The sequence below is a fragment of the Kribbella kalugense genome, assembly GCF_004365875.1.
In the GTDB taxonomy this organism is placed as follows: Bacteria; Actinomycetota; Actinomycetes; order Propionibacteriales; family Kribbellaceae; genus Kribbella; species Kribbella kalugense.
In genome coordinates, this window is sequence record NZ_SODF01000002.1 from 2,477,316 (window position 1) to 2,701,332 (window position 224,017).

The 224,017-nt window shown below is 67.6% G+C and carries 217 protein-coding genes and 1 tRNA gene (1 of these 218 running past the window's edge); 112 read left to right on the forward strand and 106 right to left on the reverse strand.

Annotation, left to right across the window (positions count from 1 at the left end; all coding sequences use genetic code 11):
* Positions 1–1,081, reverse strand: the 5' portion of a protein-coding gene (locus EV650_RS29760; RefSeq protein WP_134122275.1) for an IucA/IucC family protein. It extends 626 nt beyond the left edge of the window; 1,081 of the gene's 1,707 nt are visible here — the first part of the coding sequence; the start codon lies at positions 1,079–1,081; the stop codon falls past the left edge of the window.
* A complete protein-coding gene (locus EV650_RS29765; protein ID WP_134122276.1) occupies positions 1,081–1,659 on the reverse strand; it encodes a GNAT family N-acetyltransferase in 579 nt (192 codons plus the stop codon). The genes EV650_RS29760 and EV650_RS29765 overlap by 1 nt, the downstream gene beginning before the upstream one ends.
* A 125-nt stretch (positions 1,660–1,784) precedes the next feature.
* Between EV650_RS29765 and EV650_RS29770 the strand changes: the two genes are divergently transcribed.
* Both EV650_RS29770 and EV650_RS29775 read left to right on the forward strand, forming a co-directional pair.
* Positions 1,785–2,708, forward strand: coding sequence for a sigma-70 family RNA polymerase sigma factor (locus EV650_RS29770; RefSeq protein ID WP_166678311.1), 924 nt, complete (start codon positions 1,785–1,787; stop codon positions 2,706–2,708).
* A 67-nt stretch (positions 2,709–2,775) separates the two neighbouring features.
* Positions 2,776–3,459 (forward strand): GOLPH3/VPS74 family protein, encoded by a 684-nt coding sequence (locus tag EV650_RS29775; RefSeq protein ID WP_134122278.1) that lies wholly within the window; start codon positions 2,776–2,778, stop codon positions 3,457–3,459.
* Here the strand turns inward: EV650_RS29775 and EV650_RS29780 are convergent.
* The 3 genes from EV650_RS29780 to EV650_RS29790 form a co-directional block, all read right to left on the reverse strand.
* The gene (locus tag EV650_RS29780; RefSeq protein WP_134122279.1) at positions 3,456–5,051 is read right to left on the reverse strand and encodes an acyl-CoA synthetase; all 1,596 of its coding nucleotides are present in this window, start codon (positions 5,049–5,051) and stop codon (positions 3,456–3,458) included. The genes EV650_RS29775 and EV650_RS29780 overlap by 4 nt on opposite strands.
* Positions 5,052–5,061: 10 nt before the next feature.
* On the reverse strand, positions 5,062–6,186 hold the full coding sequence (locus EV650_RS29785) for a DUF5938 domain-containing protein (protein WP_134122280.1): 1,125 nt from the start codon (positions 6,184–6,186) through the stop codon (positions 5,062–5,064).
* A gap of 119 nt (positions 6,187–6,305) precedes the next feature.
* Positions 6,306–7,112, reverse strand: coding sequence for an SDR family NAD(P)-dependent oxidoreductase (locus tag EV650_RS29790; RefSeq protein WP_134122281.1), 807 nt, complete (start codon positions 7,110–7,112; stop codon positions 6,306–6,308).
* Positions 7,113–7,285: 173 nt separating this feature from the next.
* Between EV650_RS29790 and EV650_RS29795 the strand changes: the two genes are divergently transcribed.
* Positions 7,286–7,912 (forward strand): TetR/AcrR family transcriptional regulator, encoded by a 627-nt coding sequence (locus EV650_RS29795; protein ID WP_134122282.1) that lies wholly within the window; start codon positions 7,286–7,288, stop codon positions 7,910–7,912.
* Here EV650_RS29795 and EV650_RS29800 read toward each other — a convergent pair whose 3' ends face one another.
* Both EV650_RS29800 and deoD read right to left on the reverse strand, forming a co-directional pair.
* On the reverse strand, positions 7,913–8,464 hold the full coding sequence (locus EV650_RS29800; RefSeq protein ID WP_238174523.1) for a hypothetical protein: 552 nt from the start codon (positions 8,462–8,464) through the stop codon (positions 7,913–7,915).
* Between the two features lie 20 nt (positions 8,465–8,484).
* On the reverse strand, positions 8,485–9,198 hold the full coding sequence (gene deoD / locus EV650_RS29805; RefSeq protein ID WP_134122283.1) for a purine-nucleoside phosphorylase: 714 nt from the start codon (positions 9,196–9,198) through the stop codon (positions 8,485–8,487).
* 39 nt (positions 9,199–9,237) lie between these two features.
* Between deoD and nudC the strand changes: the two genes are divergently transcribed.
* Entirely contained in the window at positions 9,238–10,161 is a 924-nt protein-coding gene (gene nudC / locus EV650_RS29810) for an NAD(+) diphosphatase (protein WP_238174524.1), read from the forward strand.
* Positions 10,162–10,168: 7 nt separating this feature from the next.
* On the opposite strand, the gene EV650_RS29815 is transcribed toward nudC, so the two are convergent.
* Together EV650_RS29815 and EV650_RS29820 are read right to left on the reverse strand one after the other, a co-directional pair.
* Entirely contained in the window at positions 10,169–12,508 is a 2,340-nt protein-coding gene (locus EV650_RS29815; protein WP_238174525.1) for an NHL repeat-containing protein, read from the reverse strand.
* A gap of 117 nt (positions 12,509–12,625) precedes the next feature.
* On the reverse strand, positions 12,626–12,865 hold the full coding sequence (locus EV650_RS29820) for a mycoredoxin (RefSeq protein ID WP_134122285.1): 240 nt from the start codon (positions 12,863–12,865) through the stop codon (positions 12,626–12,628).
* 101 nt (positions 12,866–12,966) lie between these two features.
* Between EV650_RS29820 and EV650_RS29825 the strand changes: the two genes are divergently transcribed.
* From EV650_RS29825 to EV650_RS29840, 4 genes are all read left to right on the forward strand, one after another.
* Positions 12,967–15,084: an ATP-dependent DNA helicase UvrD2 gene (locus tag EV650_RS29825; protein ID WP_134122286.1), complete on the forward strand. Its 2,118-nt coding sequence runs from the start codon at positions 12,967–12,969 to the stop codon at positions 15,082–15,084.
* 382 nt (positions 15,085–15,466) lie between these two features.
* Complete coding sequence (locus EV650_RS29830) at positions 15,467–15,667, forward strand: hypothetical protein (protein WP_134122287.1); 201 nt, start codon at positions 15,467–15,469, stop codon at positions 15,665–15,667.
* Between the two features lie 152 nt (positions 15,668–15,819).
* Positions 15,820–16,107 carry a WhiB family transcriptional regulator gene (locus EV650_RS29835; RefSeq protein WP_130383944.1) on the forward strand — a complete coding sequence of 96 codons (288 nt, stop codon included), beginning with the start codon at positions 15,820–15,822 and terminating at the stop codon, positions 16,105–16,107.
* A 32-nt stretch (positions 16,108–16,139) separates the two neighbouring features.
* Positions 16,140–16,358 carry a putative WhiB-interacting protein gene (locus tag EV650_RS29840; protein ID WP_238174526.1) on the forward strand — a complete coding sequence of 73 codons (219 nt, stop codon included), beginning with the start codon at positions 16,140–16,142 and terminating at the stop codon, positions 16,356–16,358.
* A 68-nt stretch (positions 16,359–16,426) separates the two neighbouring features.
* Here EV650_RS29840 and EV650_RS29845 read toward each other — a convergent pair whose 3' ends face one another.
* Complete coding sequence (locus tag EV650_RS29845; protein ID WP_134122288.1) at positions 16,427–16,951, reverse strand: NUDIX hydrolase; 525 nt, start codon at positions 16,949–16,951, stop codon at positions 16,427–16,429.
* Positions 16,952–16,969: 18 nt separating this feature from the next.
* On the opposite strand from EV650_RS29845, the gene EV650_RS40490 reads away from it, so the two are divergent.
* Positions 16,970–17,137 carry a hypothetical protein gene (locus tag EV650_RS40490; protein ID WP_202874974.1) on the forward strand — a complete coding sequence of 56 codons (168 nt, stop codon included), beginning with the start codon at positions 16,970–16,972 and terminating at the stop codon, positions 17,135–17,137.
* A gap of 1 nt (position 17,138) precedes the next feature.
* Here EV650_RS40490 and EV650_RS29850 read toward each other — a convergent pair whose 3' ends face one another.
* Complete coding sequence (locus EV650_RS29850) at positions 17,139–17,924, reverse strand: DUF899 domain-containing protein (protein WP_134122289.1); 786 nt, start codon at positions 17,922–17,924, stop codon at positions 17,139–17,141.
* Positions 17,925–18,008: 84 nt separating this feature from the next.
* Here EV650_RS29850 and EV650_RS29855 point away from each other — a divergent pair, with 84 nt between their 5' ends.
* Entirely contained in the window at positions 18,009–19,475 is a 1,467-nt protein-coding gene (locus EV650_RS29855) for an MFS transporter (protein ID WP_134122290.1), read from the forward strand.
* On the opposite strand, the gene EV650_RS29860 is transcribed toward EV650_RS29855, so the two are convergent.
* Complete coding sequence (locus tag EV650_RS29860; protein ID WP_134122291.1) at positions 19,462–20,775, reverse strand: ABC1 kinase family protein; 1,314 nt, start codon at positions 20,773–20,775, stop codon at positions 19,462–19,464. The two genes, EV650_RS29855 and EV650_RS29860, sit on opposite strands and share 14 nt — an antisense overlap.
* A 96-nt stretch (positions 20,776–20,871) precedes the next feature.
* Positions 20,872–21,030 carry a DUF5679 domain-containing protein gene (locus tag EV650_RS40495; RefSeq protein ID WP_012922897.1) on the reverse strand — a complete coding sequence of 53 codons (159 nt, stop codon included), beginning with the start codon at positions 21,028–21,030 and terminating at the stop codon, positions 20,872–20,874.
* Between the two features lie 523 nt (positions 21,031–21,553).
* Between EV650_RS40495 and EV650_RS29865 the strand changes: the two genes are divergently transcribed.
* The 3 genes from EV650_RS29865 (at position 21,554) to EV650_RS29875 (ending at position 25,343) form a co-directional block, all read left to right on the forward strand.
* The gene (locus EV650_RS29865; protein ID WP_134122292.1) at positions 21,554–22,090 is read left to right on the forward strand and encodes a M48 family metallopeptidase; all 537 of its coding nucleotides are present in this window, start codon (positions 21,554–21,556) and stop codon (positions 22,088–22,090) included.
* A 196-nt stretch (positions 22,091–22,286) separates the two neighbouring features.
* A complete protein-coding gene (locus EV650_RS29870; protein WP_134122293.1) occupies positions 22,287–24,470 on the forward strand; it encodes an MMPL family transporter in 2,184 nt (727 codons plus the stop codon).
* A gap of 183 nt (positions 24,471–24,653) precedes the next feature.
* Positions 24,654–25,343: a nucleoside/nucleotide kinase family protein gene (locus EV650_RS29875; RefSeq protein WP_134122294.1), complete on the forward strand. Its 690-nt coding sequence runs from the start codon at positions 24,654–24,656 to the stop codon at positions 25,341–25,343.
* 74 nt (positions 25,344–25,417) lie between these two features.
* Here the strand turns inward: EV650_RS29875 and EV650_RS29880 are convergent, their stop codons facing one another.
* Entirely contained in the window at positions 25,418–26,011 is a 594-nt protein-coding gene (locus tag EV650_RS29880) for a CGNR zinc finger domain-containing protein (RefSeq protein ID WP_134122295.1), read from the reverse strand.
* A 66-nt stretch (positions 26,012–26,077) separates the two neighbouring features.
* On the opposite strand from EV650_RS29880, the gene EV650_RS29885 reads away from it, so the two are divergent.
* Positions 26,078–27,247 (forward strand): MFS transporter, encoded by a 1,170-nt coding sequence (locus EV650_RS29885; protein WP_134122296.1) that lies wholly within the window; start codon positions 26,078–26,080, stop codon positions 27,245–27,247.
* On the opposite strand, the gene EV650_RS29890 is transcribed toward EV650_RS29885, so the two are convergent.
* A complete protein-coding gene (locus EV650_RS29890) occupies positions 27,228–29,483 on the reverse strand; it encodes an FdhF/YdeP family oxidoreductase (RefSeq protein ID WP_134122297.1) in 2,256 nt (751 codons plus the stop codon). The genes EV650_RS29885 and EV650_RS29890 overlap by 20 nt on opposite strands.
* Before the next feature lie 63 nt (positions 29,484–29,546).
* On the opposite strand from EV650_RS29890, the gene EV650_RS29895 reads away from it, so the two are divergent.
* The gene (locus tag EV650_RS29895; protein WP_134122298.1) at positions 29,547–30,275 is read left to right on the forward strand and encodes a 3-hydroxybutyrate dehydrogenase; all 729 of its coding nucleotides are present in this window, start codon (positions 29,547–29,549) and stop codon (positions 30,273–30,275) included.
* Here EV650_RS29895 and EV650_RS29900 read toward each other — a convergent pair whose 3' ends face one another.
* Positions 30,276–31,211 carry an NADP-dependent oxidoreductase gene (locus EV650_RS29900; protein WP_134122299.1) on the reverse strand — a complete coding sequence of 312 codons (936 nt, stop codon included), beginning with the start codon at positions 31,209–31,211 and terminating at the stop codon, positions 30,276–30,278.
* 107 nt (positions 31,212–31,318) lie between these two features.
* Between EV650_RS29900 and EV650_RS29905 the strand changes: the two genes are divergently transcribed.
* Together EV650_RS29905 and EV650_RS29910 are read left to right on the forward strand one after the other, a co-directional pair.
* A complete protein-coding gene (locus tag EV650_RS29905; protein WP_134122300.1) occupies positions 31,319–31,726 on the forward strand; it encodes a winged helix-turn-helix transcriptional regulator in 408 nt (135 codons plus the stop codon).
* On the forward strand, positions 31,723–32,334 hold the full coding sequence (locus EV650_RS29910) for a DUF2064 domain-containing protein (RefSeq protein WP_134122301.1): 612 nt from the start codon (positions 31,723–31,725) through the stop codon (positions 32,332–32,334). Before EV650_RS29905 ends, EV650_RS29910 begins: the two co-directional genes overlap by 4 nt.
* Before the next feature lie 324 nt (positions 32,335–32,658).
* Here the strand turns inward: EV650_RS29910 and EV650_RS29915 are convergent, their stop codons facing one another.
* The 3 genes from EV650_RS29915 to EV650_RS29925 are packed head-to-tail and all read right to left on the reverse strand — an operon-like array spanning position 32,659 to position 35,404.
* Entirely contained in the window at positions 32,659–33,450 is a 792-nt protein-coding gene (locus EV650_RS29915; RefSeq protein WP_134122302.1) for a ferritin family protein, read from the reverse strand.
* 36 nt (positions 33,451–33,486) lie between these two features.
* The gene (locus tag EV650_RS29920) at positions 33,487–34,023 is read right to left on the reverse strand and encodes an NUDIX hydrolase (RefSeq protein WP_134122303.1); all 537 of its coding nucleotides are present in this window, start codon (positions 34,021–34,023) and stop codon (positions 33,487–33,489) included.
* 52 nt (positions 34,024–34,075) lie between these two features.
* On the reverse strand, positions 34,076–35,404 hold the full coding sequence (locus EV650_RS29925; protein WP_238174527.1) for a zinc-dependent metalloprotease: 1,329 nt from the start codon (positions 35,402–35,404) through the stop codon (positions 34,076–34,078).
* A gap of 309 nt (positions 35,405–35,713) precedes the next feature.
* Here EV650_RS29925 and EV650_RS29930 point away from each other — a divergent pair, with 309 nt between their 5' ends.
* The 5 genes from EV650_RS29930 to EV650_RS29950 are packed head-to-tail and all read left to right on the forward strand — an operon-like array spanning position 35,714 to position 41,097.
* The gene (locus EV650_RS29930) at positions 35,714–36,139 is read left to right on the forward strand and encodes a molybdenum cofactor biosynthesis protein MoaE (protein WP_134122304.1); all 426 of its coding nucleotides are present in this window, start codon (positions 35,714–35,716) and stop codon (positions 36,137–36,139) included.
* Between the two features lie 30 nt (positions 36,140–36,169).
* Positions 36,170–36,421, forward strand: coding sequence for a hypothetical protein (locus EV650_RS29935; protein ID WP_134122305.1), 252 nt, complete (start codon positions 36,170–36,172; stop codon positions 36,419–36,421).
* Positions 36,418–37,452, forward strand: a complete 1,035-nt coding sequence (locus tag EV650_RS29940; protein ID WP_134122306.1) for a YlbL family protein — start codon at positions 36,418–36,420, stop codon at positions 37,450–37,452. Before EV650_RS29935 ends, EV650_RS29940 begins: the two co-directional genes overlap by 4 nt.
* A 46-nt stretch (positions 37,453–37,498) precedes the next feature.
* Entirely contained in the window at positions 37,499–38,113 is a 615-nt protein-coding gene (locus EV650_RS29945; protein WP_202874977.1) for a PPA1309 family protein, read from the forward strand.
* Positions 38,110–41,097, forward strand: coding sequence for a UPF0182 family membrane protein (locus EV650_RS29950; protein WP_134122307.1), 2,988 nt, complete (start codon positions 38,110–38,112; stop codon positions 41,095–41,097). The genes EV650_RS29945 and EV650_RS29950 overlap by 4 nt, the downstream gene beginning before the upstream one ends.
* 75 nt (positions 41,098–41,172) lie before the next feature.
* On the opposite strand, the gene EV650_RS29955 is transcribed toward EV650_RS29950, so the two are convergent.
* The gene (locus EV650_RS29955; protein ID WP_134122308.1) at positions 41,173–41,742 is read right to left on the reverse strand and encodes a hypothetical protein; all 570 of its coding nucleotides are present in this window, start codon (positions 41,740–41,742) and stop codon (positions 41,173–41,175) included.
* A gap of 117 nt (positions 41,743–41,859) precedes the next feature.
* Positions 41,860–42,825 (reverse strand): GNAT family N-acetyltransferase, encoded by a 966-nt coding sequence (locus tag EV650_RS29960; RefSeq protein ID WP_134122309.1) that lies wholly within the window; start codon positions 42,823–42,825, stop codon positions 41,860–41,862.
* A gap of 105 nt (positions 42,826–42,930) precedes the next feature.
* Between EV650_RS29960 and EV650_RS29965 the strand changes: the two genes are divergently transcribed.
* Positions 42,931–43,004 (forward strand) — tRNA-Met (locus EV650_RS29965).
* Positions 43,005–43,100: 96 nt separating this feature from the next.
* On the opposite strand, the gene EV650_RS29970 is transcribed toward EV650_RS29965, so the two are convergent.
* The gene (locus tag EV650_RS29970) at positions 43,101–43,658 is read right to left on the reverse strand and encodes a tyrosine-type recombinase/integrase (protein ID WP_134122310.1); all 558 of its coding nucleotides are present in this window, start codon (positions 43,656–43,658) and stop codon (positions 43,101–43,103) included.
* Positions 43,659–43,664: 6 nt separating this feature from the next.
* Here EV650_RS29970 and EV650_RS29975 point away from each other — a divergent pair, with 6 nt between their 5' ends.
* A complete protein-coding gene (locus EV650_RS29975; RefSeq protein WP_134122311.1) occupies positions 43,665–44,588 on the forward strand; it encodes a hypothetical protein in 924 nt (307 codons plus the stop codon).
* 311 nt (positions 44,589–44,899) lie between these two features.
* On the opposite strand, the gene EV650_RS29980 is transcribed toward EV650_RS29975, so the two are convergent.
* Both EV650_RS29980 and EV650_RS29985 read right to left on the reverse strand, forming a co-directional pair.
* On the reverse strand, positions 44,900–45,370 hold the full coding sequence (locus EV650_RS29980) for a helix-turn-helix domain-containing protein (protein ID WP_134122312.1): 471 nt from the start codon (positions 45,368–45,370) through the stop codon (positions 44,900–44,902).
* Between the two features lie 8 nt (positions 45,371–45,378).
* Positions 45,379–46,284, reverse strand: coding sequence for an ImmA/IrrE family metallo-endopeptidase (locus tag EV650_RS29985; RefSeq protein ID WP_134122313.1), 906 nt, complete (start codon positions 46,282–46,284; stop codon positions 45,379–45,381).
* A gap of 133 nt (positions 46,285–46,417) precedes the next feature.
* Between EV650_RS29985 and EV650_RS29990 the strand changes: the two genes are divergently transcribed.
* Positions 46,418–46,894, forward strand: a complete 477-nt coding sequence (locus tag EV650_RS29990; protein WP_134122314.1) for a hypothetical protein — start codon at positions 46,418–46,420, stop codon at positions 46,892–46,894.
* A gap of 5 nt (positions 46,895–46,899) precedes the next feature.
* Positions 46,900–47,385 (forward strand): DUF7665 family protein, encoded by a 486-nt coding sequence (locus EV650_RS29995; protein ID WP_134122315.1) that lies wholly within the window; start codon positions 46,900–46,902, stop codon positions 47,383–47,385.
* Here EV650_RS29995 and EV650_RS30000 read toward each other — a convergent pair.
* Positions 47,337–47,864, reverse strand: coding sequence for a hypothetical protein (locus EV650_RS30000; protein ID WP_134122316.1), 528 nt, complete (start codon positions 47,862–47,864; stop codon positions 47,337–47,339). The two genes, EV650_RS29995 and EV650_RS30000, sit on opposite strands and share 49 nt — an antisense overlap.
* 68 nt (positions 47,865–47,932) lie before the next feature.
* Between EV650_RS30000 and EV650_RS30005 the strand changes: the two genes are divergently transcribed.
* Positions 47,933–49,303, forward strand: coding sequence for a BilD N-terminal domain-containing protein (locus EV650_RS30005; protein ID WP_134122317.1), 1,371 nt, complete (start codon positions 47,933–47,935; stop codon positions 49,301–49,303).
* Positions 49,304–49,345: 42 nt separating this feature from the next.
* On the opposite strand, the gene EV650_RS41520 is transcribed toward EV650_RS30005, so the two are convergent.
* Entirely contained in the window at positions 49,346–49,726 is a 381-nt protein-coding gene (locus EV650_RS41520) for a GNAT family N-acetyltransferase (protein WP_369409968.1), read from the reverse strand.
* Positions 49,727–50,298: 572 nt separating this feature from the next.
* Positions 50,299–51,351 (reverse strand): zinc-dependent alcohol dehydrogenase family protein, encoded by a 1,053-nt coding sequence (locus EV650_RS30010; protein ID WP_134122318.1) that lies wholly within the window; start codon positions 51,349–51,351, stop codon positions 50,299–50,301.
* Between the two features lie 211 nt (positions 51,352–51,562).
* Here EV650_RS30010 and EV650_RS30015 point away from each other — a divergent pair, with 211 nt between their 5' ends.
* On the forward strand, positions 51,563–52,210 hold the full coding sequence (locus EV650_RS30015; RefSeq protein ID WP_134122319.1) for a GPR1/FUN34/YaaH family transporter: 648 nt from the start codon (positions 51,563–51,565) through the stop codon (positions 52,208–52,210).
* A 2-nt stretch (positions 52,211–52,212) separates the two neighbouring features.
* On the opposite strand, the gene EV650_RS30020 is transcribed toward EV650_RS30015, so the two are convergent.
* The 5 genes from EV650_RS30020 to EV650_RS30040 form a co-directional block, all read right to left on the reverse strand.
* Positions 52,213–53,457, reverse strand: coding sequence for a S53 family peptidase (locus tag EV650_RS30020; protein ID WP_202874979.1), 1,245 nt, complete (start codon positions 53,455–53,457; stop codon positions 52,213–52,215).
* A gap of 353 nt (positions 53,458–53,810) precedes the next feature.
* Positions 53,811–54,134: a putative quinol monooxygenase gene (locus EV650_RS30025; protein WP_134122321.1), complete on the reverse strand. Its 324-nt coding sequence runs from the start codon at positions 54,132–54,134 to the stop codon at positions 53,811–53,813.
* Positions 54,135–54,291: 157 nt separating this feature from the next.
* Complete coding sequence (locus tag EV650_RS30030; protein ID WP_134122322.1) at positions 54,292–54,489, reverse strand: hypothetical protein; 198 nt, start codon at positions 54,487–54,489, stop codon at positions 54,292–54,294.
* A gap of 243 nt (positions 54,490–54,732) precedes the next feature.
* Positions 54,733–55,506 (reverse strand): ABC transporter permease, encoded by a 774-nt coding sequence (locus EV650_RS30035; protein ID WP_134122323.1) that lies wholly within the window; start codon positions 55,504–55,506, stop codon positions 54,733–54,735.
* An 11-nt stretch (positions 55,507–55,517) separates the two neighbouring features.
* A complete protein-coding gene (locus tag EV650_RS30040) occupies positions 55,518–56,417 on the reverse strand; it encodes an ATP-binding cassette domain-containing protein (RefSeq protein WP_134122324.1) in 900 nt (299 codons plus the stop codon).
* Between the two features lie 82 nt (positions 56,418–56,499).
* On the opposite strand from EV650_RS30040, the gene EV650_RS30045 reads away from it, so the two are divergent.
* On the forward strand, positions 56,500–57,249 hold the full coding sequence (locus tag EV650_RS30045; protein WP_238174528.1) for a TetR/AcrR family transcriptional regulator: 750 nt from the start codon (positions 56,500–56,502) through the stop codon (positions 57,247–57,249).
* Here EV650_RS30045 and EV650_RS30050 read toward each other — a convergent pair.
* On the reverse strand, positions 57,218–57,865 hold the full coding sequence (locus tag EV650_RS30050; protein ID WP_238174529.1) for a nucleoside/nucleotide kinase family protein: 648 nt from the start codon (positions 57,863–57,865) through the stop codon (positions 57,218–57,220). The genes EV650_RS30045 and EV650_RS30050 overlap by 32 nt on opposite strands.
* 58 nt (positions 57,866–57,923) lie before the next feature.
* On the opposite strand from EV650_RS30050, the gene EV650_RS30055 reads away from it, so the two are divergent.
* Entirely contained in the window at positions 57,924–58,544 is a 621-nt protein-coding gene (locus EV650_RS30055) for a hypothetical protein (RefSeq protein WP_134122326.1), read from the forward strand.
* On the opposite strand, the gene EV650_RS30060 is transcribed toward EV650_RS30055, so the two are convergent.
* Positions 58,545–59,891 carry an FAD-dependent monooxygenase gene (locus EV650_RS30060; protein WP_134122327.1) on the reverse strand — a complete coding sequence of 449 codons (1,347 nt, stop codon included), beginning with the start codon at positions 59,889–59,891 and terminating at the stop codon, positions 58,545–58,547.
* Between the two features lie 83 nt (positions 59,892–59,974).
* Here EV650_RS30060 and EV650_RS30065 point away from each other — a divergent pair, with 83 nt between their 5' ends.
* Positions 59,975–60,577: a TetR/AcrR family transcriptional regulator gene (locus tag EV650_RS30065; RefSeq protein ID WP_238174530.1), complete on the forward strand. Its 603-nt coding sequence runs from the start codon at positions 59,975–59,977 to the stop codon at positions 60,575–60,577.
* On the opposite strand, the gene ligD is transcribed toward EV650_RS30065, so the two are convergent.
* The 3 genes from ligD to EV650_RS30080 are packed head-to-tail and all read right to left on the reverse strand — an operon-like array spanning position 60,574 to position 63,930.
* Positions 60,574–61,545: a non-homologous end-joining DNA ligase gene (gene ligD / locus EV650_RS30070; protein ID WP_134122328.1), complete on the reverse strand. Its 972-nt coding sequence runs from the start codon at positions 61,543–61,545 to the stop codon at positions 60,574–60,576. The genes EV650_RS30065 and ligD overlap by 4 nt on opposite strands.
* A gap of 35 nt (positions 61,546–61,580) precedes the next feature.
* Positions 61,581–62,726, reverse strand: coding sequence for a branched-chain amino acid aminotransferase (locus EV650_RS30075; RefSeq protein WP_134122329.1), 1,146 nt, complete (start codon positions 62,724–62,726; stop codon positions 61,581–61,583).
* A 1-nt stretch (position 62,727) separates the two neighbouring features.
* Positions 62,728–63,930, reverse strand: coding sequence for a helix-turn-helix domain-containing protein (locus tag EV650_RS30080; protein WP_166678314.1), 1,203 nt, complete (start codon positions 63,928–63,930; stop codon positions 62,728–62,730).
* 183 nt (positions 63,931–64,113) lie between these two features.
* Between EV650_RS30080 and EV650_RS30085 the strand changes: the two genes are divergently transcribed.
* Positions 64,114–64,467: a hypothetical protein gene (locus EV650_RS30085; RefSeq protein ID WP_134122331.1), complete on the forward strand. Its 354-nt coding sequence runs from the start codon at positions 64,114–64,116 to the stop codon at positions 64,465–64,467.
* An 8-nt stretch (positions 64,468–64,475) separates the two neighbouring features.
* Here EV650_RS30085 and EV650_RS30090 read toward each other — a convergent pair whose 3' ends face one another.
* Positions 64,476–65,255 carry a class I SAM-dependent methyltransferase gene (locus tag EV650_RS30090; protein ID WP_134122332.1) on the reverse strand — a complete coding sequence of 260 codons (780 nt, stop codon included), beginning with the start codon at positions 65,253–65,255 and terminating at the stop codon, positions 64,476–64,478.
* Positions 65,256–65,347: 92 nt separating this feature from the next.
* On the opposite strand from EV650_RS30090, the gene EV650_RS30095 reads away from it, so the two are divergent.
* The 3 genes from EV650_RS30095 (at position 65,348) to EV650_RS30105 (ending at position 69,676) form a co-directional block, all read left to right on the forward strand.
* Entirely contained in the window at positions 65,348–66,445 is a 1,098-nt protein-coding gene (locus EV650_RS30095; protein ID WP_134122333.1) for a chitinase, read from the forward strand.
* A 103-nt stretch (positions 66,446–66,548) separates the two neighbouring features.
* Positions 66,549–68,210 (forward strand): FAD-dependent oxidoreductase, encoded by a 1,662-nt coding sequence (locus EV650_RS30100; RefSeq protein ID WP_134122334.1) that lies wholly within the window; start codon positions 66,549–66,551, stop codon positions 68,208–68,210.
* Positions 68,210–69,676 carry an ATP-binding protein gene (locus tag EV650_RS30105; protein ID WP_134122335.1) on the forward strand — a complete coding sequence of 489 codons (1,467 nt, stop codon included), beginning with the start codon at positions 68,210–68,212 and terminating at the stop codon, positions 69,674–69,676. Before EV650_RS30100 ends, EV650_RS30105 begins: the two co-directional genes overlap by 1 nt.
* Here EV650_RS30105 and EV650_RS30110 read toward each other — a convergent pair.
* Positions 69,673–70,578, reverse strand: coding sequence for an alpha/beta hydrolase family protein (locus EV650_RS30110; RefSeq protein WP_202874981.1), 906 nt, complete (start codon positions 70,576–70,578; stop codon positions 69,673–69,675). The two genes, EV650_RS30105 and EV650_RS30110, sit on opposite strands and share 4 nt — an antisense overlap.
* A 55-nt stretch (positions 70,579–70,633) precedes the next feature.
* Here EV650_RS30110 and EV650_RS30115 point away from each other — a divergent pair, with 55 nt between their 5' ends.
* The gene (locus EV650_RS30115; RefSeq protein ID WP_134122337.1) at positions 70,634–71,167 is read left to right on the forward strand and encodes a helix-turn-helix domain-containing protein; all 534 of its coding nucleotides are present in this window, start codon (positions 70,634–70,636) and stop codon (positions 71,165–71,167) included.
* Positions 71,168–71,177: 10 nt separating this feature from the next.
* Here EV650_RS30115 and EV650_RS30120 read toward each other — a convergent pair whose 3' ends face one another.
* Positions 71,178–72,107: a sugar kinase gene (locus EV650_RS30120; protein WP_134122338.1), complete on the reverse strand. Its 930-nt coding sequence runs from the start codon at positions 72,105–72,107 to the stop codon at positions 71,178–71,180.
* 220 nt (positions 72,108–72,327) lie between these two features.
* Positions 72,328–72,948 (reverse strand): bifunctional 4-hydroxy-2-oxoglutarate aldolase/2-dehydro-3-deoxy-phosphogluconate aldolase, encoded by a 621-nt coding sequence (locus EV650_RS30125; RefSeq protein ID WP_134122339.1) that lies wholly within the window; start codon positions 72,946–72,948, stop codon positions 72,328–72,330.
* 127 nt (positions 72,949–73,075) lie between these two features.
* On the opposite strand from EV650_RS30125, the gene EV650_RS30130 reads away from it, so the two are divergent.
* Positions 73,076–74,872, forward strand: coding sequence for a sialidase family protein (locus tag EV650_RS30130; protein WP_134122340.1), 1,797 nt, complete (start codon positions 73,076–73,078; stop codon positions 74,870–74,872).
* Positions 74,873–74,874: 2 nt separating this feature from the next.
* On the opposite strand, the gene EV650_RS30135 is transcribed toward EV650_RS30130, so the two are convergent.
* The 4 genes from EV650_RS30135 to EV650_RS30150 are packed head-to-tail and all read right to left on the reverse strand — an operon-like array spanning position 74,875 to position 78,314.
* Entirely contained in the window at positions 74,875–75,681 is an 807-nt protein-coding gene (locus tag EV650_RS30135; RefSeq protein WP_134122341.1) for a hypothetical protein, read from the reverse strand.
* A gap of 32 nt (positions 75,682–75,713) precedes the next feature.
* The gene (dgoD, locus tag EV650_RS30140; protein ID WP_134122342.1) at positions 75,714–76,859 is read right to left on the reverse strand and encodes a galactonate dehydratase; all 1,146 of its coding nucleotides are present in this window, start codon (positions 76,857–76,859) and stop codon (positions 75,714–75,716) included.
* Positions 76,856–77,581: a FadR/GntR family transcriptional regulator gene (locus EV650_RS30145; protein ID WP_238174531.1), complete on the reverse strand. Its 726-nt coding sequence runs from the start codon at positions 77,579–77,581 to the stop codon at positions 76,856–76,858. Before EV650_RS30145 ends, dgoD begins: the two co-directional genes overlap by 4 nt.
* Positions 77,582–77,591: 10 nt before the next feature.
* Positions 77,592–78,314 (reverse strand): SDR family NAD(P)-dependent oxidoreductase, encoded by a 723-nt coding sequence (locus EV650_RS30150; protein WP_134122343.1) that lies wholly within the window; start codon positions 78,312–78,314, stop codon positions 77,592–77,594.
* A gap of 218 nt (positions 78,315–78,532) precedes the next feature.
* On the opposite strand from EV650_RS30150, the gene EV650_RS30155 reads away from it, so the two are divergent.
* From EV650_RS30155 to EV650_RS30175, 5 genes are all read left to right on the forward strand, one after another.
* On the forward strand, positions 78,533–79,816 hold the full coding sequence (locus EV650_RS30155) for an ABC transporter substrate-binding protein (protein ID WP_134122344.1): 1,284 nt from the start codon (positions 78,533–78,535) through the stop codon (positions 79,814–79,816).
* A 143-nt stretch (positions 79,817–79,959) separates the two neighbouring features.
* Positions 79,960–80,757 (forward strand): carbohydrate ABC transporter permease, encoded by a 798-nt coding sequence (locus EV650_RS30160; protein WP_238174532.1) that lies wholly within the window; start codon positions 79,960–79,962, stop codon positions 80,755–80,757.
* Positions 80,754–81,569 carry a carbohydrate ABC transporter permease gene (locus tag EV650_RS30165; RefSeq protein WP_134122345.1) on the forward strand — a complete coding sequence of 272 codons (816 nt, stop codon included), beginning with the start codon at positions 80,754–80,756 and terminating at the stop codon, positions 81,567–81,569. Before EV650_RS30160 ends, EV650_RS30165 begins: the two co-directional genes overlap by 4 nt.
* Entirely contained in the window at positions 81,566–83,539 is a 1,974-nt protein-coding gene (locus tag EV650_RS30170) for an alpha-galactosidase (RefSeq protein WP_134122346.1), read from the forward strand. The genes EV650_RS30165 and EV650_RS30170 overlap by 4 nt, the downstream gene beginning before the upstream one ends.
* 30 nt (positions 83,540–83,569) lie before the next feature.
* Positions 83,570–85,645 (forward strand): NPCBM/NEW2 domain-containing protein, encoded by a 2,076-nt coding sequence (locus tag EV650_RS30175; RefSeq protein WP_134122347.1) that lies wholly within the window; start codon positions 83,570–83,572, stop codon positions 85,643–85,645.
* A gap of 45 nt (positions 85,646–85,690) precedes the next feature.
* Here the strand turns inward: EV650_RS30175 and EV650_RS30180 are convergent, their stop codons facing one another.
* Positions 85,691–87,289 (reverse strand): beta-N-acetylhexosaminidase, encoded by a 1,599-nt coding sequence (locus EV650_RS30180; RefSeq protein WP_134122348.1) that lies wholly within the window; start codon positions 87,287–87,289, stop codon positions 85,691–85,693.
* On the reverse strand, positions 87,286–89,175 hold the full coding sequence (locus tag EV650_RS30185) for a glycoside hydrolase family 5 protein (protein WP_202874984.1): 1,890 nt from the start codon (positions 89,173–89,175) through the stop codon (positions 87,286–87,288). Before EV650_RS30185 ends, EV650_RS30180 begins: the two co-directional genes overlap by 4 nt.
* A gap of 163 nt (positions 89,176–89,338) precedes the next feature.
* Between EV650_RS30185 and EV650_RS30190 the strand changes: the two genes are divergently transcribed.
* The 4 genes from EV650_RS30190 to EV650_RS30205 all read left to right on the forward strand — a co-directional run bounded on the left by EV650_RS30190 (position 89,339) and on the right by EV650_RS30205 (position 93,711).
* Positions 89,339–91,114, forward strand: coding sequence for a bifunctional metallophosphatase/5'-nucleotidase (locus tag EV650_RS30190; RefSeq protein ID WP_134122350.1), 1,776 nt, complete (start codon positions 89,339–89,341; stop codon positions 91,112–91,114).
* A gap of 10 nt (positions 91,115–91,124) precedes the next feature.
* On the forward strand, positions 91,125–91,955 hold the full coding sequence (locus tag EV650_RS30195) for an alpha/beta fold hydrolase (RefSeq protein ID WP_134122351.1): 831 nt from the start codon (positions 91,125–91,127) through the stop codon (positions 91,953–91,955).
* 138 nt (positions 91,956–92,093) lie between these two features.
* Positions 92,094–92,957: a hypothetical protein gene (locus EV650_RS30200; RefSeq protein ID WP_134122352.1), complete on the forward strand. Its 864-nt coding sequence runs from the start codon at positions 92,094–92,096 to the stop codon at positions 92,955–92,957.
* Between the two features lie 70 nt (positions 92,958–93,027).
* On the forward strand, positions 93,028–93,711 hold the full coding sequence (locus tag EV650_RS30205; protein WP_134122353.1) for a hypothetical protein: 684 nt from the start codon (positions 93,028–93,030) through the stop codon (positions 93,709–93,711).
* 46 nt (positions 93,712–93,757) lie between these two features.
* Here the strand turns inward: EV650_RS30205 and EV650_RS30210 are convergent, their stop codons facing one another.
* The 7 genes from EV650_RS30210 to EV650_RS30240 form a co-directional block, all read right to left on the reverse strand.
* Positions 93,758–95,152 carry a GH1 family beta-glucosidase gene (locus EV650_RS30210; protein ID WP_134122354.1) on the reverse strand — a complete coding sequence of 465 codons (1,395 nt, stop codon included), beginning with the start codon at positions 95,150–95,152 and terminating at the stop codon, positions 93,758–93,760.
* Positions 95,153–95,162: 10 nt separating this feature from the next.
* Entirely contained in the window at positions 95,163–96,167 is a 1,005-nt protein-coding gene (locus EV650_RS30215; protein ID WP_134122355.1) for an ABC transporter ATP-binding protein, read from the reverse strand.
* A 115-nt stretch (positions 96,168–96,282) separates the two neighbouring features.
* A complete protein-coding gene (locus tag EV650_RS30220) occupies positions 96,283–97,293 on the reverse strand; it encodes an ABC transporter permease (protein WP_134122356.1) in 1,011 nt (336 codons plus the stop codon).
* The gene (locus tag EV650_RS30225) at positions 97,293–98,273 is read right to left on the reverse strand and encodes an ABC transporter permease (protein ID WP_134122357.1); all 981 of its coding nucleotides are present in this window, start codon (positions 98,271–98,273) and stop codon (positions 97,293–97,295) included. The genes EV650_RS30220 and EV650_RS30225 overlap by 1 nt, the downstream gene beginning before the upstream one ends.
* Positions 98,270–99,283, reverse strand: coding sequence for an ABC transporter ATP-binding protein (locus EV650_RS30230; protein ID WP_134122358.1), 1,014 nt, complete (start codon positions 99,281–99,283; stop codon positions 98,270–98,272). The genes EV650_RS30225 and EV650_RS30230 overlap by 4 nt, the downstream gene beginning before the upstream one ends.
* Positions 99,284–99,342: 59 nt before the next feature.
* On the reverse strand, positions 99,343–101,025 hold the full coding sequence (locus EV650_RS30235; RefSeq protein ID WP_134122359.1) for an ABC transporter substrate-binding protein: 1,683 nt from the start codon (positions 101,023–101,025) through the stop codon (positions 99,343–99,345).
* Positions 101,026–101,207: 182 nt separating this feature from the next.
* Complete coding sequence (locus EV650_RS30240) at positions 101,208–102,239, reverse strand: LacI family DNA-binding transcriptional regulator (protein WP_134122360.1); 1,032 nt, start codon at positions 102,237–102,239, stop codon at positions 101,208–101,210.
* A gap of 277 nt (positions 102,240–102,516) precedes the next feature.
* Here EV650_RS30240 and EV650_RS30245 point away from each other — a divergent pair, with 277 nt between their 5' ends.
* On the forward strand, positions 102,517–103,665 hold the full coding sequence (locus EV650_RS30245; RefSeq protein WP_238174533.1) for an ROK family transcriptional regulator: 1,149 nt from the start codon (positions 102,517–102,519) through the stop codon (positions 103,663–103,665).
* On the opposite strand, the gene EV650_RS30250 is transcribed toward EV650_RS30245, so the two are convergent.
* Positions 103,662–104,888, reverse strand: coding sequence for a glycoside hydrolase family 16 protein (locus tag EV650_RS30250; RefSeq protein WP_134122362.1), 1,227 nt, complete (start codon positions 104,886–104,888; stop codon positions 103,662–103,664). The genes EV650_RS30245 and EV650_RS30250 overlap by 4 nt on opposite strands.
* Positions 104,889–105,136: 248 nt before the next feature.
* On the opposite strand from EV650_RS30250, the gene EV650_RS30255 reads away from it, so the two are divergent.
* From EV650_RS30255 to EV650_RS30270, 4 genes are all read left to right on the forward strand, one after another.
* Complete coding sequence (locus tag EV650_RS30255; RefSeq protein ID WP_166678315.1) at positions 105,137–107,005, forward strand: ricin-type beta-trefoil lectin domain protein; 1,869 nt, start codon at positions 105,137–105,139, stop codon at positions 107,003–107,005.
* The gene (locus EV650_RS41185; RefSeq protein WP_134122364.1) at positions 107,005–108,375 is read left to right on the forward strand and encodes a chitinase; all 1,371 of its coding nucleotides are present in this window, start codon (positions 107,005–107,007) and stop codon (positions 108,373–108,375) included. The genes EV650_RS30255 and EV650_RS41185 overlap by 1 nt, the downstream gene beginning before the upstream one ends.
* A 134-nt stretch (positions 108,376–108,509) precedes the next feature.
* Positions 108,510–109,325, forward strand: coding sequence for a MerR family transcriptional regulator (locus tag EV650_RS30265; RefSeq protein WP_134122365.1), 816 nt, complete (start codon positions 108,510–108,512; stop codon positions 109,323–109,325).
* 5 nt (positions 109,326–109,330) lie between these two features.
* A complete protein-coding gene (locus EV650_RS30270) occupies positions 109,331–109,684 on the forward strand; it encodes a VOC family protein (RefSeq protein WP_134122366.1) in 354 nt (117 codons plus the stop codon).
* Here the strand turns inward: EV650_RS30270 and EV650_RS30275 are convergent.
* A complete protein-coding gene (locus EV650_RS30275; protein WP_134122367.1) occupies positions 109,681–109,986 on the reverse strand; it encodes an ArsR/SmtB family transcription factor in 306 nt (101 codons plus the stop codon). The two genes, EV650_RS30270 and EV650_RS30275, sit on opposite strands and share 4 nt — an antisense overlap.
* Before the next feature lie 20 nt (positions 109,987–110,006).
* The gene (locus EV650_RS30280) at positions 110,007–110,567 is read right to left on the reverse strand and encodes a TetR/AcrR family transcriptional regulator (protein ID WP_134122368.1); all 561 of its coding nucleotides are present in this window, start codon (positions 110,565–110,567) and stop codon (positions 110,007–110,009) included.
* 33 nt (positions 110,568–110,600) lie between these two features.
* On the opposite strand from EV650_RS30280, the gene EV650_RS30285 reads away from it, so the two are divergent.
* The gene (locus tag EV650_RS30285; protein ID WP_238174534.1) at positions 110,601–111,338 is read left to right on the forward strand and encodes an SDR family oxidoreductase; all 738 of its coding nucleotides are present in this window, start codon (positions 110,601–110,603) and stop codon (positions 111,336–111,338) included.
* Here the strand turns inward: EV650_RS30285 and EV650_RS30290 are convergent.
* Positions 111,318–112,040 carry a 6-phosphogluconolactonase gene (locus tag EV650_RS30290; RefSeq protein ID WP_134122370.1) on the reverse strand — a complete coding sequence of 241 codons (723 nt, stop codon included), beginning with the start codon at positions 112,038–112,040 and terminating at the stop codon, positions 111,318–111,320. The genes EV650_RS30285 and EV650_RS30290 overlap by 21 nt on opposite strands.
* Before the next feature lie 138 nt (positions 112,041–112,178).
* Here EV650_RS30290 and EV650_RS30295 point away from each other — a divergent pair, with 138 nt between their 5' ends.
* Positions 112,179–112,847 (forward strand): DedA family protein, encoded by a 669-nt coding sequence (locus EV650_RS30295; protein ID WP_134122371.1) that lies wholly within the window; start codon positions 112,179–112,181, stop codon positions 112,845–112,847.
* A gap of 59 nt (positions 112,848–112,906) precedes the next feature.
* A complete protein-coding gene (locus EV650_RS30300) occupies positions 112,907–113,524 on the forward strand; it encodes an NADPH-dependent FMN reductase (RefSeq protein WP_134122372.1) in 618 nt (205 codons plus the stop codon).
* Between the two features lie 61 nt (positions 113,525–113,585).
* On the opposite strand, the gene EV650_RS30305 is transcribed toward EV650_RS30300, so the two are convergent.
* The 3 genes from EV650_RS30305 to EV650_RS30315 all read right to left on the reverse strand — a co-directional run bounded on the left by EV650_RS30305 (position 113,586) and on the right by EV650_RS30315 (position 117,507).
* Positions 113,586–116,051 (reverse strand): ABC transporter permease, encoded by a 2,466-nt coding sequence (locus tag EV650_RS30305; RefSeq protein ID WP_134122373.1) that lies wholly within the window; start codon positions 116,049–116,051, stop codon positions 113,586–113,588.
* Positions 116,048–116,833 carry an ABC transporter ATP-binding protein gene (locus EV650_RS30310; RefSeq protein ID WP_134122374.1) on the reverse strand — a complete coding sequence of 262 codons (786 nt, stop codon included), beginning with the start codon at positions 116,831–116,833 and terminating at the stop codon, positions 116,048–116,050. Before EV650_RS30310 ends, EV650_RS30305 begins: the two co-directional genes overlap by 4 nt.
* Positions 116,834–116,910: 77 nt before the next feature.
* The gene (locus EV650_RS30315; protein ID WP_134122375.1) at positions 116,911–117,507 is read right to left on the reverse strand and encodes a TetR/AcrR family transcriptional regulator; all 597 of its coding nucleotides are present in this window, start codon (positions 117,505–117,507) and stop codon (positions 116,911–116,913) included.
* A gap of 99 nt (positions 117,508–117,606) precedes the next feature.
* On the opposite strand from EV650_RS30315, the gene EV650_RS30320 reads away from it, so the two are divergent.
* The 4 genes from EV650_RS30320 (at position 117,607) to EV650_RS30335 (ending at position 121,984) form a co-directional block, all read left to right on the forward strand.
* Positions 117,607–118,602 (forward strand): hypothetical protein, encoded by a 996-nt coding sequence (locus tag EV650_RS30320; protein ID WP_134122376.1) that lies wholly within the window; start codon positions 117,607–117,609, stop codon positions 118,600–118,602.
* Between the two features lie 161 nt (positions 118,603–118,763).
* The gene (locus EV650_RS30325) at positions 118,764–120,194 is read left to right on the forward strand and encodes an extracellular solute-binding protein (protein WP_238174535.1); all 1,431 of its coding nucleotides are present in this window, start codon (positions 118,764–118,766) and stop codon (positions 120,192–120,194) included.
* 27 nt (positions 120,195–120,221) lie between these two features.
* The gene (locus EV650_RS30330; RefSeq protein WP_202874986.1) at positions 120,222–121,160 is read left to right on the forward strand and encodes a carbohydrate ABC transporter permease; all 939 of its coding nucleotides are present in this window, start codon (positions 120,222–120,224) and stop codon (positions 121,158–121,160) included.
* Entirely contained in the window at positions 121,157–121,984 is an 828-nt protein-coding gene (locus tag EV650_RS30335) for a carbohydrate ABC transporter permease (protein ID WP_134122377.1), read from the forward strand. Before EV650_RS30330 ends, EV650_RS30335 begins: the two co-directional genes overlap by 4 nt.
* A gap of 1 nt (position 121,985) precedes the next feature.
* Here EV650_RS30335 and EV650_RS30340 read toward each other — a convergent pair whose 3' ends face one another.
* Positions 121,986–122,663 (reverse strand): hypothetical protein, encoded by a 678-nt coding sequence (locus tag EV650_RS30340; RefSeq protein ID WP_134122378.1) that lies wholly within the window; start codon positions 122,661–122,663, stop codon positions 121,986–121,988.
* Positions 122,660–123,871 (reverse strand): MFS transporter, encoded by a 1,212-nt coding sequence (locus tag EV650_RS30345; protein WP_134122379.1) that lies wholly within the window; start codon positions 123,869–123,871, stop codon positions 122,660–122,662. The genes EV650_RS30340 and EV650_RS30345 overlap by 4 nt, the downstream gene beginning before the upstream one ends.
* Positions 123,872–124,071: 200 nt before the next feature.
* Between EV650_RS30345 and EV650_RS30350 the strand changes: the two genes are divergently transcribed.
* On the forward strand, positions 124,072–124,497 hold the full coding sequence (locus EV650_RS30350; protein ID WP_134122380.1) for a CBS domain-containing protein: 426 nt from the start codon (positions 124,072–124,074) through the stop codon (positions 124,495–124,497).
* A 39-nt stretch (positions 124,498–124,536) separates the two neighbouring features.
* Here the strand turns inward: EV650_RS30350 and EV650_RS30355 are convergent, their stop codons facing one another.
* A complete protein-coding gene (locus EV650_RS30355; RefSeq protein ID WP_134122381.1) occupies positions 124,537–125,886 on the reverse strand; it encodes a M16 family metallopeptidase in 1,350 nt (449 codons plus the stop codon).
* Positions 125,883–127,184: a M16 family metallopeptidase gene (locus EV650_RS30360; protein ID WP_134122382.1), complete on the reverse strand. Its 1,302-nt coding sequence runs from the start codon at positions 127,182–127,184 to the stop codon at positions 125,883–125,885. The genes EV650_RS30355 and EV650_RS30360 overlap by 4 nt, the downstream gene beginning before the upstream one ends.
* A 104-nt stretch (positions 127,185–127,288) precedes the next feature.
* On the opposite strand from EV650_RS30360, the gene EV650_RS30365 reads away from it, so the two are divergent.
* Positions 127,289–127,660, forward strand: a complete 372-nt coding sequence (locus EV650_RS30365) for a YciI family protein (protein WP_238174536.1) — start codon at positions 127,289–127,291, stop codon at positions 127,658–127,660.
* Positions 127,653–128,855, forward strand: a complete 1,203-nt coding sequence (locus EV650_RS30370) for an RNA polymerase sigma factor (protein WP_202874987.1) — start codon at positions 127,653–127,655, stop codon at positions 128,853–128,855. The genes EV650_RS30365 and EV650_RS30370 overlap by 8 nt, the downstream gene beginning before the upstream one ends.
* Here the strand turns inward: EV650_RS30370 and hisN are convergent.
* Positions 128,839–129,618, reverse strand: coding sequence for a histidinol-phosphatase (gene hisN, locus EV650_RS30375; protein WP_134122383.1), 780 nt, complete (start codon positions 129,616–129,618; stop codon positions 128,839–128,841). The genes EV650_RS30370 and hisN overlap by 17 nt on opposite strands.
* Before the next feature lie 145 nt (positions 129,619–129,763).
* On the opposite strand from hisN, the gene EV650_RS30380 reads away from it, so the two are divergent.
* Entirely contained in the window at positions 129,764–130,258 is a 495-nt protein-coding gene (locus EV650_RS30380; RefSeq protein WP_134122384.1) for a DUF2231 domain-containing protein, read from the forward strand.
* On the opposite strand, the gene rsgA is transcribed toward EV650_RS30380, so the two are convergent.
* From rsgA to EV650_RS30400, 4 genes are read right to left on the reverse strand one after another with little or no spacing between them, the layout of a single operon-like run.
* Complete coding sequence (gene rsgA, locus EV650_RS30385; protein ID WP_134122385.1) at positions 130,251–131,261, reverse strand: ribosome small subunit-dependent GTPase A; 1,011 nt, start codon at positions 131,259–131,261, stop codon at positions 130,251–130,253. The two genes, EV650_RS30380 and rsgA, sit on opposite strands and share 8 nt — an antisense overlap.
* On the reverse strand, positions 131,261–132,529 hold the full coding sequence (gene aroA / locus EV650_RS30390; RefSeq protein WP_134122386.1) for a 3-phosphoshikimate 1-carboxyvinyltransferase: 1,269 nt from the start codon (positions 132,527–132,529) through the stop codon (positions 131,261–131,263). The genes rsgA and aroA overlap by 1 nt, the downstream gene beginning before the upstream one ends.
* A gap of 46 nt (positions 132,530–132,575) precedes the next feature.
* Complete coding sequence (locus tag EV650_RS30395) at positions 132,576–133,154, reverse strand: DoxX family protein (RefSeq protein WP_134122387.1); 579 nt, start codon at positions 133,152–133,154, stop codon at positions 132,576–132,578.
* Between the two features lie 46 nt (positions 133,155–133,200).
* Complete coding sequence (locus EV650_RS30400; protein ID WP_134122388.1) at positions 133,201–133,932, reverse strand: DsbA family oxidoreductase; 732 nt, start codon at positions 133,930–133,932, stop codon at positions 133,201–133,203.
* Positions 133,933–134,002: 70 nt separating this feature from the next.
* Between EV650_RS30400 and EV650_RS30405 the strand changes: the two genes are divergently transcribed.
* The 6 genes from EV650_RS30405 (at position 134,003) to EV650_RS30430 (ending at position 141,531) form a co-directional block, all read left to right on the forward strand.
* Positions 134,003–134,845: an aminoglycoside phosphotransferase family protein gene (locus EV650_RS30405; RefSeq protein WP_134122389.1), complete on the forward strand. Its 843-nt coding sequence runs from the start codon at positions 134,003–134,005 to the stop codon at positions 134,843–134,845.
* Between the two features lie 65 nt (positions 134,846–134,910).
* Entirely contained in the window at positions 134,911–137,187 is a 2,277-nt protein-coding gene (locus EV650_RS30410; RefSeq protein ID WP_166678316.1) for an ATP-binding protein, read from the forward strand.
* Between the two features lie 125 nt (positions 137,188–137,312).
* Positions 137,313–137,795, forward strand: a complete 483-nt coding sequence (locus EV650_RS30415) for a hypothetical protein (RefSeq protein ID WP_134122391.1) — start codon at positions 137,313–137,315, stop codon at positions 137,793–137,795.
* 102 nt (positions 137,796–137,897) lie between these two features.
* Positions 137,898–138,566 carry a DUF4097 family beta strand repeat-containing protein gene (locus EV650_RS30420; protein WP_134122392.1) on the forward strand — a complete coding sequence of 223 codons (669 nt, stop codon included), beginning with the start codon at positions 137,898–137,900 and terminating at the stop codon, positions 138,564–138,566.
* Between the two features lie 32 nt (positions 138,567–138,598).
* Entirely contained in the window at positions 138,599–139,828 is a 1,230-nt protein-coding gene (locus EV650_RS30425) for a serine hydrolase domain-containing protein (RefSeq protein WP_134122393.1), read from the forward strand.
* A gap of 176 nt (positions 139,829–140,004) precedes the next feature.
* On the forward strand, positions 140,005–141,531 hold the full coding sequence (locus EV650_RS30430) for an HNH endonuclease signature motif containing protein (protein WP_134122394.1): 1,527 nt from the start codon (positions 140,005–140,007) through the stop codon (positions 141,529–141,531).
* Positions 141,532–141,576: 45 nt separating this feature from the next.
* Here the strand turns inward: EV650_RS30430 and EV650_RS30435 are convergent, their stop codons facing one another.
* From EV650_RS30435 to EV650_RS30450, 4 genes are all read right to left on the reverse strand, one after another.
* The gene (locus EV650_RS30435; RefSeq protein ID WP_134122395.1) at positions 141,577–142,806 is read right to left on the reverse strand and encodes an ArgE/DapE family deacylase; all 1,230 of its coding nucleotides are present in this window, start codon (positions 142,804–142,806) and stop codon (positions 141,577–141,579) included.
* Positions 142,807–142,813: 7 nt separating this feature from the next.
* Positions 142,814–143,608, reverse strand: a complete 795-nt coding sequence (locus EV650_RS30440) for a phosphotransferase family protein (RefSeq protein WP_166678317.1) — start codon at positions 143,606–143,608, stop codon at positions 142,814–142,816.
* 65 nt (positions 143,609–143,673) lie between these two features.
* A complete protein-coding gene (gene aspS / locus EV650_RS30445; RefSeq protein WP_134122397.1) occupies positions 143,674–144,957 on the reverse strand; it encodes an aspartate--tRNA(Asn) ligase in 1,284 nt (427 codons plus the stop codon).
* A gap of 249 nt (positions 144,958–145,206) precedes the next feature.
* Positions 145,207–147,480 carry a sigma-70 family RNA polymerase sigma factor gene (locus EV650_RS30450; protein WP_134122398.1) on the reverse strand — a complete coding sequence of 758 codons (2,274 nt, stop codon included), beginning with the start codon at positions 147,478–147,480 and terminating at the stop codon, positions 145,207–145,209.
* 267 nt (positions 147,481–147,747) lie between these two features.
* Here EV650_RS30450 and EV650_RS30455 point away from each other — a divergent pair, with 267 nt between their 5' ends.
* Positions 147,748–148,572, forward strand: a complete 825-nt coding sequence (locus EV650_RS30455; RefSeq protein WP_134122399.1) for a hypothetical protein — start codon at positions 147,748–147,750, stop codon at positions 148,570–148,572.
* Between the two features lie 99 nt (positions 148,573–148,671).
* On the opposite strand, the gene EV650_RS30460 is transcribed toward EV650_RS30455, so the two are convergent.
* The 3 genes from EV650_RS30460 to EV650_RS30470 form a co-directional block, all read right to left on the reverse strand.
* Positions 148,672–150,432 carry an MFS transporter gene (locus EV650_RS30460; protein WP_238174537.1) on the reverse strand — a complete coding sequence of 587 codons (1,761 nt, stop codon included), beginning with the start codon at positions 150,430–150,432 and terminating at the stop codon, positions 148,672–148,674.
* An 80-nt stretch (positions 150,433–150,512) separates the two neighbouring features.
* Entirely contained in the window at positions 150,513–150,992 is a 480-nt protein-coding gene (locus EV650_RS30465) for a universal stress protein (protein ID WP_134122400.1), read from the reverse strand.
* Positions 150,989–151,450: a MarR family winged helix-turn-helix transcriptional regulator gene (locus EV650_RS30470; protein ID WP_238174538.1), complete on the reverse strand. Its 462-nt coding sequence runs from the start codon at positions 151,448–151,450 to the stop codon at positions 150,989–150,991. The genes EV650_RS30465 and EV650_RS30470 overlap by 4 nt, the downstream gene beginning before the upstream one ends.
* A 77-nt stretch (positions 151,451–151,527) precedes the next feature.
* Here EV650_RS30470 and EV650_RS30475 point away from each other — a divergent pair, with 77 nt between their 5' ends.
* The 4 genes from EV650_RS30475 to rsrA all read left to right on the forward strand — a co-directional run bounded on the left by EV650_RS30475 (position 151,528) and on the right by rsrA (position 154,010).
* A complete protein-coding gene (locus EV650_RS30475; protein WP_134122764.1) occupies positions 151,528–152,328 on the forward strand; it encodes an SOS response-associated peptidase in 801 nt (266 codons plus the stop codon).
* 36 nt (positions 152,329–152,364) lie between these two features.
* Complete coding sequence (locus EV650_RS30480) at positions 152,365–153,006, forward strand: alpha/beta hydrolase family protein (protein ID WP_134122401.1); 642 nt, start codon at positions 152,365–152,367, stop codon at positions 153,004–153,006.
* A 111-nt stretch (positions 153,007–153,117) separates the two neighbouring features.
* On the forward strand, positions 153,118–153,741 hold the full coding sequence (locus EV650_RS30485; protein WP_134122402.1) for a sigma-70 family RNA polymerase sigma factor: 624 nt from the start codon (positions 153,118–153,120) through the stop codon (positions 153,739–153,741).
* On the forward strand, positions 153,738–154,010 hold the full coding sequence (rsrA, locus tag EV650_RS30490; protein ID WP_134122403.1) for a mycothiol system anti-sigma-R factor: 273 nt from the start codon (positions 153,738–153,740) through the stop codon (positions 154,008–154,010). The genes EV650_RS30485 and rsrA overlap by 4 nt, the downstream gene beginning before the upstream one ends.
* Before the next feature lie 12 nt (positions 154,011–154,022).
* Here rsrA and EV650_RS30495 read toward each other — a convergent pair whose 3' ends face one another.
* Both EV650_RS30495 and EV650_RS41580 read right to left on the reverse strand, forming a co-directional pair.
* Complete coding sequence (locus EV650_RS30495) at positions 154,023–156,491, reverse strand: XRE family transcriptional regulator (RefSeq protein WP_134122404.1); 2,469 nt, start codon at positions 156,489–156,491, stop codon at positions 154,023–154,025.
* A gap of 326 nt (positions 156,492–156,817) precedes the next feature.
* Positions 156,818–156,892: a 50S ribosomal protein bL37 gene (locus tag EV650_RS41580; protein ID WP_369759046.1), complete on the reverse strand. Its 75-nt coding sequence runs from the start codon at positions 156,890–156,892 to the stop codon at positions 156,818–156,820.
* Positions 156,893–157,156: 264 nt separating this feature from the next.
* Between EV650_RS41580 and EV650_RS30500 the strand changes: the two genes are divergently transcribed.
* Together EV650_RS30500 and EV650_RS30505 are read left to right on the forward strand one after the other, a co-directional pair.
* Entirely contained in the window at positions 157,157–158,512 is a 1,356-nt protein-coding gene (locus EV650_RS30500; RefSeq protein WP_134122405.1) for an HD-GYP domain-containing protein, read from the forward strand.
* Entirely contained in the window at positions 158,509–159,789 is a 1,281-nt protein-coding gene (locus tag EV650_RS30505; protein ID WP_134122406.1) for an HD-GYP domain-containing protein, read from the forward strand. Before EV650_RS30500 ends, EV650_RS30505 begins: the two co-directional genes overlap by 4 nt.
* Here EV650_RS30505 and EV650_RS30510 read toward each other — a convergent pair.
* The 3 genes from EV650_RS30510 to EV650_RS30520 all read right to left on the reverse strand — a co-directional run bounded on the left by EV650_RS30510 (position 159,751) and on the right by EV650_RS30520 (position 162,488).
* On the reverse strand, positions 159,751–160,404 hold the full coding sequence (locus tag EV650_RS30510) for a DUF5317 domain-containing protein (protein WP_238174539.1): 654 nt from the start codon (positions 160,402–160,404) through the stop codon (positions 159,751–159,753). The genes EV650_RS30505 and EV650_RS30510 overlap by 39 nt on opposite strands.
* A gap of 120 nt (positions 160,405–160,524) precedes the next feature.
* Positions 160,525–162,180 (reverse strand): monocarboxylate uptake permease MctP, encoded by a 1,656-nt coding sequence (mctP, locus tag EV650_RS30515; RefSeq protein WP_238174540.1) that lies wholly within the window; start codon positions 162,178–162,180, stop codon positions 160,525–160,527.
* Positions 162,177–162,488, reverse strand: a complete 312-nt coding sequence (locus EV650_RS30520) for a DUF3311 domain-containing protein (protein ID WP_134122407.1) — start codon at positions 162,486–162,488, stop codon at positions 162,177–162,179. The genes mctP and EV650_RS30520 overlap by 4 nt, the downstream gene beginning before the upstream one ends.
* An 80-nt stretch (positions 162,489–162,568) precedes the next feature.
* Here EV650_RS30520 and EV650_RS30525 point away from each other — a divergent pair, with 80 nt between their 5' ends.
* A complete protein-coding gene (locus tag EV650_RS30525) occupies positions 162,569–163,537 on the forward strand; it encodes an endonuclease/exonuclease/phosphatase family protein (protein ID WP_134122408.1) in 969 nt (322 codons plus the stop codon).
* On the opposite strand, the gene EV650_RS30530 is transcribed toward EV650_RS30525, so the two are convergent.
* Positions 163,534–164,442: a DUF2785 domain-containing protein gene (locus EV650_RS30530; protein ID WP_134122409.1), complete on the reverse strand. Its 909-nt coding sequence runs from the start codon at positions 164,440–164,442 to the stop codon at positions 163,534–163,536. The two genes, EV650_RS30525 and EV650_RS30530, sit on opposite strands and share 4 nt — an antisense overlap.
* A 104-nt stretch (positions 164,443–164,546) precedes the next feature.
* Between EV650_RS30530 and EV650_RS30535 the strand changes: the two genes are divergently transcribed.
* Positions 164,547–166,025, forward strand: a complete 1,479-nt coding sequence (locus EV650_RS30535) for a sensor histidine kinase (RefSeq protein ID WP_134122410.1) — start codon at positions 164,547–164,549, stop codon at positions 166,023–166,025.
* Positions 166,026–166,080: 55 nt separating this feature from the next.
* Here EV650_RS30535 and EV650_RS30540 read toward each other — a convergent pair whose 3' ends face one another.
* Positions 166,081–166,332 carry a WhiB family transcriptional regulator gene (locus EV650_RS30540; RefSeq protein WP_130383822.1) on the reverse strand — a complete coding sequence of 84 codons (252 nt, stop codon included), beginning with the start codon at positions 166,330–166,332 and terminating at the stop codon, positions 166,081–166,083.
* 447 nt (positions 166,333–166,779) lie between these two features.
* Here EV650_RS30540 and EV650_RS30545 point away from each other — a divergent pair, with 447 nt between their 5' ends.
* A complete protein-coding gene (locus tag EV650_RS30545; protein ID WP_134122411.1) occupies positions 166,780–167,133 on the forward strand; it encodes a hypothetical protein in 354 nt (117 codons plus the stop codon).
* Positions 167,134–167,136: 3 nt separating this feature from the next.
* On the opposite strand, the gene EV650_RS30550 is transcribed toward EV650_RS30545, so the two are convergent.
* The 8 genes from EV650_RS30550 to EV650_RS30585 all read right to left on the reverse strand — a co-directional run bounded on the left by EV650_RS30550 (position 167,137) and on the right by EV650_RS30585 (position 173,774).
* Positions 167,137–167,937 carry an RNA polymerase sigma factor SigF gene (locus EV650_RS30550; protein WP_134122412.1) on the reverse strand — a complete coding sequence of 267 codons (801 nt, stop codon included), beginning with the start codon at positions 167,935–167,937 and terminating at the stop codon, positions 167,137–167,139.
* Positions 167,934–168,326, reverse strand: coding sequence for an ATP-binding protein (locus tag EV650_RS40760; RefSeq protein ID WP_134122413.1), 393 nt, complete (start codon positions 168,324–168,326; stop codon positions 167,934–167,936). Before EV650_RS40760 ends, EV650_RS30550 begins: the two co-directional genes overlap by 4 nt.
* Before the next feature lie 209 nt (positions 168,327–168,535).
* Entirely contained in the window at positions 168,536–169,312 is a 777-nt protein-coding gene (locus tag EV650_RS30560) for an amino acid ABC transporter ATP-binding protein (protein WP_134122414.1), read from the reverse strand.
* Positions 169,312–170,274: an amino acid ABC transporter permease gene (locus tag EV650_RS30565; protein WP_134122415.1), complete on the reverse strand. Its 963-nt coding sequence runs from the start codon at positions 170,272–170,274 to the stop codon at positions 169,312–169,314. The genes EV650_RS30560 and EV650_RS30565 overlap by 1 nt, the downstream gene beginning before the upstream one ends.
* 9 nt (positions 170,275–170,283) lie before the next feature.
* Positions 170,284–171,186 (reverse strand): ABC transporter substrate-binding protein, encoded by a 903-nt coding sequence (locus EV650_RS30570; protein WP_134122416.1) that lies wholly within the window; start codon positions 171,184–171,186, stop codon positions 170,284–170,286.
* A gap of 166 nt (positions 171,187–171,352) precedes the next feature.
* Positions 171,353–172,105, reverse strand: a complete 753-nt coding sequence (locus EV650_RS30575) for an amino acid ABC transporter ATP-binding protein (protein WP_134122417.1) — start codon at positions 172,103–172,105, stop codon at positions 171,353–171,355.
* On the reverse strand, positions 172,105–172,929 hold the full coding sequence (locus EV650_RS30580) for an amino acid ABC transporter permease (protein WP_134122418.1): 825 nt from the start codon (positions 172,927–172,929) through the stop codon (positions 172,105–172,107). The genes EV650_RS30575 and EV650_RS30580 overlap by 1 nt, the downstream gene beginning before the upstream one ends.
* On the reverse strand, positions 172,926–173,774 hold the full coding sequence (locus EV650_RS30585) for an ABC transporter substrate-binding protein (protein ID WP_134122419.1): 849 nt from the start codon (positions 173,772–173,774) through the stop codon (positions 172,926–172,928). Before EV650_RS30585 ends, EV650_RS30580 begins: the two co-directional genes overlap by 4 nt.
* A 247-nt stretch (positions 173,775–174,021) precedes the next feature.
* Here EV650_RS30585 and EV650_RS30590 point away from each other — a divergent pair, with 247 nt between their 5' ends.
* From EV650_RS30590 to EV650_RS30630, 9 genes are all read left to right on the forward strand, one after another.
* Positions 174,022–175,248 (forward strand): NAD(P)-dependent malic enzyme, encoded by a 1,227-nt coding sequence (locus tag EV650_RS30590; RefSeq protein ID WP_134122420.1) that lies wholly within the window; start codon positions 174,022–174,024, stop codon positions 175,246–175,248.
* A gap of 326 nt (positions 175,249–175,574) precedes the next feature.
* Positions 175,575–176,729 carry an extracellular solute-binding protein gene (locus tag EV650_RS30595; protein WP_134122421.1) on the forward strand — a complete coding sequence of 385 codons (1,155 nt, stop codon included), beginning with the start codon at positions 175,575–175,577 and terminating at the stop codon, positions 176,727–176,729.
* Positions 176,726–177,670 (forward strand): ABC transporter permease, encoded by a 945-nt coding sequence (locus EV650_RS30600; protein WP_202874988.1) that lies wholly within the window; start codon positions 176,726–176,728, stop codon positions 177,668–177,670. Before EV650_RS30595 ends, EV650_RS30600 begins: the two co-directional genes overlap by 4 nt.
* Entirely contained in the window at positions 177,670–178,479 is an 810-nt protein-coding gene (locus tag EV650_RS30605) for an ABC transporter permease (RefSeq protein ID WP_134122767.1), read from the forward strand. The genes EV650_RS30600 and EV650_RS30605 overlap by 1 nt, the downstream gene beginning before the upstream one ends.
* 7 nt (positions 178,480–178,486) lie before the next feature.
* Positions 178,487–179,512 (forward strand): ABC transporter ATP-binding protein, encoded by a 1,026-nt coding sequence (locus EV650_RS30610; protein ID WP_134122422.1) that lies wholly within the window; start codon positions 178,487–178,489, stop codon positions 179,510–179,512.
* On the forward strand, positions 179,509–181,062 hold the full coding sequence (locus tag EV650_RS30615) for an inositol monophosphatase family protein (protein ID WP_166678319.1): 1,554 nt from the start codon (positions 179,509–179,511) through the stop codon (positions 181,060–181,062). Before EV650_RS30610 ends, EV650_RS30615 begins: the two co-directional genes overlap by 4 nt.
* Before the next feature lie 64 nt (positions 181,063–181,126).
* Positions 181,127–182,095, forward strand: a complete 969-nt coding sequence (locus tag EV650_RS30620) for a zinc-binding dehydrogenase (RefSeq protein WP_134122424.1) — start codon at positions 181,127–181,129, stop codon at positions 182,093–182,095.
* Entirely contained in the window at positions 182,096–182,599 is a 504-nt protein-coding gene (locus tag EV650_RS30625) for a GNAT family N-acetyltransferase (RefSeq protein WP_134122425.1), read from the forward strand.
* Positions 182,600–182,697: 98 nt separating this feature from the next.
* The gene (locus EV650_RS30630) at positions 182,698–183,003 is read left to right on the forward strand and encodes a WhiB family transcriptional regulator (RefSeq protein ID WP_134122426.1); all 306 of its coding nucleotides are present in this window, start codon (positions 182,698–182,700) and stop codon (positions 183,001–183,003) included.
* Positions 183,004–183,010: 7 nt separating this feature from the next.
* Here EV650_RS30630 and EV650_RS30635 read toward each other — a convergent pair whose 3' ends face one another.
* Entirely contained in the window at positions 183,011–184,240 is a 1,230-nt protein-coding gene (locus EV650_RS30635) for a calcium:cation antiporter family protein (protein ID WP_134122427.1), read from the reverse strand.
* Positions 184,241–184,355: 115 nt separating this feature from the next.
* Between EV650_RS30635 and EV650_RS30640 the strand changes: the two genes are divergently transcribed.
* The gene (locus tag EV650_RS30640) at positions 184,356–184,709 is read left to right on the forward strand and encodes an ArsR/SmtB family transcription factor (RefSeq protein ID WP_134122428.1); all 354 of its coding nucleotides are present in this window, start codon (positions 184,356–184,358) and stop codon (positions 184,707–184,709) included.
* Here the strand turns inward: EV650_RS30640 and EV650_RS30645 are convergent.
* The 4 genes from EV650_RS30645 to EV650_RS30655 form a co-directional block, all read right to left on the reverse strand.
* The gene (locus EV650_RS30645; RefSeq protein ID WP_134122429.1) at positions 184,706–185,428 is read right to left on the reverse strand and encodes an AAA family ATPase; all 723 of its coding nucleotides are present in this window, start codon (positions 185,426–185,428) and stop codon (positions 184,706–184,708) included. The two genes, EV650_RS30640 and EV650_RS30645, sit on opposite strands and share 4 nt — an antisense overlap.
* A gap of 12 nt (positions 185,429–185,440) precedes the next feature.
* Positions 185,441–185,617: a DUF6104 family protein gene (locus EV650_RS40500; protein WP_166678320.1), complete on the reverse strand. Its 177-nt coding sequence runs from the start codon at positions 185,615–185,617 to the stop codon at positions 185,441–185,443.
* Between the two features lies 1 nt (position 185,618).
* Positions 185,619–189,404, reverse strand: a complete 3,786-nt coding sequence (locus EV650_RS30650; protein ID WP_202874992.1) for a multifunctional oxoglutarate decarboxylase/oxoglutarate dehydrogenase thiamine pyrophosphate-binding subunit/dihydrolipoyllysine-residue succinyltransferase subunit — start codon at positions 189,402–189,404, stop codon at positions 185,619–185,621.
* A 425-nt stretch (positions 189,405–189,829) separates the two neighbouring features.
* Positions 189,830–190,237: a DUF3052 family protein gene (locus tag EV650_RS30655; protein WP_134122431.1), complete on the reverse strand. Its 408-nt coding sequence runs from the start codon at positions 190,235–190,237 to the stop codon at positions 189,830–189,832.
* Between the two features lie 40 nt (positions 190,238–190,277).
* Here EV650_RS30655 and EV650_RS30660 point away from each other — a divergent pair, with 40 nt between their 5' ends.
* The 4 genes from EV650_RS30660 (at position 190,278) to EV650_RS30675 (ending at position 195,054) form a co-directional block, all read left to right on the forward strand.
* On the forward strand, positions 190,278–190,949 hold the full coding sequence (locus tag EV650_RS30660; RefSeq protein ID WP_134122432.1) for a FadR/GntR family transcriptional regulator: 672 nt from the start codon (positions 190,278–190,280) through the stop codon (positions 190,947–190,949).
* Positions 190,946–191,155, forward strand: a complete 210-nt coding sequence (locus tag EV650_RS30665; RefSeq protein WP_134122433.1) for a DUF6343 family protein — start codon at positions 190,946–190,948, stop codon at positions 191,153–191,155. The genes EV650_RS30660 and EV650_RS30665 overlap by 4 nt, the downstream gene beginning before the upstream one ends.
* 150 nt (positions 191,156–191,305) lie before the next feature.
* Entirely contained in the window at positions 191,306–192,886 is a 1,581-nt protein-coding gene (locus tag EV650_RS30670; RefSeq protein WP_134122434.1) for an ABC-F family ATP-binding cassette domain-containing protein, read from the forward strand.
* Positions 192,887–192,996: 110 nt separating this feature from the next.
* Positions 192,997–195,054, forward strand: coding sequence for a heavy metal translocating P-type ATPase (locus EV650_RS30675; protein WP_238174541.1), 2,058 nt, complete (start codon positions 192,997–192,999; stop codon positions 195,052–195,054).
* Here EV650_RS30675 and EV650_RS30680 read toward each other — a convergent pair.
* Positions 195,031–195,576, reverse strand: a complete 546-nt coding sequence (locus EV650_RS30680) for a TetR/AcrR family transcriptional regulator (protein ID WP_134122436.1) — start codon at positions 195,574–195,576, stop codon at positions 195,031–195,033. The two genes, EV650_RS30675 and EV650_RS30680, sit on opposite strands and share 24 nt — an antisense overlap.
* 66 nt (positions 195,577–195,642) lie before the next feature.
* Here EV650_RS30680 and EV650_RS30685 point away from each other — a divergent pair, with 66 nt between their 5' ends.
* From EV650_RS30685 to EV650_RS30715, 7 genes are all read left to right on the forward strand, one after another.
* Complete coding sequence (locus tag EV650_RS30685) at positions 195,643–195,936, forward strand: DUF2218 domain-containing protein (protein WP_166678321.1); 294 nt, start codon at positions 195,643–195,645, stop codon at positions 195,934–195,936.
* 196 nt (positions 195,937–196,132) lie between these two features.
* Positions 196,133–197,485 carry a purine-cytosine permease family protein gene (locus tag EV650_RS30690; protein WP_134122438.1) on the forward strand — a complete coding sequence of 451 codons (1,353 nt, stop codon included), beginning with the start codon at positions 196,133–196,135 and terminating at the stop codon, positions 197,483–197,485.
* Positions 197,486–199,042, forward strand: coding sequence for a hydantoinase/oxoprolinase N-terminal domain-containing protein (locus EV650_RS30695; RefSeq protein ID WP_134122439.1), 1,557 nt, complete (start codon positions 197,486–197,488; stop codon positions 199,040–199,042).
* 109 nt (positions 199,043–199,151) lie between these two features.
* A complete protein-coding gene (locus tag EV650_RS30700) occupies positions 199,152–200,225 on the forward strand; it encodes an S-methyl thiohydantoin desulfurase family protein (protein ID WP_134122440.1) in 1,074 nt (357 codons plus the stop codon).
* Positions 200,226–200,301: 76 nt separating this feature from the next.
* Positions 200,302–201,417, forward strand: coding sequence for an S-methyl thiohydantoin desulfurase family protein (locus EV650_RS30705; protein WP_134122441.1), 1,116 nt, complete (start codon positions 200,302–200,304; stop codon positions 201,415–201,417).
* 199 nt (positions 201,418–201,616) lie between these two features.
* Positions 201,617–202,687: a DUF917 domain-containing protein gene (locus tag EV650_RS30710; protein WP_202874994.1), complete on the forward strand. Its 1,071-nt coding sequence runs from the start codon at positions 201,617–201,619 to the stop codon at positions 202,685–202,687.
* The gene (locus tag EV650_RS30715) at positions 202,684–204,216 is read left to right on the forward strand and encodes a PucR family transcriptional regulator (protein WP_202874996.1); all 1,533 of its coding nucleotides are present in this window, start codon (positions 202,684–202,686) and stop codon (positions 204,214–204,216) included. Before EV650_RS30710 ends, EV650_RS30715 begins: the two co-directional genes overlap by 4 nt.
* On the opposite strand, the gene EV650_RS30720 is transcribed toward EV650_RS30715, so the two are convergent.
* From EV650_RS30720 to EV650_RS30730, 3 genes are read right to left on the reverse strand one after another with little or no spacing between them, the layout of a single operon-like run.
* Positions 204,200–205,168 carry an aldo/keto reductase gene (locus EV650_RS30720; protein ID WP_134122442.1) on the reverse strand — a complete coding sequence of 323 codons (969 nt, stop codon included), beginning with the start codon at positions 205,166–205,168 and terminating at the stop codon, positions 204,200–204,202. The genes EV650_RS30715 and EV650_RS30720 overlap by 17 nt on opposite strands.
* Positions 205,168–205,917, reverse strand: coding sequence for an SDR family NAD(P)-dependent oxidoreductase (locus EV650_RS30725; protein WP_134122443.1), 750 nt, complete (start codon positions 205,915–205,917; stop codon positions 205,168–205,170). The genes EV650_RS30720 and EV650_RS30725 overlap by 1 nt, the downstream gene beginning before the upstream one ends.
* Positions 205,914–207,263: an enolase C-terminal domain-like protein gene (locus EV650_RS30730; RefSeq protein WP_238174542.1), complete on the reverse strand. Its 1,350-nt coding sequence runs from the start codon at positions 207,261–207,263 to the stop codon at positions 205,914–205,916. Before EV650_RS30730 ends, EV650_RS30725 begins: the two co-directional genes overlap by 4 nt.
* A gap of 146 nt (positions 207,264–207,409) precedes the next feature.
* Here EV650_RS30730 and folP point away from each other — a divergent pair, with 146 nt between their 5' ends.
* From folP to EV650_RS30755, 5 genes are read left to right on the forward strand one after another with little or no spacing between them, the layout of a single operon-like run.
* Positions 207,410–208,291, forward strand: a complete 882-nt coding sequence (gene folP, locus EV650_RS30735; protein WP_238174543.1) for a dihydropteroate synthase — start codon at positions 207,410–207,412, stop codon at positions 208,289–208,291.
* Complete coding sequence (locus EV650_RS30740; protein ID WP_134122445.1) at positions 208,291–209,016, forward strand: pyrimidine reductase family protein; 726 nt, start codon at positions 208,291–208,293, stop codon at positions 209,014–209,016. The genes folP and EV650_RS30740 overlap by 1 nt, the downstream gene beginning before the upstream one ends.
* A gap of 3 nt (positions 209,017–209,019) precedes the next feature.
* Complete coding sequence (locus EV650_RS30745) at positions 209,020–209,703, forward strand: class III extradiol dioxygenase subunit B-like domain-containing protein (protein ID WP_134122446.1); 684 nt, start codon at positions 209,020–209,022, stop codon at positions 209,701–209,703.
* An 11-nt stretch (positions 209,704–209,714) separates the two neighbouring features.
* Positions 209,715–210,317: a TetR/AcrR family transcriptional regulator gene (locus EV650_RS30750; RefSeq protein ID WP_134122447.1), complete on the forward strand. Its 603-nt coding sequence runs from the start codon at positions 209,715–209,717 to the stop codon at positions 210,315–210,317.
* A 32-nt stretch (positions 210,318–210,349) separates the two neighbouring features.
* Positions 210,350–211,279 (forward strand): alpha/beta hydrolase, encoded by a 930-nt coding sequence (locus EV650_RS30755; RefSeq protein ID WP_134122448.1) that lies wholly within the window; start codon positions 210,350–210,352, stop codon positions 211,277–211,279.
* Here EV650_RS30755 and EV650_RS30760 read toward each other — a convergent pair.
* Together EV650_RS30760 and EV650_RS30765 are read right to left on the reverse strand one after the other, a co-directional pair.
* The gene (locus EV650_RS30760; protein WP_134122449.1) at positions 211,276–211,914 is read right to left on the reverse strand and encodes a hypothetical protein; all 639 of its coding nucleotides are present in this window, start codon (positions 211,912–211,914) and stop codon (positions 211,276–211,278) included. The two genes, EV650_RS30755 and EV650_RS30760, sit on opposite strands and share 4 nt — an antisense overlap.
* A 14-nt stretch (positions 211,915–211,928) precedes the next feature.
* On the reverse strand, positions 211,929–212,903 hold the full coding sequence (locus EV650_RS30765; protein WP_134122450.1) for an ABC transporter substrate-binding protein: 975 nt from the start codon (positions 212,901–212,903) through the stop codon (positions 211,929–211,931).
* A gap of 65 nt (positions 212,904–212,968) precedes the next feature.
* Here EV650_RS30765 and EV650_RS30770 point away from each other — a divergent pair, with 65 nt between their 5' ends.
* The 8 genes from EV650_RS30770 to egtD all read left to right on the forward strand — a co-directional run bounded on the left by EV650_RS30770 (position 212,969) and on the right by egtD (position 220,885).
* Entirely contained in the window at positions 212,969–213,997 is a 1,029-nt protein-coding gene (locus tag EV650_RS30770; protein ID WP_134122451.1) for a FecCD family ABC transporter permease, read from the forward strand.
* Complete coding sequence (locus EV650_RS30775; protein ID WP_134122452.1) at positions 213,994–215,022, forward strand: FecCD family ABC transporter permease; 1,029 nt, start codon at positions 213,994–213,996, stop codon at positions 215,020–215,022. Before EV650_RS30770 ends, EV650_RS30775 begins: the two co-directional genes overlap by 4 nt.
* A complete protein-coding gene (locus tag EV650_RS30780) occupies positions 215,022–215,795 on the forward strand; it encodes an ABC transporter ATP-binding protein (RefSeq protein ID WP_134122453.1) in 774 nt (257 codons plus the stop codon). The genes EV650_RS30775 and EV650_RS30780 overlap by 1 nt, the downstream gene beginning before the upstream one ends.
* A complete protein-coding gene (locus EV650_RS30785; protein ID WP_134122454.1) occupies positions 215,792–216,460 on the forward strand; it encodes a (2Fe-2S)-binding protein in 669 nt (222 codons plus the stop codon). The genes EV650_RS30780 and EV650_RS30785 overlap by 4 nt, the downstream gene beginning before the upstream one ends.
* A 165-nt stretch (positions 216,461–216,625) precedes the next feature.
* Positions 216,626–217,846: a glutamate-cysteine ligase family protein gene (locus tag EV650_RS30790; protein ID WP_134122455.1), complete on the forward strand. Its 1,221-nt coding sequence runs from the start codon at positions 216,626–216,628 to the stop codon at positions 217,844–217,846.
* Positions 217,843–219,180 (forward strand): ergothioneine biosynthesis protein EgtB, encoded by a 1,338-nt coding sequence (egtB, locus tag EV650_RS30795; RefSeq protein ID WP_134122456.1) that lies wholly within the window; start codon positions 217,843–217,845, stop codon positions 219,178–219,180. Before EV650_RS30790 ends, egtB begins: the two co-directional genes overlap by 4 nt.
* On the forward strand, positions 219,180–219,923 hold the full coding sequence (gene egtC / locus EV650_RS30800; RefSeq protein WP_134122457.1) for an ergothioneine biosynthesis protein EgtC: 744 nt from the start codon (positions 219,180–219,182) through the stop codon (positions 219,921–219,923). The genes egtB and egtC overlap by 1 nt, the downstream gene beginning before the upstream one ends.
* Positions 219,920–220,885 (forward strand): L-histidine N(alpha)-methyltransferase, encoded by a 966-nt coding sequence (gene egtD, locus EV650_RS30805; RefSeq protein ID WP_134122458.1) that lies wholly within the window; start codon positions 219,920–219,922, stop codon positions 220,883–220,885. Before egtC ends, egtD begins: the two co-directional genes overlap by 4 nt.
* 5 nt (positions 220,886–220,890) lie before the next feature.
* Here the strand turns inward: egtD and EV650_RS30810 are convergent, their stop codons facing one another.
* The 3 genes from EV650_RS30810 to EV650_RS30820 are packed head-to-tail and all read right to left on the reverse strand — an operon-like array spanning position 220,891 to position 223,996.
* Positions 220,891–222,192, reverse strand: coding sequence for an ABC transporter substrate-binding protein (locus tag EV650_RS30810; protein WP_134122459.1), 1,302 nt, complete (start codon positions 222,190–222,192; stop codon positions 220,891–220,893).
* 12 nt (positions 222,193–222,204) lie between these two features.
* Positions 222,205–223,113 (reverse strand): carbohydrate ABC transporter permease, encoded by a 909-nt coding sequence (locus EV650_RS30815; RefSeq protein ID WP_238174545.1) that lies wholly within the window; start codon positions 223,111–223,113, stop codon positions 222,205–222,207.
* Positions 223,094–223,996: a carbohydrate ABC transporter permease gene (locus EV650_RS30820; RefSeq protein ID WP_238174546.1), complete on the reverse strand. Its 903-nt coding sequence runs from the start codon at positions 223,994–223,996 to the stop codon at positions 223,094–223,096. The genes EV650_RS30815 and EV650_RS30820 overlap by 20 nt, the downstream gene beginning before the upstream one ends.
* Positions 223,997–224,017 lie beyond the last annotated feature (21 nt).

The window sequence follows — 224,017 nt, forward strand, 5'->3', positions numbered from 1 at the left end:
TCGCCAGTCGCTCGCCGGGCTCCAGCGTCGGCACCGGGCTCTCCCGCCACAGCGCCGACAGCATCTTCCGGTACGGCGAGGTCTTGTCGGTCGCGTTCTCGTAGTACCGGTTGTGGTACCCGGCCGCCGCGATCTCCCGCAGTACCGAGAAGCCATAACGCTTCAAAACAAGGTCATTCGAGACCAACGAGTGCGCCCAGTCGTTGATCGCCGGCGTCGCGGCCATGTACGACGGCGACAGTCCGCGCATGAACCCCATGTTGAGCACCGACAACGCCGTCTTCACGTAACACTTCGACGGCTGCGACCGGTTGAAGAACGTCCGGATCGACTGCTGCGGCTGGTAGATGTCATCCGTCGACCCGAGATGAATGACGTGCCGCTGCGCGATGTCCGCGGCAAACGTGATCGAGGTCTTGTTGTCCCACTGCCACGGATGCACCGGCAGATAAACGTACTCCGCCGGATCGGCGAGGGCAGCGAACCGTTGCAGTACGTCGTCCCCCAACTCCGACCGCAGCAGGTCGTCGAAGCGCAGTGTGTTGCTGTGGGCAACCGTCGTCCGGTCCCGGCGAGTGGCGATCCAGGTCAACTGCACCGGCGCCCCGGTCTCCGGCGCGTACGCGAGGTAGTCGCTCATCCCGAACCCGAGCCGCCCGTTGTTAGCCACGAAGCACGGATGGCCCTCGGTCATCGCAGCCTCGATCACCTGGAAATCGGCAGTCACCAGGTCGGCAGCGGTCAGATCCGGCTTCGACAGCTTGTACGCCGCCGACGCGAGCGTGCTGCTGATCTCCTCCAGGTACACCGGCAGCATCTCCGCGCCGATCCCGAGCTGCTCGTGGAACTCGGTGATGAACTCCAGCGCATCGACCGGCAGGCCGTCGTCGCGCACCACCGAGGAGATATCCCAATGATTCAAGGGATATCGCCGAGCGGCGAAGCGATATCGGCCGACCACAAATTCGTTGCCCTCGGCGACAGGTTCGAGGATGCGCTCGTGGGTGAACTCCGAGAGCGCCTTCCGCACCAGGGCGACGTTGACGACAGCCCAGGCGTCCGGGTTCAAGTGCGTGACCATCAGCCGGCCTCATTCATCCGGTGTGCGTCGGCGTACTGGTCGCGGGTGCAGAAACTCAACCACGCTTGCTTGTCCGGCAGTTGTACGACGCTGTGCTTGCGGAACCCCATCCGCTCGTTGAGGGCGTGGATCTTGGTGTTGCGTACGTCGGGCTCGACCACGACCCGGTCGACCAGCGGATCGCTGAACAGGCTGTCCATGATCGTCTCGAAGACCGCACCGGTGAATCCGGTGATCGGCGCGACCGGCGGTCCGACCAGCACATGCATCCCGATGTCTCCCGGTGCGACGTCGTACACCTCACCGATCGCGTCGTACGTCGGCTCGTAGCGCTCCATCAGGAACGCGGGCCGGCCGTCATGCTCGCCGAGGAATGCGCGGTGGTGCGCACTCCGCTCGATCCGGAGGTACTCCGCGTGCACGTCGGCGACGGATGCGTCGAGGAGGCCCCAGTACCGCGCGTACGGCTGGGTCACCCAACCGTGCAGCGTGGTCACGTCCTCGGTCAGGTCGAACGGCCGGAGGCTGAGGGTGCCGAGGCCGGCGAACAAGCGCCGGAAGGTCAGTGCTCTGGTCATGGCTGGATCTGCTTTCGCGGTGGGCGTACCTGCTTAGCTAAGGCTTACCTTACTTGATGGCTGAGCCGGCATCGAAACCGGCCCGTATCCTGGCGGCCCACCCAGCCGTCCAGACTGGTATGACCATGACCGACGCACTCGACCTGCCAGAGCTGAAGGCCGCCCGCACAGCACGGCGGGAGTTTCTCGACCGCCTGGAGCCGCTGCGCTCCGACCTGTACAAGTACTGCCGTCGGCTGACCGGCAACGCGTTCGACGCCGAGGACCTGGTGCAGGAGTCGCTGGCCCGCGCGTTCACCCAGGCGGCGCAGGCGCACAGCCCGATCGCCAACCCGCGGGCATGGCTCTTTCGCGTCGCCACCAACGCGTTCGTCGACAGCTACCGCAAGCAGACGCCCGTCCTCGTCGACGCGCTGGAGCAGGCCGCACCGGACACCGCCGACCCAGTGGAGGTCCGCGACGCCTGGGCCGAGCTCGTGACTCTTCTCCCGCCGCAGGAGCGCGCCGCACTCGCGCTGAAGGATCTGTTCGGCTTCACACTCACCGAGGTTGCAGATGTACTGCGTACCTCGGTCGGAGCCGTCAAAGCCGCACTACACCGCGGTCGCGGCCGCCTGGCCGCCCCGGACCGCAGCCGCTCTAAGCGTGAGGCTCCAGACCGCCGACTGCTCGATGCGGTAGCCGACGCGTTCACGGCTTACGACGTACCGCGGTTGACCGCACTCCTGCTCGCCGACGCGGACAGCGAGATCCTCGGCGTACTGACGGAGTACGGCGCCGACAACATCAGCCAGGGCTCGATCGAGCACACCCTGGACGTCACCAAGCCGTACCGCTATACCGCCGAGGTCGTGGACCTGTGGAATGAGCCCGTCATCCTCATCCGCACGGTCCGCGATGGCCGGCGAGCTGTGAACGACCTGATGCGCCTGACCACCGAAGACGGCAAAGTGCGGTCGATCCGCTGGTACTACTTCTCCCCGGGCTTCCTCACGGAAGTAGCAGCCACCCTCGGCGAGCCGGTGGAGCTCAACGGCCACCACTACTAAAGGCGGACACCCCAGGTAGCCCGCGCGGCGGATGTGCGGTAGCGCGGGTCCTGCCTACGGTGGTGGCATGTTGATCGCCGAGGACCTGCTGCTACTCCTGTACGACGACGAGACCGGCAAGCCGATCACCGGGTCGCCAGGGCTGGACTACGCCTTGGCAGGTGCGGTGCTGATCGAGCTGACCCTGCAGGGCAAGCTGGACATCACTGGCGAGGGCACAGGCGAGAAGCCGGGCCGATTGAAGGTGCTGGACGGTTCGCCGACCGGTGACCCGATCCTGGACGAGCGGCTCTCGTTCGTGGTCGACAAGCCCGGTAAGAAGCCGAAGGACCAGGTCGGACGGCTGTCCAAGCACCTGCGTGACCAGCTGCTGGCCAGGCTGGCGGAGCGCGGTGTCCTGGAGGCGGACGAGGGCAAGGTACTCGGCCTGTTCCCGGTGACACGTTGGCCGGCGAAGGATGCACGGCACGAGGCGGAGGTGCGTTCCCAGCTGGAGAGCGTGCTGAAGGTCGGTACGGCGCCGAACGAGCGCACCGGCGCCTTGATCGCCCTGCTCAGCGCGCTGAACGTCGTACCGAAGGTTGTCACGGATGCGGTGGACAAGCGTGCGCTGAAGCAGCGGGCGAAGGAGATCGCGGACTCCGACTGGGCCGCGGCCGCGGTGAAGAAGGCGGTCGCAGAGATGCAAGCCGCCATCACCGCCGCGATCGTCGTCGCCAGCTCAACCGCTGCCGCCTCCGGAAGTAGCTAAGCGCCGCTGCGCGGGGGAGTGGCCAGAGACTCCCCCGCGCCGAGGCGGGCCTTGATGTCCGGCTTGAGGACCTTGCCGACCTTGGAACGAGGCAGGTCGGGCCAGACCAGCACTTCCTTGGGCGCCTTGACGCTGCCGATGCGTTCCTTGGCAAAGGCGATCAGCTCGGCTGCATCGACCACGCTGCCCGGCTGGAGTTGTACGACGGCAACGACTCGCTCGCCCCACTTCTCGTCGGGCTGTCCGATCACGGCGCAGTCCCGGACGGCGGCGTGCGCCATCAGGGCCTGTTCGACCTCGGTCGAGTACACGTTGAAGCCGCCGGTGATGATCATGTCTTTCGCCCGGTCGACGATGTACAGGTAGTTCTCGTCGTCCAGGTAGCCGATGTCCCCCGTGTGGTGCCAGCCGTACGCCGACGCCGCATCGGTCGCCTCCGGGTTCTTGTAGTACCCCTTCATCACCAGTGAGCCGCGGACGACGATCTCACCTCGCTCGCCCGAGGAAAGGAGATCGCCGTCCGCGCCCATGATCGCCACCGTGACCAGCGGCGACGGCCGCCCGGCCGACGACAGACGTCCGCGGGCAATGTTGCCCGCGGCATCGAAGTGTGCGGCCGGCGGCAGGACTGAGATCATCATCGGCGCCTCGGTCTGCCCGAACAGCTGCGCCATCGGGCCGATCCGCTGCAAGGCCTCCTCGAGACGAGCGACCGACATCGGCGCGGCGCCGTACCAGAAGCACCGCAACGACGACAGGTCCGTGGAGTCCAGCTCCTCGGCCGCCAGCACCATGTAGATCAGCGTCGGCGGCAAGAACGTGTGCGTCACCCCGTGTCGCGGTATCAGCTCCAGGAAGGCGTGGACGTCGGGAGTCCGCATGATCACGATCTCCCCGCCGGACGCGAGCACCGGGAAGCACAGCACTCCGGCCGCGTGCGTCAACGGCGCCAGCGCCAGATAGACCGGCCGCTCACCGAACGGGTACCCGATCAGCGTCAGCGCGGTCATCGCCTCGAGATTGCTGTTGCCGAGCATCACTCCCTTCGGACGCCCAGTGGTGCCACCGGTCCCGACGATCATGGCCAGATCGTCCGGGTCGGTCAGATCGGGCGCCGGTTGGGACGCGCCCCCGCAGAACGCGTCCCAACCGACGATTCTCCGGCCGCTGGGGTGGGGGTCTGGGCCGGAGTCTTCGGGCTTCCCGTCGAGACACACGAACGTGTGCACCTTCGGCAGCAAGTCCCTGATTCGGTCCACCAGCGGCGTGAACGCCTCCTGGTAGATCAGTACTTCGCAGTCGAACTGGTCGAGCAGCTCACGGTTCTCCGCGGCCTCGTTGCGTGGGTTGATCGGGCACCAGATCGCACCGGCCCGGCTGATCCCGAACACGCAGCTGAACGCCACCGGGTCGTTCGAGGACAGGATCGCGACCTTGCCGCCCGGTCGTACGCCGCTCGCCGCGAGCGCCCCCGCGATCCGGTACGACAGCTCCTGAACCTCGGCGTACGACAGTGTCTCGCCGTCCGTGGTCAGGCAGGCCGCATCCGGGCCGAGCGAGGCACCCTTGTCGAGGTAGTCGACCAGTCGCACAACGAACCCCTTAGCGCTGCACAGTCAGCTGTGGCTCGGACACCAGCCCGAAGCTCCGCAGTACGCCGAGCAACTCGCGGTGACCGAACGCCTGGCAACCACTCGCGAACCCGACCCGCTTCGGTGGCGTCTGCAGCAACGAGTACGCCGCGTACGCCTGAAGCAGTCCGGTCTGCTGGTAGTTGCTGTTGCCGTGGATGACGCAGTGCGCGCGCCCGAGCGGTCCGGAGGCATGCACCGAGTCCAGCGACTTGTTGACCCGCGGGTTCTCGCGTGGCGGCATGCTGTCCATCACCTGACGCGCGGTCGCGGTCAGCGCCTCGTTGCGGTCGTCCGGAGACATGTCCTTCGTCGCTTCCAGTGCGGCCGCGACGATCTGCGGTACGCCGTTCATGAGCGCTGCGTTGAAGACACCGCCCTGCGCCTTGCAGTTGGCCACTCGTGGATCGCGCCTGAACCAGACCGGGTGCGACGTGCCGCCCCACGGCAGTGACAGCGCCAGCTCGTGCTGTCCTGGCACTACTAGTGGCACCAGACCCTGCTCGGGGAACTCGACGTACGCATTCTGCTCCAGGAAGTGCGCCTTCGACGTCGCTGCGTTCACCAGGATCGTGCGAGTCGAAGCGATGGTCGGACTGCCGCCCCAGAACACTGCGATGTCCAGCGTGTCCAGGCCGGGCTCTTCCAGGCACAGCTGCGCGGCGATCTCACCAGTCGTGTACATCTGCGCGACACCTGGTGCCAGCAGCAGGCCGGCTTCGGCGAACTGAGCGCCGTACTTCTCGTCGCAGGTGATCAGCCAGTCCTGCTCACCAGATGTGTCGGTGTAGTGCGCACCTGCTGCGAGTGCTGCTTCTACTGCCGCAGGGCCGAGCTCGCTGAACGGTCCGACCGTGTTGAGTACGACGGACGCGCCTTTGAACACATCGGTCAGTGACGCGAGGTCATGGTCGACTGCGGTGATCTCGTAGTCCGCTGTCTCGATACCGGGGACGTTCGCCTCCATCGAGGCCGTCAGCGTGTCCTTGCTACGACCAGCTGCGACGAACGGCACGTGGTAGTGGCGCAGGTACTCACACACGAGACGCCCGGTGTAGCCGGACGCGCCGTACACGACGACGGGTTTGCTGGTCATTGGGCCTCCCGGCCTGGACTGAGGAGTGGAGGGAGCGAAGCGACCGGAGCGACGAGGGAAGGCCGGGAGTTACAGCCCAATGACCCGCCGCGCCGGAGGCGCGGCATCAATACAGTCATCTACATCCCCATTCCGCCGTCGACGGGCAGGCCGATGCCGGTGATGAAGCGCGCCTCGTTCGACGCGAGGAAGACGACCGCGTCGGCCATGTCGGAGACCTCGCCGAGCCGGCCGGCCGGGGTCAGGCCGATCACCGCGGCGACCGCGGCTTCCGGGGACTCGAACAGTCCGATCTCGGCGCAGTCGTTGGCCAGACCCGCGCCCATCGCGGTCGGCACCAGGCCGGGGTAGATGCTGTTGACGCGGACGCCGTACCCGAGCTTGCCGGACTCCATCGCTGCGACGCGGGTGAGCCGGTCGATCCCGGACTTGGTCGCGGAGTAGACCGCGATACCTGGGAAGGCGATCGTCGCCGCGACCGAGGCGACGTTGATGATCGCGCCACCCTGGCCGGCCAGGCCGTCGGGGCGCATGGTTCGCAGCCCCCACTTGACGCCGAGGATGGAGCCGAGCAGGTTCACCTCGAGCATCTTGCGGGCGTCGTCCGCGGTCACCTCGGTGAGCAGGCTGGTGATCTCCACGCCCGCGTTGTTCACCAGGATGTCCAGGCCACCGAGGATGTCGTTGGCCGCGACGACCGCGTTCTCCCAGCTGCCGTCGTCGGTGACGTCGTGCGCGACGAATCCGTTGCCGGCGCCGTACTCCTGGTCGAGGGCGTCGGCGACGGCCTCGCCGGTGTCCTTCTGGATGTCGCTGATCACGACTTTGGCGCCGGCTGCCGCGAGGGCCTTGGCCATACCCTCACCGAGGCCCTGGGCACCGCCGGTGACGAGGGCCTTCCGGCCGGAGAGATCGAGTGAACCCATCTGATGCTCCTTCTTGCTCACAGGACGCACTGGCTGTTTCACACTCTGGCCAGGTCTTTGACAGTCGTCAAGACTTTGTTTGACACTTGTCAAGAAATCTCCCCGCCACAGGACGCGCCTGGCCTGTGGCGGGGTACCCTGACGCAACGACGATCAGGAGGGCGGTGGTGGCGATGGCGACAGCAGAGTCGGAGCGGCCGGCCCGGGTTTCCGGGATCGACAAGATCGAGCGCCGCCGGATCGCGCTGGCCGAGTCCGCGCTGAAGACCCTCGGTGAGCTCGGGTACGCCCGGACCAGCCTGCGGGAGATCGCGAACAACTCCGAGTTCACCCACGGCGTCGTGCACTACTACTTCCGCGACAAGATCGACCTGATCAGCTACTGCGTGCGCTACTACAAGACCAAGTGCGCCCGGCGGTACGACGAAGTGGTCGAGACCGCCGGATCCGGCGACGAACTCGTGACCGGGTTCCTGGCCAAGATGATCCAGACGCTGGTCGAAGAGACCCCGATGCACAAGCTCTGGTACGACCTGCGCGCCCAGAGCATGTTCGAGGAGCAGCTCCGCCCGGACGTCGAGGCGATCGACCAGCTGCTCGAAGAGATGATCTGGCGGATCCTCAGCCGGTACGCCGATCTCACCGGGACCGCGCCGACCGTCGACGCCCCAACGGCGTACGCCCTGGTCGACGGACTGTTCGAGCAGGCCGTGGTCGGCTACGCCGCGAACCCGGACAAGACCCCGGACCTGCTGACCGATCGGCTCCTGCAGGTCCTGCCCAAGCTCGTCGCAGCCTAGCTACTCAGCTCCGCAGTCCACCTTGCAGAGCTTGTCTGTCAGGGTGAGGATCGCGCCCGGCTGGTCGGACTCCGACTCGGTCGAGAACTCGACGGTCCAGTTGCCTGCCGTGGTCTGCGCCGACGCCTTGCCCTGCTGCTGCTTCAACCAGTCGGCGATCTGGCCGCGTGGGTTCACGTGGGCCAGCTCCAGCGCCTGCGGTGCGAAGTCGGCCAGCTTCGTCGTCGCCTCTGCTGCCACACCGGTCGCCTGCAGTGAGAGCACTGGCGGGCGCGGTTGTTTTCCGATCAGCACCTGGATCGACGTAGCGCCCTGAGCGCAGGTCTGGTAGGCCTCGTCGGTGCTGCACGTGTAGCCCTTGCCGGTGAAGGCTGCGACGACCTGTGCGGTCGTGAGGTCCGGCAGCTTCTCCTCCGGACCAGACTGCGTGTTGCTAGCGCCCGGAGTACCAGACGCGCTGGTAGTCGAGCCGGGCGTGTTGCCTGCCTTGTCGTCCGCCTTGCTGCCTGAGCAGGACGTCGTACCGATCAGGATCACGGCGCACGCCAGCACGGCGGCGCCGTACCGCGGGGTCAGACCGGCACCTCGATCGCCGCGTCGAGGGCGATCGTGATCATCTCGGAGAAGGTCGTCTGGCGCTCCTCGGCCGTCGTCTCCTCCTTGGTGATCAGGTGGTCCGACACCGTCATGATGCCGAGCGCGCGACGGCCGAACTTCGCCGCCAGCGTGTAGAGCGCTGACGCCTCCATCTCGATCCCCAGTACGCCGTACTCCGCGGTCCGCGCCACCAGGTCCGCTCGGTCGTTGTAGAACAGGTCGCCGGAGAACACCTGGCCGACGTGCACGTTCAGGTTGGCCGCCTCGGCCGCGTCCACCGCCGCGCGGAGCAACTTGTAGTCCGCGGTCGGCGCGTAGTCGATGCCGTGGAAGCGCAGCCGGTTCATCTGCGAGTCGGTGCTCGCGGACATCGCCACGATCACGTCGCGGACCCGGACGGCCTCGGTCAGCGCACCGCACGTCCCGACCCGGATCAGGGTCTGTACGTCGTACTCCGCGAACAGCTCGTTCGCGTAGATGGACGCGGACGGCTGGCCCATGCCGGAGCCCTGCACGGAGATCCGCTCACCCTTGTAGTTGCCGGTGAACCCGAACATGTTCCGGATCTCGGTGTAGCAGATCACGTCGGACAGGTAGGTCTCCGCGATCCACTTGGCCCGCAGTGGATCCCCGGGGAACAGCACCCGCGGAGCGATCTGCCCCTTCTCGGCGGCGATGTGAATACTCATGCGGGGATGCTCTCACGGTGCCGGGGTAGGTTGGCTCACGTGGCCTATTCCATCGCTTCCGGTTCGCTAGCCCTGTCCCGGTCCGTCCTGGACCGCGCCGCCGACCGCCGCCGTGACGACGACTGGCTGGAGAAGGCCTGGGCCGCCGACGACACCCAGGTGGTCGTAGTCGCCGGTGACCAGCTGCTGGTGAACTCCGAGCGCACCGGACTGGAGCTGCTGACGCCGGCGGACGCACCGGAAGGCATGCGGATCTTCCTGGGCATCGACCGCGAGTCCGGCGCCGGTCAGACCGCTGAGGGCCGTGCAGTCTTCGGTGTGCTCACCGAAGCAGAGCCAGACGAGTCGTACGGCGGACTCCGCGAGCTGGGCGCCCTCCTGGACGACCGCGAAGCCGGTATCGCCGTCAACGTGATCGGACTGGCCAACTGGCACGCCGTCCACACCCACTGCGCCAACTGCGGTGCGCACACCGAGGTCATCGAGGCAGGCCACGTTCGGCACTGCCCGGTCTGCGGCCGGAGTCATTTCCCGCGCAGCGACCCGGCGATCATCGTGCTCGTCACCGACGACCAGGACCGCGCACTACTAGGGCGCAACGAGGCCTGGCCGGTCGGCCGCTACTCGACGCTGGCCGGCTTCGTCGAGCCCGGTGAGTCGCTCGAGGCCGCCGTACGGCGTGAGGTGCTGGAAGAGAGTGGTGTCGTCGTCGGACCCGAGATCGACTACGCCGGCAGTCAGCCGTGGCCACTGCCCGCCAGCCTGATGCTCGGGTTCTACGCGAAGGCGACCGGTTTCGACATCGAGGTGGACCAGGACGAGATCGCCGAGGCGAAATGGTTCACCCGGGAGGACGTTCGTGCGCTGGTCGAAGCCGGCACGATGGCCCTCCCGGGTGCGATCTCGATCTCCCGCCGCCTGATCGAAGGCTGGTACGGCGAGAGCCTCACCGGTAGCTGGTGACTAGGTCCTACCGGCCCACGTTCGACCGGGCCGCGGCGACCCTGATCAGGACGCCCTCCCAACGCTCCACCGTGCCGGCCTTCTCGAGCTCACGGAGCTTCCGGTCGACAGCGAGGACGTAGGCGGCGTGGCTCGGCCAGTCCGCCTTGGCGCTCGGCAGTGTGTCGGTCAGCGTGCAGCCGTAGATCAGGAAGCGGTTCGACACGTGGCTGTCGATGTTCCCCGTCCAGACTGTCGCCCTGACGTCCGACTGCGGACACGAATCGACCGGTGGGGTGTACGACGCCAGGTTGGTCGGGTTGGTGAAGCCGTCCGGCCGCAGCAGCGTGTAGTAGGTGCCGTCCGGTGTCTGCGTGAGTCGGTTGAGACCGCGGTCGCGCAGAATGGTTGTGTGGCCGCTGAGGATGTCCAGGACGAACAGTCGCCCGCCGGTCACGCCGTACAGGTAGCCGTCCCGCCAGGACAATGCGCCGTCCTGCGAGCCAGTCGCTCCGGCGAACACGGTCAGCGTCCGTAGTACTTCACCGGTCGACGGACTGACGACAAACACGATGCCGTCGGCCAGACCCCAGATGTTGCCGTCCGGTCCGGTGATCAGCTCGTTGATGCTGGCCGCACCGGGCACCGGGACGATGTCGGTGAGCACCTGTCCCGTCGCCGGGTCCACCTTGACCAGGTGCGCCTCGGTAGCCCGCGGGTCGGTGCCCTGACCGCCTTCGATGCTGGAGCCGGCCCACACGTCCGCACCCGCAGGCAGGATGGATGCGATCGTCTGGTCGGTCACCAGGTTGCGGTAGACGGTGTGGCTGCCGGTCGGTACGTCGTACACGGTCAGCGCGCCGCCATACTCGCCGTACGCCGGTGTGGTGCCGACGTACACGTGGTTGCCGTCAGGGACTACCGAGACCGGCCTGTTCTGGTGGTCGCTGTCGACCAGGCTGAACAGTTCCTTCGGGTTGGTCGTGCTGTCCGGTAGCGCCGGGTCCCAGAGCGACAAACGGCCGTACGGATAGATACCGACGTACATCTTGCCGGTGCCGTCCCAGGCCCAGCCCTCGACCTGTCCCTGCCGGGTGGTGACGGTGGACTTGCCGGTCGCCGGGTCGTAGATGGCTGTCGAGCCGTTCAGGTAGACGTTGACGAACACCTTGCCCGTGACGGGGTCGGCCAGCTCGTGCATGAGCGGCGACGGCACGTACATGAACGGCGAGCTCCACTGCGCCAGCGTCCCGTCCGCGGGGTTGTAGCGGAACGTCCCACCGGAGTAGTTGCCAGCCAGGCCATAAAGCACGGGTACGCCGTTCTCCGTCACCCAGCCGTAGCCGATGGAGGCGCCACGGGTCAGCGTGCGCGGTGGCGAGACCGGACCGACCGTGTTGGTGTCCAGGTCGTAGTGCGTGAGGGCCAGGGTGTTGTTGGTGAAGTACACGCCACCCGGTCCGGCCGCGGAGACTCCACGGGCAGCGATCGGGTAGTCCATCACCTGCTGGCCGGTCGTGGCGTCGGTGTACTTGATCTGCTCACCGGTGACCGCGTCGACCACGACCAGCCGGCTGCTGGCGTTCGCGAACACCTTGCCGCCGGCGTAGTCCAGATCGATGAAGTCCTTGGCCGTCGTACCCGGGGGAGTGATGTCCTCGACCGCCTTGGTGTCCACGTCGATCCGCAGCAGGCGGGCGTTCGGAGTGGAGACTCCGACGAACAGCTTGCGGTGATCCGGGTCGTAGACCGTGGACCGCGCGTACTGCTGCACCGGGTCGAGTGAGCCGTAGTCGGTGACCTGTCCGGTGGACGGGTCGTACTTGAAGGCGTGTGCGGTCGGGTAGGTCCCGGCGTACACGTTGCCCTCCGCGTCGGCGGTGAGGCCGTAGATCTGGGACTCGCCCGGAATGGGCTGGCCCAGGTCGGTCACCTCGCCGGTGACGGGGCTGTAGCGGTACAGGTGCGCGTACGGGTACGTGCCGAGGTAGACGTCCCCGTTCGGCGTGACCACGATCGCCCATCCGCCGGCGGCTCCCGGGAGCGGCACGGTGCGGATCAGCTCATGGGTGTGCAGATCGGCGACGTTGAGACGCGCGTTCTCTCCGGCGGGTACGGCGTACACCACGTCGCGACCGTCGGGGGTGTGGCCGACCGCGCCCTCCATCACGGTCAGCGAGCTGACCGGTGACCCGAGGTCCTTGATGACCTCGTCGGCCGGCGCGAACGGCTTCGTCGGCGGGCCGAGCGGCCAGGTCTCGGACGGGAACGGATCAGGCAGCGGTGGCGCGGCTGTGGCGTGCAGCCCGCCCGTGACGAGCAGGCCGAGAGTGACGACAAGGGTCGTCAGCGCAACGCGACGGTGCACATTAAGAGCGTGACGGCGCGAGAACATGGGCGGACTCCCTGCGACGTAGTTCATCGCAAGGTATAACGGTCATGACCGTAATGTCCATAACTCAGGCGATATGACCTGAGTTCGGTCTCAGGCGGCGAGCTTCTCCGCGACCTGGGCGAGCGACGGGTTCGTCATCGCGGTGCCGTCCGGGAAGACCACCGTCGGCACCGTCTGGTTGCCGTTGTTGACCTTCTCGACCAGCTTGGCCGCCTCCGGGACCTGCTCGATGTCGACCTCGGTGAACTCGATGCCGGCGCGCTTCAGCTGGCCCTTGAGGCGGTGGCAGTAACCGCACCAGGGGGTCGAGTACATCGTGAAAGCAGCCATCGGGCTGACTCCTTCGGGAGTGCGAGGGGTTTTCTGTCGGGCCGCCCGTCTAGGGTTGCCTCGACGTATCCGAACCACGCCGTAGGTGGTGCTGTTCCCGCATGTCTCAGCCCGTGAGCGACTTCACACGATCTGCCTCCCCCGACGGCCTCCTCGAGGCTCTCGACCCGGAGCAGCGGGCGGTCGCGACCTCGTTGCACGGCCCGGTCGTGGTGATGGCCGGCGCGGGCACCGGGAAGACGCGGGCGATCACCCACCGGATCGCGTACGGCGTCCAGACCGGGACCTTCGACCCGGTCCGCGTGCTCGCGGTGACGTTCACCCAGCGGGCCGCGGGGGAGATGCGCGGCCGGCTCGCGCAGCTCGGCGTCCAGGGCGTGCAGGCCCGCACCTTCCACTCGGCCGCGCTCCGGCAGGCCCGGTTCTTCTGGCCGAAGGTGTACGGCGGGGAGCTGCCACCGATCGCGGATCGCAAGTTCCCGCTGCTCACCGAGGCCGCGTCCCGCTGCCGGGTCCGGGTGGACACGCCCGCCCTGCGCGACCTGGCCGGTGAGGTCGAGTGGGCCAAGGTCAGCAACGTCCGCCCGGACGACTACGCCCGCATCGCGCCCAAGTCGGCCCGCACGCTGGCTGCCTTCGACCCGGCCACGATCGCGCGCATCTTCGCGGCGTACGAAGACGTGAAGCTCGAGCGCGGCCGGATCGACCTGGAGGACGTGCTGCTCTGTGCGGTCGCGTTGCTCGCCGAGGACGAGCGGGTGGCGGCGGAGATCCGCCGGCAGTACCGGACGTTCGTCGTGGACGAGTATCAGGACGTGTCGCCGCTGCAGCAGAGTCTGCTCGACCTGTGGCTGGGCGGCCGTGAGGACGTCTGCGTGGTCGGCGATCCGGCGCAGACGATCTATTCGTGGGCCGGTGCCGAGCCGGAGAACCTGGTGCGCTTCGCCTCCCGGCATCCGTCGGCCACAGTGATCAAGCTGGTCCGTGACTACCGGTCGACGCCCCAGATCGTCGACGTGGCGAACAAGATCCTGGACGCGGCCGGTCCGACCGGACTGCCCGGCCGGGTGACGCTGCGGTCGCAGAAGGAGGCCGGTCCGGCTCCGGTGTACCGCGAGTACTCCGATGAGGTCGCAGAGTCGGACGCGGTGGCGCGGGCGGTCGTGCGGCTCCGGGACGAGGGCGCGGCGTTGCGGGACATCGCCGTACTGTTCCGGACCAATGCGCAGTCGGAGAACTTCGAGCAGGCGCTGGCCGAGCGGAAGATCCCGACCGTGCTGAAGGGAGCTGAGCGGTTCTTCGAGCGAGCCGAGATCCGGCAGGCCGCCGTACTACTACGCGGGCAGGCGAAGGCTGGAGAGGTGTCGGACGACCTGGTCACCACCGTGACCGGAGTGCTGGGCGGCGCCGGGTGGAAGCCGGAGCCGCCGACCGGGACCGGGGCAGTGCGGGACCGGTGGGAGTCGCTGAGCGCGCTGGTGACGATGACTTCCGACTTTGCTGCTGCCCACCCTGACGCCCGCCTGCCGGAGCTGATGACTGAGCTGGACCGGCGGGCGTCGATTCAGCATGCGCCACTGGCGGAGGGCGTCACGCTGGCCACCCTGCACGCGGCCAAGGGGCTGGAGTGGGAGAACGTCTTCATCGTCGGAGCACACGAGGGGACGTTGCCGATCGCCTACGCCCAGACGCCGGCGCAGGTCGAGGAGGAGCGGCGACTGTTCTATGTGGGCGTGACGCGGGCGAAGCAGCAGCTGTTCGTCAGCTGGTCCACCTCCCGCTCACCCGGCGGCCGAGGTACGCGCGGCCCGACCAGGTTCCTCGACCCGATCGGCGTCCGTACGGCGCGGACCGAGTGGAACCCGTCGACGCCCGTCAGCCGGGAACGCCCGGCGAGCTCCTCACGCTCCGGCCGCCCGATCCCGAAATGCCGGGTCTGCGGCCGCGGGCTGCTCGACCCCGGCGCCCGCAAGCTCGGCCGCTGCGAGGACTGCCCGTCGAAGATCGACCAGAAGCTGTACGACGCCCTGATCGAATGGCGCACCGAGCAGGCCGAGTCCGAGCGCATGCCGGCCTTCGTCATCCTCACCGACGCGACCCTGACCGCCATCGCCGAAACCAGCCCCGCCGACGAGCAGTCCCTCCGTCAGATTCCGGGCATCGGCCACACCAAGCTGGCGAAGTACGGCGAACACATCCTGATGCTCTGCACCCGCTGACTGCCCTTTCGGGCAAGGCCCCTGCGGAAATCTGTTGCCAGGCACGGGTTCGGCGGCGCACCCTGGAAGACGTGCCGTGTTCTGCTCCTGGCAGACCTGGCAGTTAGGTGACAGAGGCAACGATCCCGGAGCGTGCGGATGGCGCCCCGGAGCGTGCCGGACTGCGTCTGTTTTTGGGGCGGAGGGTGTCGCAGCAGCCAGATTCGGCCGTCGCTGCGGCAACTTCCGGCCAACTTCGCAAACTGGCGATAAATAGTTTGCGGGGCCCGACGAGGTCGGCGTACTGTTCTTTCTGCGGCCGAAGCCTGGCCGAAAACTTCAAACAACCATAGCGATCGAGCTAACCGCCCGCTTCGCGACAACGAGAGGAGGTGCCCTGGAAATGATCACCAACAACACGGCCAAGATGCCGATCAGCGACGTTGTAGCGCTGCCGTGCGCCCCGATTCAGGGTGCCTCGCCGCGACCGCACGTCGCGACCGTTGTCCTCATGGCCTCCGGCTTTGCCCAGATCAAGGGCGGAGCTGTCGGCGATGTGAAGTACGGCGGTTCGGGTTCTCGAGCATGGAGTCCACCGGTCTGACAGACGTCAGAGCCGGCACCTCCAGGCCGCGGAACCCACCAAAGGGTCCCGCGGCCCTTTTGTTTGTCAGACACAGTTTTGGCGGTCATCAACCGTTGACCGTCACGGACGACAAGAGATCAGCAACCGAAAGTCACTGGGAGGTGACCGGAATGAGCGTGAGCTTCCTCGATGTCTTCACCGAGGTGGCAACGTCGCAGGACCTGCCCTGTCGGTCCTACGCGCCAGAACTCTTCTTCGCCGAATCGCCGGCGGACGTCGAGTACGCGAAGTCACTCTGCACGACCTGCCCGTTGCAGGCCGAGTGCCTGGCCGGAGCGCTTGAGCGTTCCGAGCCGTGGGGTGTGTGGGGTGGCCAGCTGTTCGTCCAAGGTGTGGTGGTTCCGCGCAAGCGGCCCCGAGGGCGTCCCCGCAAGAGCGACACCGTTACCGCAGCCTGAACGACACCAACCATCCGAAACGAGTCCGAACGATGACGAACCAGATTTCACACAGGAGAATCGAAATGCATTTACTTCATGAAGATCTCGCCCGTGCTCATTGTCGTGCTTCACTGCACGACGCCGAGCAGAACCGGCGCTTCCGCCTCGCTCACCAGATCGAGAAGGCGCAGAAGCAGGCCGAACGGGCCGGCCGGCGAGCTGAGAGGGCCAGCGCACGCGCGCGCCTCGCACTCGCCCGCCTCGTCTGATCCACCCAGCAGCACAGCCTGACCAGCTGAACGACTGAGGGGCGGCACCCAAAGGGGGTGCCGCCCCTTCAGCGTTCCTGCAGCAACGCCTGCTGGAGCCCGACCAGCGTGATCCCGCTGACGATCTCGTGCCGCGCGATCATCCCGGGTACGTCGGCCAGCGGGATCCACTCGATCCGGTCCGACTCGTTCCGCTCCGTCGGCTCCCCGATCCGTACCGCGCTCCTCGCCTGGAACACGTAGTGCCGCGAATCCATGATCCCGGCGGCCGGCTCGGACCGGATGAGCTCGGTGAGCCCGTCGGCCCGCCACCCGGTCTCCTCCTCGAGCTCCCGCGCCGCCGCGGCCTCCGGGCTCTCACCGGCCTCGATGATCCCCATCGGGAGCTCCCAGGCCCACGTGTCGGTCAGGAACCGGTGCCGCCACATCAGCAGCACGTGCTCGTCCCGGATGACGACCGCGGCGGCGATGTCCTTCAGCCGTACGGCGTGATAGTCGAACCGCTCACCGTCGGGTTGCTCGACGTCCAACCGCCGTACGCTCAGCCACCGATTACCCCAGACCTCGGCCTCATCATGAATCACCCATCGCACCCGGTGCAGACTAGTGCCATGCCAAGAGCTACCTGTGCGTTATGTGGTCAGCAGGCCGAGTCCGAGGACGTGCCGCTGACCTGGATGACCTCGATCGAGGACGGCCGCAAGCTGCTGTACTGCGACCGGTGTGCTCGGGACAACGTCCGCAGCATCGAGGGCAAGCTCGACTCGGTCTACTGGTGAGTCAGTACTGATCGGGGACGCGCATCGCGGGTCCGCCGACGTGCAGCCCGAGCGGCTCCGCCCGTCCTTTCGGCTCCTCCCACGCCTCCTGACGACCGAGGACGGTCAGATCGAGGTACCGGTCGCAGTTGTGGAAGTCCTCGAGACCGCGGCCGAACGTCGAGTACGTGTGGAACACCTCGTCGTCGACCCGGAGGAACGTACTGATCCCCGGCAGCTCATCGCCGTTCATCTCGGCGGTCCAGGGCCCGCCTGACCACGGCGTACCCTTCTGGGTCGCCAGCTCCTCCTGCGTGCGGAAGTGCAGCAGCACCGGCGCGACCCGGTCGTCCAGCGTGGCGTGGAAGTCGTAGTTGAAGTCACTCCCGAACGACGAGTACCACGGAAACGTCCAGCCCAGGCGTTGTTTGAACGCGGCGAGCTTCTCGTGCGGCGCACGTGACACCGCGACCAGCGAGGTGTTGCGCACGTACAACTGGCGCAGGTTGCCGATCTCGTCGGCGGCGGACGAACAGCTCGAACAGGCCTCGTCCCACTCCGGGGCGAACATGAAGTGGTGGACCACCAGTTGGTCCCGCCCATCGAACAGGTCGAGCAGCCCGACCGGTCCGTCGGGACCCTCGAACTTGTACGGCTTGGTGATCCGGACCATCGGCAGCCGGCGGCGTTCGGCGTTGACCTCGTCGCGGGCCTTGGTGACCGCCTTCTCCTTGGTCAGCAGCTCACGACGCGCGGCCAGCCACTCGTCGGCCGACACGACCTCGGGCAGGTTGTCCATCGTCGTCATGGTTCCTCTGTACCCCTTTGTCGATCCTGGGATGTGCCGTCCGACGCATAGGTGAAAGGCACACTCCTGTGGAAGGACCGATCAATGACTCTCACGACCGAGACAGTGGCGACCGGCAGGCGGCAGTGGATCGCCCTGAGCGTTCTCTGCCTCGCCGCGCTGCTGGTGTCCCTGGACCTCTTCGTGATGCTGCTCGCAGTGCCTGCGGTGACCAAGGCGCTGGGGGCGACCGGCAGTCAGCAGCTGTGGATCCTGGACGTGTACGGGTTCATGGTGGCCGGGCTGATGATCACCATGGGCAGCCTCGGTGACCGGCTCGGCCGTCGTCGGCTGCTGCTGATCGCGGCCGCCGTGTTCGGGGTCGCCTCGATCGTGGCGGCGTACTCCGTCAGTCCCGGCATGCTGATCGGGGCGCGCGCGGTGCTGGGCATCGCCGGGGCGGCGATCGGGCCGTGCACGCTGTCGCTGATCTCGACGCTGTTCCCGGACGAGCGGCAGCGGGCCACAGCGCTCGGTATCTGGGGCGGCTGCTTCACGGTCGGTGCTGTGATCGGGCCGATCGTGGGAGGCGTGCTGTTGAACCACTTCTGGTGGGGGTCCGCCTTCCTGATCGGCGTACCGGCGATGGTGGTGCTGCTGGCGATCGGGCCGTTCATCCTGCCGGAGTACCGGAACGAGAAGGCCGGGCGGATCGACGTACCCAGCGTCTTGCTGTCGCTGGCCGCGATCCTGCCTGCGATCCACGGACTGAAGCACCTGGCCGCGCACGGCGCCGGTGTGCAGTCTGTCGGAGCCCTGCTGATCGGTGGGGTGTTCGGCTGGATCTTCGTACGGCGGCAGCGGCGGCTGGACGACCCGCTGGTCGACGTACGGCTGTTCACGCGGCGGGTCTTCAGCGTGACGCTCGGCAGCATGACGGCGTTCTCGATGCTGTCCGGGGGCGTGATGGTGTTCGTCGCGCAGTACTTCCAATTGGTCCAGGGGATGACCCCGCTGGCCGCCGGTCTCGCGCTGGTTCCGGGCATGCTCACGACGACGGTCGCTTTCCAGTTGGCGCCCCGGCTGGCGCAGCGGATCCGGCCGAGCGTGCTGATCCCGGCAGGGATCGCGTTCACTGTCGCCGGGATGATCATGATGTCTGTCGCGACGTCCACGACGCTGCTGGTGATCGCGTTCGCCATCCAGTGCGTCGGTCCGGCACCACTCGTCACGCTCGGAACGAACCTGGTCATCGGCTCGGTCCCGCCGGAGAAGGCCGGTTCGGCGGGCGCGCTGACCCAGACCGGCAACGAGTTCGGCTACTCGCTGGGCATCGCGGTCCTCGGCAGCGTGGTGACTGCGGTGTACCGCGGCCACATGGACGGCCGCGGCGGCAACTCGCTCGGCGAGGTGATCACCCAGGGCGCATCGGGTGACCTCCTGGATCAGGCGCGCGACGCCTTCACCAACGGTCTCCACCTCGCCGCAGGCATCGCCGCCCTGGCCCTGGCCGCCGTTGCGGTCCTGCTGGCCGTGACGCTGCGCGCGGTCCCAGCCCTCAGCCGTCGGTGAAGCCCGGCAGGAGCTCCTCCAGCACCGAGCGGAACGGAGCCTGGGCCTCGAGTTGCGAGAGGACGGCCATGCCGCCGATCCAGACCCGGTGGATCAGCAGGTACGACGGCGGCATGTTGAGCCGGAGCGCGAGCGACGCGTTGGGCGACCGGAAGTCACCGGTCCGGTTCGCCTGCGCGCGCATCCAGGCCCGGCTGAACTGGAACGTCTCCTCCCGGGCCGGCTCCGCGAACGGCGCGAGGTAGTCCATCAGCTGCTCGGGCTCGATCTCCATCCGCGGCTTGATGAACCCCTCGGCCTTGAGCCCGTCCCGGACGGCGATACCGTCGCCCTTCAGCGAGATCCGCAGCAGCCGGCCGATCGCCGGCGGCAGACCGTCCGGGAGCCGCGCGCAGAGGCCGAAATCGACCACGCCGAGCCTGCCGTCGGCCATCACCCGGAAGTTCCCCGGATGCGGGTCCGAATGCAGCAGACCGGCGTACTTCGGTCCGCTGAACATGAACCGGACGTACTTCAGCCCGATCGCGTCCCGCTCCTCCTGGGTGCCGTCGGTGATGTACGACGACAGCGGGCGGCCCTCGATCCACTCGGACACGATGACCGCGGGGGAGTGCTTGATGACGCGGGGGACGACGAACTCCGGGTGGTCCTTGAAAGCGTCGGCGTACTGCTGCTGGGCCTGGGCCTCGCGGTCGTAGTCGAGCTCCTCGCCGATCCGCTCCTGGAGTTCGGCGACGAGCGGTTTCACGTCCAGGCCGGGGATCAGGCTGCCGATGGTCCGGCCGAACCGACCGAGCTGGCGCAGGTCCGCACGCAGCGCCTCGGCGGCGCCTGGGTACTGCAGCTTGACCGCGACCTCGCGGCCGTCCTTGAGCCGGCCGCGGTGCACCTGGCCGATCGACGCGGCCGCCGCGGGCTGTTCGTCGAACTCGTCGAACCGGTCCCGCCAGCGCTTGCCGAGCTCGCGCTCCAGAATCGTGTGCACGGTCGAGGCCGGCATCGGCGGGGCGGAGTCCTGCAGCTTGGTCAGGGTGGCCCGGTACGGCGCCGCGAACTCCTCCGGCATCGCCGACTCCATCAGGCTGAGCATCTGCCCGAACTTCATCGCGCCGCCCTTGAGCTCACCCAGGACGGCGAACAACTGGTCGGCCGTCCGGCGCTGGAACTCGGCGAACACGGCCTCGGCGGGCGCGCCGCCGATGCGCTTGCCCAGGCCGACCGTCGCCCGCCCGGCGGCACCGAGGGGCAGGCTGGCAAGTTTCGCGGTCCGGCTCAGCGCCTTACGAGGAAGGTCCGACACGATCCCATTCTGTCCGGTCACCCAAGCGGGGACGAAACAGGGGCGGTGCCCGGCACATCGATCATGCCGGGCACCGCCCCTTTACGACTTGGTGCGTCAGGCCTTGCCGAGGATCCGGTTCAGGTTCGTACCGCACTCGGGGCACTTGGCCTTCGCCATGCGCGTGCCCTTGTCGTTGACCTTGACCTCGCCGTCGGCGGTGCGCTTGGCCTTGCACTTGACGCAGTAAAACTCGCCGCTCCAGGTCTCTGCCATGAGGGCCCTCTCCTTGCTCTGAATTCCAGCCCGGGGTCTCGCCCCGGGCAGTCGTTGGATGCTAACGGCAGACCGTCCTGCCGTAGGCCGTTCGGCCCAGTCGGGATTCACCCTACGGCCTCCTGGCGCAGGCTCAAGCGCACCTCCCGGCCCGCGCGCCGCCTGAATCCCTCGGGGAAAGCCCTTACCGAAACTTTCGCCGGCACGGAACAGGCTCCCGGTGACCCGCCTCCGGAACCGCTCGGCTTCCCCTCCGAGCGGCCCCGGAAGCGATCCGGGAGCCTGTTGGAGATGACGCTAGGTGGCGGCGGTCGTGCAGGCAACCCCGCGTTGTCCACCCCTGTGGATAACTCTGTGTGCAACCTGTGGGGCGCGCCGCCGGGTGCTGTGGACGAGCGGGGGAACAGGGTGTGAACAACGGGGGTCGGCGGGTTCAAAATCTGGCGTCTGACCTGCGGAAACGCTGATGCACAGGATGTGGGCCGAAGAAAGTTGTCGGTTTCGGGGGGTACATTTTTGAGCCATGGCCGACTCTCCACCGCGCCCGATCCCACCGTATGTGGATATCCGTCGCAGCAAGCGCCGCAAGCGGACGGTCAGCGCCTACCGGGACGGCGAGCGGGTGGTCGTGCTGATGCCCGACCGGCTGTCCGCCACCGAGGAGGCGCGCTGGGTCGAGACCATGCTGGCGCGGCTCGAGAAGCAGCGCAGCCGATCGCGCGTGTCGGACGAAAAATTGTTGGCCAGAGCACACGAACTCGCGTGTCGCCACCTCCCCGAAGTGCCCGAACCTGCGTCTGTGAGGTGGGTTTCGAACCAAAACAGACGGTGGGGATCCTGCACTCCGGCGGACAGATCGATCCGGTTGTCGACCCGGCTGCAGTCGATGCCGGCCTGGGTGGTCGACTACGTCCTGGTCCACGAGCTGGCCCATCTGGTCGAGCCGAGCCACAACGCCGCCTTCTGGGAGCTGGTCCACCGCTACCCGAAATCCGAGCGCGCCGAGGGGTATCTGGAGGGCATTTCCGCCGCCTCGTCGCTCAACTTCGAGGACTTCTAGGCCCCCTTTGTGCGGCGCCGACCCCGGTGGCGTACGCCGTACGGGAAAGGGTGGGGTGGGGTTTCCCCCAGGGTGAATTGGGTGGCTTCCTGCGTGGTTGCGACCTGCCTCGGACCGTCAGGCTCTGACCTGTAGCCAGCGCCCACGCCAGGGAGCGCTGGGTGGGGCGTCGGTGGCGCAGAGGGGCAGGGAACGTATGGCCAGGGGACAGATCACGGTCCGGGCGGCGCGCTGGAGCGCGACCCATCCGTGGCGGGCGATCGCGATGTGGGTGGTCGTGGTGATCGCCTGTTTCGCGCTCGGCTCGGTGACCGGCACCAAGGAGTCGAAGAACGAGGGCGACATCGGCGAGGTGACCCGGGCCGACAACATCGTCAAGTCCGGCAACTTCGCCGATCCGGACGAGGAGAGCGTGCTGATCACGGCTCCGTCCGGGACCCTCGACCAGAAGGCGGCCAACCAGGCGGCCGGCGTGGTGATCCAGAAGATGCGCGCCCTCGGTGGGGTCGCGGAGGTCGCCCAGCCGATGCCGTCACCCAAGCAGGACGCGGTGATCGTCAGGGTCACCCTCAAGGACGGCGATGGTGACAACAGGGTCCAGCCGCTGCTCGACACCACAGCGCAGCTTCAGCAGCAGTACCCGAACCTCCGGATCGAGGAGGTCGGCGGCCTGTCGATCGACAAGGCCCTCAACGAGACCCTCGGCAAGGACTTCAAGCGTGCGGAGATGTTCAGCCTGCCGGTGACGCTCGCGATCCTCCTGATCGCGTTCGGTGCGCTCATCGCGGCGTCCGTGCCGCTGGTACTGGCGCTCTCCGCAGTCGCAGCCGCGATCGGTCTGTCGGCGGCAGCGTCACAGCTCGTGCCCGCGGTCGACGCGGTCAACAGCGTGATCCTGCTGATCGGTATGGCGGTCGGCGTCGACTACTCGCTCTTCTACCTCCGTCGTGAACGCGAGGAACGCGCCAAGGGCCGCGGCCACGTCGACGCGGTCGAGATCGCTGCGGCGACCTCGGGCCACGCGGTCGTCGTCTCCGGTACGGCGGTCATCATCTCGATGGCCGGACTGTTCCTGGCCCGCGATGCGGTGTTCTCGTCCTTCGCGGTCGGTTCGATCCTGGTCGTCGCGGTAGCCGTCGTCGGTTCGCTCACCGTGCTCCCCGCCGTACTGGCGAAGCTCGGGCGCTGGGTGGACAAGCCGCGGATCCCGTTCGTCTGGAGGCTGACGGCGAACAAGGGCAAGCCGCGGTTCTGGCCGACGGTGCTGAAGCCGGCGCTGAAGCACCCGGTCGCCACGCTGCTGGTCGCCGTCACCGCATTGCTTGCGGTCGCCTCGCCGGCGCTGGGGATGACGCTGAAGTTCCCGGGCACCGAGGATCTGCCCCGGACGACGTCGGTGATGAAGGCGTACGACCGGTTGACCGCAGCCTTCCCGAGCACCGGCACGAGCCACGAGGTCGCCGTCCGTGCGCCTGCCAACCAGCAGCCCGCGGTGAAGGCCGCGCTGGCCGACCTGATGCAGCGCACCAAGGGCGACAGCCTGTTCGCGTCGGACGGTCTTGAGGAGCCGCGGTTCTCCAAGGACGGCACGGTCGCGACCCTCGAGGTCGCCACGCCGTACGACGGTGGCAGCCAGCAGGCGCGGGACTCGCTGACCAAGCTACGCAAGGACCTGATGCCGGAGACGGTCGGCAAGGTGCCGGGCGTTGAGTACGCGGTCGGTGGGTTCGTTGCCGCGGACGTCGACTATGCGGCGCACACGCGGGCCAAGCTGCCGCTGGTGATCGGGTTCGTGCTGCTGTTGACGATGATCGTGATGATGGTGACGTTCCGCTCGGTGGTCGTCGCGGTCACTGCGATCGGGCTCAACCTGCTGAGTGCGGGCGCGGCGTACGGCGTCGTCACCGCGGTCTTCCAGAACACCTGGGCCGAAGGCTTACTGCACTTCCGGTCGAACGGGGCAGTAGTCAGTTGGCTGCCACTCTTCCTCTTCGTGGTGCTGTTCGGCCTGTCGATGGACTACCACGTGTTCGTCGTCAGCCGGATCCGCGAGGCAGTACTGCGCGGCGTGCCGACCAAGCAGGCTGTGGCTGAGGGCATCACCGGCTCGGCCGGCGTGGTGACCAGCGCGGCGGCGGTGATGATCGGAGTATTCGCGGTCTTCGCGACGCTGAGCACGCTGGACATGAAGCAGTTGGGTGTCGGACTCGCGGTCGCGATCCTGATCGACGCGACGATCATCCGGGCAGTCGTCCTCCCGAGCGTGATGACCTTGCTCGGCGAGGCCAACTGGTGGGCGCCGAAGTGGCTCCGCCGCAAGACTCCTAAGCACGCAACGCTTCCTCCGGCCCCAGAGCGCGAGCTCACCCCGGTCGGCTGATCGATCCGCCCGCGGCGGCCCACCCGACATACTTCGAGTGGGCCGCCGCATTAGTCCTCGAAACCATTCGGTCAAGGGTTTGGCTGCTGGAGGATGTCTGGCATGGGTGAGCAGGCTGATGGATCGACGGGCGCCGAGGTTTCCGGAACTTTTTCGGCGGCAGGCGACGAAAAAGTTCCGAAGATGAGTGGCGGGCCCCGGGCTCGGGTGTTGGGCGAGGTGGCGGCGGAGGTGCTCTCCGCGCGGCGTGAGCATCCGGTGCGGGTGGCGCTGGACGGATGCTCGGCGGCCGGAAAGACGACGCTGGCGAACGAGTTGGCCGGCGTATTGCGATGGCATACCGCGCGCGAGGTGATCCGGGCCGAGCTCGACTACTTCAAACGAGCGCCGGAACTGCGGACGACGTACCCGATCGAATCCTCGGAGAGCTACTACTACGAGGTTTACGACTACGACGCGATCCGCGAGCGCCTGCTGAAGCCACTCGGACCGGGTGGCGACCGGCGGTACGTGAACGGCCTGCGCGACACCTCGGCTCGCACCCAGCTCGCCGTACCGCCTCGGACCGCCGCACCTGACGCGATCCTGATCGCCGACGGCACCTTCCTGCAGCGCCCAGAACTCAACAACTACTGGGACCTCCGCATCTATGTCCACGTAACCTTCGAGACCGTACTTCGCCGCGGCGCTGTACGTGATGCAGCGTGGATGGACTCCCGCGAGGCCGCCGCCCACCGCTACCGCACCCGCTACATCCCCGGCGAACGCCTCTACATCAACCAGATCCACCCCGCCGACCGCGCCCAACTAGTGCTGAACAACGAGGACCCGGCCACCCTAACCATCACCCGCCGCCCGGCTCCGAGGCGGTGACTGCTATCGGCTGGCAGGTTATGTGATCGATGGCGCGTTATAGGACGCCAGCGGTGAAACAACCCGCCAGCGAGTCAGCCTGCTTGGCGGGCGCGGTGGGCGGCGGCTTTGACTCGGCTTTGGCATTGGGGGGAGCAGAAGCGGCGTTGGCCGTTTTTCGACATGTCGACGAAGACGCGGTCGCAGGAGGGGGCCGCGCAGACGCCGAGGCGGCCGGCCAGGTCGCTGCCTACCGCCAGGGCGAGGCCCGCGGCGCAACCGGCGGCCCAGCCGTTGGCGAGTTGTTCGTCGGGGCCGTGGAAGTGCAGGCTCCAGGGGCGGTCGCGGCCGCGGTCCAGCTGGGGGCGGGCGTTCGTGTCTCGCAGTAGGGCGTTGATTTCGGTGGCGGCGGCGTCGAGGTCGCGGGCGTCGGCGGCCTCGAAGACTAGGCGCATTCGTTGCGCGAGTTGGACCAAGCGACGGGAGTCGTCTAGCGGTGGTCGCGACGCCGGTGGGTAGCCGATCGCGGTGAGGGCGTCGGCCACCGCGGATGTGACTGATTCCGGGTCGTCGGTCGGCGCGGAGTACGGCGTACCGCCTGAGTAGCCCGGTGTGAGGCGGTTGACGTACTCGACCGAGGCGGTCAGGACGCTGCGGGCATGACTATCAAAAGACACTTGACCAGTCACGTCGTACCTCCGTAGTCTCGAACCTGCGTGACCGATCATATCCACTTAGACAGTCATGGAGTCGTTATGAGTGCTGCTGCGACGCTCACCGGACCGTGGCGGGGGCTGTCGCCGGCCGTCTGGATCCTGGTGGTGGCCCGTGCGGTCAACCGGATCGGCGCGTTCACGCTCCCGTTCCTGGGGGTGGTGCTCACGGTCGAGTTCGGCACCTCGCTCGGTCAGACCGGTCTGATCATCGCAGTCTTCGGAGCCGCGACGATCCCGTCCCGGCTGCTCGGCGGCCAGCTCGCCGACCGCCTCGGCCGCCGCCGGACGATCGTCGTCGGCCTCACCGGCTGCGCGATCGCCCAACTCTGGATCGCGCTGAGCCACGCCCTCTGGTCGGCTGTGCTCGCCACGATCCTGCTCGGCCTCGCCTTCGAGATCTACGAGCCACCGAGCCAGGCGATGATCGCCGACGTCACCGAACCCGCTAACCGCCCCGCCGCCTACGGCCTCTACAGCGCAGCGCTGGCCGCCGCCGGAGTTCTCGCGGGCCTGCTCGCCGCCGCCCTCAGTCACTGGGATCTCCGCTGGCTCTTCGTCGCCGACGCGATCACCTGCCTGTCCTGCGCGGCCCTGGTCGCGCTCGCCCTCCCAGCAGACGTACGCCGGGAGCCCTCGAAGGAACCCACTTCCACGGTGTCGGTCTGGCGCGATCGCCGACTCCTGCTGCTCCTCGCCAGCGGCACGATCTTCGCGACCATCTACATGCAGCTGATCATCGGCATGCCGCTCACCCTGCTCGAGCAGGGCCTGCCCAAGTCCGGCACCGGGCTCATCCTCGCCCTGTCCGCGATCACGCTGATCGCCGCGCAACGCCTGCTCCGCGTGCAGCACCTGGACGACTTCCAGTCCATCAGGATCGGCTATGCGCTGCTCGCCGCCGGCCTGCTCGTGAGCGCAGTCGCTCACAGCCTCGCGATCTTCCTGGTCGCGGCGATCCTCTGGAGCCTCGGCGACCTGTTTCTCCTGACTCGCTACCTCACGCAGGCTTCCGGGCTCGCCCCCGACGAGGCTCGCGGTCGCTACCTCGCCGTCTTCGGCCTGAGCTGGGGCATCGCAACCACGATCGCCCCGATCACCGTGACCCAGCTCCTCGAGACCGCCGGCCCAACTGGACTCTGGCTCACCAGCGCCGGAGTCGCCGCGGTGCTCGCAGTACTCCAGCCTTGGTTCAGGAAGCGACTAGCCTGACCGTGATCCCCTTCGCGACCGGAGTGTTGCTGCCCTTGGCGAGATCGTCGGCCGACATCAGCACGTTGGTCTCGGGGTAGTACGCCGCCACGCAACCGCGCGCCGTCGGGTAGGAGACCAGGCGGAAGTGCGCGGCCCGGCGCTCGACGCCCTGGAATTCGCTCACAATGTCGACGTACCCGCCGTCCTTGAGACCGAGCTCGGCCAGGTCGTCCGGGTGCACGAAGACGACCTCGCGGGTCCCGTGGATGCCGCGGTACCGGTCCTCGAGGCCGTAGATCGTCGTGTTGAACTGGTCGTGACTGCGCAACGTCTGCAGCAGCAGCCGGCCAGGTGCCGTCGGCAACCAAGTCAGCTCGTTCGCGCTGAACTGCGCCCGCGAGTCGGACGTCTTGAACTCGCGCTTGTCCCGCGCCGCGTGCGCCAGCAGGAAGCCGCCCTCGTTCGCCCGGAGCCGGTCCTCGAAGTCCTCGTACCCGTCGGCCACCCGCCCGATCCGCTGCCGGATCAGGCTGTAGTCGTCGGCGAAGTCCGCCCACGGAATCAGCCCGATGTCCGGTACGACGGCCTGCGCGATCCCGCAGATGATGCCGATCTCCGACTTCAGCTCCGGCCCCGGCGGGGTCAGATTGCCGGTCGAGAGGTGTACGGCGCCTTGTGAGTCCTCGACCGTCACCGACTGCGGACCGGCCGGGGTGTGGTCGTGATCGGTCCGCCCGAGCGTCGGAAGGATCAGCGCCTCGCGACCGGTGACCGTGTGCGAACGGTTGAGCTTGGTCGACACGTGCACGGTCAGGTCGCACTGCCGCAGACCGCGATGCACGACCTCGGTGTCGGGGGTCGCGGACGCGAAGTTCCCGCCCATCGCGAAGAACACGCGGACCGAGCCGTCCCGCAACCGCTTCACCGTCGCGGCCGCGTCGATGCCGTGCTCGCGCGGTGAGGTGAAGGAGAACTCGTGGTCGAGCCGGTCTAGGAAGGCGTCCGGCATCTTCTCCCAGATCCCCATGCTGCGGTCACCCTGGACGTTCGAGTGGCCGCGGACTGGGCACGGGCCTGCGCCGGGCTTGCCGATGTTGCCCTGCAGGAGCAGGACGTTGACGATCTCGCTGATCGTCGCGACCGCCTCGCGATGCTGGGTCAGGCCCATCGCCCAGCAGATCACCGTCGCTTTGGACTTGATGAACCGCTGGGCCAGCTCCTCGATCTCGGCCCGCCGCAGTCCGGTCGCGAGCTCCACCGCGGGCCAGTCGAGCTCGGCGTTGTGCTTGGCGTACAGCTCGTACCCGCTGGTGTGGCTCTCGATGAAGGACTTGTCCAGCACGGTCCCCGGGTTCGCCGCCTCGGCCTCGAGCAGAAGGTGGCCGATGGCAAGGAACAGCGCCTGGTCGCCGCCGATCCGGATCTGCAGCAGCTGGTCGGCCAGCTTCGTCCCCTTACCGACCCAGCCGCGCGGGGCCTGCGGGTTCTTGAAGTTCATCAGGCCGGGCTCGGGCAACGGGTTCACCGAGACGATGTCGGCGCCGTTGCGCTTGGCGATCTCCAGGTGGCTGAGCATCCGGGGCGCATTGGTGCCCGGGTTCTGGCCGACGACCAGGATCAGCTCGGACTCTTCGAGCATCTCCAGCGTGACCGCGCCCTTGCCGCTGCCGATCACCCGGGACAGCGCCGTACCCGACGACTCGTGGCACATGTTCGAGCAGTCGGGCAGGTTGTTGGTGCCGTAGGCGCGGACGAAGGTCTGGTAGAGGAACGCGGCCTCGTTACTGGTCCGGCCGGAGGTGTAGAAGACGGCGTCGTTCGGGTCGACGAGGGCCTTCAGGTGGCGGGCGACGACCTGGAACGCCTCGTCCCAGCCGACCGGCTCGTAGTTGGTCGCGCCGGCGCGAAGCAGCATCGGCTCGGTGATCCGGCCGAGCTTGCCGAGGTCGAACTCGGAGATCTCGTTCATCGCCTCGACCGTGTGGTCGGCGAAGAATGCGCGCGGCACCCGCTTGCGGGTCGCCTCCCAGGCCACCGCCTTCGCGCCGTTCTCGCAGAACTCGGCCGCGTGCTTGCGTTTGTGGTCAGGATCCGGCCAGGCGCAGGACGGGCAGTCGAACCCGCCGTCCTGGTTCATCTTCAGCAAGACCTTGCCGGTCCGCGCGGGGCCCATCTCCCGAAAACCGAACTTGAACGACGAGAGCACCGCTGGGACGCCGGCGGCCTTCTTCTTCGGCTGTTCGATATCGACCATGTTTCAACAATAGGTCCACCTATCATCACGCGCTGCTTTGATAGCCACGGCAGACTGTCGTTCATGGAGACCCGTCGAGCCCTCGTCACCGGCGCAGCATCTGGAATCGGCGCCGCGTGCGCCCAACGCCTCGCAGCGGACGGCGTCCATGTCATCGCCGTCGACCGCGACCAGGCCGGTCTGGACGCGCTGGACGGAGTCGAGACGGTCGTCGCCGACCTGTCGGACCTGGACGGGCTGTCCAGCCTGCCGACGGACATAGACATCCTGGTGAACAACGCCGGCGTACAGCTGGTCGCACCGATCGAGGAGTTCCCGCCGGAGCGGTTCAGCTACATCCTCCGGCTGATGCTGGAGGCGCCGTTCCGGCTGATCAGGCAGTCCCTCCCACACATGTACGACGCCGGCTGGGGTCGCGTGGTCAACATCAGCTCGGTGCACGGACTCCGGGCCAGCCCGTTCAAGGCGGCGTACGTCGCGGCGAAGCACGGACTGGAGGGCCTCAGCAAGGTGGTCGCACTGGAGGGCGCGCCCCACGGGGTGACCAGCAACTGCGTCAACCCGGCCTACGTCCGTACGCCGCTCGTCACCGGACAGCTCGCCGATCAGGCCGCAACGCACGGCCTGTCCGAGGAAGAGGTGCTGGACAAGGTCATGCTCCAGCCGGTCGCGGTGAAGCGGCTGATCGAACCTGCCGAAGTGGCGGAGGTGGTCGCCATGCTGTGCGGCCCGGCGTCCACCTCCATCACAGGGACCTCGTTCGTACTGGACGGCGGCTGGACCGCCCACTAACTAGGGCACCAGCACGAGCCGACCGCGTACGCCACCCTCGGCGAGCCGCTTGTATGCCAGACCGGCCTGCTCGAGTGGGTAGGTGTCGGCGACCCGCGTCGACACGACGCCTGCCTCCACGAGCCGCACCAGCTCCTGCAGATCGGCCTGGCCGACTTGGATGAACAGCTGCTGCACGGTGATCGCGCGCAGCTCCGGCGGCCGCGGTCCGCCCTGAACGTGCACGTGACGCCCACCGTTCCGCACTGCCTCCTGCGCTGCGATGCCGACCACGGCAGCGTCCACCACACCATCCACGCCGGCCGGAGCAATCCGTCGTACCGCGTCTGGGAGATCCTGCGCCCGGTCCACGAAGTACTCCGCGCCCAGCCCACGCACCAGCTGCTCGTCGCCGGCACCTGCACTGGCGACGACCCTGAGTCCGAGGTGTTTGGCGATCTCGACCGCATAGCCACCGACGCCACCCGCGGCGCCGGTCACCAACACTGTCTGCCCAGGCTCGGGCTGCAACGCTCTGACAGCCTGCAACGCGGTCAGGCCGTTCAGCCCGAACGTCGCAGCCTCGACCAGCTCCAGCCCTCGCGGTGCCGGGACGACTGCGTCCACGTCGAGCACCACGTACTCGGCATGCGTTTTGAGCGACCGTCCGAGCAGGTCAGCCACGCCAACCACCGGCGTACCAACCTCGTACTCGCCCGCGGCAGGTCCGACAGCGTCCACGGTGCCGGCCACGTCCCAGCCGAGGCCGGACTGCTCACGGGCGGCCGACAGCCCGAACTTCACCGGAAAACCCAGCGTGACGCCCAGATCCACCGGGTTGACCGCGGCCGCGGCCACCTTGATCCGGACCTGGCCCGCGGCCGGCTCGGGTACGGCGGTCTCGATCAACTCGATCGCGTCTGGCCCGTCGAGGCGGCGGGCGACCAGTGCGCGCATAGCGTTCTCTCCTTGCGTTGATGTCTTTAGGTGACACCACCTTCGGAGAGCTACTCTCTTCTGGGAAGTACGCACTTCGGAGTGCGTATCGCACGACAAGGAGAGCCATGCCGACCCGCAGCGCCGCCCAGCTCCGTGAAGAAGCAGCCCGCGAGTACGACGCGTTCCTGGCGACCTGTCCGGCCCGGCAGCTGCTCGACCGGATCAGCGACAAGTGGGTGACGCTGATCGTCACCGCCCTCGCCGACGGCCCGCAGCGGTACTCCGAACTGTCGCGCAAGATCGCCGGGGTCAGCCAGAAGATGCTGACCCAAACACTCCGCTCCCTCGAGCGCGACGGCCTGGTCGTGCGCTCGGTGACGCCGTCGGTCCCGGTCCGCGTCGACTACGAGCTCACCGCGCTGGGCCTGACGCTGATGCCACTGATCGGCCAGATCAAGAGCTGGGCCGAGTGCCACATGCCCGAGGTCAACACGGCCCGCTCCGCCTACGACGACGTGAGCGCCTCGGCATGACCGATCGGCGTGTGGTGGTTGTCGTCGTACCAGCTGCCGGGACGTGGGCGCCGCCCGGTCGGGATCCCGACGCGTGGCGGTTGGCGCTGGCTGAGGACACGTACGAGGTCCTCGCTGCACTGGACAGGGTCGAGGTAGCCGTTGCGGTCGCCGGCGGGGACGAGACCACGGTGGCTGAGATGAGTGCGCTGACGTGGCCGGGCACACCGACGTACGCCGTGGACGCCGGGCGTCCGGTCCTGCACGCGGTGGAGCTCGCCGGCCAGGCCGCGGCGGTTGTTGCGGTGTCGTACGACGTACCCGATCTGCCCGGACTGCTGATCGGGAAGCTCTTCCGCGCACTGAGCACCGCCGACATCGCCGTGACACCTGCCGAGGACGGTTCGCTCGCGGCGATCGGGGTCAAGCCGCCGGTCGAAGACTGGGTCGCCGAGGTTGCGCCGACGTTCGATACGCCGCTGTCGGAGCTCGAAGCCCGCAAGCCACGCCGTCATGCCGTTGCTATCGGCCCCGGTTGGCACCGTCTGCAATCGAATGCTGACCTAGCGCGACTGGATCCCGGCCTCGAAGGCTGGGATGCGACAAGATCTCTACTTCGTCACTCCTGACCCGTCACCTTCTCTCTCGCGGCTCGTTCACCATGCAGCGGGGAACTTCGGGGGAAGTCCAGCTGATGGGCGATGCCGTTCAGGGGCGGCACCCGACGTCAGCCCTCTGCCGGCCGCATCGGGGGGATGCGGCCAGCCTCGGCAGGGGTGCAGCAGTACGACGGGGATCGCACGGGGGACGGAAGTACAGCGGGGGCGCGTGGTTGCGGTTGGGGGACTGCAACGGGGACACGTGGGTAGCGGGGGATCGCGGTAAGCAGAGCTGGGGGAATCTGGTGCTCTGCTGTGGGGAGGTGGGCCGGCCGACTCGGGTCGGCCCACAGCTCATTGGACGCCGTACTTGACCAGTTCTTTCTCGACCAGCCGAAGCCCTTGCTGGCCAGGAAGAGCGTCGATCTTCGCGTCGATCTTGTGCGCCTCGGCGAGACCGTGCTCACCGCCGTACAAGTAGGTCAGCATGTGCTTCACCTCGGCCGGCGGCATGATCGTTGAGCCGACGATGCCCCAGCCCAGCGACAACGCGAGCCGCGCGATCCTTCGTGCCTTCTTGCTCCGCTGGAGCCGCTCGCGCGCCTGGCTGTTGTAGAACGCAACATGCCGCGTCTCCTGCTTCGCGATCCGGCGCAGGATCTCCGTCAGAACCGGATGATTCTCGGACCGGATCAGCCGCGTGTACGCCGAATGCGCGCACCACTCGTTGATCGCGCCCCACGCCATATGGGTCGCGACGAAGTCCTCGCCGATCAGATTCGCCAGCAGCGACTGCCGGATCGGCGCGAGCCGATCGCTCCGGCCGAGCCGGGAACGCACCGCGCGGGTGTGTTCGGGACCGGTCCGGATGCCGTGCCGCTCGAGAACCTCGTCGAGTACTTCGCCGTGCCAGTACTCCTCGAGGTTCCACATCGTCAGGAATACCGTCACCTCAGGGTCGGCGTGCGACGGCGTGACGAGCAGATCGCGGAGATAGCAGACCGTGTGCGTCTCCACGTCGCTCATGTAACTCAGACAGCGCAACGCACTGTCGGACAACGGCTGCCGCTCGAACAGCGACATGTCGAGGTCGTCCCACCGGATCCGGCTCGAAGTCCGCGCGTACTCATCAACGTCAAAGCTCACGGACAGCCTTCGCGACCGCTCGCCGGCTGGATGGGCCTAGCCGCGGTCTCTTGCTCGGGCGGCGAGCTCCTGGACTGAGGTGTCCGTGTCGGGCGGGAGCGCGTCGAGCGGGAACCAGGCGAGGTCGTCGGACTCGTCGCTGACGACGTACTGCGTGCTGGCGGTCGCCGTCACTAGGAACTGCACGTCGAGGTGGTAGGCGCCCGCGCACCCGCCGGCGACGAGGAGGTGCCGTGAGAGCTGGAGCGGTTCGCGGCTGATCGTCAGATCCGTCAGCCCCGACTCCTCCGTCGCTTCCCGGAGCGCCGCGCCGCTGAGCGTCGTGTCGCCTGGCTCGCAATGCCCGCCGAGCTGGAGCCAGCGCCCGACCGTCTTGTGCAGAGTCAGCAGGGTGTTCTGGCCGGCGGCATCAATGACCAGCGCACTCGCCGTGATGTGCTCCGGCCGGCAGGTGCGCCACATCCCGTCCGGATGCTCCGCAAGGTGTCGCAGGTAATGCTCCCGCAACTCCTTCTGCGCAGCGTCAGGAGCGTTCCACCCCTCCAACACCGAAACCGCATCCCCAAGAAGCATCCCGCAAGTCTCCCTACACACCCGCAACACCCCGCATCCGGGGTGCGGCGGGCTACTTGGTGGGGTTGTCGCCGTCTTCGTCGGTGGCGGGCGGCGTGCCCGGCTCCTTGGGGGCGTCGTCGGCGGGGAGGAAGTCGGTGATGTCGATGTTGGCCAGTTCGCCCGCGTGCTGGGCGAAGCCGATCGGGTCGTCCAGGTCGGCGGTGCTGGGCATCAGGTCGGGATGCGACCAAAGGCTGTCGCGGCCTTCGACTCCGCGAGCGTCCCGGACGGCGGCCCAGATGTTGGCGGCGTCGCGGAGCCGGCGAGGCCGGAGCTGGAGACCGACCAAGGTGGCGAACGTCTGCTCAGCCGGACCCCCAGCTGCCCTGCGTCGCCGTACCGTCTCCGAGAGCTGAACGGCGGCCGGCATCCGGTCGCGCGTCGCCTCGCGTACGACGTCGTCGACCCAGCCCTCGACCAGCGCGAGCGTGGTCTCGAGCCGGACCAGCGCGGCCTTCTGCTGCTCGGAGTCCTCGGGCTCGAACAGGCCACCCGCCAGCGCCTCTTGCATCGCCTCCGGGTTCTGCGGGTCGATGTCCGCCATCGCACGCTCGATCTTGCCGGAGTCGACCTCGATACCGGACGCGTAGTCGGCGACCGCGGCGAGCAGGTGCTGCCGCAACCACGGCACACCCGCGTACAGCCGCTGGTGCGCAACCTCACGCAGCGCCAGGTACAGCCGAACGTCCTCGTCGGCCAGCCCGAGCCCCTCCGCGAACTTCGCCACGTTGTCCGGCAGCAGGATCGCCTGGCCGGTCGGCCCGAGCGGCAGCCCGATATCGGACGAACTCACGACCTCACCGGCAAGCTCCCCGAGCCCCTGACCGACCTGCGCTCCGAATACAGAACCACCCAGCTGCCGCAGCATGCCGGCCATCGGGCCCGCGAACTGCTGTGCCTCCGCGGGCAGCGCATTACCCATCGCGCCCGCGACGTGCTCGGCGACCGGGTCAACGACCGTCTGCCACACCGGGAGCGTGTTCTCGACCCACTCGGCGCGGCTCCAGGCCGCGGAAGTGGTCGACACCTCTGGCAGCGTGGTCGCCTCGTCCAGCCAGTGCTCGGCCAGGCGGACCGCGTCCGCGACCCGATCGCCGTCGGCGGGCGTCATCGACCGGTCTCCGGCCGCGGAGACGGTCTTGCGGGCGATGTCCTTGGCCAGATCCCAGTTCACCGGCTTGCCGTCGGTCGAACCGCTGAGCAACTGCTGGACCTGGGCGAAGATCGCGTTCAGGTCCGGGGTGCCGCCCGCGCCGGCCGCACCGGAGAACTGCTGGAACATGGCCTCGAACGGCGTTCCCTTGAACGGGTTGTCCGGGTTGTCCGGTTCGTCGCTCATTGGAGGGCCTTCCTGTGCGGGTGGGGCGTACAACTCCAACGTACTGGTTCCGTCCATCAGTTCCTCCACCGGCGAACGCATCAAAGCCCTCTGCGCCGTCGGCAGACCCAAGATCCGCCTGCGGACGGCCGCCTGCAGGTAGGTGAGTAAGGCAACGGTCTCTCCCGGTGCACACCGCAGTACGCACCGCAGCCTGGTGCCGAGGAAGGGAGGGGATGCGTAGGAAATGGTGGACGGGAGAGAGAATTGGGCAGTGGGGATGGGATGGTGTGGGTCTGAGCACGGGGGATTGGCGGGAATGAGGAACCGATGAGCGACGCGATCAGGCTGCTGGACATTCGGGAGAATGCCCTGTCCAGCGACGAGGTGCTGGCCGCTGTTGCCGATCCGACGGCGGGTGGAACGGCGATTTTCATCGGTACTGTCCGCAACCACGACCAGGAGAAGCCGGTCGACCGGCTGAGCTATGAGGCTCACCCCGACGCGCTGGAGCACCTGCGGAAGGTTGCGCAACGTATCTGTGACGACCCCGCTGTGACCGCGCTGGCCGCCGTACACCGGACCGGGGACCTGAAGATCGGTGACGCCGCCGTGATCGTGGCGGTGGCGGCATCGCACCGGGATGTCGCGTTCGACGCGTGCCGGCGGTTGATCGACGATCTCAAGGCCGAGGTTCCGATTTGGAAACACCAGCACTTCATCGACGGTGGCAGCGAGTGGGTCGGCGCTCACTGACACGTACGCTGGGCGCATGAAGGTGGCCGGATGAAGGTTTTGGCGTGGCTGGCGTTCCCGCTGATCGCCACGCTGCTGGCGATGTGCTGGGCGGGGTGGCGCGGTTGGCGCAGCCGCGAGCCGCGCCGGTCCGGGGGCGCCTTCGCCTCGGTCGACGAATTCCGCCGCTTCAACGCCGCGGTCGCGGCGCCCGGCCCGCGGGCCACTCCGGAACGTCGCCGTCGCCTGGGTCGTCGTACTCATCAACAGACATCCACCAAGATCGCAGGGCAGGGTTCGTGACACGTCGTACCGCCACATTGGTCACCTCGATCGTCGTGCTCATCGTCTCGCTCGGACTGGTCACGGCGTTCCCGGTGCCGTTCGTCTCGTTCAGCCCCGGGCCGGTCAAGGACACCCTGGGCGCGGCGAAGGACAAGCCGGTCATCGAGATCACCGGGCACGAGACGTTCCCGACCTCCGGCCAGCTGGATCTGACCACGGTGTCCGTCACCTCGCCGGATCGTCAGCTGACCCTGCCGCAGGCGATGCGCAACTGGCTCGACCCGCACCACGACCTGTTCCCGCGCGACATCATCTACCCGCCGGACCAGAGCGCCGACCAGGTCGAGCAGCAGAACACCGCCGAGATGACCGGCTCGCAGGACAGCGCGGTCGCGGCGGCGCTGCAGGCGGCGAAGGTCCCGTTCCACACGAAGGTGTCGACGGTCGCGGACAAGACTCCGGCACAGGGAAAGCTGAAGCCGGGCGACCTGGTGCTGGCCGTCGACGGTCACACCGTGACGCAGGTCCCGCAGGTCGGTGATCTCGTCCGCAAGCACAAGGTGGGCGAGAACGTCGTCTTCCTGATCCGCCGCGGCGCCGACGACATGACCGTTCAGCTGAGGACCGCGGCGACTCCCGGGGACACGACCCGCCCGATGGTCGGCATCACGATCGGCGTCGATTCGCAGGTCAAGGTGACGGTCAACCTCGGCCAGGACATCGGCGGCCCGAGCGCGGGTACGGCGTTCGCCCTGGCCATCTACGACAAGCTGACGCCTGGTGCCCTGCTGGCCGGGAAGCACGTCGCCGGCACGGGCACGATCGACGCGCTCGGCCAGGTCGGTGCGATCGGCGGCATCCAGCAGAAGATCGCCGGCGCCAGGAACGACGGCGCCACGGTGTTCCTGGTTCCGGCGCCGAACTGTGAGGCCGCGGCGCACGCCGATGTGAAGGGCATCCAGCTGGTGAAGATCAGCACGCTGACCGACGCGATCAGCGCCCTGCAGGCGGTCGCCGCCGGCAAGGGAGATGTTCCCTCGTGCAGCTAGTGAACGCTTCGTACGTCGCGGTGACCCGAAGGGAAGATCGGCCGGTATGGAATCCGTAGGCACGCTGCCTCCTGACGCGCTCAGCCGCGCGGTGATCGAGATCGAGAAGCACGTGAGCAGCGCGGGCTGGGACCAGCCCGCGCAGTTGTTCGCGTTGGTCCCGACCGAGGAACTGCTCCGCGCCGAACCGCAGCTGGCTGCCGAGCTTGGCACCGATGACGCCTCCCAACCGCTGACCCCGGTCGCCCAGGGTGAGCTTCCCGGCGGTGTCGAGGACGACAACCTGGCCGACGCACTGGGCCGGATCGAGTGGCCCGACGGCGTCGCCGGCTGTGCACTGGCGATCGAGCGGATCGTGCTGCCGGCCTCGACCGAAGCCGGTCTGTCCGGCGTCGAGTCCGACGCGCAACTGGCCCAGCTGGCCGGCAGCGATCCGCGCCGGCACGAGGTCCGGATGGTCGCGGCGGTACTCCGGGAAGGCGATCGGTTCGGCGCTGTCCGGCTGCGCGAGCACGACGAGGACGGCGCCGTGCTCAGCGGCACCGACTTGGTCCCCACGCTGTGCGAAGTACTGTCTTTGACATTCGAGCCTTCGGTCGGCAGCCGGCCGGGCGGTCCTGGGGTCGACGGCATGAGTGACGACGAGGAGAACCGACCATGAGCGACGGCGTCTACGACATGCCGGAGGAAACGCCGGCCCGCCGGCCGCGGCGTACGGGTGGTCGTCCTCGGGCCTTGCTGCCGACGATCGCCACTCTGATCGTCCTCTTGATCCTCTTCAGCGTCTTCACCGATGTCTGGACCCAACGGCTCTGGTACCGCTCGGTCGACCTTGGCTCGGTGTTCAGCACCGTGCTCGGGACCCGGGTGCTGCTGTTCGTGATCGTCGGTCTGCTGATGGCCGCAGCGGTCGTGGCGAACATCATCGTCGCGTTCCGTGCCCGTCCGCGGGTCGCACTCGCTCCGTCGCCCAGCCCGGGCTTCGAGCGGTACGGCGACCTGCTGCAGCAGCACGGGAAGGTCGCGGTCGGAGTCGTCGCGACCCTGATGCTGGTCTTCGGTGGCTCGGCGGCCTCGGGGGAGTGGAAGGTCTTCCTGGCCTGGAAGAACCGGACTCCCTTCGGCGTCACCGACAAGCACTTCAACAAGGACATCGCGTTCTTCGTCTTCGACTACCCGTGGCTGCGCGTGCTGCTCGGCTTCGGCTACTCGATAGTCCTGCTCTCGCTGGTCGCCGCGATCATCACGCACTACCTGTACGGCGGCTTCCGTCCGTCCGCGAAGGGGCAGAAGGCCTCCGGTGCGGCGCAGGTGCAGTTCTCGGTTTTGCTCGGTCTGCTGGTGCTGCTGAAGGCATTCAGCTACTGGCTCGACCGCTTCGGTCTCACGACATCGGACAGCCGGCTCTTCACCGGTATCTCCTACACCGGTGACAACGCGATCCTGCCCAGCAAGGAGATCCTGGCCGTCATCGCGGTCATCTGTGCGGGGCTGTTCTTCGCCAATGTCGTCCGCCGGACCTGGTTGCTGCCTGGTGTCGGCACCGTTGTACTGATCCTGTCGGCGATCCTCCTCGGCGCTCTCTGGCCGGCCGCGCTCCAGCAGTTGCGGGTGCGGCCGAGCGAGCCGGTGAAGGAAGCGCCGTACATCACCAAGAACATCCAGGCCACCCGCGATGCCTACGGACTCGCGCAAACCGAGGTGACCGACTACCAGGCCAAGACGACCGCGACGCCGGCCGAGTTGCTGCAGGACACCGAAGTACTGCCAGGCATCCGGCTGATCGATCCGAGCGTGGTCGGGCCGACCTTCGAGCAGCTTCAGCAGGTCCGCGGCTTCTACTCGTTCCCGACCGATCTCGACGTGGATCGGTACAAGATCGGTGACAAGGTCAACGACACCGTCATCGCGGTCCGTGAGGTCCAGGTCGATCGGCTCCCGGCCGGCCAGCGCAACTGGAACAACGACCACACCGTCTACACCCACGGCTACGGCGTCGTCGCCGCGAACGGCAACCAGCGGGCCGCGGACGGTACGCCGGTCTGGACCGAGCAGGACCTGCCTCCGAAGGGCGAGCTCGGTGACTACGAGCCCCGGATCTACTTCGGCGAACAGTCGCCGGACTACTCGATCGTCGGCGGCCCGGAAGGCGGCCAGGCGGTCGAGCTCGACACGCCGGAAGGTAAGACCGGCGGCGACCCGACACTGAACACCTACCACGGCAAGGGAGGTGTCTCGATCGGATCGTTCGGCAACCGGTTGCTCTACGCAACCAAGTTCCGGGATGCGAACATCCTGCTGTCCAGCCGGGTGAACTCCGACTCGAAGATCCTCTACGACCGCACCCCGCGCGAGCGGGTCGAGAAGGCGGCGCCGTGGCTGACGCCGGACGGTGACCCGTACCCGGCGATCGTCGACGGCCAGGTGGTCTGGATCGTCGACGGCTACACCACCTCGGACAACTACCCGTACTCCGAGAAGGTCGCCCTGGACGTCAGCACCCGGGACACCACCACCGGCCGCGGGACGATCGCGCAGCAGCCGAGCGAGAAGATCAACTACATCCGCAACTCGGTCAAGGCCGTGGTCAACGCCTACGACGGCTCGGTCGAGCTGTATGCGTGGGACGACAGCGACCCGGTGCTGAAGACCTGGATGAAGGCCTTCCCCAACACGGTCAAGCCGAAGTCGGCGATCTCGCCGCAGCTGATGGCGCACCTGCGGTACCCGGAGGACATGTTCAAGGTGCAGCGCGATCTGCTGGCGAAGTACCACGTCACCGACGCGGGCACGTGGTACCAGAACAGCGATCTGTGGCGTGTCCCGGACGACCCGACCGCGGTCTCGTCCAGCGGCGACTCCTCGACGCATATCAGCCAGCCTCCCTTCTATCTCTCGTTGCGGATGCCCGATCAGACCGATCCGAAGTTCTCGCTGACGTCGGTGTACGTGCCGAACGCCGAGCGGGAGAACCTCACTGCCTTCATGGCCGTCGATTCCGAGGCGACCTCGCCGGACTACGGCAAGTTCCGAATACTGCGATTGCCCGGCAACCTGCAGATACCTGGTCCGGGGCAGGTCTACAACAAGTTCCAGACCGACGAGGGCATCAGACAGGCGTTGCTGCCGATCAACCAGCCGAGTAGCGGCGCCAGAGCTCAGTACGGCAACTTGCTGACCTTGCCGCTCGGCGGTGGTCTGCTCTACGTCCAGCCGGTGTACTCGGTCCGGACGAGCGGGCCGGGTAGTTATCCCGTGCTGAGATATGTCCTGGTGTCCTTCGGTGACGGCGTCGCCTACGGCTCCACGCTGCAGGAAGCTCTGACCAAGGTCTTCAACACCAATGTCGACACGGGTGAACAGCCACCGGGCACCAAGACCCCGCCGACGCAGGTGAACCAGACGGTCAAGCAACAGCTTGCCGCGGCGCAGGCTGCCTGGAATCAGGCTCAGGACGCCCTCAAGAAGGGCGATCTCGCCGGCTATCAGAAGGCCCTGAACGCGATGAAGGCGGCGATCGACAAGGCTGCGGCAGGCGCCGCGGCCACGCCGACTCCGACGCCCACGACGAAGCCGTCCGGCAGCCCGTCGACACCGCCGGCATCGACGACGCCGACCAGCCCACCGTCCTCACCGACAGGCTGATCCGCAGGGCACTTCCCGGGGCGGCGACACCGACACACCAGTCGGCGTCGCCGCCCCGTTCCGTTGCCTAAGGCATCAGCCCGCGGCTTCCGGGTGGAATCCGGCGGCGGTGTCGAGCACGTCCTCGTCGGTGAAGCGCTCGTGGTCGATCGTCACCTCGGCCGCGACGCCTGGCGAGACGAAGTAGAACACCTCGTCTCCGGCGAACAGAGCGTCGTACCCGCCGACCTTGACCGGGGTCAGCTGCCAGTCTCCCGGATCCTTCTCCTCGTACTCGATCAGGAAGGTCTTCAGCGCCTCGAGGTCGGTCAGCTTCTCACCGCGGAGCGTCTTCACGGTCAGGTCGACCTTGAACGCTCCCTCCGGATCCGGGCCCGTCTCCCAGACCCGGCTGTGGAAGGACACGTCCTCCCACTCGTACTCGAAGTCGCTCGGCGTGCCGAGGCCGTCGGGAAGGTTCTCGATCACGAAGCCGTCCAAGGTGCCAGCTCTCTGCTCGGTCGATGGAGATGCCGCGGAGTACGTCGAGGCTGCTGAGGCGGGGACGGTTGTCGACAGCCCGAGTGAGGCCAGGACGACCGCGCTGCCGATCACGATACGACGGGCGGACGGCACGACTCGGGAACGAAGCGATGAACGCGACATGGCTGCCTCCAGGGAACGGCGGCGCCTCGCCTGCTGCGAGACGCCGTTCATGCCCAAGAAGATGCAGCGATCAAGACCCTTCCCGACGGACGAGTTCGAGCCTGTGGAAAACCAGGGTCAGTACCCGATCAGCCGGTGCAACCGATGGAACGTCTGGCGGAACCCGAGCCTCGGCCAAGCCCGCGACGACAGCAGATTCGTCACCCGCCAGTCGGTCACGACCGACGTGTACCCGGTGTCCGCCGACCACTGCAGCACCGCCTCACCCAGGGCGCGTCCGGCCCCGAGCCCGCGAGCCGACGGAAGTACGGCGGCGAATCCGAGGAAGCCGGCGTTGTCCGGCCTGGCCAGCCCGTTGTGCGCGCTCGACTTGTCCAGCGAACATCCGATGGCGGACCCGATCACCTGATCGTTGTACTCGGCAACAAAGGTCGCGTAGGCCGGGTCGTCGAACGACTCCTCCCAATCCGCAAGCGCCTCCTCGAGAGTCGGTACCTCGGCGGACGAGAACACCGGCGACCTTCCCTGGTGCTGAGGCAGTACGACGTCGAGCTCCGCGAGTACCGGGATGTCCGTCCGGGCAGCACGACGTATGACGAGATCGCGCGGCGGCTGGAGCGGGGAGTCGGGCACCGGGCGGATCGCATGCGCATGCTGCGAGCCGAACGCCAAACGGAACCAGGCGTCGATCAGCTCGGCGTCGTCGGGCACCAGTACGTAGTGCGCAGTACGACCCTCATCGACCCACCTGGTCGCGGCAGCGCCATACAGGTCTCGGATGTGTTCCGGATCACGCACGGCGTGACCGGCGGCCTCGACCCAGATGTTCGGACCCCAGGCCGGCGACGGCTTCGGTGCAGCTAGGAGATAGCCGGTGATCTGGCCGCCTTCGACCATGACCGCGCCGGATGCGCCCTCGCTCTCCCAGGCCGCCGTCACCTCGACCAGAGCGAGGCGTTCGTCCTCATAATCAGGCGGAAGCAGGGGGTGTCGCTTGCGATGCTCCTGATGCCGCTGAGTAAGCAGACCGGCCGCAGCCGGCAGATCCGCCTCCGCGAACGGACGGATGACATGACGTGCCATAACCCGGACGGTACGCCGACCAGCCCTCCGCAGACACGGGTTTTCGCCGGGCCGGGAACCGATTTGGTTGCTCGGCCGCGATCCTCTAAACTAAAGACACAACGGCGCGGGGTGGAGCAGCTCGGTAGCTCGCTGGGCTCATAACCCAGAGGTCGCAGGTTCAAATCCTGCCCCCGCTACAAAAGAAGGCCCGGACCAACAGGTCCGGGCCTTCGCCTTGTCCTATGCGGTCTGACCTGGGGTTTTGTGCGTGGCCTCTTGCCTCAGCGTCCGCTTCAGCCGACGACCGCGAGTGGCGGATCTCCATCATCGGGATCTGCGTTCGGGCGGTCTGTGACCAGATCTGTGACCAGTGGGATTGCTTCCGGGGCTGTGATGCCCGCCGCTTGTGCGATCAGCGTTCCCATCGTCTGCGCAAGCGGGCGGTCGATGCCCTGTGATCGATGGGTGTAGATCTTCATCGTGATCGACTTGTCCGCGTGGCCGATGCGTTCGCTGAGGATCTTCACGTTGTGTCCGGCATCCTGAGCCATCGTCGAGTAGGTGTGGCGCACATCATGCAGTCTGATCCGGGGAACGCTCGCCCGATCAACCAGCCGGTTGAAGCGAGCCGTGATGGTGTCCGGGTGGATCGGCCGTCCCTCCGGCCCAACCATGATGTAGTCGTGCTTCGGATAGCTCCCCTCGAATGCGTGTCGCTCGTCGTTGATGCGTTCGACGTACTGGCGCAGGTGGATCAGGGTGAACGTGTCGAGCGCGATCTCTCGCTCGCCCGCGTCGGACTTGCCGTCAGACTCCACCGCCCGGCCGCCGCGGCTTCGTCGTGCGAGCATTGCTGGATGACGCTCGTGCTGACCGCTCGCGGCCGCGACACATTGTGGCTCGTGGTCGATCGGCGGCTGTCGTTCGGTGGCAGCCGACCGCCGATCGACGACGCGATGAAGGTTATGGACCTGGACACCCTTGACGGTCGAGGTTTGCTTGCGTACGCCGGTCTCGGTGCGACAGCAAGGGGCACGCAGCCGTCAGCCTGGATGAGTGCGGTTCTGCGCGGCCGAGGCGGGCTCATGCTTGAGCAGGCCCTCGACATCCTGTCGGATGCAGCTACGCGGGAGTTGCCGCGGCATCTCGTTAGGACGCCGGCGGGTGCGCACACGATCCTCATCCCGGCCTTCGTGCAGGGTGTCGGGGCTCGGCTTTATGCCATCGACAACATTGTCGATCCCAAGACCAAGGAACACCGGTACCGCTACACCCGTCATGAGAGGCCGGGGGTCGTGCGGGGCTCCCGGGCCCCGAGTGTCGTCGTAGCTGGAACGGGCGGCGTGTATCTCCAGAGCAGAGGCGAAGCTTGGGTGCGCTCGCTGTTTCACCTGATCAACGCACACGATCAAGGCAAGGTGTCTGACCTGCTGGTTGCCGACCAACTGGCGGCGCTCTCCTACGAGGCTCACCATGCGGTCCGGGACGGGAGCGTCGGTCCACGGTGCATTGTGGTGTGGCGGCGACGGCCCGACGCGCGGCCTGGTCCAGGAGGCGGCCACCAGGCTTACACAGGCCTTGGCCGTGACGCAAACTCGGAGGGAATCCCGACTATCTCCAACGGGTTCGATGTCTCCGCGATCACCGGGATCATGATGAAGCAGATCCTTGATCAGTTCGCCGGAGGCAGTTCGCCCCAGGTCGCCCTGGACTTGGATACCGACGAGCTGAATCGACTGCTAGGTGAGCTACCGGAAGGCCCGGACGAGAAGCTCCGATAGGGCCAGATGTGTGACCGGATCCGTGACCACCGGTTCTGGGATAGGTCGTACCTGATCGGTACGGATGAGACGGTTGGGCCTTGCTTGACTAGCAGACGCTCACATCGGTCTACGTAGTTGGTGCCAGCTGAGACGGCGTCAGCGCTACTCATAACCCAGAGGTCGCAGGTTCAAATCCTGCCCCCGCTACCACAGAAGGCCCGGACCATCGTCCGGGCCTCCGCCTGGTTACCTGGAGTCTGACCTGCGGCGGGCTGTCGGTCGCAAGTACTGCGAAGTAGAACCCGAACGGGGGCTTGCCTCGGCTGGCACTAGCGCCGACTGGCATCCATGCCAGCACTGTTCTTGATGGCGTCATAGATGAACGCCCAGCGCTCCTTCGTCCGTGGGGCCTCGCCGCGGAATGCAATCCCTGCGAGCATCTCGATGTCGCGCATGGGCAACTTCCGTTCCAAAGCGAGAGCCCGCAGCTCATCTGGGATAACGAGTGGATCGGCGAGAACTTGACGACCGACAAGATCGGCGAGAGTCACCCCCAGAGCCTGCGCGATCTTGTGCAGGATCGTTGCTCCCGGTCTGCTCCCGCTGCCCTTTTCGACGGTCGACAGATAAGACTTGCTGACCGTCGCCTGGGCAGCGAGTTCGCCCAACGAGAGTCCTTTGTCTGTTCTCAGGCTGGTGATGCGCTGACCGATGCTGGCGGCATCGAGTTCGCTGGTATCAGTCTCATTTCCTAGTTGGGTAACGATTGCCCTGTCCGAGTCCTGGTGTGAGGGAGTCATGATCGGCTTCAGTTGGAGGCTAGGACTGCATCGAGAGGGCCGCCCGGCATCGCACAGCGGTGCGGCTGGTACTGGTGCGGGGTGGCGAGGACAAGTGAGCGCATGACGAGATTTCCTTCATTGTCGGTGTAGGGATCGGTAAGCGCGGAGATGTCGGCGGTCCTGGTCGTCGTGCGGAGTAGCGACAGGTCGAGGATGTCGTCGACCGGTCCGCCGTCGAACACGGCACACAGCGGATGAGATTCCGGGATCTGAGTCCCCCTGAGCTGAGAGGGCGCTACCGCGCACCACGGGCTGTTGCTGAAGACGCGGTGGACTGCTATCTGCGTGCCGCCATCGCGGTCCGAGGTCTGTCTCAGGTCGACGACGATGCCGCTCCGGTCGATGAGGTGGAGAAGCTGTCTCAAGGTGGCGTCGAGGCTTGCGTGATGAGAGTCGGCGATTCGCTTCATGGCGACGATGCTGAACGGCGTGTCGGCAAAGACCGGCCTCAAGAAGCGGCGGGGGAGGAGGAGCACTGCTGCTCCTACGTCGGCTAGGGCTTCGAGGCGGCCGTCTCTGGCCAGAAACGTCGCTGAGCCACTCGAGCCGCACCGCTTCTGCACGACTGTGTACCCAGGCAAGAACGTGTGGGTGATCTCGTGACCAATCGTGAAGTTCTTGCGGTGCGATCGGTCAGAAGCTCGGACCGTGATGGTGAAGGTTCCGTCTGACGATGGCGTCAGCATGCCGGCCCAATCCATCTCGGCGTAGCGAATGTGCTTGATCTGCTGGTAGCTGGCCGCAAGGTGAAGATCGGCCGGGGGCTTCAGATCGAGCTGGCGGCCGAACCGCTCGATCATGCTCTCCACCAGCACAGCGTCGGGCACGCCCGGCATGCGGGCGCGTGCGATTTCAAGCTCCGACGCGGCCATCCTGAGTTCAGGATAGGTCGTTCGCGGTTGCGAACGCAACCTGCTACGCTGTCACTGTTCGCAATTACGAACAGATGGTCTGCATAAGCAGACAGGCCGCCAATTACCGAACCACACTCAGGAGAACAGCCCAATGACCAAGATCGACCTCTATGAGATGGGCTCCAGGCAGCCCGCAATGACCGACGCGTCCGACGACCAGCGCCTCGACGAGGCGCTCCGGCTGCACGGCGGCGACGTACTGGTCCTCGTCGACGACGAGGACGTCGACTTCGCCGACCTCGACATTTCCCGCACCGTCGGCGATGTCGCGGCTGGCCGAACCGACCTGGTGATCCTGCGCAACCCGCTGGCGAAGGTGACCGTCAACATTCACTACGCCGGCCTGACCAAGCCGCTCCAGGTCCACGCCGCCACTCGCATCCGCCGCATCCGCAAGCTGGCGATCAAGGCCCTGGAGCTCGACGCGGAGACGGCCGCAGATACGGCTCTGCGCCTCGAGGGGGCGAACACAGACCTGCCCCTGAAGCAGCCGATCGGCATCTACCTGGACAAGGGTCAGCACCAGATCTCGCTGGACCTCGTGCACAAGACGCGGCCCCAGGGCTGAGCACCGTGTCCGATTCCGAGCAGACCATGTCGCCCGGCGAGGCACGGCTTCGAGCCGACCTCGCCGGCGAGGCCTTCATGGTGGGCCTGCAGGCCGAGAAGTGGCGCAATCCGCTGCTCGAGTGGCCAGTACTGCGGATCCACGTGGCGGTGGGGGATCGCGAGTTCGTCCGCATGCGTCTCCTGGTTGACGGCTACCCATCTCGCGCGCCCGGCGGCCAACTGTGGGACGACAGCTCCAACTCGCCGCAGCCTGTAGGTAAGTGGCCGACTGGAGGCACCGCCGGCAAGGTGTTTCGCCCTGACTGGTCCCCCCCGAACCAGAACGCCCCGTACCTGCCCTGCGACAGAGCGGGTCTCAGTACTCACCCCGACTGGGCACACGCGATCCCCGACCGTGCCTGGAATGCCGCGAGGACCATCGACTTCTACCTCGACGAGATCTACGGCGAGCTGACCGACGCCCGGCTCCCCACAGAGCGGGCCGCCTGATGGCGGACGTAGGACGCCAACCACGACCACAGGTCCGCCTCGCGCAGCACACCTTCCTGCGCCTCATGCGAGAACTCGAAAGTCGAAGCCAGCACCGCCGCGAGGCCGGCGCGTTCCTCCTCGGGCGTGCGTCCGGACACGACATCACCAGAATCGCCTTCTACGACGACCTCGACCCGACCTGCCTCACTGGTGGCATCACCTTCCACGCGTCCGGTTACACCAAGCTCAACCAGATATGCCGAGATAGCAAGGTCCGTGTCATCGCCGACATCCACCTGCACCCAGGGCCCGGCGTCCGTCAGAGCCAGACCGACGCGGCACACCCGATGGTCGCTCGGGCCGGGCATCTCGCCCTGATCGCCCCGCAGTTCGGTCGGGGCGTAACACAGGCCGACCAGCTTAGCGCCCACCTCAAGGCCGTCGGCGGCTGGAACATATTCCTGCAGTCCAAGGTGGCCGACGTCTTCGTCGTACACCCGACCTTGCGAGGCCGACTGATGCAGCTCACATCCTTCCTACGACGCAGCACACCTTGGACCCGAACATGAGCACACTGGACCCTGAGCACGTCAGCCGCACTTCACTGTTGTTCATGCGGCGGGCCGGTGATGCTGCCGTCGGCGCCGAATGGCACCAAGCGTTCGCACTCCGCATCATCGCCTCGACCGAGACGTGCTCACATCGCGAGGGGCAGGCCGCCGTCATCACCGCCGTGAAGACTGCCGTTCGCGCACTCAGCTTCGACAACGGCGACAGCACCTCCCGAGTGACCGTGGCCCTGCTCAGCCCAGAGCAACCGGTGTTGGGCGGGCCAAGCGCCGGCCTCCCCCTCGGCGAAATCGTCCAACAGGAGGGAGCCGGGCTAGCGACGGAACTCGAAGTCGATCCCGCGACTCCCACCATCATCCTCGGCCAGCCGCCCGCCGAGATGGCGCCGGGGAACGCCGCCACCATCGCAACGTGGACGGACTGGACAGCAGAAGTCTCCCCATACTCCGCCGTGCAGCCCGACAGCTACCGGTCCGACGGGAACGTGCTCGCGGCCATTGCCGCAGGAGCCCTGGCGGTGGCTGCCGCCTTCTTCCACTTCGCGCGACTAGACGATGACAACTTGTGCCAGGACGCGCTCCGGTTCGACCTCTGGTCACCCGAACAACCTGAAGGCCGCGTTCCGCCCAAGCTCCGCTATGCCCCGGCCCAATGGTGGCTACTTGGCCTCGGCCACCTCGGACAGGCGTACGCCCACGCCATCTCCTGGCTGGACTACGCAATTCCAGCTGAAGTCGACGTCGCGCTCCAAGACGTGCAGCGCACCGTACCCGCGAACCACAGCACCGGGCTCTTCACGCCGCGGGGATCGGATGGCCGGCACAAGACTCGCCTCGTCGCTGACGCCCTCGAGCGCTGCGGTCTGAACACGTCCATCATCGAGCGGCTCATGGATGAATCGACGGCGGTCCGCGCATCTGACATGCACGTCGCCCTCGTCGGCGTCGACAACCTCGCCACTCGTCGCAGCATCGACACCTTCGGTTGGCGCACCGCCATCGATGTCGGAATTGGGACGGGCGCGGACGACTTCGATGGCATCACCCTGGTTCGATTCCCAGGCCGTGCCAGCGCGAGCATCCCGGCCTGGCAAGAGACCGCGCCGGGGGCGAAGCCCCCTGCCGGCGATGTGATGGTGACAAGAGATCTCGACCCCTGCGGTGTCGCACGGCTAAACGGCATCGCAGTGGGGGCCAGCTTCGTGGGCACCTTCGCCGGCGTGCTGGCGGTCACCGAAGCGCTTCGCCCGCTTCACGGCGGCACTGCGCGTTCCGTCCTGTGTCTCAGCATCCGCGACGCAGAGATTGACGGAGCACAGGCGGTGCAGCAGGTCGAGCCGCCGGTCGCGCTCGAACTCCGTGAGTAGCGAGAGGGCATTCGGGCGCGGATCATTTCGGATCAGGGTCCATCAACTCTCCATGTTGGGTTCAGATCCTGGCCCGCTACCAAAGAAGGCGACCAACAGGTCCGGGCCTTTGCTTATGCGGCTAAGTGGACCGGCTGATGACCGCGCTGCGTTCGCCTCCGACTTCGGTGAATCCGAAGCGGTTGTACCAGGGGATGAGTTCGTTGGAGGTGCCGAGGCGGCGCGGGAGCATCCGGCGCCGACCGCGTGAACCAGTGCTGCGGCAATGACTGCTGATGTCGCGCCGCGGCCGCGCTCGTTCTGCGAGGTGGCAACTGACCAGAGGTTTGCCGTGTCTCTGGCGGTGACGATGGTCGCTGAGGAGACCAGGCTGTTGCCGTCGAAGGCTCCGACGATGTCGGCAGCACCAGCGCCATGGAAAATGTAGTCAGGTCGTCCGGGTCGTCGTACACGCCACCGACCATCCGCAGTAGGCGAGCCCGCTCCTCGGAATCGTCGATGATCGCGGTGTTGAACTGCGAGGGCGCGGTGACGGCGGGCGGTCGGCGAGTTCGCAGAGCATCAGGGGCGCGGTGTTGGAGGACATCGGGTCGAGCTCGTCGAGCGCCGCCGCGAGATCCTCTCGATCGAGGATTTGGACGGAGACGTCACAGCCGTCCTGACGGATTGGCGAGGCCAGAGCGAACCGACCGGGTCATGGCCCTCCCGCGATGGCGCGGTCACGAACAGTTGGTGCGCGATCTTGCCGGGCCGACCGGTCCGCCAAAAGCAGTCGGCCTCGCTGTGCCGTTCCCAGGCGAACACGCCATTCGCCGAGGGCTGTTGCGCCAGGCGACCACTGCGGTATCCCAGACAATCTGTCCGCTGACATCCCGGGAATCGTGGGTGCTCGTCCCGAATCTTTTCCCGATGGTCACCTAGTTCGCGACCGCCGAATTCGACCGCGGAAGCTACGCGAGAAGATCCGGACCAACAGATCCGGGCCTTCGCCTCGTCTACTGGGCGTTCGAGATGATGACCTTGAGCGCCTCTTGTTCGGCGGCGTTGGTGAAGGTGTCGTAGGCCTGGTCGAACTGGTCGAAGGTGAAGCGGTGGGTGACGAACTTCTCCGGGGCGATGGCCTTGTTCTTGATGTCCTCGAGGAGTTCCGGTGCGGTGATCGCGTTGACCAGGCCGGTGGTGATGGTGAGGTTGTTGATCCAGTGCCGTTCGAGCGGGAACTGAACACTCTCCCCATGTACGCCGATGTTGGCGACATGACCGCCGGGCCGGACCGACTCCAGCGCGATGCCGAAGGTTGCGGGGACACCCACCGCCTCGATGGCGACGTCAACGCCCAGCCCGTCGGAACTGAATTCCCGTAGGGACTGCACGATGTTCTCGTCGACCTCGATCGTCTCGGTCGCCCCGAAGTCGCGGGACTGATCGAGCCGGAACTTGTTGGTGTCGACGGCAATGATCGCTGAAGCGCCGGCCGTTCGGGCAGTCATGATCGCGGCGAGCCCGACGGGTCCGGCGCCGATGACGGCGACCACGTCCCCGCTCTTGACGGCGCCGTTGAGGACGCCGATCTCGTAACCGGTGGGGAGGATGTCGCTCAGCATCGTGCCCTGTTCGGCAGACACTCCTTCAGGAAGCGGGATCAGGCCGTTGTCGGCGTACGGAACCCGCACGTACTCGGCCTGCGTTCCGTCGATGAGGTGGCCGAAGATCCAGCCGATGCCGCCGAGGGTCTTGCAGTGCGAGGGCAGGCCGGCCTTGCAGTAGTCGCACGTCCCGCACTTGCTGATGCAGGAGATGATGACCCGGTCGCCGACCTTCACGCTCTTGCAGTCGGCGCCGACCTCGGTGACCACGCCGACGCCTTCGTGGCCGAGGATCCGGCCATCCGTGACGGCAGGTACGTCGCCCTTGAGGATGTGCAGGTCGGTGCCGCAGATGGTGGTGACCTCGACCTTGACGATCGCGTCGGTCGGGTCCTTGATCGCGGGGTTCGGGACCTCTTCCCATGCCTTCTGGCCAGGTCCGTGGTACACGAGAGCCTTCATCGGTACTCCCTTTCTCGTCGGCGATCGGCACCAAGGGCGCGCACCGGTACGTAACGGATGCTCACACCGAAGCCGGCCGGCGCACATCTCATCTTGAGACGGGCCTCGGCTGAGCGCAGGGCCGGACAGTGCTGCCTCAAATCGAGACATGCTGCCGGACGAGAAGCGGCAAGGATTGTCATGTTCGCGATGCGCCCGGAAGGAGCTCGCCATGACAACCATCGACGCCGATGCTCACAGCGTCCCCGAGGTACAACTCGCTACTGAAGCCGCGGTCCCGGCGGTGACCGGCGACCCAGCCCTGATCGGTCTCCCCAGTTTCATCGTGGGATCTGTCGCGCTCGGTCTGGTCCTTGTCGGCTACGTCTCCGCGGCCGCGGTCGGGGCCTCGCTCCCGATCATCGTCGCGGCGACCGGCCTCGGCCTGGTGATCGCGGCCGTCTGGGCGGCGGCTGTCGGCCAGAGTGCGGTGGCCGGAGTGTTCGGCATCTTCGCCGGATTCTGGCTGAGCTACGCAACGCTCGTACTTGGCCTGACGCACAACTGGTTCGCCATCGCCGCCCCGGATGCCCTTCATACACAGGGCTTGTTCGTGATCTCGTGGTTGGTCGTGGTCGGGATGCTGACCCTGGCCACACTCCGGCTGCCGGTTGCCTACACCCTGCTCTTCGCGCTCATCGAGATCGCCCTGGTGTTGGTCTTGATCGGCACGCTGCAGCAATCAGCCGGCACGCTCAAGGTCGGCGGCGTGGTCGTGTTCATCTTCGCCGCAGTGGGCGTCTACCTGTTCTTCAGCTCGGCTTCGCAGGCGACAGGCGGTCGAGCACTTCCGCTCGGTCAGCCGCTTGTTCGAGGCTGATCTCATCTGGCAGTACGGCGAAGTCCCAGGATGAACGCGAGGCCGTTGGGGGTTCCGACGCCGGTGACGGTGTCGTAGCCCTTGGCGGTCACCTGGTCGGTGTCGGAGCTGTTCTGGGAGTCGAAGACATCGACGCTCGCACTGTCCGTGCTGTTGGCCGGTGTGTAGGCGGCCAGATTCTGCAGGGGCAGTACGTCGTGGAATGCGCGTGTTCCGTACAGGCGGTAGAAGAGCGGGTTGGTGAAGCCGAAGCTGGTCCGCTGGCCCTGCTGTGCGTCGGCGATGAGTCCGGCGATCAGCGGGGCGGCCAGACTGGTCCCAGCGTTCACCTGTGTCTTGTACTGGCCGTCGTCCGAGGACGTGTAGCCCGTCAGCATGCCGGTGTCGAGATCGGCGACGGCAGCGATGTCAGGCACGGTCCGGTTGACGACTGTTCGGTTGCCGATCCTTACGTGCGACATCGACGGCGGTACGACGCCCTTCTGGTACGCCGGTTGCGCATAGTCCAAGCTGGTCCCGCCGCCGGCACCGCTGATGCCGATGTCGCTCCACTTGCCTTCATCGAGTACGGCGGTGTCGTTGGACCAGCCGGTCTCGAACACTCGGTTGTTCCACCGGCCGAGACCCAGCGTCGTCCCACCGACCGCTACGACGTACGGATCAGACGCGGTGGTTGTCAGACCCGGTGTGTCGCCGGATGAGAAGTACAGACCGACACCTTCGGCGGCTGCTCGGACAGCGATCGCGTGCACGGTCTGCGGAGGTAGGTCGCCGATCGGGATCTGCCAGGAATTGGAGACGATGGAGGCGAGCGGCCGATGGCCGTCGCCGATCAGCACGGCGAGAATCGCGTTGAGCAGCGCATGATCCTCGTCGCAGCCGTTCCCGACGACCATCAGCTGATTGGCGCTCGGCGCCATCGCGTAGACCGCTTCGGAGTCCATCTCCGCTTCGTCGTTGTACTGCGCCGCGTCGCGCGACCCCTTGCTGCACTGGCCGCTGCTTCCGACGTGGATCTCCTTGTACTGGCTGGCCTTTGGTGCCGGAAGGTGATTTCTCTTCGCGTACTCGCGGAGTGTCTGGAGCATTGCGGTCGGAGCTTCGCTCTCGGTCAAGGCAATGGTCTGGCCGTGACCGGTGGCGGCCCAGCTTGCGCCATAAGCAGCACGCAGTTGCGTGGCGGAGTACCCGCAGATCGGCAGCGAGCCCTTGGTAAGCCCGCGATACGACGGACTGAAGCTGCGCACGTGCTCCGCCCAATAGCGCGAGCACGTCTGAACGGATCGTGCTGTTTGTGCAACCGACGCCCGCGCCGTCACCCCGAACTCACCGAGCGAGGCTGGCTGACCGAACCGAGCCGTATAGGCGTCCGGGCTCAGATAGTGATGAAACAGGGGACTGCCTGGCGTCGACACAGCAATGGCGAACCGCTCAGCACCCGCCAGATCCGACACCTGAACAGTCCGCGACTCTGAGGAGCCTGGAGCACCGGCGATTGCTACGGCCAAACAGCCCGCGAGTGCGACAGCAGTCCTGATCAACATGCCTCCACGTTCGGTGACGATCCGCTCACCTTACGTCGTCACACGCCTGAGAGGCCCTACTTCACTGCGAGTTCGCCGAGCTCCGACCAGTCGTCTTGCGGGACCTTGAAGTTGACGATGCGCGGGGTCTCGACCAGGTGGGGCGGCAGGTGCTCCTGTGCGGCCTTGAAGTGGTCCGAGGTGACGTGGTGGGTGGCGCCCTCGTCGTCGGCGAAGGCCTCTACCAGGACGTACTCGCTCGGGTCGTCGAGTGAGCGGGACCAGTCGAACCACAGGCAGCCCGCCTCCGCGCGGGTCGCGGTGGTGAAGTCGGCGGTGATGGACGGCCAGTCGTCGGCGTGCTCGGGCTTCACCCGGAACTTGGCGGTGATGAAAATCATCAGGCTTTCCTCCGCTGAGTCGATGGGTCTCGATGCTATCGGCCGCCGCGCCAATGACAGTCGCAATCTGAGATCACCGCACCCTGAACAGACGAAACCGCTGTCCGCCCCGGTGTGAAGGGGCAGGCAGCGGCTCGAGCGACCTGGACGGGTTGGGTCAGGCGGCTTGCGGTACGCGGTTGTGTGCGGCCCAGACGGCTCGGCGCAGTCGCGCCTTGTCCGGGTAGCCGGCCTCGCGGCCGATCACGTACACGTCGTGGCTGCGCATGTTGACCATGCCGGCCACGTACCAGACCGGGCTTCCCTCGGCCAGCATGGTGATGATCATGTTCCGGGTGTCGGCGGTGATGTTCATTCTGACCCTCTCCCTTGGTCGCTCTTACTGATACGTCGGGCCAGGTGGGCCGGATTCGACACCGCCGCAAAGAAAATCTGAAAAACAAAGCGCCCCGATCAGTGATCGGGGCGCTCGTCCGTGTGGGTCCCGGGGGGAGTGGGACCACCACACGTTGGGGGGGACTTTGACGTTAACCCGACCACGGGGTCACGCTCGGGAGTTTCGGTACATATCCAGCGCCGAACGGTACAAGTCCTGCGCTCAGCGGCCCGTCCGTCTGCGGTAGAGGGAGCTCGCAAGTACTACCGAGAACAGGAGCAGTCCAGAACACCAGGCCAACGCCAGCGTGCCATTGCCGTCCATCGGTGTCCCGATCAGCAAGCTGCGGACCGTCTCGATCACCGGTGTGATCGGTTGGTTCTCACTGACCGGCCGCAACCACGAAGGCATCGTCTCCGGCGGCACGAACGCACTACTAAGGTACGGCAGGAACAGCATGAAGAAACTGAGTGTGCTCGCCGACTCCACCGACTTGGCGATCACACCCAGCCCAGCCGCCAGCCACGACAGCGCGACGACGTACAGCAGCAGGAGACCGATCGCTGCCAGCCAGTCGACCACTCCGCCGCCCGGCCGGAAGCCCATCGCCAGCGAGGCCAGGATGACTATCGCTGTCGCTGCCGCATTGCGGGCCACGCTCGCGACCACATGTCCGGTCAGTACGGCGAAGCTGTGGATCGGCAGTGAGCGCAGCCGGTCGATCATCCCGGTGTCCATGTCGTCGGCGACCACCATCGCCGTCGACGCGGCGCCGTACCCGGTGGTGAGCAGCAGGATCCCAGGTACGACGTAGTTGACGTACTCCGTCCCTGTGTTGATCGCGCCGCCGAACACGTAGACGAACAGCGCCATCATCAGCAGCGGCAGCAGGATCGAGGCGAACAACGTGTCCACGTTGCGCCGAGCCAGCCGCACACTGCGGTCGATCATGGTCACCGCGTCTGAGCAGGCGGCGACAACTCCCTGGTGTGACATCAGCAAACCCCTCAGGCGGTCAGAGCGAGGAACACGTCGTCGAGCGTGGGCCGGTGGGACGAGACCCGCTCCGGCTCCAGTCCGTTGTCCCGGAGTACGTCGAGGACGTGGTGCAGGTGCGCTGCCGTACCGTCGGACGGGACGGTCAGCACCAGCTGATCGGCAAGGCCGTCCAGCACTCCGGTTGCTTTCAGCAGCTGTACTTCGTCGGTGAACCTGAGCTCGATCCGCTCGCCACCGATCTGGGTCTTGAGCGAATCGGCGCTACCGCTGGCAATCACCCGGCCGTGGTCGAGCAACACGATCCGGTCGGCCAGCCGGTCCGCCTCTTCCAGGTACTGCGTGGTGAGCAGGATGGTCGTCCCGTCCCGGACCAGCTCGACGATCGCGTCCCACATCGCCGACCGGCTGGCCGGGTCCAGACCGGTCGTCGGCTCGTCCAGGAAGATCACCCGCGGCCTGCCGATCAGACTCATCGCCAGATCGAGCTTGCGCCGCATACCTCCCGAGTACGTCTTCACCCGCCGGTCCATCGCCCCAGTGAGTCCGAACTGCTCCAGCAGCTCGCCAGTACGGCGCTGTGCACCACGCCGGCCGAGATGCATCAGCCGGCCGACCATCACCAGGTTCTCCCGGCCGGTCTGGTTCTCGTCGACCGCGGCGAACTGCCCGGTCAGGCTGATCACCCCGCGGACCCTGGCCGGCTCGCGGAGTACGTCGTACCCGTCGATGGTCGCCGTACCCGCGTCCGGTCTGGTCAGGGTGGTCAGGATGCGCACGATCGTGGTCTTGCCGGCTCCGTTCGGGCCGAGCAGGGCGAGCACCGACCCCTCCGCGACGCTCAGGTCGACCCCGGCCAGCACCTCGGTCGCGCCGTACGACTTCCGCAGTTCTGTTGCCTCGACGATCATCGTCCCCTCCTTACTGCGTATCATGTACGCTAAATAGCGTAGCAGATACGCAGTGCCCCGAAGCAAGCCCTAAACTGACCCGGTGGAGGACAACGAGCTGCCGGCCGACGTCGCGGCGATGTGGCGGTTGCGGGAGGCGCCGCGCCGCGGGCCGAAGCCGTCGCTGACGCTCGACGAGATCGTCCGGGCCGCGATCGCGATCGCCGACGCCGAGGACCTTGCCGCGGTCTCGATGGCCCGGGTCGCCGAGCGGCTCGGCAACTCGACGATGGCGCTCTACCGGCACGTGAAGAGCAAGGACGAACTGTTCGTGATCATGTCGGACGCCGCGCTCGAGCGTCCGGAACCGATGCCCGAGGGCGTCGACTGGCGGACCGGGCTGACGTTCTGGGCCGACGGCGTACTCACGGCGATCAGGCGACACAAGTGGTACGCGAAGCTCCCGATCTCCGGGCCTCCGGCCGGGCCGAACAACCTTGCCTGGTTCGATTCCGCGCTCGGTGTGCTGGCGCAGACCGGTCTGCCGGAGGAGGCGAAGGTGGGGGTGGTGATGGGGCTCATCACCTACGTGCAGGGGGAGATCCGGATGGCGTTCGACCTGGCGGCCGGCTACATCGACAACCCGGATGCCTTCCAGCGGTTCGGCTCGACGCTGCGGCGGGTCGCGGATCCGCGCGTCTATCCGGCGGTGGCGCGCACGGTCGAGGCCGGCGTGTTCGACGAGGTCGGGAGCTTCGAGGAGGACAACGAGACCGACTTCGACTTCGGTTTGCAGCTCTACCTGGACGGCGTCGCGGCCTTCATCGACCGGGTGTGCGGTCCAGCTGAATAGTTGCGTCGGCGACGGTCGCGGTGGCGGCGATGAGGCGGGCGTTGCGTTCGTCGGTGCCGTAGGTGCGTTCGTGGGCTTCTTCGGGTGACCTGCCGTAGAGACGGTGGCGGGCTTCGAGTCGCTCGTGCCGCAGTTGCTCGGGCACCTCGACGTACCAGCACTCATCCAGCAGCGTACGGACCGTTGCCCAGGGCATCTGATCGAGGAGCAGGTAGTTGCCCTCGGTCAGGACCAGGGTGACCTCGGGTGCGATGCCGATACTCGCGGCGATCGAGTCCTCGATGCTGCGGTCGAAGCGCGGTGCCCAGATCGGCTCCTCGGGCGATTCTTTAAGCCGTCTGAGCAAGGCGACGAAGCCGTACCCGTCGAAGGTATGCGGCGCACCTTTCACCTCCGCGAGCCCTTCGGCTTCCAGAACCGACTGCGCGAGGTGATACCCATCCATTGGGACCAGGGTGACTCGGTGCCCATCCGCGGTCAGCTGCGCGGTGAGTTGCTCGGCGTACGTCGACTTGCCCGCCGCAGGCGCTCCGGTGATCCCCAGGATCGATCGCCGGCCCCGAGTCGCGAGGCCGACAGCACGGTCATAGGCGGTGACGGGATCCAAGATGCGCACCCAGACGATCCTAAGCTGAACCTGCGGCGACGTTACTCTGCTGGCCCAAGGAGGCCAGATGACCGAGAACCGCATTGCCCGACCACAGCCCATCACGCCCGAGGATCGGGAGTTCATCGCGCAGGTGGAGCAGCGGGTGCCTGATGCGCTGTTCGACGAGGTCGCCCGCGAGTTCGCGCCGGCCAATCTGGCGCCGGATCAACTCGCGAGGCAAATGAGCGAGGCAGCTCCTGGTGGTCGGTTGCGGACAGCGGTCGACGCCGCGATGAGCGGAAGCCGGCATTTCGGCTCGCTCCCGCCGGCTGAACGGTCCGCGGCTGCCGAGCAGGCCACTCTGGCCGCTGCCCAGGCGATCGATTCGAGTCTCACCATCGAACGCAAGGAGCCGACGTCACGGCTCGGCCTGATCGCCGGGAAGGTCGCCGATAAGGCAGTGGATCTCGCGTTCCGAGGGTCCTACCGTGATGTGGCCAACCTGGCGGCCAACAAGGCGTCCGAGAGGTTGAGCGGCGCGTTGAACTGGTCGCGCTTTCACCAGATGGAGGAAGCGCAACGGCACGCCGGCGCCGTCGGGCCGGCCGCCGCTGCGCCGCAGTACAAGCCAGCGGACGCTGCCTCTTCCGCCAAGGCGACTCCTGCGAGCAAGGACGGCGACCGCGGCCGCATCGCGCGCGACTGACTAGGCCAGGTATCCGTCCGGGCGGATCAGGATCTCGTCGCCCGGCTGCGCGTGGTAGATCGCGAACGCTTCCGGTGAGGTGATCTCGACGGCGTGCGGGTGGGTCGACGGGGTGGTGGGGGAGAAGCGCAGCAGGGTCTCGTGTGGGCCGCGGAACAGTTCGAACAGCCGGACCTTGTTGCCTTCGGCATCGACTACTGGCGCGTCGGGAGCGCGGTCGCCTGAGGTGAGTGGACGGGTGTCAGCCAGGTCCCGGTACGAGACGTCGAGCTGGCGGGTGTTCTCGCCGCGCTCCAGCGCCGACTCGTCGCCGTCGACGTGCTTCTGCATCAGGTCCTCGCTGATCCCGAGCACCCGGGCCGCGTTGGTCCGGCGCTCGGTCTCGTAGGTCGCGAGGACCTCTTCGCGACCGTCCGCCAGCTTCCAGCCGAGGTTGTACGCGTCCTGTACGCCGGTGTTCAGCCCCTGACCGCCGGTCGGCGGGTGCACGTGCGCGGCATCGCCCGCGATGAAGACCCGGCCGACCCGGAACTTCTCGGCGAGACGCACGTTCGGCCGCCACACAGTCGACCAGGTCAGGTCGCGGAGCTTCGCAGTACCGGGGCCCGCGTAATTGTCGACCAACGCCTGCAGGCCTTCGATCGAAGTGTCGGCGTCTTCCCCATCGAGCGGCGCGCCGAACTGGAACTGGTCGCCACCGGACAACGGGGTCATCGCGATGCCGGACATCGGGTTGTCCTTGGCGGCGAACCAGTAGCCGACCTCGTGGTCGAGACCGTCCGCCGCGACATCACCGAGCAGCATGCGGATCGACTCGTCGGTGGTCCCCTCGAAGGCGATCCCCAGCTGCTTGCGGACGAAGCTCTTGCCGCCGTCCGCTCCGACGAGGTAGTCGGCCGTGACGGTCTCACCGGTTGACAGCTCGGCGGTCACCACGTCGGTGGTCTGGCTGAACCCGACGATCGCGGTGTCCAGCTCGACCTGCACGCCGTACTCCGCGAGCTTGTCGCGCAGGATCTTCTCGGTGCGGGACTGGCCGAGCATCCACGCGTTCGGGTACGGAATGTCCGCAGTCGGCTCGACCGGCTCCGCCATCCGCCGCTCATCGACCAGCTGGCCGCTCAGGTGGATCTTCATCAGCGGGACCGACCGGCCCTGCTTGAGTACTTCGTCCAGTACGCCGAGGTCCTCGAACACTTCGAGGGTCCGCGGCTGCAGGCCGTCCCCGCGCGATCCGTCGAAGAACTCGGTCGCCTTGTCGATCACCCGGACCGCGATGCCGCGCCGGGCCAGTTCGATGCCAAGAGTCAGGCCGGTCGGTCCGGCGCCCGCGATCAGGACGTTCATGGTGGTCTCCTTGGATGAACTATGATTCACTGAATTCGGATTCAGTCTGGGGGTGACTAGGGTTCGCTGTCAAGGAGGCAGTTGTGACGGACACGGTGAGCCGCCGGCAGCGAGCGGCCGGGACCGAGGCGGCGCTGAAGCAGGCCGCGCGGGAGGTCTTCGCCGAGCGCGGGTACCTGAACACGAAGATCACCGACATCACCGCGGCCGCGGGCCGCGCGACGGGATCGTTCTACAACCACTTCGCCAGCAAGGAAGAGCTGCTCGAGGCGCTCCTGAAGGACATGCTCGCGGTGGCCGACGAGACGATCGCCGACGTCGCCGGCCACGACCCGGACTTCAGCAAGATCTCAGCGATCCGCTGGCACGTGGCCGGGTTCTGGCGGTTCTACCAGCAGCATCTGCCGGAGATGATCGCGGTGAAGCAGGCCGCGATGGTTGACCCGGAGTTCGGGCGCCGGCTGCAGCAGATCATGGCCGACGACGACGCCCACATGGTCGAGCACTTCGCCCACCTGCCGAACCCGCCGGCCGATCCGCTGGTCACGATCTCGGCCATGAACGCCTTGCTGGACGGCTTCGCCTACACCTGGCTCGTGGTGAACCCGGCCAACGGCCAAACCATCCCCGACGAGACCGCGATCGACACCCTCACCAACCTCCTGCACCACGGACTCGTCGGTTAGTCCTCCGGCGGCGGGGGCTCTTCGGCGCCTTCGCGTTCGTCGCGGTCGGCCCACTCCATCAGGGTCGCGAGTGAGTAGACGTTGTCGTCGATCGTGGCGTGCAGGTCGCCGAGCTCGCCGTACCGCTGGGGGACGGTGGCGATGGTGAAGTCCTTCGGGTTCACGTCGTCGATCTCGTCCCAGTGGATCGGGGTCGACACGGTGCCTTCGGGGTTGCCGCGAACGGAGTACGCCGCCGCGATCGTGTGGTCGCGCGCGTTCTGATTGAAGTCCACGAAGACCAGTCGAGGATCGCGATCCTTGCGCCACCACGTGGTCGTCACGTCCTCCGGCGCCCGCCGCTCCACCTCGCGCGCGAACGCCAACGCAGCACGCCGTACGTCGGTGAACCCGTACGCCGGCTCTACCCGGACGTAGACGTGGATGCCGCTACCGCCGGACGTCTTCGGGTAGCCGACTGCGCCGAGCTCATCGAGCACTTCGTGGACGGTGTGCGCGACCCGTCGTACCCGATCGAAGGGGCAGTCAGGCATCGGGTCGAGGTCGATCCGCCACTCGTCCGGCTTCTCGGTGTCGGCGCGACGGGAGTTCCACGGGTGGAACTCGACCGTCGACATCTGCACCGCCCACGCGACGTGCGCGATCTCGGTGACACACAGCTCGTCCGCGGTCCGGTTGTACCGCGGGAACTTCACGCGGACCGTCTCCATCCACGGCGGCGCTCCATGCGGCAGCCGCTTCTGATGAACCTTCTCGCCCGCAACCCCCTCGGGAAACCGGTGCAACATGCACGGCCGCTCGCGCAGCGCGTTCACGATCCCGTCCCCGACCGACAGGTAGTACTTGACCAGGTCGAGCTTGGTCTCCCTGCGCGCAGGAAAGTACACCCGGTCCGGGTTCGAGATCCGGACCGTCCGCTCGCCAACCTCCAGCTCGATCGCCGGAGACTTTCCCTTGGACTCGGCCATGACGCCAACCTAACCGGCGCCGGGGACAAACGGCATCAAGCCAGGCGCGTGAGCCAGCCGCGGGTGTCGGGGGTGCGGCCGTACTGGAGGTCGAGGAGGGTACTGCGGATCTTCGCGGTGACCGGGCCGACGCCGTAGTCGACAGTGTGGTCGCCGATGGTCAGGTCGCCGTCGGGCCAGGCGAGGCGGCCGATCGGGGTGATGACGGCGGCGGTGCCGGAGGCAAAGACCTCGGTGATCTCGCCGTTGCGTACGCCGTCCTTCCATTCGTCGGCGGAGATGCGGCGCTCCTCGACCGGGTGACCGAGGTCGGCGGCGAGTTCGATCACCGATGAGCGGGTCACGCCTTCGAGGATCGAGCCGTTCAGCTCAGGCGTGACGATCCGGCCGTCGGCGTACACGAAGAACATGTTCATGCTGCCGATCTCCTCGAGCCACTTGTGCTCGACCGCATCGACGAACGCGACCTGCTCGCAGCCGTTCGCGACTGCCTCGGCCAGGCCGGCCAGGCTGGACGCGTAGTTCCCGCCGCACTTGGCCGCGCCGGTCCCACCCGGAGTTGCCCGGATAGTCGAGGTGGTCAGCCAGATGGAGACGGGCTTGGGGCCGGTGTTGAAGTACGGACCTGCGGGGGAGGCGATGACGCCGAACAGCACCTCATGCGACGGCCGGACGCTCAGTGCCGCCTCCGTGGCGATCATGTACGGCCGCAGATACAGACTGGTCTCGCTGTCCTCGGCTGACGGGACCCAGGCCTCGTCAACGGTCACCAGCGCGCGCAGCGCCGCGACGAACTCGTCCTCCGGCACCTGTGGCAGCGCCAGCCGCTCTGCGCTCGCAGTGAACCGGGCTGCGTTCCGATCCGGCCGGAAGGCCCACACCGAGCCGTCCGGGTGCCGGTACGCCTTGAGTCCCTCGAAGATCTCCTGCGAGTAGTGGAAGACAGCAGCCGCAGGACTCAGTGACAGTGGCGCGTACGCCGTGACCTTGGCGTCCTGCCAGCCACGGTCCACCGTCCAGTTCGCAACCACCATGTGGTCCGTGAACGACTGCCCGAACGCCGGGTCCGCGAGCACGGCCGCCCGAGCCTCTGCACTGGCCGGATCACTCCGCAGCTCGACTGCGAAGTCCCACGCGTCTGTCACTGCCGTTGCCTGCTGTTCACCTGTCACTCGCCGCACGCTACCCCCGCACTTGCCGATCGCTCGACCCGCCGCCCACACTCCGGCCACTCCGGCTCAACAGCCTCCGTAGCTCGGCTGCACCGGGCAGGGTGGGTTCCTTGTCCTGTACGACGCGCAGCACTCGATCGGCAGCGTCGTACACCCAGAGGTCGTGCCACTCGTCCGGCAGCTCGACCAGGACCCGGAGAGCCGTGGCCAGGCCGGCTGCGACCTCTCCGGCGACAGCGAGGCACTCGGCCAGTCCTAGATCGAGTTTGGCGCGTTCGCCGACCCACGTCTCGGGGCAGAGCTCGCGGGCTCGCTCCAGCAGGATGCAGCCCGGCACGCCGTACCCGAGGCCCGCGCACACACGTCCCTCGGCCCAGTGCAGCTGATAGGGCAGCCAGTCGGTCGGTCGCGCGTCAGTCACAACAGTGTCGTCGCCGATGCCTACAAGCACTTGCAATGCCTGGTGGGTCTCCTCAGTCCGCTCCAGCTCGGCCAGGACCAGCGCCTGGGCAACCTGCGGCACGCAGGTGGCCGTGCTCGGCGTCTGTCGCGCCGCGGCGACAGCCTTGTCGGCCAGCTCCAGCAACTCCGGCAACGGCCGTCGCTCGACGAGGCCGCTGATTGCCTCCCTCGCGCACACCAGAGCGAGAAGTGCGCCATCTCCGGAACTGGCGGCGGCCGTTTGCGCCGCCCACCACCAACGCCTTGCGGTACGTCGTTCACCAAGCCCGGTGAGGGTCTCCGCGATCAGCACGCTGAGCTCGACTGCCTCCACCTCGTCACCGCCCCGGGCTTGCAGCGCCTGTAGCTCACCGACCAGCTCTGGTAGCAGCGAAGCCGGCGGAACAGTGCGGAAGTCGCCGAGCGCAATGGCCTGCTCGGCAACGCCGGCGGCTGCGACCAGCCCTTGCCACGCCAGCTCCAACGGGTCGGCGGCGCCGGCCGGTCGCCAAGCACCCTGGAGTCGCTGTGCAGGCCTTCGATCGAGGACAGCCGGCTCTGGGTCGCGGCGCTCGAAGGTGACAGTCAGCTGGTCGCCGGTGCCGAGCTCCCGGTCGCAGAGCCGCGCCAGGTCCACCGAGCCCGGCCGCTGCCCGCGCTCCACCTGCGACAGGTAGCTGTGGTCGTACCCGACGCGTGCTGCCAGTTGCCGCAGGCTCAGACCGGCCGCCTGCCTGCGCTGCCGCAACATCTGGCCGAAAGTTGATGTCACAGTTGATGTGTCGGTCACAGGACCACCCCGTTCGCGCTTCGAGCTCATGTGGTGCGTGTTGCGAAGCTACAAGCACTCGCCGACAAAAACCGTGGAAAACAAGGGCATGTGGGCTGTGGGCTGTTCCCACAGCCCACAGCCCACACCTGTTGTGCGCAGTGCGTTCTGGGCGACGCTGAAGAGGTGAACACGCTGCAGCGACAGGCTCGCCTTTTCCAACTGGTCCGTCCCACCGCCGCCCATGGCACCCGCATGCTCGCGGAAGGCGCGGAGTGGTCCGACGGTGCTGTCGCGCTCAGGTGGCACGGCCGCTGGCCGAGCACCTCGACCTGGGACGGCATCGATTCGCTGCTGGCGGTTCACGCCGCCGACGGCGCCACCCGGCTGCACTGGCTCGACCCGCCACCACCTGTCCGCGCGGTCGCACCACCAACCCCGGAGCCGTACGACGGCTCGGTCTGGCTGCCGGCGCCGGCTCCCGACGGTCTTTGTTCCCGCTGCGGCCGGCCCTGGCCCTGCCTGGACTGCGGCCCCTAGCGCTGCGATCAGCGCGTGGCTGTTGCCAGCAGGTACTGGGCCGGGATGTGGATCTCGCCGCTCGGGTCGGCATGGTCGCTGGTCAGGGCCTCGAGGAAACGAGCACGGATCTCGTCCAGCCGACCAGCCTGTTGCAGCAGCGGGAAGGTTGCGACGCCGAGCGGGTGATTGGCGATGCGGGTCTCCCAGTACTCCTCGGCGGAGGCGGTGACGATTCCAAGCTCCAGCGTGGTGGCGGACACCTCATAGCCGTGCGGGCCGAACAGCTCGGACAGAGCCTTGGGGTCGTGCCAATCGATCGCACCGGCGGCGGGGTTGCGGCCATCGCTGAGCTCGCGGACCGCGCCGACGACGATGCCGACGAGTTTGCCCATCACGCCCGGCAGCCAACTGGTGAGGAGGATCCGGCTGCTCGGGGCAGCGACCCGGGACAGCTCGGCGATCGCGGCGGCCGGATCGGCGGCGAAGATGACGGCGAAGTTGGACAGGATCACGTCGGCCGATCCGTCGGTCAGCGGGATCGACTCCGCGGTCCCGTCCACGACGACCAGGTCGCGCCCGGCGGCGGTCTCCTCAATGACCTCGCGCAGCCGCGCGGCGGGCTCGACTGCGGTGACCCGGGCACCCAGGTCGGCGGCGAGCAGGGCGACGTTGCCGGTCCCCGCACCGACGTCGACCACGTGCTCGCCGGGTTTGATCCGAGCCGCGTCCACCAGTTGGCGAGCAGCCGGCAACAGGTCGGCGGCGGTCGGTTCGTACTTGCCCTTACCCCAGTCGATCTCGCTCACCTACTCACCCTAGGCCGGTTCCCGACAGGGTCGGGTATCCGCCGGGGCTGATTCATTGACCACTAGATATGGAGCGTCTCTACTAAATAACCATGCGATGGCTTGCTGTGGTTCTCGGGGTCCTATTGACCGGCGTCGGCGTTCCGGCGCAGGCTGCGGACGAGCCTGCGGCGTTGGCGAAGCATGCGTTGATCGGGTACGTGCATGCGAGCTTCGGCAACGGATCCGGGTACGTGCGGATGGCCGACGTACCGGATGAATGGGACGTCATCGATCTGGCGTTTGCTGAGCCGACTTCGGTCACGTCAGGAGACATTCAGTTCAACCGGTGTCCGGCCAGCGAGTGTCCGGAGGTGGAGAGCGATGCGGACTTCATCGCTGCCATCCGGGCCAAGCAGGCGGCCGGCAAGAAGGTGCTGATCTCCATCGGCGGTGCGAACGGGCAGGTGCAGTTGACCACCACCGCGGCCCGGGACGCGTTCGTCAGTTCGGTCAGCTCGATCATCGACCGGTATGGCCTGGACGGGCTCGACATCGACTTCGAAGGGCACTCGCTCTACCTGGATTCCGGTGACACCGACTTCCGCAATCCGACCACTCCGGTGATCGTCAACCTGATCTCGGCGTTGAAGACGCTGAAGGCGAAGTACGGCGAGAACTTCGTGCTGACGATGGCGCCGGAGACGTTCTTCGTGCAGGTCGGGTACCAGTTCTACGGCGACACGGGTGGCGGCGACAACCGGAGAGGTTCGTACCTGCCGGTCATCGACGCGCTGCGAGATTCCCTGACCGTGCTGCACGTCCAGGACTACAACTCCGGTCCGGTGATGGGCCTCGACAACCAGTACCACACGATGGGCGGCGCGGACTTCCACATCGCGATGACAGACATGGTCAAGGCCGGGTTCCCGGTGGGGAGCACCGGTCAGACGTTCCCGGGACTGCGTGACGACCAGATCGGTCTCGGGCTCCCGGCAGCAGTCAGCGCGGGCAACGGCTACACCGCCCCGGCAGCCGTGCACGAGGCGCTCGACTGTTTGGTGAAGGGCCAGAACTGCGGCGGCTACAGCCTCCGCGGCGGCACCTCGCCGGGCTTCCGTGGGCTGATGACGTGGTCGATCAACTGGGACCACTACTACAACTGGGAGTTCCAGAACAGCCACGCGCCGTACCTCGACGCCCTCCCGTAAGGCCCGCCCACCCGGCCCGGTTCGCGACCAGCCCCCGCGAACCGGGCCGGAGCCTGTGGATTACCGATGCCCCTTTCTGGGGTTGCGCTGGTATGAAAGAGGCATGACAGCGTCAACCACCCGCGCGGTGATCCTCACCGTGGACGACGATCCCGGCGTTTCCCGGTCGATTGCCCGCGACCTCCGCCGTCGGTACGGCGAGGACAACCGCATCGTCCGGGCGGAGAATCCGGTGCAGGCGCTCGACGCGCTGAAGGAGCTCAAGCTCCGCGGTGAGCCCGTCGCCCTGCTGCTGGCCGATTACCGGATGCCCCAGATGTCCGGCATCGAGTTCCTCGAGGCCGCGATGGACCTGTTCCCGCTCGCCCGCCGCGTGCTGCTGACGGCCTACGCCGACACCGACGCGGCGATCCAAGCCATCAACGTGGTCGACCTCGACCACTACCTGCTCAAGCCGTGGAATCCGCCGGAGGAAAAGCTGTATCCAGTGGTCGACGCGATGCTCGATCTCTGGAGGTCGACCCCGGAGCCGTCGGGTGATGAGACCCGGGTGATCGGTCACCGCTGGTCGGCGCCGTCGTTCGCGGCCCGCGACTTCCTGGCCCGGAATGCCGTGCCATACCGCTGGCTCAACGTCGACGAAGAAGAGGCCAAGCGTCTCCTCGACGCGGCCGGGGTCGACGGCACGAAACTTCCGGTCGTGATCACTCCCGATGCCACCGTGATGGTGGCGCCGTCCGATTCCGAGCTGGCCGAAAAGGTCGGCCTGTCCACGGCGCCGGCCGAGGACTTCTACGACCTGGTCGTGGTCGGCGGCGGCCCGGCAGGGCTTGGTGCTGCGGTGTACGGCGCTAGCGAGGGCCTGCGGACTGTGCTGGTCGAGCAGTTGGCGACCGGCGGTCAGGCCGGGCAGTCGAGCCGCATCGAGAACTATCTGGGCTTCCCGGACGGGGTGTCCGGAGCGCAGTTGACAGACCGCGCCAGGCGGCAGGCAATCCACTTCGGGGCCGAGTTGCTGACGACTCGCCAGGTCGTCGGGCTGGAGACGACCGGTAGCGCAAGGCGGCTGCGGTTCGCCGACGGCAGCGAGATCTCGGCGCACTCGGTGATCCTGGCCACCGGTGTCTCGTATCGGACCCTTGAGGCGCCCGGTGTCGGCGACCTGAGCGGTCGCGGCGTCTACTACGGCTCGGCGACCACCGAGGGTCAAGCCTGTGCGGGTGCGGAGATCTACATCATCGGCGGGGCGAACTCCGCGGGTCAGGCGGCGGTCTATTTCTCCAGGCATGCAAAACGCGTGCATATGCTGGTAAGAGGACCATCGCTCACCGCGACGATGTCGTCGTACCTGATCGACCAGATCGACGGGATCGACAACATCGAGGTGCATACCTGCACGCAGGTCGTTTCCTGCAAGGGCTCGGAGCACCTGGAGTGTCTCACCCTGCTGAACAGCGAGACCGGGGAGAGCCGCGACGTGGACACGGAATGGATGTTCGTGTTCATCGGAGCGGCGCCGCGGACGGACTGGCTGCCCGGTGATCTGCTCCGCGACGACCGGGGCTTCGTGCTCACCGGTCCGGACCTGCCCGGCAAACCGCCGGGCTGGGTGCTGGAGCGGGAGCCGTACCACCTGGAGACGAGCATGCCGGGCGTGTTCGCGGCCGGCGACGTACGAGCCGAGTCGGTGAAGCGAGTTGCCTCAGCGGTCGGCGACGGAGCGATGGCCGTGACACTGGTGCACCGATACCTGGAGATGCTCTGATGACTGACCAAGCTGTGGAGCCGCGGCGGCTGACTCCCGACGAGCTACGCACGCTTTTCCTCTTCGAGAGCCTCACTGACGAGCAGCTGCAGTGGCTGTGCGAGGCGGGGTACGTCGAGTCCGTGCACGACGGGATCGTGTTCAACGAGGGCGACGAGGCGACGTGCTGCTACGTCCTGCTCACCGGTGAGATCCGGCTCTGCAAGCTGTCGCACGGCGAGCTCGTGGAGATCAACCGGACCGCTCAGCGCGGGGTCTACTCCGGTGCGTTCAACGCGTTCTTCGGTGCCAACGACCACAAGTCGTACACCGCGACGATGCAGGTGACCCAGCCGTCGGAGTTCTTCGTCATCAGCGCCGAGACGATGGCGACGATGATGAACACCTGGTTCCCGATGGCGGTGCACCTGATCGAGGGCTTCGTGATGGGGATGCGCCGGACCAACGAGACGCTCGGTGAGCGGGAGCGACTGCTTGCTCTCGGCTCCTTGTCCGCGGGTCTGACCCACGAGCTGAACAACCCGGCCGCCGCGGCGGTTCGGGCTGCGGCGACGCTGCGGCAGCGGGTGTCCGGGATGCGGTCGAAGCTGGCGATGCTGGCCGACGGCACCTTGGATGCGACCAAGCTGCACCAGATCGTCGCGCTGCAGGACGACGCGGTCGAGCGGCTGGACAAGAACAAGGACAAGGACATTCCGCCGATGGAATTGTCCGACCGCGAGGACACGATCACCGACTGGCTCGACGACCACGACGTCCAAGCGAGCTGGGACGTCGCGCCGGTGCTCGCGCAGGCCGGCCTCGACGTGCCGTGGATGGAAGAGGTGCTGACGGCGGTCGGGCCGAAGTACCTCGAGGGTGCGGTCCGGTGGCTGATGTACACGATCGACACCGAGTCGCTGATGAACGAGATCGACGACTCCGTCACCCGGATCTCGACGTTGGTTGGCGCGGCCAAGCAGTACTCGCAGATCGACAGGGCGCCGTACCAGACCGTTGACCTGCGGGAGCTGCTCAAGTCGACGCTGGTGATGATGTCGGGGAAGTTGCAGGGGTATCAGGTCGTAAAGGACTTCGATCCGGAGCTGCCGCCGATCCCGGCGTACGCCGCCGAGCTCAACCAGGTGTGGACGAACATCATCGACAACGCAGTGAGCGCGATGGGCGGATCCGGGACACTGACGATCCGGACCCGCAAGGACGGCGCCTACGCGGTCGTCGAGATCGGCGACACCGGTCCGGGGATCCCGGAGGAGATTCGGCGGCGGATCTTCGAGCCGTTCTTCACCACCAAGCCGATCGGCGAAGGCACCGGCCTCGGTCTCGACATCTCCTGGCGGATCGTGGTCAAGAAGCACCACGGCGACCTCCGCGTCGAATCCGAGCCCGGCAGCACTGTCTTCAAGATCGTCCTCCCGCTCGACCCCGAGAAAGAACTGGAGTCCGACCCCGCCCTGCTTGCTTAGGGCAACCAGTTGACGATGGCGGTGACGGCCGCCGGGTCCACGTGTCCGGGGACCTGGTAGTCGGCCATCGTGGATGGGCCGGTGCCGGGAAAGAACACGTGGTTGTCGGCGTCCAGGACCTCGATGGTCGCGCTAGGGACGCCGTCGCGCCAGGCCGGCAGGTCGTCGGCGACGGTGATCTGGTAGTCGCGGCCGCCTTGCAGGACGAGGATCGGCACGTCGAGCTTGGCCGCGGTGGCGACGGCGTCGTACTCGCGAAGGTCCAGCCAGAACGATGCTGGCATACCGAACGGGAGATCTGTCGGCAGGGTGTCAGCCGAGAGTTCGGGGCTGTCGACGACGGCCGCCTGTCGCTCGAAGACGGCGACAGTTTCGGGTGTGACGACCTCGGGGCTGGTTGCCGCGAGGTACTTCATCACCCGGACGGCGGCGTGGTGCATGGGCTGGGTGTCGCCGGCCATGATCACCAACCCGGCGACCAGCGGCTCTTCCGCGGCGATCTTGGAGGCGACCTTGCCACCCATGCTGTGACCGACGAGGAAGACTTGGTCGACGTGCTCGGCAAGCGCGCGTACGGCGGCGATGCCGTGCGGGACGTACTCCGAGGTCATCGTGTATCCGGGTTCCGCCATCGCCTCCGGACGATTCGCGGTCAGCTTGTCGAAGCGCAGTACCGCGATGCCCTGGCTGGCGAGGCCCCAGGCGAGATCCTTCAACGGCTTGTTCGGGCCGCTGGTCTCGTCGCGGTCGAAGGGACCGCCACCGGCCAGCAGTACGACGCCGACGGATGGCTGGCTCGGCAGTGTGAGGGTTCCTGGGACCGTTCGATCGGCCGCGTCGAGGACGATGTCCTGTTCGGTGAAGGCGGTCGGGTCGGCGTACGGCGGGGGAGTCCACGTCATCGGCGTACCTTTCTCAGTGTTTGAGAAAGGTATCACGACATGAGATCGTTCCACCATGGACGCTTTGGAACTGCTGGGACATCCGGTGCGGCTGCGGATCGTCCATGCGCTGCGGGGCGGGCGCGAGCTGACCACCGGCGAGCTGGGGCAGCGGGTCGCGGACGTCTCGAAGGCGACGCTGTACCGGCACGTCGAGCTGCTCGCCGAGGGCGGGATCCTCGAGGTCGCGGAGGAACGCCGGGTCCGCGGCGCTGTCGAACGCCGCTTCCGCCTCCGTCAGGAGCGCGCCTCGATCAGTGCGGAGCAACTGCAGCAGTTGACTGCTGAGGACCATCGACGCGGATTCGCCGCGGCGATGGCTGCGCTGCTCGCCGAGTTCAATGCGTACGTCGAACACGAGGGCGCGGACCCGATCAACGATCTCGTCGGCTATCGGCAGCACGGGATCTGGTTGAGCGAGGACGAACTGACGCAGCTGATCGAAGGGATGCGCGCGGCCATCCTCCCCGTGCTGCCCAACGAGGCAACACCGGACCGGAAGCGCTATCTCCTCAGCCCGATCCTCTTCCCGGTCGAGGATCCCGACTAGGACGAGCGGGTCAGCGGAGGGCGGTGCCTTGGGTGTGGGTCAGGAGGGTTAGGTCTTCGCGGGTGGGGAGGGATTCCCAGTCGCCGTACGCCGTGACGCAGAAGGCGCCGGTGGTGGTGGCTCGGTCGAGGCGGGACTCGGGGGAGAGGTTGTCGAGGGTGGCGGAGAGGTAGCCGGAGACGAAGGCGTCGCCGGCGCCGATGCTGTCGACGACGGTGACGGGGAGGGCCGGGCGGTGGATGGTGCCCTCGGTCGAGTGCGCCCAGGCGCCTTTGCCGCCGGCGGTGACGATGACGTGGTCGACCTTGGTGAGCAGGTCGGCGATCGGGTCGGCGGCGTCGGTGAGGAGATCGAGTTCGTCGTCGGAGGCGAAGACGGTGTGGACGTGGGGGAGGAGTTCGCGGACGGCGGCTGCGGCTTCGGGGCGGGACCAGAGGCGGGCTCGGTAGTTCACGTCCAGCGAGACCTGGGTCCCTGCTGCGGAGGCCATGCGTACGGCGGCCAGTGTCGAGGCGCGGGCGGTGTCGGAGAGGGCGGGGGTGATGCCGGTGACGTGGAGCAGGTTTGGTTTCGTGGCGTTGATCGCGGCCGTGGTCTCGTCGGGGGTGAGGGTGGAGGCGGCCGAGCCGCGGCGGTGATAGCTGACCCGGGTGATGTCGTGCGTCGGCTGGTCGAACGCGATGAACCCGGTGAACGAGTCGTCGGAGAACCGGACGTACGTGGTGTCGACGTTCTCGGCGCGCAGCGTTCGCTGGATCAGCCGGCCCGGCTCATCGTTGCCTACGGCACTCAACCAGGTGACGTCGTGACCGAGCCGGGCGACGCCGATCGCCACGTTGCTCTCGGAGCCGGCGATCGACAGGTGCGCGTCGCCGCCGAGCCGCATCGGCCGGGCGGTCCGCACGGAGACCATCGTCTCGCCGAGGGTCAGCAAATCCATTTCAGTACTCCATTTCAGTACTCCGGCAACAAGGGCGACCCATCGATCCCCCCGCTGGCTATGCCGGCCCTCCCGGCCAGTCGCATTTGCCTGGTTGACCCACCAAGTGCGGGGTTCTGGACCGTTATGGAGGGTCCAGAACCCCGCATCTCGTGGGTGGACCAGGCAAATTGGCTGGTGGGCCAGCCAAATTGAGCGAGGTGTGGGGGACCATGAGGGGTCAGATGTCGAGGGTTGTGCGGAAGGTGGCCGCGCGGATCGCGAGTTCGGCGAGGGAGCCTCCGGTGCCGGCGTCACCCAGCAGCGGGGAACCTACGCCGACGGCGAGCGCTCCGGCGGCGAGGTACTGCGGCGCGGACTGGGCGTCGACGCCGCCGACCGCGATGAGCGGTGCGTCCGGGAGTGGGGCGCGGAGTTCGCGGAAATACCCGGGGCCGTGGAGCTTGGCCGGGAAGATCTTGACCGCAGTGGCGCCCAGGTCGAGGGCGGCGACGACCTCGGTCGGGGTGAGGGCGCCGCAGAGGAGCGGCAGGCCGAGCTGGACCGAGCGGTGCGCGCCGCGGGTGATGGCCGGCGTGACGACGAAGCCGGCGCGGGCGGCGGCGACCTCGTCGGCCTGGGCGGCGGTGACGACGGTGCCGGCGCCGATCAGGATGTGCGGGTCGTACTGCGAACGCGCCTTGGCGATCGCCTCGACCCCGCCGGGCGTGGTGAGCGAGATCTCCAGCGCGGTGACGCCGGCCTCGACCAGCGCCTCCACGCACGCGAGTGCGGTGTTCGCCCCGTCGGCGCGAATGATCGCGAGCAGCTTCCGGCTCCGGAGTTCGGCAAGCAGGTCCATGGTCTCCAACCTATTCGATCTCCTCAGGCATAGGACGTCCTATGAGCTCTGGCTCGGACGCCGGATCTGTGGCTAAATAACGAAGTAGACAACCGCCCCGTTGTTTACTTTCAGGAGGCATCCGCCCATGCCCAAGCTCAAACTCCTGCTGACGGCGCTCGCTCTGACCGCCGCCACTCTCACCATCCCGACGACTCAAGCCCAGGCCGCCATCACTCAAACAGTGCTGTTCAACAAGGGGGACGCCGGCTACGGCTGCTACCGCATCCCCGCGATCGTGAAGACCAAGGCGGGCACGCTGCTCGCGTTCGCCGAGGCCCGCCGCGCCTGGTGCGCGGACTCCCAGGAGATCGATCTGGTACTGCGTCGCTCCGAGGACGACGGCCGGACCTGGTCGGCGACGCAGACGGTCCTCTCCGGCACCGACGACGACCCGAACGCAGTCGCCACTCGCGGCAATCCGGCTCCGATCGTCGACTACGAGACCGGCCGGATCGTTCTGCTGACCACGATGGATCCCGGTACGACGAGCCGCCCGAGGACGCCGTACTCGCAGTTCAGTGACGACGACGGGAAGACGTGGAGCAAGGCCAAGAACATCGGCAGCATGATCGACGACCCGGCCTGGGGCTGGTATGCGACTGGTCCTGTCCACGGCATCCAACTCACCCGGGGCGCCCACGCCGGCCGACTGGTCGCCGGCACCAACTACGACAACGGTGCCGGTAAGAATGCCGGCCAACTCGTCTACAGCGACGACCGCGGTGAGACCTGGCACAAGGGCGCGACGGATCTCCGGTCGGACGCCACGCCTCAGGAGATCAGCGTCGTAGAGAAGGTCGACGGCGGTGTGTACGCCGGTGCTCGGAACAACGCCGGTACGTCGGGAGCGAGCCGGATGGCTGCGGTCAGCAACGACGGCGGTCAGACGTTCGCCGCGCCGTTCGCCACGATCACTGGTCTGACCACGCCCGTGGTGCAAGGCTCGCTGCAACGGCTCCGCGCCGTCGATCAGGGTGACAAGTACAACCGCATCCTGTTCGCGTCGCCCGCGGATCCCGATCGTCGTCGCTACCTGACGATCCGGTCGAGTTTCGACGAGGGCAAGACCTGGCAGACCGTTGCTGAGGGCACCCGAATCACCAGCGACTGGTCCGGGTACTCCGACATGACGATCCTCGACACCGGCGAGATCGGCCTGCTCTACGAAGGCGGCACGGTCGACGCGCGCGATCAGATCCGGTTCGCCCGCTTCACCGAGAACGACATCGGTCACCCGGATGCACCGCTCGGCGCGACGACGCCGGATCTGTCGGGGCTGCACAACGACAGCTACTTGCGGGGCGGACCAATAGTTGCGGCCGGCAAATTCGGTCAAGCAAGGGACTTCGACGGCGTGGATGACGCGCTGCAGCTTCCATACGCCGAGTCGCTCGCGGTCGGCGCAGGTGACTTCACCGCGATGGCCTGGATCAAGTACGGCGCCAGTACTGCGCCCCAGGCGATCTTCTGGGGCTACAACATCAACGAGTTCTCCCAATTCTGGCTCCGCGCCGAACCGGCGGACGGCCGGATCCGCGGCCTGATCACCACCGGCGGCAACACCGCTGCCGTCCAGACGACGACGGCGTACAACGACAACGCCTGGCATCACGTCGCCCTGCAACGGAAGGCCGGAACGCTCTCGATCTGGGTCGACGGCACCCAGGCCGCGAGCGTCGCTGCGCCGACCGGATCGGTCAGCCCGGGTCGCCCGTTCAAGATGTACGTAGGTCAGCGGCTCGACGGCGCGCATCATTTCGACGGGTCGATGGACGAGGTCCGTCTCTACAAGCGAGCGTTGACCGCGACCGAGCTCAACAGCATCCGCACGACCAACAGCACGACGGTGCCGAACGTCGTACTCGACCTGCCGCTCGGGTGACATCACACTGGCCTGGCGGACAGCGTCAACCGCCAGGCCAGCTCACCACTCTCTGGCACCACGGCAGCGTCGCCGGACCCGGCCTCGCTCAGGTCGAACACCCGGCCCAGCATCGGTTCGACCCCGAGACTCCGGTATGGCGCATCGACCGGAAACCCACCCTGGTTGCGCCACAACGCGGTCGAGACCGGTTGCCCCGGGCAACTCAACGTCATCGTGAGCTCGGCGCCGCGATCGCGGACCGAGACCGTTGGGCAGTCCACCAGTACGGCACCGGCCGCGGTGCCATCCGACGGGCTGTAGGTCTCCAAGTCCAGTGGAGTCGGCCAGCCGGCCGCGATCCACGGAGCCTCCTCCGGCCAGGCCCAGGGAAGCAGCGCCGCTGCCTCGGGGTAGAGCCTGCACTCGGTCCCGGGCTGAGCGGAGATGACCGCACCCGCAACGCAGTCGAGCAATGCATGGGCAGCCCAGATGAACCGAAAGCCCGGGACCGCTTCGAGCTGGTAGTCGACGCTGAGCGTGTCGGTGCCTGGGGTGAAGGCGCGGGTCAGTACCGCGCCGTCGTACTCGACAGATCCGTCCCAGGGCTGGTTCCACAGACCGCCGTGGTCGGGTGTGCCGCGTACTGTCGGGAAGCATTCGTCGAGCCCGCCGGCGTCGATGAAAGAGGCGAGCCCGGTCCGCGGGCCGGTCACGAGCCCGGGGCCGGCCCAAAGCCACTCCCGGCCGGCCAACTGTAGGGATGTCCAACGACCGCCGTCAGCTGGGTCGACGGTCACAAGCCGACCGGCCGCGTGCTCGGTCACCATCGCCCAGTCACCGCCCGGTCACCATCGCTCCGTCACCATTCCGCGAAGGATCCGTCGGAGTGCGTCCAGACCGGGTTGCGCCAGGCGTGGCCGGTCTTGTCGGCGGCGCGGACTGCCTCCTCGTCGACGGTGATTCCCAAGCCAGGCAGGGGATTCCACTCGGCGTGGCCGTTGACCCAGGTGAACGGCGCCGGGTCCACGACGTACGAGGTGAGATCGCTCGACACGTTGTAGTGGATGCCCCGGCTCTGCTCCTGGATCAGGAAGTTCGGCGTCGCGAACGAGACCTGCAACGAAGCCGCCAGCGAGATCGGCCCGAGCGGACAATGCGGCGCGAGCATCGCCCCGTGGGCATCCGCGAGTACGGCGATCCGCCGCAACTCCGAGATCCCGCCCGCATGCGACACGTCCGGCTGCACCACAGCAACGCCCGCGTTCAGCGGCGCCATGAAGTCGGCCCGGTGGTAGAGCCGTTCACCGAGCGCGACCGGGATCGTCGACGCTTCCACCACCGAGGAGAGATGTGCCATCTGCTCCGGCAGCACCGGCTCCTCGACGAACATCGGCTGCAGGTCCTCGACCGCATGCAGGATCCGTCGTGCCGCGGCCACTCCGACACGACCGTGCAGGTCGATCGCGACGTCCCGGCTGTCACCGAGAACCTCCCGAGCAGCCGCGAGCCGAGTGACGATGTCGTTGACCTCGGCAACGGACGGCGAGGCCTGGATCTGCCCGCTGGCGTTCATCTTGACCGCGGTCATGCCGGCTGCGATCTGCTCGGCGACGGCGTCACCGATGGCGGACGGCTCGTCCCCGCCGACCCACGCGTACACGCGGACGCGGTCCCGGACCCGTCCGCCGAGCAGCGCCGCGACAGGAGCGCCGTACACCTTGCCGGCGATGTCCCAGAGCGCGTGGTCGAGTCCGGCGACCGCGCTGCTCAACACCGGTCCGCCGCGGTAGAACCCGCCCTTCGTCAACACTTGCCAGTGCCGCTCGATCTGCAGCGGGTCCTGGCCGATCAGGTACTCCGACAACACGTCGATCGCCGCGCGGACGACTTCGGCGCGGCCCTCGACGACCGGTTCGCCCCAGCCGACGACGCCGTCGCTCGTCTCGACCCGGCAGAACAACCAGCGCGGCGGAACGAGGAACGTCTCGATTCTCTCGATCTTCACCGGCGCCGCCGACGAGTGGATCCGCGTACTTCGGTGAGGTCCTCGGCCGCCTTCGCCAGCAGCTCCCGCATCGCGAGCTCGGCGCCCTCGGGATCGTGCGCACGAACCGCGTCCACGACCAGCCGATGACTCGGCACCGGATCGTCCGACGGTTTCACCTTGTGCACCAGCCGGTCGCGATCGGCGAGCCCGGTCTCCATGATCACTTCCATCTTGGTCAGCAGTTCGTTGCCTGTTGCCGCCAGCAACGCTCGGTGGAAGGCGATGTCGGCAGCCACTGCCGCAAGGTCGTCACCCGCCGACTCCATCGCGGCGAGTGCTTCGTCGAGTGCGGCGAGATGCGAGTCGTCGGACCGCAGTGCCGCCAGTCGGGCGGCCGCCGGCTCCACGATCCCGCGTACTTCGTGCAGTTCCTCGAGCAACTCTGGCCGGGCGTCGGCGTCGCTGAAGTGCCAGCGGATCATGTCCGCGTCGAGCAGGTTCCAGTCCGAGCGCGGCCGGACGAACGTGCCGCGCTTCTGCCGCGCGTCCACCAGCCCCTTCGCGGTCAGCACCTTCAACGCCTCCCGGACCGCGGTCAGGCTGACCCCGAGATCGGACTGCAGGTCGGTCATGTTGATGGTCGCGCCTTCCGGGATCGTCCCGGACAGGATGCGCTTCGCCATCACCTCCACGATCTGCCCGTGCAGCCCGCGCGAAACGCCGCGCTGAATCCCCGTCACACTGCTCTCCTCACGCCGAGTCCTTGACTGCGGACCATCCGCCGTCGACGACCAGGCTGGCCGCCGTCACGAACGACGCCTCGGACGACAGCAGGAACGCCACCGCCTGCGCGACTTCGTCCGGCTGTCCGAGTCGTCCGAGCGCCGTCGCCTGCGCGCTGCGTTCGCGTCCCTCGGCGTCGACGCGATCCCACATCGCCGTCACGACCGGGCCTGGAAGCACGGTGTTCACCCGGATCGAGCGCCCGTATTCGACCGCGAGCTGGCGCCCGAGCGAGATGAGTGCGCCCTTGGTCGCGGCGTACGCCGGATGTCCGGGGAGGCCCGCGATCGCGTGCACCGACGAGACCAGTACGACGGAGCCGGCGTTCGCGATCAGGTCGTCATACAGCGCCTGGAAGCCGAGGAAGGCAGCGGTCAGGTTGACGTCGAGCTGGCGCTGCCAGGATTCCTGCGACAACTCGTTGGCCGGCTTCACGTCGACGACGACCGCGTTGCTGACCAGGCCGTCGATCGGGCCGAGCTCGTCGCGGCCGCGGGACCGGACCTCGGCCCAGGTGTCCGGCGACGCGACGTCACCGACCACGCTGATTGCCTTGCCCGGCAGCTCCTTGCAGGGGTGGACGTCCACCTGCACGACCTGCGCACCCTCGGTCAGCGCCCGCTCGGCGCAGGCAGCACCGATTCCCGACGCGGCTCCGGTCACCACGATCACCCGCCCAGCCAGCCGCACCCAGCGCCTCCTTCAGTCACCCCTACCCAAGCACGCAGGCAGGCTCGTTCCAACGATGAACGAGGCACCAGTTGACCGTGACGACGGTGTCAGGTCAAGCGATTTGCTCGTAATTTACGAATTAATATTGACACTAGCGACCGGCCGCCGCAAGATCGTCCGCAACACACCACAGACTCGACTGGCATGCTGGTCGAGCAGAGCTCAGGAGTGCAGGCATGACGGGTCTGGCAGCAGATCGGCGGACGTTCCTCAAGGGACTCGGAGTACTCGGGGCAGCGACCCTGGTGCCCGGGTGTGCGACCTCGACCAAGAGTCCGGGCAGCGGTAGCGCGCCCACTGGTCAGGTCTCGTTGCAGTCGAATCTCTCCAGCGAGCAGGCCAAGGCCGCGATGGAGAAACTCGTTGCCACCTACAACAAGACCGGTGGGTCGCAGGTCAAGCTGAACACGGTCGCGGCGGAGATCTTCCGGACCCAGCTGCCGACGTACCTCACCTCCTCCAACCCGCCGGACGTCTACACCTGGTACGCCGGATCCGTCGCGGACTCGTACGCGAAGAAGGACCTGCTGCTGGACGTGTCGAGCGTCTGGGACTCGATGGGCAACTACTCGAAGGCGATGCAGACCCTGTCGACCAGCAGCGCCGGCCAGAAGATCTTCGTGCCGACCAGCTACTACTGGTGGGGCATGTTCTACCGGAAGTCGAACTTCGCCAAGTGGGGCGTGACGCCGCCGAAGACCTGGGCCGAGTTCGTTGCCGTCTGCAAGACCATTCAGAGCAAGGGGATCCCGCCGATCGGGATCGGTCTCGGCGACACGCCGTGGGTCGCGTCGGCCTGGTTCGACTACCTGAACATCCGGATCAACGGAGCGCCGTTCCACCGGCAGCTGCTCGCCGGTCAGGGGGACTTCACCGATCCGAAGGTCAAGGCGGTCTTCACCAAGTGGCGCGAGGTGCTGCCGTACTTCGACCCGAAGGGGAAGTCGTTCCCGTTCCAGGAGGCGACCTCGGCGCTGCTCGCGGGCAAGACCGGGATGTTCCTGATCGGGACGTTCTTCGCGGACTCGGCGCCGAAGGACGCGCTCGACGACATCGACTTCTTCCAGTTCCCGATCATCGATCCCGCCGTACCGGTGGCCGAGGAAGCGCCGACGGACGGGTACTTCGCGTCGAAGAAGGCCGCGGATCCGGATGGGGTGAAGAAGTTCCTCACCTGGCTGGCGACGCCGGAGGCGCAGAACATCTACGTGCAAAGCTCTTCTGGTACGGCGATCCCGGCGAACCCGGACGGGAAGTCGGCGGACACCGCGCTGGTGAAGAAGGGCAAGGCGATGATCGAGGGCGCGGCGGAGCTGACCCAGTTCTTCAACCGCGACTCGAGCGACGCGCTGCAGCCGACCGCTGATGCGGCCCTGACCAAGTTCCTCGACAAGCCCGACCAGATCGACCAGATCCTCAAGACCTGGCAGACGGCCGCCCAGAAGGTCTTCAAGGCGTGACGGCTACAGCTGTGGAGCCACGGGGCCGGACCGGCAACGGTCCGGCTGGTGGGTCACGTCGTACCAAGCGGTCGGGTCCGCGGCGGGTCTCGCCGCTGATCCTGGCGTTTGTGTTGGTGCCGTTTGTTGTTGAGGCTGTTTGGGTGTTTTGGCCTGCGTTGCAGGGTTTCTGGCTGGCGTTGACCAACTGGGACGGGTTGTCGGCTCCTCGGTTCGTTGGGTTCGGCAACTTTGGCGACATGGTGTCGGACCCGATCTTCCGGACCGCCTTGAAGAACACCGCGATCTGGCTGGTGCTGTTCGGTGGGTTGAGTGTGATCGGCGGGTTCGGGATGGCGCTGCTACTGCAGCGCGAGCGCCGAGGCGTCGGGATCTACCGGGCGGCGTTGTTCACGCCGGTGGTGTTCTCGCTCGTCGTCACCGCACTGATCTGGCGGGTGTTCTATCAGCCGGATGGACTTGTCGACACGGTGTTCCGGTCCGTTGGCTTGGGCAACTTCGTTCGACCGTGGCTGGCCGATCCAGACACCGCGCTGTACGCCGTCATTGTGCCGGCGCTGTGGCGGCAAATCGGGTACGTGATGGTGCTGTATCTGGCTGGGCTCAAGGCCGTCGATCCCGCGCTGTACGAAGCGGCGAAGGTCGACGGAGCGTCGGCCTGGCAGCGGACGCGGTACGTCACGATCCCGCAGCTCAAGGGCGTGAACTCGGTCGTGCTGTCGGTGATCGTGATCGACTCGCTGCGATCCTTCGACATCGTCTGGTCGATGACGAGGGGTGGGCCGTACCACTCGTCGGAGCTGCTCAGCACGTACATGTACTCGACCGCGTTCCAGTCCACCCAGCTCGGCTACGCGTCGGCGATCGCCGTGGTGATCTTCGTGCTCGCCCTGGCCGTCATCCTCGGCTACCTCATCCGCGCCTTCCGGGAGGAATCATGATCAGGCGGGTGGGGTACCACGTCGCGATGAGCGTCGTGTCGTTCTTGTGGGTCGCCCCGATTCTCTGGGTGATCGTGATCTCGTTCCGCAGCTTCGACGATGTTGCTGCGAACGGGCTCGGATCGTTGCCGCACTCGTTCACGTTCTCGACGTACAAGTCGGCGTGGGAGGATGCGGACGAGTTCCGTGCCCTGATCAACAGTCTGCTGGTGACGATCCCGGCGGTTTTGCTGAGTCTGGGGCTGGCGTCGATCGCGGCGTACGGGCTGGCGCGGTACAACCTCCCGTTCCGGCGGACGATCCTGTTGCTGATGTTGATGGGCAACCTGCTGCCGCCGCAGATCCTACTGATCCCGATCTCCCGCTTCGTGGAGCTGATCGGGTACTACGACACGCTGATCGCACTGATCGCCGTGCATGTCGGGTTTGGGCTGGGGTTCTATACGTTCGTGTTGCACGGGTTCATGCGGGACCTGCCGCGAGAGATCCAGGAGGCGGCGACGATCGACGGCGCCGGGCCAGGGAAGATCTACTCGGCGGTGATCCTGCCGCTGACGCGACCCGCGTTGGCTGCGCTGGGTGCGCTGTCGTTCACGTGGATCTTCAACGATCTGCTCTGGTCGATCACGGTGATCCGGTCCGGAGAGAAGATGCCGGTCACGCCGGCGCTCCTCGGTCTGCAGGGTCTCTTCGTGTCGTCCTGGAACGTCATTGCCGCCGGCACCGTGATCGCGGCAGTCCCAACCGTTGCCGTCTTCCTCCGTTTCCAGAAGCACTTCGTCGGCGGGCTGGCGATCGGAGCCGTCAAGTGAAGACATGGACGTTGCGCGGCGCAACGACGTCGTACGTCGTCGGTGTGCCGGACCACGGTCAGTGGGCGCAGTTGGTTGCCTGGGGCCCGCACGATGGTCTCGCCCCGGTCGAGGTTGTCGGCACCGAACACTTCCTGCCGCGCGCTGACGTCGAGCCGCTCGAGTACGCAGTCCGTGGGGTGCGGTACGCCGCCCCGGTCGACCTCGTCGTTTCCAGTGCTGGGGGAACGGACGAATTCCGGCCGGTCTTCGTCTCGGCCACCGAGGACGATCACCTGCAGTTGGAGTTTGCCGACACCGTCAACCTGGTTCTCCACTACCGGATGGTCGGCGACGTCCTGGAGCGCTGGGTCTCGGTGCGCAACGACGGCGCCGACGACCTCACGTTGCACCGTCACGACTCGGCTGGGTTCGTCGTTCCGGTGGGGAACACCGTCAAGTACTTGTGGGGTGAGTGGAACAGCGAGTTCCAACAGGCATCCGTGACGCTCCCGCGCGGGCGGTTCACGATTGGGAGTGCGCAGGGGATCACCGGGCACTCGTACTCGCCGTTCCTCGCGACCGACGGTGAGGTGGCGTACGGCGTGCAGCTCGCGTGGTCCGGGTCGTGGGAGATGTCGGCCGACGTCGACACGACCGGTCTACTGCGTATCCAGGCCGGGCGGGTGTCGTCCAGCCAGGGGATCGCCCTCGAGCCGGGTGCGACGTGGGTGTCGCCGAAAGCCGTTGGAGCCTGCAGTGCCGAGGGCGCTGACGGGTTGGCGCAGGTCTTCCACGAGTACGAGCGCGCGGCTTCGCGGCGGCGTACTCCGAAGGTGTTGTACAACTCGTGGTTTGCGACCGAGTTCGACATTCGCGCGGAGCATCAGCTCGAGTTGGCGCGGCGGGCTGCGGGCATCGGGGTCGAGACGTTCGTGGTGGACGACGGGTGGTTCGTTGGTCGGTCCGACGATACGGGCGGGCTGGGGGACTGGGAAGTTGATCCGGCCAAGTTCCCGAACGGTCTGGACGGATTCATCGGTGAGTTGCAAGAGCTGGGTCTCGATTTCGGGTTGTGGATCGAGCCCGAGTCGGTCAACCCCACGTCGAGGCTGGCGGCCGAACATCCGGAGTGGATCCTGCGGACGCCGGGTCTCGAGCCGGTCCTGATCCGCAACCAGCTGCTGCTCGATCTGAGCCGGGACGACGTCGCCGAGTTCATCTGGACCACGCTCGACCGGCTGCTGTCGTCGTACGACATCAAGTATCTGAAGTGGGACGCCAACCGGCCGCGGCTGGACAGTGGCGATCAACGGCGGGATCTCGACGGTCTGGTCGTCGGCAATCTGTACCGGATCCTCGAGCGACTGCGGTCCCAGCACCCGGACGTGTACGTCGAGGGTTGTGCGGGTGGTGGCGCTCGGGTGGATCTGGGGATGGCGGCTCGGGTGGACACGCTGTGGCCTAGTGACAATACGGCCCCGCTGGATCGGCTCAGGATTCAGGAGGGGTTCCGGACCGGGTTCGCGCCGCATCTGATGAGCTCGTGGGTGACTGATGCCGTCGGCACGCATGACGGGCGGGAGCGGTCCCTCGATTTCCGGTTCCACGTTGCGATGGCCGGCGTACTCGGGATCGGCGCGGACCTGTCCCGCTGGACCGACGATCAGTTGAAGGCGGCGACTCGTCATATCGCGCAGTACAAGGGCTTTCGAGAGTTGATTGCCTCTGGCAAGGTCTACGGACTCGCGGCCGGCGTGCAGTACGTCGGTGAGGGGCGGTCCGTGGTGTTCCTCTGGGAGACCGGCGACGGCAACGTGCGCGGCACGCTGCCGACCCGGCGGCGGCGGGTGCCGCTGGCCGGGCTGGATCCGGCGAAGAACTACCGGGTGGGCGACGAGGTCCACCCGGGCAGCTACCTGCTGCAGGTCGGGGTCGCGTTCGACGGCCCGGCCGACTCGCGGTGCCTGATCGTCGAGGCACTGGACTGACCCCGTTCCGCTCAACGGAAGAAGATAACCATGAGGCGAATCCTTGGTGGGGTGATCGCGGCGGCGCTGGTGGCCGGCGCGTTCGCGACCACCACAACCCCAGCTGTGGCGGCTCAGGCCACAGCTACAGCACCAGCCACAGTGCTCAGCCCGACGCCGTACATGGGCTGGAACACGTACTACGGTCTCGGCGGCGACTTCACCGAGGACACGATCAAGTCGGTCGCGGACTCGCTGGTCAGTCGCGGTCTCGCGAAAGCGGGGTACGACATCGTCTGGCTGGATGGCGGCTGGCAGGCCGACCAGTCGCGCAGTGATGCCGGTGACCTGGTCCCGAACCTGGCCAAGTTCCCGAACGGCCTGAAGCCGCTCGTCGACTACATCCACAGCAAGGGCCTCAAGGCGGGCATTTACACCGACGCCGGCCCGTACATCCCGGGTAAGTGCGGCCTCGGCAGCGGCGGCCACTACCAGCACGACGCCGACACGTTCGCCGCTTGGGGATTCGACGCGGTCAAGGTCGACTACCTGTGCGGGATCGCGGCCAACCTGGACCCGAAGACGGTCTACACCGAGTTCGCCCAGGCCCTGCGGAACAACGCGAGCCACCGGCCGATGATCTTCAACCTCTGCAACCCGGTCACCTCGCCCGACTGGGGCAACTATCCCGAGTCGCAGCAGTCGATCAACTCCTGGTCGTACGCGCCGGGGATCGCACAGTCGTGGCGCACGTACACCGATGTCGGTTTCCAGGGCGACATCAAGTTCAAGGACGTACTGCGGAACTACGACGCGAACGCGCGCCACCCGGAGGTCGTCAAACCGGGCGCGTTCAGCGACCCGGACTACCTCGCGCCCGAACTCGGGATGACCGACGAGGAGTTCCGTACCCAGTTCACGCTGTGGGCGGTCGCGGCCGCGCCGCTGGTGGTCGGCAGCGATGTCCGCAAACTCAGCGCGACGACGGTCGGCATGCTGACCGATCCCGACGTACTCGCGATCAACCAGGACAAGGCTGCGGTCCAGGCGGTCCGGGTCGGCGCTGCTGGTACGACGGAGACGTGGGTGAAGCGGCTCGCGGACGGCAGCCGGGCCGTCGTACTGCTCAACCGAGGTGACAGCGCGAAGACTCTGACGACTACTGCATCGGCGGTGGGGCTGCATGGGTCGCGGTTCACGTTGAAGAACGCTTGGACGGACAAGGTGACGGAGAGCGGCGGCGTGATCAGTGCGGCGGTGCCGGCGCACGGTACGGCGCTCTTCCGGGTCGAGCCGGCTCGTGGTGTTCCTGGGGTGCCGCATGTCACGGCTGGGATTCCGCAGGTGACGAAGGTCGGCACGGATGCGCAGCCCGCGGATGTTGCGCCGGTGGTTGCTGGGGGCGACGAGCTGACGGTTCAGGTCAACGTCCGCAACGACGGCGTACTGCCGGTGCTGAAGCCGACCGTTACCGTTGCTGGTGGCAACGGATGGACCGTGACGCCGTTGTCCAAGGCCCCCGCGATCCTGGCCGGCGGCAAGCAGGCGAACTTCACCTTCACGGTCAAGCTCCCCGCCGGCGCGGCTCCCGGTACGGCGAGCGTGACCGCGCAGACGGCATACCAAACGGTATTGTATGGAGTGCAAAAGCAGACAACCGTGCTGTCGTCAATCGTGATTGCGCCTGCACCTCCGAGCGGGACAGTCCCGTTGTCGCACCACTCGTGGATCACGGCGACCAGCGGGTGGATGTCACCGACGATCGACGAGAGCGTCGGTGGCGGCAACCCGATCAAGCTGACCGGGACGACGTACTCGACCGGGATCGGCGTCGCGTCACCGTCGCTCGTCCGGTACTACGTCGGCAAGGCGTGCTCGCGGTTGACCGGTACCGTCGGGATCGACGACGTGGTCAGCAACGTCGGCCCTGATGGCGGGACGTCGACCTTCCAGGTGGTTGGCGACGGCAAGGTGTTGTTCGACAGCGGGGTCGTCGACCGCTTCACCCCGAAGCCGTTCGACGTGGACCTGACCGGCGTACGCGTACTCGACCTGGTAGTCGGCGACGCAGGCGACGGCGGCTACAACGACCGCGCCGACTGGGCTGCACCAACCGCAACCTGCTGAACGCAGCGAGGGGCGGACCCGCAGTCGGTCCGCCCCTCGCGGCGGCTACGGCCAGTTGACTTCGGTTGATTTGAAGTAGTTCCACGTGCGGGCTTGCCAGGTGGGGGAGTGGTGGGCGAGGCGGGTGGCGTAGTCAGGCCAGTTCGTGCGGGTTTGAGACCACGCCTTCTCCGCGGCGCCGGCGAGCCGGGGGAGGAGCATGAACTCGAGCTCGGCCGAAGTGGTGATGGTCTCGCACCAGATGGCTGCTTCTACGCCTGCGACCTGCGCGTCGGAGTCGATGCCCGGGGTGTACTCGACGGGATCCCAGTCGACCCCGGACTCGATCGAAGTGGGCGGGTAGAAGGGCAGACCTACGCGTTTGCGGAGTTCTTCCTGAGCCGGGTCGGAGGAGGCTTTGGCGTGCGGGGCGTCGAAGTAGAGGCGGCTGGTCGGCGACAGGAGCAGGCGGGATCCATGCCTGAGTGCGCGCGGGATGTCCTGTTCGGCCTTCGCGAAGTGCTCGATCAGGATCGGCAACAGGTCCGCCGGCACCATCGAGGCGGCTTCACCGTCCAGTGAGTCGTCCTGACGCGGCTCCAGCCAGTACTGCACGACGTCGTCGGAAGTGATCGCGGCGCGGGCGATCTCCTGCCAGCCGACGACCCGCTTGCCGCGGGTACGGACGAGGCCGGCGGCCAGGTCGACGAAGGCCGCGTGGTCCTCGTCGGACATGCCCCACGCCTCGTCGCCGCCGATGTGCACGTAGGCGCTGTGCGGGAACTGCGGGATGACCGCGTCCAGCACGTCCTCGACGAAGGTCCAGATCTCGGGGCGACCGGGCTCGAGGGTGTTGAGGTGCAGGGTGGTGCCGTTGCCGAGCTCGACCGTGCGTGTCTCGGTCGGCGCCAGTTCCGGATAGGCCTCGAAGACCGCGGACGTGTGACCGGGCATGTCGATCTCGGGTACGACGGTCACGAAGCGCTCGGCGGCGTACGCGACGAGCTCGGCCAGCTCGGCCTGGCTGTAGAAGCCGCCGGGACGGTCGTCGGTGGCTCCGGCCGCGCCGATCTCGGTGAGCGCCGGCCGGGACGGCACCTCGACTCTCCAGCCCTGATCGTCGGTCAGATGCAGGTGCAGGACATTGAGTTTGTACAGCGAGCACATGTCGATGACCCGTCGTACGACGGGTGGCGCGTGGAACGTTCGTACGACGTCCAGCGACAGCCCGCGCCAGGAGAAGCGCGGCCCATCGAGGACGCGGGCCGTGGGCAGGGTCGCCGTACCGTCGGCGGTGTTGGCCGTGATCAATTGCCGTAGCGACGTGAGGCCGCGATGGACGGCCTCCGGTGTCGGACCCCAGATCCGGATGCCGTCGGTGGTGACCTCCAGGCCGTACCGCTCGTCGGCGTCCGCCTCCCGGCCATCGGCTCGCAGACCGGCGGCCGGCGCGACGTCGTCGAGACCGTCGCGGCCGAGTTCGAGCGTGATGCCGATCGCTCCAGGGGTAAGCGTGATGCCGGAGTCGGCCTCGAGGTCGTCGGCGAAGTGGACCGCGATGGTGGCCAGCTCCGGCGGGTAGCTGACTCCGAGGGCGTCGGTGACTGCGAACGTTCCGTCGTCCGTGCTCGCCGTGGTGGGTGCTGGGATCAGGGGAAGGCTCATGCACTGAGTTTGCGGCAGTAGAGGGCGTCAGGGGTACCACCCGAGCCCACGCGCGTCGTGAACGCGATGCCGGCGAGGTACTCGTCGTCGGCGCACTGACCCTTGTAGTTGCCGTTCGCGAAGTCACCGCCGTCCCCGCTCCGGTTGTCGCCCCGGTCGAACCAGACAGTGCGGCCGGTCGAGCTCAGCGTTTGCGACGTACCGGCGCACAGCGCGGACGACACCTGAGCGCCGCGGACGCTGTACCCGATCAGGTAGAAGTTCGGCGCGCACTGGAACTTCGTGTAGCCGGTGGCCCAGTCGGAGGAGACGTGGCTCTCGTCCTTCACCGCTTCGTACGCGCCCGACCAGGTCGGCCCGCCGGATCGGCAGAGGCCGCGGTTGCCCGTGTGGCTGAGTCCGATCAGGCGTAGGCCGTCAGGGCACGCGGCTTTGCGGGCGCCGGAGTCCCAGTCGCCGGCGGCGCGCATTCGGAGTGATTCGACGAAGTCGCCGTGGTCCGGGCTGAGCATCTTCCACACCGTTGCCGCGTCGACCGGTCCGGTCTTGCTCGGCGCGTTCATCAGCCGGGTCCAGGCTGACGCTCGCCAGTCGTCACCGTCGTACAGACCGATGCGATGACCGGTGGTATCCCAGGCAAGCAAGGCCCAGCCGTTGTCCGGGTCGCCATTGGTGTTGTGCCAGCCGACCACCGGCCAGTACGCGAAGTCCGCGTCGGTGCGGATCAGTTGATCGACGAAATGCTCGAACCAGGCGCGCTGCAACGACCCGGTCTCCTCGCGGCCGCCGATGCCGAACTCGCTGATCCACAGCGGTGCGGTGAAGTGACCCTCTTCGCCGGTGACGAAGAACGCCTGCCGGTTGAGCTCGCTGATCAGGTCCTCGGGCGACAGGTCGCGGTACCGCGGGTCGTGGGTCTCCCCGGTCCCGGTCGCACCGCTGTGACGCGGGCCGGTGTAGTCGTAGAAATGGGCCGAGTAGACAAGCTTGTCGGAGGCAACCAGCGTGTGGGACAAGTAGCGCGCCGGCGTCAGCGTCGGCCGGTCGTGCGGGAGTCCGTCGGCCGGGATGCCGGTCCAGTTGATGCCCTCGACAACGATCAGCAGGTTCGGGTTCGCCTCGGTGAGGATCCGGTCGCCGAGGTGCTGAGAGGCCGCGAACCAGTCGTGCTCGTCGCCGAGTCCCCAGTTCGGGTCGTCCAGGAGGTCTCGTCGTACCTCGTTGTAGAGGTCGGCGCCGACGACGCGGGGATTGGTCTTGTAGCGGTTCACCATGAACAGCCAGTCGCTCTCCCAGGTCTCGGTCGACTGGCTTGCGTTCCAGCGTTCGTTGCCGTCCAGGCCGCAGCACCACTTGGTGGTGTTGGTGTGGTTGTTGAGGATCACGGCGAAGCCGGCGGCGGTGAGTTGCTGTACGACGACGTCGTACACCTGGAGCGGGGTCTTGCCGGCCAGGCTCGGGTTCGCCGCGACGGCAGCGGCCGGGACCGGGGCGGTGTCGTGGATCATCTCGTTGGAGAACTGCAGGCGGATGCTGTTCAGGCCGAGCTCGGCGAAGCCGGAGATGATGTCGGCGATCGGCGCGCGGTCGAGGCCGAGCGGCATCCGGTTGCTGTTCTCGCCGGCGTGGTGGTTGGCGTCGTCGTTCTGGTCGCCGGAGCCGTTCCAGGTGCCGCTCGCGCCGTGCCAGTTGCCGGACTTCAGCCGGAACCGGTTGCCGTTCGCATCGACGATGTAGCGGCCGCGGGTGCTCAGCGGAGGGGTCCAGCCGGTCACGAGCTGCTGCGTGGCGACGGTGGTCGGCGGGGCCGCGGCGGCCTGCGTCGTCGGCGCGATCGGGAGTAGTAGGAGTAGGGCGGCGAGGGCAGATGGGGCGATTCTGCGCATGCTCCGATCGTCGGCCTTGACTCGCGGTGGTGTCATGCCGCCCGGCGGGTCGTCAGATTCTTTCCGACCTTCCCGACTCGCCGTGTGATGGTGACATTTCGTTCACGGTCGGGCAGTCTCATCTTGTCGAATCCTGCTCGTATGCATCCCTTAGGAGACATCAGTGCGCAGAGTACGCCGCCCACGCACCCTTGCCGCCGGTCTCGCGGCGCTTCTGACAGTCGGTCTGGCGAGCACCACCGCCCAGGCCTCCCCGCCGGCCTCCACGGTCCCGGTGCAGCTGGTGTCGATCACCGACTTCCACGGGTATCTGCGGCCGCCGTCGCCGGCCGACGGTGGGACGATCGCCGGGCCCGATGGTGCGACCCAGGTCGTCGGCGGAGCGGCGTACCTGGCGACTCATCTGAAGAGCATCCAGGCCGGCCACCGCAACTCGATCTTCTTCGCCGACGGGGACAACTTCTCCGGCTGGCCGTTCGAGGTGGACGCGAACGCGGACGAGCCGACGATCGAGGTGCTGAACGCGCTCGGGGTGCAGTTCTCCAGCGTCGGCAACCACGAGCTGGACGTGTCGAAGAGCTTCCTGGTCGACCACATGGAGAAGGGCAAGTGCTTCGGTACGGTCGGTGTGGACAGCTGCTTCACCGACTCGACCGGGCGGCGGTTCCACGGCGCCGACTTCGACTTCCAGTCGGCCAACATCGTTGATGCCAAGGGGCGGACGATCGTCGCGCCGTACACGATCCGGTGGGTCCGCGACGGCGGGCGGAGCTACCCGATCGGCTTCATCGGGATGACCGTGCCGGACACGCCGACAGGCTCCACGTCGTACCAGCCGGACCTGAAGGCGCTCGACCCGGTCGAGTCCGCGAACCGGGCCGCGGGCGAGCTGACCAAGCGTGGGGTCAAGGCGATCGTGCTCAATATGCACGACGGCGGTACGGATGCGTCGGCGACGTACGACAACTGCATCAACCCGAGTGGGCCGGCTATCGATCTGGCCAAGAAGGTGACGCCCGAGATCGACGCGATCGTGACCGGGCACTGGCACGCGGCGTTCAACTGCAGCATCCCGGACCCGGCCGGGAACCCGCGCCCAGTCGTCGAGGCCGCGAACCACGGCCGGCTGATCAACGAGATCAACGTGCAGCTCGACCGACGGACCGGTGAGGTACTGCGGGACAAGACGACGTCGGTGAATCACGCTGTCACGCGCGACGTCACGCCGGACCCGAAGATCCAGGGCATCGTGGACTACTGGGCCGCCAATGGCGACCGGAAGTATCAGGAGCCGGTGGCAACGATCACCGGTGACTTCACCCGTACGGCGAACGCGGTAGGCGAGAGCACGCTGGCCGATCTGGCCGCCGACGTACACCTCTGGACCGCACGGCAGAACGGTGGTCGGGCCGATCTCGGTCTGATCGCGGCCAAGCCGGCCACTGGGTCGACGGCGTTGCGAGCGGATCTCCTGGTTGCCAACAGCAATAAGCCTGGTGATGCGGACGGTCGCGTCATGCTGGGGGAGTCGTGGGATGCCTATGGGTACGGGAACCCGGTGCTGACAGTGAGTCTTACCGGCGCGCAGCTGGACGCCGTACTCGAGCAGCAGTGGCAGACCCAGCCCGACGGGACGGTGAAGTTCGCACCGCTCGCGTTGTCGGCGAACGTGAAGTACGCGTTCGACGCGAGCCGACCAGTGGGCGATCGGATCGATCCTGCCGACGTCCGCATCGACGGCGTCGCGCTCGACGCGACCAAGACCTACCGTGTCGCTGCCCTCGCCTACACGGTGATCGGGGCCGACGGCTACTCAGCCTTCAAGGCCTACACCACCCCGGTCCGCAACAACACCGACCATGAGACGTTCGCGGCCTACCTCAAGGCTCACCAGACCCTGACCCCGGCGCCGCTCGACCGGGTAGCGCAGAAGGGCTAGCGTCAATGCGGTGATCGAGACGTGGGAGGGCGGCGATCCTGCCGGGGTGCCGGTTGTGTTCCAGCACGGCACTCCGGCCGGGCGGTTGCAGGCGTCGCTGGGGGACGCGGCGGCCAAACGGCTCGGCGTGCGGCTGATCTCGTTCAGTCGGCCTGGGTACGGGCGGTCGACCAACACACCGCCCAGCCTGGCGTCGGTCGCGCAGGACACGTTGCGGGTCGCGGATGAGCTCGGCGTTGATGAATTCGCCGTACTAGGCGCGTCGGGCGGCGGGCCGTACGCAATCGCCACCGGGATCGCCGACCCACGCCGAGTGAAGGCCGTCGGGCTCGCGGGCGGAACAGGCCCCTGGCGGTTGATCGAGCCGCCCGACCTGGCCGACTCGGATCTTCCGTTGCTGGCGTTGGCCGACGCGGGTGATGTCGCCGGTGCGCTGGACGGATTTCGTCGGCAAGGTGTGCAGGACTTCGACGGGTTGCTCACGCTGGATGACGAGGCCATGGTTACGGCGTACTTCAAGGGAGCGCCGAAGAAGGACCTTGGCTGGCTGGATGTCGGGGTGTGGGCGGCCGACGCGCGGGAGGCGCTGGCGTCGTACGACGGGTATGCCCGGGACAACGTTGCCTGGGGAGGTGCGTGGGATGTGGATCCCGCGGACCTGCGCGTTCCGACCTGGCTCTGGTACGGCGAGATCGACCGGCTGGTCCCGGCCTCACACGGACGTTGGTTGGCCGATCGGATCCGTCAATCCACCCTGATCGTGCGGCCGGGTGAAGGGCACGGCACCACGATCTTCGGCCACTGGGAAGACATGCTCACCACCCTGGTCACAATCGTTTGATGCGGTGGTTGGTGGCCGTTGCTCGAGTATATGGGCCACAAATTAACGGCCCGGAATGTGTAACGCGGGATTTTCTGTGGCGATGGTGACCATGAATGGTCTAGCTGTTGTATTGCGGGGGAACGAACGATGGATCCAATGACGATTGCTGCTTTCGCAACGAAGTACGTGCTGCAGGCAATCAAGAGTCTGGGCGAGCAGGTCTTGGCGAAGTCCGAGGACGCGACGAGTGACGCTGCCGTCGGTCTTGGTACGCGCGTTCTGAAGCTGCTGCTCCGGCGCCGGGCCGGCGGTGATCGGTCCGATCCGGAGACGGCCGCGCTGGAGAGCGGGATCGAGCGGCGGGTGCTGTCCATCGCCCGCGATCCAGGGCAGCCGAACGCCTCCATCCAGTTGGAGGGCGCGATCGAGGAGCTCCTACGCGCCGACCGGATGCTCCTGACCGCCGTTGCCGAACTGCAACGGCAGGCGCCGCCGGGAGATTTCGAGTTGCACGACAACATCATCACGGCTCCGGTGCTCAACCATTCGAGCGTAGGCGGCTCGATCTACAGCAACTCGACCGTCAAGTACGGCGACGATCCGGCCACCCTCGCAACGAGGTACTTCGCCGCCGGCGAGCAGCATCTTGCCGTCGGCGACTGCGCAGCGGCCGTCGAGGACCTGAGGCAGGCGAGGTCGTACGACGCACGCAACCCCGACACCTACTACCTCGGCGCGATCGCCCTCCTCGGCCAGCGGAGCGCGTTCCGCGCCACGCTCCCGACCGCGCGTGAGGTCGAGCGAATGATTCAAGCCGCCGTCGCTCTCGAGGACCGCGCGGTATTTCACTATTTCCTTGCTTATGTTCGCTACGACTTCTACGAGCGGAATTCTCTCCGGCCGCCGGGTCCCTGGCAGGCGTCGTTGCAGTACGCCTGGAGCAAAGGCGTGACCCAGCCGGACATCGATTCTCTGTTCCATTTACTGGCGGTGGAGAATCCGTTTCCATCGCCTCGGTGACGGGGGGAGCCCGGGGCCTCGGCCCTGGTCCGTCATCATTCCGTGAGTCATTGCCCTGGGAGGGGACGGCATGGCGTCGATCAACTACGAACGCAACCGCAAGTACTTCACACCGGTGTCCTACAAACCCGGTGTCATCAGTATCGTCATCGGCGTGATCGTGATGCTGTTCGGCGGCATCGCGATCGTGATCGGCCTGGCGCTCGCCGCGCTGGGCGGCGTGCTGATCTACCGCCAGGTGGCGGATCGCCCGACGGACCTGGAGATCGATCGCCAGGTGCGGGCGATCATCGAGGAGCTTGCCTCGGTCGCCCTGAAGCGGCTCGGTCTCGAGCCCAGCGAGGTGGACCTGATTCCGCCGGTTCTGGTCGGTGGGAACTCGTTCGACTCCGGCAGCCGGGTCAAGCGCGGCAAGGACGGAGTACTGCGCAGCAGCGACTGCGAAGGCGTCGTCATCTTCTTCGGCGACCAGGAACTGCACGCGTTCAAGGGCGGAGCGTCGCTGGTGCGGCAGGAGAGCCGGGAGCACACCGACGTGTACTTCTACCGCGATGTCGTCTCGGTGTCGACGACCACCGAGAAGGTCAGGGTGCCCGTCGAGGGATCGCCCGAGGTCCTCCTCGAGCAGTTCAGGCTGACGACGTCGGGCGGGACGAACATCACCTGCTCGATGAGCTCGACCGGGAGCACCAAGGAGAAGGACATCCACGGTGCGCGCGCGTTGATCCGCAAGAAGAAGCTGCAGCTCAGCTAGCACTCGGGCAGCGCGGCGGGGGCGGAGGCCGCCGCGCTGCCCCGAGTCAGCGGTTGCGGTGCAGGGCCGCGATTTCCTTGAGGTACGCCGCGCTGGCCTTCGGGGTGCGCTGCTGGCTGTCGTAGTCGACTCGGACGATGCCGAAGCGTTTGACGTAGCCGTAGGCCCATTCGAAGTTGTCCATCAGGGACCAGGCCAGGTAGCCGCGGATGTCGGCCCCTTGAGCGATGGCGTTCGCGACGGCGGTCAGGTGGGACGTGAAGTACGCCGTACGGTCGGTGTCGTCGACGTACCCGTTCTCGTCGGGGACGTCCTCGAAGGCCGAGCCGTTTTCGGTGATCACCATCGGGAGGCCGGGGTAGTCGCGGGCGATGCTGACCAGGAGATCGGTGAAGCCCTCGGGGACGATCTCCCAGTCCATTGCGGTGCGCGGCTTCCCCAGCGGTACGTCGCGGCTGATGGGCAGCCCGTCGGCGTCGAGAGTGCTGCCGTCCTCGGCGTACCCGGTGAACTTCTGGCTGAAGTAGTAGTTCACTCCGAGTACGTCGATCGGCGCCGAGATGATCTCCAGATCGCCGTCCTCGATGGGCAGCTCCACACCCTCGCGAGCGAGATCCGCGACCACATCTTCCGGGTAGTGACCGTGAACGAGCGGGTCGAGGTAGATCCGGCGGCCCATCCCGTCCGCCCGCCGGGCCGCATCGACATCCGGCTCCGCGTCGGACGCGGGGTACGCCGTCGCGACGTTCAGCGTGATCCCGATGTCGAGCTTCCGCGGCGACGCCTCGCGCATCTGCTGCGACGCCAGCCCGTGCCCGAGCAGCAGGTGGTGGACGGCCGCCAACGCCGCCGGGTACTCACGCCGGCCCGGTGCATGTGCGCCGTACGCGTAGCCGAGCATCGCCGAGCACCACGGCTCGTTCAGCGTCGTCCAGGTATCGACCCGATCCTTCAACGCGTCGAACACCAGCATCGCGTACTCCGCGAACCGGTACGCCGTGTCCCGCACCGGCCAGCCGCCCGCATCCTCGAGCTCCTGCGGCAGATCCCAGTGGTACAGCGTCACCCACGGGTCGATGCCCTGGGCAAGCAGTTCGTCGACCAGCCGGTCGTAGAACCCGATCCCGGCCGGGTTCACCTGACCCTTGCCGCGCGGCTGCACCCGCGGCCACGCGACCGAGAACCGGTACGTGTCCAGGCCGAGATTCTTGATCAAGGCAACATCGGCCGGCATCCGGTGGTAGTGGTCGCAGGCGATGTCACCCGTGTCGCCGTTGTCGATCGCACCAGGGACCCGGCAGAACGTGTCCCAGATCGACGGCGTCCGGCCGTCAGCGTCGATCGCACCCTCGATCTGGTACGCCGAGGTTGCCACCCCCCACCGGAATCCGGTCGGAAGGCCTGCGACCACATCGGCCGCCCCCGAGACAGAAATAGTCATGTTCGCCTTTCTAGGAAACAGGAACGCGGCCAGGCAGCCAGCACGCGACAGAACGGTCCGGATCGTTACGGGCGGACGGGATACCCAGCACCGGGATCTCGTCGGAGCAGCGGTCGAACGCCTGCGGGCAGCGCGGATGGAAGGCACAACCCGACGGCATGCCGCGGAGGTCGGGCGGCGAACCGGGGATCCCGGCCAGCTCCCGCCGCGGACCGCGCAAAGCCGGGAACGACTTCAGCAGCCCTTCGCTGTAGGGATGCAGCGAGTCCCGGTACAGGTCGGCCGAGCGCGCCTCCTCGACGATCCGCCCGCCGTACATGATCGCGATCCGGTCCGAGAACTCGACCAGCAGCGACAGGTCGTGGGTGATGAACAGCACCGAGAACCCGAGCCGTTCCCGGAGCTCGACCAGTTCCGCGAGGATCTGCCGCTGCATCACCACGTCGAGCGCGGTCGTCGGCTCGTCCATGATCACGACCTGCGGCTCGAGCACGAGCGCCATCCCGATCATCACCCGCTGCCGCATACCGCCGGACAGCTGATGTGGATAAGCATCCATCCGGTCGGCCGAGATACCGACCAGCTTCAGGATCTCCTGGGCCCGCGCGATCCGTGCCTGCGGCGACAGTTGCGGTTCGTGCGCCTTGATCGCATCGACCATCTGCGTCGAGACCTTGTGCACCGGGTTGAGCGAGTTCATCGCGCCCTGGAACACGATCGACGTCTCGGCCCAGCGGAACTCCCGCAACTCGGAGTCGGTCAGCGCCATCACGTCGTACGGATCGCCGTTCGGCGGGTGGTAGATCACCGAGCCGCCGCTGATCACCCCGGGCGGCGGCAGCAACCGCGTCACGCCGTACGCCAGCGTCGACTTCCCGCTGCCGCTCTCGCCGGCCAGGCCGAGTACTTCGCCGCGGTGCAACGTCAGCGTCACGTCCCGGACGGCCTGCACCGACTCGTCGCCGAGACCGTAGTCGACGTGAAAGTTCTTGATCTCCAGCACCGGCCTGGTCATTGGGCCTCCCGGCCTGGACTGAGGAGCGGAGGGAGCGAAGCGATCGGAGCGACGAGGGAAGGCCGGGAGTTCCAGCCCAATGAACCGCCGAGCGGCAGCGAGGCAATGTGCACAGTCATGCCGCGTTCTCCTTACGCCGTACGACGGGAGTCGCGGGAGCCTGCTTAGACGAGAGCACCGGGGTGAACCCGACCCGCATCCGGACCGAGTGCCCGTCGTTGGTCTTCACCCGGGTGTGACCGCTGGACCGCAACCGCGGGCTGACGAACTCGTCGATGCCGAAGTTGATCAGCGACAACGCCGTACCGAGGATCGCGATCGCCAGGCCGGCCGGGACGAACCACCACCAGGCGCCCTGGGCCAGCGCCTGCTGGCTCTGCGCCCAGAACAGGATGGTTCCCCAGTTCCATTCGGAGATCGTCGAGATGCCGATGAAGGCCAGCGTGATCTCGGACATCACCGCGAAGATCACCGTGCCGACGAAACCGGACGCGATGATCGCGGTCAGGTTCGGCATGATCTCGAACGTGATGATCCGCCAGGTGCTCTCACCGGTCGCCCGCGCGGCTTCGACGTAATCCCGCCGTCGCAACGACAACGTCTGCGCTCGGAGCACTCGCGCACCCCAGGCCCACGAGGTGAAACCGATGACCAGGGCAACCATCAGGTCGCCGGCCGAAGGGATGGTCGAGGCAACGATGATGATCAGCGGCAGGGCCGGGATGACCAGGAAGACGTTCGACAACGCGGACAGGCTGTCGTCGGCGGCGCCGCCGAGGAAGCCGGCGCTGACCCCGATCAGGATCGACAGCGCGGTCGCGACCAGGCCGGCCAGCAGGCCGACGTACATGACGCCGCGAGTGCCGACGAGGACCTGGCTGAAGATGTCCTGCCCGAGGTGCGTCGTACCGAACCAGTGCTTGGCCGACGGCGCCTGGATCAGGTCGCTGCTGCGGGCGGACGGGTCGTACGGCGCGATCCACTTGCCGATGATCGCGATCAGGCAGAAGAACGCGAGCACGACCAGGCCGGTGGCGGCCTTCGGGTTCGCGACGAATCGCAGCCGGCGGCGCTTGGCCGGAGTCGGCGTCGCGGCGGGCGTGACTGCGGCGATGGTGGCGGTCATCAGCCCTCCTTCCGGGTACGCGGGTCGAGGAGCAGGTAGGCGACGTCGGCCAGCAGGTTCGCCAGCAGTACAGACAGCGTGATCACCAGGAAGACGCCTTGCATCAGCGGGTAGTCCTTGGCGCCGACGGCCTGGAACAGGTTGTAGCCGATGCCCGGGTAGGAGAAGACGATCTCCACCAGCAGCGTGCCGCCGACGATGAAGCCGAGCGACAGCGCGAAGCCGGAGACGTTCGGCAGCAGCGCGTTCCGGGCCGCGTAGCTGACCATCACCCGGCGCTCGGACAGACCCTTCGCATGCGCGACGGTGATGTAGTCCTCCGAGGCCACTGTCACCATCATGTTCCGCATGGTCAGGATCCAGCCGCTCACCGAGGAGATCAGGATCGTCAAGGCCGGCAGCAGACTGTGCTGGATGGCGCTGCCGATGAACGAACCGGTCCAGCTCGGCACCAGGCCGGGTTCGTACCCGCCGGACGACGGGAAGAAGCTGCCCGGACCGGCCAGCAGCGTGATCGCCAGCAGACCGAGCCAGAAGTACGGGATCGACGACAGGAATGTTGTCACCGGCAACAGTCCGTCCATGATCGAACCCCGACGCCAGCCCGCGATCACGCCCAGCGACGTACCGATCATGAAGCTGGCGAACGTGGTGATGCCGACCAGCGCGATCGTCCACGGCAGGCTCTGCTTGAGCACCTCCGACACCGGGGTCGGGAAGAACGTGAACGACAACCCGAGGTCACCGTGGAAGATCTGGCCCCAGTAGGCGACGTACTGACTCCAGACCGACTGATGCTTGTCCAGGCCGAACAGCACGTACAGCGACTGGATCGCCTCGGTGCTCATCTGGCCCTGGTACTTCGCCATCAGCGAGGTGACCGGATCACCCGGGATCAAGCGAGGGATGAAGAAGTTGATGGTCAGCGCGGCCCACGCGGTGAAGATGTAGAAGGCGATGCGCTGGAAGAGGAACTTCACTTCGCAGCCCCCTCCTCGTAGAGCCAGCAGGCGGCCCAGTGACCCTGGACCGGCAGCTCGAAGCGGGGCGGCAGGTCGGTCGAGCACTTCGGCATCGCGTGCACGCAGCGCGGATGGAACCGGCAGCCGGTGGGCGGTGCGATCAGGCTGGGCGGTTCGCCGCCGGCCTGGTCCTCCGGCCTACTGAGCTCGCCGAGCCGGTCGGGATCAGGTGCGCTGTCGATCAGCAGCTGGGTGTACGGGTGGGCCGGATTCTGCGTGACGGTCTCCGAATCGCCGCCCTCGACCAGGCGGCCGGCGTACATCACCAGGGTCTCGTCGGCGAAGTACCGGGCCGACGCGATGTCGTGGGTGATGTAGAGGATCGCGAGGTTGAGCCGTTCCTTCAGATCACGCAGCAGGTTCAGTACGCCGAGGCGGATCGACACGTCGAGCATCGAGACGGGCTCGTCGGCGAGCAGGGCCTCGGGGTCGGCGCCGAGTGCGCGGGCGATCGAGACGCGCTGCCGCTGACCACCGGACAGTTCGTGCGGGAACTTGTCGAGGTACCGCTCCGGTGGGGTGAGCTGCACCTGGTCCAGCAGGTTGCGAAGGTTCTGCTCGAGATCACCCGCGCGGCCGTGGATCTTCAGCGCACGGGTCAGGTGGTACCGCACGGTGTGCGTGGGGTTCAGCGAGGCGAACGGGTCCTGGAAGATCATCTGCACCCGGCGGGCGTACGCACGGAATTTGCGGCCGCCGCGGACGGTGATCGACTCTCCGTGCAGCCGGATCTCGCCGGCAGTGCGCCCGTACAGCTGGGCCATCAGCCTTGCGACCGTGGACTTGCCGGATCCGGATTCGCCGACCAGCGCGGTGACCCGGCCGCGGCGCAGGGTGAGCTTGATGTCGTCGACCGCATGCACGACCTTGTGCTCGCGGGACAGCAGATCGCGGACGCCCCGTCGTACCGGGAAGTGCTTCGTGAGGCCCTCGGCCTCCAGAACAACCTCGGTCTCGGTGACCGTCATAACACTCCAATCACGGCCCCGCGGCGCCGGGCAGGAGGGCCCCGGCGCCGCGGTCCGAATCACTGGCTGCCGGCGGGCTTCAGGTTGAGGATGATCTGCAGAGCGTTCTGCTGGGTCGGCTGCGCCGGCCCGTACTGGTTCTGCTCGTCGGGCCAGCCGACCCAGTTCTTCGTGCTGTAGAGACCGCCGACGTTCGACGCCGAGGTGGGGATCACCGGCATCTGCTCGACCATGATCTTCTGCAGCGTGTTCAGCGCGGCGGTACGGGTCGCGTCGTCGGCGGCGTTGGCGTACTGGTCCAGCGCCTTGGTCGCCTCCGGGCTGTTGAACCGGCCGTAGTTGCCGCTCACGCCGGCCTTGCCGACCGGCTTCAGGATCTTGCCGTCCATGATGTTCTGGTAGATGTCGAACGGCGTCGCGCCGCCGTTAGTCCAGTGCATCGCGGCGTCGAAGTTGCCGGTGTCGATGTTCTTGAACCACGCGTCCTGGTTGGCCTTGTCGATGGTGGCCTTGATCCCGATCGTGGACAGGTTGTCCTTGATGATCTCCAGGTCGGTCTGGTAGTCCGACCAGCCGGCCGGGTCGGTCAGCGTGATCGTCACCGGCTTCCCGGTCGGGTCCTTGAGTACGTCGCCCTCGAGCTTGAAGCCCGCGTCGCTGAGCTCCTTCTTCGCGCCGTCGAGGTCGACCGAGTGGTTCTTGTCCTTGTACTCCGGAGCGATGAAGGACTCACCGGCCGGCGTCGGGATGCCGGTGACGGACTCGATCTTCGGGTAGAAGTACCCGGCCTCACCCTGCTGGAAGATGTCGTCGCGGTTGACCACCATGTTCATCGCCCGGCGCAGCGCCGGGTTGTCGAACGGCTTCTTGGTGGTGTTGATCCACAGACCGTGGATGCCGAGGTTCGCCGGGAACCAGAGCTTGTGGTTCTTCGGGTCCTTGTCCTGGTAGACGGCCTTCACGTTCGGGACGAAGACGAAGCTCCACTCCGACGAGCCGTTGGCCAGCGCGGTGGTCTGCGCGTTGTTGTCGTTGTACGACGTGTACCGCAGCTCCTTGACCTTCGGGAGGTCCTGCCAGTACGAGTCCCGCAGCGTCAGCGTGGTGGTTTGCGGAGTGAACGACTTGACCGTGTACGGACCGGTGCCGATCGGGCTCTTCAGCGGGTCCTGGGTCGGGTCCTTGAGCGTCGACCACTGGTGCTTCGGGACCACGAAGACGGTCAGGATCTTGTTCTGGTTGACGAACTGCGAGCGCGGGAAGGTCAGATCGACCTTGTTGCCGGTCGCGGTGATGGAGCCGTACGGGATCGCGTCCTGGTTCAGGCCGTCGTGGTCCTTGCGCAGCTGGAACGAGTACGCCACGTCCTCGGCGGTCATCGGCTGGCCGTCGGACCACTTCACCCCGTCGCGGATCGTGAACGACAGCTTGGTGTAGTTGGCGTCCCACTTCCACTCGGTCGCCAGCCAGGGCTTGCCCGGCTCGGTCGGCTTGATCCCGTTGATCATCACCAGTGGCTCGAAGATCATCCAGCGGTAGCCCAGCGAGGCGCCCGCGGAGGAGCCGAGGAACGGGTTGTGGTTCTCGGTCTGCGGCCCGTTCGGCATGCCGATGTTCAGAACGGTCGCGCCGGTGCTCGAGCCGCTGTTCGTCTTGGTGCCGTCCCCGTTGCTACAAGCAGCCAGAGCGGCTGCCGCGAGCAAGCCCGTGAGGGCCAGCGCGACTGTACGTCGTGCTCGCATCGGTTCCTCCTGTGTATCTGTTGGCGGATGCCCTCCCCTGAGCCGGGAGGGCGACTGCATCGTGGCGTGAGAACGCTCTCATGGGAAGAGCGGACGCCTTAACGGATCGGTATCGAGGGGTACGCCGGCGGCGGAGCAGGGGCAGCTGCCCCGCCGCCGGAGCCTTCAATGGGTCCGTGACTTCACTTCTTCGGACGTAGCGGGTGGTGCACGTGTCTGGGGGCGGTTGAACTGCGGACGATGAGGGTCGTGGGCAGGACCTGGGGGGTCTCTGCGAGTGGGGTCCCGCCGAAGTAGCCCATCAGCATCCGGGCCGCGGCCTGGCCCATCTGGCGCATCGGTTGATGCACCGTGGTCAGCGGCGGCTCGGTGTGTTCGGCGTACGGGATGTCGTCGAACCCGACCACCGACACGTCGTTCGGCACATTCCGCCCGGTCTCCCGGACGGCCTGGATGGCACCGCCGGCGGAGAGGTCGTTGTGGGCGAAGACCGCGTCGAACTCGAGTCGTTCGTCGAGTGCGTGCTGGACGCCGCGGCGCCCGCTCTCATGGGTGAAATCGCCTTCGAACACGAGTCTCGGGTCGAGCTCGATACCGGCCTCCGCGTAGGTGTCGCGGAAGCCGTCCAGGCGTTCGTGGGTGCAGCCGAAGCGCGCGACGCCGGTGATCACCAGTGGCCGGCGACGACCGAGCTCCAGCAGGTGCCGGGCGGCGGACTCGCCGCCGGCGTAGTTGGTGGTGGCGACGGACGGGAACTGCGGGCGGTTGTCCCGGTCGTCGATCAGGACGACCGGCAGACCGCGGGCGTGGAGTTGCTCGATGTAGGTGAGGGTGCCTTCCGGCTCGATCACCAGCAGGCCGTCGAACGACTGCGCCGAGACCTGGGACGCGAACTGCTGCATGGATTCCGCACCCCGGTTGAAGGTGAACAGCAGCAGGCCGTACCCCTCGGACTCGACCACGTCGACCGCGCCCTGCAGCACCTCGCCCATCCAGGGCCAGGTGAGCGACGGGACCAGCATTCCGACGATCCGGGTCCGGCCGCGGGCCAGGCCGACCGCACGAGCGCTCGGCACGTACCCGAGCTCGTCGATCACCTGGCGGACGCGCTCGGCGGTACGCAGGTCCAGCTCGCCCTTGCCGTTGAGGACACGGGAGACGGTCGTCTTGCTGACGCCGGCACGGGCCGCGACATCGGCGATGGTGATGGACATGCTGAATCTCCCCTCGGGCGGTCGGGGTTCTGCATCCTGGCTGGGCGCCGGAACCGGTTTCGGAAGCGGTTCCGTAGATCAAAGCTGAGTGGCAACGTGTCGTCAATCACAGAGCGGTAACGAATCGGGTCTTAGTTCACGGCCTGGAGGAAGGGAGCTCTTCCGCCCGGCCGAGCGGCATGATGGACTCGGGACGAGCGGCCTGCCTGGAGGCCGGACCGGTTCAGGGCACGGTGAGGGCAGAAGTATGGAAGTACGCCGGACGACCGTGCGCGACATGCGCCGGTCCAACCGCTCGGTGATCCTCGCCAGCATCTATCGCGAGGGTCCGCTGAGCCGCCAGGAGCTGACCGTCCGGACGTCGCTGAGTGCCGCCAGCGTGAGCAACCTGGTCGCCGAGCTGATCACCGAAGGCGTGGTCGAGGAGGCCGGCTCGGTCGAGTCCGAGGGCGGCCGGCCGCGCGTGCTGCTGCGGGTGGCACCAACGTTCCGGTACGTCGTCGGCGCCGAGGTCGGAGAGACCCGGGTCCGGGTCGAGCTGTTCGACCTGGCGATGAACGTACTGGCTCGCTCCGACCATCCGATCAGTTCACCGACGCCGGCCGAGGTCGTGAAGCACGTACTGGAAGGGCTTTCGAGCGTCGTCACGTCGTCCGGGGTCCAGCCGGAGCAGGTGCTCGGGCTCGGTGTCGCGGTCTCCGGTGTGGTCGAGGACAACGCGATCGTCGACGCCCAGACGCTCGGCTGGGAAGCGGTGCCGCTCGCCAAACTGATTGCTGAGGGCACCGATATTCCGGTGCACGTGGACAACGGCGCGAACATGCTCGGCCAGGCCGAGATGTGGTTCGGCGCGGGCCGCGGTGCGACCGACGCGGTCGTCGCGCTCGTCGGGTCCGGTGTCGGCTCCGCCCTTGTGGCTGGTGGATCCAGCTACCGCGGCGCCCGCAGCAGCGCGGGCGAGTGGGGCCACATGACGATCGTGTACGGCGGCCGTCAATGCCGCTGCGGCGCCCTCGGCTGCCTCGAGGCGTACGTCGGTGCCGAGGGCATCCTCGATCGGTATCGACTCGCCGGTGGGACCCTGACCGGTGACGAGGAGACGGCATTCGTCGAGCTGCTCGACGACAAGTCGGAGCCGGCGGCAACGATCATTGCGGACACGATCGGCTACCTGGCCGCGGGTTTCGCGAACCTGGTGAACCTCGTCAACCCCGAGCGCATCGTGCTCGGCGGCTGGGCCGGATTACTCCTCGGCGAGAAGCACCTGGACGAACTGCGCGTCGAGGTGGGCAAGCATGCCCTTCGGCGGCCGTACGCCCAGGTGTCCATCGTGCTGTGCGAACTGGGCCGCGACGCCGTAGCACTCGGCGCCGCGACCCTTCCCGTGGTGCGGTTACTTCGCGATGGTGGAGCTCTACCGCGTTAGACGGTCCACTTCTGGTTGGCTCCGCCGGAGCAGGTCCAGATCTGGGTCGGTGTGGAGTCGGCGGAGTTGTTGCCGGTGACATCTAGGCACTTGTTCGCCTGTGGATTCACGAGATCGTGGCCGCTCGTATAGGTCCATTGCTGGGCCGCGTTGCCGTTGCACGTCGCCAGTTGCACTCTGGTGCCGTCGGCAACTCCGGCGTTCGCGACGTCGAGGCATTTGCCCAGGGCACGGATCGTGCCGTCACCGGGGCGGGTCCACTGCTGGGCGTTCGACCCGTTGCAGCCGTACAGCTGGACCGTCGTACCGTCCGCGGCGTTGGCGCCGGCCACGTCCAGGCATTTACCGGCCAGGCCGGTGATCTGCGAGCCGGTGCCGCCTGAGCTGCCGAGGGTGGAGACGCGGACGTAGTCGACCGTCATGGTCTGCGGCATCTGCGTCGAGCCGTCCGGGTTGCCCGGCCAGCCGCCGCCGACGGCCACGTTCATGATCATGAAGAACGGGTGGTTGAAGACCCAGGTGTTGCCGTTCAGGTCAGCCGGCGTACGACGCTCGTACTGGACGCCGTCGACGGACCAGGTGATCGAGTCCGGGGCCCAGTCCACCGCGAAGGTGTGGAAGTCGTCGGCGAACGACCAGCCGTTCGGATGGTTGTACGCGGCACCGATGCCGTTCGCGCCGGAGTAGCCCGGGCCGTGGATCGTGCCGTGCACGGTGGCCGGCTCCTTGCCGATGTTCTCCATGATGTCGATCTCGCCGTCGTTCGGCCAGTTGCCGCCGCCGAGCATCCAGAAGGCCGGCCACAGGCCTTGGCCGCGGGGGATCTTGATCCGCGCCTCGAACCGGCCGTACGTCTGGGTGAAGGTCTGGGCGGTGAGCAGCCGGGCCGACGTGTACTGACACGGGCCGTACCAGCATGAGAAGCCGCCGCTTTCCTGGCGGGCCGTGATGACCAGGTTGCCGTTGCCGTCGAGGGCCGAGTTGCGAGTGCTGTTGGTGTAGTACTCGAGCTCGCTGTTGCCCCAGCCGCCACCACCGGTGTCGTACCGCCACTTGGAGGCGTCGGGGGCCTGGCCGGACGGGCCGTCGAAGTTGTCCTCCCAGACCGTTGCCGTCGTTGCGGCAGCGGCCTGCTGATGTGCGGTGGCCGCGGGCTGGAGGAGGGCGGTGCCGGCCAAGGCGGCACCGATCGCGAGAAGTGCGAGCATGCGTGGACGCTTCATGAGACCTCATTTCGGGGGCGTCTTAATGAGGACAGGGATTCGCCCGCAGCGTGCCGTGAGAACGCTCTCAGGTCAACCCCCGGACTAAATAAAAGACCTGAAAAAAGTCTCGCGTACGGCGTTGACAGCCCCGTTCACTGATGGTTATCTCAGGGTGACCACCAGTTGCGGCGCGGGCAGACGCCGGCAACGTACCGCCCCAAACTCCCCGTATGCAAAGGGATGCCGCAACAAGGGAGAACCGCCCCATGTCCGCGAAACGCCTCCTGCCGGTCCTGGTCGCTGCCCTCTGCGTGGCCGCCGCCGGACTCGGCTTCGGCACCGCCCCACCCGCCCAAGCGGCAGGTGAACAGGTCAACGTCTGGCTGACCACCACCAACGACTCGGCCGGCCGCAACGTGACCCGTGGTCTGCAGCAGCAGACGCCGGTCAGCTTCGGCCCGGCCGGCGGCTCGGCGAACCAGACCGTCACAGTCAACGAGAACACGACGTACCAGTCCTTCGAAGGCGGTGGCGCGTCGTTCGCCGACAGCTCCGCCTGGCTGCTGAACAGCAGCAACACGATCTCGGCTGCGACCCGCGACCAGGTGATGAAGGACCTGTTCGACCCGGTCAACGGGATCGGCCTGGCCTTCATCCGCAACCCGATGGGCGCCTCCGACCTGGCCCGGTTCAACTACTCCTACGACGACACCTGCTGCGATCTGAACGACTTCAGCATCCAGCACGACCTGGCCGACATCGTCCCGCTGACCAAGCAGGCCCGGCAGCTCAACCCGGCGGTCAAGGTGATGGGCTCGCCGTGGAGCGCGCCCGCCTGGATGAAGGACAACAACGACTTCGTCCACCGCGGCTGGCTGAAGGCCGAGTACTACCCGATGTACGCGCAGTACTTCGTCAAGTACCTCCAGCAGAACGAGGCCCAGGGCAACCACATCAACTACGTCTCGGTGCAGAACGAGCCGACCTGCTGCGGCACCGACGACACCGGCTACGCGTCGATGAACTGGAACGGCTCCGGCCTGCTCGAGTTCACCAAGAACAACCTGCTGCCCGCGCTGCACGCGGCCGGGCTGACCACCAAGGTGCTGATCCTCGACTACAACTGGGGCAACTACAACGACCTCGGCTCGGTCCCGATCGCGGACGCGACGCTGCGCAACGACCCGAACTTCGGCGGCATCGCCTGGCACGGGTACGGCGGCGACGTGAACCTGCAGTCCCAGATCCACAACCAGTACCCGTCGGTCAACGCGTACATGACCGAGCACTCCGGCGGCACCTGGATCGCGAACCAGCAGGACGAGGACATGAACAACCTCGTCGACTACACCCGTAACTGGGACAAGTCCTGGGTCAAGTGGGGCCTTGCGCTCGACCAGAACCACCTGCCGTACGTCGGTGCCGGGTGCAACGTCTGTACCGGGCTGGTGACGGTCCAGCGTGGTGGCAGCCGGGCGGGTCAGGTCGACAAGACCATCGAGTACTACACGATGGGTCACCTGACCAAGTTCGTGAAGCCGGGTGCGCTGCGGATCGACTCGACCGCGAACAGCTCGGTGAAGAACGTGGCCTGGAAGAACCCTGACGGTTCGAAGGCGTTGATCGCGTACAACACCACGGGCGGCTCCCAGTCGGTGCGGGTGAACTGGGGCTCGCAGTCCTTCGTCTACACGCTGCCGACCAAGACGTCGGCGACCTTCACCTGGTCCGGCTCGCAGAGCGGCGACGGTGGCGGCGGTGGCGGACAGATCACCGGCCTGGCCGGCAAGTGCATCGACGTCGCCGGAGCCAACAGCGCGGACGGTACTGCGGTCCAGCTCTACGACTGCAACGGGTCGAACGCCCAGCAGTGGACCCGCCCCGGCGACGGGACGATCCGCTCGCTCGGTAAGTGTCTCGACGTCAACGCAGGCTCCGTCGCTGACGGTGCGCGCGTACAGCTCTACACGTGCAACGGCAGCGCCGCTCAACAGTGGACTTATACGAGTGGGAGAGATCTGGTGAATCCGCAGGCGAACAAGTGTCTCGATGTCACGGGCAACAACTCTGCCAACAGCACACCACTGCAGCTGTGGAGCTGCACCGGTGCGGCCAACCAGAAGTGGACCGTCTGATGCGCCGGGTGGCGGCGGCAGCCGCGGCTCTGGTACTCGGCGCCGGCCTGTTGATGGCGGCCGCTCCGGCACAGGCAGCGACCGGGACAATCACGGGGTTGGCCGGGAAGTGTGCGGATGTGGCGGCGGCGAACAGTGCGGACGGGACGCAGGTCCAGCTGTACGACTGCAACGGGTCCGGTGCGCAGCAGTGGTCGCGGCAGAGTGACGGGACGCTGCGTTCACTGGGCAAGTGCTTGGACGTGTCGGGCGGCTCTGTGGCCAACGGTGCACGGGTGCAGCTGTGGACGTGTAACGGCAGTGCGGCGCAGCAGTGGACCTACACGGCCGGGCGCGACCTGGTGAACCCGCAGGCGAACAAGTGCCTCGATGTCACCGGCAACAACTCGGCCAACAGCACTCCGCTGCAGCTGTGGAGCTGCACCGGTGCGGCGAACCAGAAGTGGAACGCCCCGGCCGGGGACGACGGACCACCGCCGACCGGCAGCGGTCCGATGGCGGCCGCGCCGTACCTGTATGAAGGCTGGGGTGACCCGCCGAACCCGGCGACCGTGATGAACGCGTCCGGGGTGAAGTGGTTCACGATGGCGTTCATCCTGTCCAACGGCTACTGCAACCCGCAGTGGGACGGCGGGCGGCCGCTGACCGGTGGTGCGGATCAGCAGGCGATCAACACGATCCGGTCCAACGGCGGCGACGTCGTGGTGTCCTTCGGCGGCTGGTCCGGGAACAAGCTGGGTCAGAGTTGCGGGTCGGCGAGCGAGCTGGCGGCGGCGTACCAGAAGGTGATCAACGCGCTGTCGCTGAAGGCGATCGACATCGACATCGAGGACCAGGAGGTCGCCCAGCCGGCAGTCCGGCAGAAGGTGATCGACGCGCTGAAGATCGTCGAGCAGAACAACTCCGGCATCACGACGTACCTCACCTTCGGTACGACGACGTCCGGGCCGGACGGGAACGGTCAGGACCTGATCCAGCGCGGTGCGAACTCCGGGCTGAACCTGGACGGCTGGGTGATCATGCCGTTCGACTTCGGTGGCGGCTCGACCAACATGGGCACGCTGACCCGGCAGGCGGCTGACGGGCTGAAGAACCAGGTCAAGGCGGCATACGGGCTGAGCGACGACGCGGCGTACCGCAAGATCGGCATCTCCTCGATGAACGGCATCACCGACGTGGCCGGCGAGCGCGTCAACGTGTCGGACTTCGAGTCGATCCTGTCGTACGCGTCCCAGCACCACCTGGCCCGCTTCACGTTCTGGTCGGTCAACCGCGACCGTCCGTGCACCGGTGGCAGCGCCGACAGCTGCTCGGGGATCTCCCAGGGTGACTGGGACTTCTCCAAGGTGATCGGCCGGTACGCGGGGTAGCGGATCTGCAGGCCATCACAATCGGCCGGTGACGGAGCGCCTGAGCCTGCGCTCCGTCGCCGGCCGACGATTGTGATGGCCTGGACGTCCGGTTCGTTTGACCCTCCGGTTACCGGAGGGTGGAAGCTTGTCGCATGACGGCGACGGTGACGGTGGGGGAGTTCTCCCGCCTGACACATCTGAGTGTGAAGACGCTGCACCACTACCACGAGATCGGGCTGCTCGCGCCGGTCTCGGTCGACGCCTCGTCCGGCTATCGGCGCTACAGCACGGGGCAGGTCGAGACGGCGCAGCTGATCCGGCGGCTCCGCGAGCTGCGGATGCCGTTGACCGACGTCCAGGCGGTGGTCGACGCCGGTGATGGCGCGGCGCGGGAGGAGCGGTTGCGGGCGCACCTCGAGCGGATGGAGCAGGAGCTCGCGCATACCCGCGAAGTGGTTGTGTCCTTGCGTGAGCTGTTGACGCCGGGCCGGCCCGTGCTCGACGTCGAGTACCGGTTCATCCCGCCGTTCCGTGCGTACGGCGTCCGTGGGCAGGTACTGCGGGACGAGATCGGACCGTGGTGCGAATTCGCCTTCGGCCGGCTCGGTGAGGTGGCCGGTCACATCCCGGGGACCTCGGGAGCGACGTACAGCGACGAGTTCTTCGCCGACGACAAGGGTGAGGTCGTCGCCTTCCATCCGGTCGCGCCGGACCAGGCGCCGGCGGACGGGGTCGAGCTCGTCGACCTACCCGGCGGGTACTTCGCGATCGCCGTCCACGCCGGTCCGATGGCCGACTTCGACCGTACGTACGGCGCGTTGGGCAGCCACGTCGCGGAGTACTGCGAGGTCGCGCCCGGACCGATCCGTGAGCTCTACCCCATCAGTCCGGGTGATGTGTCCGACCCGGTCGACTACCGAACCGAAGTCTGCTGGCCGATCCAGCGGATCCCTGCACTGAAAGGCTGAAACACATGTCTGTATCCCTTGAGAACATCGCCTTCGACTGCGCCGACGCGGCGACCCTGGCCACCTTCTGGGCCGGTGTGCTGTCGACCGAGGTCGATGCTGATGGCAACGAATTCTTCGCCACCGTGAACCGGGCCGCGGCCGGGCCGACGCTGATGTTCCTGCAGGTCCCCGAACCGCGCAACGGCAAGAACCGCCTGCACGTCGACCTCGCTGCCAGCGACTGGGCCGCCGAGGTGGACCGCATCGTCGGCCTGGGCGCCAAGCGCCTCGACGAGCACACCGAGTACGGCGCCCACTGGATCACCCTCGCCGACCCCGAAGGCAACGTCTTCGACGTCGCCGAGCAGCACGCCTAATCCAGCTGGTCCAAGTGCGCCCCGAGGGCGTCGAGGCGGTTGTGCCAGAGATCGCGGTACGGCGCCAGCCAGGCGTCGATCTCCGCGAGCGGGCCTGGGCTGAGGCGGTACCAGCGGCGCTGTGCGTCGTGGCGAACCTCCACCAGGCCGGCGTCACGGAGGACCTTCAGATGTTTCGACACTGCGGGCTGGCTGAGCGACAGGGCGTCGACGAGTTCGCCGACGGGTCGCTCACCGGCCCGCAACAGGTCGAGAATGTCCCGGCGCCGCGGCTCCGCCAACACCTCGAACGTACTTGCCATACCAGGAATATAACCCCGCTCTAGGGGGTGTGGCCGAAGGTGGCGGTGAAGGCTTTGCGGAAGAGGGGCGGGAGTTCGGGTTTGCCGTCGTCGGCCGCCCAGCGGAGCAAGGCGATGTGAGTTACTCCGAGTACGGCGCTCGCGGCGGCGCTGGCGGCGTACTCGAGGGTTGGGTCGTCGGCGCAGATTGCGGTGACGAAGGCGTCTTGGAGCCGGAACTGACTGTCGAGGTGGCGGGCCTGGAGGGCTGGGGTCGTGATCATCAGTTGAAGACGGACGAGGAGTAGGTCCGTGTTCGCCTGTTCGAGGGTGGCCAGGACGGCGCGGCCGATCCGGTCGGCGAGTGAGCCGGTCGAGGGGAGTTCGGCGATCGAGGTCGCGGCCTGCTGGTTGAAGTCGTCGTACAGGACGAGGTCTTCCTTGGTGGGGAAGTTCCGGTAGACGGTCATCGCCGAGACGCCGGCCGCGTCGGCCACCTCGTTGACCGTGGTCGCGTCGTACCCCTGATCGGCGAACAAGCGGAGGGCCTGCCGCTGGATGCGTTGCCGGGTGTCGGCGCGCTGGCGGTCCCTCAGGTTCATGTGGTAGATACTAACATCATGATAGTTTCTAACATGAACGTCGCGTTGGTGACGGGTGCGTCCCGGGGGATCGGGCGGGCGATCGCGGAGCGGCTGGCCGCCGACGGGTTCGAGGTGGCGGTCCACTACAACCAGGACAAGGCCGGTGCCGAGGAGACGCTCGAGCGAATCGGTGGTCGCGGGTTCGTGATCGGCGCCGAGCTCGGCGTACCAGGGGATGTCGACGCGGTACTGGCGCAGTTGACGGCCGGACTGTCCGGTCAGCGGCTGGACGTGCTGGTGAACAACGCCGCGGCGCCGCCGGCCGGCCCGATCGGGACCGACTCCGAGGCGGCGTTCGACCGGTTGATGGCGGTGAATGTGCGCGCGCCGTACTTCCTGATCCAGCGGCTGCTGCCGATCCTGTCCGACGGCGGCCGGATCATCTCGCTGTCCTCGGTTGCGACCCGGATGGCGAACCCGGCGCAGACCTCGTTCGCGATGACCAAGGGTGCGGTCGAGACGATGACGCGCACGCTCGCGCAGGAGCTCGGCCGGCGGGGGATCACCGTGAATGCGGTGGCGCCCGGCGCGACCCGGACCGAGGCGAACGGTGCGATCTTCGAGACTCCTGGTCTGTCGGAGCTGATCGTTGCTCAGACCGCGCTCGGTCGGCTGGGCGGCGGTCATGATGTGGCTGAGGTGGTCGCGTTCCTCGCGTCACCTGCGGCGCGGTGGATCACCGGGCAGGTACTGGACGCGTCCGGTGGGCTACACCTCGGGGTCGGCTGACTCGGTGTCGAGGTAGAGCTTGACGTCTGGATGAGTGCGCAGCGCTGTGCCTGGGAAGTCGGGGCTGATGGGCTGTGTCAGGGTGTCGTGGACGGCCTGTCGTTTGACTGATCCAGGGACTGAGCCGATCAGCTCGTGCGCGTTGAGCAGGCGGGGGATCGTCACGGTGACGGCATGCGTTGGTACGTCGTCCATGGTGGCGAAGTTGCCCTCGTCGACCTGTTGGCGGCGACTGGTCTCGTCGAGTGCGACGACCTTCACTGCCTGGGGGGCGTCGAAGTCGGCCGGCGGGTCGTTGAAGGCGAGGTGGCCGTTCACGCCTAGCCCGAACAGGACGAGGTCGAACGGCTCGTCGCCCATCAGTTCTGCATAGGCGTCCGGGCCTTCGTCCGGGTCGAGCGGGTGGAAGGTTGCCTGCGGCACCTTGTCGAGGAAGTGCCGGTGCAGCCAGTTGCGGAAGGACTGCGGGGCGTCCGGTGACAGGCCGACGTACTCGTCCATATGGAAGCACTCGACCCGGCTCCAGTCGATGTCCGGCTCCTCGGCGAGCGCCGCCAGGGTCGCGGTCTGGCTCGGCGCGGCGGCGAGCATGATCCGGGTCCGGCCGGTCGCCTTCCGGAGGTGATCGGCAGCCGCGGCTGCCGCGGCGCGGCCGAGGTCCTCGCGGGTCGGGTGCGTGCTGATCCGTGGAGCGTGCGTCATGAAGACCCTTCCGTGTGTCCTGGGGAAAGGCTCGCACAACCGGGGGTTTTCCCCCGGTCGGTACGGTGGCTGACCAGACCCGAAGACGGCGGTTGGCTCCAGTGTGTGGGTGGTGTGTGCGGGCCTAGCGTCGTGGCCATGCTGACGACGACGAATCAGGTGCTGATGACCACGCTGCAGGAGCCGACTAGTGGGGTCGCTGGATGGGCGATCGATCTCATGGAGCGATTAGGCCCACCAGGGGCTGGGCTCGCGGTGGCGCTGGAGAATCTCTTTCCACCGTTGCCGAGTGAGGTGATCCTGCCGCTGGCCGGGTTCGCGGCGGCGCGAGGCGACCTGGGGTTGGTCAGCGCGATCGTGTTCACCACGCTCGGGTCGGTCGTCGGTGCGCTCGCGTTGTACGGCGTGGGTGCGGTGCTCGGCCGGGATCGGACCAGGGCGATCGCCGGGAAGCTGCCGCTGGTGAAGGTGCGGGACGTCGACAAGGCCGAGGAATGGTTCGCGCGGCACGGTCCCAAGGCGGTGTTGATCGGCCGGCTGGTTCCGGTCGTGCGGAGCCTGATCTCGGTGCCGGCCGGGGTGGAGCGGATGCGGGTCGCGCTGTTCCTGCCGCTGACCGCGATCGGCAGTCTGGTGTGGAACTCGTTGCTGATCCTGGCCGGTTACCAGCTCGGCGAGCGGTGGCATCTGGTCGAGTCGTCGGTCGGGGTTTTCCAGAAGCTGGTGATCGCCGGCGCGGCGGCGGCCGTGGTGTGGTTCGTGGTGGTGAAGCTCCGCGGGCGTTCAGATCCTGAGAAAGTCCAGTAGCGTGCTCGACTTTGACTACGCTCGAGGTATCACTGCCGATGCCACAGGAGTTGGGTCAGATGCCCTCAGTCGCGTTCGAGTCGCAGGTCGTGCCACAAGAACCGCCGGTCTGGCCGCAGTCCGTCGTCACGGTGGTCGGCAATCCACGGGCAGGTTCGCGGACGGCGGCCGCGGCAGCGTCCGTGGCGGAGTTGCTGGCCTCCGAGCTCGGTACGCCGTACCGGATCGACGAGCTGGTCGACCTGGTGACGTTCGCACCCGCGATCTTCCAGGGCGATCGGGCCGACGACGAGGATCGGGCGGCGCTGGAGAGTGCGATCGACCTGGTGTCGTCGGCATCGGTGATCGTGGTCGCGACCCCGGTCTACAAGGGCAGCTACACCGGCCTGCTGAAGAGCTTCTTCGACGTACTGCGCCCTGCCGCGTTGGCCGGGTCGGTCGTGATCCCGGTGACGGTCTCCGCCGCCCCGAGCCACAAGCTGCTCGCCGACCAGCACCTCCGCCCGGTCCTGGCCGAGCTGGGCGCGAGCGTCCCGGTCCCCGGCGTGATCCTGGAGGAACGCGACCTCGAGGATCTCCAGGTGGTCCTCTCAGGCTGGATCCGCAACAACGCCGGCATCGTCCAGGCCACCACCATCGCCCTCCAACCAGTCGCAGCACCGACCCCGGCCCGGTAGCACCGCCGCTTTGCGGAAACTAGTTTGCGTATGGCGACCAAGAGTTTCCGCAAAGCGAGGGTCAGTCGGCGTAGGTGGGTTGGGTGGGGGCGTGGCGGAGGGCTGTGGTTGCGGGGAGGAGGGTTGAGCCGAAGGTGAGGACGGCGGCGGCGCCGACGACGATCAGGTAGATCCAGATCGGGCCGGTGGGCAGGGAGTTGGTGGAGACCTTTGCGGAGAAGGGGAGCAGGCAGGCCAGGGCTATTGCGGTGCCCAGAGTGACGCCGGCCAGGGTGATCAGGGTGCTTTCGGTCCACAGCATCCGGAGTACCTGGAAGCGGGTGGAGCCAGTCAGTCGTTGCAGGGCGAACTCGCGCCGGCGGCGGAGGGTCGACGATACGAGCGTGTTGACGACCGAGACCGCGGTGTAGGCGATCAGCATCCCGACGAGCATGTAGTTGACCCACGCCTGCGTCTGCAGATCTTCCGCGTTCGAGGCGACCAACGTACTGCGGTCGGCCACCTGGACACCCGGATGAGCGGACGCGAGCTTGGTCAGTCCCGGTCGTACGTCGGCACCCGGTGCGGCCCGGACCAGGATCTGCTTGGTCAGACCGTCCGTCGTGTGAGCGGCCACCAACGACGCGGGCATGATGATCGACTCGTAACCGCGTTCGGCCGCGAACGTCGCGACCACCCGCAGCTTCACCGGGGTTCCGTCGCCCAACGTCATCGTGATCTCCGACCCGACGCCACGACCGGTCTTGGTAACCATGTAGTCCGGCAGCGCGACGGTCGAGCCGGTCAGTCCGACGAGCGACCCGCCCGTCAACCGGACCGGCGCCGTACCGTTCGCGCCTTGGGCGTCCACGCCGATCACCGGCGCGCCGTCCTCGTCGAAGGGTGCGTTGCGCGGGTCGTCGACCGCGCCGATGCTCCGGACGAACGCCGACGCACTCGCAACACCTGGTACGGCGCGGGTTTGCTGGAGCAACGCCATCGACAGGCCGGCGTCCGACACCAGTACGGCGTCCGCGCGCAGGTCGCGGGTGAATGCCTCGGAGGATGCGTGGACCTGCGTCGTCTGCATGTAGAGGTTGGCGGTCGAGATGCCGACGGCAAGCATCACCGGCATCACCGCGGCCGACATCGCCACCGACCGCGCCGTCATGTTGCGGATCGCGAGGCGACCGTTGACCCGGGTCAGTGCCTGCACCGGCCACCGCCAGATCGCCAGCACGGCCTTGGTCCAGAAGGGACCGAGGAGGGCGACGCCGATCGCCCAGCAGAGGATCGACGGACCCGCAGTCGCACCGGCGAGCGGTCCGGTCATCACCGTCGCGGTGACGATCAGCAGCGCGAGTCCACCACCGAGGAAGGCCAGGCCGAAGAACAGCCGGATCCAGCCGAACCACTTCCGCTGCAGCGAGGCCTCCATCAGCGCCTCGACCGGCCGGATCTTCGCCGACTTCCGGGCCGCGATCAGAGCAGCACCGACGGCCGCGAGGATTGCTGCACCAGCGCCGGCCGCGAACGGGATCAGGCCCTGCGAGAACTGCACCACCGGCGATGCGACACCGTGCGTGCTGAGCTGGTCGAACAGGAAGCGGCCGAGGAAGAGCCCAGGTATCGCTCCGACAGCGACCGCCGGCAGCGATACGAGCATCGCCTCGCCGAGGATCATCCGCCGTACCTGACCGGGCGTCGTACCGATGCCGCGGAGCAGGGCGAACTCGCGCTCGCGGTGCTGTGCGGACAAGGCCAGAGTGGACGCGACCACGAACATCATCGTCATCGCCGCGATCCCGCCGAACGAGCCGGCCACCGAGATCAGCGCCGTCTTGTGGGACTCTGCGTCCGGGTGCTCGGCCAGGCCGCGATCGATGCCGGAGCGGACGGTGATGCCGCCGTCGAGCGCCTGGATCCGGTCCTTGACGTCATCGAGATTGGTGCCCGGAGCAACCTGTACGCCGACATCGGCGAACCGGGCCGGGTTGCGGACCAGCCGAGCAGCATCGTGGTCCGAGAAGAACGCATGTCCGCCAGGGCCCGCGACCAATCCACTGACTGTAAAGGTCCGGGGCTCACCGCCGATCAGCAAGGTGACGCGACCACCGACTTTCCCGGTCGGCATCGCGACCTGACCGGTCCGCGGTGCATGACCCGCGGTCAGCCGGTACGGCGCCATCGCAGCTGACGACCAGTTGTGGCCTTCAGCAACCGATGGTCCGACGGCGGTGAAGGTCAAGTCGCCGACTGCCGACGAAACCCCTTGCACAGAACGGATCTTGGCGAGCATGTCGACCGGTACGCCCACTCGCTCCGGCAGGGGAGTGGCGTCCTCGGCTCCGGGCCGGAGGTGGGACTGCTTGCCGGTCACAACGAGCGAGGTCGCGGCCAGGCGTTGCGGTTCGACGTTGGACCGGATGCCGGTCTCCATCAGACCACCGCACGCCATCACGATCGCCGTACCGAAGACGACCGCGACGAACGTCGCGATGAAGCCGCCCTTGCGGAAGCGCAGGGTGCGGAATGCCAGGCGCATCATCCCGCTACCGCCTTTAGCTTCGAACGTGCACCGAGGTGGGTCATCCGGTCCGCGACCTCTTCGGCCGTCGGAGCGGTCAGGCTGCCGGCCAGCACGCCGTCGGCGAGGAAGACGACCTGGTCGGCGTACGACGCGGCGACCGGGTCATGGGTGACCATCACGACTGTCTGGCCCTGGGTGCGGACTGGCTCGCGGAGTAGCTCGAGGACGTCGGCGGCGGTCTGGGTGTCGAGAGCCCCGGTGGGCTCGTCGGCGAAGATGACGGCCGGCCGGGCGACGAGGGCGCGGGCGATGGCGACGCGCTGTTGCTGGCCGCCGGACAGTTCGCCGGGGCGGTTCTTGCGCTTGTCGGTCAGCCCGACCCGGTCGAGGACCGCGCGGACGGCAGCGCGGTTGACCCGGCGGCCGTCGAGCTCCTGCGGGAGGGTGACGTTCTGCCAGACGGTCAGCGCGGGCAGCAGGTTGAAGGACTGGAACACGAACCCGATCCGCTCGCGGCGGAGCTCGGTGAGCCTGCGCTCGCTCAGGCCGGCCAGCGCCTGGCCGTCGATGAACACGCTGCCCGATGTGGGCCGGTCGAGACCGGCCGCGCAGTGCAGGAACGTGCTCTTACCCGAGCCGGACGGGCCCATCACCGCGGTGAACGTGCCCGGAGCGAAGTTGATGGAGATGCCGTTGAGGGCGGTGACGGTGTTGGAGCCACGACCGTAAACCCGACGTACGTCCTGAAGGACCACCGAGTACTCGGTCCCCACCACTGTTTCCCGCGTCCGTTTCTTCATGCGACCGACGCTACGGATCCGGCACCGTCGTACCCATGGTGCTGGCCCACCGTACGAGGTGGGTAAAACCCCACCCCCTACGGGCGGAGGAGGGCGCGGAGGCCGGCCGTGTAGGTGGTGGGGCTGATGTCGCCGATCAGGAGGCGTTGGAGGACGAAGCCGGGGACCATGCCGAACATGACCTGGGCGACGTGCTCTGGGTTGACGTCCGGATCGAGCGTTCCGTCGGCTTGCGCGCGGCGGGCGATCACCACGAAATGGTCGCGGAGCTGGCAGTACTTGCCCTTCGCGACGTCCTTGATCGCCTCGTTGCGCAGCGACTCCGCCCAGGCCTGGACGGCGACCCGGGTGACGTCTCCACCGGGTGCCTCGGCGACCTTGGCCACGTGCTCGATGGTCGCCTCGAGCGCGGCCAGCGGAGTCAGCGGATGCTCGGAGGCGAGGATGCTGTCGAAGAGGTCGTCGATGGTGCTGAGCGCGTCCTCGGCGATCGCCCCGACGATCTCCTCCTTGCTCTTGAAGTAGCCGTACACGGCCCCGGCGGACAGACCGGACTCGCGGATCACGTCGGCCATCGTCGTCTTGTGGAAGCCGTCCTCGATCACGCAGGTGCGGGCCGCCGCGACGATCTGGGCGCGGCGAGCCAGGCGGTGTTCCTCGGTGACCTTCGGCACGCTCGCAACATAAAACGAATGTCCGTTCTTGACAAGTCGCCGGGCCATCGACCAGGCTCGGACTAATAAAGAACGGTCATTCGGTTTAAGGAGTTTGCCATGACCACTGAGGCGCACGCGGCCGAACGTCGCCGGCCGCCCTTGATCGCCGTCGTCGTGCTGCTGACCGGGGTCCTCACGGTGTTCCTGATCGCCTTCGCCTGGCCGTCCGCGCGCTCCGAACCGCGGGACGTCCCGATCGCGGTCTCCGGCCCGACGCCAGCGGTCGAGCAGGTCAAGGCGCAGCTCGGGCAGGCGATGCCCGGTGGCTTCGACCTCACCGCCGTACCGGATCGGGCTGCTGCGGTGCAGCGGATCGAGGATCGGGACGCGTACGGCGCGATTGTGCTGGACTCGGCGCAGCCCGAGGTGCTCACGGCGTCTGCTGGTGGCCCGGTGGTGGCGCAACTCCTGACGCAACTGGCCGGGAAGATGGACAGCCAGGCGAAGGTCACCGACGTCGTACCGCTGCCCAAGGACGACCCGCGCGGCGCCGGCCTGGCTGCGGGTGCGCTGCCGCTGGTGCTCGGCGGAATCATCGCGGCCGGCGCGCTGACCCAGTTGGTGCGGTCCGGGTCGAAGCGGGTGATCGGCGCGATCACGTTCGCCGTCACCGGCGGGCTCGCGCTGGCCGCCGTACTGCAGTACTGGCTCGGCTCGTTCGAGGGCAGTTATCTCGGCAACGCGGGCGTGATCGCGATGTCGATCGGGGCGATCAGCCTCACCTTGCTCGGACTCGAGTGGCTACTCGGTACGGCGGGACTCGCGCTCGGCAGCGCGGTGATGATGCTGCTCGGCAACCCGTTGTCCGGGATGACGAGCGCACCCGAGATGCTGCCGAACGGGTGGAGCACCCTTGGCCAGTTGCTGCCGCCGGGAGCCGCGGGTACGGCGTTACGTTCGGTGAGCTTCTTCGACGGCGCCGGCGCTGCCCGGCCACTCGTCGTACTGACCTGCTGGTTGCTGCTCGGACTGGCGTTGTGTGGACTCGGAGCGCTCCGCGCCCGGGGACGCGCCGTACACCCTCGACATGAGGCATCTGCCGTCGCAGCCTGACAAAGTGGACGTATGACAGCGCGGTGACCGGATCGTTACGTCCCGGTCACCGCGTTCCTGCGTGACTGCGGCGACAACGTTGTCTGTCAAGCATTGACTTCGGTTGATGCAGGCTCCTACGGTCGCGAGAAAGCCCGCAGGGTTTGGGCCGTGGTACCGGCATGACAACGATTGCCCCGAAGGTGGACCTGATGGTGACAAGGAAACGTTTCATGGCAGCGGCCGCCGCGGGCGCGCTGCTGCTGGGAGTCTCAGCCTGTAGCCAAGGCTCGACGACCAAGCAGCCGGACGCCGGCGGCGCTCAGAGCTCCGGACCCGCGCACATCAAGATCGCGTACCAGCAGTGGGGCCCGGGCGTGGTGATGAAGAACTTCCTCACCGGCGTGAAGTCCGAGTACGAGTCGGCCCATCCGGGATCCCAGGTCGAGATCGTTCCGGTCGTGGCCAGCGAGAACGACTACTACACCAAGATCCAGTTGATGATGCGGTCGCCGAACACCGCGCCGGACATCGTCTACGAGGACACCTTCCTGATCAACTCCGACATCACCGCGGGGTACCTGAAGCCGCTGGACGACTACATCGGCAAGTGGGACCAGTGGAACCAGTTCGAGGACACCGCCAAGGGCGCCGCGAAGGGCCAGGACGGCAAGACGTACGGCGTTCCGGACGGCACTGACACCCGCGCGCTTTGGTACAACAAGCAGATCTTCGCGAAGGCCGGCCTGCCCGCCGACTGGCAGCCGAAGACCTGGGACGACGTGCTCAGCGCCGCGCGCACCATCAAGCAGAAGGTGCCGGGCGTGATCCCGTTCAACATGTACTCCGGCAAGCCGATGGGTGAAGCCTCCGCCATGCAGGGCTTCGAGATGCTGCTCTACGGCACCAAGGACACCCTGTACAACTACGACCAGAAGAAGTGGGTCGTCGGCAGCCAGGGCTTCAAGGACTCGCTGAACTTCGTCAAGACCGTCTTCAACGAAGGCCTCGCGCCGTCGCCGAAGGACGCGCTCAGCCCGAACATGGGCAGCAAGGTCGGCACCGAACTCCTGCCGCAGGGCAAGCTCGCGATCGACCTCGACGGCTCCTGGATCTACGGCAACTGGCTGAAGTCCGGCGCCAAGCCGTGGCCGCAGTGGAGCACCGTACTCGGCCAGACCGCGATGCCGACGCAGGACGGCAGCGGCAAGGGCAAGGTCAGCCTCTCCGGTGGCTGGACCTGGGCGATCCCGGCGAAGTCGAAGAACCCCGACGCGGCCTGGGACTTCATCAAGACCCTGCAGACGCAGAAGAACGCCGCCAAGTACGCCACCGACGGCGCGCAGATCGCCGTACGGAAGGACGTTGCGTCCGACGCGACGTACAAGTCCTCCTCGGCGAGCACGCAGTTCTTCACCGACCTCGTTTCCGTGACCGTGTACCGGCCGGCGCTGCCGGAGTACCCGAAGGTCTCGAACGAGATCATCACCGCGATGGAGGCGGTGATGACCGGTCAGTCCCAGCCCGACGCGGCCGCGAAGAACTACGACCAGGCGGTCGAAGGGATAGTCGGCGGCAAGGACAGTACGACGACGAAGAGCACCGGTCAGTAGTCCCCGGCTCGAAGGGATATCTCCCCTGTGACGACGACCGTCGCCCCCACCTCGGCGACCGCTCCCTCCGGTAAGTCCCCCGGAGGGAGCGGGAAGCCGAAGGCCGCCAAGCTGGTCCGGATGCTGCCGCTGTCGCCGGCCCTCGGACTGATGCTGGTCTTCCTGGCCGGCCCGATCATCTACTGCGTGTACGCCGCGTTCACGAACATGGCGCTGACCGGGACCGGCGCGGCGAACGTCAAGTTCGTCGGCCTCGACAACTTCCGGAAGGCCTTCAGCAGCGGCGCGTTCACCAACTCGATCTGGCTGACGCTGGTGTTCACGCTGATCTCCGCGATCATCGGTCAGAACACGTTGGGTCTCGGCCTGTCGCTGTTGATGCGCAGGTCGACCAAGGTCGTCCGCAACTTCGTCGGTACGGCGGTGATCGGCGCCTGGGTGCTGCCTGAGGTCGTCGCGGCGTACCTGCTGAGCGCGTTCTTCAACGACGACGGCACGCTGAACGTGATGCTGCACTGGGTCGGCCTGCCCGGCCAGGACTGGTTGTACGGGGCACCGATCATCGCGGTGTCACTGGCCAACATCTGGCGCGGTACGGCGTTCTCGATGCTGGTGTACTCCGCGGCGCTGAGCGAGGTACCCAAGGAGATCGAGGAGTCCGCCGAGATGGACGGCGCCGGCGGCTGGCGGCGACTGCTGTACGTCACGATCCCGATGATCAGCCGGGCCGTGATGACCAACCTGATGCTGATCACGCTGCAGACGCTGAGCGTGTTCGGCCTGATCTACGCGATGACCCGGGGCGGCCCGGGGACCAAGAGTCAGACGTTGCCGCTGTACATGTACGAGCAGGCGTTCAGCTTCTCCCAGATCGGCTACGGTACGGCGATCGCCCTGGTGATGCTGGCGATCGGCGCGGTCTTCTCGCTGATCTACCTGCGTGGACTGAACTCGGAGGCCGCATGATTGCCCGCGACCGGATCAGCAAGCTGACCGGCAACCTCGTACTGCTGGCGATCGGCGTGCTGTTCGTCCTGCCGTTGCTGTGGGTGCTGTTCGCGTCGATCAACCGGACTGCCGGCCTGCGGGTCGAGCTGCCGACGCATCCGACCCTTGGGAACTTCAAGGCGGTCCTGAACACCGACACGACGTACCGGCCGGTGCTGAACGGCATCATCCTGTGTGGCGGCGCGGCCTTGCTGACGATGGTCTGCGCGGTGCTGGCGGCGTACCCGCTGTCGCGCTTCAAGTCGCGGTTCAACCGGCCCTTCCTGCTGACCGTGCTGTTCTGCACCGGGCTGCCGATCACCGCGGTGATGGTGCCGGTGTACGGGCTGTTCGTGCAGCTGAACCTGATCGACACCCTCGGCGGCACGATCATGTTCATGGCGACAGCCTCGCTGCCGTTCGCGATCTGGCTGACCAAGACGTTCATGGACGGCGTGCCGCTGTCGCTGGAGGAAGCGGCGTGGGTCGACGGTGCGACCAGCATGCGAGCCTTGTGGGCGATCGTGCTGCCGTTGATGTGGCCGGGGATCGCGGTGGTGCTGATCTTCACCTTCATCGGCATGTGGGGCAACTTCTTCGTGCCGTTCATGCTGCTGCTGTCACCCGAGCGGTTGCCGGCGTCGGTGAGCATCTTCACCTTCTTCGGCCAGTACGGCGAGCCGAACTACGGACAGCTGGCGGCGTACTCGCTGATCTACACGATGCCCGTCCTGCTGCTGTACCTGTTGCTGAGCCGCAAGCTCGGCGGCGCGTTCGCCCTCGGCGGCGCGATCAAGGGCTGAGTCAGCGGGCGGCGAGGGTACGGCGGGTTTCCCGCCAGGACTCGAGTTTCTCCTCGAACGTCGAGTCCCACTGGAAGTCGGGCACGGCCTTGGCGAACCGGTCGAGAGCGATCGGCGCCAAGGCCGACGCCGTTTCCGGCGCTCCGTCGATGACCAGGGCCAGCCGGACGACGAAGGTCACGACTCGAGTCAGGCGAGAGTGGTTGTGTGAGGTCTCCAGCTCCTTGAGCTGAGCCCGGAGCTGCTTGATCGTGCGCAGCGCCGTACGCAGTTCGCCGCGGCCCGCGGCCGGGACCACCTCGTCGGACGGGATGCCGAGCAGCTCGGCGACATCGTCCAGCTCATCGGCCGGGGTCGCCTTCGACTTGCGGAGTAGACCTGGCTTGTCGGCCTGAAGGCGCTCGGCGATCAGGTCGAGCAGCTCGTCGACGCCGCGGACGAGCTCGGGGAGTGCGAGGTCGGCGGTCTTGCGCCGGTTGCTGGCGAGTGAGGTGACGCGCTCATGCTCGTCCTCGACCACGGATCGCACCGAGTCGGGCCAGTCGTCGAGGCCGGTGAGGTCCTCGACATGCGGCGCGGCCGCGTTGAGCTCGCCGGCGTTCAGCGGTTTGGCGCCGGCGCGGGCCGCGTCGATTTCGTGTTCGTGCTTCTTCTGCGGTCCTGGAACGATTGAGCTCACACGCCCACCCTACGCAGGTTCCACACGGACGGGACCACGAGCGTGATGACGGTGATGAGGACGAACAGGGCGGCGCCGTACAGTTCGACGGCTTTGACGCTGATGACGGCGGCGACGTACCCGACGGTGAGCTGGCCGGCTGGGCCGGCGATGAAGGAGCCGAGCATGTCGTACGACGACACTCTCGACAGCTTGTCGATCGGTACGTGTTGGCCGAGCGCGGTCTCCCAGCTGATGCCGAAGATGTCGAAGCCGATTCCGAGGACGAACGCGGCGGCGGCCATCGCGAGCGTGTTCGGCAGCAGGGCCAGGCAGAGCATGACCGGGACGGTAAGGAGCATGCCGAGCATCCCGGTGCGGAGTGGGTAGCGCGGTTTGAGCCGGAGCATGATGATGCCGCTGGCAACGAGTCCGGCGCCGAAGCAGGCGCTCACCAGACCCCACCCGGTCCGGCCGAAGGTGCGGTCCGCGATCACCGGGCCGAGAGTTTGATAACAGGCCGTGAAGATCAGGTTCAGCAGCCCGAACGCGAGCACGATCACCCAGATCCACTGCCGGGACACGAACTCGCTCCAGCCTTCGCGCAGATCGGTCAGTATGGAGCTGGCCTGACGTTCGATCCGCGGGATCGTCAGCCGGGACAGCAGGACGGCGCCAATCAAGAACGTCACGCCGTCGACCGCAAGACCGACGCCGGGACCGGTCAGACCGACGATCACGCCGGCCACCGCGCCGCCGCCGATCATCGCGGCGGACCGCGCGAAGCCCGCGATCGCGTTCGCCTGCGGGAGCTCGGTCCGGTCCACGATCGACGGCAGGATCCCGGTCATCGCGGGCATCACGAACGCGGACGCAACCCCGTTCACCGCCTCGATCGCAGCGAGTTGCCAGATGGTCGCGTGTCCGGAGAGTACGAGCGTCGCGGCGAGACCCTGGGTGAGTCCGCTGATCGTGTTGGCGACCACGAGGACCAGATGCCGGGGGAGCCGGTCGGCGATCACACCACCGATCAGCAGGAAGACGATGTTCGGGATACTCCGCGCCGCGAGCACCGTCCCGACCGCACTCGCCGAGTCGGACACATCCAGCACCGCGAACACCAACGCCACCGGCGCGATCGACGACCCAAGAATCGAAATGAACCGAGCCGAGATGAAAACCCGCACATCCCGATGCCGCAGTACCGCCAAGTCCTCCCGAAACCCCACTACGCCCCCTCGTCGCTCCGAACCCGCCGATCCTACGGTCTGCCGCTCCCGCCCGACGTCCTGTTTTCGGAGGGCAGACGATCACCGTGCCGTCACCCAGGGGCTGTTTACCTGGAGTGGCTGTCCTTCGTTGTCACTGGGTGTGATCAGGGGATTGCCGCTACCTTGGGGTATTGGTCCTTCGAACTGCAGGAGGCTCCGTGAAGATCAACGACGTACTGCGCGGCAAGGGCAACCAGGTCGTGACCATCTCCCCAGACGCCACTGTCACCGAGCTGCTCGCCCTGCTGGCCGAACACAACATCGGCGCGGTGGTGGTCAGCACGAACGGGTCGTCGGTGGACGGCATCGTGTCCGAGCGCGACATCGTCCGGCTGTGGAACGGGACTCCGGACGCCGGTGACGTCCGGGTCAGCGCGATCATGACCGCCGAGGTCCGTACGGCGACACCGGACGACCTGCTCGACAACCTGATGCTGCTGATGACCGAGCACCGGATCCGGCACGTCCCGGTCGTTGTCGACGGCAACCTGGCCGGCCTGGTCAGCATCGGCGACGTGGTCAAGTCCCGGATCGGCGAACTCGAGTTCGAGCGAGAACAACTCTCCAACTACATCAGCAGCTGAAGGACTCTGCCCCGGACGACCCGGGGCAGAGAACCCAGCTCAGCTCAGGTCGATCAGCTCGCCGAGGTCGAGGCCCTCGAGTTGCGGGCGGACGTCCTTGGCTTCCCCGACCACGACCACGAGCAGCCCGTCGGTGCCGACGTACCGGCGGTACGCGTCGGTGGCCTCGGCTGCGGTGGTGGCCGCGATCTGGGCGAGGTACGTGTCGGCGAAGTCGACCGGTACGCCGTTCGCGATGTTGGAGCCCACCTGCTGAGCGACCGAGTCGGCCTGCTCGTAGCGCAGGGGAGCGGTCCGGATCAGGCTGTCCTTGGCCTCCTGGACCTCCTGCTCGGTGAGGCCGTCGCGGGCCTCGCGCAGGATGCGCAGCGCGTCGCCGATCGCGGCCCCGGTCACTTCGGTACGCACGGCGCCGCCGAGGCTGAACGTCCCGCCCTTGCGGGGCGCGGCGAAGCTGGTCCGGGTGCCGTACGTGTACCCCTTCTCCTCGCGGAGCACGGTGTCCACGCGTGAGGTGATCGTCCCGCCGACGACGTGGTTAGCGACCGCGGCCGAGCCCCACGCCGGGTCCCGTCGGTCAGGGCCGGCGCACCCGATCAGCAGCTGGCTCTGCACCGAGCCCGGCCGGTCGACGAGCACGACCCGGTTACCCGGGATGTAGATCGGCTCCGGCGTCGCCAACGCCGTACCGGCAGTCGCGGTCCAGCCGCTGAACGCGTCGTCGATGATCCCGGCCACGTCCACACCGGTCGCATCGCCGGCGAACAGGATCTCCGCCCGCTCCGGGGAGATGTTGTTGCGGTAGAAGTCGGCCACCTCGACGTTCGTCAGCGGACGGATCGTGTCCGGCGATCCCGCGGTCGGGCGCGACCGCCGCGTCGACGAGTCGAAGAGATGCGCCGCGAACGCCTCGCGGGCCCGGTAGCCGGCATTGGCCCGCTCCTGGTTGATCTCACCGAGCCGGATCGTGACGTGCCGGCCGACATCGGCCTGGTTGAACGCGGGCCGCGTGATCGCCTCCGCGAGCAAGCGAACCGCCGGCTCGAGATGCGACACCGGCACCGAGATCTCCACGTGCAGTGCGTCCGAGCTGACATCGACGCCGTACGCCGCTCCGTGGCGCTCCAACGCGGCGGCGAACTCGTTGGCCGAGTGCAACTCGGTCCCCTCGTCGAGCGTCCGCGACATGATCGTCGCGACGCCCTCGAGCTCGCGCGGCTCCGCGATCAGCGGCATCGCGATCGTGACCCGGACGGTGGCGACGTACTGCCCCGGACGGTCGAAGACGTGCATCGGCGTACCGGTGCTGGACCGCGTGGTCACTGCCTCCGGGAACTTCCACGGGCGCGGCGCACCGACGGCCGGCGGGGTGGTCAGAACCTGGTTCATGCCTGCTCTCCTGCGGTCTCCGAAGCTTCGGCTTCCTTGCGGCGGTAGGTGACCTGGACCCGGCCGTTCGCCCGGATCCACTGCCGCGCGGCCGCCTGCACCTGCTCGACGGTCACAGCCTGCACCTGGTCGATCCGGGTGTTGATCCGGCCCGGATCGCCGAAGAGCAAGGCGTGGTGCGAGATCTCGTCGGCCCGGCCGGCGCACGACGCCAGCTGCTCGAGCCAGTCCCGCTCGGCCTGCGCCTGCACAGTGGCGAGCTCGTCCTCGGTAACGCCTTCCTCAGCGAGCTTCTCGATCTCCTCGAGCAGCGCGTCCTCGACCGTCTGCAGGTCGATGCCGTCCGACGCGATCCCGGTCAGCGTCCCGAACGAGACGCCGCCGATCAACGGCAGCGCACCGCCGGACACCGACTGCGCGATCTGCTCGTCGCGAACCAGCCGTCGATTCAAGCGACCGCTCTGACCGGCAGCGAGGATGTCGAGCGCGAGCCCGGCCGCGTCCAGCTCCGGCGTCCCGTCCACCGGCAGCCGGAACATCATCGTGACCAGATCGGACGGTACGTCGGACTCCACGTCGTCCCGCTGTACGTCGGTCATCGGCCCGATCGTCCCGTCCGGCGCGGGCGGCGGCTGCGGGATCGCCGGCAGATGTCCGAAGTACCGCTTGGCGGCGTCGAACGCATCCTCCTCGGAGACGTCACCGACGATCGTCAGGACCGCGTTGTTCGGCCCGTAGTACTTGCGGAAGAACGCGTGCACGTCCTCCACTGAGGCGGCGTCCAGGTCGGCCATCGAGCCGATCGTCATGTGCGCGTACGGGTGTCCTTCGGGGAAGGCGAGCTTGACGAGTCGCTCGTACGAGTCGCCGTACGGGCGGTTGTCGTAGGTCTGCCGCTTCTCCTCCTTGACCACGTCGCGCTGGTTGTCCAGATTCTCCTGGTTGACCGCGTCGAGCAGGTAGCCCATCCGGTCCGCCTCGAGCCAGAGCGCGAGGTCGAGACCGCCGCTGGGCAGCGACTCGAAGTAGTTCGTGCGGTCGAAGAAGGTGCTCGCGTTCAGACTGGCGCCGGCCGTCTCCAGCAGACTGAAGTGCTGACCGGAGGCGACGTTGCGCGACCCCTGGAACATCAGGTGCTCGAAGAGGTGCGCGAACCCGGTCAGCCCTGCCGGTTCGTGCCGCGATCCGACGTCGTACCAGAGGTTGACGGCGACGATGGGGACGGCACGGTCGGAGCTGACGACGACCCGCAGGCCGTTGTCGAGCGTCTGCTCCACGATGGGGTACGTCAAGGGCATACCGGCCACCATACGTGGTCGGGAAACTCCCCGGCCGAGATTGTCGATCCCGGCCCGGGTCGCGCATCGGAGTGGTAGATGCTGTAACAGACCAGGCAGCGGACATGGACGAGAGAGGTGACCCGCAAGTGGGCAAGTACCTGGTGATGATCTACGACGACGAGGCGAAGTGGGCCGCGGACGACGGATCGGTGATGGAGCAGAACCACAAGAACCATCAAGCCTTCGCCGAGACCAACGGGTCCGCGCTTCGCGGCGGCGGGCAGCTCGACGGGAGTGAGACCGCGACCTCGATCCGGTCCGACGGGAACGGCGGGTACGTCGTGACCGACGGGACGTTCGCGGAGACCAAAGAGGTGATGGGCGGCTACTACATCATCGAGGCGGCCGACCTGGACGAGGCGCTCGCGATCGCCAAGCAGGTGCCCTCCCCGATGGGTGGTGTCGAGGTCCGTCCCCTGGTCAACGGTGGCTGATCCGATCGCGCAGGCGGTTGCGGAGGCTCACTCGACCGAGTGGGCCTCCGTGCTCGCCGCAACGGCACGGGTCGCGGCCGATCTCGATCTGGCCGAGGACTGTGTGCAGGACGCGTACGCCAAGGCGCTGGTGCACTGGCGTGAACAGGGCGTGCCGAAGAAGCCGGGTGCTTGGCTGACGACGGTCGCGACTCGGCGGGCGCTGGAGCACCGGCGGCGGGACGACGTGGCTCGTCGAAAGCTGCCGTTGCTGATTCCGGATGAGCAGGCCTCTGATGGGGTCTTTCCGGACGACCGGCTGCGGTTGGTGTTCACCTGCTGCCACCCGGCGCTGGCGCAGGAGGCGCAGATCGCGCTGACGCTTCGGCTCGTCTGCGGGCTGTCGTCGGCGGAGATCGCGAAGGCGTTCCTGGTCAAGGAAGCCACGATGCAGGCCCGGATCACCCGCGCCAAGCACAAGATCTCCCGCTCGGGCATCGCCTACCGGATCCCGCTGCTGGCGGACTTGCCGGAGCGCATCGACGCTGTGCTGGACGTCGTACACCTCGTCTACACGGCTGGTCATACCGCGGCGGATGGCGACGAGCTGACGCGGCCCGATCTGGCCCGGCGAGGGCTCGATCTTGCCCGGATGATGCGGCTCCTGGTGCCCGAGAGTTCGGAGGCGGCGGGATTGCTCGCGTTGCTGGTACTGACGGACTCGCGGCAGGCGGCGCGCGTCGACGACGACGGGCGTCTGGTGCTCATGGAGGACCAGGACCGCTCGCGCTGGGACGAGGAGCTGATCACCGAAGGGCTGGAGCTGGTGCCTGAGGCGTTGGCGAACGCGGGCCGGTTCGGGGTGATGGCGGCGATCGCGGCAGTGCATGCGGAGACGAAGCGCTGGGAAGACACCGACTGGCAGGAGATCCTCGGGCTCTACGACCTGCTCCTGGCCCGCTGGCCTTCGCCTGTGGTCGCACTGAACCGGGTGGTGGCGCTCAGCTACGTCGACGGACCCGAAGCGGCGCTCCACCAGTTGCAGGACGACCCGGCGTTGGCGACGTACCCGTATCTCGCGTCCACGCGCGCGGAGCTGTTGCGTCGTACCGGGCGGGACGCCGAGGCGCAGGCGGCGTACGAAGAGGCCTTGGCCTTCACCAGCAACGCTGTCGAGGCGGAGTTCCTGCAGCGGCGGATTACTCGAGGCGGCTGAGTACTTCGTCGTGCAGGCGGCCGTTGGTGGCGACGGCGTTCGGGCCGCTCGGGCCCGGCTTGCCCTCGACCGAGGTGAACTTGCCGCCGGCCTCGTCGACGATGATCGCCAGCGCGGCCATGTCGTACAGGTTGAGCTCGGGCTCGGCTGCGATGTCGACCGCGCCTTCCGCGACCAGCATGTACGACCAGAAGTCGCCGTACGCACGGGTCCGCCAGACCGTGTCCATCAGGTCGGCCCACTGGTTCTTCTTGCCGATCTTCTCCCAGCCCTTGAGCGAGGCGTACGACAGCGAGGCGTCCTCGATCTTGCTCACGTCGCTGACCCGGCACGGCTGCGACGAGTGCAGCGCGCGGCCGGTCCAGGCGCCGTCGCCGTACGACGCCCACCAGCGCTTCCCGAGCGCCGGGGCGGAGACCACGCCGACGACGACCTGGTCCTCGATCATCAGGCTGATCAGCGTCGCCCAGACCGGGACGCCACGGATGTAGTTCTTGGTGCCGTCGATCGGGTCCACGACCCAGCGGCGTACGCCCCAGCCGGAGGTGCCGTCCTCCTCGCCCACGAACGCGTCCCGCGGGCGGGCCCGGGAGAGCGTCTTGCGCATCACGTCTTCGACCTTCTTGTCGGATTCGCTCACCGGGGTCAGGTCCGGCTTGGTGGCCACGTGCAGGTCGAGCGCCTTGTAGCGGTCCATCGTGGTCGAGTCCGCGTCGTCGGCCAGGATGTGGGCGAGCCGCAGGTCATCCGTGTGCGAAGGCATGCCGGAAGGCTAGCCTGACCTGCCGCTGAGCGGGGCAGGTGTCCGGCGAACGTTGCGGATCGGTTGCGGCGCGAATTGAACCTAAATGGGTCATTGAACGTGCAGTTAGTGTCTGACCACGATCTACGAACGCCAGGAGGCGTCAATGTTCGAGCGCTTCGGTGACCTGCCGCTGCATGTGCTGGTGGTCCATCTCACTGTGGTCGTGTTGCCGGTGGCGGCGCTGACCGGGCTGGTGTTCGCGTTGGTGCCGCGCTGGCGCTGGTTCCTGCGCTGGCCGGCCCTGGTGCTCGGGGTCGGGGCGCTGGTGTGCACGTTCGTTGCGAAGGAGAGTGGCCAGGCGTTCGTGGCCGCGGTCCCGACGCTGCAGAAGGCGGTTGAGCTGCACGAGAAGCGTGCCGACCTGCTGTTCTGGTACGTGCTGATCTTCGCGGTCGTTGCCGTCGCCGCCTTCTTGCTGCTGTCCGGACCGTCCGCGCTGGCGTCCGGAAAGGGTGCCAAGGCAACCAAGAGCCGTCCGCTCGAGATCGTCACCCAGGTCGCCGTCGTGGTGATCGCCGTTCTCGTTCTCTGGCAGACCATCCGCACCGGGGACGCCGGCGCCAAGGCTGTCTGGACCGGCCAGCTTCCGCCTAAGTAGTCTCTTCGGTTTCGCGCAGGTCCCGGCCTTCGCGGCTGGCCAGCAGACGGCGGAACGAGGCGACTCGGTCGGCGTCGGCTCGGCCCGCCGCGACGGCCTCGTCGAGCGCGCAGTCAGGGGCGTCGGCGGTGTGCGTGCAGCCACGCGGACAGGTCTCCGCGATGTCGGCCAGGTCGGGGAAGGCTTCGATCAGCTTGTCCGGATCGACGTGGGCCAGGCCGAACGAGCGGATGCCCGGGGTGTCGATGATCCAGCCGCCGTTGGGCAGACGCAGTACGAGCGTGTTGGTCGAGGTGTGCCGTCCGCGGCCGGTCACCGTGTTGACCACACCGATCGCTCGATCCGCGCCAGGGATCAGGCCGTTGACCAGCGTCGACTTGCCGACGCCGGAGTGGCCGACCAGGACGCTCGTACGGTCGTCGAGTTGTTCGCGGAGTTCGCTGAGATCGCCGCCCTGCTGGGTGGCCACGGACTCGACCCCGAGTGGGCGGTAGATCGCCAGCAGCGGGTCCGGGTCGGCGAGGTCGGTCTTCGTCAGGCAGAGCAGCGGCCGCATGCCGGCGTCGAACGCCGCGACCAGGAAGCGGTCGATCAGTCCTGTCCTCGGCTCCGGGTTCGCGACTGCAACGACGATGACGAGCTGGTCCGCGTTCGCGACCAGCGGTCGCTCGACCGGGTCCTCGTCATCGGCCGACCGGCGCAGCAGGGTTGTCCGCGGCAGGACCTCGACGATCCGCGCCAGGGTGCCCTCGTCGCCGGTGGAGTTGCCGTCGAGCTTGACTCGGTCACCGACGATCACGCCGGTGCGGCCGAGCTGGCGGGCCTTCATCGCGGTCACTTCGTAGCCGCCGTCGGCATCGTCGACCCAGCACGCGTAGCGCCCGCGGTCGCGGGTGAAGACGAATCCGATCACGGCGTCGTCGTACGAGGGGCGGTCCTTGGTCCGCGGCCGGGTCCGGCGCTTGGGCCGGTCGTACTTAGCCTCCTCGTCGTACCGCGACATCAGCCGGCCAAGCCCGACCAGAGCTCGGGGAACTCCGGCAGGGTTTTCGCCGTGGTCCCGATGTTCTCGATCTCGAGGCCGTCGACGAGCAGCCCGAGTACGGCGGCCGCATGGGCCATCCGGTGGTCGCGGTAGGTGCCGAAAAGCCCACCGTGCAAGGGCTTCGGGCGAATCTCCAGCCCGTCGGCCGTCTGCGTCACGTCTCCGCCGAGCGCGTTGAACTCGCGCTCGAGCGCTGCGAGCCGGTCGGTCTCGTGGTTGCGCAGGTGCGCGATCCCACGCAGGTACGACGGTCCGTCCGCAAAGGCAGCCACCGCCGCGATGACCGGCGACAACTCACCGACCTCGCTCAGGTCGAGGTCTACGCCCTGCACTCGGCCGGTACCGCGGACAGTGAGGCCATTGTCGGTGAGGGTGGCGGAAGCGCCGAAGCGGGTGAAGATCTCGGGCAGCTGGCCGCCCGGCTGAGTGGTCTGCGACGGCCACCCGGTGACGGTCACCGACCCGCCGGTGATCACGGCCGCGGCCAGGAACGGCGCCGCGTTCGACAGGTCCGGCTCGATCGCGGTGTCCATCGCCCGAATGGGGCCTGGGGCAACGACCCAGCGGTTCGGCTCGGCGTCGTCGACCTGGACGCCGCGCTCCCGCAGCATCGCCACCGACATGTCCAGGTGCGGCTGGGACGGCACCGGCTTCCCGTCGTGCCGGATGTCGACACCCTCGTCGTACCGCGCGCCGGCCAGCAGCAGCGCGGACACGAACTGGCTCGACCCGGATGCGTCCAGCGTCACCGTGCCGCCGCGGACCGAACCCGTGCCCGACACCGTGTACGGCATCCGCCCGGTGCCACCGTCCTCGATCTGTACGCCGAGGGTCCGCAGAGCGCCCAGGATCACGCCCATCGGCCGCTCCCGCGCGTACGGGTCGCCGTCGAAGGCGATCGTCCCGTCGGCCAGCGCGGCGACCGGTGGGACGAACCGCATCACGGTGCCGGCCAGGCCGCAGTCGACACTCGCCGGGCCTTTGAGCGAGCCCGGGGTGACCGTGACCGTCGTACCGCTGTCCGCAATGCCGACGCCGAGTGAGACCAGCGCCGACCGCATCAGCGAGGTGTCGCGGGCGGCGAGCAGGCCGGTCAGGTGCGACGGGCCGTCGGCGAGCGCGGCGAGGATGAGGGCACGGTTGCTGATCGACTTCGATCCGGGGACCGTGACCGTACCGGTCACAGCACCTTCGGCGCGCGGTGCCGGCCAACCCTGCTCGCTCATCCCACTCCCTCAGCTCAGGTGTTCTACAGCCCTGAGCCTAGGGCATTCAGCCGAACGGGAGCTCCGCCTTCGCCAGCTTCGCGGCCTGCTTGGCCTCGCGGGCCAACTGCTTGGCCTCGCGCTTGGCAGCCTTGGCACCGCGCTTGGTCTCGCGCTTCGCCGCCTTCGCACCGTGGGTGGCGCGCCAGGCGACGCCGGGCTTCCCCTCGGTGTCGACCGCGGCGAGCAGCAGACCGCCGAAGATCCCCACGTTCTTCATGAAGTTGATGCGCTGCTGGTTGCGGACGGCCTTGTCCTTCTCCAGCCAGAACGGGTGGCCTGCAATCGTCGTCGGCACCAGTGAGGCGGCCAGCAGGGTCGCGCCGAGGCGACGGCCCTTGCCGCTGGCGAGGGCGATACCACCGATCACCTGGGCCGCGCCGTTCAGCCGGACCAGGTTGGCCGTGGTGTCGGGGAGCCGGTCGCTGACCTGCGGCGGCGCGACCCGCTTCACCATCGGCACCAGCCGGTCGGTCACCGGCTGCGCCTTGGGCACCAGCGGCTCGGGATTGCGGATCGCGTTCGCGCCTTGCACGACGAAAATGACGGACAGCAACGGCCTGGCCAATGCGCGCACGACAGTCATACCTCCTTCATACACCACGTTCTGTGGTACTCCCTGTACCCACGACTCAGATGGCGCAGCCGTCCGGTCCACAAGTCGGGTCGTCCTGGGCTGCGGTGCTCGCTGAGGTGATCAGCGTCACCGGCTTCCGGTCCGCATTCGCCCGGCGCAGTGCCTCCTGGAAGACCTCGACCGGCTGTGCGCCGCTCACGCCGTACTTCTCGTCGATGACGAAGAACGGTACGCCGTTCGCGCCGTACGCCAGCGCCTGTTGCTGGTCAGCGGCGACGTCCTCGGTGTACGTCGTACCCGCCAGGACCTCACGCACTCGCTCGGCGGGCAGGCCGACCTCCGTGGCCAGCTCAGTCAAAGTGGCGTGGTCGCCGACCGGGAGGCCGTCGCTGAAGTAGGCCTTGAGCAAGCGCTCCTTGAGGCGGCCCTGCGTCTCGGCGGGCACCTCACCGGCCTCCGCGAGCTCGCGGGCCAGGTGGAGCAGCCGGTGCGCGTCGACGGTGTTCGCCGACTTCGCGTCCTCGAGGTGGTAGTCGAGGCCGAGCTCGGACGCGATCTCGGTGACGTGGGCGTTCGCCTGCAGGCCCCACTCACGGCCGCGGCCGTACTTCTCGCCCAGCCGGGTGGCCAGATCGCGTGCGTCGTCGTTCGTCGACGACGGGTCGAGCTGGAAGCTGTGCCAGACGACCTCGGCCTGGTCGCCGCTCTCGGTCAGAGCCTGTTCGAGCCGACGCTTGCCGATGTAGCACCACGGGCAGACGACGTCGGACCACACATCAATGCGCATACCTGTCCGCAGCTGGCTGCTACCGGCACCTATTCCCAACCAGAGCCGCCTGTGATGCGTCTGACGCTCCATGGACGAGGAACTCGTGCGGACCCTCCTGCAAGAGCAGCATCCCGACTTGGCGGACCTGGAGCTGAAGGAGGTCGTCGGCGGGTGGGGCAACCAGATGTGGCGGCTGGGCGAGGACCTGGCCGTCCGGATGCCGCGGACCGATCGGTTCCCGGAGCTCCTGCTCAACGAGCACCGCTGGGTTCCTGACATCGCCGCCCGGGTTCCGTTGCCCGTCCAGACACCTGTCCGCCTCGGCGCACCGTCGGACCGGTTCCCGCGGACCTGGCTGGTGAGTACGTGGGTCGCCGGCGAACCAGCGGACTACGCACCGATCACCGACCCCGAGGCCGCGGACGTGCTGGCCGACTTCCTGCGTGCCCTCCACACTGAGGCGCCTGCCGACGCGCCGGCGAGCAACCGGAGCGGTCTGCCGGAGAGCCTGGGGTTCAGCGACGTGCATGAGTACGTCGACTGTCTTGACGAGGTTCGCGCGGTCTGGGAGGACGCCGTCGCCGCACCGGCGTACGACGGTCCGCTGCTCTGGCTGCACGGCGACCTGCACCCGGCGAACGTGGTCGTTGCCGATGGCACCCTTGCCGGTGTGATCGACCTGGAAGAGGTCTGCGCCGGCGATCCGGCCACCGATCTCGCGGCCGCCTGGATCCTGCTGCCGGCCGGCGCCGCTGACCGGTTCTTCGAGCGCTACCAAGCGGATGAGGCAACGGTACGGCGAGCCCGCGCATGGGCCGTGCAACGGGCGCTGTTCCTGATCGCGATGGGGATCAACGGCGACAAAGGCGTGCCCGGAGGCAAGGCGCACTGGGGTCCGTTGGGGCGGGCGGCGCTCGACCGAATCCGGTAGATCCAGGGGATCTGGCTAGGTCCGGACCTCTAGAATCGGCGACTGACTCCGGAGAAAGGCTGAGGGTGGGCGACGAGCTGACAGAGCGTTTGCGGCAGTTGCGCGATGTGACCGGGCGGAGCCTGCGCGAGCTCGCCCGCGACACCGACACCAGCAGCTCCTCGCTCTCGCGGTACTTCGCCGGTCAGGCTGTCCCACCCTGGTCAACGGTCGTGACACTGTGTAAAACAGCCGGTCGCGATCCGCGACCCCTGCGGGAGATCTGGGAACGCGCCAAGGATGGGCCTCAGACCGGCGCTGCTGCGACGCCGGTACGCAACGACCTGCCGCACGACGTCACCGCCTTCACCGGCCGCACGGCCGAGCTGGACGCCCTGTGTGATGCCGCGCGGACCACGTCGGTCGTGGCGATCGACGGCATGGGCGGGGTGGGCAAGTCCGCACTGGCCGTCCACGCTGCACACCTGCTGACCGCAGACTTCCCGGACGGGCAGCTCTACCTGGACCTGCACGGGTTCACACCAGGCCGGGAGCGGGTCGAGCCTGTGGAGGCGCTACGCGTCCTGCTCGTCGCACTCGGGCTGCCACCCGGCCGGATTCCCGACGGGCTCGCCGAGCGGGCCGCGCTGTGGCGGTCCGAGCTGGCGACGCGACGACTGATCGTCCTGCTGGACAACGCCACCGACGCCGACCACGTACGCGATCTGCTGCCCGGAGCCGGCCAGACCTTCGCGGTGATCACCAGCCGCCGCCGGATGGTCGAGCTGGACGGCGCCCAGCCCGTCTCGCTCGACGTCCTGCCCAGCGAGGACGCGGCACAGCTGTTCGTCGACGCCGCGGGCGGTGCCCGGCCAGGCGACGTCGATGAGGTACTGCGCCGTTGCGGGAACCTGCCGCTGGCCATCCGGGTGGCCGCAGCCCGACTGCGGCACCGGCCCGCCTGGACGCTCGACACACTGGTCGAACGGTTGCGCGACGGCGAACTGGTGGCGCTGGACGTCTTCGAGATGTCGCTGCGGCAGCTCGACCCCGCTCAGCGCCGGATGTTCCGGCTGCTCGGACTGGTGCCGGGGGAGGACATCGACGCGTACGGCGCGGCCGCGCTGGCCGGGATCCCACTGCTCAACGCCCGCTCCCTGCTGGAAGACCTGGTGGACGTCCACCTGATCCAGGAGCCCGCAGCCGGCCGCTACCGGATGCACGACCTGCTACGACAGGCCGCCCGGGCCGACGATCCCGCAGCTGATCCGGCGCCGGCGATCGCCGGGCTCGCCGACTACTACCTGAGCGGCCTGCTGGCCGTGAAGAAGCTGATCGAGATCCTCATCCCGCTCCCGGTCACGGTGACGCAGCCGCCTCCTGCGCTGCCCGACCTGTCCGGCTTCGACGTCGCCGTCGACTGGATGGACACCGAGTGGGGCAACCTCGCCGCGGCGTTCTCGCTGGCCGTGCAGCTCCGCATCGACGCGCAGGCAGTCGGACTCGGACAGCTCGCCACGATCTCGGAGGCGCGCCGCGGTGGTACGACGCGGTTGCGCGAGGTGCTCGAGGTCAGCATGCCCGCCGCCGAGCGGCTCGGCGACCGCCGCGTGCTCGCCTCGCACCGGTACCTGCTGGGCGCTGTGCGGCTGCGCAACGGCCGGCTCGCGGAGGCAGCGCTGGAGCTGGAGGCGGCTCGCGTGCTGATGGCAGCAGAAGGCGACCTCGTCAGCGAAGCCATCACGCTCATGCAGCTGGCCCAGATCCGTGAGTACCTCGGCGACCCGGAGGGCGCAGTCGAGCTCCTGGACCGAGCGACCGCACTGGACGCACCGCATGAAGCCGTCCGGGCACGGGTTCGCGCCGCACTCGGCCTGGCTCTGGTCTGGCTGGGCAAGTACGCCGGGGCGCGCGAGGTCGTCGCGGAGGTGGTCGAGATCGTCGACAGGCTGGACCGGCAGACCGAGCGCATGTGCTGCGACGTACTCGGCCAGGCGGCACTGGGCCTGGGCGACTTCCAGGACGCGCTCAGCTTCGCCGAGCAGTCTGTAGCGCTCAATCGGGCCACGCGGAACTCGGTGTTCGAGGCCGCCAGCCTGACCGACGTCGCCGTCGTTCTGCGCCATCTCGGGCGTACCGAGGAGGCGGACGACAAACAGGCCGAGGCCGTCCGGATCCTCGAACGAGTCGGTGAGCCGCACCGGCTGGCACGCATCCAGCTCCCGTACGCCGAGGCGTGCCTGGCCACCGGTGATCGAGTCACAGCGGCATGTCACTTCCAGCTGGTGCTGGAGCTCGCCTCCGGTCACGGCCTCGACTACCTGGTGCCGGAGGCCCGCTCAGGCCTGGCCCGCGCGTCCTGAGTGTCCCGTCCCATCCTGGGACACCAGTCCGACTCGGGTGACTCCGCAGGTCAGCGCGGTGTCCCGTGTCCCAGCGGGCGCGGCGTGGATTGTGCCGGATGGGTCACCACACCGAGGCTTCGACCATGCACACCACCCGAACGCTGCTCGCCGAACTGGACGCGCAGCCCGCCCAGTGGGAGGTGGAAGGCACGCTCGACGCGCCAGTCACCGCAGTTGCCGCACTGCTGCTGGCGGTCACCGCGGGCCGGGTCGGCGACGACAACCTCCTGGTACTCGCTAGGGCGTCGACGGCCAGGCAAGGAGCCATGACCGTCGTGCCAGAGCCCGAAGCAGGCCTCTACCGCGCAGAGCTCGCCGGACCGCTCGAGCCGGTCGAGATCCAGGTCGACCGGACCCGGTGCAGGTTGGCGGTGCGGAGCTGGTACGCCGGAGTGCACGAAGCCGATCCCATTCCAGGGGGCACCCGGGTGACCCACCGGGTCCACCAGGTCCTTCCCGACCACCCGGGCTTCGCCGCCGGGATCGCCGAGCTCGGTCTGCAGACCCGGATGGCACGGGATCTGAGGCAGGTGCTGGGCGTGATCGCCGACCGACTCGGCTGCTGACACGGCACCTCCGTCATGTCAGCACGATGGCGGACCGGTGTCAGGGCGGTCTTAGAAGCTTGTCCCAGTCGAACAAGATCAACGAATCCGAAAGGTACGACAATGCCTACTTTCAACACCCCCGAGCCGATCTCCGCAGTACTGGACATCCCCGCCGGACGCATCCAGCTGATCGCCGCCGACCGGGCCGACACCGTCGTCGAGGTCGCACCCGCGGACCCCTCCAAGAGCCGTGACGTGAAGGCCGCCGAGGAGGCCCAGGTCGGGTACGCCGACGGCGTCCTGCAGGTCGAGATCGCCGCCAAGCGGCAGTACTTCGGCCCGTCCGGGTACGTCGCGCTGACCGTCCACCTGCCGGCCGGTTCCAAGGTCGACGTGAAGGTCGCCAGCTCCGAGCTCCAGGCCACCGGACGACTCGGTGACGTCGCGATCAACAGCGCGCACGGCTCGATCGACCTCGAGGACGTCGCGAGCGCCAAGCTCACCCTGACCGCCGGTGACGTCTCGGTCGGCCGCCTCAACGGCTCCGCGGAGGTTCGCACCAGCAAGGGCGACATCCGGATCGCCGAGGCCGCCGCCGGCGCGCTCGAACTGCGTACCGACGTCGGCGAGATCGAGGTCGGCGCCGCCACCGGAGTCTCGGCGTCGCTGAACGCCGGCACCACCACCGGCCGGATCGACAACGCGCTCAAGAACGCCGAAGGCGCCGGCGCCCAGCTCACCATCAAGGCCACCACCACCGTCGGCGACATCGTCGCCCGCAGCCTCTGATCGCTATCTCTCAACCGAAGGAGAACACCACGATGTCCACCTCCAGCGGCTTCACCGAAGCGGGCCTGGGCCGGATGCACGACGTACTCGCCCGGCATGTCGACTCCGGGAAGATCCCCGGTGTGGTCACCCTGGTCAGCCGGGGCGACGGGGAGCCGCACGTCGAGACGCTCGGGACCATGCGCCACGACGGTGACACCCCGATCCAGCGCGACACCATCTTCCGGATGGCGTCGACGTCCAAGCCGGTCTCGATCTCGGCCGCGATGGTGCTGCTCGACGAGTGCAGGCTGCGGCTGGACGACACCGTCGAGCAGTGGCTCCCCGAGCTCGCCGGCCGTCAGGTGCTCAAGCGGATCGACAGCCAGGTCGACGACACCGTGCCGGCCAAGCGGCCGATCACGGTCCGGGACGTGCTCACCTCGACGTTCGGGCTCGGCATGGACATGACGATGATCGGTACGCCGATCATGGGCGCGCTGTTCGAGCAGGGCATCACGCCGAACGGGCCGGTGCCGATGCCGGAGCCGGACGAGTGGATGCGCCGGCTCGGCACCCTCCCGCTGATGTACCAGCCGGGCGAGCGCTGGCAGTACCAGATCAGCAGCGACCTGGTCGGCGTCCTCGTCTCCCGGGTCACCGGGCAGTCGTACGACGCCTTCCTGCGCGAGCGGATCTTCGAGCCGCTGGGCATGAAGGACACCGGGTTCTGGGTGCCCGGCGACCAGATCGACCGACTGCCTCCGCTGTACGCACCGGACCCGGCGACCGGCGAGTTCCAGGTGTGGGACGAGGCCGAGGGCGGCCGTCACAGCAGCCCGCCGGCGTTCGCGGGTGGTGGCGGTGGACTGAACTCCACCGCTGACGACTACCACGCGTACTTCCGGATGCTGCTGAACCACGGCGTACACCAGGGCGAGCGGATCCTGTCCAAGCCGGCCGTCGAGCTGATGACCAGCAACAGCCTCACGCCGGAGGTGCTGGCGGCGCGCGAGACGCTGGCCCGGGACAACGTGCACATCTCGTTCGGCCAGGGTCAGCAGGGCGGCTGGGGCTTCGGGATGGCGGTCCGCACCTATCGGGGCGACTACGCGCCGATCGGCCAGTTCGGCTGGGACGGTGGCGCCGGTACGTCGACGTACGCCGACCCGGTCAACAGAGTCGTCGGAATCGTGCTCACCCAGGTCGGCACGACCGTGCCGTCCGCGATCCAGCTCGCGAACGACTTCTGGACCACCCTCTACCAGTCACTCGAGGACTGAAAGTTGCCGGCCGGGCTGCGTGATCGCAGCCCGGCCGGCGAATTTGCGTCGTGCGTCTATTCGAACATATGATCGAATGCATGAGTGAGTGTCCGATCGATCAGCCGGCCGCGCAGGCCCGGCTGTCTGTTGTCCCGAGAGCACGGGATGACGACGGTCGCTGGGATGCCGCTTTCTTGGCGCTGGTCGACCGGACGCGCGCTGATGAGCGGCTCGCGGATCGGCATGGGTTGCTCGGCAGGTATGTCGAAGCGGACGACCCGGACCGTGGTGCGGGATTGTTCGAGGCGGTCGCGTTTCAGGACACCGCGGAGCTGAACGATTCGGGCTGGCTGGACCGGCAGGAGTCGATCGGCCGATTGAAGTCCCGGCTGGCGGCGTGGGAGGCCGAGGCAACCGCCGAATACGAGGCTTCGTTGCGCGGTGCGTCCGCCGACCTTGGTCACCGCTACCCCGAGCCCGGAGACAGGGCGGCGGCGCCGGGGGAGCGTCGCTGGGTGGCAGGGGATCTACGCTCGCCGGCCGACGAACTCGCATTGGTGTGGCAAATGAACAAGGGTGCTGCAACAGCCCGCATCCACACCTTCTGCGAACTGGTGCACAACTTTCCGGCGACGCTGGCCGCGCTGGAAGAGGGCGACCTGACAGAGCGGGCCGCGGTCACGATTGTGCGGGAGTTGTCGGTCCTGGACGATCCGGAGGCGCTGCGTTCGGCCGAGACCGCGGTGCTCGAGTGGGCCAGGAAACATCCCTTGCAGAAGCTCAAGCGGGAAGCGCAACGGGAGGCGGCGCGGCGTTCACCAGAGGCACGCAGTAAGTCACACGCGCGGGCGATGGACGAGCGGTCGGTGCGGATTTTCACCACCAGCGACGGCACGGCTGAACTGATCCACACCCAGGATGCACTGGATGCGAGCGCGGTGATGACCAGCCTCACCCGCGCCGCGACCTACCGTCGCCGCCACGGTGACTCGCGCACCATGGATCAGTTGCGCGCCGACATCGCTCTGGCCCGCCTCCTGCCCCGCAGCAAGACTGGTAACCAGGCCGCTGACAAGCCAGCACAGACGCAGCCGACCGACTTGGTCGGTGAGAGCAAGGTTGGCGACGACGCTGCAGACACCGTCCAAGAGGGGGTCTGGGATCTGCCTGATGAATCTGTCATCGGCGCGGAGGCGAGTGTCGTCATCCATGCGACTGGCGCCGAGATCCGGGCCCTCCTCAACGGCGAGAACTGCACCGGCGGAGAGGCCGACCACCACGGCCCGATCCCTCAAGAGTCTCTGCGCAAGCACCTCACCCGGGTCCTGGCGCGCAATCTCCTCGGAGACCTCGGGCGCCCCACTCGGTCCCGCCTCGATATCCGCATCGCCGACGAACCACCGGTCGGCAACTCAGACACCTACACACCCGCTGCGGCCGTCGATCGCTTCGTCCGCGTGCGCGATCGCACCTGCCAGTTCCCCGGCTGCAACCGTCCGGCCGAGTTCGCGGATCTCGACCATCGCGTCGCCTTCGGGGACGGCGGCCGCACCACCACCGAGAATCTCCACTGCCTCTGCCGACATCATCACCGCCTGAAGCACGAAGGCGGATGGACCGTCGCGCCCAACCCCGACGGCACCACAACCTGGGCCAGCCCGACCGGCCGTTGCTACCGCACGCCCTCTCCTGAATCTCACGGGCCGCCAGGGGCTGGCTGATCGCCCCGCTCGGGCACCGGCCGGATGCTCCTCGGTGGATTCGGATCAGGTGCAACGGCGTACGGCGAGTAAGGCGTACGTGCGAGCGGCACGCAGTACCTCCGAGAGAACCACGTGCTCGTCGGCCGCATGTGCATAGCGGACGTCACCGGGGCCGTACTGGAGTGTCGGGATGCCGGCTGCAGCGTACTGGCGTAGATCCGACCCGTAGGGCGCTCCCATGACCTCTGGCGTCGCACCACCGACGTCGGCCGCCGCGAGGAGAGCGTCCGGGAGCAAGGGGTCGCCTTCGGGTAACAGGCCTGAGGCGAACTCGCCTCCTGGCCAGCTGACCTCGACCGGGTGTTCGCGGAACCAGTCGTCCTTCGCGCAAGCCTCTGCGATCGCGGTCTCGAAGGCGGCTCGGGCCTCGGCGAGCGGTTCGCCGAGGCGTACGCCGTACCTGCCCTCGGCAACGAGGTGGTCGGGGACGGTGCTCGCCCAGTCGCCGGCGGCGATGGTGCCGACGGAGAGTGGGTTGGCGAGGTCGAGGTGAGCGAGCAGCGGATGCGGGTCCCGGTTGCGGGCGAGCTCGAGCTCCTGCAGCGCGGTCTGGATCACGGTGAACTTCTCGATCGCACTCACCCCGCGGCTGCGGGTCGAACCGTGCGTCGCCAGCCCCGCCACCTCCAGCCGGAACGTCAGCGAGCCGGCGTTGGCCGGGATCACGGTCCCGGCGGTCGGCTCCGCGATCAGGCACGCCTCGCCGCGATGACCGCGACGAAGGGTCGCGAACGCGCCGAGCCCGCCGTCCTCCTCACCGATCACCGAGTGGACGGCCAGCGGCTTGCGCAACCGGATGCCTGCGGCAACAATCGCGGCCACAGCACCGAGGATCGCTGCGACGCCGCCCTTCATGTCGCAGGTCCCGCGGCCCCACATCACGCCGTCCTCGATCCGCCCGTCGAAGGCGTCGCCCGGCACCACATCCACGTGCCCGTTGAGAATCAGCCCCGGCGTCCCGTCTCCACCCAGTACGCCGACGCAGCCCCAAGCCTCGGCCCGCTCGACCTCCATGCCGGGGAACTCGGGGTCGGCTCGGAGCCCGTCCAGCTCCAACTGCCAGTGGTCAACCGAGGCCCCTAACGCAGCCAGCCGTCGTGCACACCACGCCTGTACGTCGCTCTCCGCCGCGGTCCCGTCCACACTCGGAATCCGGACCAGCTCCAGCAGGTCGGCAACAATCCGGTCGTCGTCGATCGCCGCCAGGACGGCCCGCTCCACCTCACTCAGCATGCGCACATCATGCATCCAGCAGCTCGAGCACCCGCCGAGCGCCGTACTCGATCAACTCCGCCGACCCCGTCCGGTCGTGCACGAACTCGGCGATACTCACGTACGCCGCCCCCGCGCACAACGCGACCGCCGCCCGTCCGCCGGCCCGCAGCGCGGCCTCCACGAACAGCTCGTCCACGCCGGGCGCTGCGCCGTCGCGCGCCGCCGAGGTCGCCAGCGAGACGTAGTCATACGCCCGGGAACCACCACCCGCGGCCTCGATGTCGACGATTCCGGCCACCGACCCGTCGTCGACGATCACGTTGCCGAGGTTGAGGTCGCCGTGGACCAGGTCGTCGTCCGGCAGTTCCACGTCACGGTACGGCCGGCACAACTCTTCGTACCGCCGCAGTAGCTCGACAGTCTCCCCGTCGTACCGGCTGACTCGCTCCCACACCCCGTCCCAGCCCTCCAGGACCACGCCGCGCGACCACGCCGACCAGCTGATCCCAGGCTCCGGCACGAGGCCACGCTGCAACTCGCACGCAGCGATCAGCTCCCGCGCGAGACCGGCGTCGACAACGGAGTAGTCGCGGATCGGCTCGCCACGCACGAACTCCTGCAACTGGTACGGCGACCCCGCCGCGGTCGTGCCCACGTGAAGCCAAGCAGGCGTCGGATAGCCGACCGCACGAGCCCGCTCAACGAGCTCAGCCGCCCGCTTGACCCGCTGCGTCCAGTCCGGGTTGTTCGTCCATTTGAGGACGACGCCGCCGGTCAGCTCGAAGGCGCCGGACTGGAAGCCACCGGTCAGTTGCCGCACGAGCCGATAATCGGTGCCTAGGGCAACGTTTAGCTCGGCGACAACCGACTCGGTGGTCTCCATCATCAGGGGGCGAGGCGGTGCAGGTCGCGCGGGAACAGCGTGACCTCGCGGACATTCTCCGCACCGGTCAGCCGGGCCACGAACCGCTCCAGCCCGATCGCGAACCCGCCGTGCGGCGGCATCCCGTGCTTGAACGCCTGCAGATACGAGCTGTACGCCGGAGCGTCCGCCGACTCACCCCGCGCTGCCAAAGCCGCGACGTAGTCGGAGTACCGATGCAGACGCTGCCCGCCGGTCACCAGCTCCATCCCGCGGAAGAGCAGGTCGAACGAGTTCGACCACCGCGGGTCCGACGGCTGCGGATGCGTGTAGAACGGTCGCTTCACCATCGGGTAGCCCTCGACGGCGACAAATGCGCTGCCGTGCTCGTGCAGCGCCCATTCACCGACAGCACGCTCGTCCGCCGGCGCCAGGTCCGGCTCGTCCGGGTTCGCTCCCGCGATCTTGAGTGCCTCGCTGAAGTGCACCACCGGCACGTCCACCGGGATCTCCGGCAACTCGATCCCGAGCCGCTCGAGCGCCGACGAAGCACGCGAGCCCACCGCTGACAGCATCCCGTCGATGGCAGTCCGCAGTACCGCGAGGACGTCGCGGTGGTCGGTGATGAAGCCGAACTCCGCGTCCAGCGACACATACTCGGCCAGGTGCCGGACCGTGTCGTGCGGCTCGGCCCGGAACACCGGACCGACCTCGAAGACCCGCTCGAACACCCCGACCATCTGCTGCTTGTAGAACTGCGGCGACTGCGCCAGGTACGCCGGCCCGCCGAAGTAGTCCAGCGCGAACACGTTCGCCCCGGACTCGGTCGCCGTACCGACGATCTTCGGTGTCTGGATCTCCGTGAATCCCTGACCGTCCAAAGCAGAACGGAATCCGTGCAGAGCCGCCGCGGCGATCTCCCACCCGGCCCGGACGACCGGGTGCCGGAGAGCGACCGGTGCGTTGTCCAGTACGACGGGAAGCCCGGCGCCGACCGTCGGCCGCCAGAGCTCGATCGGCGGCGTTGCGGCCGGCTCGGTCAGCGGCTCGATCACCGGGTCGACGATCTCCGCGCCACCCGGCGCCTGCGGGTTGGCGGCGACCGTACCGGTCACCTGAACAACAGTCTCTTCACCCAGCTCGTCCAACTGGGCCTGAGAGCCCTTGACCACGATCTGGGCCAAGCCGGACCGGTCGCGCAGGATCAGGAAACTGACGGCTGCGAGCCGTCGTCTTCGATGCACCCAGCCGGCCACCGTAACGGTCTGGCCTACTGCTGAGGGGATCTCATGGTTGAGAATGCGCATTGCTGTTTCACCTCCAGGTCTGACTCGAACCCCGGAGGTGTGGGCGAAGGGGAATCTCGCGGTGCCACCACACCTTCACCGGATCCGACGGACCCGGCCTCTGGCCGTGCATTCGCTCGGGAGTGTCTTCGCAACCGCTCCACGCATCGCCTTCTCAGCTACCGGCGACTCTCTCGTGCGTGGTGTACGGCGCTACTCGGTTCCGTCAGCGCGAACAAGACCAGGATAAGGGACCCGGCAAGCCCGTTTTCACCGACGTGTGCTCGACGGCGGGATCTGAGCCGTGTCGGTGTCCTCGCGACCGCCCAGCCGGGCGTGGACGGTGATCGTGTTGTTCGAGCCGTTGCCGGGCAGCCACGCGTTCCACTCGGAGTTGAGCGGCTTCTTGTAGTTGTTCGTCCAGCAGGTCGCGCGGCGGATGTCGCTGGTCCGCTCACACGTCCAGCCCAGGTCGTACGACGGCAGGAACCACAGGTTGCGTCCCCACGAGATGTCCAGGGTCACCTTCCGGCCCTGGGCGCCGTTGACCTGCAGGAACCGGTTGTAGACGAACGGGTTCGGGTCGTTGTGCGGCGTCGGTGTGAGGATCTGCAGCAGCGACTCGTCCGATTGCACGGCCGGCAGCACCTCGGAGTCGGTGTCGCTGACCAGATCGGCCTGCGCCGCCACCGTGAACGTCCGCGCGGCCGCCGACGAGTCGTCCGGTACGTCGAAGTTCGCCGGCAGCGAGGCTGGTTTCGCCGGGTTCGCCGCCGTGCACGTCTTCGTCTTGCTCGAGCACTTCCAGCCGGCCGGGTTGGCCGCGATCGGCCACTCCAGCTCCGAGCCGTAGCTGAGCTTCAGCGTCACGCTGGTCCGGTCGGTGCGCGGGGCAACGCTGATGATCCGGTGGTGGACATCCGGGTCGGCCTTGCCGGCGACGATCTTCAGCAGGTTCTCGTCGGTGCTCGGCTGGGCCAGCACGGTCGCCGAGTCGTCGTCGTACAGCCGGCCGGACTTGGCCGAGACGGTGAACGTCCGGTCCGCGGCCGAGCCGCCGGTCGGGCCGTCGAAGGTGACCGCCATCGGCGCCGGAGCGGCCGGATTGGTCGCCGTACACATGTCAGCCGCCGCGTTGCAGGTCCAGCCCGGCGGGTTGCCGTTCATCGGCCACTCGAGCTCGGCGCCGTACTTGAGCCCGATCATCACCGGGTTGGTGTTCCCGGCCGGAGTCGTGATCGTGATCGTGAACCGGATCCCACCCGCGGCCGCTGATCGGGTCTCCTGGAAGGCAGGGCTGCCGCCGCCGCTCGGAATGCTGATCTTCACCAGACCCTCGTCGAGGACCGGAGTGGTCGGCGTCGGCTTCGTCGGAGTCGGCGTGCTGGGAGGCGGTGTCGGGACGACGGGCGTCGGGGTAGGCGTCACGGTCGGCTGCGTCGGCGCGGTCGTGGGTGCCGTGGTCGGGGCCGTTGTCGGGTTGGACGCCGGCGGCTTGGCCGACGGGGGTTTCGCGGACGGCGGGTTGACCGGCGGCACGGTCGGCTTCTGCGCCGGCGGCTGCGTCGGGCTCGACGCCGGCGGCTTCTCGATCGCCGCCGGGGGAGTGTCGTTACCGGTCAGCGCCATCGCGGCGAGTACGGCGGCGATCGCGACGACCACCACCGCGCCGCCGGCGACTGCCGTCCGGGTGCTGTTCTCGGTGACCTTGCGCCAGCCGGTGATGACGAACCCGACCAGTCCGACCTTCGCGCCGGACGCGGCGGCCAGGTAGCCGATGCCCGCAGTACCGAGCAGGGCCGGGGCGAGCAGTGCCGGCAGCGCACTGTTGACCTCGACGAGCTCGAGGTAGACCGCGGTGCATTTCGCGCAGTCGTCCATGTGCTCGCGGACGTTCCGGTTCTCGCGCTTGGTCAGGCCGCCGCGGACGTAGGCGCCGAGGCGCTCGGTCGTCCAGCGGCAACGGTCTCCGGCGACATCGGCCAGGTGCTGCTGCAGGTACGCCTGCCGCAGACCCTCACGGGCTCGGTAGGCGAGGGCGGACACGCCGTTCGCGGTCAGGCCGAGCAGGGGAGCGATCGCGGCCGGCTTCTCACCCTCGACCTCGGTGTGCCAGAGCACGGCCTGCCAGCGCTCGGGCAAGCTGGCGAACGCCTTGGCCGCCGCACCGCTCTCGAACCCGGTGACGGTCGGGTCGTCGAAGGTCTCCGGCTCCCGCTCGTACGACGCGATGTCGTCGGTGGTCTGCACCTTCTTACCGGACCGGATCCGGTCGACGTGCACCCGCCGTACCGTCGTCAGCAGGTAGGCGCGGAACGAGATGTCGGGACCGCCACCGGCCCGGAGCGCGTCCAGGACCTTGGCGAACGCGTCACTGGCGAGGTCGTCGGCGTCGTTGACCGGGACCAGCTGACGGGCCATCCGCTCGGCGGCGTGGTGGTGCCGCGCGTAGAGCTCGCCGTACGCCTCCAGGTCGCCGTTGCGAACGCGCGCGATCAGTTCGGCATCGCTCGCAACATCCGGCTGGCCTTCCGGCGTCTCCATCGATCTCCCCGTGGGTTCTGACTATCTGTGCAGCAACGTGACGGTCCGTCACTTTGTTGCCGGAGACAAGGCTCCCACGTGAGACGGATTCTCGCACTATCCCTGACGCGGAACTGTGCTCCTTCTCTGACGAGATGACCAGCCTGGAAGTTACGCGAAAAAACTTCTGCGAATCCGCGTCATGAACCGCGTCACCGGCTGTCTCTTCGGCGTACGACGCTTCCGGCCGACCGGTCGGGAGACTGACGGGGCTATTCGAGGAGGGCCATGTCGCTGTTCGCGGACATCCGCAGACGGCTAGACCTGCGTCCGGCCAAGTCCCTGAACCTGGCGGGGTCGCCCGCCCGGACCCGGCCGGAAGCGTCGTCGAACCAGAACTCACCCGAGCTTCCGCGCGGCCGGAGGGAGCCGCACGGCACAGCTGGCATCGACCACAGCGCCTATCTCGCGATCGCCGAGGCGCTGACGGACGGAGCCGATGTCGTGCCTGCATCGGACGAGGTCGGCCGCCGGTTGGCGGCCGACGGAGTCTCGCTGGTGGAGGCACTTGATGGGCTGAGTGCGCTGTACCGCTCGATCGCCGGGGGCGAGCCGGCTTTCACCGCGGTACGCGCACTCAGTTCCAGCTGGGCCGAAGCATCCCTCGTCTACCTGCACTCGCTGTCCTGCGAGGACCCGCTGACCGGGCTGTCCAGCCTGGCGCACCTGCGGTCCCGGCTCGGAGAGCTCTACCGAGAGGCGGAGTTCCGTGGAACTTCCGTACCGCAAACCCACGCACTGGTGGTTGTCGAGCCGCTCCATCCCGCGGGGACGTCGGCGTTCGACCGCGAGCTCCGGCTTGTCGACATCGCGGAATGCCTTCGGATCGTCTTCAGCGGCGGTGACGTACTGGGCCGCGTCGGCTCACGTCGCGCGGCGGCGCTCGTCGGCCGCGAGCCGAACCTGCCGGAGCAGGTCGCGACGGTACGAGCCCTGATCACCCAGTGGCGGCTGGACACCGACGTACCCCAGCTGGCCCGGACCTGGATCGAAGGTCTCCCGGGCAGTGACGAGATGGCCGGGAGGTTGCTCGACGAGCTGGCCAGACCTTAGGACCTGCGTCCGGACGCCAACAGGGGGGCGGCCGGACGCACTACACCGGCGGCGGATCGCCTAACACGGGGTGGGCGATCCGTCGCCGCTTGTCCAAATTCAGGCTTCGCGTACGGCGGTTGCCGGCAGCGGAGCCGGCTCCGGCAGCGGTGACCCGTCCGGCTCGGTGTGGATGTAGCGCGGGCCGCGGAAGAGCGAGGCGGCGGCGCCCACCAGCGACATCCCGATGGCGACCGCGAACACGATCACCAGACCGTGGTGGAACGGGCCGGAGATGAGCTGGGGGAAGAACTCCTTGCTGGTCAGCGTGCCCAGGTCGGCGCCCTTGATGGCCGAGGCCGGCACCGAGCCGAGCGCCGTACCGATCGGGTTGTAGCCGAGGAACGCGGCGAACAGGCTGCCGACCGGCGGCTGGTTGCCGATGCCCGCGGCAACAGCCTGCGGCACTCCATGAGCCTGCAGGCCCTCGGTCAGTGTGCGCGGCAGGGTCGACGCCAGCCCGGCGATCATCATCGTGAAGAAGACGCCGATCGACAGCGACGTACCCGAGTTGAGGAACGTGCCGCGCATCCCGGATGCGGCGCCCCGGCGGTTGGCCGGCACGCTGCTCATGATGGCGCTCGTGTTCGGAGCCGAGAACAGGCCCGAGCCGATGCCGTTCAGGACCAGCAGGCCGGCGAAGGCCCAGTAGCTGAAGTCAGTCGGGAGCAGCATCAGTCCGGTAAAGCTCAGCGCGACGACCAGCAAACCGCCGGTCGCCAGGCTGCGGGCGCCGATTCGGTCGGAGAAGTAGCCCGACAGCGGTCCGGCGATGAGGAATGCGATGGTCAGCGGAAGCAGGTAGATGCCGGCCCATAGCGGCGTACTGGAGAAGCTGTAGCCGTGTAGCGGCAGCCAGATTCCCTGCAGCCAGATGATCAGCATGAACTGCAGACCGCCACGGCTGATCGCGGACAGCAGACCGGCGAAGTTCCCCGCCGAGAATGCCTGGATCCGGAACAGCGACATGTCGAACATCGGGTCCTTGATGTGCGCCTCGACCACGCAGAACGCCACCAGCAAGGCGACGCCGGTGCCCAGCCCGGTCAGTACCCACGGACTGGTCCAGCCCATGTCATGACCGCCGTACGGCTGGATCCCGTAGGTGATCGCGACCAGGACCGCGGTCAGCCCGACCGCGAACAACCCGTTGCCCCACCAGTCGATCCGGGCCGTGGTGCGGGTGCTCGTCTCGCGCAGGCTGCGGTACGACCACACCGTGCCGAGGAGGCCGAACGGGACTGAGACGAAGAACACCAGCCGCCAGTCAACCGGCGCGAGTACGCCGCCGACGATCAGGCCGATGAACGAGCCGCCGATCGCGGCGACCTGATTGATGCCGAGGGCAAAGCCGCGGCGATCCGCCGGGAACGCGTCGGTCAGGATCGCCGTCGAGTTGGCGAACAGCATCGCGGCTCCGACCCCTTGCACGAGTCGCCAGAGGATCAGCCACATCGCGCCACTGCCTTGGGTCAGCGGGTCGAACACGAGCGCCACCGACCCGATCGTGAAGACGGTGAAGCCGAGGTTGTAGATCTTCACCCGGCCGTAGATGTCGCCGAGCCGGCCCAGCGTCACGACCAGAACCGCGGTCACGACCAGGAAGCCCATCAGCATCCACAACAGGTAGCTGACGTTGCCCGGTCGGAGCGGGTCGAGCTTGATACCGCGAAAGATGTCGGGCAGCGAGATGATCACGATCGACGAGTTGATCGTCGCCATCAGCACACCGAGCGTCGTGTTGGACAGCGCCACCCATTTGTACCGCGGGTCATCCCGCTCGACCGCGAACCGGGCTGCCGACTTGTCGCCTGAACTCACAGCACTCTCCCCAGGAGACGTGATTTGCTTAGCAAAGCTAAGTATATCTCGCTACCGGAGGCGCTCCTCCGCCGGGCCGCTCAGGGCACGACTACGACGACCGGGGCGTCCTTGCGGCAGGTCAGGCGGTGGCCGAGGGAGCCGGTCAGGCGGTGCCAGATCTTGGCCGAGCGGCCGACCACGATCAGGTGGGCGTCGACGGAGCGGGCGATGTCGGTCAGGGTGGCGGTGGCGTCGCCGTACTCGCTGACGAAGCTGAGCGGTACGCCGGCGTCGCGGGCGCGGCCTACCGCTGCCGCCTCGATCTCGTCGGCGATCTCGTGCCTGGTGTTCTCGGCGCCGACGTAGTCGTACGGGACGCCGAGGGCGACGGCCGGCTCGGAGTACGGCATGACGTAGACCGCGACCAGGCGGCCGTGAGTACGCAGTGCTTCTCCTGCTGCCCACGCGAACGCGTCCCAGCCCGTGGCCGAACCGTCGATTCCGACGACGATCGCCGGGAGCCCGGCGGCCTGGTTCTGGGAGAGCTGAGCTCGACGGGCTTCTGCGTCGTAGTTCATCTGGTCACCTTCTTAGGCAACGGAGTACGGCTGTCCTGGTTTTCGTCGGCAAGCTCGGCCAGGCGGAGCAGCGCCGGCAAGGCAGCCTCGAGCGCTTCGGCGTCCTGGTCGTCGAGCTTGCCGATCAGTTCGGTCAGCGTCGACGCGCTCGCGGTGCGCATCGCGCGAAGCTGCTGACTTCCGGCGTTGGTGACGGCGACCAGGACGACGCGGGCGTCGGCGGGATCGCGGCGACGCTCGGCGAGGCCGAGGTCGGTCAACTGGGTCACGAGTGCCGTCATCGACGGCTGGGTAACTTCCTCGCTGACGGCCAGGTCGGTCAGCCGCCGTGGACCGGTGCGCTCCAGCGTGGACAGCACGGAGGCGGCGGTCAGGCTCAGGGTGCGGTCCCGGCGCCGGATCGCGACAGCGGCCAGGCCGAAGAGCGCCTCACCCACCGCGACACTGCCTGTGGTCATGCAGGAAGTATAGCCCCATCTATATAGCTTCGGTTATGAATCACCTTTTGTCGGTGCGGATCGTTAGGCTGGTCAGCGTGTGCGGTAGATATGCGTCCAGCCGGGACCCGTCCGATCTCGTCGAGGAGTTCGAGATCGAGTCGGGCAACGTGCGTGAGTCCGTCGAGGAGCTTCCGGACAACTACAACGTCGCGCCGACCGACCAGGTGATCGCCGTGGTCGAGCGGAAGAACCGGGAAGTGCCGGACGAGACGGTCCGCAAGCTGACCACGGTCAAGTGGGGTCTGGTGCCGTCGTGGGCGAAGGACACCACGATCGGCTCGCGGCTGATCAACGCCCGGATGGAGACGGTGGCGGAGAAGCCGGCGTTCAAGAAGGCGTTCGCCACCCGGCGCTGCATCCTGCCCGCCGACGGGTACTACGAGTGGTACACCGCCGAGGAGAAGGTGAACGGCAAGCCGGTCAAGCAGCCGTACTTCATTCACCCGCCGGACGGCAGCGTCCTGGCGATGGCCGGGCTGTACGAGATCTGGCGGGACAAGTCGGTCCAGGATGCCGACAAGGACGAGGCCTGGCTGTGGACCTGCACGGTCCTGACCACGTCGGCGACCGACGACCTCGGCCGCATCCACGACCGGATGCCGCTGCTGGTCGAGCGCGAGCGGTACGACGCCTGGCTCGACCCGCTGTCCTCGGATCCGGACGAGCTGCTGGAGCTACTGGTCCCGGCTGCCCCCGGTCGGTTGGAGGCGTACGCCGTCTCGAAGGCGGTCAGCTCGGTCAAGAACAACGGCCCGCACCTGGTCGATCCACTGCCGCCCGACGGCGCCGATCCGATCGACAAGCCGCCCGCGCCGGAGGAGACCACGCTCTTCTGAGTTTCCTGCCCACTCTTTCCCGGTCCTGATGACAGGATGGGGCGGGTGACCGACGAACGGATTGTGGGGACGCCGCACGGAGAGGCCCGGATCGTGGCACACCGGGCCCGCCGCCCGGTGGCGACGCTGGCCCTCGGTCATGGAGCCGGGGGCGGGATCGAGTCGGGTGACCTGGCCGCGCTGGCCGGCCGGCTGCCGAAGCAGGACATGAACGTGTTCCTGATCGAGCAGCCCTGGCGCCGCGCCGGTCGCAAGCTCGCCCCGGCGCCGAAGGTGCTCGACGAGGCCTGGATCGCGATCATCGGGCAGTTGCGGGTCCGCACGCCGCTGGTGATCGGCGGCCGGAGTGCGGGCGCGCGGGTGGCCTGCCGGACCGCGAGCAGCCTGGGGGCTTCCGGCGTACTCGCGCTGTCGTTCCCGCTGCACGCGCCCGGGAAGCCGGAGAAGTCGCGGGTCGACGAGCTGCAGGGGACCGGGTTGCCGACGTTGGTCGTGCAGGGGGAGCGGGATCCGTTCGGTACGCCGGAGGAGTTTCCGCCGATGACGGAGATGGCCGTCGTACCGGATGGCGACCATGCCTTCAAGATGCCGAAGCGGGCCGAGCTGGATCAGCAGGAGGCGTACGACCTGCTGGTCGAGGCCGTGTTCGAGTGGGTCGTCCGCGAGGTGTCCGGATAACGGTCGGTGTACGGGAATGGCTCCGTTGCCAGGCGTGTTGTGACGAACATGATGGCGACGAGAGAGGCTCCGGCGAGGACTACTGGGAAGACCCCGGTATTCTCGATCACGATGCCGACTCCCACCACGACCGAGACACCCGAGCAGCGGACCGCGCGCTTCGAGCGCGAGGCGCTGCCGTTCCTGGATCAGATGTACGCCGCGGCGATGCGGATGACCCGTAATCCGTCCGACGCCGAGGACCTGGTCCAGGACACCTTCGCGAAGGCGTACAGCTCGTTCCACCAGTTCACGCCGGGCACCAACCTCAAGGCGTGGCTGTACCGGATCCTGACGAACACGTTCATCAACGGCTACCGGAAGCGCCAGCGCCAACCGACGCAGTCGCCCACCGAGGAGATCGAGGACTGGCAGCTCACTGCTGCCGAGTCGCACACTCCCGGTGGGCTGAAGTCGGCCGAAGCCGTTGCTCTCGAACACCTGCCCGACTCCGACGTGAAGTCGGCCCTGCAGTCGATCCCGGAGGACTTCCGGCTGGCTGTGTACCTGGCCGACGTCGAGGGCTTTGCGTACAAGGAGATCGCCGAGATCATGGGTACGCCGGTCGGCACCGTGATGTCGCGGCTGCACCGCGGCCGGCGGCAGTTGCGTGACCTGCTCGGCGACTACGCCCGGGATCGCGGTCTGATCCCGGACGAGAGCACGGATGAGACCGTGGAGAAGGAGGAGTCGTGAGCTGCGGCGAGCCCCACGACGTCGACTGCGGAGAGATCCTGCAACGGGTCTACGTCTTCATCGACAACGAGCTGGAAGACGCCAGCTCGGACGAGATCCGGCAGCACCTCGAAGAGTGCGCCCCCTGCCTGGACGAATACGACCTGGAACGTTGCGTCAAGAAACTGGTCCACCGCTCCTGCGGCTCTGACCACGCCCCCGACGCCCTCCGCCAGCGAATCCTCCTCCGCCTGACCCAAATCCAGGTAGAAATCACCACGACCGACTGATTCGACTGCCGGTCAGATCGAGTAGGTCGAGATTCGGTAGTTGTAGATTTCGTCGCGGAGCAGTTTCTCGAGTAGTTCCCCGGCGTCCTGGTAAGCAACCTCGGACACATTCTTGAGCACCGACAACGCGGCGTTCAACTGCTCTACGGCCGCGGCCCGATCGCCGTCGGCGGCATTGATTTTGGCGAGTTCGATGTGCAACCGCCCTTCCCGCTCGGGATCACGGGCGGCCCGGGCCAGCAGTAGGCCGGACTCGACGTGGCCGGCGGCTGCGCCGAGGTCGCCCTTGGCGGCATGTGCAATCGCGAGCAGATGGTGGCTCTCGGCCTGGAAGGTCGAGTCGCCGGACTGCTCTGTCACCTGCAGAGCGCGCCTCGCCATTCCGATCGCGTCGTCATAGCGCCGGACCTGGACGTGTGCGAAGGCTGCATTCAGGTAGCGCTTGAAGATCGCTCGGGTGTCGCCGGCCCGCTCGGCCAGCGCGATGCCCTCGGCGAGCGCTGCGTCGGCCGCCGCGAAATCTCCGATCCGGTCGTAGAGCCCACCGACTGCCGTGAGCGAGACGCCCTCCAGCGTCGGGTCCTGGATCGTCCGACTGAGGGCAAGGGCCATCCGCCCGTACGCCAGCGCGTCGTCGATCTGCCCCTCCACGCCGAGCAGGTAGGCCAGCGACGACGCGCTGCGTGCCTGACCGAAGAGGTCGTCGATCTGGCTGAACATCTTCAGAGCGGTCTGGATGCGGACGATCGCCGAAGCGGCAGCGCCGGTCTCCGCGTCCGGGATGGCGCCGTCGTGTTGGAGCCAGGCGGCAGTCGCCGGGCGACCGTGCCGTTGCGCGAGCTCGATGGCGCCGGTGCTCATCTCACGCATGTCCTGCCAGCGACGTCGCGACTCGTGGTAACCGAACAACGCCAGGGCCAACTCCGCAAGGAGGACGCTGTCCGCAAGACCGGTCTGTCGCGCCTGCCGGAAGCGGTCCATCATGTTCCGCTGCTCTGCGTCCAGCCAGCGCAGGCTGGCTTCGCGGCTGCTGAAGGTCGGCAGCAGCCCGCTGCTGCCGACAGTGGCCAGCGGCAACCGTGGGCTGGTCGAATGCGTGAGCCGCTGGCAGATCCAGGCTGCCTCCGTGTAATACCGCAGAACCCGGGCCAGGGCTTCGTCACGCTCGAGCGGGCTCAGCGTTTGTTCGGCGACCTCTCGCCCGTACGCACGGATCAGATCGTGGAACCGGTAACGCGCCGGCGCAACGGACTCGAGCAGATTGAGGTCGGCGAGGCGCTCGACGATTGCATCGGCGCGACGGATCGGCACCTCGAGCAGTACGGCGGCAACGGCCGTCGTCAGGTCTGAACCGTCCGGGACGGTCAGCAACGGCAGGGCACCGGCCGCCTGCCGGTCGAGATCGCGGTCGCTGGTCTCGAGGAACTGGACGGAGCTGGCGATGCTGGCGCGTACGCCGGTCTCGTCGGAGCCGAGGCCGTCGAGGCGGCGCTCCTGGTCCTGCAACAGGTCGACGAAGTGCTGGATCGGCCACGTCGGCCGGGTCGCGAGTCGCCCGCCGACGAGCCGGATCGCCAGCGGCAGCCGGCCGGAGTAGGAAGCGAGGACCCGGGTGGCATCCGGCTCGGCGGCGACCCGGCTCGGCCCGATGACTCCGGCCAGCAGGTCGACGGACTCCGACTCCGACAGCGCGTCGAGGAGGATCTGACGAGCGCCGGGCAGGTTCGCCAACGAGCCACGGCTGGTGATGATCGCTCCAGATCCCGCGTGGCCGGGCAGCAACGGCACGACCTGGGCGACGTCGGCGGCGTTGTCGAGCAGCAGAAGTACTCGCCGGCCGGCGAGCTGGGATCGCAACAGGGCGGTGGCTTCGTCGACGTCGTCCGGGATCGACGCGATATCGGAGCCGAGCGAGCGCAGCAGGTGACGCTGCGCGTCCGTGGTGGACATCGGCGCGCCCGGTCCGTAGCCGCGGAGGTTGAGGTAGAGATGGCCGTTCGGGTAGCTGTCGGCAAGCATGTGCGCGACGTGGACGGCGAGTGTGGTCTTGCCGATGCCGCCCATTCCGGTGACGGTGACCAGGCCGACGGCCGACGCGCCGTCGCCGGTCGAATCCCGAAGTACAGAAAGGATTGCGTCGACCTGGGCGGCACGGCCGGTGAAGTCCGGAGCGGCGGGTGGTAGTTGCCACGGGGTCGGGACCTGGTCGGCAGCGGGCTCCTTCGGCGACGTCCGTGGCGTGCCGAGCTTGCCGCGGGCAACGGTGCGGAACTGGTCGGCTTCGGCAGCGGTGAGGGCAAGCGCTTGGGTGAGTGCGCGAACGGTGTCCGCGCGGGGGCGGCTGCGGGTGCCGCGTTCGAGGACGCTGATGGCTTGTTCGCTGAGGCCGGCCTTTTCGGCGAGGGCCGCTTGGGTGAAGCCGGCACGGGCGCGGAAGGTGCGCAATAGCTCGCTCAGGCTCGGCGTGGACAGCTCAGCCACCTCGCTCACTCCTCGGATCCGGGTTGGATACGGTCAGTACCGGAAACCTCCGGGGCCAACTCTAGGGGGATCCGGCAACTGACGGCCGGTGTTATCCACAGCCACCTCGAACCGGAGCCGGGAGTGCGGGTGTTGAACAGTGCCGGAGATCCGGTTCGGACCGGTCAGTGAATGCCCAACGATCGTTTGAAAGATAGCATTCGGTATGTGAACGGGGACTCTCCGAATACAGAACCTCTGGTTTAGCTGGTCTGCTGTAAACCTGTGACCAAATCGCAAAGACCCCGGATTTCTCCGAGGTCCTCGCTGTCTGTAGCCGCCTGGGGTCAGGCGTTGGGGCGCTTGCCGTGGTTAGCGCCCTTCTTCTTGCGTGCACGGCGCTTCCGGCCGGTCTTACCCATTTCTAAGCCTCCTTGAAACAACTGCAAAGAGTCACAGTCTCTCATACCACGCAGCCTTCGTCGCAGTCGGCGGCGGGTCACGGTTGGGCTTACAGTGTTTCGGCGCAGCCGTTATGAGCAAAATTCAGACGAGTCAGCGTTGTGCTGTCTGCCCCCCTACGTCCTCCGATCCGGACGGCGTAAGACTGCGACCGCTGATCGGAGGTGACGTATGATGACCGGCGACGCTTGGGATTGGTGATCCTTCTGCCATGGAGGGCATGAATGGCGTTGGGCCCTCGGACACGGATCTTGCCGCTTGCTGTTGCGGCCACCGCGGTGGCTGCTGCTGTCTCCTTGGTGCTGGCTATCGGCCAGACCGAACAACCTTTTGTGGTGGCCGGCTTCTGCTTGCTCGCGCTCGTTGCCAGCGCGTTGCGATCGGTGCACACCGAGCGACCAGTAGAACTCGTCTCAGTTGTCCTTGCTGCCGTCTACGTCGTCGCGGGCCCTGCCGCGGCGGTCGTGGTCGCAGCCGTCGGGTCGTTGGCCCAAGCGCGGGCGCCGATCATCAAACGGGTTTTCAACAGTGCACAACGGATTGTGTCGGCGGCCGCTGCCGCAGTTGTCTACGCGGCGCTGAACGGCCCGGTCGGCGATGAGGTGTTCCACCGGGTTCCGGACGCCATCATCGCGGTCACTGCCGCGACTTTCGCCTTGCTGTTGGTCAATGCGCTGCTACTGACGATGATCCTGGGGCTCGAGCGCGGCCGCCACGCGGTCGCCGAGTTCCTCCGTCACGTCGTCCGGACGACGGCCGTTCCCCTGCTCGGGTACGGCTTACTCGGTCTGTCGATGGCTGTGATCTGGCTGGGCGGCCTGAACATCTTCGCGGCGTTCCTGATTCTTGGCCCGTTGGTGGTGGCCAGGTGGGCGCTGTCCCAGTACGCGGCCGAGCGCCGCGCGCAGTCCGCGACGCTCCGCGCGTTCATCCAGCTGATCGAGGTCAAGGACCTCTACACCCGCGGTCACTCCGAACGGGTCAGCGCCGGCGTCGGCCTGCTCGGCCGGCAGTTGGCGCTCAGCGAGGATCGGCAGAACGCATTGGAGCACGCCGGTCTGTTGCACGATGTCGGCAAGGTCGGTGTCCCGACCAGCATCATCCAGAAGCCCGGCCGGCTGGACGATTCCGAGATGGACGCGATCAGGCTGCATCCGGCGCGCGGTGTCGAGTTGATCGGCAACATCCCGTTCCTGGAAGAAGTGAAGTCCGCGGTACTCCATCACCACGAGAAGTACGACGGAACCGGCTACCCGGCCGGCCTCAGTGGTGTCAACATTCCGTACTTCGCCCGGATCATCGGGATCGTCGACGCGTTCGACTGTCTGACCTCGACGCGTTCCTACCGTCCCGCTCGCGGGGTGGAGGAGACGCTGGCGATCCTCGAACAGGACAAGCGCTCGCACTTCGATCCCGAACTCGTCGACGCCTTCGTCCAGGTGATTCGGGCCCAGGGCTGGCAAGCTGCCGAGGTCGTTCAGCCCGCGCCGGATGCCTCGGTCCAGTTCAGCATCGACCACGACGACCTCAGCCTCGGCGAGGGTGGCGGCGCGTCCGGATCAGCAGCAGGTCCCGGATGACGGGCCTTGCCGATACGGACCGGATCTCGACCCGCAACCTGGGCAGCGGAGTCGTCATTCTCGTCGCCGGTGCGGCCGTTGGGCTCGCGGCGTTCCTGATCACCGTTCGCCACGGCATCTCCGAGTGGTCGTTCGCGGTCACGTTCGGTGGGTTGATCGCGATCGGCGAGATGGTCCAGTTCAACGTGTACGGCAACCGGAACCGGGCACCGATCGCAACCAGCGCGGCGCTCGGCTACGCGATGCTGCGCGGTCCGGCGCTGTCACCTCCGGACATCGCTCAGATCATCACCGTGGTCGGCGTCGCGACGATGATCGGGGTCGTTCCGCGTGCGGTCGCCGGACTCCAGTGGGACGTCGTCGTCTCTGCCCGACGGGTGATGTCGGTCGCCTGTGCGGCCATCGTGTTCACTGCGGTCATTCCGGTCAGCGAGGGTTGGAACGGCTCCTGGCGACAGTCGATGCCGATCATCCTCGCGATGCTTCTCGGGGTCCTCGCGGCCGGCGTCACGGATGCGTTGATCGGTGCGGGGCAGGCGACCGAGCGCTACAACAGGCCGTTCCCCGCCGCGCTCCGGGACGAGCTGGTGATCCTGGGCCAGATCGGCATGGCGATGGGGATCGGTGCTGTCCTGCTGGCCGCGGGGACCTCGCTCGTCGGGCTGTGGGCCCCGCCGCTGGTCGTGGTGCCGTTGTTGCTGACGCAGTTTGCGTTTCGGCGGTTTGCTTCGGCGCAGCGGACCTATCGGACCACGGTGCGGTCGATGGCTCGGAGTACGGAGATCGCTGGGTTCAGTAGTCCGGGGCAGAATGCGCGGACGGCTACGTTGGCGGTGGCTATTGGCAACGATCTGGGGCTGACGCCGGCCAGGATGGAAGCCCTGGAGTACGCCGCTTTGTTGTCGGGGGTCGGGCAGTTGGCGTTGGCGGATCCCAGTCCAGGTGGGGCATCGCTGCTCAGGACCCGGGAGGAGCGGCAGCGGGCCGCGGAGATCGGGGCTTCGGTGATCGAGCGGTCCGGGGTGCTGGACCACGTGGCCGAGATCGTCAGGCACTCCAACGATCCGTACCGGCACGGGCGGGCGAACAACGCGAACATCCCGGTCGAGAGCGGGATCGTGAACGTTGCCTTGGCCTACGAGCAGCTGGTCGGCGAAGGGTCGGGGCAGTCGCCGGACAAGGCGATGGAGTCGATCGGGCTGGGCATCGGAGCGGAGTACGACCCGGTCGTGGTCGAGTCACTTCGCCGGATCGTCGGGCGCGGCTTCCGCTTCTGAATCGCTGATCTCCCGGCTGGCCTTTGGTGACAGCTGGAGCAGGGCAGGAGTGCCTGCGCACGGCTCCAGATCGGCCCACACGGGGGCGGCCTGCGCTGCCACGTGGCCAGACGCACCCATGCTGGTGAAGAGGAGCAGGCCGGCGCCTGCGGCGATCAGTAGGTCACCTGGGCTGACAGCCTGACCGAGCCCGGGAAGGGCCACGGGTACGACGTCGCCCAGCCAATGCAGCCGGGTCGCGGAGTCGGAGAGCTCGTGCCGCGGATCGGTCACCATCGCATTGCCGACACCCGCATGTGCCAAGGCGTTGAGCGACACCGGCATCGCGCCGTTCAATGCGACCACCAACGCGTTGCTGAAGAAACCCAGCGCCAGCAGGCCAACCCCGGGATGCCGGAGGTTCAGTCGCAAGAAGACGGCGATGCAGACCGCCGACCCGATCAGTCCGACCGGGTACGCCGTACCTCCGAAGAGCGACCCGAGCAGTTGCCCGATCGCCGCCGCGGCCAGCCAGTGCACGCCGCTCAAGGTGTTGCCGGCCAGCCGTCCGAACCGGCCGCCGGTCGCGAGCGCCGCCCCGGCAGCGAGCACCATGACGAGGAGGACCAGCAGCACGTGTGCGATTCTGCCGAACCCGCGGCCCGAAACCGGGCAAGCTGACCCCGCAGCGTGTCGACTTAACCGCAAAAGGTGGCGACGGCCCTGGACCTCCCAGGACCGCCGCCACCATTGAGCTCAGGACTTCGCGGTCGCCGCTCCGCCCTCGTCGAGGATCTCCGGCAGGTCCTGCACACCCGGGTCGCCCCGATCGGCGGTGTAGTCCGTCGGGTGCGTGGTGTCCTCCCCGTTCGGCACCTTCAGCGCCTGGAACACGAACGTCAGCACGATCACGACGATCAGGTTCAGCACGAACGCCGTCAACGCTATGTACGCCGGCGTATTGGTGAACGGGATGTTCGCCAGCGACCCACCGAAGTGCTTCTTGGTCGCCGGGTTCACCACGTTGTACGCCGAGACCGTGCCGAACACCATCGCCACCGCCCAGCCGGCCAGCAACGCGTACCGGTGGAACCAGCGGGTGTACAGACCGACCACGATTGCCGGGAAGGTCTGCAGGATCCAGATCCCGCCCAGCAGCTGCAGGTTCAGCGCGATCGTCTTGTCCATCGCGAGCACGAACACCAGCGCGCCGACCTTCACCAGCAGCGACGCGAGCTTGGAGACCTTGGCCTCCTCGGCCGGTGTCGCCGACGGCTTGATGAAGGCGCGGTAGATGTTGCGGGTGAACAGGTTGGCCGCCGCGATCGACATGATCGCCGCCGGCACGAGCGCGCCGACCGCGATCGCCGCGAACGCGATCCCGGCGAACCAGGACGGGAACTCCTGGTCGAACAGCCGCGGGATCGCCAGCTGCGGGTTGGCCAGTCCGTCCAGACCCTTCACGTTCACGTTGGCCTTGATCGCCATGAACCCGAGCAGCGCGAGCAGCCCCAGCAGCAACGAGTACGCCGGGAGGATCGCCGCGTTACGCCGTACCACGTTGCGCGTCTTCGTCGACAGCACCGCGGTCACCGAGTGCGGGTACATGAACAACGCCATCGCGGAGCCCAGACCCAGCGTCCAGTAGGACACGTAGCCGGCGTTGCCCGGGATGAACGACCCGGTCGGCTTGCCGGTCACAGCGTTCGGCTTGGCCATCTTCTCCTTCGCCGCACCGAAGATCGAGTCCCATCCTCCGAGCACGTGCGGCAGGTAGAAGATCGCGACCAGGATCACCACGTAGATCAAGAAGTCCTTGACGAACGCGATCATGGCCGGCGCCCGCAGGCCGGAGGAGTAGGTGTACGCCGCCAGCACCGCGAACGCGATCAGCAGCGGGAGGTCCTTGGCCAGCGTGTTGTTGCCGCCCAGACCCATCGTCTCGAAGACCGCCTGCATGCCGACCAACTGCAGCGCGATGTACGGCATCAGAGCCAGGATGCCGGTCACGGCCACCGCCAGCGTGAGGATCTTGCTGCCGTACCGGCCGTTGACGAAGTCGGCCGGTGTCACGTAGCCGTGGCGATGCGAGACCGACCACAGCCGGGCCATGAAGACGAACACGATCGGGTAGGCCACGATCGTGTACGGAACGGCGAAGAAGCCGCTGATCGCACCGGTCGCGTACATCGCGGCGGGCACCGCGATGAAGGTGTACGCCGTGTAGAGGTCGCCACCCAGCAGGAACCAGGTGATGAACGTGCCGAAGTTTCGGCCGCCCAGACCCCACTCGTCGAGGTTGTCCAGGTGACCGGCACTTCGCCAGCGGGCCGCCATGAAGCCCATCACCGTGACGCCGCCGAAGATCACCACGACGATGATCAGCTGCACCCAGTCGACACTCGTGTTCACTGGTCGCCCTCCTTCGCCGAGCCGTCCGAGCCGTAGGGACCAGCCGGAGCATCGGAGGCCTCAGGGTCACCAAGTCCCTGGGCGGCCCGGCGTTTGCGCTCCTCGGAGCGGACCAGCCGATAGCTGATGCTGACCAGGATCGCGGACAGGAAGACCCACATCAGCTGGTACCAGTAGAAGAACGGAAAGCCCCACAGATGGGGGTCCGCCTTGGCGTACGTCGGCACCAGCAGCGGTAGGACGATCGCCACCACTACCAGCACACCGGAGATCCAGTACGCGGGTTTGACCGCGGACAATCGAGACACTGCAAACCTCCTCGGGACACAGGCGCAACGCAGCACGCTACCGTTCGATGACAGTACGTACTAGATCTTCAGGTTGGTGCATGGATAACGAAAAGGCATGGTTCGTACGGCGCGTCGTGCTGTCCGTGCTGTTCCTCGTCATCGTTGCCGTGCCGCTGTATCCGGAGCTCTTCGGGCTGGACGAGGTGACGCCGTTCACGCAGCTGGTCGCGTTCCGTCCGCAGGAGCTGGTGCTGGTCCTGGCGCTGGCCCTCCTGATGCTGGTACGACGAGGTTGGCGAATCGCCGCCGTACTCGTCGGGGCTCTCACTCTGGTCGGCGGTGGGCTGACGGCACCACGTCAGTTCTCCGACGCACGACCCGCGCCGGCCGGGTCCCGGGTGCTGACGGTCATGGTCGCGAACGTGCTCGGCGGGGGAGCGCGGGCGGCCGACGTCGCCCAGGTAATCCGGGACCGGAAGCCGGATCTGGTTTCGTTGCCGGAGGCCCAGGTCGACGTCCGCGAGGAGATCCGGGCGCAGCTGCAGGACCTGCAGTACAAGGGCTTCACGGCCCAGCCGAGCAAGGCAGTCGAGAGTGCGACCAGTGTTCTTGTCTCGTCGTCGCTCGGGAACGTGTCGTTCGCATCCGAGGCCGGGACAACCTTCGGCAACATCTTCGTGACCGGCGGGAGCCTGGGCCAGATCCGGCTGATCGTGTACCACGGGTTCCCGCCGCTGACCGACTCGGTGACGACCTGGAAGAACGACCTCCAGCACCTACGCCGATGGTGCGCCGAGGACCCGCCGTCGATCGTGGCAGGCGACTTCAACGCGACCCTCGATCACGCGGACTTCCGTCATGCCCTGGGCGGCTACTGCCGAAGCGTCGGGCCGACGGTCGGTGGTGGGCTACAGGGCACCTGGCCGGCCGATCAGCCTGCGGTACTGCGGACGCAGATCGACCATGTGGTCGTGACGCGGCAGTTCGAGCCGGGGCGATTCACGACGTACCCGATCCAAGGAACAGACCACCGGGCCGTCGTTGCGACGGTCGCCGTACTGGGTTAGGACTGCGGGTTGGTGGCCGGGCGGTAGATGTAGGGCTGCGAGGCCTGGACCGCTTCGGTCAGCATCAGCAGCAGGTCGGCGCGGGCCTCGATCGGCCGGCCGAAGAGCTCGTCGTCGCCGGGGATCGGGAAGCCCTTGACCCCGATCGCGAGCTGGCTGAGCAGGACGTGCAGGACGCCGCGGGCGTTGAACACCTGCGGCGTCGGCCACTCCGGCAACGTCTCATGCATCAATGGCTGCTGGCCTGCGGTCGCCGCGATCGGCTTCAGCCAGCGCTCGAGCTCGTCGCTGGTCAGCATGTTCCGGTGCAGGACCGTCATCACCGCGTGCGCGACCCGGTCGTGCTCCTCGTGCACCCAGCGGTACGGCGTGTCCTTGACGATCCGGTCCGCGAGTACGTCGAGCAAGGCCCGCAGCACGCCGGCGTCGCAGTGCCGGGACCGGGCCAGCGCACCGATCGCATCGGCGCCGTGGGCAACGGCATGCGCCCAGCCGCAGTCCTGGACGAACCCGCGCAGGTCGCGCTCGCGCAGCAGCCAGGTGGCCAGCCGGTCGCCCCAGCGCATCACCACCTCGTCGTGCACCAGGAACTCGGCGTTGTCGCGGTGGATCACCTCCGCCAGCGTCAGCGCGGTGAACGAGCGGCGGAAGACCGTGTCCGTGCCGTCCTCACCGAGCCCGTAGTTCAGGCCGGCGCACAGACCGTCCCCGAACCCGGGCAGCAGGTCGTCGTACACCCCGCGCTCCAGCCAGGTGGCGAGCGTCGGGTAGGCGAGCGCGTCGCGGACCTGCGGATTGGTGCTGGCCAGGCCGCGGACGAGCTCCTCGGTGAGCTCGGTCAGCGTACGGTCGTGCGGTACCGCGTAGTCCGCGGCCATCACGTCCTGCCAGTACGTCGACTCCACCCTTGCATCCTTTCATCCGTGCCTGATCAATCAACACCCACACGCCTCTACTTGTCGAGCGGACCACCCGCCCGGCTGGTATAAGCCGTCGGTAGCATCGAACCGTGCCGTCTCTCAGCGACGTGGCCCGAAACCACACAACCCTGGATCAGGCCGACCTGGATCGCCTGCAGCTGCTCGTCTCCGACTGGCAGATGCTGGCCGACCTGTCGTTCGCCGATCTCGTCCTCTGGCTGCCCGACACCGAGGGCCTCGGATTCTGGGCCGGGGCGCAGATGCGGCCCACCACCGGGCCGACGGCGTACCTGGACGACATCGTCGGAAGCTTCATCCCGCGCGGCCGCCGGCACCTGCTGGACCAGGCGTACGACGGCGGCCGGATCTGCCGCGAAGGCGACCCGGAGTGGCGCGACGACGTCCCCGTCCGGGTCGAGACGATTCCGGTACGACGCGGCACCCGGGTGATCGCGGTGATCGCGCGGAACACCAACCTGCTCGGCGTGCGGACCCCGTCCCGGCTGGAGATCGCCTACCTGCAGAGCGCGACCGACCTGGCCCGGATGATCACCGACGGCATCTTCCCGTACGGCGGGGAGCGGCTGCTGTCCACGACCCCACGGGTCGGCGACGGCTGTATCCGGGTCGATCGGCACGGGATGGTGACGTTCGCGAGCCCGAACGCGTTGTCGGCGTACCGGCGGATGGGACTCGTGACCGATCTCGTCGGGAGCCGGCTGAAGGACGTGACCGCCGAACTGCTGCACAGCGGCCGCAAGGTCGACGACGTGCTGGCCTCGGTGGTGACCGGACGCGCCGCCAAGGAGATCGAGATCGAGAACTCCGACGCGACGTTGTTCCTCCGGGCGATCCCGCTCCGCGCCGACGGCCAGCACGTGGGGGCACTGATCCTGCTCCGTGACGTCACGGAGCTGCGGAGCCGGGAGCGGGAGCTGGTCACCAAGGAGGCGACCATCCGGGAGATTCATCATCGCGTCAAGAACAACTTGCAGACGGTCGCCGCGTTACTCCGGATGCAGGCCCGAAGAATCTCTGTCCCGGAAGGACAAGCCGCCTTGGCCGAAGCCGTTCGGCGGGTCGGGTCGATCGCGATCGTGCACGAGACGCTGTCGGAGTCGTTCGACGAGCACGTCGACTTCGACGACGTGGCCGATCGGGTCGGCGCGATGGTCGCCGACGTGTCGACGGTCGCGACCACGGTCGAAACCCGGCGTACCGGATCGTTCGGCGTACTGGACTCCGAGGTCGCGACGCCGCTGGCGATGGTGCTGACGGAACTGATGCAGAACTCCGTGGAGCACGCGTTCGGGACGCGTGACGGGGGAGAGGCGAGCGGCTCGATCGAGCTCACCGCCGAGCGGTCGGTCGGGCGCCTGCGGGTCGACGTGATCGACGACGGCAAAGGGCTGCCGACGAACTTCGACTCCGAACTGTCCGGCAACCTCGGCCTGTCCATCGTCCGCACCCTGGTGATCGGCGAGCTGGACGGCACCCTGGATTTCGGCAACCGCCATGACGGGAAGCCAGGCACTCAAGTCACCTTGGACATCCCAGTGAAGGACTAGCAGAAACACAAAGGCCCCGCGGTCAGTTCCCGCGGGGCCTCGAGGAGGGCTGGTTTCAGGCGGTGCGAATGCGCTGGCGGGCGTTGCGGCGCTTCAGAGCGCGACGCTCGTCCTCGCTCAGGCCGCCCCAGACACCGTGGTCCTGGCCGGCTTCCAGCGCCCACGCGAGGCACTGCTCGCGCACGTCACAGCGTCGGCACACCTGCTTGGCCTCTTCGATCTGCATGATCGCAGGCCCGGTGTTACCGATGGGGAAGAACAGTTCCGGGTCCTCGTCGAGGCATACGGCCCGGTGGCGCCAATCCATGGCGGATCCCATCTCTCTCAGTAGTTGACGTAAGCTGCCGGGTAGGTCTGTGCCCGATCAGCGGTGCTGTACTCGTCGGTCCGTTCGCACTGGGGGGTTTTAGTGCGATGCGTTGTGAACGCATTCACGAACGAGTCCATGTTCCCAATCTTGGCGGATCGAAACAAGGGTTATGGAGTTGTCGATCCGATCACAACGCTTCCTTAACACTCGGAACTGGCGCAGCGTCGTACTCTCCATCCGGTTATCGGACAGAGCCGCTCTTCCGCAATCACCCGTTCACTGCAGGTAACCGTTCCAACCGTCTTTTGGTTACGCACAACCCTCAAATCCCTGTAGGGCCTGGGGTCCGCAACGCTCCCGAGAGCATGGCCGCACTAAGCTGACGAAGTGCCGACCGACTCCCCAGCTGCCGCCGTCCCGAGACCGCTCAAGTTAGCTGCGGCAGTGGTCGGTTTGGAAGGCCTTGCGCTGATCGTTCTTGGAATTGGCGAAGCCTTGACGATCCATGGCGATCGATTGGTGCTCGGCCTGACCACAGCCGGCTTCTTCCTCGTGTACGGCGTGGCTCTGGGCTTCGTCGCCCGTGGGCTGTGGAGGGCAGTGCGCTGGAGCCGTGGGCCGACGGTGTTCACCCAGCTGATCCAGCTCCTGGTGGCGTACAGCTTCTGGGGCGGATCGACCAAGGGCGTCACCGTCGCGCTGGCCGTCGCCGCCCTCGCAGTGCTGATCTGCGTGTTCCAGAAGGCCTCGACCGAAGCCCTGGCCGGCGGCGAGACCAGCGATCACCCCGTGTTGTAGGACCTATTCCTTCAGCAAGCCGGTGCGGAGCTCGGTCAGTGTCCTGGCCAGCAGCCGGGAGACATGCATCTGCGAGATGCCGATCTCCTCGGCGATCTGGGACTGCGTCATACCGCGGAAAAACCGCAGTGTGAGGATTCGCTTCTCCCGGGTGTCCAGCTGTGCCAGCAGCGGTTTCAGCGATTCTCGGTACTCGACGCTCTCCAGCGCCTCGTCCTCGCCGCCGAGCCCGTCCAGGACCGTGGTCGCGTCGGTCTCGTTCTGATCGGGAGCGTCCAAGGACAAGGTGTTGTAAGCGTTTGCGGACTCCAGTCCCTCGATCACCAGATCCGGTGAGAGCCCGAGCCGATCCGACAACTCGGCCACCGTCGGCGCCCGGCCGAGCTCCTGGGTCAGCTCCGCGGTCGCCGCGGTCAGCGACAACCGCAGCTCCTGCAGCCGCCGCGGCACCCGGATCGCCCAGCCCTTGTCCCGGAAGTACCGCTTGATCTCACCGAGGATCGTCGGCGTCGCGTACGTCGAGAACTCCACCCCGCGGTCGGAGTCGAACCGGTCGATTGCCTTGATCAGCCCGATCGTGGCCACCTGGACCAGGTCGTCGTACGGCTCGCCGCGGTTGCGGAACCGGCGGGCCAGGTGCTCCACCAGCGGCATGTGCAGCCGGACCAGACCATCGCGGGCCGCCGTGTGCGCAGGGTCGTTCGCCCCAGGCGCCGCGGCCATCCGCTGGAAGAAATCGGCCGTCCGGGTACGCAGATCTGTGGATTCCTGGGCCGCCTCGCCCAGGTTGTGGTCGTCTGTCACGCGGTCTCCGTGGCGGTGGCGGAGGCCGTCACGGTGATGGTCAACCGGCCGTCGATCGTCTCGGCGGCGGCCGACTCGACCAGTGCGGTCAGCACTGTCCAGCCGAACGAGTCGGTGTCCGGCATCCAGCCGGTCGGCACGAGCGCGCTCGTCCGCGCGGTCAGCTGCGGCGGGTCGATCTCGAAGACGCACTCCAGTACGCCGTCGGCCGCCTCCGGCAGCAGCAGCGCACACGCTTCGTCGATAGCGATCCGCAGGTCGTCGATCGCGTCGAGGGTGAAGTCGTTGCGAGCAGCGAGGTTGCCGACCACGGACCGCGGTACGGCGATGTAGGCACTGTCCGCCGGGATACTCAAGCGGACCTGGGCGGCTCCTCTGGTGCTGCTCACATTCTCTCCCTTGTATATCGGTCCACTACGCCGTACATCTTCCACTCTCACGAGCCTGGATGCACGACCAAGGGGTGCATCGGATGGTCATGGGGCCTCCCGGCCTGGACTGAGGAGCGCAGGGAGCGAAGCGACCGGAGTGACGAGGGAAGGCCGGGAGCCAAGGCCCCATGACCCTGCCGGCGCCGGAGGCCCGGCCAAAAGCACGGTCAGGGATGTTCGTGTTCGGAGCGCAATCGGGTCAGGAACGCCTGCGTCCGGGAGTGCTGCGGGTTGCCGATCACGTCCTTCGGCGAGCCGGCCTCGACCACCACTCCGGCGTCCATGAACACGACCGTGTCCGCGACCTCGCGGGCGAACGACATCTCGTGCGTGACCACGATCATCGTCATCCCTTCGAGTGCGAGCTCCCGCATCACCGCGAGGACCTCGCCGACCAGCTCCGGGTCGAGCGCCGAGGTCGGCTCGTCGAACAGCATCAGCTTCGGCTGCATCGCCAGCGCCCGCGCGATCGCCACCCGCTGCTGCTGACCGCCGGACAGCTGCGCCGGGTAGGCGTGGCAGCGATCCGCGAGCCCGACCCGGTCGAGCAGCTTCATCGCCCGTTCCCGCGCGGTCTTCTTCGTCTCGCCCTTGACCTGGGTGGGCGCCTCGACGATGTTCTCCAGCGCGGTCTTGTGCGGGAACAGGTTGAACCGCTGGAAGACCATTCCGATCTCGCGCCGCTGGGCCGCGATCTCCTTGTTCTTCAGCCGGTACAGCTTCCCGTTGCGGTCGGCGTACCCCATCAGCTCGTCGTCGACCCAGATCCGGCCGCCGTCGATCGTCTCGAGCTGGTTGATGCAGCGCAGGAAGGTGGTCTTGCCCGAACCCGACGGGCCGAGCAGACACACCACCTGACCGCGGTCGACGTCGAGGTCGATGCCCTTCAGCACTTCGTTGTTGTGAAAGGACTTCGTCACGTTGACGGCATGTACGAGCGGCATCACGCACCTCCTGCCCCGGCCGGCCGAGCGGCCCGCGGCGCGTTGGTCCCGAAGCCGCGACCGAAGTGCCGCTCGAGGAAGTACTGGCCGATCATCAGCACACTCGTCGCGGCCAGGTAGTACAGCGTCGCGGCCACGGCGATCGGGAACGTCTTGTAGTACGTGCTTCCGATCGACTGCAGCTGGTAGAACAGCTCGCCGATCACCGGAACCGCCAGCAGCAGCGAGGTGTCCTTCAGCATCGCGATCGTCTCGTTGCCGGTCGGCGGCACGATCACCCGCATCGCCTGCGGCAGCACCACCCGGCGCATCACCTTGCCGCTGCTCATCCCGAGCGCCTCCGCGGCCTCGGCCTGGCCCTTGTCCACGCTCATGATCCCGGCCCTGGCGATCTCGGCCATGTACGCCGCTTCCGACAGCCCGAGCCCGATCACGCCGGCGGCCAGGCCGGTGAAGACCTGGTTGGCATCCAGGTTGAGGAACCGCCAGTCACCCGACAGCCCGAGCCAGTCGATCAGCTTCCAGTCGAACGGCACCCCGAACGAGATGCCTTGCGGGAACAGCACGCCCAGCGTGCCCATCGTGAACAGCAGCAGGTACCGCGGGACGCTCCGGAAGAACCAGGTGAACGCCCACGACACCCCGGCCAGGATCGGGTTGTCGGACAGCCGCATCACGGCCAGCAGCACGCCGCCCGCGACGCCGACGATCATCGACAGCACGGTGACCAGCAATGTGCCCTTGATGAAGCCGTTGATCACCGGCTGCTGGTTCATCGCCTGGAAGACGAACCTCCAGTCGAAGGCCTTGTTGGTGACCAGCAGGTGCACCAGCATCGCGACCAGGACCGCGATCACCACGATCGCAACCCAGCGGCCCGGATGCCGGACCGGCACGGCGTCGATCGCGCCCGGCCGCTCGGCATCCGGCTGGGCCGGGCGGGTTTCGGTGTCGGTAGCCATGGCGGACGCTTACGGGTTGACGGCGAAGTCGGTGATCGCGCCCGAGTCGTTGTTCCACTTCTGCAGCGTGCTCTTGTAGGTGCCGTCGGTGTTCAGCGACTTCAGCGCCTCGGTGATCGCCTGCGCGAACGCGGTCTCCGCCTTCGGGACCACATAGCCGTATGGCGCCGCGTCGTAGATCTGACCGACCTGCTCGAGCTGGCCGTTGGTCTGCTTGATCGCGTAAAGCACGACGGGGGAGTCGGCGAGCATCGCGTCGGCCTTGCCGCCGACCAGGTCGGCGGTCGCCTGGTCCTGCTTGTCCCGGACCACCAGCTTGATCTCCGGCTTGCCGTCGGTCTTGCACTTGGCCTGCCGCTTCGGCATGTCGTCCTCGAGCTGCGTCGTACCCTTCTGCACCGCGACGGTCTTGCCGCACGCGTCGTCGGGGTTGATGCCCTTCGGGTTGCCCTTCGCGGTCGCCCACAGGGTGCCGGCGTTGAAGTAGCTGACCATGTTGACCTGCTGCTTGCGCTTGTCGTTGATCGTGAACGACGAAATGCCCATGTCGTACTTGCCGCCCTGGACACCGGTGATGATGGTGTCGAACCCGGCCGGCTGCCAGTCCACCGTGACGCCGAACTTCTGCGCCACCGCGTTGAACAGGTCGACGTCCATGCCGACGACGGTCTTGCCGCCCTGCAGGAACTCGTTCGGCGGGTAGCTGGCGTCGACGCCGACGACGATCTTCTTGGCGGCCTTGATCTTCGGCGGCAGCGAGCCGCTCAGATCCGGCCCGCCGCTGGAAGGTGCGCTGGAGGGGGCGCTCGACGGCGAGGTGGACGAGCCACCTTCGAGGGAGTTCGAACCGCAGCCGGCGGCGGCCAGAACCAGAACGCCGGACAGCGCCAGCGTCCTACGCAGGACAGACATCTAGGTCCTCCAAAGCAGGGCACCGGTCGGCTCCGGCGCCATCTGTCCGCATCTTGACACAACGACCTGCACCCGATGCACGGACCATCCCGGAATGGAGACCTATTCGTAGTCTGACGGCGGCGACGCTGCGGCCCGTCGATCACCCGGGCACGCAGCGTGACCGTCAGTTCGGTTCGACGTGAGTCGGGTCGAGGACGCGGCGGAGGAACGTGCGGGTGCGCTCTTCCTTCGGATTGCCGATGACCTCGGACGGCGGGCCTTGTTCGACGATGACGCCGCCGTCCATGAACACCACCCGGTCGGCCACCTCGCGGGCGAAGGCCATCTCGTGCGTGACGACGAGCATCGTCATACCGTCCAGGGCCAGCTTGCGCATCACCGTGAGTACGTCGCCGACCAGCTCCGGGTCGAGCGCCGAAGTTGGCTCGTCGAACAGCATCAGCGCCGGGTCCATCGACAGCGCCCGGGCGATCGCGACCCGTTGCTGCTGGCCGCCGGACAGCTGCATGGGATAGGCGGTCACCTTGTCGTTCAGGCCGACGCGATCCAGGTTGGCTCGGGCGACCTTCTCCGCTTCGGCCTTGCTGCGCTTCAGTACGGTCGTCTGCGCGATCGTGCAGTTGGCCAGCACCGACAGATGCGGGAACAGGTTGAACTGCTGGAACACCATCCCGATCTGCTGCCGGGCGGCATCCAGATGACAGTCCCGGTCGGTGATGTCCTCGCCACGAACGAAGACCTGGCCCTCCTGCGGTACTTCGAGCAGGTTGGCGCACCGCAGCAGGGTCGACTTGCCCGAGCCGGACGGCCCGATGATGCAGACAACCTCGCCCTGCTCGACGGTGAAGTCGATACCGCGCAGGACGTGGTTGCTGCCGAACGACTTGTGCAGGTTCTTGATCTCGACCAGTGCCATCAGTGCGCCCTCGCTGCCTTGGCTTCCAGCCAGCGGACCAGTAGGCCGAGCGGCAGGGTGATGATCAGGTAGCAGAAACCGGCCGTGACCAGCGGGGTCAGGTTCGACTCGGTGTTGGCCAGGTCGCGGCCGAATCCGGTCAGCTCGTACGCCGCTGCCGACGTACCGATGATGAAGACCAGGGACGAGTCCTTCACCAGTAGGATCAGGTCGTTGGCCAGCGGCGGCAGCACGATCCGGAACGCCTGTGGCAGCACGATCTTGCGGGTCGCGACACCGGCCGGCATGCCGAGTGATCGGGCCGCCTCGATCTGTCCCTTCGGCACCGCTTGGATGCCGGCCCGGATCACCTCGGCCATGTACGCCGCCGCGACGATCCCGAGCGCCAGCCAGACGGTGCCGTAGGGATCGAGCGGGATGACCAGATCGGCGAACGCCAACGGCAGCAGGCTGAACGCCACGAACACGACGATCGCCGGCAGCCCCCGGAAGAACTCGATGTAGGCCGTCGCCAGCCAGCGGTACGGCGCCACTCGGCTGAGCCGCATCAGCGCGAGCAACGTCCCGCCGAGCAGCCCGATGACAAAGGCCCCGGCCGTGTACTCGAGCGTCTTCAGGAACGCCCCGGGAAGCCCGGTGGTGAACGCCGACTTCACGAACTCGGGCTTGAAGAAGACGCTGGCGATCTGGCCCCAGTTCGCCGTGAATGCCGCCACCACGACGATGATGATCAGGACGGCGTACTGGATGCCGCGCGAGCGCTGGGCCCGTTGCCGCGGACTGAGCCCGCGGCGCTTCTCGACTACCGTGTCGGAGACCGTCACTTCTTCGGCTCCACCCCGAACCACTTCTTGAACAGCTGGTTGTACGTGCCGTCAGACTTGGCCTTCGTCAGCAGCCCGTTGAACATGGTCAGCAGCTTGGTGCCGCTCGGGTCGTCCTTCTTGGCCGCGAAGCCGTACTGCTCACCGGTGTTGAACTCCGCCGTCACCTCGGTGTCCGGGTTCGACGTGACGAAGTTGTACAGCGCGCCGTTGTCGTTGATCGCCGCGTCGACGCGGCCGGACTTGACGTTGTTGGTCTGCAGAGCGAGGTCGTTGAAGACGACGACCTCGAAGCCGATCTTCTTCGACGCCGCGGTCGCGTAGTCCTTGCCGGTGGTGTCGGCCTGTACGCCGACCTTCTTGCCCTTCAGGTCCTCGAGCGACTTGTACGGCGCACCCTTCTTCACCAGCAGCACCTGGGTCGCGTCCATGTACGGGTCGCTGATCCCGATCGCGGCCTTGCGGGAGTCGGTGATCGTCATCGCGCCCATGCCCATGTCGCACTTCTTCGCCTGGTAAGCGGCGCCGGAGGTGACCTGGGCCCACTCGATGCTGATCACTTCCTGCTCCACGCCGAGGTCCTTGGCGAGCAGGTCGAGCAGGTCGACGTCGAAGCCGACCACCTTGGTGCCCTCCTTGTACTCGAAGGGCTTGTACGACAGGTGCGTGCAGACCGTCAGCTTGCCGGGCTTCACCAGCGTGATGCCGGCCGCTTTCGCCTTGTCCTCGCCTCCTCCGCTGCTGCCGGAGCCGTTGCCGCAGGCCGACAACCCGAGGGCGATCACCGCCACGGAGGCGACGGCGACGGTGAGGCGGCTCTTGCGGAGGGTGGAGACGATGTTCATCGCTGGTACTCCTCGACACTGGTTGTGGTACGCCGGCTGCGGACAGCGCCCGTGCCGGGGTCCCCGCATCCTGACACAGCAACGAGCTACCTGTCGGCTGTCAACTCCCGACGAGACTCGATCGTCACCGTGGGCAGTCACTTGTGGTCACCCTCACAGAGCAGACCAGTTGGCCTGTGGTTTACTCGTACGACGGGCGATCCCCTGCTTTCCGAACACTTCCTCCCGAGTTTCCGAAAGGCCACTGATGGTCGCCCAGCCATTCGCACAGCCATTTTCCGTTGAGGTCTCCGATGCCTATGCCGGTGACCCAGTCTTCGAGTTGCACCGCGGCGGCAAGATCGAGGTGACGTCCTCGATCCACGTCAAGGACGCCGACGATCTGTCCAAGGCGTACACCCCCGGCGTCGCCCGGGTCTGCACCGCGATCGCCGAGGACCCCTCGCTGGTACGCCGCTACACCTGGAAGTCCAACGTGGTCGCGGTCGTCACCGACGGCACCGCCGTACTCGGACTCGGTGACATCGGCCCGGCCGCGTCGCTGCCGGTGATGGAGGGCAAGGCCCTGCTGTTCAAGGAGTTCGGCGGCGTCGACTCGGTGCCGATCGCGCTGGACTGCACCGACGTGGACGAGTTCGTCGAGACGGTCGCGCGGATGGCGCCGTCGTTCGGCGGGATCAACCTCGAGGACATCTCCGCGCCGCGCTGCTTCGAGATCGAGCGCCGGCTGAAGGAGCGGCTGGACATCCCGGTCTTCCACGACGACCAGCACGGTACGGCGGTCGTCGTACTCGCGGCGCTCCGCAACGCGCTCCGAGTCACAGGGCTGCATGGGATTTCTAGGCCGATCGAAGACATCCGCGTGGTGATCTCCGGAGCCGGTGCGGCTGGAGTCGCGTGTGCCCGGATCCTTTTGCAGGCAGGGGTCGGCGATCTCGCGGTCGTCGACAGCAAGGGTGTGTTGCACGAGGATCGCGCCGATCTGAACCCGGTGAAGCTGTCGCTGGCCCGGGACACCAACACCGGCGGGTACTCCGGCCGTCTGGTCGACGCGCTCGAGGGTGCGGACCTGTTCCTCGGTGTCTCCGGCGGGACGGTGCCCGAAGAGGCGGTCGCGCGGATGGCCGACAATGCGATGATCTTCGCGCTGGCCAACCCGAATCCCGAAGTACATCCGGACATCGCGCATCGGCACGCTGCCGTGGTCGCCACCGGCCGCTCGGACTTCCCGAACCAGATCAACAACGTGCTCGCGTTCCCCGGCATCTTCCGCGGCGCCTTCGACGCGAACGCGTCGCGCATCACCGAGCGAATGAAGTTGGCTGCCGCCGACGCCCTGGCCGGCCTGATCGCTGCGGACGATCTGCGTCCCGACTACATCATCCCGTCTCCGTTCGACGAGCGCGTCGCTCCGGCCGTCGCCACCGCGGTGGCCGCTGCCGCCGCGACCGACGGCGTCGCCCGCCCGGCCTGATCGGGCTGCCAGACAACCCCAGTGAGGCATCTCACTGGGGTTGTCTGGCTGCGCCGACAGCGCCAATATGTTGCTCCAAGCAACCGTCTCGTCGTGCTCGGCGACGAACGGCCGGACCGGCCGCCCGGGTTCGCCAAGAGTTCCGGATGAGTACGCCCGCCGTCCCCGCGAACGTCGAAACCGAGCCTCCTGGTTGCTTTCCGGCGGAGATCAAGCGCTTCACGGAAAGCTATTGACTTAACATTTCGCCCCGGCGACCATTGGCGTGGTTTCGCCCGCCGCGGAGTGGGCGGCCTTCGCAACGTACTCATCGTTGGAGGCTTTCCATGAAGCTCAGGACCGCATTCGGGGCGATGGCGGCGGTCACGGCCGCAGCCCTCGCTCTGAGTGGATGCGCGCAGAGCAGCACCGCCGCGAAGGGCGGAGGTGCGGGCGATGTGAAGACGGTCAGGGTCTTCATCAGTGGTGACACGAACATCCAGAAGCTCTGGGCGAACTCGCTCGGCCCGGCCTTCGAGAAGGCCAACCCCGGCTACAAGGTGCAGGTCACGCTCGACCTGCACGGTGAGCACGACGCCCAGACGATGGCGAAACTGGCGGCGTCGGTCGCGCAGAAGAAGGATCCCGGCTTCGACGTGGTCGACGGCGGTTTCGTGCCGAAGGCATCGACCGCGAACCTCCTGGACCCGGTCGACTCCTCGAAGATCTCCGCCCTGGCCGACATCCCGGCCGACGTGGTCAAGGCCGGCGGCACCGGCGGGATCCCGTACCGCGGGTCGTCCGTACTGCTCGCCTACGACACCAAGACCGTTCCCGCCCCGCCGAAGACGCTGGACGACCTGCTCGCGTGGATCAAGGCGCACCCGGGGAAGTTCACCTACAACTCGCCCAAGTCGGGCGGTTCCGGTGGATCGTTCGTGGCCACAGTGCTCGACAAGTACGTCCCGGCCGACGCCCGGCAGAAGATGACGGTCGGCTACGACAAGGGTCTCGAGTCGAACTGGAACCAGGGCTTCGCGACGCTGCACGGACTCAACCCGTACGTGTACCAGAAGGGCGTCTACCCCAACGGCAACCAGCAGGTGCTGGATCTGCTCGCGAACGGGCAGATCTCGATGGCTCCGGTCTGGTCGGACATGTTCACCACGGCCGTCGCGAACGGCGCGATCCCCTCGACGATCAAGTCCACCCAGATCTCCGACCCGTCCTTCACCGGTGGCGCGGCGTACCTCGGCATCCCGGCCAACAGCCCGAGCAAGGACGCGGCCGTCAAGCTCGTCAACTTCGTCGAGCAGCCTGAGCAGCAGGCGATGATTGTCAAGGACATCTCGGGCTACCCGGCGATCTCCATCGACAAGCTGCCGCAGGAGCTGCAGGCCAAGTTCGCGAACGCCGACACGAACAACCTGCGCAAGGGCTACTTCGACTCGATGTCCAAGGACCTGAACCAGCTCTGGGACCAGAAGGTCCCCGGCAAGTGACGGCCGAGCTCGAAGCCGGTCCCGCTGTCGTGGTCCGGCCCGCCACCGCTGCGGCGGCGGGCCGGACCCGGGGCCTGCTGATGGCGCTGCCGCCGATGGTGCTGATCGCGTTCTTCATCGGCTTCCCGGTCGTCCTCGCCTTCGGCTTCAGCCTCGGGTTCACCGGCGGTCTCAACCGCACGATCGCGCTGATCGGCCAGAACGTCCACACGGCGCACGGCATCGTCCCGACGTTGTCGGCGTACGCCGAGATGTTCACGAACGCACGCTTTCTCGGTGACCTGGTCGTCACCGTCGTCGTCACGGTCGTGAGCACCACCATCGTCATTGCGCTCGCGGTCGGCATCGGGCTGTACCTGAAGTTCTCGGGCGGGCTGATCGGCAAGGTGCTGTCCGCGCTCGCGGTGGTGCCGCTGTTCATCCCGGTGGTGATCGCCTCCTGGGCCATCCTCGGCTTCTACTCCGCGAACGGTTTCCTGCGCAGCGTCGCGGCGCAGTTCGGGGTGGACTTCCCGATCTGGTCGTACACGCTGGTGACCGTCGTCATCGGCTCGGTGTGGACGTCGCTGCCGTTCGCGACGCTGCTGGTCAGCTCGGGGCTGCAGGCCGTCCCGCAGGCGATGATCGACGCCGCGCGCGACGCCGGTGCGTCGTTCTGGCGGGTCGTCGCGAGCGTCGTGGTCCCGATGGCCGGCGTGCCGATCATCATCGCGACGACGTTCACCGCGATCGGGATCCTCGGCTCGTTCACCGTGCCCTACTTCACCGGCCCGAACTCGCCGAACATGCTCGGCGTCGACATGTCGAACTACTTCTCCGCGTTCAACCAGCCGCAGCAGGCCGTGGTGATCGCCTTCATCGTGTTCGCGATCGCGTCCGGGATCGCCGCGGTGTACGTGTGGGCGAACTTCCGCTCGGCCAAGGAAAGCGGGGCCGTGTGATGCCCCGCGTGCTGTCCCGCGGCGTCGTCGTCCTGCTCGCCGCCGTACTGGCGCTGTTCATCATCGGACCGTTGGCCTGGCTGGCCGTACGGGCGTTCGCGGCGAGCTGGACCTACCCGGACCTGCTCCCGGATGCCTGGACGTTGCGGTGGTGGAGTGTCGTCTTCAGCGACCGGGCCCTCGGGGTCGCCGTACAGAACTCGCTGTTCTTCGCCCCGATCACCGTGCTCGTCTCCGCGGCGATCTGCCTGCCGGCCGCCTACGCGTTCGCGCGCTTCGAGTTCCCGGGGCGGCGGTTCTTCCTGATCGGGGTGTTCGCGGCCAACTCGTTCCCGAAGATGGGCCTGTTCGTCTCGCTCGCCGCACTGTTCTACGCGCTCAACCTGATGAACACGATCCTCGGGATTCTCGTCGTCCATGTGCTCGGCACGGTCGTGTTCATGACCTGGATCCCGGCCGCGGCGTTCGCCGCCGTACCGCGCAGTCTGGAGGAGGCCGCCCGGGACGCGGGTGCGTCCAAGCTGCGGACCTTCTTCAGCGTGACTCTGCCGATCGCCCTGCCGGGAATCCTGGTGGCCGCGATCATGAGCTTCCTGTCCTCCTTCGACGAGGCCCAGGGCACGTACCTGGTCGGCGCACCGGACTACATGACGATGCCGACCCAGATGTACAGCCTCGTGCTCAACTACCCGACCCAGGTCGCGGCGGTCTTCTCGATCCTGCTCGCCATCCCTTCCGTGGCGCTGCTGCTGGCCGCGCACAAGCACATCGTCGGCGGCCACCTCGCCGAGGGCTTCCAGATCAAGTAGAGGTGCAATGACCACATCAGTTTCCGGAGGTCTCGCCATCGAGGGCCTGCACAAGGTACTCGGCGGCCGGAGCATCATCCACAGCCTCGACATGGCGGTCCGCCCGGGGGAGCTGGTCTCGCTGCTCGGCCCGTCCGGCTGCGGCAAGACCACGACGCTGCGGATGATCGCCGGCTTCCTGACCCCGGACGCCGGCTCGATCAAGGTCGGCGGCCGCGAGGTCGTGAACCTCGGCCCCGAGCACCGACCGAGCGCGATGGTCTTCCAGAACTACGCCCTCTGGCCGCACATGACGGTGGCGAAGAACGTCGGCTTCCCGCTGAAGCTGCGCAAGCGGCCGAAGGCGGAGATCGCCGAACGCGTCGACGCCGCCCTCACGCTGGTGAACCTGATGCACCACAAGGACTCGCGCCCGGCCCGGATCTCCGGCGGCGAGCAGCAGCGCACGGCCCTCGCCCGGGCGCTCGTCCAGGAGCCGGAGCTGCTGCTGCTCGACGAGCCGCTCAGCAACCTCGACGCGAAGTTGCGGGTGAAGGTCCGCGAGGACATCCGCGAGATCCAGCAGCGGCTCGGGATCACCACCGTCATTGTCACGCACGACCAGGAGGAGGCGATGTCGGTCTCGGACCGGATCGCGGTGATGAACAACGGCCGGATCGAGCAGTTCAGCACGCCCGCCGACCTCTACAGCACTCCGGCGACCGAGTTCGTCGCGACCTTCATCGGGAGTCTCAACCGGCTCGAGGGCAGGATCGAGGACGGCCGGGTCGTGCCGGGTGCCGGCGTGGTCGGGATCCGGCCGGAGGACGTCGTCTTCGGGCCGGAGGCGCATCCTCGCGGGCTTGCCGCGACCGTCGAACGGGTCGTTCCGCGCGGTCATTTCGCCGAGCTCCACCTGCGCCGCGAGGACGCCGAACTGCGTTCCTACGTGACCGGCGTCCCGCCCGCCGTCGGCACCAGTGGCTGCGCCCGGATCGAGAAATGGCTCGAGTTCGAGGACGGTCAGCTCGTCGGCCAGGGAACGCCGGCATGAGTACGGCGCCGGCCACGCGGCGCGAGGCACCCCGGGCGACCGCACACCGCGGCGACGTCGAACGGCATCGGGAGAACACGATCCCGGCCGTGCGCTCGGCCGTCGAAGCGGGCGCCGACTTCATCGAGGTCGACGTGCGCGTGACTCGGGACGGTCACGTCGTACTCCTGCACGATGCGACGCTCGAGCGCCTCTGGGGCGACGATCGGCCGGTCTCCGAGCTCGACTGGGCCGAGGTCGCGGCACTCGGTGACTCGCAGCATCGCGTCCCGCTCCTCACCGACGCCCTGCCCGTCGTGGCCGGGACGTCGTCGACCCTCCTGATCGACCTCGGTACGCCGCAGATCGCCGAGTCCGCGGTCCGGGTGGTGCTCGGCTCCGGGGCATCCGTCGCCTGGTGCGGCGACTTCGAGGCCATGACAGTCGTCCGGGCGCTCGACCCGGAGGCGAGTATCTGGATGCCGTGGGATCGCCGCGACGTACCGTCCGCGGAGTTCCTCGCGCGGCTGCGGCCGGATGTCATCAACTCGGAGTACCTCGTCCTCAGCGACGAGATCGTCGATGCCGTCCATCGTGCCGGGCTTCGCGTTGCCTGCTGGACGGTCGACGACGAGGACGCCATGCGCTGGTCCCTTGCCCGCGGTGTGGACGTGGTCACGACCAACCGGCTCAGCCTGTTCCGGACGGTCGTCGCGGAGGGACCGGCGTCCTGGGAACAAGCACCCCGACCTGTCAGGCTCACCGGTGACGAGCTGGTGGAGGCCATCGCTGTCGCTCGTGAACTCGCGGACTGGGCCAACGACTTCACCCGGAACGCGGACCTCGGCGACGTCCGGACGAAGGCGAACGCCGCGGACCACGTGACAGCGGTCGACCTCGCCGTCGAACGGCATGTGCGAGAGGTCATCGCCGAACGGCTCCCCGGTCACCTCGTGGTCGGCGAGGAGCTGGGCGGCGCTGCCCGTCCCGGTGTTCCCTGCTGGTACGTCGATCCTGTCGACGGGACCGCGAACCTGGCCAACGGCGTCCCGTGGACGGCGTTCTCACTCGCCCTGGCGATCGACCGCGAGCCGTTCGTCGCTGTGGTCGGCGATGTCTGGCGCGGGCAGGTGTTCGCCGCGGTTGCGGGCAGGGGCGCCGAACTGGACGGGCAGCCGCTCGACCTGCGCACCTCGATCGGCAGTACGGACGTCGGCCTGGCGGGGAAGATCGTGAGCACCGAACTGCTGAACCACTCGCCGTGGCCCGGCATGGACCTCTTCCTCGACGGGCTCCGTGACCAGTTCTGCACTCTTCGGGTGATGGGGTCCGGAACCCTCACCCTCGCCGGGCCTGCGGCCGGGCGCGGCGTCGGGGCCGTGATCGAACGCTTCAGCCCGATTGACCACCTGGCCGCCGCGCTCGTCGTCCGGGAAGCCGGCGGCATCCTCCTCGACGACAACGGCGACGAGACCGTCTGGCCCGAGTCCGGCGGCATCCTGGCGGCCCGGCCGGAGCACGCCCCGGAGCTCTACAAGCTCTGGACGGTAGCCCGCCGGACGGGCGTCTAAGAGGGCGTCTGGGAACTCTGCGCCTACTGCGCAGAGTTCCCAGACGCCCTCTAAGGTGGTCTGCATGCTTGCTGCCTACGCCGCCAAGTTCGACGCCGACAACCCGATCGCCGCGCTGGAGGTGGGGGAGCGACCGGAGCCAGAGGTCCCCGAGGGCTGGGTGACCATCGATGTGAAGGCGACCGCGCTCAATCATCACGATCTGTGGTCGTTGAAGGGTGTCGGGCTGGCGGAGCAGAGTCTGCCGATGATCCTCGGCTGTGACGCGGCCGGCGTGGACCCGGACGGGAACGAGGTCGTCGTCCACGCGGTGATCTCGGACCCGGCGTGGAAGGGTGACGAGACGCTCGACCCGAAGCGGTCGCTGCTGAGCGAGCGGTATCAGGGCACGCTGGCCCAGAAGGTCGCCGTACCGGCGCGGAACGTCGTACCGAAGCCGGCTGGGATGAGTTTCGAGCAGGCTGCGTGCCTACCGACGGCCTGGTTGACGGCGTACCGGATGTTGTTCACGCAGTCCGGGCTGAAGCCGGGTGACACCGTGCTCGTCCAGGGTGCCGGCGGTGGGGTCGCGACCGCGCTGATCACGCTGGCCCGGGCCGCGGGGATCCGGGTGTGGGCGACCAGCCGGGACGAGGGGAAGCGGGCCAAGGCGCTCGAGATCGGTGCGCATGACGCGTTCGAGTCCGGCGCGCGGATGCCGGAGCGGGTCGACGCGGTGATGGAGACGGTCGGGCAGGCGACTTGGTCGCACTCGCTGAAGTCGTTGAAGCAGGGCGGGACGCTGGTGATCTCCGGCGCGACCAGCGGGCAGGCGCCGAAGTCGGCCGAGCTGAACCGGATCTTCTTCCTGCAACTGCGGGTGCAGGGCTCGACGATGGGTACGCGGACCGAGCTCGCCGAGCTGGTCCAGTTCATGACGAACGCCGGGATCAAGCCGCACATCGATTCGATCCTCCCGCTCGCCGACGCCCGCGACGGGTTCGCCAAGATGAATACCGGCGACGTGTTCGGCAAGATCGTCTTTACTGTCTGAGTGCAACCCGAGATCCGGCCAGTCACGCTCGAGGACGCCGAGGCCGCGGCCTGGTGCCATCTGCTCTGCTGGCGGGAGGCGTACGCCGGACTCGTGCCGGCCGATCAACTCCTGGAGCGGACGTCGAACATCGAGCGCCGGATCGAGCGCTGGACGACTCCGCTCGGTGACGGCCGGAAGCGGTGGATCGCGCTGAACCCGGACGCGTCCGCACCGGTCGAGGACCGGGTGGCCGGGTTCGTCGGTATCGGTCCGGGGCGGGACGATGACGCTCCGGTGCCGTTCGAACTGGAGGCGATCTACACCCGGCAGGCGTTCTGGCGGACCGGGCTCGGCGGCCGCCTGCTGGATGTTGCCGTCGGCAAGCAGGCCGCCTTCCTCTGGGTCTTCGAGGGGAACGAGCGGGCACTGGGTTTCTACGGCCGGCACGGGTTCGAGCCGGACGGTGTGAGTAAGCACGATCCGTACTTCGACCTGCAGGAGATCCGGCTGGTCCGGACCTGACGTTTCACGGCTGAAACATTGGCGTCGCACCGGGGCAACGCGATGGGTCCAGTCTGTTCCTACCGATCCGCCCGATCGATGAGGAGCAGGGAGCGCCCATGAGGCCTACTTTGACGGTGATCGTTGACCCGGCCGACCGCTGGATGACGAAGGCCGCGTGTGTTGGACAGGCACCGTCGTACGACGAGACGGCCAGCCAGTGGGAGCAGCGGAAGGCACAGGCGCTCTGCCTGACCTCGTGCCCGGTGATCGAGGAGTGCCGCGAGTGGGCCCGCCGGACGAAGTTCACCGGCACCGCCGCCGGCGAGAAGTTCCTCTACGGACGCCGCCGCGGCCGCCCGGGCCCGCAGGAGCGCCGCAACCGGCCGCCGCTCGAGGTCATCACCGAGCAGCAGGCCAGCTGACGCCCGCTCAGACGTTGAGAAGCTCGTCGACGCGGTCGGCGGGCTTTTCCGTACGACGGAACGGTGAGGTCAGCGTCGCCAGCACCTGGTGCCGGTTGTGGATCGCCGCCGCGATCGCCAGCACCAGATAGATCGCACTGATCACATAGCGCCCGGTCTGACCCGGCACGGCGAACTGGACCGCGAAGAGACCCAGCAGCGTCCAGGCCGCCCACCGCGGGAACCGCAGGTTGAGCAGGATCGCGATCCCGAGCAGCGTCTGCGTGGCGGTGAGAAGGAACTCCTCGACCTGCCGCCCGTCCAGATGCAGCGCGGGCCCGCCGCCACCGATGCCGTAGGCGATCGGCAGGCTCCCGATCAACAGCGTCCACTGGTTGACCTTGGCCGAGATCAGCAGGCCGAGTGCAGCCGCACCCTTACCGCGCCAGGCGAACAGCAGCGCCACGATGAACTCAGGCGCCTCCGAAGCCAGCGGCGCCAGCCACTGGACCAGCAGGAACTGGTCGATCCCCAGCGCCCGCCCACCCTGGACGAGCGAGTCCGCGAACGGCTCCGCAGCCGCGAGGATCACGCCGGCCGAGACCAGGAACATCGCGGTCACGGTGATCCGCCGCTGCAGGCGAGGAAGCCCGCCGATCGACGCCGCCGGGCCGATCAGGTCCGGCTCCTCGTCGTGCTCGGACATCGCTGCCCGGTACAAGTAGTAGGCGAAGAAGGCGAGCAGCAGGATCCCCAGGACCAGGTGGATCTCGCCGGTGACCGGGATCACGAACGCGACCAGACCGGCGACCGCGAGGAAGCCCAGCTCCCGGCGATAACCGGACTCGAGCACCAGCGCCTTGACGGACTGTCCGCTGCGCCGCGAGGCGACGTACAGGCTGATCAGGACGACGCTCGACCAGCCGAGGCCGAGGAGCAGCCGGTTCGAGCCGGTCATGTTGGCTGCGGCGTACTGCACGTAGTCCGGGTTCGAGCCGGCGGTGTGGGCGAAGTACAAGTCCACCGCGTACTCCGGCAGTACGGCGATGACTGCCAGCAGGGCGATCGCCAGACCGCCCGAGATGTCCATCTCCGCCGCCTCGGCCGCCCAGGCCAGCACGAACGATGCGGCGACCACGGCGAGGCCGAAGATCGCGATCGACGCGGCCGCGGGGGGATGACTGCCGCTGAGTCGGAGGACGACCGCGGGGACCGCCACCAGGAGCAGCAGGAGCACTGGGCGAAGGGCTCGGAACATGGTTCCAAGCCTGCCACCGTTTTGATACTTTCGCAATTGCGAAAGTGTGAGACCGTCCACACCCCGGCCCGGCGGACTGCCCGGAGACCGCTCCAGCGGCGACAATGACTGCGCGATGACCAACCGAGAACCGACGAAGGCGCAGCTCGATTCCGCCGCGGGCACCTTCGCCATGCTCTCCGCGCCCGTCCGGCTGCACCTCGTGTCGCTGGCCGCGCAGGGGGAGTACGACGTCGGCACCCTGGCGGAGCGGGTCGGCGTGAGTATCGCCACCGCCAGCCAGCACCTCGGCAAGCTCCGGCTGGCCGGGATCATCACCGCGCGCCGCGAGGGCCGCCGGCACATCTACACCGTCGACGACCCGCACGTGCTCAACATGGTCGACCAGATCTTCGAGCACATCGCGCCCGACGGCACGCTGGCCCCCGACCCGCCACTTCGCACCCGGCCGCCGCACACGGCGGACTAGAGGACGTGCCGCAGGTACCGTTCCGGCGCCTGCAGGTACGCCTTCCAGTTCTGCACGAGCTCCAGCTCATCCCACGTCGTACGCCGGATGCCCCAGTCACCGACCTCGAGGATGGTCGCGCCGGGCAGCGCCGCGATGACCGGGGAGTGGGTCGCGCAGAGCACCTGTGAGCCGGACTCGGCGAGACGGTTGAGTACGCCGACCACGGCCAGGCTGCTGGAGAACGAGAGCGCGGACTCGGGCTCGTCGAGGCAGTAGAAGCCGTGCCGGGTGAAGCGGTCGCTGATCAGGTTGAGGAAGCTCTCGCCGTGGCTCATCTCGTGGAACACCGGGTCCTCGCGGAAGCTGCTCGGATTCTGTTCCAGGTAGGTGTAGAAGCCGTGCATGGTCTCGGCGCGGAGGAAGTACCCGGCGCGCTTGGCGCCGACGCCGCGAGTCAGCTGCAGGTCGTCGGCGAGCGACGACTCGGTCGCCCGGGTGGTGAGGCGGGCGCCGGTGGAACCGCCTTCCGGCGAGAGGCCGAAGGCGACGGCGATCGCCTCGACCAGCGTCGACTTGCCGGCGCCGTTCTCGCCGACGAGGAACGTCACGCCGGGGTCGAGGTCCAGCCCGTCGGTCAGCAGCTGGCGGACGGCCGGGATGGAGTACGGCCAGCGCCCCGACGTACGAACGCCCTCCGCCGCGGCAACCCGTCGTACGGGCTGCGAGGCGAAGGGCATTCGCTCAGGTTACTAGTCGTCCTCGTCGTCCAACCGGGCCAGCCAGGTGGCGTAGCGCTCGATCGGGGTCTCGAACTCGGGGTTCAGGTCGACGAACTCGCGCAGCCGCTCGGCCACCCAGGCCAGCGTGACATCCTCCTCGCCACGCCGCTTCTCGAGCTCCTCGATCCCGCGGTCGGTGAAGTACACGTCAGCTGAACGCCTGCTTCAGCAGCGTCGCCTGCTCGGCGCCGTGCACACCGTGCGAGCCGACCGCCGGGGCGGACATAGCCGGCCGGGACACCCGGTAGAACGGCTTGCCGCCCAGGTACTCGGTCAGGTTCAGCGCCATGAACGGCCACGGACCCTGGTTCGCCGGCTCGTCCTGGACCCAGCGGATCTCGGTCGCGTTCGGGTACTTCGCCAGCTCGGCGACTACCTCGTCCGCGGCCAGCGGGTACAGCTGCTCGACCCGGAGGATCGCGGTGCTGATCTTGTCCGGCTCGACCTTCTTGCGCTCCGCCAGCAGGTCGTACACGATCCGGCCGGAGGTCAGGATGACCCGCTCGACGTCGGCCGGGTTCGCCTCGGCCTCGACGTCGTTGATCACCGGGCGGAAGGTGCCGTGGGTCAGCTCGTCCGGCACCGACACCGCCTCCTTGCGCCGGAGCAGCTGCTTCGGCGTGAAGACGACCATCGGAGTGTGCTCCTCGCCGAGCGTGTGCCGGCGCAGCAGGTGGAAGTACGACGCCGGCGTCGACGGCTGGGCCACCGTCATCGCGTCCTCCGCGCAGAGCGCCAGGAACCGCTCGATCCGGGCCGAGGTGTGGTCCGGGCCCTGACCCTCGTAACCGTGCGGCAGCAGCAGCACGACACCGGACTTCTGTCCCCACTTCGCCTCACCGGACGAGATGTACTCGTCGATGACCGACTGGGCGCCGTTGACGAAGTCGCCGAACTGCGCCTCCCACAGGGTCAGCGCCTCCGGCCGGGCCACGGAGTACCCGTACTCGAAGCCGAGCGCGGCGTACTCGCTGAGCAGCGAGTCGTAGACGTAGAAGTTCGCCTGGTTCTCCTCGTCCAGGTGCTGCAGCGGGACGTAGTCCTGCCCGTTGACCCGGTCGATGACGGCGGCGAACCGCTGGACGAACGTGCCGCGGCGGCTGTCCTGACCGGCCAGCCGGACCGGGCGCCCGTCGAGCAGCAGCGAACCGAACGCGGTGATCTCCGCGCTGGCCCAGTCGATCGGGCCCTCGGTGATCGCGTGCGCCCGGCGCGCCAGCTGCGGCTGCACCTTCGGGTGCACGGTGAAGCCGGCCGGCAGCGTGGTGTGCGCGTCGGCGATCTTCTTCAGCACCTCCGGCGTGATCGCGGTCGCGTCCGGGCCGTCCGGCTTGTCCGGGTAGACCGGGGCGGTGACGTACGGCGGCGGCGTGTCCGGCTGGTTCTTCGCCTCGCGGACCTCGGCGAAGACCCGCTCGAGCCGGTGCTGGAAGTCCTGCATCGCCTGCTCGGCCTCGTCGATCGTGATGTCGCCACGACCGATCAGGGCCTCGGTGTAGAGCTTGCGGACCGACCGCTTCTGCTCGATCAGGTCGTACATCAGTGGCTGGGTGAAGCTCGGGTCGTCGCCCTCGTTGTGGCCGCGGCGGCGGTAGCAGACCAGGTCGATGACGACGTCCTTGTTGAACGCCTGCCGGTACTCGAAGGCCAGGTCCGCGACCCGGATGCAGGCCTCGGGGTCGTCGCCGTTCACGTGGAAGATCGGCGCCTGCACCATCCGGGCGACGTCGGTGGAGTACATCGACGAGCGGGACGAGGCCGGCGAGGTGGTGAAGCCGACCTGGTTGTTCACGATCACGTGGATCGTGCCACCGGTGCGGTAGCCGCGCAGCTGGGACAGGTTCAGCGTCTCCGCCACCACGCCCTGGCCGGCGAAGGCCGCGTCACCGTGCACCAGCACCGGCAGCACCGGGAACGCGGGCCCGCGGTCCAGGATGTCCTGCTTGGCCCGGACGATGCCCTCGAGCACCGGGTCGACGGTCTCCAGGTGGGACGGGTTCGCCGCCACCGACACCTTGATCTTGTCGCCGAACTCGGAGACGAACTCGCCCTCGGCGCCCAGGTGGTACTTGACGTCACCGGAGCCCTGCACGGTCCGCGGGTCGATGTTGCCCTCGAACTCGCGGAAGATCTGGCCGTACGACTTGCCGACGATGTTGGCCAGCACGTTCAGCCGGCCGCGGTGCGCCATCCCGATCGCGACCTCGTCCAGGCCGGCCCCGGCCGCCTCCTCGCAGAGCTCGTCGAGCAGCGGGATGGTGGTCTCCGCGCCTTCCAGAGAGAACCGGCGCTGACCGACGTACTTGGTCTGCAGGAAGGTCTCGAACGCCTCGGCCTCGTTCAGCTTGGCCAGGATCCGTAGCTGCTCCTCGCGCGGCGGCTTGGTGTGCGGCCGCTCGACCCGCTCCTGCAGCCACTTGCGCTGCTCGGGGTCCTGGATGTGCATGTACTCGATCCCGGTGGTCCGGCAGTACGAGTCGCGCAAAATGCCGAGGATCTCGCGCAGCTTCATGAACCGCCGGTCGCTGCCGCCGAACGAGCCGGTGGCGAACTCGCGGTCCAGGTCCCACAGCGTCAGGCCGTGGGTGGCGACGTCCAGGTCGGGGTGGCTGCGCTGCTTGTACTCCAGCGGGTCGGTGTCGGCCATGATGTGGCCGCGGACCCGGTAGGCGTGGATCATCTCGAGGATGCGCGCCTGCTTGGAGACGTCCTCCTCGTGGCTGTGCGGGAGGTCCGCGGCCCAGCGGATCGGCTCGTACGGGATCCGCAGCGACCGGAAGATCTCGTCGTAGAAGCCCTCCTGGCCGAGCAGCAGCTGGTGGATCCGGCGCAGGAACTCACCCGACTGGGCGCCCTGGATGATCCGGTGGTCGTACGTCGAGGTCAGCGTCATCACCTTGCTGACCGCGAGCTTGGCCATCGTCTCCTCGGCCGCGCCCTGGTACTCCGTCGGGTACTCCATCGCGCCGACGCCGATGATGCAGCCCTGGCCGGCCATCAGCCGCGGCACCGAGTGCTGGGTGCCGATGGTGCCGGGGTTGGTCAGGCTGATCGTGGTGCCCTGGAAGTCCGGCAGCGCCAGCTTGTTGTCCCGGGCCCGGCGGACGATGTCCTCGTAGGCCATCCAGAAGTCGGCGAACGTCATCGACTCGCCGCCCTTGATCGACGGCACCAGCAGCTGCCGGGTGCCGTCCGGCTTCTGCATGTCGATCGCGAGGCCGAGGTTGATGTGCGCCGGCTGGACCAGCGTGGGCTTGCCGTCGGTCTCGTCGTACGACGCGTTCATCTCGGGCAGCGTCTTCAGCGCCTTCACCAGCGCCCAGCCGATCAGGTGGGTGAAGGAGATCTTGCCGCCGCGGGCGCGCTTGAGGTGGTTGTTGATGACGATGCGGTTGTCGATCAGCAGCTTGACCGGGACCTGCCGGACGCTGGTCGCGGTCGGGACCTGGAGGCTGGTCTCCATGTTCTGCGCCGTCCGGGCCGGGGCCCCGCGCAGGATCTTCCGCTCGGCCTCGCCGGTCGGGGCTGCAGTTGTGGCTGCAGGGGTGGCTGCGGGCTGGGCGGCCTTGGGCTGGTTCACCGGTGCTGCCTTCTCGGGCTCGGGGACTGCGGCCTTTGCGGGGGCCTGTGCGGGGGCCGGCGTGGCGGGCGTCTGGGCGGGCGTCTGGGCACCGCGGCTCGGGGCCTCGGGAGTCTTGTTGTCGGACACCGCGTCGGGCCGGGGAGCGTCGGCCGGGGGAGTCGTCACCGGCTTCGCGTCACCATCCTGCTTGCCATCTGGAGTGCCGTCGGGGTTGTACGTCTTGAAGAAGTCGAGCCACGCCGGATCCACCGAATTCGGGTCCTGCTGGTACTTCTCGTACAGCTCGTCGACCAGCCATTCGTTCGCACCGAAGGCTGCTAGGGGATTGGTGTCTGATGGCTCGGTGGCCACTTGGCAGTTCGCCTCTTCCGATTTCGGGTCCGGTAGCACTGGTAATTCTGATGTTATGGGTGGTGTCCCAAGCAAAGGCTAATAGCACGGGGACCACTTCCACAGCCCGGGACCACCGCACCAGTGTGTCGAGTGGTCCGGCCCCGGCGAGTCGATCCATCGACGCCTGAAACACTGCTGATAAAGGTGTTTCAGGCCACACAGCCTCTTCTCGCCACGAGCCGGCACGGAGAGCGACGGCGGCTGCTCCCGGACCCCTTGCAGATGTGGCTTTCCGGCCACTGTCCTGACGCCGTCCGGACGGTCCGCTGAGCGTGCCGGCCCACTGTATGCAGTTGTCCACTCGCCGCCGGTGACGATCACGAGTGCGCAAAAGTGTGGCCAACGTCACGCTATAAATCAGTCCACCTGGGCATGATTGGCCTTCATCGGTTCGCGAGCCGCCGGACGAGCTTGAGTCCGGACCAGGTCGCGTCGATCGCACAGACCTTCACGTCGACCACGCCGAGCGGAAGGGCCAGCTCGCGGATCCCGTTCTCGTCCAGGTCGGTCGGCACCCCGGACGCCCGCTTCGGCCAGGCGACCCAGATCATCCCGGCCGTCACGGTCTTCTCGAGCACCACCGGTAGCCGCCGCACGAGCCGGTCTCGATCCGGGCAGAACAGCAGCACGACGTCGTACGGCGTGCGCGTGCTCCGCCGCACCACCGTCGTACCCACCGGCAGCCCCTCGATCACGAACCCAGCCGGCGCGTTGTCCATCAGGACGCGATGCTCCGCCTTGATCCCGAGCTTCCCCGCCAACGGCTTGCCGGAATAGCCCGGTGTGGTCATGAAACCGATGTTAGGCGCAGCTGAGCGGCATACTGGCGGGATGGCGTTGACGGACGAGGCGATCGTCAAGATCAAGGGGATGATCACGTCGGGGGAGCTGGGGCCGGGGGATCGGTTGCCGAAGGAGGCGGATCTCGCCGCCCGGCTGGGCCTGTCGCGGAACTCGCTGCGTGAGGCGGTCAAGGCGCTCACGCTCGTCAACGTGCTGGACGTGAAGCACGGCGACGGGACGTACGTGACCAGTCTCGACTCGGCGCACCTGCTGGACGCGCTCAACTTCATGGTCGACCTGCACCGGGACGACTCGGTCCTGCAGTTCTTCGAGGTACGGCGGTTGCTCGAGCCCGGCGTGGCTGCGCTGGCGGCGACCCGGATCAGCGCGGAGCAGCTAACCGGCCTGCGGCTGCTTTGTAGCGACCTGACACCCGAGGCCGGCGTCGAAGAGTTGGTCGCGAACGACCTGCAGTTCCACCGCGGGATCGCGGAGGCGACCGGGAACCAGGTGGTCTGCTCGCTGCTCGACGGCATCTCCGGCGCGACCCAGCGGGCCCGGATCTGGCGCGGCGTCACGCAGGCCGGCGCGGTCGGGCGCACCCTCGCGGAGCACGCCGCGATCCTGGACGCCATCGAGATCGGCGACGCCGAGGCCGCCCGCGCCTGGATGACCGCTCACATCGCCGGCGTCGAAACCTGGCTGCGCAAGGCACCATGACCGGCCAGCAGCCTCCACCCCGCAGCGCGCTGACGCTCAGGATCGTGCTGTCGGCGTTCGGGGTGGTGCTGTTCGCGGCGGCCACGGCGCTGTCCGTGGTCTACGACCTTCCGGCCGGGTGGGTGATCACCTTCGGAGCGTTCGTGGTGGTCGCACTGGTGGACCTGGTGGTTGTTGCCTGGCGCAAGCGTTCGGAAAATGGTTGATGAACCCAACCGCGATCCGTAAGCTTGGAACGTCCCACTCCCGACGGCAGGGGTTCGAGTTGTCGAACTGAGGTCTTTCTCCGCAACCGATTGATCGCCACCGTTCTGGTGTGCGGTCTCGTTTCGAGACCTCATCTGGAGTCGACACTCATGAGTTTTTCCCTGTCCTGTACCGATCTGTACTTCGCCTGGCCCGATGGCGAGGTGTTGTTCGACGGCCTGACCTTGGTCGCCGGACCGGTTCGCTCCGGCTTGGTCGGCCGCAACGGCACCGGTAAGTCGACGCTACTCAAGCTGATCGCCGGCCGGCTCACCCCGCAGCGCGGGGCGATCCGGGTCAACGGCGAGCTCGGGTACCTGCCGCAGGACCTGACCCTCGACACCACACTGCGGGTCGACCAGGCGCTTGGCATCGAAGCCGTCCGCCGGGCGATCACCGCGATCGAGTCCGGCGACGCCTCCGAGGAGAACTTCGCGATCGTCGGCGACGAGTGGGATGTCGACGAACGGGCCGAGGCGCTGCTCGGCAAGCTGGGTCTGGGTGCGATCGACCTCGATCGCAACGTCGGCGCGCTGTCCGGCGGCGAGACGATCCTGCTCGGTCTGGCGGCCGAGCTGCTACGGCGTCCCGACGTACTGCTGCTCGACGAGCCGACGAACAACCTCGACCTGCGGGCCAGGCGGCATCTGTACGACGCCGTCGACCAGTTCCGCGGTGCGTTGCTGATCGTCAGTCACGACCGGGAGCTGCTCGAACGGGTCGACCAGATCGGCGACCTGCGCAAGGGCGACGTCACCTGGTACGGCGGCAACCTCAGCGCCTATGAGGAGGCCGTCGCGGTCGAGCAGGAGGCGGCCGAGCGGATGCTGCGCGCGGCGGAGGCCGACGTCCGGAAACAGAAGCGCGACCTGATCGACGCGCGGATGAAGATGGACCAGCGCCGCGCTCGCGGGCAGCGCGCCTTCGAGCAGGGTGGGATCCCGAAGATCGTCGCCGGCAACCTGAAACGTGGTGCGCAGGTGTCGGCGGGCAAGCACCTCGGGATGCAGTCCGAGCGACTCGACTCCGCGCAGGAGGCGCTGGCGGATGCCGAGGACAAGGTCCACGACGACGATGCGATCCGGGTCGACCTGCCGAAGACCGCCGTACCTTCGGGTCGGGTGGTACTGCGGCTCGAGGACCACGTACTGCGGACCGGGGCGCACGTCGACCTGGAGATCCGGGGGCCGGAGCGGATCGCGTTGACCGGGCCGAACGGCGCCGGGAAGACGACGTTGCTGCAGTCGGTCGTGGCGGGGGAGTTGCCGGTGGTGCCGTTCCGGTACCTGCCTCAGCGGCTCGACCTCTTGCGCGAGGACCTGTCGATCGTCGACAACCTGGCGTTGCTGGCGCCGAGTACGGAGAACCAGGAGCGGCGGTCGCGACTGGCGCGGTTCCTGTTCCGCGGGCGGTCGGCCGATCAGTTGGTCAGCACGCTCTCCGGTGGTGAGCGCTTCCGGGCCACGCTCGCGGCGCTTCTGCTGGCCGAGCCACCTCCGCAGTTGTTGATGCTCGACGAGCCGACGAACAACCTGGATCTGGCCAGCGTGGCTCAGCTCAAGGACGCGTTGGCGTCGTACAACGGCGCGTTGGTCATCGCGAGTCACGACCTCCCGTTCCTGCGGGAGATCGGCATCACGCGGTGGCTGGAGCTGACACCGGACACGCTGACAGACATCGATCCGCTGTAGTCCGGTACTCCGTAGGCCCCGTCATCATCGAGCCGTTCTTTTGGTTCTTGTGGTGGCGGGGCTCTTCCATGTCTTGATTTCTGATACCCCCTAGGGGTATGTTCTCACGCATGGACGAGCATGAGCATCACGGTGGGCATGGGGATCATGCGGCGCAGTTCAAGGACCGGTTCTGGATCAGCCTCGCGCTGGCGGTGCCGGTGGTGTTCTTCAGCGAGATGTTCGCGGACCTGCTCGGGTACACGCGGCCGGACTTCCCCGGCTCGGGGCTGATCGCGCCGGTGCTCGGGACCGTGATCTTCGTGTACGGCGGTCAGCCGTTCCTGACCGGCGGCTGGGGCGAACTGAAGTCGCGCCGGCCCGGGATGATGCTGCTGATCTCGATGGCGATCACGGTCGCGTTCGTCGCGTCGTGGGTGACCACGCTGAAGCTCGGCGGGTTCGACCTGGACTTCTGGTGGGAGCTCGCGCTGCTGATCGTGATCATGCTGCTCGGGCACTGGCTGGAGATGCGGGCGCTCGGCGCCGCGTCCGGTGCGCTCGACGCGCTGGCCGCGCTACTGCCGGATTCGGCGGAGAAGGTGACCGACGACGGGGTCGTCGAGGTGTCGTTGCACGAGTTGCAGGCGGGTGACGTCGTGCTCGTTCGGTCCGGCGGACGAGTGCCGGCCGACGGGACCGTGGTCGAGGGGCAGGCCGAGGTCGACGAGTCGATGATCACCGGGGAATCGCGACCGGTGTCGCGAGCCGTCGGCGACTCGGTGGTAGCGGGAACTGTTGCCACCGACAACGCTCTGCGGGTCGAGATCACCGCGGTCGGCGACGACACCGCTCTGGCCGGGATCCAGCGGTTGGTGGCCGAAGCGCAGGCTTCGTCGTCCCGCGCGCAGGCGCTGGCGGACCGGGCGGCCGCGTTCCTGTTCTACTTTGCTTCGATCGCCGGTCTGATCACGTTCGTGGTCTGGGCGTTGCTCGGCAAGCTCGACGAGGCCGTGACCCGGACCGTGACCGTGCTGGTGATCGCCTGCCCGCACGCCCTCGGACTGGCCATCCCGCTGGTGATCGCGATCTCGACGGAACGTGCGGCGAAGGCCGGCGTACTGGTGAAGAACCGGTTGGCGCTGGAGCGGATGCGGACGGTCGACATCGTCCTGTTCGACAAGACCGGCACGCTGACGAAGGGCGAACCGGCCGTCACCGGGGTCGCCACCGTGGGCGCTGTCTCGCACGACGAGCTGCTGGCGCTGGCCGCCGCAGTCGAAGCGGACAGTGAGCATCCGCTGGCCAAGGCGATCGTGCGTGCGCACGATGCCCAGGCGTCCGGCCTGCGGGTCGGCGGCACCGGAGCCGGTGATGCGGTTGCCGGGAGCAACGGTCGGCTGGTCGCCTCCGACTTCCGCTCGCTCACCGGGCGGGGCGTGCAGGCGGTCGTGGATGGCTCGGAGGTTGCTGTCGGCGGGCCGGCGTACCTGCGGGAGGTTGGCTTGGCCGAGCCCGAAGGGCTGGCGGCCGAGGTCTCGGGTTGGAAAGCTCGCGGGGCCGCGGTGCTGCAGGTCGTGCGGGACGGGCAGGTGCTCGGGGCGATCGCACTGGAGGACGAGGTGCGCGACGAGTCTCGGCAGGCTGTCGACGCATTGCATCGGCGTGGGGTGAAGGTCGCGATGATCACCGGTGACGCGCATCAGGTGGCCGACGCGGTCGCTCGCGAACTGGGAATTGACGAGGTGTTCGCCGAGGTGCTGCCGCAGGACAAGGACGCCAAGGTCGAGGAACTGCAGGCCCGCGGTCTCAAGGTCGCCATGGTCGGCGACGGCGTGAACGACGCCCCGGCCCTGGCCCGCGCCGAGGTCGGCATCGCGATCGGCGCCGGCACCGACGTCGCGATCGAGTCCGCCGGTGTCGTCCTCGCCGCCGACGACCCGCGCGCCGTGCTCTCGGTCATCGACCTCTCCCGGGCCAGCTACCGCAAGATGTGGCAGAACCTGGTCTGGGCCACCGGTTACAACGTCATCACCGTCCCGCTCGCAGCCGGAGTCCTGGCCTTCGCCGGAATCGTCGTCTCGCCGGCTGTCGGCGCGCTGCTGATGTCGATCTCGACCATCGTGGTCGCGCTCAACGCCCAACTCCTGCGCCGGCTCGACCTCTCACCCAGCCGGCTCGCCGCGTAACCCGGCCAGCGTCACCGCGACAAGGCGCCGTACCGCCGCTTTCGACGGTACGGCGCCGGCCGCGGTCAACGCGTGCACGCAGTACGTCGCCAACTCCTTCGGCGGAACGTCATCGCGTACGTCGGTCATCAGGCCGGCGAAGAAGTCGACGAGGTGATCGCGAGCTCTCGCGACATGCTCCGACCGGTGCAATGAGGCCGCAGGCTCTGCATCCGGATGTCCGTGACAGATCAGCGCGTACGTCTCCAGGACGGCCTCGAGGCGGCCCGTTTCCGCCCAGACATCGGTGAGCTGCTGCAGATGATCGCCGACCTGCCGCTCATGCCACGCGACCAGGATCGCGTCGACATCGGGGAAGTACTTGTACAGCGTCGCCCGGCCGAGCCCAGCCCGCTTCGCCACCTCCGACATCGTCACACCGGTCAGCCCACGCTCCGCGACCAGCGCGGCGGTCGCGTCGAGCGTCGCCGCCCGCACGGCGTGGCGATGCGTCGCGATGCTGTCGTCCCACAACTTCGGCACGCGACCAGACTACCTGGACAAACTGTCATTGTTCGAGACACTATGTATCGAAAAAGGAGAACCGGGATGCCGTTCATAGAGGGGTACGCCGAGACCGAACGGGCCGCGCGCTACGTCGAGCAGCTGGGCAGTCATTTCGGGCACGGTCCCGGCGGGATGAAGGTGCTGGCGAGCGCGCCGGGGGAGCTGGTCGTCGACCTCGGCGGCGCAACCTGGACCCTGCGCTCCGAGCCGACCAGGCTGGAGCTGCGGGTCGAGGCGGACGACCCAGGCGTGCTGCGGCAGTTCAGCGAACGGGTGACCGAACGCATCGAAAAGCTCGGCCGCCGGGACCACCTGAAGGTCCACTGGCAGCGGTAAGGACAGGAGGTAGTCGGGAAAAGGCGGGTCCCGCCGCTCGTCCTGAGCGTGCGCGGCGGCGCCGAGACCTACTACCTCCTGTCCTTAGCGAGCAGGGCCGGATGCACAGTCGTCGGCCGTGGGGTGTGCACACTGGACGGTGAAGCCGCCTGCCTGGAGACGTACGTTCGGTGAAATCCCAGGGCTGGAGGTTCTTATGGCCGGTACGACTGTTGGTGCGGACGACTACGCGCTTGCTCGGGTCCCGGAGCACGCGCGGTACTCCTGGTGGTCCGTCGCGACCCAGCGGTTCGGGCAGATCTCGGCGCTCAGCCAGTTCCTGCTCGGCGCGACGCTCGGGTTCGGGATGAGCTTCTGGACCGCGTTCTGGGCGCTCACGCTCGGCGCGGTCATCCTCGAACTGGTGGCGATCCTGATCGGCGTGATCGGCGCCCGCGAGGGATTGCAGACCTCGGTGGTCGCGCGCTGGACCGGCTTCGGTCAGGCCGGCTCTTCGCTGATCGGGCTGGCGATCGGGATCAGCCTGATCGGATGGTTCGGGATCCAGTCCGCGGTGTCCGCGGCCGGTCTGAGCCAGCTGATCGGCGTACTGCCGACGTGGGGCTGGTCGCTCGTCTTCGGTCTCGCGGTGACGCTCGTCGTACTGCGTGGCTTCCACTCGATGGCCTGGGTCGCGTACGTGACCGTCCCGGCGTTCCTCGTCCTGGTCGGCTGGTCGATCATCAGCGAGCTGTCCGACCACAGCCTCAGCTCGCTGGTGAATGCGGCCCCGCCGGGTCCGCATCTCAGCCTGCTCGCGGGTACGACGCTGGTCGCGGGCGGATTCATCGTCGGCGCGGTGATCACCCCGGACATGACCCGCTACAACCGCACTGTCGGTGACGTCGTCAAGCAGACCGTCCTCGGCATCACGCTCGGCGAGTACGTCATCGGCCTGGTCGGCGTACTGCTCGCCCACGCGGTCGGTTCGGCGAACGTGATCACGATCGTCACCTCATCGGTCGGCTGGGTCGGCACCCTGGTGATCATCCTGGGCACGATCAAGATCAACGACTGGAACCTCTACAGCTCCGGCCTTGGCGTCGTGAACTTCATCGGCACCGTCTTCGGCCGGCACGTCAACCGAGCCGTGGTCACACTCGTGGTCGGCCTCCTCGGCAGCGTGCTCGCGGCCGTCGGGATCCTGGACAAGTTCACCGAGTTCCTGACCGTGCTCGGCGTCGCGTTCCCGCCGATCGCCGGGATCATGGTCGCGGAGTACTTCGTCGTGAAGCGCTGGCGCCCCGAGCTGGAAGCGACCAGGTCCGAGGGCACGCTGCCCGCGACCGCGCCGACGTGGGTACCCGCGACGATCATCATCTGGATCGGTGCCGCACTGATCGGCAAGTACGTCGCGTGGGGTCTACCGAGCATCAACTCACTCGTCGTCGGCTTCGCGGCGTACGTCGTGGCAGGCAAGCTCGGCCTGATCCGCGGCGTCGGCACCAGCCGCACCATGGACAGTGAGCGGACCGAGATCAGCACCGTCGTACAACCTGGGAGGATCTGAATGCGTATCGGCATCGATGTCGGTGGCACCAACACCGACGCCGTGCTGCTCGACGGCACCACCGTGCTCGCGGCCAACAAGTCCGCGACCAGTGCGGATGTGACCGCGGGCATCATCGACACGCTGGACCGGCTGCAGGCGGAGAGATCCTTCGACCCGGCGCAGGTCCAGGCCGTCATGATCGGCACCACGCACTTCATCAACGCGCTGGTCGAGGCCCGGCGGTTGGCTCCGACCGCGGCGCTCCGGCTCGGGCTGCCGGCCACCGCGTCGCTGCCGCCGCTGGTCGACTGGCCGGAGCGGCTGGTCGAGGCGATCAGCGGCCGGAGTTATCTGGCCCACGGCGGGCACGAGTTCGATGGTCGGCACATCGCCGAGCTGGACGAGGACGAGCTGCGCCGGCACGCGGGCGACATGGTCAAGCACGGCGTCCGGTCGGTGGCGATCTCGTCGGTGTTCTCGCCGGTGAGCAACGAGTTCGAGCTGGCCGCCGCAGAGATCCTGCGCTCCGAGCTCGGCGACGACGTCGCGATCTCGCTGTCGCACGAGATTGGCCGGATCGGCCTGCTGGAGCGGGAGAACGCGACCATCATCAACGCCGCGCTCCGCGAGCTGGCCGCCAGCATCGTCGACGGTCTGTCCGGCGCGGTGGCCGGCCACGGCATCTCCGCCCCGCTGTACCTGAGCCAGAACGACGGCACCTTGATGGACGTCGACTTCGCCCGCCGGTACCCGGTTGCCACGTTCGCGTCCGGCCCGACCAACTCGATGCGCGGTGCGGCCCTGCTGTCCGGTCTCGACACGTGCGCAGTCGTCGACGTCGGCGGTACGACGAGCGATGTCGGCGTACTCACGCACGGCTTCCCGCGGGAGGCGACGACCGAGGTCGACGTGGCCGGGGTACGGACGAACTTCCGGATGCCCGACGTGCTCAGCATCGGGATCGGCGGCGGCAGTTTGGTGGCTGAAGGCAACGATCAGGTGACGGTCGGGCCGCGGTCGGTCGGCTACCGGCTGACCGAGGAAGCGCTGGTCTTCGGCGGCAAGACGCTGACCGCGACGGATATCGCGGTCGCGGCCGGTCGGGCCGAGATCGGTGACGCCGCCGCGGTCGCCGATTTGGATCCGGCGCTGGTGAAGTCGGCTCTGGCCCGGGTGGCGGCGGACATCGCGGACGCGGTGGAGCGGATGCGTACGTCGCCCGATCCGCTGCCGGTCGTGGTGGTCGGTGGCGGCTCGATCCTGTTGCCGGACGATCTGCCGGGCAGTCTCGCCGTACACAGGCCGGATCACTTCGCGGTCGCCAATGCGATCGGCGCCGCGATCGCGCAGGTCGGCGGCGAGGTCGACCGGGTGTACGCGATCGACCCGGGCCGCCGGGACGCGGTGGTCGACGAGGCACGGCAGGAGGCAGTCGACCGGGCGATCGCGGCCGGCGCGGATCCCGCGGCCGTGCGGATCGTGGACTTCGACGAGGTACCGATCCCGTACCTGCCGGGCAACGCGACCCGCATCCGCTGCAAGGCGGTCGGCGACCTCCGGCTGGGGGCGTCATGAGCGCGGACCTCCAGGCCATCGCAACTGAGCGACGAAGCGCCGGCCACGCGGGGCGCGCGGCCGGAGCCGCGATTGTGATGGCCCTGGTGTCCGGAGTGGAGTGGTTGCGATGAAGCTGCGTGCCGAAGAGCTGGGGCTCCTCGCCCGCGGTGCCGCCGTGCTGGGCACCGGGGGCGGCGGGGACCCGCACATCGGGAAGCTGCTCGCCGAGCGGGCGGTGCGCGAGCACGGTCCGGTGGAGATCGTTGCCGTCGGCGACCTTCCGGACGACGCCTGTGTATTGCCGGTGGCAATGATGGGTGCGCCGACGGTGATGGTGGAGAAGCTGCCGTCGGCGGACCAGATCTCCGTCGCGGTGCAGACCCTCGCGAAGTACGTCGGGAAGACGCCGACCCATATCGCCTGTATCGAGGCCGGCGGGGTCAACTCGACCGTCCCGGTGATCGCCGCCGCGCAGCTCGGGCTGCCGCTGGTCGACGGCGACGGGATGGGACGCGCGTTCCCCGAGCTGCAGATGGTGCTGCCGACGCTGGCCGGGATCGAGGCGACGCCGATGTCGATCGTCGACGAGAAGGGCAATCGCGGCGTGTTCGACACCGTCACGAACGAGTGGGCCGAACGGCTCGCACGCTCGGCGACTGTCGACATGGGCTGCTCCGCGATCGTCTCGCTGTACGCGATGACCGGCGCCGAGATCCGCGGCGCGTTCGTCGCCGGGACGCTCAGCAAATGCGTCGCGCTCGGCCGGGCAATCGAGCGAGCCCAGAGTCAGCACAGCGATCCGGTCGCGGCCGTGGTCGACGAGCTCGGCGGACGACTGCTGCACGTCGGCAAGGTCGTCGATGTGCAACGCCGTACGACGACCGGCTTCGCCCGCGGTGATGCGACCGTCGACGGACTGGACGCGTCGCACGGCGAGGTGATGGTCCTGCGATTCCAGAACGAGCACCTGGTCGCCGAGCTGGCGGGAACCGCGGTCGCCACCACACCGGACCTGATCATCGTCCTCGACACGGAGTCGGGCGAGCCGATCACCACCGAGGCGCTCCGCTACGGCCACCGCGTCAGCGTGCTCGCAGCGCCCGCCGACGAACGCTGGCACTCACCGGCAGGCATCGAGCTGGTCGGCCCGCGCTACTTCGGCTACGACCTCGACCCGATCCGGGCACTGGAGACCGTATGACCGAGCGCAGCGAGGGAATCAGAAAGCACAGCGCGATCCGTGCCTCATGTCCGCCCGGAGCGAAGCGAGGACGGACATGAGCTGGGTGTTGGACATCGAGCACTTGAGGGATCTCGCCCGGGGGGCGGCGATTCTCGGGACCGGTGGTGGTGGGGATCCGTTGATCGGGCGGTTGCTGGTCGAGCAGGCGATTCGCGAGCACGGGCCGGTGACGGTCCTGGACCCGGACGAGCTGGCCGACGACGCGTTCGTGATCCCGACCGCGCAGATGGGTGCGCCGACCGTGATCGTGGAGAAGATCCCGCGCGGCAGCGAACCGGTCGGCGCCCTGCGAGCCCTCGAGAAGCATCTCGGCCGGACCGCGGACGCGACGATGCCGATCGAGTGCGGCGGTATCAACTCGATGATCCCGCTGCTCGTCGCGGCCCGGACCGGACTGCCGGTGGTCGACGCGGACGGGATGGGGCGCGCGTTCCCCGAGCTGCAGATGGAGACGTTCTCGGTGTACGGCGTACCCGGGTCGCCGATGGCGATCGCGGGGGAGCATGACGAGACCGTGGTGATCGACACCGGCATGGACAACAAGCAGATGGAGTGGCTGGCGCGTGGGGTGACGGTCCGGCTCGGCGGGGTCGCGCACATCGCGGAGTACTCGATGACGGGCGCCGAGGTGAAGCGCACCGCCGTACCGCGGACGCTGTCGCTCGGACTGTCGATCGGGCGTGCGGTCCGGGAGGCGCGGGAATCGCATCGGGATCCGGTCGAGGCTCTGCGGGCTGCGCTGGCGCCGACGCTCTACAACCACCTGCGGGTGTTGTTCCGCGGGAAGGTGGTCGATGTGGAACGCCGTACCCTTGAGGGCTTCGCGCGGGGGCGGGCGCGGTTCACGGCGTACGACGGGACGTCCGAGCTCGAGCTGCGGTTCCAGAACGAGAACCTGGTCGCTGAGGTCGACGGTGAGGTGGTGTGCACGGTGCCGGACCTGATCTGTGTGCTGGAGGCCGACACCGCGGAGCCGATCACCACAGAGGGCCTCCGCTACGGCCAGCGGGTCACAGTGGTCGGCATCTCCACTCCTGACCTCATGCGGACACCCGAGGCCCTGGCGGTCTTCGGCCCGTCGTGCTTCGGACTGGACGTGGAATTCAGCCCCGTCGAGCGCCGCGGCGACCTAGTAGTCACCACCCCATAGCTCTCGGCCCGCCGTGCTGACCCCTCCGCGGCGGGCTGAGATTCCACCTCACAGCCGCTCGCGGTGGCAGGATCAACCCCATGACCGTACTGATGCCACGCCTCCGGCGCGGCGGGTCATGGGGCTGTAACTCCCGGCCTTCCCTCGTCGCTCCGGTCGCTTCGCTCCCTGCACTCCTCAGTCCAGGCCGGGAGGCCCCATGACCGTAGTCATCCGGGAGCAAGACCTGGAGGCGTTGGTAGTCGGCGTCACGCTGCTCGGGTCCGGTGGTGGCGGCGACACCGGTGCGTTCGGGCGGATGCTGCGGCGCCGGCTCGGTGCTGGAGAGCTGGTACTGCGCGATGCCTCGGACGTACCGGGTGCGCTGGTGAGTCCAATCGGCGTGGTCGGGGCGACCAGCGTGCTGATGGAGAAGCTGCCCAGCGGCGGTGAGTTCGACACGGCGGTACGGGCGGTCAGCCGGTGGGCCGGCGCGGACGTCACCGGGCTGATGTCGCTGGAGGCCGGTGGGCTCAACGGACTGACCCCGCTGATCGCAGCGCTGGATCTCGGTCTGCCGGTGGTGGATGCCGACCTGATGGGCCGGGCGATGCCGCGGCTGGACCAGTTCTCGTGGGCGGTTGCCGGCCGTTCGCTGACACCCTGTGCGCTCAGTGATCCCAGCGGGCAGGTGATCGTCGTGGACAACGTCGACGCGGGCGGTCTGGAGCGCGCGGTGCGCAGTTTCGTGGCGCACACCGGTGGATGGGCAGTGCTGGCGCTGGCGCCTACCCCGGTGGACGCTGCGGTGGCCGACGCGGTGCAGGGAAGTCTGACGCGGGCTCTGGCGCTCGGCCGCGCCCACGCCGGTCTCGAACCAGGAGCCACGCCAGCTGCCCTTGCCGACGGTTTGGGTGGACGGTTGCTGGCGAGCGGCAGGGTCGAGGAGGTCGCCCGCCACCTGATCGCCGACGGTGGTGCCGCGTTCGGTCGCGGCAGCGTCTGCGTGGTCGACTCCAGTAGCCGAGCAGTCATCCGGATCGAAACCGAGAACGAATACCTTCTGGCGCTGGTCGACGGCAGTCCGGTGGTCACCACACCGGACCTGCTCTGCGTCCTCGACCGCCGTACCCTGCAGCCCATTGCCGTCGACGCCATCCGCACCGGCGACGAGGTCCTGGTGGTCGCGCTGCCTGGTCCAGCGTGGTGGCGGCGCGGCGACCGCATCACCCGTGTCGGGCCGGAAGCGTTCGGCCTGGCATGTGAACCCCAGCTCCTGGAGGCGTCGTGAAGGGACTGCCTCCGTCGTTGGCGGCGATGCTCACGTCACCGGGCTGGCGAGGGGTGGTGGTGCTCGGTGGGGACGCGGATCGTCGGCTGACTGGGTCTGTGGTGGTGATGGAGGTCTCGGTCCATCCGGAGCGGATGGATGGGCAGCTGCTCGTCGTACTGCTGGCGGAGGATCACACGGACTGGCGCATCGATGCTCTGATCAGCCGGGCGTCGGCCGCCGGTGCTGGGGCGGTGTTGCTGGCTGGTGTGGAGCCGTTGGGGCGTGGGGCTCAGCTGCTGGCGGAGCGGTTGCATCTGCCAGTGCTGGGGTCGCCGGATCCGCTGGCGGCACATGAGCACCTGCGCCGCGTCACAACCGAGCCGGAGGTAGTTCGGTCGGACCTGGTGCTCCGAGCCGTGTCGGCGCTGCGCCGGGCGAACGGTGATCTGGAGTCGGTACTGCGGACTACCGCGAGCGTCCTGGAACGCCCGGTCACGTTGGCGGGCGCTGACGGCGGCACGCTGGCCGGTGAGCCCTTGGAGGCAGAGGATCGAGCAGCGCTGGTCGGTACGTTGCCGAGAGTGCCGGTCGGGTGGGCTGCGCCGTACCGGGTCGATTTGCCGGGTGGAGCGGTGTTGATCGCAGTTGCTGTGCTGGGTGTCGGACCGGTCTGCTGGCTGGTGGCCCGGTTGCCTGCTGTGGTGCCGGCCGAGGTTGCCGCCGTACCTGAGGTGCTGAGTGTGGTCGCACCGGCGGTGGGGGAGCGGTTGGCGCTGCGACGGCTGGAGCTGGAGCGGGATGCTCGCCAACGTACGTCGTTGCTCGGTGAACTGCTGCACGGTGAACCGTCGGAGGCTACCCGGCGTCGTGCCGTTGAGGTGGGCTGGCAGCTCGACGGATGGCACACGGGTATCCGGATCGGCGCTGATGGTCAGGTGGACGTCGCAGGCCGCCGGGCCGACGTCGTGGAGGCCTTCGATGCCGAGGGGCTGCGGGCGGTTGTGGTGGAGCAGGGGGACGGATGGTCCGCGTGGATCACCGCCGTAAGCGAGCCGACTGCGACAGCGGTGCAGGAGCAGGCCGCCGCGATTCGGCGGGTGCAGCGGCGGTTGGTGCAGACGGTCGATGCGTACGTCGGTGTTGGCCGAGTGCAGCCTGGTCCGAGCGGAATCGCGACCAGCCTGGCCGAGGCCGGTGATGCATCCGGTCTGGCCCGCGGTCGTGCCGAAACGGGCCGCTTCCTGCACGTCGACCGTCTTGGGTTGGCCCAGCTCCTGCTGGCGTGGACGCGTACCGACACCTTCCAGCCCGCCGCTCAAGCCCTGCTCGCCCCGATCAAAGGCCAGCCCGGCGACCTGGTCACCACTCTGGCTGTCTACCTCGACACCGAGTCCTCCGTCGCCGAAACCGCCGCAGTACTGGGCATCCACCGCAACACCGCAGCAGCCCGGATCACCAAGATCCAGCACCTACTAGGCGTAGACCTCACCAACCCGGACGAACGCCTGGCACTACACCTGGCCTCCCGCACTACTCCTGCGGAGTAGGCGAGTCCTCGCGCAGCAGGCCGGCCGACTTCAGGTCTGACCACAGAGCCGCGGGGACCTTGTCGCGGGACAGCGCTGCGTTGGTGTGGACCTCTTCCGGAGTGCGGCAGCCGACCGCGATCCCGGCCACGGCAGGGTGCGCCAGCGGGAACGCGAGTGCTGCGGCCGGGAGCGTCGTACCGTGCGACTCGCAGATGTCGGCGAGCTTGTTGGCCTTGTCGAGCAGGGCCTGCGCCGCGGGCTCGTAGTTGAAGGTGGCGCCGGCCGCCGGGCGCGGCTGCGACATCAGACCCGAATTGAAGATGCCGACAGCAACGACCTGCACATCGTTCTCGAGGCACGCCGGGAGTACGTCGTCGAGGCCGTCGGGATCGATCAGCGTGTACCGGCCGGCCAGCATGATCACATCGAGGTCGATCTCCTGCACGAACCGGGTCAGCATCGCCGTCTGGTTCATCCCGGACCCGATCGCGCCGATCACCCCCTGCTCGCGGAGCTCGATCAGCGCGGGGAACGCGGTCGCGACCGCGTCTGAGTAGTGATCGTCGGGGTCATGCACGAACACGACATCGAGCCGATCGGTGCCGATCCGCCGCAGCGAGTCCTCGATGCTCCGCAGTACGCCGTCCCGGCTGAAGTCCCACCGCCGCCGGCGCGTGGTGTCGACCGCGAATCCCTCGTCGTCGACCGCGGCTTCGGAGGCGTTGTAGATGATCCGCCCGACCTTGCTGGACAGCACGTACGCGTCGCGCGGCTTGCCCTGCAGCCCGGCGCCGAGCCGCTCCTCGGCCAGACCGAGTCCGTAGTGCGGCGCGGTGTCGAAGTACCGCCAGCCCTCGTCCCACGCGGCGTTGACCGTCTCGACGGCCTCGGTGTCGCTGACCTCGCCGAGCAGGTTGCCCAGCGGTGCCCCGCCGAGTCCGATCCGCTGGTCGTCCGGGAAGAGCTTCATCAGCGGGTCGCCGGGAGTCGCAGGTTCTGCATGCCGCCGTCGACGGCCAGCGCCGTACCTGTCGTCGAGCCTGATAGCGGGCTGGCCAGGTAGGCGATCGCGTTCGCGACCTCGTCCGCCGAGACCAGCCGACCCATCGGCTGCCGGGCTTCGAGTGCGGCTCGCTCGGCCTCCGGGTCCGACGCGACGTCGAGCAATCGGCCGACCCAGGGCGTGTCCGCAGTACCGGGATTGACGCAGTTGACCCGGATTCCTTCGCGGACGTGGTCCGCGGCCATCGCCATCGTCAGGGCGAGGACGGCGCCCTTGCTCGCCGAGTACAGCGCGCGGTTCGGCAGGCCGGCGGTCGCGGCGATCGAGCAGGTGTTGACGATCGCGGCCGACTGCGACTTCCGCAGGTACGGCAGCGCCGCCCGCGTCACCCGGGCGATGCCGACCACGTTGACGTCGAGGACGCGGTGCCACTCGTCGTCATCGTTGGCAGCGACGGTGCCCTGGGCGCCGATGCCGGCGTTGTTCACCACGATGTCGATCCCACCGAGCTGGAGCGCGGCCGCGCTGACCGCGTCCCGGACCGAGCCGTCGTCGGTGACGTCCGCGGCGATCCCGGTCAGCGGCTCGGCGACCTCGGGCTTGAGGTCGAACACGACCACCTGGGCGCCCCGCGACGCCAACAGCGTGGCGGCGGCGAGCCCGATGCCCTGCGCGCCTCCGGTGACAACCGCACGGAGGCCGGCGAAATCGGTCACTTGTTCTCCTTGGTCAGGTCGGTCCAGATCTTGCCACTCGGGTACCGGAAGTCGGTCAGCGTCTCGGCATCCATCTCCGCGCCGAACCCGGGCCGCACCGGTGCCACGTAGTGCCCGTCCCGAATCACCACCGGGTCCAGGAAGTGCTCGTGCAGGTGGTCGACGTACTCGATCACCCGGTCCTGCATCGATCCGCTCACCGCGACGTAGTCGAACATCGACAGGTGCTGGACCAGCTCACACAGTCCTACCCCACCCGCGTGCGGACACACCGGTACGCCGAACTTGGCCGCGAGCAGCAGGATCGCGATGTTCTCGTTCACCCCGGCGACCCGGGCCGAATCGAGCTGCAGCACCGACAGCGACTTGGCCTGCAGCATCTGCTTGAACACGATCCGGTTCTGCACGTGCTCACCGGTCGCAACCTTGATCGGCGCGATCGCCCGCGCGATCGCCGCGTGCCCGAGGATGTCGTCCGGGCTGGTCGGTTCCTCCACCCACCACACGTCGTACGGCGCGAGCGCCCCGACCCAGCGGATCGCCTCGTCCACGTCCCAGCGCTGGTTGGCGTCGATCGCGATCCGGATGTCCGGCCCGACCGCCTCGCGGGCCAGCCGCATCCGGCGTACGTCGTCGTCCAGATTGGCGCCGACCTTGAGCTTGATCTGGGTGAACCCGTCCGCGACCGCCTCCCGGCAGAGCCGGACCAGCTTCGCGTCGTCGTACCCGAGCCAGCCGGGCGTCGTCGTGTACGCCGGGTAGCCGCGCTCCCGCAGTACCGCCTCCCGCTCGGGCCGGCCCGCCTTCGCCGCGCGCAGGATCTCGAGTGCCTCGTCGGGCGTGAGCGCGTCGGTCAGGTAGCGGAAGTCGACCAGGTCGACGATCTGCTCCGGGGTCAGGTCGGACAGTAGCTTCCACAGCGGTACGCCGGCCCGCTTGGCTGCCAGGTCCCACACCGCGTTGACGACCGCGCCGATCGCCATGTGCATGACGCCCTTCTCCGGGCCCAGCCAGCGCAGCGGCGAGTCGTGCACGAGCGACTTCCAGAACCCGCCGAGGTCGTCGAGGGTCGCGTCCAGGTCGAGCCCGACCACGTAGTCGCGGAGCGCCTCGATCGCGGTGGTCTGGATGTCGTTGCCGCGGCCGATCGTGAACGCGAAGCCGTGCCCCTCGAGCCCGTCGCCGGCATCGGTCCGCAGGATGACGTACGCCGCGGAGTAGTCCGGGTCGGTGTTCATCGCGTCGGAGCCGTCCAGGTCGAGCGACGTGGGGAAGCGGACGTCGTACGTCTCGAACTCGGTGAATCGTGGCATCGGCAACCCGATCTGCAGCGGTGGGCGGGGCATCTGAGGGGAATCCTATAGGATATGTGGCCGGTCGGGGAACTGGTGGGCGGATCTCCACGCAGGCAGAACCCGGGTCGCCAGGTGTGGAACACCCCGCCGGATGCCAGTTCTGCATGCGTGGCGGTCCGCCGGTTACAGTCGGTCCCGTGGCGGACGAGGGTGACGGCGTACTCCGGCTCGGCAGCCGGTCGTTCGGGGTGGGTGAGTTCGCCCTGATGGCGATCGTCAACCGGACGCCCGACTCGTTCTTCGACCGCGGCGCGACGTACGCCAACGACGCCGCCTACGCGGCCATCGACCAGGCGGTCGCGGACGGTGCCGACCTGGTCGACATCGGCGGCGTGAAGGCCGGGTACGGCGAACCGGTCAGCGAGGACGAGGAGCTCCGCCGGACGGTCGACTTCGTGGCCGGGATCCGGGCGCGGCATCCGTCGCTCGTGATCAGCGTGGACACCTACCGCAGCGTGGTCGCCCGCCGGGTCGCTGAGGCCGGCGCCGATCTCCTCAACGACACCTGGGCGGGTGCCGACCCGGACCTCGTGTACGCCGCCGCCGAGGCCGGCATCGGGCTCGTCTGCAGCCACGTCGGCGGCCTCTCGCCGCGCACCGACCCGCACCGGATGGCGTACGACGACGTGGTCGCCGACGTGATCCGTACGACGACCGCCCTCGCGGACCGTGCGCTCGCGGCCGGGGTCCGGCCGGACGGGATCCTGATCGACCCGACCCACGACTTCGGCAAGAACACGCTGCAGTCGCTCGAGCTGACCCGCCGCCTGGACGAACTGGCCGCCACCGGCTGGCCGGTCCTGGTCGCGGTGTCGAACAAGGACTTCATCGGCGAGACCTTGGAGTTGCCGCCCGGACAGCGCGGCAACGGGACGCTCGCGGCGCTCACCATCTCGGCCTGGCTCGGCGCCCGGGTCTTCCGGGTGCACGACGTACCGGCCGCGCGGCAGGCGCTCGACTTCATCGCCGTACTGCGCGGCACCGCACAGCCCGCCGGAACCCGAAGGAGCCTGGCCTGATGCCTCACCTGGACGAACTCACCGACGAGGAACTGATCGCCGCTTACGAGGTAGCGGACCGGTCGACGGCGCATCTACGGTCGAACTTCGTCAGCAGCCTGGACGGTGCGGTCGAGATCGACGGGCAGTCCAAGTCGTTGTCGAGCGACTCCGACAGCCGGGTCTTCAGCACGATCCGTCGGTTGGCGGATGTGGTGCTGGTTGGTGCGGGGACGATCCGCGACGAGGGGTACACGCCGCTGCGGTTGTCGAAGGCGGCGCGGGAGTGGCGTACGGCGAACGGGCTGGCGGAGAACCCGACGTTGGCGATCGTGTCGTCGCGGCTGGAGTTGAGCGCGGTGAACCCGGTGTTCCAGTCCGCGGTGCGGCCGATCGTGGTGACGCACGCAGCGTCGCCGGTCGAGCGTCGGGAGGCGCTGGCGGAGGTGGCGGAGGTTCTCGTGCTGGGGGAGGGCGACGTCGACTTGCAGGGGGTGGTCGACGAGTTCGCGGCTCGGGGGATGACGCAGATCCTGTGCGAGGGCGGACCGCATCTGCTGGGTGCGCTGACCGCTGCGGATCTGGTGGACGAGTTGTGTCTCGCGCTGGCTCCGTTGCTGGCCGGTCCTGGCTCCGGGCGGATTACGGCGGGTACGCCGACGACCCTCACCCGACGAATGAAACTGCAGTCGACGCTGACAGCCTCCGACGACTACCTCTTCTTCCGCTACCTCCGGGAAGCCTGACCCGTGCCTGTCGTTGCTGCTGCTGTCTGCCCACATCCACCGCTGCTCGTACCTGAGGTCGCATCGGGCGCGGCACCCGAGCTAGACGACCTACGCACCGCCTGCCTAGCCGCAATCGAGCACCTGGCCGAAACAGCTGCTGTGCTGGTCGTCGGTTCGGCGCCGACGGCCACCTATCCCGGCGCCGCCGCCGGTTCGTTCGGCGCTTACGGCGCGCCCGGCTTACGGTTCGGCACCGGCGACCCCGTCCTTCCGTTGTCTCTCGCGGTCGGCGGCTGGCTCCTGGAGCAGTCGAAGGCAGCCGGCTTACCCCGCACCTACCGCGCCGTACCCACCGCCACCACCCCCGCCGACTGCCTCCAAATCGGCCGGCAGATTGCTCAAGGCAACGACCGCATCGGCCTCCTGATAATGGGCGACGGCTCAGCCCGCCGCAGTGAACACTCGCCGGTCCACCTCCACCCCCGCGCCGAGATCTTCGACACCACCGTCGCAACCGCCTTGCACAACAGGGATCTCGACGTACTCGAAGCTCTAGACCCAGACCTGGCCGCCGAACTACAAGCCGCCGGCCGCGCCCCATGGCAGGTCCTGGCGGCCGCCCTCGAAGGCACCACCCTGACCGGCGACCTCACCTACAACGCCGCGCCGTACGGCGTCGGCTACTTCGTGGCCAGCTTCACCTAGATACTGACTGGATGACGGAGGAACGCGCAGGGTACAGGCGGTCGGTGAAGTCGCCGCGGGGCGAAGCGCGGCGGCGGGAGCTGCTCGACAAAGTCACCGACGAGCTCGGCACCAATGGCCTCGTCGACTTCTCGCTCCGACGTGCAGCGAGAGCTGCCGGTACGACGCACAAGGTCCTGCTGTACCACTTCGAAGGCCCCGAAGACCTCCTCACCCAAGCCGTCCTCCAACTGCGCGAACGACGGATCACCCGCGCACTCGCCGCCGCGACCGAAGGCCCGGGCGACCGATCGCTCGCGGACCGGGTCCGTTCGATGTGGCCGACGCTGATCGGCGCGGAGTCGTGGGTGCTGGACCAGGCAATCGGCCTCGCGATGTATGACGCGGGCCGGTACGCCGACCTGGCCCGCACGGCCTCACGTCAGTACCTGCCGACACTGCTGACGCTGTGTCCGCCGGACTGGTCCGAGCAGCGTCAACGGGAGGTCTCCGAGCTGATCCTGGCCACCCTGCGCGGGTTCCTGATCGAGTGGCGGACAAGCGGTGACGCGGCCGGGATCGACGCCGGGTTCGCCGCGCTGGTCCGGGCGCTGGAGCGCGAAGAACAGGCGTAGACAGTTTGCGAACCACGTGGTTCACTTTAATCATGCGCGAAAAGGTGAGCTTCACGAGTGGTGGGGTCGCGTGCGCGGCCTGGTACTACCCGGGGTCGAACGGCGGGTGCGTCGTGATGACCGGCGGATTCGGTGTGACCAAGGAGCCGGGCACGGACCGGTTCGCGGAGCGGTTCAGCGCGGCCGGGTTCAGCGTGCTGGCGTTCGACCATCGGCACTTCGGCGAGAGCGGCGGTGAGCCGCGGCAGGTCGCCCGGATCGCCGACCAGCTCGACGACTGGCGGGCCGCGATCGCCTACGCCACAACGCTTCCGGACGTCGAGCGGGTCGCCATCTGGGCGTTCTCGCTCCCCGGCGGCTACATCATCCAACTGGCCGCGGAACAGTCCGGCATCTCGGCCGCCATCGCCCAGTCCGCGAACGTCGACGGCCCAACGGTCACCCGGAACGCCTCCCGCCACCAGACCACTGCCGGCGCCCTCCGCATGGTCGGTCGAAGCATCCTCGACAGCCTCGGCGCCCTCGTCGGCCGCCCGCCGAAGCTGGTCGCGTTGTCCGGCCCGCCCGGCACAGTCGCCCTGCTGAACACGCCGGACTCACTGGACACCGACAAGGCTCTTCGCCCTGGCAATCAGTACGCCGACTGGGAGCAGACGATCGCCGCCCGCTCGATCTTTCCGGCCGCGTTCTACCGCCCCGCGAAGTACGCGCCGCAGGTCCGCTGCCCACTGCTGTACGTCGTCTGCGACGACGACCAGTCCGCCCTCAGCGCACCCACGCTGGCCGCCGCCGAGCGCACTCCCAACTCAGAACTCATCCGCGTCCCCGGTGGCCACTACGCGCCCTTCCTCGACGCCCACGAGCAGGTCGTCGAAACCGAGCTGGCGTTCCTCACCCGACACCTGCTTTCCGGAAAGAATGTGCCACCCAGCGCCGAAAAGCTTCCGGAAACCGCGAGCTAAACGACCGGAACAGCCGGCCACCGATCGGCCGTGGCGGCGAGGTCATCCCGACCCGCCGCCCGCAGTTGCTCCACCAACTCGGCACGAGCAGCCCGTACGACGTCAATCGCAGCGTCGGCCGTGTCATGCGGACCCGACCAGTTGCAGACCGCATCACCGGCGTACCACTCGCCCGACGACGACCGCCGTACATGAGCCGCCGCCAGCCGCGCCGCCGGCAGGACTGCACCGGCGAGCTCAACCACCGCGTCCACCGCCACCACCTCGCCGTCGAGGTCCAGCACCGGACGCAGCTCGACCGCATCAGTCAGCACGAACTCGTACCCAGCCGGCGCCCGCTCACCCAACCAGGCAAGGGCTTCCTGGGCAGTGTCCTGCAGCAGCTGAGCATTGGCCGGATCCGCCAACGTGTGCACCCCACACATCCGCGTATGCGTCGGCCGCAACTCGTTCTGCCACAGCCTTACCTGCAACTCATCCCGCCCCGACAACCGCCGCCCCAAAATCCGAGCCAACCCCACCACATCGAAGTACAACTCGTCACTCGTCCGCTTCCGCCCCGGCGCCGGCGCTTCCCCACGCAACGTCCCCCGCGTAGTCCACGCACCGACATGCCAACGGGTCAGAGCGGTCATGCGGCCGACCCTACCTAAGGCTTGACGGGGGTGGGTACGTCGAAGGTTTTGGCTAGGTCGGTGAGGATGGACCAGGCGCCTTGGATGCCTACGGCGGTCATCCAGGTGAGGTCGGGGACGTCGTGGACCTTGGCGGCGAGGGGCTTCCAGAGGGGGTTGGCCTTGAACTGGGCTTCGGTTTTCGCGCTCAGGCCCTTGTCGTCGGCGTACGCGGCCACGAAGATCGCGTCGGCGTCCGCGTCCTTGATCCGTTCCGGGCTGATCTCGAGCGCGAAGCCGTTCACGTCCTGCGACTTCGGCCGCTTCAGTCCGGCGTCGGACAATACGATTCCGGAGTAACTGGCGTTCTGGTACAGCCGGGTCGGCCCGTCGACGAACCGGACCACCGAGATGGTCGGGTTGTGCGCCTTCGCGTTGATCGCGGCACCGACCGTCTTGGCCGCCTGCTCGTACGACGAGATCTCCTTCTCCGCGAGATCCTCCTCGCCGAGCGCCTTCGCCTCCATCCGGATGTTGTCCTTCCAGGTCGCCCCGGTGGTCTCGGACATGATCGTCGGTGCGATCGCGGACAGCTGGTCGTAGAGCTTCTCGTGCCGGACCTTCGCGGTGATGATCAGGTCCGGGTTCAGTTCGGCGATCTTCTCCAGGTTCGGCTCGGCCAGCGTGCCGACCGACTTCGCCTCCGAGCCGTACTTCGTCCTGTCGTCGCCGAGGTAGTCCGGCAGCGCCCCGTTGATCGTGCGGTAGTCGGTGTACCCGACGACCGGCGTGTCCAGGATCAGCGTCGCGTCCACGAAACTCGTGTCGAGCGCGACCACCCGCTTCGGCTTCGTCTTGATCTCGGTCTTGCCCATCGCGTGCTCGACAGTCCGCGGGAAGCCGGCGCCGGCAGTGTCCGGAGCGGCGGCGTCGCCGGAGTCCGAAGTACCGCAGGCGGTGAGGGCGAGGGCTGCGACGGCGAGCAGGGCGGTGAAGCGAGGCGGGCGCACAGGTGTCTCCAAGCGACGGGATAAGGTGACTCTCGACCTCAGCAAAGTAAGGCAACCCTAACCATATGTCCTCCGCCGTTTCGCCCGCACCGCCTACTGCGCGTCCTGCGGTACGACGTACCTCACAACTTCTCGTACTCGTCGTCGTCCTGGTGCTGGCGTTCGCGGCCAGCCTCGCGTTCGGTTCGCGCTGGCTCGGCCCGGGTGCGTTGTGGCACTCGCTCGTCGCGAACAACGGATCCGACGCTGACGTGATCGTCCGCAGCCTGCGGTTCCCACGAACTGTCGTCGCGGCGCTGATCGGACTCTGTCTCGGGATCGCCGGCGCGCTGATGCAGGGTCACACTCGCAACGCGCTGGCCGAGCCGGGCATCTTCGGGGTGAGCTCCGGTGCGGCGTTCGCGGTCGTGCTCGGTTTGCAATTGGGCCTGGTCGACTCCGTCTCGTCGACGGTCTGGGTTGCCCTGGTCGGTGCGTTGATCGCGACGTTCACCGTACAGCAGTTGGCGGCGCGTGGCACCGGCGCGACTCCGGTTGGGTTGGCGCTCACGGGTGCTGCCGTCGCTGCGTTGCTGGGGGCGTTGACGTCGTCGATCGTGCTGCTCGATGCGGACACGTTGGACAGTTATCGCTTCTGGGCGGTCGGTTCGGTGTCGGGTCGTGGTCTGGACGTGGCTGGTCAGGTCTTGCCGTTCGCGGTGCTCGGATTGTTGCTGGCCGCAATCAACGCTCGCGATCTCGACATGCTTGCCCTGGGCGACGACGTGGCCGCGGGCCTTGGGCTGTCGGTTCGGCGGGCTCGCCTGGTCGGGCTGGGGGCGATCGGGTTGCTCACCGCGGCGGGGGTCGCGGCCTGTGGTCCGATCGGGTTCCTGGGACTGTTGTCCGGCCACGTTGCGCGCCGGATCTTCGGCGCCCGCAACACCTGGCTGATCCCGGCCGCAGGCGTCATCGGTGCGACGGCCTTGGTGCTCGCGGATCTCGTCGGCCGTCTGGTCGGTGGCGCCGGCGAGGTCCAGGCCGGCGTGGTCCTCGGCATCGTCGGCGCTCCGCTGTTCGTGATCGTCGTACGCCGTCGGGCGGTGGCCCTGTGAGATCCCGGACCGTTGTCCTGAGCATCCTCTTCGCTGCGCTCGCAATCGCGATTGCCTTGATTTCCTTGAGTGTAGGTACGGCGAAACTCCCGATCGCCGATGTGGTCGAGGTGCTGCTCGGCGGCGGTCGTCGCGGCACCAGGCTCGTCGTGATCGAGCTCCGTCTTCCGAGAGTCGCCACCGGCTTGCTGGTCGGGATTGCTTTCGCGGTGTCGGGTGCGCTGCTGCAGACGTTGTCGCGCAACCCGCTAGCGAGCCCGGACATCATCGGCGTCAACTCGGGTGCGTCCGCGGGTGCGGTCGCGGTGATCGTGCTCGCCGGCACTGGCGGCGGCAACATCTCCGGTTTCGCGGCGAAGGTCGGCATCCCGTTGGCGGCTGTGCTCGGTGGACTGGTTGCGACGCTGATAGTCGGTGCGCTGTCGGTCCAGCGGGGTGTAGTCGACGCGGGCAAGGTCGTGCTGATCGGTGTCGGTATCGCGGCCGCGGCGAACTCGCTGGTTGCCTGGCTGCTGGTGGTCGGTGACGTGAACGACGCCGGTCGGGCGGCGGCCTGGCTGGCCGGTTCACTGAACGCCAGAGCCTGGAGTGACGCGATCCCGGTCCTGATCGCGGTCGTGCTGTTGCTGCCGGTGGCAATGATGTTCAACCGGGACCTGTCCGCGCTGGTGCTCGGTGACGACGTGGCGTCGTCGCTCGGAGTTCGAGTAGCTCGGATTCGCCTTGTTTTGCTGGTCATTGCAACCGTGCTGGCTGCGATGGCGACCGCGGGTGCCGGACCGATCGCGTTCGTCGCACTGGTCGCACCACAGGTCGCCCAGCGCCTGACTCGGATGGAGCGACCGCCCTTGATGACCACGGCGATGCTCGGCGGGCTGTTCGTCGTACTGGCCGATCTGCTCGCGCGAAACGGGCTGCAGTGGGCGCAGGTCGGTCCGTACGAGCTGCCCGTCGGCGTAGTCACGGCCGCGTGCGGAGCGCCGTACCTGCTTCATCTCATCGGCCGTCAGCAGAAGGGACGCTAGTGCACGTCGAGAACCTGACCCTTGCGTACGACGCTGGTACGCCGGTCGTGGACGGACTGACGCTGGACGTGCCGTCCGGTCAGTTGACCGCGGTCGTGGGGCCGAATGGGTCCGGCAAGTCCACTCTGCTGCGTGGGATGAGCAGACTGCTGACTCCGCAGAGCGGACGGGTGCTGCTGGACGGCAAGGACATCCACCAGCTGCCGGCCCGTGAACTGGCCCGAAGGCTCGGTGTGCTTCCGCAGGGTCCGGTGACGCCCGAAGGGATCACTGCGGCCGAACTGGTGTCGCGCGGCCGCCATCCGCATCGCGGACTGTTCGGTCGGCTGACCGCCGAGGACGACACCGCGATTGACGAGGCGTTGCATGCGGTCGAGCTGACCGAGCTCAGGGACCGACCGGTCGACCAGCTGTCCGGTGGACAGCGACAGCGGGTGTGGATCGCGATGGTGCTGGCACAGGGGACACAGCACCTGTTGCTGGACGAGCCGACGACGTACCTCGACCTCGCCCACGCGGTGGACGTGATGAACGTCATCCACGCCGCCGCAGTCTCAGGGCGGACCGTTGTGGCGGTCCTGCACGACCTGACCCTGGCAGCGCAGTACGCCGACCACCTGGTCGTGATGGGGGACGGGCGGATCGCTGCGGAGGGCAGACCGGTCGACGTACTGACCGCAGCGTTGCTGGACGACGTGTTCGGGCTGAAGGCGACCGTGGTGGAGGTCGGTGGCGCCCCTGTCGTCGTACCGGATCGTAGGCTGGCTGGGTGACGTACACCGTGAGCCGTCTGGCGGACGTACTGGCTGACTCGGTCAGCTGGATGTCCGTGCGTACTGCGGACCGATTGGGCACAGCGCCCGGACCGGACTGGGTTTCGTGTGCGGAGCTGATCGCGGACCAGCAGGCCGGCGGCGATCCGACGTTGGAATGGCGGTCTGCCGCAGCGGCCGACTACGCCAGGGATTACGCGATCGAGCCGCCGGTGCAGGTCGCAGCCATGTTCACGCTGATGTGGTACGTCCAGGTGCCGGCACTGGTTGCTGCGGTGAGTACGGCGGTCACCGGGATGTCACCTGACGTTTCACCGGCCGCTCTGGCGTTCAAACGGCACCCGACCGCGCACTACCCGTCCGAAGTCGCTTTGCTGTCCGACGAGGTGGTGTCACTCGACACTGCGGCCGTCCAACTCAAAACGCACACCGAAGCGTTTCTGGACTCCTATGAGCCCGGTGTGAAGCTCGGGTCGCTCCAGCGGTTCGGTGCGGTCGACGACGAGGTGCGGGCCGCGATCCGTCTGCCGGACGAGGCGCCGTACGCCGATCGTGCCGCCGCGGCGTTCGGGGTGTCGCTGGAGCAGAAGCTCCGGACGTCCTGCTGCTACTTCTACGTGCTGCCGAATGTGGCGGCCTGTACGACCTGCCCGCGCTTCCGCTGAGCTGCCGATTTCGCTCAGAGCGGAATATGCGGTCCTGATCGGGCCAGAAACTGTCGGTGGCGTCGGGAAGCATGCTGCGCATGATTCGACATGCACCCCACACGTCACCGCCAGGTAATTTCTGGTCGGTTGTCCAGGCCTGGGTCCGGAGCTAGGTTCGCTGACGTGACCTCGTCCGGTGGTTCTCCGGCGACGACTCCGATCGGCTCCCGGGCCGAGGCGGAGGGCTTCGTCGCGATGGTCTGTTTCAAGCACGGTCCACCTCGGTTGTACGGCGTCGAGCTCGAGTGGACAGTGCATCATGCGGATGATCCGCACCGGCCCCTCGACGCCGGCCGGTTGAGCAAAGCCCTGGGGCTGCACGCCCCCGCGACCCTGGTCAGAGGCAGTCCGCAGCTGCCGTTGAGCCGGGGCGCTCTGGTCACGGTTGAGCCGGGTGGCCAGGTAGAGATCTCAGTTCCGGCGTCGGAATCGATTTCCCGACTGATCGACGACACCGCCGCCGACGCCGCCGAGCTCACGGCCCTCCTTCTCGATGCGGACCTGGTCCTGGGCGATCACGGCTTGGATCCCTTCCGCACACCCCGCCGCATCCTCACCGTCCCGCGCTACGCGGCGATGGAACACGCCTTCCAGCGGCTCGGGCCGCACGGCCCACGGATGATGTGCAGCAGCGCCGGCCTGCAGATCTGCCTCGATGCAGGCGAAGCAGACCAGACCGCGCTCCGCTGGCGTGCCTTGCACGATCTCGGCCCGGCCCTGGTCGGGTTGTTCGCCAACTCCCGCCGTCGCGCCGGTGCGGACACCGGGTGGGCCTCGGCCCGGACGGAGGCGACGTTCGGGACCTGTGCTCCTTTCACCGAGCCGCCGCCGCTCGACGGCGATCCGGCCGCCGCGTGGGCACGGATGGCGATGGAGGCGCCGGTGCTCTGTTTGCGCCGGGGCGACACGTGGGACGCACCGACCGGACTGACGTTCGGCGCCTGGGCGGACGGACAGCTGCCCGGCGACAGGCCGACGTACGACGACCTGGAATATCACCTGTCCACGCTGTTCCCGCCGGTGCGACCGCGCGGGTACCTCGAGGTGCGTTACCTCGACACGCAGCCGGGAGACGGGTGGATCGCCCCGACCCTGCTGCTCACCGCACTGATGTCCGCGCCGATGGACCAGGTGCTGGCCGCAGCCGAGCCGGCTGCCGGTCGCTGGTTCCCGGCGGCTCGCGAAGGACTTGAGGACAAGCTCGTCCTCCAGGCCGCCCGGGACGTGGTCGACCTGGGGACCGAAGTCCTGGACCGGACCGGTGCGGATCCCGGACTCATCGCTGCCGTCGCAACCCGGCTGCAGCGCATCGTCCTCGACACCCAGGGAAGGCGAGCTTCATGAATCACCAGCTATCCGATCTGTCACCGGAGGGGTTGCGCGCGTACGTCGGCGAGCAGCTCGAGCGCTCCCGGTCGCGGACCGTGCAGCTGACCGATGCGGTCGACACCGACGACCTGGTCAAGCAGCACTCCAAACTGATGTCGCCGCTGGTCTGGGACTACGCGCACGTCGGCAACCAGGAGGAGCTCTGGCTGGTCCGCGACGTCGGCGGCCGTGAGCCGGTGCGCCAGGACATCGACGAGCTGTACGACGCGTTCGAGCACCCGCGGGCAGAGCGGCCGGCGTTGCCGCTGCTCAATCCGGTCGAGACCCGGGCGTACGTGACCGAGGTCCGGGACAAGGTCCTCGACGTACTCGATCATGTCCGGTTCGACGCCGGGCGTGAGCTGGTGGACAACGCGTTCGCGTTCGGGATGATCACGCAGCACGAGCAGCAGCACGACGAGACGATGCTCGCGACCCACCAGCTGCGCGCCGGCGAGCCGGTGCTCGATGCACCTCCGCCGCCTCGCGGACGTCAGCTGGCCAAAAAAGAGGTGTTCGTGCCGGGCGGTGTGTTCGAGATGGGTACGTCGATCGAGCCTTGGGCGCTGGACAACGAGCGGCCGGCACACGCCGTACATGTGGCGCCGTACGTGATCGACACGGTCCCGGTGACGAACGGGGACTACCTGCGGTTCGTGCTCGGTGGTGGATACGACGATCCTCAGTGGTGGTCGGAGGTCGGCTGGGCGCATGTGCAGAAGGCGTCGCTGGTCGCGCCACGGTTCTGGGAGAGCGTGGACGGCGAGTGGTGGCGGCTCCGGTTCGGGCACCGGGAGCGGTTGCCGTTGGACGAGCCTGTGATGCACGTGTGCTTCTACGAGGCCGAGGCGTACGCGAAGTGGGCCGGGAAGCGGCTGCCGACCGAGGAGGAGTGGGAGTTCGCGGCGCGGTTCGACCCGGCGAGCGGGCGGACGCGGCGGTTCCCGTGGGGTGACGAGAGCCCGGGTCCGCAGCACGCGAACCTCGGACAGCGACACCTGTCGCCGGCACCGGTCGGGGCGTATCCGGCGGGCGCATCGCCGTTGGGCGTGGAGCAGTTGATCGGGGACGTCTGGGAGTGGACGTCGAGCGACTTCCACGGCTATCCGGGCTTCCGGGCGTGGCCGTACGACGAGTACTCGCTGGTGTTCTTCGGGCCGGACTACAAGATGCTCCGCGGCGGCTCCTTCGGCACCGACGAGGTCGTTGCCCGAAGCACCTTCCGGAACTGGGACTACCCGATCCGCCGGCAGATCTTCGCCGGTTTCCGGTGCGCCCGCGACCCCCGGCCCGAGGAGCTGCACAGCTGATGTGCCGCCACCTCGCCTACCTGGGACCGGCGGTCACGCTGGCATCTCTGGTCCAAGAGCCGTCCCACTCACTGTTCGAGCAGAGCTGGTCGCCGCGGGACATGCGCGGCGGCGGCACGGTGAACGCCGACGGCTTCGGCCTCGGCTGGTACGTCGACGGCCGGTCGGTCCGGTATCGGCGGAACGTGCCGATCTGGACCGATGACAACCTGCCGGAGCTGGCCGGCTCGATCCGGTCCGGTGCGGTGATCGCCGCCGTACGGAACGGGACCGACGGCATGCCGCACACCGAGTCCTCGGTGTCGCCGTTCAAGGTCGGGAACTGGATGTTCAGCCACAACGGACGGCTTCCCGGCTGGCCGGAGTCGACCGTCAAACTGGCCGAGCAGTTGCCGGTCGCCGAGTTGCTGAAGCTCGACGCACCGGTCGACTCCGCACTGCTGTTCGCGCTCGTCTCCAACCGTCTTCGCGACGGGATCCCGCCGGCCGACGCCGTGGCATCCGTCGTCCGGGAAGTGGAGTCGGTCGCGCCCGGCTCGCGGCTGAATCTGTTGCTGACCGACGGCGAGCAGATCGTCGCCACCTCGTGGACACATTCGCTCCGGGTCCGGCAGACCGCCGACTCGGTGACCATCAGCTCGGAGCCGTTCGGTTCCGGCGACTGGGACGAAGTACCTGATCATTCGTTGCTCGTGGCCACCGCCACAACGCTGCAGATCACCCATCTGGAAGGACGAGAGTGACCCTCATCGACGTACATCTGACCCCGGACTACGTGGCTCGCGCGCTGCGGGAGGACGTCCGGGCGGGGCTGTCGGCGACGCCGAAGTGGTTACCGCCGAAGTGGTTCTACGACGCGCGGGGGAGTGAGCTGTTCGAGGAGATCACCCGGCTGCCGGAGTACTACCCGACCCGGGCCGAGCGGGAGATCCTCCGCGCCCGGGCCGGCGAGATCGCGGAGATCACCAAGGCTCACACGCTGGTCGAACTCGGATCCGGATCGTCGGAGAAGACCCGGCTGCTGCTCGACGGGCTGCGCGATCACGGCACGCTGACCAGCTTCGTACCGCTGGACGTGTCGGAGTCCGCGCTGCGGGAGGCGTCCGACGCGATCAACGCCGACTACCCGACGATCGACGTACACGGTGTGGTGGGTGACTTCACCGCGCACCTCGACAAGCTGCCCGGTGATCCGCCACGGATCGTCGCCTTCCTTGGCGGCACCATCGGCAATCTGATTCCGGCCGAGCGTGAGTCCTTCTTCCAGTCGATCCGCGACGTCCTCGAGCCCGGTGAGTGGTTGCTCCTCGGAGCCGACCTGGTCAAGGATCCGGCCACGCTGGTCGCGGCGTACGACGACTCGGCCGGCGTCACCGCCGAGTTCAACAAGAACGTGCTCCGGGTGATCAACCGGCAACTCGGCGCGGACTTCGACGTCGACGCGTTCGAGCACGTCGCGATCTGGGATGCCGACAACGAGTGGATCGAGATGCACCTGCGCGCCACCCGCGCGATGCACGTGCTGATCCCGGAGATCCACCTCGACGTCACGTTCGCCGCGGGCGAGGAGCTCAGCACCGAGATCTCCGCCAAGTTCCATCGCTCCGGCGTCGAGGCCGAACTGGACAAAGCGGGCTTCACCCCGGCCGCGTGGTGGACCGACGGTGAAGCCCGCTTCTCCCTATCCCTCTGGCAGGCGGTCTAGAAGGTTCAGCCGCCCTGCTTGATCAATCCGTTGATCTTGTCGATGTACGCCGGGAGGTCGCTGACCGGCTTCTTGCCACTCAGGATGGGCTGGTAGTTGGCGGTGGTCAGGTCGCCGACCTGCTGCGCCCACTGGGTGGTGAAGCGGACACCGACCGTCTTCTCGGCGGACAGGTCAGCCTTGACCGTGTCGGCGACCGTCGGCTGCTGGGCCTTGGTGAGCGCGTCGAAGTAGCTCGTCTGGGCCGGCGTGTACGCCGGCGGCGCCACCGGAGAAGCCGGCAGTACGGCGTCCCAGACCTTCGTGTTGATGTACTGCAGCACCTTGAACGTCGCGTCCTGATCCTTCGTGTACTGCGGCGTGCAGATGCCGACCGAGTCGTACAGCGTGGTCGGCGTCTGCACCTGCGGGAACGGCGCGAACCCGTACTTGATCTTCGGCTTGTCGGTCTGGAACCCGGCTGCCAGCCACTGCCCGCCGAACGTCATCGGCACCTTGCCGGCCGCGAACAACGACTGCACGTTCGCGGCGTCGTACCCAGGAGGTGCGACCGATCCGTTCTTGATCGCGGCGACCAGCTTGGTGACGCCTTCCTGGTACTTGTCGTCGGCCTCGGCCTTGGTCGGGTGGTTCACGTTGTCGGTGAACGGTGCGCCACCGGCCGAAACGGAGTACATGCTCATCGTGAACGGCCCGTCGCCCGAGGTCAGGTTGTCGGCGACCAGGCCGTACTTCACTCCGTTCTTGTTCGCCAGCTTGGCGGCGTCGGCGTACATCTCGTCCCAGGTCCAGCCGGCCTTCGGCAGCGTCAGACCGGCCGCGGTGAACGCGTCGGCGTTGTACCAGACGCCGTACGTGTTCATCAGCGACGGCAGCCCGCCCATCTGACCGTCCGCCGTCTTCCAGTTCTCCATCGCCGACGGGACGAAGTTGTCCGACTTGAAGTCACCGTCACCGTTCTTGATCTTGTCGGCCCAGTCGACCAGCAGGCCCTGCGAGGTGTACTGCTGCTCGGTGTCGTTACCGCACCAGAACAGGTCCGGCAGCTTCTTCGCCTGGGTCAGCGATGCGAGCTTGTCGCCGTACTGACCGCTCGGTGTGTCGAGCAGCTGGACCTTGACGTTGTCGTCCTTGAAGTCCGCCAGCGCCTTCTTGATCGCGACGTTCGTCTCGGCCGACTCCCACGTCATCACCGTGACGGTGACCGGCCCGCTGCTCGAGCCGCCGGAGTCCGACCCGCTGCTGCAGGCGGTTGCCACCAGCAACCCCGCGCACGCCAGCGCGGCGACGCCCATTGTCCTCTTCACAAGGATTCTCCTCTATTTCTGGGTGGTGCTGCCGAGAGCGCCGAGCCCCTGGATGAAGTAGCGCTGCGCGGCGAAGAAGATGATCAGCGGCGGCAGCATGTAGAGCAGGTTGGTGGCCATGTAGTAGCTCCAGTCCGGCGTCTTCCCGGCGAACGGGGAGACGAACGACGCCATCCCGACCGACAGCGGCCACTTGCCGGACGAATACAGGTAGACCAGCGGATTCAGGTAGTCGTTCCAGGACGCCTGGAACGCGAGGATCGCCATCGTCAGCCAGGCCGGCCGGGTCAACGGGAGCATCACGCTGACGAAGATCCGCAGGTGTCCGGCGCCGTCGATCTTGGCCGCTTCATCGATGGAATAGGGGATCGCGAGGAAGTACTGCCGGGCCAGGAAGATGAACAGGGGATTCCCGCCCAGGAAGGCCGGCACGATCAGCGGCAGCCAGGTGTCGTACCAGCCGATGCTCTTGTAGAGCTGGAACAACGGGATCAGCCCGACCACACCCGGCAGCAGCATGCTGCCGACGAACAGGTAGAACCACAGCTTGCGGCCGGGGAACCGCAACCGGGCCAGCGCGTAGCCGGCCATCATCGCCGTCATCACCCCGCCGAGCACGCTCAGCGAGGTGATGATGATCGAGTTCAGGAACAGCCGCGGGAAGTGGATCGCCTTCGGGCCGTTGACGAAGTTGCTCCAGGTCCACTCGTGCGGCAGCAGCTTCGGCGGGATGTCGAACACGGCCGTCCGGCTCTTCAGCCCGATCGTGATCATCCACAGCAGCGGTACGACCATCACCGCGCAGATGAACAACGCGACGACGTACCACGCCGTCGTACCGGCAAGGCGGGGTTTCTTCTTCGCCGGGCGCGCGGTCTCGGTCGCGCCGGACGGGGAGGCTTCAGTCAGAAGTGTTGTCACTGTACGTCCAGAGCGAGGAGAACTTCGCGGTCAGGGCGATCACGGCGATGATGATGATGAACAGCACCCACACCTGTGCGGAGGCGTACCCGAGCTGCGGGATCCGGCCGAGGGTCGGGAACCCGTTGCCGTAGATCGACAGCATCAGGACGTTGGTGCTGAATCCCGGCCCGCCGTTGGTCAGGATCTTCGGCTGGTTGAACGTCTGCAGCGCGGCCGTGGTCTGCAGGATCACCTGGAGCAGCACGATCGGGCTGATCATCGGCAGCGTGATCCGGAAGAACACGGCCCATGACCCGGCCCCGTCCACCCGGGCCGCCTCGTACAACTCGGTCGGCACCGACTGCAGCGCGGCCAGGAAGATGATCATCGTCCCGCCGACGCCCCACAGCATCACCAGTACGACGGAAGGCATCGACGTGTTCGGGCTCTGCAACCACAGGCTCGTCGGCAACCCGAGCCGGTCGAGGATCGTGTTCAGCAGGCCGACCTGTGGGTCGAGGATGAACTTCCACAGCGTGATCGTCGCGACCGCGGGCAGGACGACCGGCAGGTACGCCAGCGTCCGGACCACCCGCACCCCGGCGAACCGCTGGTTCAGGAACATCGCCAGCGCCAGCCCGAGGACCAGCGACAGCGGGACATAGAGGACGACCAGGTACGCGGTCGCCTTCAGCGCCGGCCAGAACGCCGGGTCGGTCGTGAAGAGTCGGCGAAAGTTGCCCAGGCCAATGAAGACCGGATCGGTCAGCCCGTTGTACTTCGTCAGCGCGAGGTAGAACGACCGGACCAGCGGATACCCCACGAAGACCAGGAACCCGATGATCGCGGGTGCGATGAACAGGTACGCCGCCTTCACGTCGGAGCCGGCGTTCCGGCTCATCCCACCGCGCCCGGACCGCCG

What these genes read in the sequence shown, in the direction of transcription:
- EV650_RS29765 (WP_134122276.1), bottom strand. Translation starts at nt 1,659, where the DNA reads ATGACCAGAGCACTGACCTTCCGGCGCTTGTTCGCCGGCCTCGGCACC.
- EV650_RS29770 (WP_166678311.1), top strand. Translation starts at nt 1,785, where the DNA reads ATGACCGACGCACTCGACCTGCCAGAGCTGAAGGCCGCCCGCACAGCA.
- EV650_RS29775 (WP_134122278.1), top strand. Translation starts at nt 2,776, where the DNA reads ATGTTGATCGCCGAGGACCTGCTGCTACTCCTGTACGACGACGAGACC.
- EV650_RS29785 (WP_134122280.1), bottom strand. Translation starts at nt 6,186, where the DNA reads ATGACCAGCAAACCCGTCGTCGTGTACGGCGCGTCCGGCTACACCGGG.
- EV650_RS29790 (WP_134122281.1), bottom strand. Translation starts at nt 7,112, where the DNA reads ATGGGTTCACTCGATCTCTCCGGCCGGAAGGCCCTCGTCACCGGCGGT.
- EV650_RS29795 (WP_134122282.1), top strand. Translation starts at nt 7,286, where the DNA reads ATGGCGACAGCAGAGTCGGAGCGGCCGGCCCGGGTTTCCGGGATCGAC.
- deoD (WP_134122283.1), bottom strand. Translation starts at nt 9,198, where the DNA reads ATGAGTATTCACATCGCCGCCGAGAAGGGGCAGATCGCTCCGCGGGTG.
- EV650_RS29820 (WP_134122285.1), bottom strand. Translation starts at nt 12,865, where the DNA reads ATGGCTGCTTTCACGATGTACTCGACCCCCTGGTGCGGTTACTGCCAC.
- EV650_RS29825 (WP_134122286.1), top strand. Translation starts at nt 12,967, where the DNA reads ATGTCTCAGCCCGTGAGCGACTTCACACGATCTGCCTCCCCCGACGGC.
- EV650_RS29830 (WP_134122287.1), top strand. Translation starts at nt 15,467, where the DNA reads ATGATCACCAACAACACGGCCAAGATGCCGATCAGCGACGTTGTAGCG.
- EV650_RS29835 (WP_130383944.1), top strand. Translation starts at nt 15,820, where the DNA reads ATGAGCGTGAGCTTCCTCGATGTCTTCACCGAGGTGGCAACGTCGCAG.
- EV650_RS29840 (WP_238174526.1), top strand. Translation starts at nt 16,140, where the DNA reads ATGACGAACCAGATTTCACACAGGAGAATCGAAATGCATTTACTTCAT.
- EV650_RS40490 (WP_202874974.1), top strand. Translation starts at nt 16,970, where the DNA reads ATGCCAAGAGCTACCTGTGCGTTATGTGGTCAGCAGGCCGAGTCCGAG.
- EV650_RS29850 (WP_134122289.1), bottom strand. Translation starts at nt 17,924, where the DNA reads ATGACGACGATGGACAACCTGCCCGAGGTCGTGTCGGCCGACGAGTGG.
- EV650_RS29855 (WP_134122290.1), top strand. Translation starts at nt 18,009, where the DNA reads ATGACTCTCACGACCGAGACAGTGGCGACCGGCAGGCGGCAGTGGATC.
- EV650_RS40495 (WP_012922897.1), bottom strand. Translation starts at nt 21,030, where the DNA reads ATGGCAGAGACCTGGAGCGGCGAGTTTTACTGCGTCAAGTGCAAGGCC.
- EV650_RS29865 (WP_134122292.1), top strand. Translation starts at nt 21,554, where the DNA reads ATGGCCGACTCTCCACCGCGCCCGATCCCACCGTATGTGGATATCCGT.
- EV650_RS29870 (WP_134122293.1), top strand. Translation starts at nt 22,287, where the DNA reads ATGGCCAGGGGACAGATCACGGTCCGGGCGGCGCGCTGGAGCGCGACC.
- EV650_RS29875 (WP_134122294.1), top strand. Translation starts at nt 24,654, where the DNA reads ATGAGTGGCGGGCCCCGGGCTCGGGTGTTGGGCGAGGTGGCGGCGGAG.
- EV650_RS29885 (WP_134122296.1), top strand. Translation starts at nt 26,078, where the DNA reads ATGAGTGCTGCTGCGACGCTCACCGGACCGTGGCGGGGGCTGTCGCCG.
- EV650_RS29890 (WP_134122297.1), bottom strand. Translation starts at nt 29,483, where the DNA reads ATGGTCGATATCGAACAGCCGAAGAAGAAGGCCGCCGGCGTCCCAGCG.
- EV650_RS29895 (WP_134122298.1), top strand. Translation starts at nt 29,547, where the DNA reads ATGGAGACCCGTCGAGCCCTCGTCACCGGCGCAGCATCTGGAATCGGC.
- EV650_RS29900 (WP_134122299.1), bottom strand. Translation starts at nt 31,211, where the DNA reads ATGCGCGCACTGGTCGCCCGCCGCCTCGACGGGCCAGACGCGATCGAG.
- EV650_RS29905 (WP_134122300.1), top strand. Translation starts at nt 31,319, where the DNA reads ATGCCGACCCGCAGCGCCGCCCAGCTCCGTGAAGAAGCAGCCCGCGAG.
- EV650_RS29910 (WP_134122301.1), top strand. Translation starts at nt 31,723, where the DNA reads ATGACCGATCGGCGTGTGGTGGTTGTCGTCGTACCAGCTGCCGGGACG.
- EV650_RS29920 (WP_134122303.1), bottom strand. Translation starts at nt 34,023, where the DNA reads ATGCTTCTTGGGGATGCGGTTTCGGTGTTGGAGGGGTGGAACGCTCCT.
- EV650_RS29925 (WP_238174527.1), bottom strand. Translation starts at nt 35,404, where the DNA reads ATGAGCGACGAACCGGACAACCCGGACAACCCGTTCAAGGGAACGCCG.
- EV650_RS29930 (WP_134122304.1), top strand. Translation starts at nt 35,714, where the DNA reads ATGAGCGACGCGATCAGGCTGCTGGACATTCGGGAGAATGCCCTGTCC.
- EV650_RS29935 (WP_134122305.1), top strand. Translation starts at nt 36,170, where the DNA reads ATGAAGGTTTTGGCGTGGCTGGCGTTCCCGCTGATCGCCACGCTGCTG.
- EV650_RS29945 (WP_202874977.1), top strand. Translation starts at nt 37,499, where the DNA reads ATGGAATCCGTAGGCACGCTGCCTCCTGACGCGCTCAGCCGCGCGGTG.
- EV650_RS29950 (WP_134122307.1), top strand. Translation starts at nt 38,110, where the DNA reads ATGAGCGACGGCGTCTACGACATGCCGGAGGAAACGCCGGCCCGCCGG.
- EV650_RS29955 (WP_134122308.1), bottom strand. Translation starts at nt 41,742, where the DNA reads ATGTCGCGTTCATCGCTTCGTTCCCGAGTCGTGCCGTCCGCCCGTCGT.
- EV650_RS29960 (WP_134122309.1), bottom strand. Translation starts at nt 42,825, where the DNA reads ATGGCACGTCATGTCATCCGTCCGTTCGCGGAGGCGGATCTGCCGGCT.
- EV650_RS29970 (WP_134122310.1), bottom strand. Translation starts at nt 43,658, where the DNA reads ATGCTCGCACGACGAAGCCGCGGCGGCCGGGCGGTGGAGTCTGACGGC.
- EV650_RS29975 (WP_134122311.1), top strand. Translation starts at nt 43,665, where the DNA reads ATGACGCTCGTGCTGACCGCTCGCGGCCGCGACACATTGTGGCTCGTG.
- EV650_RS29980 (WP_134122312.1), bottom strand. Translation starts at nt 45,370, where the DNA reads ATGACTCCCTCACACCAGGACTCGGACAGGGCAATCGTTACCCAACTA.
- EV650_RS29985 (WP_134122313.1), bottom strand. Translation starts at nt 46,284, where the DNA reads ATGGCCGCGTCGGAGCTTGAAATCGCACGCGCCCGCATGCCGGGCGTG.
- EV650_RS29990 (WP_134122314.1), top strand. Translation starts at nt 46,418, where the DNA reads ATGACCAAGATCGACCTCTATGAGATGGGCTCCAGGCAGCCCGCAATG.
- EV650_RS30005 (WP_134122317.1), top strand. Translation starts at nt 47,933, where the DNA reads ATGAGCACACTGGACCCTGAGCACGTCAGCCGCACTTCACTGTTGTTC.
- EV650_RS30010 (WP_134122318.1), bottom strand. Translation starts at nt 51,351, where the DNA reads ATGAAGGCTCTCGTGTACCACGGACCTGGCCAGAAGGCATGGGAAGAG.
- EV650_RS30015 (WP_134122319.1), top strand. Translation starts at nt 51,563, where the DNA reads ATGACAACCATCGACGCCGATGCTCACAGCGTCCCCGAGGTACAACTC.
- EV650_RS30025 (WP_134122321.1), bottom strand. Translation starts at nt 54,134, where the DNA reads ATGATTTTCATCACCGCCAAGTTCCGGGTGAAGCCCGAGCACGCCGAC.
- EV650_RS30030 (WP_134122322.1), bottom strand. Translation starts at nt 54,489, where the DNA reads ATGAACATCACCGCCGACACCCGGAACATGATCATCACCATGCTGGCC.
- EV650_RS30035 (WP_134122323.1), bottom strand. Translation starts at nt 55,506, where the DNA reads ATGTCACACCAGGGAGTTGTCGCCGCCTGCTCAGACGCGGTGACCATG.
- EV650_RS30040 (WP_134122324.1), bottom strand. Translation starts at nt 56,417, where the DNA reads ATGATCGTCGAGGCAACAGAACTGCGGAAGTCGTACGGCGCGACCGAG.
- EV650_RS30055 (WP_134122326.1), top strand. Translation starts at nt 57,924, where the DNA reads ATGACCGAGAACCGCATTGCCCGACCACAGCCCATCACGCCCGAGGAT.
- EV650_RS30060 (WP_134122327.1), bottom strand. Translation starts at nt 59,891, where the DNA reads ATGAACGTCCTGATCGCGGGCGCCGGACCGACCGGCCTGACTCTTGGC.
- ligD (WP_134122328.1), bottom strand. Translation starts at nt 61,545, where the DNA reads ATGGCCGAGTCCAAGGGAAAGTCTCCGGCGATCGAGCTGGAGGTTGGC.
- EV650_RS30095 (WP_134122333.1), top strand. Translation starts at nt 65,348, where the DNA reads ATGCGATGGCTTGCTGTGGTTCTCGGGGTCCTATTGACCGGCGTCGGC.
- EV650_RS30100 (WP_134122334.1), top strand. Translation starts at nt 66,549, where the DNA reads ATGACAGCGTCAACCACCCGCGCGGTGATCCTCACCGTGGACGACGAT.
- EV650_RS30105 (WP_134122335.1), top strand. Translation starts at nt 68,210, where the DNA reads ATGACTGACCAAGCTGTGGAGCCGCGGCGGCTGACTCCCGACGAGCTA.
- EV650_RS30110 (WP_202874981.1), bottom strand. Translation starts at nt 70,578, where the DNA reads ATGACGTGGACTCCCCCGCCGTACGCCGACCCGACCGCCTTCACCGAA.
- EV650_RS30115 (WP_134122337.1), top strand. Translation starts at nt 70,634, where the DNA reads ATGGACGCTTTGGAACTGCTGGGACATCCGGTGCGGCTGCGGATCGTC.
- EV650_RS30120 (WP_134122338.1), bottom strand. Translation starts at nt 72,107, where the DNA reads ATGGATTTGCTGACCCTCGGCGAGACGATGGTCTCCGTGCGGACCGCC.
- EV650_RS30125 (WP_134122339.1), bottom strand. Translation starts at nt 72,948, where the DNA reads ATGGACCTGCTTGCCGAACTCCGGAGCCGGAAGCTGCTCGCGATCATT.
- EV650_RS30130 (WP_134122340.1), top strand. Translation starts at nt 73,076, where the DNA reads ATGCCCAAGCTCAAACTCCTGCTGACGGCGCTCGCTCTGACCGCCGCC.
- EV650_RS30135 (WP_134122341.1), bottom strand. Translation starts at nt 75,681, where the DNA reads ATGGTGACCGAGCACGCGGCCGGTCGGCTTGTGACCGTCGACCCAGCT.
- EV650_RS30155 (WP_134122344.1), top strand. Translation starts at nt 78,533, where the DNA reads ATGACGGGTCTGGCAGCAGATCGGCGGACGTTCCTCAAGGGACTCGGA.
- EV650_RS30165 (WP_134122345.1), top strand. Translation starts at nt 80,754, where the DNA reads ATGATCAGGCGGGTGGGGTACCACGTCGCGATGAGCGTCGTGTCGTTC.
- EV650_RS30175 (WP_134122347.1), top strand. Translation starts at nt 83,570, where the DNA reads ATGAGGCGAATCCTTGGTGGGGTGATCGCGGCGGCGCTGGTGGCCGGC.
- EV650_RS30180 (WP_134122348.1), bottom strand. Translation starts at nt 87,289, where the DNA reads ATGAGCCTTCCCCTGATCCCAGCACCCACCACGGCGAGCACGGACGAC.
- EV650_RS30185 (WP_202874984.1), bottom strand. Translation starts at nt 89,175, where the DNA reads ATGCGCAGAATCGCCCCATCTGCCCTCGCCGCCCTACTCCTACTACTC.
- EV650_RS30200 (WP_134122352.1), top strand. Translation starts at nt 92,094, where the DNA reads ATGACGATTGCTGCTTTCGCAACGAAGTACGTGCTGCAGGCAATCAAG.
- EV650_RS30205 (WP_134122353.1), top strand. Translation starts at nt 93,028, where the DNA reads ATGGCGTCGATCAACTACGAACGCAACCGCAAGTACTTCACACCGGTG.
- EV650_RS30210 (WP_134122354.1), bottom strand. Translation starts at nt 95,152, where the DNA reads ATGACTATTTCTGTCTCGGGGGCGGCCGATGTGGTCGCAGGCCTTCCG.
- EV650_RS30215 (WP_134122355.1), bottom strand. Translation starts at nt 96,167, where the DNA reads ATGACCAGGCCGGTGCTGGAGATCAAGAACTTTCACGTCGACTACGGT.
- EV650_RS30220 (WP_134122356.1), bottom strand. Translation starts at nt 97,293, where the DNA reads ATGACCGCCACCATCGCCGCAGTCACGCCCGCCGCGACGCCGACTCCG.
- EV650_RS30230 (WP_134122358.1), bottom strand. Translation starts at nt 99,283, where the DNA reads ATGACGGTCACCGAGACCGAGGTTGTTCTGGAGGCCGAGGGCCTCACG.
- EV650_RS30235 (WP_134122359.1), bottom strand. Translation starts at nt 101,025, where the DNA reads ATGCGAGCACGACGTACAGTCGCGCTGGCCCTCACGGGCTTGCTCGCG.
- EV650_RS30240 (WP_134122360.1), bottom strand. Translation starts at nt 102,239, where the DNA reads ATGTCCATCACCATCGCCGATGTCGCGGCCCGTGCCGGCGTCAGCAAG.
- EV650_RS30245 (WP_238174533.1), top strand. Translation starts at nt 102,517, where the DNA reads ATGCGCCGGTCCAACCGCTCGGTGATCCTCGCCAGCATCTATCGCGAG.
- EV650_RS30250 (WP_134122362.1), bottom strand. Translation starts at nt 104,888, where the DNA reads ATGAAGCGTCCACGCATGCTCGCACTTCTCGCGATCGGTGCCGCCTTG.
- EV650_RS30255 (WP_166678315.1), top strand. Translation starts at nt 105,137, where the DNA reads ATGTCCGCGAAACGCCTCCTGCCGGTCCTGGTCGCTGCCCTCTGCGTG.
- EV650_RS41185 (WP_134122364.1), top strand. Translation starts at nt 107,005, where the DNA reads ATGCGCCGGGTGGCGGCGGCAGCCGCGGCTCTGGTACTCGGCGCCGGC.
- EV650_RS30265 (WP_134122365.1), top strand. Translation starts at nt 108,510, where the DNA reads ATGACGGCGACGGTGACGGTGGGGGAGTTCTCCCGCCTGACACATCTG.
- EV650_RS30270 (WP_134122366.1), top strand. Translation starts at nt 109,331, where the DNA reads ATGTCTGTATCCCTTGAGAACATCGCCTTCGACTGCGCCGACGCGGCG.
- EV650_RS30275 (WP_134122367.1), bottom strand. Translation starts at nt 109,986, where the DNA reads ATGGCAAGTACGTTCGAGGTGTTGGCGGAGCCGCGGCGCCGGGACATT.
- EV650_RS30280 (WP_134122368.1), bottom strand. Translation starts at nt 110,567, where the DNA reads ATGAACCTGAGGGACCGCCAGCGCGCCGACACCCGGCAACGCATCCAG.
- EV650_RS30285 (WP_238174534.1), top strand. Translation starts at nt 110,601, where the DNA reads ATGAACGTCGCGTTGGTGACGGGTGCGTCCCGGGGGATCGGGCGGGCG.
- EV650_RS30290 (WP_134122370.1), bottom strand. Translation starts at nt 112,040, where the DNA reads ATGACGCACGCTCCACGGATCAGCACGCACCCGACCCGCGAGGACCTC.
- EV650_RS30295 (WP_134122371.1), top strand. Translation starts at nt 112,179, where the DNA reads ATGCTGACGACGACGAATCAGGTGCTGATGACCACGCTGCAGGAGCCG.
- EV650_RS30300 (WP_134122372.1), top strand. Translation starts at nt 112,907, where the DNA reads ATGCCCTCAGTCGCGTTCGAGTCGCAGGTCGTGCCACAAGAACCGCCG.
- EV650_RS30305 (WP_134122373.1), bottom strand. Translation starts at nt 116,051, where the DNA reads ATGATGCGCCTGGCATTCCGCACCCTGCGCTTCCGCAAGGGCGGCTTC.
- EV650_RS30310 (WP_134122374.1), bottom strand. Translation starts at nt 116,833, where the DNA reads ATGAAGAAACGGACGCGGGAAACAGTGGTGGGGACCGAGTACTCGGTG.
- EV650_RS30320 (WP_134122376.1), top strand. Translation starts at nt 117,607, where the DNA reads ATGACCACTGAGGCGCACGCGGCCGAACGTCGCCGGCCGCCCTTGATC.
- EV650_RS30325 (WP_238174535.1), top strand. Translation starts at nt 118,764, where the DNA reads ATGACAACGATTGCCCCGAAGGTGGACCTGATGGTGACAAGGAAACGT.
- EV650_RS30335 (WP_134122377.1), top strand. Translation starts at nt 121,157, where the DNA reads ATGATTGCCCGCGACCGGATCAGCAAGCTGACCGGCAACCTCGTACTG.
- EV650_RS30355 (WP_134122381.1), bottom strand. Translation starts at nt 125,886, where the DNA reads ATGAACCAGGTTCTGACCACCCCGCCGGCCGTCGGTGCGCCGCGCCCG.
- EV650_RS30360 (WP_134122382.1), bottom strand. Translation starts at nt 127,184, where the DNA reads ATGCCCTTGACGTACCCCATCGTGGAGCAGACGCTCGACAACGGCCTG.
- EV650_RS30365 (WP_238174536.1), top strand. Translation starts at nt 127,289, where the DNA reads ATGGACGAGAGAGGTGACCCGCAAGTGGGCAAGTACCTGGTGATGATC.
- hisN (WP_134122383.1), bottom strand. Translation starts at nt 129,618, where the DNA reads ATGCCTTCGCACACGGATGACCTGCGGCTCGCCCACATCCTGGCCGAC.
- EV650_RS30380 (WP_134122384.1), top strand. Translation starts at nt 129,764, where the DNA reads ATGTTCGAGCGCTTCGGTGACCTGCCGCTGCATGTGCTGGTGGTCCAT.
- rsgA (WP_134122385.1), bottom strand. Translation starts at nt 131,261, where the DNA reads ATGTCGCGGTACGACGAGGAGGCTAAGTACGACCGGCCCAAGCGCCGG.
- aroA (WP_134122386.1), bottom strand. Translation starts at nt 132,529, where the DNA reads ATGAGCGAGCAGGGTTGGCCGGCACCGCGCGCCGAAGGTGCTGTGACC.
- EV650_RS30395 (WP_134122387.1), bottom strand. Translation starts at nt 133,154, where the DNA reads ATGACTGTCGTGCGCGCATTGGCCAGGCCGTTGCTGTCCGTCATTTTC.
- EV650_RS30400 (WP_134122388.1), bottom strand. Translation starts at nt 133,932, where the DNA reads ATGCGCATTGATGTGTGGTCCGACGTCGTCTGCCCGTGGTGCTACATC.
- EV650_RS30405 (WP_134122389.1), top strand. Translation starts at nt 134,003, where the DNA reads ATGGACGAGGAACTCGTGCGGACCCTCCTGCAAGAGCAGCATCCCGAC.
- EV650_RS30415 (WP_134122391.1), top strand. Translation starts at nt 137,313, where the DNA reads ATGCACACCACCCGAACGCTGCTCGCCGAACTGGACGCGCAGCCCGCC.
- EV650_RS30420 (WP_134122392.1), top strand. Translation starts at nt 137,898, where the DNA reads ATGCCTACTTTCAACACCCCCGAGCCGATCTCCGCAGTACTGGACATC.
- EV650_RS30425 (WP_134122393.1), top strand. Translation starts at nt 138,599, where the DNA reads ATGTCCACCTCCAGCGGCTTCACCGAAGCGGGCCTGGGCCGGATGCAC.
- EV650_RS30435 (WP_134122395.1), bottom strand. Translation starts at nt 142,806, where the DNA reads ATGCTGAGTGAGGTGGAGCGGGCCGTCCTGGCGGCGATCGACGACGAC.
- aspS (WP_134122397.1), bottom strand. Translation starts at nt 144,957, where the DNA reads ATGCGCATTCTCAACCATGAGATCCCCTCAGCAGTAGGCCAGACCGTT.
- EV650_RS30450 (WP_134122398.1), bottom strand. Translation starts at nt 147,480, where the DNA reads ATGGAGACGCCGGAAGGCCAGCCGGATGTTGCGAGCGATGCCGAACTG.
- EV650_RS30455 (WP_134122399.1), top strand. Translation starts at nt 147,748, where the DNA reads ATGTCGCTGTTCGCGGACATCCGCAGACGGCTAGACCTGCGTCCGGCC.
- EV650_RS30465 (WP_134122400.1), bottom strand. Translation starts at nt 150,992, where the DNA reads ATGAACTACGACGCAGAAGCCCGTCGAGCTCAGCTCTCCCAGAACCAG.
- EV650_RS30470 (WP_238174538.1), bottom strand. Translation starts at nt 151,450, where the DNA reads ATGACCACAGGCAGTGTCGCGGTGGGTGAGGCGCTCTTCGGCCTGGCC.
- EV650_RS30480 (WP_134122401.1), top strand. Translation starts at nt 152,365, where the DNA reads ATGGGGCGGGTGACCGACGAACGGATTGTGGGGACGCCGCACGGAGAG.
- EV650_RS30485 (WP_134122402.1), top strand. Translation starts at nt 153,118, where the DNA reads ATGCCGACTCCCACCACGACCGAGACACCCGAGCAGCGGACCGCGCGC.
- EV650_RS30500 (WP_134122405.1), top strand. Translation starts at nt 157,157, where the DNA reads ATGGCGTTGGGCCCTCGGACACGGATCTTGCCGCTTGCTGTTGCGGCC.
- EV650_RS30505 (WP_134122406.1), top strand. Translation starts at nt 158,509, where the DNA reads ATGACGGGCCTTGCCGATACGGACCGGATCTCGACCCGCAACCTGGGC.
- EV650_RS30525 (WP_134122408.1), top strand. Translation starts at nt 162,569, where the DNA reads ATGGATAACGAAAAGGCATGGTTCGTACGGCGCGTCGTGCTGTCCGTG.
- EV650_RS30540 (WP_130383822.1), bottom strand. Translation starts at nt 166,332, where the DNA reads ATGGATTGGCGCCACCGGGCCGTATGCCTCGACGAGGACCCGGAACTG.
- EV650_RS30560 (WP_134122414.1), bottom strand. Translation starts at nt 169,312, where the DNA reads ATGCCGCTCGTACATGCCGTCAACGTGACGAAGTCCTTTCACAACAAC.
- EV650_RS30565 (WP_134122415.1), bottom strand. Translation starts at nt 170,274, where the DNA reads ATGGCTACCGACACCGAAACCCGCCCGGCCCAGCCGGATGCCGAGCGG.
- EV650_RS30570 (WP_134122416.1), bottom strand. Translation starts at nt 171,186, where the DNA reads ATGTCTGTCCTGCGTAGGACGCTGGCGCTGTCCGGCGTTCTGGTTCTG.
- EV650_RS30575 (WP_134122417.1), bottom strand. Translation starts at nt 172,105, where the DNA reads ATGGCACTGGTCGAGATCAAGAACCTGCACAAGTCGTTCGGCAGCAAC.
- EV650_RS30585 (WP_134122419.1), bottom strand. Translation starts at nt 173,774, where the DNA reads ATGAACATCGTCTCCACCCTCCGCAAGAGCCGCCTCACCGTCGCCGTC.
- EV650_RS30590 (WP_134122420.1), top strand. Translation starts at nt 174,022, where the DNA reads ATGGTCGCCCAGCCATTCGCACAGCCATTTTCCGTTGAGGTCTCCGAT.
- EV650_RS30595 (WP_134122421.1), top strand. Translation starts at nt 175,575, where the DNA reads ATGAAGCTCAGGACCGCATTCGGGGCGATGGCGGCGGTCACGGCCGCA.
- EV650_RS30605 (WP_134122767.1), top strand. Translation starts at nt 177,670, where the DNA reads ATGCCCCGCGTGCTGTCCCGCGGCGTCGTCGTCCTGCTCGCCGCCGTA.
- EV650_RS30610 (WP_134122422.1), top strand. Translation starts at nt 178,487, where the DNA reads ATGACCACATCAGTTTCCGGAGGTCTCGCCATCGAGGGCCTGCACAAG.
- EV650_RS30615 (WP_166678319.1), top strand. Translation starts at nt 179,509, where the DNA reads ATGAGTACGGCGCCGGCCACGCGGCGCGAGGCACCCCGGGCGACCGCA.
- EV650_RS30620 (WP_134122424.1), top strand. Translation starts at nt 181,127, where the DNA reads ATGCTTGCTGCCTACGCCGCCAAGTTCGACGCCGACAACCCGATCGCC.
- EV650_RS30630 (WP_134122426.1), top strand. Translation starts at nt 182,698, where the DNA reads ATGAGGCCTACTTTGACGGTGATCGTTGACCCGGCCGACCGCTGGATG.
- EV650_RS30635 (WP_134122427.1), bottom strand. Translation starts at nt 184,240, where the DNA reads ATGTTCCGAGCCCTTCGCCCAGTGCTCCTGCTGCTCCTGGTGGCGGTC.
- EV650_RS30640 (WP_134122428.1), top strand. Translation starts at nt 184,356, where the DNA reads ATGACCAACCGAGAACCGACGAAGGCGCAGCTCGATTCCGCCGCGGGC.
- EV650_RS30645 (WP_134122429.1), bottom strand. Translation starts at nt 185,428, where the DNA reads ATGCCCTTCGCCTCGCAGCCCGTACGACGGGTTGCCGCGGCGGAGGGC.
- EV650_RS30655 (WP_134122431.1), bottom strand. Translation starts at nt 190,237, where the DNA reads ATGACCACACCGGGCTATTCCGGCAAGCCGTTGGCGGGGAAGCTCGGG.
- EV650_RS30660 (WP_134122432.1), top strand. Translation starts at nt 190,278, where the DNA reads ATGGCGTTGACGGACGAGGCGATCGTCAAGATCAAGGGGATGATCACG.
- EV650_RS30665 (WP_134122433.1), top strand. Translation starts at nt 190,946, where the DNA reads ATGACCGGCCAGCAGCCTCCACCCCGCAGCGCGCTGACGCTCAGGATC.
- EV650_RS30670 (WP_134122434.1), top strand. Translation starts at nt 191,306, where the DNA reads ATGAGTTTTTCCCTGTCCTGTACCGATCTGTACTTCGCCTGGCCCGAT.
- EV650_RS30675 (WP_238174541.1), top strand. Translation starts at nt 192,997, where the DNA reads ATGGACGAGCATGAGCATCACGGTGGGCATGGGGATCATGCGGCGCAG.
- EV650_RS30685 (WP_166678321.1), top strand. Translation starts at nt 195,643, where the DNA reads ATGCCGTTCATAGAGGGGTACGCCGAGACCGAACGGGCCGCGCGCTAC.
- EV650_RS30690 (WP_134122438.1), top strand. Translation starts at nt 196,133, where the DNA reads ATGGCCGGTACGACTGTTGGTGCGGACGACTACGCGCTTGCTCGGGTC.
- EV650_RS30695 (WP_134122439.1), top strand. Translation starts at nt 197,486, where the DNA reads ATGCGTATCGGCATCGATGTCGGTGGCACCAACACCGACGCCGTGCTG.
- EV650_RS30700 (WP_134122440.1), top strand. Translation starts at nt 199,152, where the DNA reads ATGAAGCTGCGTGCCGAAGAGCTGGGGCTCCTCGCCCGCGGTGCCGCC.
- EV650_RS30705 (WP_134122441.1), top strand. Translation starts at nt 200,302, where the DNA reads ATGAGCTGGGTGTTGGACATCGAGCACTTGAGGGATCTCGCCCGGGGG.
- EV650_RS30710 (WP_202874994.1), top strand. Translation starts at nt 201,617, where the DNA reads ATGACCGTAGTCATCCGGGAGCAAGACCTGGAGGCGTTGGTAGTCGGC.
- EV650_RS30720 (WP_134122442.1), bottom strand. Translation starts at nt 205,168, where the DNA reads ATGAAGCTCTTCCCGGACGACCAGCGGATCGGACTCGGCGGGGCACCG.
- EV650_RS30730 (WP_238174542.1), bottom strand. Translation starts at nt 207,263, where the DNA reads ATGCCCCGCCCACCGCTGCAGATCGGGTTGCCGATGCCACGATTCACC.
- EV650_RS30740 (WP_134122445.1), top strand. Translation starts at nt 208,291, where the DNA reads ATGCCTCACCTGGACGAACTCACCGACGAGGAACTGATCGCCGCTTAC.
- EV650_RS30750 (WP_134122447.1), top strand. Translation starts at nt 209,715, where the DNA reads ATGACGGAGGAACGCGCAGGGTACAGGCGGTCGGTGAAGTCGCCGCGG.
- EV650_RS30755 (WP_134122448.1), top strand. Translation starts at nt 210,350, where the DNA reads ATGCGCGAAAAGGTGAGCTTCACGAGTGGTGGGGTCGCGTGCGCGGCC.
- EV650_RS30760 (WP_134122449.1), bottom strand. Translation starts at nt 211,914, where the DNA reads ATGACCGCTCTGACCCGTTGGCATGTCGGTGCGTGGACTACGCGGGGG.
- EV650_RS30770 (WP_134122451.1), top strand. Translation starts at nt 212,969, where the DNA reads ATGTCCTCCGCCGTTTCGCCCGCACCGCCTACTGCGCGTCCTGCGGTA.
- egtB (WP_134122456.1), top strand. Translation starts at nt 217,843, where the DNA reads ATGAATCACCAGCTATCCGATCTGTCACCGGAGGGGTTGCGCGCGTAC.
- egtC (WP_134122457.1), top strand. Translation starts at nt 219,180, where the DNA reads ATGTGCCGCCACCTCGCCTACCTGGGACCGGCGGTCACGCTGGCATCT.
- EV650_RS30820 (WP_238174546.1), bottom strand. Translation starts at nt 223,996, where the DNA reads ATGAGCCGGAACGCCGGCTCCGACGTGAAGGCGGCGTACCTGTTCATC.